Origin of the sequence: Arthrobacter horti, from assembly GCF_030731045.1 — a bacterium.
GTDB lineage: Bacteria > Actinomycetota > Actinomycetes > Actinomycetales > Micrococcaceae > Arthrobacter_E > Arthrobacter_E nanjingensis.
Genome location: NZ_JAVALS010000004.1, coordinates 112,125 through 276,733 on the forward strand (window position 1 = coordinate 112,125; position 164,609 = coordinate 276,733).

General features: G+C 68.2%; 142 protein-coding genes, 2 tRNA genes, 1 other RNA gene, 1 pseudogene and 2 riboswitches (1 of these 148 only partly in view). Of the genes and pseudogenes, 97 read left to right on the top strand and 49 right to left on the bottom strand.

Features of this window, described 5'->3' with window-relative positions; translation table 11 throughout:
* Nucleotides 1-622: the 5' end (the start) of a DEAD/DEAH box helicase gene (locus Q9R02_RS08300; RefSeq protein WP_305996198.1), read on the bottom strand. The gene continues 1,037 nt to the left of window position 1, outside the view; only the first 622 of its 1,659 coding nucleotides appear in the window; the start codon lies at nucleotides 620-622; the stop codon falls past the left edge of the window.
* Nucleotides 623-879: 257 nt separating this feature from the next.
* Nucleotides 880-2,385: an RNB domain-containing ribonuclease gene (locus tag Q9R02_RS08305; RefSeq protein ID WP_305996199.1), complete on the bottom strand. Its 1,506-nt coding sequence runs from the start codon at nucleotides 2,383-2,385 to the stop codon at nucleotides 880-882.
* 149 nt (nucleotides 2,386-2,534) lie between these two features.
* Here Q9R02_RS08305 and Q9R02_RS08310 point away from each other — a divergent pair, with 149 nt between their 5' ends.
* From Q9R02_RS08310 to Q9R02_RS08330, 5 genes are all read left to right on the top strand, one after another.
* Nucleotides 2,535-3,377 (top strand): DUF805 domain-containing protein, encoded by an 843-nt coding sequence (locus Q9R02_RS08310; protein ID WP_305996200.1) that lies wholly within the window; start codon nucleotides 2,535-2,537, stop codon nucleotides 3,375-3,377.
* A gap of 322 nt (nucleotides 3,378-3,699) precedes the next feature.
* Complete coding sequence (locus Q9R02_RS08315; RefSeq protein ID WP_305996201.1) at nucleotides 3,700-4,149, top strand: DUF805 domain-containing protein; 450 nt, start codon at nucleotides 3,700-3,702, stop codon at nucleotides 4,147-4,149.
* 98 nt (nucleotides 4,150-4,247) lie between these two features.
* Nucleotides 4,248-4,898 (top strand): DUF805 domain-containing protein, encoded by a 651-nt coding sequence (locus Q9R02_RS08320; protein ID WP_305996202.1) that lies wholly within the window; start codon nucleotides 4,248-4,250, stop codon nucleotides 4,896-4,898.
* A gap of 191 nt (nucleotides 4,899-5,089) precedes the next feature.
* A complete protein-coding gene (locus Q9R02_RS08325) occupies nucleotides 5,090-5,794 on the top strand; it encodes a DUF805 domain-containing protein (protein WP_305996203.1) in 705 nt (234 codons plus the stop codon).
* A 166-nt stretch (nucleotides 5,795-5,960) separates the two neighbouring features.
* Nucleotides 5,961-6,542 (top strand): DUF805 domain-containing protein, encoded by a 582-nt coding sequence (locus Q9R02_RS08330; protein WP_305996204.1) that lies wholly within the window; start codon nucleotides 5,961-5,963, stop codon nucleotides 6,540-6,542.
* A gap of 60 nt (nucleotides 6,543-6,602) precedes the next feature.
* On the opposite strand, the gene thiE is transcribed toward Q9R02_RS08330, so the two are convergent.
* The gene (gene thiE / locus Q9R02_RS08335; RefSeq protein WP_305996205.1) at nucleotides 6,603-7,262 is read right to left on the bottom strand and encodes a thiamine phosphate synthase; all 660 of its coding nucleotides are present in this window, start codon (nucleotides 7,260-7,262) and stop codon (nucleotides 6,603-6,605) included.
* A gap of 27 nt (nucleotides 7,263-7,289) precedes the next feature.
* A riboswitch (TPP riboswitch) is annotated at nucleotides 7,290-7,408 on the top strand.
* Here thiE and thiO point away from each other — a divergent pair.
* The 3 genes from thiO (at nucleotide 7,405) to Q9R02_RS08350 (ending at nucleotide 9,663) form a co-directional block, all read left to right on the top strand.
* Nucleotides 7,405-8,631: a glycine oxidase ThiO gene (thiO, locus tag Q9R02_RS08340; protein WP_305996206.1), complete on the top strand. Its 1,227-nt coding sequence runs from the start codon at nucleotides 7,405-7,407 to the stop codon at nucleotides 8,629-8,631. It overlaps the preceding riboswitch by 4 nt.
* The gene (gene thiS / locus Q9R02_RS08345) at nucleotides 8,628-8,864 is read left to right on the top strand and encodes a sulfur carrier protein ThiS (protein ID WP_305996207.1); all 237 of its coding nucleotides are present in this window, start codon (nucleotides 8,628-8,630) and stop codon (nucleotides 8,862-8,864) included. Before thiO ends, thiS begins: the two co-directional genes overlap by 4 nt.
* A gap of 1 nt (nucleotide 8,865) precedes the next feature.
* Nucleotides 8,866-9,663: a thiazole synthase gene (locus Q9R02_RS08350; RefSeq protein ID WP_305996208.1), complete on the top strand. Its 798-nt coding sequence runs from the start codon at nucleotides 8,866-8,868 to the stop codon at nucleotides 9,661-9,663.
* Nucleotides 9,664-9,737: 74 nt separating this feature from the next.
* Here the strand turns inward: Q9R02_RS08350 and Q9R02_RS08355 are convergent, their stop codons facing one another.
* The 3 genes from Q9R02_RS08355 to Q9R02_RS08365 form a co-directional block, all read right to left on the bottom strand.
* Nucleotides 9,738-10,040, bottom strand: coding sequence for a hypothetical protein (locus Q9R02_RS08355; RefSeq protein ID WP_305996209.1), 303 nt, complete (start codon nucleotides 10,038-10,040; stop codon nucleotides 9,738-9,740).
* A gap of 6 nt (nucleotides 10,041-10,046) precedes the next feature.
* Nucleotides 10,047-10,271 carry a DUF3107 domain-containing protein gene (locus Q9R02_RS08360; protein WP_305996210.1) on the bottom strand — a complete coding sequence of 75 codons (225 nt, stop codon included), beginning with the start codon at nucleotides 10,269-10,271 and terminating at the stop codon, nucleotides 10,047-10,049.
* Nucleotides 10,272-10,412: 141 nt separating this feature from the next.
* Entirely contained in the window at nucleotides 10,413-11,036 is a 624-nt protein-coding gene (locus Q9R02_RS08365) for a TetR/AcrR family transcriptional regulator (protein WP_305996211.1), read from the bottom strand.
* A 101-nt stretch (nucleotides 11,037-11,137) separates the two neighbouring features.
* Here Q9R02_RS08365 and moeB point away from each other — a divergent pair, with 101 nt between their 5' ends.
* Nucleotides 11,138-12,340 carry a molybdopterin-synthase adenylyltransferase MoeB gene (gene moeB, locus Q9R02_RS08370; protein WP_305996212.1) on the top strand — a complete coding sequence of 401 codons (1,203 nt, stop codon included), beginning with the start codon at nucleotides 11,138-11,140 and terminating at the stop codon, nucleotides 12,338-12,340.
* On the opposite strand, the gene Q9R02_RS08375 is transcribed toward moeB, so the two are convergent.
* The 3 genes from Q9R02_RS08375 to Q9R02_RS08385 form a co-directional block, all read right to left on the bottom strand.
* On the bottom strand, nucleotides 12,334-12,792 hold the full coding sequence (locus tag Q9R02_RS08375) for a hypothetical protein (protein ID WP_305996213.1): 459 nt from the start codon (nucleotides 12,790-12,792) through the stop codon (nucleotides 12,334-12,336). The genes moeB and Q9R02_RS08375 overlap by 7 nt on opposite strands.
* Before the next feature lie 288 nt (nucleotides 12,793-13,080).
* Nucleotides 13,081-13,320, bottom strand: coding sequence for a hypothetical protein (locus tag Q9R02_RS08380; protein WP_305996214.1), 240 nt, complete (start codon nucleotides 13,318-13,320; stop codon nucleotides 13,081-13,083).
* A 59-nt stretch (nucleotides 13,321-13,379) separates the two neighbouring features.
* Nucleotides 13,380-14,753 carry a glutamyl-tRNA reductase gene (locus Q9R02_RS08385; protein WP_305996215.1) on the bottom strand — a complete coding sequence of 458 codons (1,374 nt, stop codon included), beginning with the start codon at nucleotides 14,751-14,753 and terminating at the stop codon, nucleotides 13,380-13,382.
* Nucleotides 14,754-14,898: 145 nt separating this feature from the next.
* Between Q9R02_RS08385 and hemE the strand changes: the two genes are divergently transcribed.
* The 11 genes from hemE (at nucleotide 14,899) to Q9R02_RS08440 (ending at nucleotide 26,958) form a co-directional block, all read left to right on the top strand.
* Nucleotides 14,899-15,975 (top strand): uroporphyrinogen decarboxylase, encoded by a 1,077-nt coding sequence (gene hemE, locus Q9R02_RS08390; protein ID WP_305996216.1) that lies wholly within the window; start codon nucleotides 14,899-14,901, stop codon nucleotides 15,973-15,975.
* A gap of 7 nt (nucleotides 15,976-15,982) precedes the next feature.
* The gene (gene hemG / locus Q9R02_RS08395; protein ID WP_305996217.1) at nucleotides 15,983-17,455 is read left to right on the top strand and encodes a protoporphyrinogen oxidase; all 1,473 of its coding nucleotides are present in this window, start codon (nucleotides 15,983-15,985) and stop codon (nucleotides 17,453-17,455) included.
* A 48-nt stretch (nucleotides 17,456-17,503) separates the two neighbouring features.
* On the top strand, nucleotides 17,504-18,169 hold the full coding sequence (gene hemQ / locus Q9R02_RS08400) for a hydrogen peroxide-dependent heme synthase (RefSeq protein WP_305996218.1): 666 nt from the start codon (nucleotides 17,504-17,506) through the stop codon (nucleotides 18,167-18,169).
* Complete coding sequence (locus tag Q9R02_RS08405) at nucleotides 18,166-19,383, top strand: ferrochelatase (RefSeq protein ID WP_305996219.1); 1,218 nt, start codon at nucleotides 18,166-18,168, stop codon at nucleotides 19,381-19,383. Before hemQ ends, Q9R02_RS08405 begins: the two co-directional genes overlap by 4 nt.
* A 35-nt stretch (nucleotides 19,384-19,418) precedes the next feature.
* A complete protein-coding gene (hemC, locus tag Q9R02_RS08410; protein WP_305996220.1) occupies nucleotides 19,419-20,393 on the top strand; it encodes a hydroxymethylbilane synthase in 975 nt (324 codons plus the stop codon).
* A gap of 61 nt (nucleotides 20,394-20,454) precedes the next feature.
* Nucleotides 20,455-21,234, top strand: coding sequence for a uroporphyrinogen-III synthase (locus Q9R02_RS08415; RefSeq protein WP_305996221.1), 780 nt, complete (start codon nucleotides 20,455-20,457; stop codon nucleotides 21,232-21,234).
* Nucleotides 21,235-21,253: 19 nt separating this feature from the next.
* On the top strand, nucleotides 21,254-22,231 hold the full coding sequence (gene hemB, locus Q9R02_RS08420; RefSeq protein WP_305996222.1) for a porphobilinogen synthase: 978 nt from the start codon (nucleotides 21,254-21,256) through the stop codon (nucleotides 22,229-22,231).
* Between the two features lie 168 nt (nucleotides 22,232-22,399).
* Nucleotides 22,400-23,206, top strand: coding sequence for a hypothetical protein (locus tag Q9R02_RS08425; protein WP_305996223.1), 807 nt, complete (start codon nucleotides 22,400-22,402; stop codon nucleotides 23,204-23,206).
* A gap of 60 nt (nucleotides 23,207-23,266) precedes the next feature.
* Nucleotides 23,267-24,319 (top strand): LLM class flavin-dependent oxidoreductase, encoded by a 1,053-nt coding sequence (locus Q9R02_RS08430; RefSeq protein ID WP_305996224.1) that lies wholly within the window; start codon nucleotides 23,267-23,269, stop codon nucleotides 24,317-24,319.
* Between the two features lie 33 nt (nucleotides 24,320-24,352).
* Nucleotides 24,353-25,654, top strand: a complete 1,302-nt coding sequence (gene hemL, locus Q9R02_RS08435) for a glutamate-1-semialdehyde 2,1-aminomutase (RefSeq protein WP_305996225.1) — start codon at nucleotides 24,353-24,355, stop codon at nucleotides 25,652-25,654.
* Between the two features lie 23 nt (nucleotides 25,655-25,677).
* The gene (locus Q9R02_RS08440; protein ID WP_305996226.1) at nucleotides 25,678-26,958 is read left to right on the top strand and encodes a glycoside hydrolase family 3 N-terminal domain-containing protein; all 1,281 of its coding nucleotides are present in this window, start codon (nucleotides 25,678-25,680) and stop codon (nucleotides 26,956-26,958) included.
* Between the two features lie 93 nt (nucleotides 26,959-27,051).
* Here the strand turns inward: Q9R02_RS08440 and Q9R02_RS08445 are convergent, their stop codons facing one another.
* Nucleotides 27,052-27,723 (bottom strand): LysE family translocator, encoded by a 672-nt coding sequence (locus Q9R02_RS08445; RefSeq protein WP_305996227.1) that lies wholly within the window; start codon nucleotides 27,721-27,723, stop codon nucleotides 27,052-27,054.
* Between the two features lie 80 nt (nucleotides 27,724-27,803).
* Here Q9R02_RS08445 and Q9R02_RS08450 point away from each other — a divergent pair, with 80 nt between their 5' ends.
* Nucleotides 27,804-28,259: an Lrp/AsnC family transcriptional regulator gene (locus tag Q9R02_RS08450; protein ID WP_305996228.1), complete on the top strand. Its 456-nt coding sequence runs from the start codon at nucleotides 27,804-27,806 to the stop codon at nucleotides 28,257-28,259.
* A 105-nt stretch (nucleotides 28,260-28,364) separates the two neighbouring features.
* On the opposite strand, the gene Q9R02_RS08455 is transcribed toward Q9R02_RS08450, so the two are convergent.
* The 4 genes from Q9R02_RS08455 to Q9R02_RS08470 form a co-directional block, all read right to left on the bottom strand.
* On the bottom strand, nucleotides 28,365-29,102 hold the full coding sequence (locus Q9R02_RS08455; RefSeq protein WP_305996229.1) for an amino acid ABC transporter ATP-binding protein: 738 nt from the start codon (nucleotides 29,100-29,102) through the stop codon (nucleotides 28,365-28,367).
* Nucleotides 29,099-29,863: an amino acid ABC transporter permease gene (locus Q9R02_RS08460; protein WP_305996230.1), complete on the bottom strand. Its 765-nt coding sequence runs from the start codon at nucleotides 29,861-29,863 to the stop codon at nucleotides 29,099-29,101. The genes Q9R02_RS08455 and Q9R02_RS08460 overlap by 4 nt, the downstream gene beginning before the upstream one ends.
* A gap of 87 nt (nucleotides 29,864-29,950) precedes the next feature.
* Entirely contained in the window at nucleotides 29,951-30,898 is a 948-nt protein-coding gene (locus tag Q9R02_RS08465; protein ID WP_305996339.1) for a substrate-binding periplasmic protein, read from the bottom strand.
* Nucleotides 30,899-31,244: 346 nt separating this feature from the next.
* Entirely contained in the window at nucleotides 31,245-31,964 is a 720-nt protein-coding gene (locus tag Q9R02_RS08470; RefSeq protein ID WP_305996231.1) for a 3'-5' exonuclease, read from the bottom strand.
* A gap of 82 nt (nucleotides 31,965-32,046) precedes the next feature.
* Between Q9R02_RS08470 and Q9R02_RS08475 the strand changes: the two genes are divergently transcribed.
* The 3 genes from Q9R02_RS08475 to Q9R02_RS08485 are packed head-to-tail and all read left to right on the top strand — an operon-like array spanning nucleotide 32,047 to nucleotide 39,185.
* On the top strand, nucleotides 32,047-32,445 hold the full coding sequence (locus Q9R02_RS08475; protein ID WP_305996232.1) for an MGMT family protein: 399 nt from the start codon (nucleotides 32,047-32,049) through the stop codon (nucleotides 32,443-32,445).
* 39 nt (nucleotides 32,446-32,484) lie between these two features.
* Nucleotides 32,485-35,814, top strand: coding sequence for an ATP-dependent helicase (locus Q9R02_RS08480; protein WP_425279242.1), 3,330 nt, complete (start codon nucleotides 32,485-32,487; stop codon nucleotides 35,812-35,814).
* A complete protein-coding gene (locus Q9R02_RS08485; RefSeq protein ID WP_305996234.1) occupies nucleotides 35,811-39,185 on the top strand; it encodes an ATP-dependent helicase in 3,375 nt (1,124 codons plus the stop codon). The genes Q9R02_RS08480 and Q9R02_RS08485 overlap by 4 nt, the downstream gene beginning before the upstream one ends.
* A 6-nt stretch (nucleotides 39,186-39,191) precedes the next feature.
* Here the strand turns inward: Q9R02_RS08485 and Q9R02_RS08490 are convergent, their stop codons facing one another.
* Nucleotides 39,192-40,313 carry a phosphotransferase gene (locus tag Q9R02_RS08490; RefSeq protein ID WP_305996235.1) on the bottom strand — a complete coding sequence of 374 codons (1,122 nt, stop codon included), beginning with the start codon at nucleotides 40,311-40,313 and terminating at the stop codon, nucleotides 39,192-39,194.
* 89 nt (nucleotides 40,314-40,402) lie between these two features.
* Here Q9R02_RS08490 and nudC point away from each other — a divergent pair, with 89 nt between their 5' ends.
* Genes nudC through Q9R02_RS08505 form a run of 3 tightly spaced genes read left to right on the top strand, consistent with a single transcriptional unit; the run spans nucleotide 40,403 to nucleotide 44,225 of the window.
* Entirely contained in the window at nucleotides 40,403-41,473 is a 1,071-nt protein-coding gene (nudC, locus tag Q9R02_RS08495; RefSeq protein WP_305996236.1) for an NAD(+) diphosphatase, read from the top strand.
* A gap of 59 nt (nucleotides 41,474-41,532) precedes the next feature.
* Nucleotides 41,533-43,656 carry an ATP-dependent DNA helicase UvrD2 gene (locus Q9R02_RS08500; protein WP_305996237.1) on the top strand — a complete coding sequence of 708 codons (2,124 nt, stop codon included), beginning with the start codon at nucleotides 41,533-41,535 and terminating at the stop codon, nucleotides 43,654-43,656.
* 11 nt (nucleotides 43,657-43,667) lie between these two features.
* Nucleotides 43,668-44,225 carry a M48 metallopeptidase family protein gene (locus Q9R02_RS08505; RefSeq protein ID WP_305996238.1) on the top strand — a complete coding sequence of 186 codons (558 nt, stop codon included), beginning with the start codon at nucleotides 43,668-43,670 and terminating at the stop codon, nucleotides 44,223-44,225.
* A 16-nt stretch (nucleotides 44,226-44,241) separates the two neighbouring features.
* On the opposite strand, the gene Q9R02_RS08510 is transcribed toward Q9R02_RS08505, so the two are convergent.
* A complete protein-coding gene (locus Q9R02_RS08510) occupies nucleotides 44,242-45,642 on the bottom strand; it encodes a zinc-dependent metalloprotease (protein ID WP_305996239.1) in 1,401 nt (466 codons plus the stop codon).
* Between the two features lie 179 nt (nucleotides 45,643-45,821).
* Between Q9R02_RS08510 and Q9R02_RS08515 the strand changes: the two genes are divergently transcribed.
* The 5 genes from Q9R02_RS08515 to Q9R02_RS08535 all read left to right on the top strand — a co-directional run bounded on the left by Q9R02_RS08515 (nucleotide 45,822) and on the right by Q9R02_RS08535 (nucleotide 51,866).
* Nucleotides 45,822-46,949, top strand: coding sequence for a YlbL family protein (locus Q9R02_RS08515; RefSeq protein ID WP_305996240.1), 1,128 nt, complete (start codon nucleotides 45,822-45,824; stop codon nucleotides 46,947-46,949).
* Nucleotides 46,950-47,138: 189 nt separating this feature from the next.
* Nucleotides 47,139-50,117, top strand: coding sequence for a UPF0182 family membrane protein (locus Q9R02_RS08520; RefSeq protein ID WP_305996241.1), 2,979 nt, complete (start codon nucleotides 47,139-47,141; stop codon nucleotides 50,115-50,117).
* A 135-nt stretch (nucleotides 50,118-50,252) separates the two neighbouring features.
* Nucleotides 50,253-50,326, top strand: a tRNA-Met gene (locus tag Q9R02_RS08525).
* Nucleotides 50,327-50,482: 156 nt separating this feature from the next.
* Nucleotides 50,483-50,556: transfer RNA gene (locus Q9R02_RS08530), tRNA-Met, on the top strand.
* Between the two features lie 182 nt (nucleotides 50,557-50,738).
* Nucleotides 50,739-51,866, top strand: a complete 1,128-nt coding sequence (locus tag Q9R02_RS08535; RefSeq protein ID WP_305996242.1) for an FUSC family protein — start codon at nucleotides 50,739-50,741, stop codon at nucleotides 51,864-51,866.
* A 119-nt stretch (nucleotides 51,867-51,985) separates the two neighbouring features.
* Here the strand turns inward: Q9R02_RS08535 and Q9R02_RS08540 are convergent, their stop codons facing one another.
* Nucleotides 51,986-53,464, bottom strand: coding sequence for a S53 family peptidase (locus Q9R02_RS08540; protein ID WP_305996243.1), 1,479 nt, complete (start codon nucleotides 53,462-53,464; stop codon nucleotides 51,986-51,988).
* 241 nt (nucleotides 53,465-53,705) lie between these two features.
* Between Q9R02_RS08540 and Q9R02_RS08545 the strand changes: the two genes are divergently transcribed.
* Nucleotides 53,706-54,224, top strand: a complete 519-nt coding sequence (locus Q9R02_RS08545; protein ID WP_305996244.1) for a GNAT family N-acetyltransferase — start codon at nucleotides 53,706-53,708, stop codon at nucleotides 54,222-54,224.
* Between the two features lie 63 nt (nucleotides 54,225-54,287).
* On the opposite strand, the gene Q9R02_RS08550 is transcribed toward Q9R02_RS08545, so the two are convergent.
* Nucleotides 54,288-55,094 carry a PspA/IM30 family protein gene (locus Q9R02_RS08550; RefSeq protein ID WP_305996245.1) on the bottom strand — a complete coding sequence of 269 codons (807 nt, stop codon included), beginning with the start codon at nucleotides 55,092-55,094 and terminating at the stop codon, nucleotides 54,288-54,290.
* Between the two features lie 98 nt (nucleotides 55,095-55,192).
* Complete coding sequence (locus Q9R02_RS08555; RefSeq protein WP_305996246.1) at nucleotides 55,193-57,202, bottom strand: TPM domain-containing protein; 2,010 nt, start codon at nucleotides 57,200-57,202, stop codon at nucleotides 55,193-55,195.
* A 281-nt stretch (nucleotides 57,203-57,483) separates the two neighbouring features.
* Between Q9R02_RS08555 and Q9R02_RS08560 the strand changes: the two genes are divergently transcribed.
* The 6 genes from Q9R02_RS08560 (at nucleotide 57,484) to Q9R02_RS08585 (ending at nucleotide 63,894) form a co-directional block, all read left to right on the top strand.
* A complete protein-coding gene (locus Q9R02_RS08560) occupies nucleotides 57,484-59,121 on the top strand; it encodes a S1C family serine protease (protein WP_305996247.1) in 1,638 nt (545 codons plus the stop codon).
* Nucleotides 59,122-59,342: 221 nt separating this feature from the next.
* The gene (locus tag Q9R02_RS08565; RefSeq protein ID WP_305996248.1) at nucleotides 59,343-60,143 is read left to right on the top strand and encodes an electron transfer flavoprotein subunit beta/FixA family protein; all 801 of its coding nucleotides are present in this window, start codon (nucleotides 59,343-59,345) and stop codon (nucleotides 60,141-60,143) included.
* Between the two features lie 18 nt (nucleotides 60,144-60,161).
* A complete protein-coding gene (locus Q9R02_RS08570) occupies nucleotides 60,162-61,100 on the top strand; it encodes an electron transfer flavoprotein subunit alpha/FixB family protein (protein ID WP_305996249.1) in 939 nt (312 codons plus the stop codon).
* A 4-nt stretch (nucleotides 61,101-61,104) separates the two neighbouring features.
* Nucleotides 61,105-61,866, top strand: a complete 762-nt coding sequence (locus tag Q9R02_RS08575) for a PIG-L deacetylase family protein (protein ID WP_305996250.1) — start codon at nucleotides 61,105-61,107, stop codon at nucleotides 61,864-61,866.
* A gap of 103 nt (nucleotides 61,867-61,969) precedes the next feature.
* Entirely contained in the window at nucleotides 61,970-62,512 is a 543-nt protein-coding gene (locus Q9R02_RS08580; protein ID WP_305996251.1) for a gluconokinase, read from the top strand.
* Nucleotides 62,512-63,894 carry a GntT/GntP/DsdX family permease gene (locus tag Q9R02_RS08585; protein ID WP_305996252.1) on the top strand — a complete coding sequence of 461 codons (1,383 nt, stop codon included), beginning with the start codon at nucleotides 62,512-62,514 and terminating at the stop codon, nucleotides 63,892-63,894. Before Q9R02_RS08580 ends, Q9R02_RS08585 begins: the two co-directional genes overlap by 1 nt.
* 141 nt (nucleotides 63,895-64,035) lie before the next feature.
* Here Q9R02_RS08585 and Q9R02_RS08590 read toward each other — a convergent pair whose 3' ends face one another.
* Together Q9R02_RS08590 and Q9R02_RS08595 are read right to left on the bottom strand one after the other, a co-directional pair.
* On the bottom strand, nucleotides 64,036-64,503 hold the full coding sequence (locus Q9R02_RS08590) for a tRNA (cytidine(34)-2'-O)-methyltransferase (RefSeq protein ID WP_305996253.1): 468 nt from the start codon (nucleotides 64,501-64,503) through the stop codon (nucleotides 64,036-64,038).
* Between the two features lie 33 nt (nucleotides 64,504-64,536).
* Entirely contained in the window at nucleotides 64,537-65,460 is a 924-nt protein-coding gene (locus Q9R02_RS08595; RefSeq protein WP_305996254.1) for a J domain-containing protein, read from the bottom strand.
* A gap of 102 nt (nucleotides 65,461-65,562) precedes the next feature.
* Here Q9R02_RS08595 and Q9R02_RS08600 point away from each other — a divergent pair, with 102 nt between their 5' ends.
* Both Q9R02_RS08600 and Q9R02_RS08605 read left to right on the top strand, forming a co-directional pair.
* On the top strand, nucleotides 65,563-66,489 hold the full coding sequence (locus tag Q9R02_RS08600) for a diacylglycerol/lipid kinase family protein (protein ID WP_305996255.1): 927 nt from the start codon (nucleotides 65,563-65,565) through the stop codon (nucleotides 66,487-66,489).
* 20 nt (nucleotides 66,490-66,509) lie between these two features.
* Nucleotides 66,510-67,733 (top strand): cysteine desulfurase family protein, encoded by a 1,224-nt coding sequence (locus tag Q9R02_RS08605; RefSeq protein WP_305996256.1) that lies wholly within the window; start codon nucleotides 66,510-66,512, stop codon nucleotides 67,731-67,733.
* A 102-nt stretch (nucleotides 67,734-67,835) separates the two neighbouring features.
* On the opposite strand, the gene Q9R02_RS08610 is transcribed toward Q9R02_RS08605, so the two are convergent.
* The gene (locus tag Q9R02_RS08610; protein WP_305996257.1) at nucleotides 67,836-69,074 is read right to left on the bottom strand and encodes an NAD(P)/FAD-dependent oxidoreductase; all 1,239 of its coding nucleotides are present in this window, start codon (nucleotides 69,072-69,074) and stop codon (nucleotides 67,836-67,838) included.
* 202 nt (nucleotides 69,075-69,276) lie between these two features.
* On the opposite strand from Q9R02_RS08610, the gene mnmA reads away from it, so the two are divergent.
* From mnmA to secA, 10 genes are all read left to right on the top strand, one after another.
* Nucleotides 69,277-70,401 (top strand): tRNA 2-thiouridine(34) synthase MnmA, encoded by a 1,125-nt coding sequence (gene mnmA, locus Q9R02_RS08615; RefSeq protein WP_305996258.1) that lies wholly within the window; start codon nucleotides 69,277-69,279, stop codon nucleotides 70,399-70,401.
* 152 nt (nucleotides 70,402-70,553) lie between these two features.
* The gene (locus tag Q9R02_RS08620; RefSeq protein ID WP_305996259.1) at nucleotides 70,554-70,949 is read left to right on the top strand and encodes a chorismate mutase; all 396 of its coding nucleotides are present in this window, start codon (nucleotides 70,554-70,556) and stop codon (nucleotides 70,947-70,949) included.
* Nucleotides 70,946-72,025 (top strand): uroporphyrinogen decarboxylase/cobalamine-independent methonine synthase family protein, encoded by a 1,080-nt coding sequence (locus Q9R02_RS08625; protein ID WP_305996260.1) that lies wholly within the window; start codon nucleotides 70,946-70,948, stop codon nucleotides 72,023-72,025. Before Q9R02_RS08620 ends, Q9R02_RS08625 begins: the two co-directional genes overlap by 4 nt.
* Before the next feature lie 77 nt (nucleotides 72,026-72,102).
* Complete coding sequence (mtrA, locus tag Q9R02_RS08630; protein WP_305996261.1) at nucleotides 72,103-72,777, top strand: MtrAB system response regulator MtrA; 675 nt, start codon at nucleotides 72,103-72,105, stop codon at nucleotides 72,775-72,777.
* The gene (gene mtrB, locus Q9R02_RS08635) at nucleotides 72,749-74,644 is read left to right on the top strand and encodes an MtrAB system histidine kinase MtrB (RefSeq protein ID WP_425279241.1); all 1,896 of its coding nucleotides are present in this window, start codon (nucleotides 72,749-72,751) and stop codon (nucleotides 74,642-74,644) included. Before mtrA ends, mtrB begins: the two co-directional genes overlap by 29 nt.
* Nucleotides 74,641-76,377: an LpqB family beta-propeller domain-containing protein gene (locus Q9R02_RS08640; protein WP_305996262.1), complete on the top strand. Its 1,737-nt coding sequence runs from the start codon at nucleotides 74,641-74,643 to the stop codon at nucleotides 76,375-76,377. The genes mtrB and Q9R02_RS08640 overlap by 4 nt, the downstream gene beginning before the upstream one ends.
* Before the next feature lie 68 nt (nucleotides 76,378-76,445).
* Nucleotides 76,446-77,480 carry a ComF family protein gene (locus Q9R02_RS08645; protein ID WP_305996263.1) on the top strand — a complete coding sequence of 345 codons (1,035 nt, stop codon included), beginning with the start codon at nucleotides 76,446-76,448 and terminating at the stop codon, nucleotides 77,478-77,480.
* A gap of 41 nt (nucleotides 77,481-77,521) precedes the next feature.
* Nucleotides 77,522-78,205: a ribosome hibernation-promoting factor, HPF/YfiA family gene (gene hpf / locus Q9R02_RS08650; RefSeq protein ID WP_305996264.1), complete on the top strand. Its 684-nt coding sequence runs from the start codon at nucleotides 77,522-77,524 to the stop codon at nucleotides 78,203-78,205.
* Nucleotides 78,206-78,250: 45 nt separating this feature from the next.
* Nucleotides 78,251-79,468 (top strand): winged helix-turn-helix domain-containing protein, encoded by a 1,218-nt coding sequence (locus Q9R02_RS08655; protein ID WP_305996265.1) that lies wholly within the window; start codon nucleotides 78,251-78,253, stop codon nucleotides 79,466-79,468.
* Nucleotides 79,469-79,609: 141 nt separating this feature from the next.
* A complete protein-coding gene (secA, locus tag Q9R02_RS08660; RefSeq protein ID WP_305996266.1) occupies nucleotides 79,610-82,333 on the top strand; it encodes a preprotein translocase subunit SecA in 2,724 nt (907 codons plus the stop codon).
* Between the two features lie 19 nt (nucleotides 82,334-82,352).
* Here the strand turns inward: secA and Q9R02_RS16500 are convergent, their stop codons facing one another.
* Nucleotides 82,353-82,715: an Rv3235 family protein gene (locus Q9R02_RS16500; protein ID WP_342006902.1), complete on the bottom strand. Its 363-nt coding sequence runs from the start codon at nucleotides 82,713-82,715 to the stop codon at nucleotides 82,353-82,355.
* Nucleotides 82,716-83,054: 339 nt separating this feature from the next.
* The gene (locus tag Q9R02_RS08670; protein WP_305996268.1) at nucleotides 83,055-83,912 is read right to left on the bottom strand and encodes a LysM peptidoglycan-binding domain-containing protein; all 858 of its coding nucleotides are present in this window, start codon (nucleotides 83,910-83,912) and stop codon (nucleotides 83,055-83,057) included.
* Nucleotides 83,913-84,050: 138 nt separating this feature from the next.
* Here Q9R02_RS08670 and Q9R02_RS08675 point away from each other — a divergent pair, with 138 nt between their 5' ends.
* Nucleotides 84,051-84,623, top strand: a complete 573-nt coding sequence (locus tag Q9R02_RS08675; protein ID WP_305996269.1) for a hypothetical protein — start codon at nucleotides 84,051-84,053, stop codon at nucleotides 84,621-84,623.
* A gap of 10 nt (nucleotides 84,624-84,633) precedes the next feature.
* Here the strand turns inward: Q9R02_RS08675 and Q9R02_RS08680 are convergent, their stop codons facing one another.
* Entirely contained in the window at nucleotides 84,634-84,870 is a 237-nt protein-coding gene (locus Q9R02_RS08680) for a helix-turn-helix domain-containing protein (RefSeq protein WP_305996270.1), read from the bottom strand.
* 160 nt (nucleotides 84,871-85,030) lie between these two features.
* Here Q9R02_RS08680 and Q9R02_RS08685 point away from each other — a divergent pair, with 160 nt between their 5' ends.
* The 4 genes from Q9R02_RS08685 to Q9R02_RS08700 all read left to right on the top strand — a co-directional run bounded on the left by Q9R02_RS08685 (nucleotide 85,031) and on the right by Q9R02_RS08700 (nucleotide 93,530).
* Nucleotides 85,031-85,666, top strand: coding sequence for a hypothetical protein (locus Q9R02_RS08685; protein WP_305996271.1), 636 nt, complete (start codon nucleotides 85,031-85,033; stop codon nucleotides 85,664-85,666).
* Nucleotides 85,663-87,087, top strand: coding sequence for a CpaE/TadZ family protein (locus Q9R02_RS08690; RefSeq protein ID WP_305996272.1), 1,425 nt, complete (start codon nucleotides 85,663-85,665; stop codon nucleotides 87,085-87,087). Before Q9R02_RS08685 ends, Q9R02_RS08690 begins: the two co-directional genes overlap by 4 nt.
* Before the next feature lie 83 nt (nucleotides 87,088-87,170).
* Nucleotides 87,171-92,018, top strand: a complete 4,848-nt coding sequence (locus tag Q9R02_RS08695) for an NAD-glutamate dehydrogenase (protein WP_305996273.1) — start codon at nucleotides 87,171-87,173, stop codon at nucleotides 92,016-92,018.
* Between the two features lie 15 nt (nucleotides 92,019-92,033).
* The gene (locus tag Q9R02_RS08700) at nucleotides 92,034-93,530 is read left to right on the top strand and encodes a sensor histidine kinase (RefSeq protein WP_305996274.1); all 1,497 of its coding nucleotides are present in this window, start codon (nucleotides 92,034-92,036) and stop codon (nucleotides 93,528-93,530) included.
* 99 nt (nucleotides 93,531-93,629) lie between these two features.
* On the opposite strand, the gene Q9R02_RS08705 is transcribed toward Q9R02_RS08700, so the two are convergent.
* On the bottom strand, nucleotides 93,630-93,878 hold the full coding sequence (locus Q9R02_RS08705; protein ID WP_066211085.1) for a WhiB family transcriptional regulator: 249 nt from the start codon (nucleotides 93,876-93,878) through the stop codon (nucleotides 93,630-93,632).
* Between the two features lie 324 nt (nucleotides 93,879-94,202).
* On the opposite strand from Q9R02_RS08705, the gene Q9R02_RS08710 reads away from it, so the two are divergent.
* The gene (locus tag Q9R02_RS08710) at nucleotides 94,203-94,625 is read left to right on the top strand and encodes a hypothetical protein (RefSeq protein WP_305996275.1); all 423 of its coding nucleotides are present in this window, start codon (nucleotides 94,203-94,205) and stop codon (nucleotides 94,623-94,625) included.
* 13 nt (nucleotides 94,626-94,638) lie between these two features.
* Here Q9R02_RS08710 and Q9R02_RS08715 read toward each other — a convergent pair whose 3' ends face one another.
* A complete protein-coding gene (locus Q9R02_RS08715) occupies nucleotides 94,639-97,938 on the bottom strand; it encodes a type VII secretion EssC family protein (RefSeq protein ID WP_305996276.1) in 3,300 nt (1,099 codons plus the stop codon).
* Between the two features lie 182 nt (nucleotides 97,939-98,120).
* On the opposite strand from Q9R02_RS08715, the gene glf reads away from it, so the two are divergent.
* The 6 genes from glf to Q9R02_RS08745 all read left to right on the top strand — a co-directional run bounded on the left by glf (nucleotide 98,121) and on the right by Q9R02_RS08745 (nucleotide 106,301).
* Nucleotides 98,121-99,308: a UDP-galactopyranose mutase gene (gene glf, locus Q9R02_RS08720; RefSeq protein WP_305996277.1), complete on the top strand. Its 1,188-nt coding sequence runs from the start codon at nucleotides 98,121-98,123 to the stop codon at nucleotides 99,306-99,308.
* Complete coding sequence (locus Q9R02_RS08725) at nucleotides 99,305-101,284, top strand: glycosyltransferase (protein ID WP_305996278.1); 1,980 nt, start codon at nucleotides 99,305-99,307, stop codon at nucleotides 101,282-101,284. The genes glf and Q9R02_RS08725 overlap by 4 nt, the downstream gene beginning before the upstream one ends.
* On the top strand, nucleotides 101,281-102,150 hold the full coding sequence (locus Q9R02_RS08730; protein ID WP_305996279.1) for an ABC transporter permease: 870 nt from the start codon (nucleotides 101,281-101,283) through the stop codon (nucleotides 102,148-102,150). The genes Q9R02_RS08725 and Q9R02_RS08730 overlap by 4 nt, the downstream gene beginning before the upstream one ends.
* Before the next feature lie 5 nt (nucleotides 102,151-102,155).
* The gene (locus Q9R02_RS08735; RefSeq protein ID WP_305996280.1) at nucleotides 102,156-102,893 is read left to right on the top strand and encodes an ABC transporter ATP-binding protein; all 738 of its coding nucleotides are present in this window, start codon (nucleotides 102,156-102,158) and stop codon (nucleotides 102,891-102,893) included.
* Between the two features lie 125 nt (nucleotides 102,894-103,018).
* Nucleotides 103,019-105,175 carry an acyltransferase family protein gene (locus tag Q9R02_RS08740; RefSeq protein ID WP_305996281.1) on the top strand — a complete coding sequence of 719 codons (2,157 nt, stop codon included), beginning with the start codon at nucleotides 103,019-103,021 and terminating at the stop codon, nucleotides 105,173-105,175.
* A 223-nt stretch (nucleotides 105,176-105,398) separates the two neighbouring features.
* Complete coding sequence (locus tag Q9R02_RS08745) at nucleotides 105,399-106,301, top strand: ABC transporter substrate-binding protein (protein ID WP_305996282.1); 903 nt, start codon at nucleotides 105,399-105,401, stop codon at nucleotides 106,299-106,301.
* Between the two features lie 88 nt (nucleotides 106,302-106,389).
* Here the strand turns inward: Q9R02_RS08745 and Q9R02_RS08750 are convergent, their stop codons facing one another.
* Nucleotides 106,390-108,444, bottom strand: coding sequence for a DUF6541 family protein (locus Q9R02_RS08750; protein ID WP_305996283.1), 2,055 nt, complete (start codon nucleotides 108,442-108,444; stop codon nucleotides 106,390-106,392).
* A 112-nt stretch (nucleotides 108,445-108,556) separates the two neighbouring features.
* On the opposite strand from Q9R02_RS08750, the gene Q9R02_RS08755 reads away from it, so the two are divergent.
* The 4 genes from Q9R02_RS08755 to Q9R02_RS08770 all read left to right on the top strand — a co-directional run bounded on the left by Q9R02_RS08755 (nucleotide 108,557) and on the right by Q9R02_RS08770 (nucleotide 111,813).
* Complete coding sequence (locus tag Q9R02_RS08755) at nucleotides 108,557-109,330, top strand: glycosyltransferase family 2 protein (RefSeq protein WP_305996284.1); 774 nt, start codon at nucleotides 108,557-108,559, stop codon at nucleotides 109,328-109,330.
* A 4-nt stretch (nucleotides 109,331-109,334) separates the two neighbouring features.
* A complete protein-coding gene (locus Q9R02_RS08760) occupies nucleotides 109,335-109,730 on the top strand; it encodes a DUF2304 domain-containing protein (protein ID WP_305996285.1) in 396 nt (131 codons plus the stop codon).
* 13 nt (nucleotides 109,731-109,743) lie between these two features.
* Nucleotides 109,744-110,640 (top strand): glycosyltransferase family 2 protein, encoded by an 897-nt coding sequence (locus Q9R02_RS08765; RefSeq protein ID WP_305996286.1) that lies wholly within the window; start codon nucleotides 109,744-109,746, stop codon nucleotides 110,638-110,640.
* 375 nt (nucleotides 110,641-111,015) lie between these two features.
* Nucleotides 111,016-111,813 (top strand): hypothetical protein, encoded by a 798-nt coding sequence (locus tag Q9R02_RS08770; protein ID WP_305996287.1) that lies wholly within the window; start codon nucleotides 111,016-111,018, stop codon nucleotides 111,811-111,813.
* A 27-nt stretch (nucleotides 111,814-111,840) separates the two neighbouring features.
* Here the strand turns inward: Q9R02_RS08770 and Q9R02_RS08775 are convergent, their stop codons facing one another.
* Genes Q9R02_RS08775 through Q9R02_RS08785 form a run of 3 tightly spaced genes read right to left on the bottom strand, consistent with a single transcriptional unit; the run spans nucleotide 111,841 to nucleotide 114,551 of the window.
* Nucleotides 111,841-112,635 (bottom strand): SDR family oxidoreductase, encoded by a 795-nt coding sequence (locus Q9R02_RS08775; protein ID WP_305996288.1) that lies wholly within the window; start codon nucleotides 112,633-112,635, stop codon nucleotides 111,841-111,843.
* Complete coding sequence (locus tag Q9R02_RS08780; protein WP_305996289.1) at nucleotides 112,632-113,414, bottom strand: acylneuraminate cytidylyltransferase family protein; 783 nt, start codon at nucleotides 113,412-113,414, stop codon at nucleotides 112,632-112,634. The genes Q9R02_RS08775 and Q9R02_RS08780 overlap by 4 nt, the downstream gene beginning before the upstream one ends.
* Before the next feature lie 51 nt (nucleotides 113,415-113,465).
* Complete coding sequence (locus Q9R02_RS08785) at nucleotides 113,466-114,551, bottom strand: Gfo/Idh/MocA family protein (RefSeq protein ID WP_305996290.1); 1,086 nt, start codon at nucleotides 114,549-114,551, stop codon at nucleotides 113,466-113,468.
* Nucleotides 114,552-114,673: 122 nt separating this feature from the next.
* Here Q9R02_RS08785 and Q9R02_RS08790 point away from each other — a divergent pair, with 122 nt between their 5' ends.
* The 9 genes from Q9R02_RS08790 to Q9R02_RS08830 all read left to right on the top strand — a co-directional run bounded on the left by Q9R02_RS08790 (nucleotide 114,674) and on the right by Q9R02_RS08830 (nucleotide 124,855).
* Complete coding sequence (locus Q9R02_RS08790) at nucleotides 114,674-115,375, top strand: PglD-related sugar-binding protein (protein ID WP_305996291.1); 702 nt, start codon at nucleotides 114,674-114,676, stop codon at nucleotides 115,373-115,375.
* Nucleotides 115,372-116,430, top strand: a complete 1,059-nt coding sequence (locus Q9R02_RS08795) for an N-acetylneuraminate synthase family protein (protein ID WP_305996292.1) — start codon at nucleotides 115,372-115,374, stop codon at nucleotides 116,428-116,430. Before Q9R02_RS08790 ends, Q9R02_RS08795 begins: the two co-directional genes overlap by 4 nt.
* Nucleotides 116,427-117,596 (top strand): UDP-N-acetylglucosamine 2-epimerase, encoded by a 1,170-nt coding sequence (gene neuC, locus Q9R02_RS08800; protein WP_305996293.1) that lies wholly within the window; start codon nucleotides 116,427-116,429, stop codon nucleotides 117,594-117,596. Before Q9R02_RS08795 ends, neuC begins: the two co-directional genes overlap by 4 nt.
* Nucleotides 117,593-118,651, top strand: a complete 1,059-nt coding sequence (locus Q9R02_RS08805; RefSeq protein WP_305996294.1) for a nucleotidyltransferase family protein — start codon at nucleotides 117,593-117,595, stop codon at nucleotides 118,649-118,651. Before neuC ends, Q9R02_RS08805 begins: the two co-directional genes overlap by 4 nt.
* 5 nt (nucleotides 118,652-118,656) lie before the next feature.
* Entirely contained in the window at nucleotides 118,657-119,664 is a 1,008-nt protein-coding gene (locus Q9R02_RS08810) for an SDR family NAD(P)-dependent oxidoreductase (protein ID WP_305996341.1), read from the top strand.
* Between the two features lie 18 nt (nucleotides 119,665-119,682).
* Complete coding sequence (locus Q9R02_RS08815) at nucleotides 119,683-120,834, top strand: aminotransferase class I/II-fold pyridoxal phosphate-dependent enzyme (RefSeq protein WP_305996295.1); 1,152 nt, start codon at nucleotides 119,683-119,685, stop codon at nucleotides 120,832-120,834.
* Nucleotides 120,827-122,281, top strand: a complete 1,455-nt coding sequence (locus Q9R02_RS08820; protein ID WP_305996296.1) for a polysaccharide biosynthesis protein — start codon at nucleotides 120,827-120,829, stop codon at nucleotides 122,279-122,281. Before Q9R02_RS08815 ends, Q9R02_RS08820 begins: the two co-directional genes overlap by 8 nt.
* On the top strand, nucleotides 122,274-123,440 hold the full coding sequence (locus tag Q9R02_RS08825) for an acyltransferase family protein (RefSeq protein WP_305996297.1): 1,167 nt from the start codon (nucleotides 122,274-122,276) through the stop codon (nucleotides 123,438-123,440). The genes Q9R02_RS08820 and Q9R02_RS08825 overlap by 8 nt, the downstream gene beginning before the upstream one ends.
* A 140-nt stretch (nucleotides 123,441-123,580) precedes the next feature.
* Nucleotides 123,581-124,855, top strand: a complete 1,275-nt coding sequence (locus Q9R02_RS08830) for a hypothetical protein (RefSeq protein ID WP_305996298.1) — start codon at nucleotides 123,581-123,583, stop codon at nucleotides 124,853-124,855.
* A 24-nt stretch (nucleotides 124,856-124,879) separates the two neighbouring features.
* Here Q9R02_RS08830 and Q9R02_RS08835 read toward each other — a convergent pair whose 3' ends face one another.
* The 3 genes from Q9R02_RS08835 to Q9R02_RS08845 all read right to left on the bottom strand — a co-directional run bounded on the left by Q9R02_RS08835 (nucleotide 124,880) and on the right by Q9R02_RS08845 (nucleotide 129,492).
* Nucleotides 124,880-126,286 (bottom strand): lipopolysaccharide biosynthesis protein, encoded by a 1,407-nt coding sequence (locus tag Q9R02_RS08835; RefSeq protein WP_305996299.1) that lies wholly within the window; start codon nucleotides 126,284-126,286, stop codon nucleotides 124,880-124,882.
* Nucleotides 126,283-127,260, bottom strand: a complete 978-nt coding sequence (locus Q9R02_RS08840) for a glycosyltransferase family 2 protein (RefSeq protein WP_305996300.1) — start codon at nucleotides 127,258-127,260, stop codon at nucleotides 126,283-126,285. Before Q9R02_RS08840 ends, Q9R02_RS08835 begins: the two co-directional genes overlap by 4 nt.
* A gap of 138 nt (nucleotides 127,261-127,398) precedes the next feature.
* Nucleotides 127,399-129,492, bottom strand: a complete 2,094-nt coding sequence (locus Q9R02_RS08845) for a GH25 family lysozyme (protein WP_305996301.1) — start codon at nucleotides 129,490-129,492, stop codon at nucleotides 127,399-127,401.
* A 197-nt stretch (nucleotides 129,493-129,689) separates the two neighbouring features.
* Here Q9R02_RS08845 and Q9R02_RS08850 point away from each other — a divergent pair, with 197 nt between their 5' ends.
* The 15 genes and pseudogenes from Q9R02_RS08850 to Q9R02_RS16505 form a co-directional block, all read left to right on the top strand.
* Nucleotides 129,690-130,910, top strand: a complete 1,221-nt coding sequence (locus tag Q9R02_RS08850; RefSeq protein ID WP_305996302.1) for a TadA family conjugal transfer-associated ATPase — start codon at nucleotides 129,690-129,692, stop codon at nucleotides 130,908-130,910.
* The gene (locus tag Q9R02_RS08855; RefSeq protein WP_305996303.1) at nucleotides 130,910-131,764 is read left to right on the top strand and encodes a type II secretion system F family protein; all 855 of its coding nucleotides are present in this window, start codon (nucleotides 130,910-130,912) and stop codon (nucleotides 131,762-131,764) included. The genes Q9R02_RS08850 and Q9R02_RS08855 overlap by 1 nt, the downstream gene beginning before the upstream one ends.
* Entirely contained in the window at nucleotides 131,761-132,699 is a 939-nt protein-coding gene (locus Q9R02_RS08860) for a type II secretion system F family protein (protein WP_305996304.1), read from the top strand. Before Q9R02_RS08855 ends, Q9R02_RS08860 begins: the two co-directional genes overlap by 4 nt.
* Before the next feature lie 125 nt (nucleotides 132,700-132,824).
* Nucleotides 132,825-133,019 (top strand): hypothetical protein, encoded by a 195-nt coding sequence (locus Q9R02_RS08865; RefSeq protein WP_305996342.1) that lies wholly within the window; start codon nucleotides 132,825-132,827, stop codon nucleotides 133,017-133,019.
* A 5-nt stretch (nucleotides 133,020-133,024) separates the two neighbouring features.
* The gene (locus tag Q9R02_RS08870; RefSeq protein WP_305996305.1) at nucleotides 133,025-133,411 is read left to right on the top strand and encodes a TadE family protein; all 387 of its coding nucleotides are present in this window, start codon (nucleotides 133,025-133,027) and stop codon (nucleotides 133,409-133,411) included.
* The gene (locus Q9R02_RS08875; protein WP_305996306.1) at nucleotides 133,404-133,850 is read left to right on the top strand and encodes a hypothetical protein; all 447 of its coding nucleotides are present in this window, start codon (nucleotides 133,404-133,406) and stop codon (nucleotides 133,848-133,850) included. The genes Q9R02_RS08870 and Q9R02_RS08875 overlap by 8 nt, the downstream gene beginning before the upstream one ends.
* The gene (locus Q9R02_RS08880; RefSeq protein WP_305996307.1) at nucleotides 133,847-134,296 is read left to right on the top strand and encodes a pilus assembly protein TadG-related protein; all 450 of its coding nucleotides are present in this window, start codon (nucleotides 133,847-133,849) and stop codon (nucleotides 134,294-134,296) included. Before Q9R02_RS08875 ends, Q9R02_RS08880 begins: the two co-directional genes overlap by 4 nt.
* A 64-nt stretch (nucleotides 134,297-134,360) precedes the next feature.
* Entirely contained in the window at nucleotides 134,361-135,476 is a 1,116-nt protein-coding gene (gene prfB, locus Q9R02_RS08885; protein WP_305996308.1) for a peptide chain release factor 2, read from the top strand.
* Between the two features lie 224 nt (nucleotides 135,477-135,700).
* Nucleotides 135,701-136,435 carry a cell division ATP-binding protein FtsE gene (gene ftsE / locus Q9R02_RS08890; protein ID WP_305996309.1) on the top strand — a complete coding sequence of 245 codons (735 nt, stop codon included), beginning with the start codon at nucleotides 135,701-135,703 and terminating at the stop codon, nucleotides 136,433-136,435.
* Nucleotides 136,432-137,346: a permease-like cell division protein FtsX gene (gene ftsX / locus Q9R02_RS08895; RefSeq protein ID WP_305996310.1), complete on the top strand. Its 915-nt coding sequence runs from the start codon at nucleotides 136,432-136,434 to the stop codon at nucleotides 137,344-137,346. Before ftsE ends, ftsX begins: the two co-directional genes overlap by 4 nt.
* 40 nt (nucleotides 137,347-137,386) lie before the next feature.
* Nucleotides 137,387-138,811 (top strand): peptidoglycan DD-metalloendopeptidase family protein, encoded by a 1,425-nt coding sequence (locus Q9R02_RS08900; protein ID WP_425279240.1) that lies wholly within the window; start codon nucleotides 137,387-137,389, stop codon nucleotides 138,809-138,811.
* Between the two features lie 94 nt (nucleotides 138,812-138,905).
* Nucleotides 138,906-139,376 (top strand): SsrA-binding protein SmpB, encoded by a 471-nt coding sequence (smpB, locus tag Q9R02_RS08905; protein ID WP_305996311.1) that lies wholly within the window; start codon nucleotides 138,906-138,908, stop codon nucleotides 139,374-139,376.
* 89 nt (nucleotides 139,377-139,465) lie between these two features.
* Nucleotides 139,466-139,834: a transfer-messenger RNA gene (gene ssrA, locus Q9R02_RS08910) on the top strand.
* 150 nt (nucleotides 139,835-139,984) lie between these two features.
* A complete protein-coding gene (locus tag Q9R02_RS08915) occupies nucleotides 139,985-140,323 on the top strand; it encodes a type II toxin-antitoxin system Phd/YefM family antitoxin (protein WP_305996312.1) in 339 nt (112 codons plus the stop codon).
* Nucleotides 140,284-140,376, top strand: a pseudogene (locus Q9R02_RS16505) (PIN domain nuclease); the annotation flags it as partial. The gene Q9R02_RS08915 and the pseudogene Q9R02_RS16505, both read left to right, overlap by 40 nt.
* Before the next feature lie 123 nt (nucleotides 140,377-140,499).
* Here the strand turns inward: Q9R02_RS16505 and Q9R02_RS08920 are convergent.
* From Q9R02_RS08920 to Q9R02_RS08970, 11 genes are all read right to left on the bottom strand, one after another.
* Nucleotides 140,500-142,743: a transglycosylase domain-containing protein gene (locus Q9R02_RS08920; RefSeq protein WP_305996313.1), complete on the bottom strand. Its 2,244-nt coding sequence runs from the start codon at nucleotides 142,741-142,743 to the stop codon at nucleotides 140,500-140,502.
* Between the two features lie 75 nt (nucleotides 142,744-142,818).
* On the bottom strand, nucleotides 142,819-143,310 hold the full coding sequence (locus Q9R02_RS08925) for an SRPBCC domain-containing protein (protein WP_305996314.1): 492 nt from the start codon (nucleotides 143,308-143,310) through the stop codon (nucleotides 142,819-142,821).
* Nucleotides 143,285-145,207, bottom strand: a complete 1,923-nt coding sequence (locus Q9R02_RS08930; protein ID WP_305996315.1) for a glycoside hydrolase family 2 protein — start codon at nucleotides 145,205-145,207, stop codon at nucleotides 143,285-143,287. The genes Q9R02_RS08925 and Q9R02_RS08930 overlap by 26 nt, the downstream gene beginning before the upstream one ends.
* Nucleotides 145,208-145,256: 49 nt before the next feature.
* The gene (locus Q9R02_RS08935) at nucleotides 145,257-145,970 is read right to left on the bottom strand and encodes a metal-dependent transcriptional regulator (protein ID WP_305996316.1); all 714 of its coding nucleotides are present in this window, start codon (nucleotides 145,968-145,970) and stop codon (nucleotides 145,257-145,259) included.
* A 25-nt stretch (nucleotides 145,971-145,995) separates the two neighbouring features.
* The gene (locus Q9R02_RS08940; protein ID WP_305996317.1) at nucleotides 145,996-147,255 is read right to left on the bottom strand and encodes an Nramp family divalent metal transporter; all 1,260 of its coding nucleotides are present in this window, start codon (nucleotides 147,253-147,255) and stop codon (nucleotides 145,996-145,998) included.
* Nucleotides 147,256-147,360: 105 nt separating this feature from the next.
* A complete protein-coding gene (locus tag Q9R02_RS08945) occupies nucleotides 147,361-148,137 on the bottom strand; it encodes a class I SAM-dependent methyltransferase (protein WP_305996318.1) in 777 nt (258 codons plus the stop codon).
* 90 nt (nucleotides 148,138-148,227) lie between these two features.
* The gene (locus Q9R02_RS08950) at nucleotides 148,228-149,613 is read right to left on the bottom strand and encodes an aminotransferase class V-fold PLP-dependent enzyme (protein WP_305996319.1); all 1,386 of its coding nucleotides are present in this window, start codon (nucleotides 149,611-149,613) and stop codon (nucleotides 148,228-148,230) included.
* A gap of 36 nt (nucleotides 149,614-149,649) precedes the next feature.
* Nucleotides 149,650-149,765, bottom strand: a riboswitch (SAM riboswitch).
* A 94-nt stretch (nucleotides 149,766-149,859) separates the two neighbouring features.
* Nucleotides 149,860-150,681, bottom strand: a complete 822-nt coding sequence (gene hisN, locus Q9R02_RS08955) for a histidinol-phosphatase (RefSeq protein ID WP_305996320.1) — start codon at nucleotides 150,679-150,681, stop codon at nucleotides 149,860-149,862.
* Nucleotides 150,682-150,726: 45 nt separating this feature from the next.
* Nucleotides 150,727-151,851 (bottom strand): ribosome small subunit-dependent GTPase A, encoded by a 1,125-nt coding sequence (gene rsgA, locus Q9R02_RS08960; protein WP_305996321.1) that lies wholly within the window; start codon nucleotides 151,849-151,851, stop codon nucleotides 150,727-150,729.
* A gap of 1 nt (nucleotide 151,852) precedes the next feature.
* A complete protein-coding gene (aroA, locus tag Q9R02_RS08965; protein ID WP_305996322.1) occupies nucleotides 151,853-153,178 on the bottom strand; it encodes a 3-phosphoshikimate 1-carboxyvinyltransferase in 1,326 nt (441 codons plus the stop codon).
* A gap of 5 nt (nucleotides 153,179-153,183) precedes the next feature.
* Complete coding sequence (locus Q9R02_RS08970; protein ID WP_305996323.1) at nucleotides 153,184-153,645, bottom strand: DoxX family membrane protein; 462 nt, start codon at nucleotides 153,643-153,645, stop codon at nucleotides 153,184-153,186.
* 154 nt (nucleotides 153,646-153,799) lie between these two features.
* Here Q9R02_RS08970 and Q9R02_RS08975 point away from each other — a divergent pair, with 154 nt between their 5' ends.
* The 3 genes from Q9R02_RS08975 (at nucleotide 153,800) to Q9R02_RS16555 (ending at nucleotide 154,995) form a co-directional block, all read left to right on the top strand.
* Nucleotides 153,800-154,567 (top strand): sigma-70 family RNA polymerase sigma factor, encoded by a 768-nt coding sequence (locus Q9R02_RS08975; protein WP_305996324.1) that lies wholly within the window; start codon nucleotides 153,800-153,802, stop codon nucleotides 154,565-154,567.
* Nucleotides 154,564-154,812, top strand: a complete 249-nt coding sequence (rsrA, locus tag Q9R02_RS08980; RefSeq protein WP_305996325.1) for a mycothiol system anti-sigma-R factor — start codon at nucleotides 154,564-154,566, stop codon at nucleotides 154,810-154,812. Before Q9R02_RS08975 ends, rsrA begins: the two co-directional genes overlap by 4 nt.
* A 108-nt stretch (nucleotides 154,813-154,920) precedes the next feature.
* The gene (locus Q9R02_RS16555) at nucleotides 154,921-154,995 is read left to right on the top strand and encodes a 50S ribosomal protein bL37 (RefSeq protein WP_369299106.1); all 75 of its coding nucleotides are present in this window, start codon (nucleotides 154,921-154,923) and stop codon (nucleotides 154,993-154,995) included.
* A gap of 104 nt (nucleotides 154,996-155,099) precedes the next feature.
* On the opposite strand, the gene Q9R02_RS08985 is transcribed toward Q9R02_RS16555, so the two are convergent.
* From Q9R02_RS08985 to Q9R02_RS09000, 4 genes are all read right to left on the bottom strand, one after another.
* The gene (locus Q9R02_RS08985; RefSeq protein ID WP_305996326.1) at nucleotides 155,100-155,702 is read right to left on the bottom strand and encodes a PadR family transcriptional regulator; all 603 of its coding nucleotides are present in this window, start codon (nucleotides 155,700-155,702) and stop codon (nucleotides 155,100-155,102) included.
* The gene (locus tag Q9R02_RS08990; protein ID WP_305996327.1) at nucleotides 155,702-156,523 is read right to left on the bottom strand and encodes a DUF4097 family beta strand repeat-containing protein; all 822 of its coding nucleotides are present in this window, start codon (nucleotides 156,521-156,523) and stop codon (nucleotides 155,702-155,704) included. The genes Q9R02_RS08985 and Q9R02_RS08990 overlap by 1 nt, the downstream gene beginning before the upstream one ends.
* A gap of 164 nt (nucleotides 156,524-156,687) precedes the next feature.
* Nucleotides 156,688-157,290, bottom strand: coding sequence for a GDSL-type esterase/lipase family protein (locus Q9R02_RS08995; RefSeq protein ID WP_305996344.1), 603 nt, complete (start codon nucleotides 157,288-157,290; stop codon nucleotides 156,688-156,690).
* A 177-nt stretch (nucleotides 157,291-157,467) separates the two neighbouring features.
* Nucleotides 157,468-161,268 carry a multifunctional oxoglutarate decarboxylase/oxoglutarate dehydrogenase thiamine pyrophosphate-binding subunit/dihydrolipoyllysine-residue succinyltransferase subunit gene (locus Q9R02_RS09000; RefSeq protein ID WP_305996328.1) on the bottom strand — a complete coding sequence of 1,267 codons (3,801 nt, stop codon included), beginning with the start codon at nucleotides 161,266-161,268 and terminating at the stop codon, nucleotides 157,468-157,470.
* 343 nt (nucleotides 161,269-161,611) lie between these two features.
* Here Q9R02_RS09000 and Q9R02_RS09005 point away from each other — a divergent pair, with 343 nt between their 5' ends.
* The 3 genes from Q9R02_RS09005 to Q9R02_RS09015 all read left to right on the top strand — a co-directional run.
* Nucleotides 161,612-162,937, top strand: a complete 1,326-nt coding sequence (locus tag Q9R02_RS09005) for a hemolysin family protein (protein ID WP_305996329.1) — start codon at nucleotides 161,612-161,614, stop codon at nucleotides 162,935-162,937.
* Nucleotides 162,930-164,015: a hemolysin family protein gene (locus tag Q9R02_RS09010; RefSeq protein ID WP_305996330.1), complete on the top strand. Its 1,086-nt coding sequence runs from the start codon at nucleotides 162,930-162,932 to the stop codon at nucleotides 164,013-164,015. Before Q9R02_RS09005 ends, Q9R02_RS09010 begins: the two co-directional genes overlap by 8 nt.
* Before the next feature lie 135 nt (nucleotides 164,016-164,150).
* Nucleotides 164,151-164,609: DUF222 domain-containing protein (locus tag Q9R02_RS09015; protein WP_305996331.1), on the top strand; the 459-nt coding region annotated here is incomplete at its 3' end.

Sequence of the window (164,609 nt, forward strand, 5' to 3'; positions counted from 1 at the left end):
GGAGGAAGCCGAGGTCCAGCATCTCGTCCGCCTCGTCCAGCACCACGACCTTGACGTTGCCGAGGTTCAGGTGGCGCTGCTTGTAGAGGTCGATCAGGCGGCCCGGGGTGCCGACCACCAGGTCGACGCCGTGCTGCAGTGCCTCGATCTGCGGCTCGTAGGCGCGGCCACCGTAAATCGTGGCGATGCGGACCGTGTGGAGGCGACTGGCGGTCGCCAGATCGTTGGCGACCTGCACCGCGAGCTCGCGGGTGGGGACGATCACCAGAGCCTGAGGGCCACCGGGGACGGGGAGCTTGGCGTAGCCCTCCTCCTCGGCGGTGATGATCCGCTCCAGGGCCGGGATGCCGAAGCCGAGGGTCTTGCCCGTGCCGGTCTTGGCCTGGCCGATGATGTCATGGCCGCCCAGCGCGACCGGGAGGGTCAGTGCCTGGATGGGGAACGGGTGAAGGATCCCGGCCTGGGCCAGGGACTCCGCGATCTCCGTGCGCACGCCGAAGTCGGCGAACGTCTTCTGTACCTCCGCATGCGGTTCGGCGGTGGTGGTGATGGTCTCCTCGGGCTCGACACTTTCCGTGCCGCCGGCGTCCGTCAGGATCTCGTGGCTGTGGGTTTCGCTCACGCGTGCCTCCTTGGCATCGCTCCGCTCGTCCGGGCCGGGGCCACGAGGCCACGGCGCCGGTCAGGCCTGGGTGAGGCCGGGAGGAACGGAGTTACGGGTGGAAGCCGATCGCGGTCTGCGTGGGCCGCAGTGGGCGGCCGCGAGGGTGCCGGGCCGCAGAGAGCGGGCCCCGGCGGAACGTAGAGGGGTCAATCAACGACCGGGCATCCATGACTACGCCTTTCATTCTAAGGGATCGGGCCACGGATGCTCTCAGCTCAGCCCGCGTCTCCATCCTGCACGGCGCTGAACTGCACGGTGCGGGCTGCGATGTCCGCAGAGTCCAGCCGGGCCTTGATCCGCGTGCCCGCCTCCATCACTCCGGTGCAGCGGGCCGTGACAGCCGGCTCCATGAGCTGGATGGTGCCGGTGGCCGGCACTGTGCGTCCGTCCGGACCCGCAGCCGTTCCGCCGTTCTTGCCATTGCCGACGGAGATCACCACGGCATCGAACACTTCGCCGATCCGGTGCCGCAGCAGTGCGGCCTCCACCGTGTCGATCGCAGCGCGGTCCAGCCGGGCCGAGTGCTGGTCCGCCGTCTTCATCAGTTCCGGCACGTCATGCAGACTCTGCCGGGCCCAGTCGGGGACCGGGACGCCCTGGCAGACGGCCTCGCAGACCACCAGGACCCAGCGGTCCACCAGACGCCGCAGGGGAGCGGTGGTGTGGGCGTAGGCGCCGCCGATCGCGGCCTGCACCGTCTCTTTCGGCGCTTCACCGTCGAACGCCACATAGGAGGCACCCCGGAAGAGCGACGCCGCCGCGTGGACGATCGCCAGGTCCTTCGGCAGGGCGGGGTCCAGGGTCCTGAGGTATTCGCCGTAGCTGACCGAGCCGGGACCGCTCCGTGCCCACGGCTTGCCGAGGGCCTCTGCGTGCAGCGCGAAGGTCTGGAGGGAGTGTTCGTCCGGCGGCGGCATGGTCCGGAGGATGCCCACCTTGGCCTCCAGCATGATCGTGGCCGCGGCCATGCCGGTCATGAGGGAGATCTGGGCGTTCCAGTCCTCCACCGGCAGCGGCGTCTCCGTCTCCAGGCGGTAGGCGCCCGTGACAGGATCCTGCTCCACCACCTGGGCCGGGAGCTTCAGACTGGCGCCGCCGCGCCGTCGTTCGAGTTCGATCCTCTTCAGCCCCACCTCACGCAGGAGCTCTAGGCACTCGGTGGCGCGGCCGCCGTCGATCTCCTCCTGGACGCCGCGGTAGCTGAGCTTGGCCCGTGAACGGACCGTGGCCCTCCGGACGCTCGCCCGGGTGACCGCTCCCTCCGGGTCAAGTGCGAACTCCCAGAGGAAGGCTCCGCGGTCCATACCCGGCAGGAGACTGCCGGCGTCCTCGGAGATCTCCTCCGGGTGCAGCGGGATGCGGCCGTCCGGGGCGTAGAGCGTCAGCCCACGACGGCGGCACTCGGCATCCAGCGCGCCTCCGGGTGAGACGAACGACGGGACGTCCGCGATGGCGTAGTAGACGGTGTATCCGCCGGCCGCCCGCTGCAGCAGGACGGCCTGGTCCAGATCCGTCGACGTGGCCGGGTCGATGGTGACCAGCTCAAGATCGGTGCGGTCCCACTCCGGCAGGGCGTGGGCGCGGATGGCGTCGATCGCCTCCGCCAGAGGCTCGGCCGGATAGCCTGCCGGGATCTTGAACTCCTCGCGCAGGGCTGCGAGGGCACCGGCCAGCCCGTCCTGGAGGTCGTCCCCGCCTTTGGGGATCCATGTATGCGTCACAGCTCACAGGCTAGTCCTGTGCACCGTTCCGTGGTCAGCGACATCCCGGCCGTGAAAGCGGTGCTCTGACATACTGACAGCGACGTGCCACCGGACGGACACGCCTTCGCACACCAGGGCCTTGGGGCCAGTCAGGAGCACGCCGGGTCATGAGCAGCCAGCCGGAGAACACGGAGCCGTCCGCCGAGAACCGGCAGGACGCCCGGCCGCCCCTGCCCGCGCAGCCGCCGCTTCCGCCACAAGGAGCCCCCGACCAGCCGGCACAGCCCGTGCCGCCGTATGGGGATTACCAGCAGCAGCCCGGGCATTACCAGCAGCAGAGCCCGTACTTCCAGCAGAGCCCGTATGCGCAGGCTCCGCAGGCCTATCCCGCCCAGGGCGCGCCCGCCGGATACCCGCCCCAGTACGGCCAGGCCCAATACGGTCAGGCCCAGCATGGCCAGACTCCTTACGGCCAGGCCCAGTATGGCCAGCCGTCGTTCGGCCTGCCGCAGAACCACCCCGGCCACCCGGCGCCGTCGTATCCGCAGGGCCCGCTGGATCCGGGCATCGATTTCGGTTTCGCCCCCGCCATCCGTTCCGGGTTCCGGACGATGTTCCAGTTCTCCGGCCGGGCCGGCCGCCGAGAGTTCTGGTGGTGGTACCTTTTCGTGGCGCTCGCGGCCGCCGTGGTGGGCACCCTCGCCGCGATCTTCTTTTCCACGGGCCTGTCCCAGGCCGTGGCCGGCGGGGACTACACGGAGATCCCCGGCACCACGCAGGTCCAGGTCACGTCCAATGCGTCCATGATCCTCGGTTTCGTCCTCTGGGGCGTGAGCGCACTGTTCTCCGTGCTGGCGCTCATCGGTGTCGGCACCCGGCGGCTGCGGGACGGTGGGTTCAGCCCGTGGCTGTTGCTCCTGGCACTGATCCCCGGCGGTGGATTGGTGGTCCTGATTCTCTGGGTGCTGCCGTCCAAGCCTCAGAACTCATCATTCGGGGCGGCCGGATGACCCGTTTCTGAACCTCCGATAAGCGCCGGCTCAGCCGTTGCAGGGAATTCCCTGTGACGGCTGTTCCATGCCCCCGGAAAGGACGAAACTGGCCTCATGAACCGCATCGCGGCTCAGCCACGGCGAGGCGAAAAGAGGAAAGATCATGAGCCAGCCACCAACCACTCCCCGGGAGCCCGATCCCGGGATGCCAACACCTGGTCCGGAGGATGCCGCCGGACAAGGGGCTGCGGAGGCCGCCCCCACGGGTCCTCCAAGCGCTGCCCCAGGGCCGGTTCAGCCCGGCTGGTACCAGCTCCCGGCCTTCGAGCCGAGGCCACGCGTGGGGTTCCCCCAGGCCATCAGCTCCGCATTCAGCAATTACGCCAACTTCTCCGGCCGTGCCGTGAATTCCGAGTACTGGTGGTGGTTCGTGTTCGAATCGCTGGTGCTCGGCGTGCTGGGCTTCCTCACCTATGTGTTCTTGTTCATCGGGCTGATCCTCCGGAACGGGATCGTCATGCCGCGACGCGGGATCGCGGTGTACCGGCCCATGATGCGGGGACTGGCGTGGAACCCGCCGTTGGTGATGGCACTGATCATGGGGATCGTGCTGCTCCTGGTGGCACTGGGGCTGCTGCTTCCCGGGCTGGCGCTCAGCGTCCGACGGCTCCATGACGCCGGCTTCAGCGGATGGCTCGTCCTGATCGCGTTGATCCCGTTCGGCAAGATCGTGCTGCTGGCGCTCCTGGCCATGGAGAGCAGCCCGGAAGGGATGAAATACGGGTATTGACCCAGCTCAAGGGGGAAACTGTCCATGGCGTGGCGGGTCCGCCCGGTGCAGACTGGAGAAGAACACGCAGTTACGCGGCGCATGGGAAGGGCAGGACGATGACTCAGCAACCAGAGCGGCAGGACGACGACGGCGGCCGGCCGCCTCAGGGACAGCAGCCGTACCGTGCGCAGCACCAGCCGCAGCAGCCACCGCAGTACGGGCAGTCTCAGCCGGGCGCCCGTCCGCCGCAGCCGCCGAGCCCCTACGGCCAGCCCAGCTACAGCGGCGGGCTCTATGCCCCATTCGTGCCACGGCCCAGGGTGGGTTTCGTCGATGCCATCAAGCTGGGGTTCGCCAATTACGCGAACTTCAAGGGCCGGGCCGGCCGCAGTGAGTTCTGGTGGTGGTACCTGTTCCGCCTGATCGTGGTGGGGATCCCCGCGGGCATCGGCTACGGGATGCTCCTGGGTGGCATCGTCAGCCAGCTTGCCACGGACCGTCAGTACGGCTCCGGCTACGGAACGGCCCCTGACGTCGTCTTCACCGGCGCCATGGGTGCCGGGACGGTCCTGATGGTGATCGGTCTGATCATCGAACTGGCCATCCTGCTGCCCGACCTGGCCATCACCTGGCGACGCCTGCATGACGGGGGATTCCCAGGGCCGATGTTCTTCCTGGCTTTCATCCCGGGCGTCGGGGGCATCATCGTCTTGGTGCTGACGATTCTTCCCAGCAAGCCGGAGGGCATGAAATACGAAGCGCAGTAGGCGCAGCCGCCGGGGACGTGACGCCTGGACGGCGCCGGAGGCCTCCGGGGAATGCCGCGGGGGGCCTCCATGGTGTCATATCCCGCCGGCGGCATTCGTCACATGGAGAGCCGTCCCCATGGTGAACTGGCCGGATTAAGTACAGAATGTAGTGAATCACCCGAATCACCTCTGAGGGAAAGAACAGCTCCATGACTCAGCAGCCCGATTGGCAGAACAACAACCCCGGTGCGCAGCAGCCCCAGGGCCAGCCGCAGCCTCCCCAGTACCCGGCTCCGCAGGCGCCGCAGTACGGTCAGCAGCCGGCCCCGGAGTACGGTCAGCCCCAGGCACCTGGCTACGGCCAGCAGCCTCCGCAGTACACCGCGCCGCAGCAGGGTTACCAGCAGCAGAGCCCTTACGGCCAGCCCTCCTACGGCGGCGGACTGTACGCCCCGTTCGTGCCTCGCCCCAGCGTCGGATTTGCGGACGCCATCAAGCTCGGATTCGGCAACTACGCCAACTTCAAGGGCCGCGCAGGCCGGAGCGAATTCTGGTTCTGGTACCTCTTCGAGGTCCTGGTGGCCGCGATTCCGGCCGGCATCGGGTATGGGCTGCTCTTCGGCGGGATCATCAGCCAGGCGGCGGTGTCGGACGGCAGCGGCTACAGCTCGTCGTCTGATGTGCAGTTCACCGGCGGCATGGTCTTCGGCGTGATCCTACTGATCATCGGCGGTCTCATCGGCCTGGCGCTGCTGGTACCCACCATCGCCGTGGCGTGGCGCCGTCTCCACGATGCCGGGTTCCCCGGCCCGATGTACTTCCTGGCTCTCATCCCGTACGTCGGCGGCCTGATTCTCCTTGTCCTGTGCGCCCTGCCCAGCAAGCCGGAAGGCATGAAGTACGAGGTTCAGTAGCGGACTGCCGCAGCTGATGGCGAAGCCCCCACGGGATTCCGTGGGGGCTTCGCCATTCCCGCACCGGGGTGTGCGCGGTGACGAACGGTGTGCTTGGCGTGGCGAGGAAATCGGGTGCAGACTTCAGTCAGTCATATGACACCGCTGATGGGGGGAGGGCCTGCCGATGACGCAGCAGCCGGACTGGCAGAACGGCGATCCGCAGCTACGGCCGGGTCAGAGTCCGAACTGGCCGGCGCCGGGCCCGTATGGGCAGCCCTTCCACGGTGGAGGGTGGTATCCGCCGTTCTTCCCGAGGCCGCGCGTCGGATTTGTGGATGCGGTCAAGCTGGCGTTCCGCAACTATGCGAACTTCAAAGGCCGTGCGGGCCGCAGCGAATACTGGTGGTTCTACCTGTTCCAGTTCCTGGCGGTCTTTGTTCCGGGCCTCCTCGGAGAGGCGCTGTTCGTCCTCGGCTTCTTCCAGCAGGTGCCCTTCACCCACCTTTCCCGCAGTCACGGGGGTCCGCCGGTGATCCATTTCACCGCGGCCATGGTGGTGGGCTCGATCCTGTTTGTGATCGCATGGCTGGCGGATGCGACCCTCGTCCTGCCGTACCTGGCAGTGACGTGGCGGCGGCTCCACGACGCCGGCTATCCGGGTCCCATGTTCTTCCTGAGCCTCATCCCGTACGCGGGAGGGATCATCCTCATCGTCCTGAACGCGATGCCCAGTACAGCCGAAGGGATGCAGTACGAGTACAAGTGAACGGCACGAGGGCGCCGTGGAATGTCCGCGGCGCCCTCGGCGTGAAACGCGAAATGCGCGTCAGAGTTCCGGGAGCTCCGCCAGCAGGCGCTGTGCGGCGTCAGCCGGGTCCCTCGCATCGGTCACGGCCCGGACCACGACGACGCGGCGTGCGCCGGCTTCCACGACCTGGGCCACATTGCCGTGGTCCACGCCGCCGATGGCGAACCAGGGGATGGTCGTCTGAGTGGCCGCGGCGTACCGGACCAGGTCCAGTCCGACGCCCGGGCGGCCGGGCTTGGTGGGTGTCGCCCACAGGGGGCCCACACAGAAGTAGTCCGTCTCACCGCGTGCCGCGGCAGCGAGTGCGGCGTCCACCTGCGCGGGGCCGTGGCTCGAGAGACCCAGCACGACGTCGTCGTTCAGGAGGCTGCGCGCCGAGGGCAGGGGCAGATCCTTCTGTCCGAGGTGCAGCACCGGGCTGCCGGAGAGGGATGCGATGTCGGCGCGGTCGTTGACGGCCCAGAGCTTCCCATGGCGTTCGGCCGCCTTGCGCAGCACGGCCAGGAACTCCAGTTCCTCCGCCGCCTCGATGGCCTTGTCCCGGAGCTGGATGATGTCCACGCCACCCGCATACGCGGCATCCACGAAGTCCGCGAAGTCCCCGCGCTCGCGGCGGGCGTCCGTGCAGACGTACAGCCGGGCCGCGGCGAGGGCAGTCACATGTGCAGAAGTACTCATGCGAACCAGGGTAGTTCCTCTAGAATGGGGCGGTACTGCGGGAGCCGGTCCCGGATGGTCATATTCGCCCGGCTGAGAGGGCTTGAGTGCCGACCGCCACACCTGATCCGGTTCATGCCGGCGTAGGGAAGGACACGGGAGAATGCACCAGGGAACAGCGGACGTCGCCGTCATCGGCGCGGGCATCGTGGGCCTGGGCATCGCGTGGACCCTCCTGGACTCCGGACGTTCCGTCACGCTGATCGACCCGGCGCCGGCCCAGGGAGCCACCTTCGCAGCGGCCGGCATGCTCGCCCCCGTGAGCGAATACCACTACCAGGAAGAGGAACTCCTCGGCCTGACCCTCGAATCCGTCGGACTGTGGCCGGGCTTCGCCGCGCCGTTCGGCGCCTCGGGCGCCTACCTGGCCACGCCGACCCTTGTGGTGGGGTTCGATGCGGCCGACCGCACCGCCCTCGCCGACCTGAACGCCGTGCAGAAGGCCCACGGCCTCGACGTCGAACCCCTGACCCTGCGCGAGGCGCGGCGGATGGAGCCACTTCTGGCACCTCAGCTCAGTTGCGCCTTCCTCACCCCGGGGGACCACCAGGTGGACCCGCGCCGCATGCATTCCGCCCTGCTGGCCGCGTTCCGTGAGCGCGGGGGCGTGGTGCTGGAGGAGCGCGCGGAGGCGTTGCTCTGGAACGACGACGGCGCGCGGGTCACCGGCGTCCGTCTCGCCTCCGGCTCCACCGTCGCCGCGGGCGAGGTGGTGGTGGCCAACGGCCTGTCATCCCCGGAGCTCGAGGGGCTGCCCGACGGCCTGAAGCTTCCCCTGCGGCCCGTGTACGGCGACATTCTCCGCCTGCGGGTCCCGGAGCGCCTGCAGCCGTTCCTCACCGCCACGGTGCGCGGCTCGGTCCGCGGGATCCCCGTCTATCTGGTGCCCCGCGAGGACGGCACCGTGGTGATCGGCGCGACGCAGCGGGAGGACGGTATGGCGGGCGCCTCGGCCGGCGGCGTGCACCAGCTCCTGCGGGACGCGCAGACCCTGGTGCCGGCGGTCGCGGAACTCGAACTGCAGGAGGTCACGGCCCGGGCACGGCCCGGGACGCCGGACAACGCGCCCCTGCTCGGCCGGGTGCGCGGGCCGGACGGGCAGGATCTCCCGGGCCTCATCATCGCCACAGGATTCTTCCGTCACGGGGTGCTCCTCACCCCGGTGGCCGCGCGGGCGGTCCAGGAACTGCTGGACGGCACGGATCAGGGACGCTGGGCCGCGTTCCGTCCCGACCGATTCGGCGCTGACCGGTTCAGCGCTGACCGGTTCGGTGCCGGGCGCCGGGCCCCCAGACTTCTGAATGAACACACAGTGGAGGCACACGCATGAACATCACGGTGAACGGCGAGCGCCGGGCACTCACCCCGGGGGCCACGGTGTCCACACTGGTCGCACAGGTGACCGGACGGGAGGTCCTGGCCAACGGCCAGGCGGCGGACGGCCGCCGCCTAGGGATGGCAGTGGCGCGGAATTCCACGGTGATCCCGCGCAGCCTCTGGGCGGGGACCGAATTGAGCGACGGCGACGAGCTCGAGCTCGTCACGGCAGTGCAGGGAGGCTGAGATGACGGAGATCCTTCAGAGCCAGGGGCTGGACCCGCTGGTGGTGGACGGCGTGGAGCTCGGCTCCCGCCTCATCATGGGCACGGGCGGCGCGCCCAGCCTGGACGGACTGGGTGCTGCGCTGGTGGAGTCCGGGACCGAACTCACCACCGTGGCCATGCGCCGGTACACCCCCGCGGAGAGCGGATCATTGTTCCAGCTCCTGGTGGATCACGGCATCCGGGTCCTTCCGAACACGGCCGGCTGCTACACGGCCCGGGACGCGGTCCTCACGGCCGAGCTGGCGCGTGAGGCCCTGGAGACGGACTGGGTGAAGCTGGAGGTCATCGCGGACGAGCACACCTTGCTCCCGGACGCCGTGGAACTCGTGGACGCCACCGAGCAGCTGGTGGCCCGCGGCTTCAAGGTCTTCGCCTACACCAACGACGACCCGGTCCTGGCCCTCCGGCTGGAGCAGCTGGGCGCCGTGGCCGTGATGCCCCTGGGCGCCCCGATCGGCACGGGCCTGGGCATCCTGAACCCGCACAACATCGAGGTGATCGTCTCGCGCGCATCCGTCCCGGTGGTGCTGGACGCCGGGATCGGCACCGCCTCCGATGCGGCGCTCGCCATGGAGCTGGGGTGCGACGCCGTGCTGCTGGCCACCGCCGTGACCCGGGCTCAGGATCCGGTGCGGATGGCCGCGGCCTTCCGCCATGCCGTCGAGGCCGGCCGGCTGGCCCGCACCGCCGGACGGATCCCCAAACGCCGGCACGCCCTGGCCTCCTCCAGCATGGAGGGCCGTGCGGAGTTCCTCTGACGGACCGCCGTGCCCCGACGACGACGGCGCCGCACCCCGGAAGGGTGCGGCGCCGTCGTCGTAGGCGGCCTTGTTCAGGAGCGCAGGATGCCTTCGACCGCCGTGGTGTCCTGCGCGGAGCGGCGTGCGCCGAGCACGAACGACGTGGCGAATGCCGCGGCGATGCCGATCACCAGCGGAAGGACCCAGGGGGCCCAGGTCCAGCCGGGCAGGTATCCCAGTCCGAGAGCGATGAACACGATCCAGCTCAGCGCCGCGGCCAGCACCCCTGCGCCGGCCGGGAGCGCGGCGCCCAGGGTGCTGCGCTGCCGGTTCACGGCCCAGGCGAGCGCCCCGAAGGCGACCACGCCCAGAAGGGGGATGATCAGGGACAGCATGGCGGCCTAGAGGGCGCCGAAACCGACGCGGCGCTCTTCCTCCGGGCCCACCTCGACATAGCCGAGGACGGAACCGGGAACGATCACGCTGCGGCCCTTGGCGTCCTTCAGGGACAGCACGGTGCCGGAGGCCAGCGCCTCGGACACGGCCTTCGTGATGGTCTCCGCGTCCTCCGAGGACTCGAAGACGATCTCGCGTGCCACGTTCTGGATGCCGATCTTCACTTCCATGTTCGCCTCCTGGCGGATTCACAGGCCCCGGTCCCGCCGGGGCTTCAACAGCTCTTCCAAGCGTATACGCGCGCGCTCCACGGACAGGACCGCCGGGGCACGCTGGGAGCGAACACGGGGCCGCTCCCGGGGAATGAGCGCTCAGCTCTCCTTGGGGAAGCGGCTGATGCCGCGCCAGGCGAGACGGTAGATCAGGTCACTGGCGACGTCGAGGTCCAGTTTGCCGTCCGTCTCCAGCCAGTACCGTGCACTGACCTGCGCCAGGCCGGACAGGCCGCGGCCCAGTAGCTGCGCCTCCAGCATCGGGAGTCCGGTGTCGTCCGCGATGACCTTGGCGACGGCGTCGGCGAACGTCTTGTTCAAGGTCTCCAGCCGCTCGCTGACGTCCTGATCGTTGGTCAGGCCGGATTCGAAGACCAGGCGGTGCGCCTGATCGTCGCTGGCCATGAACTCGAAGTAGGCCCGCATGACGGCCTGGACGCGGAGCTTGTTGTCCGTGGTGGAGTCGATGGCGGTCAGAAGCATGTCCGTCAGGACCGCCAGATGACTGTCCAGAAGGGCCAGGAAGAGCTCACGTTTGGACGGGAAGTGCTGGTACAGGACCGGCTTGCTGACCTTGGCGGTCTCAGCGATCTCGTCCATCGCGGCACCGTGGTAGCCATTGGCGACGAACACCTCCTGCGCGGCTTGCAGAAGCTGAGCCCGGCGTTCATCTCGGGGCAGGCGCGCCGTGCGAGCGCCCGGTCGTGCATCGCTCACAGTCACATTCCATCCTTTGCTTCCTGGGCCGTCCGGCTGTCCGGCGTGAGGTCAGTTTACCCGCAGGTAATATGACGGGCGCGAGGCGCGGGGCATAGATTGGAAGCATGCCTTCCACGGATTCCCGGACCACCCTCCCGCCCCTGGTCGAGCCGGCCGCCGAGCTCACCCGCGAGGAGCTGGAACGCTATTCCCGGCACGTGATCATCCCGGAGATCGGCTCCGAGGGGCAGCGACGCCTGAAGAACGCCCGCGTCCTGGTGATCGGCGCCGGAGGCCTCGGCGCACCGGCACTGCTGTACCTGGCCGCGGCCGGTGTGGGCACCCTGGGCGTGGTGGATGACGACGTGGTGGAACTGAGCAATCTGCAGCGCCAGGTCATCCATACGGTGGACCGGGTGGGCCTGCCGAAGGCGGAGTCCGCGGCCCTCGCCGTCGCGGATCTGAACCCGCTGGTCACCGTGGTGCAGCACCGGATCCGCCTGGACAACAGCAACGCCGTGGAACTGTTCAGCCAGTACGACCTCATCCTGGACGGCACGGACAACTTCGAGACCCGGTACCTGGTCAACGATGCTGCCGCGATCGCCGGCAAGCCGTACGTCTGGGGATCCATCTTCCGCTTCGACGGTCAGGTGAGCGTCTTCTGGGAGAAGCACGGACCCACCTATCGCGACCTGTACCCGGAGGCCCCGCCGGCCGGCAGCGTGCCCAGCTGCGGTGAGGGCGGCGTGTTCGGCATGCTGTGCGCCGCCGTCGGCTCCCTCATGGTGAGCGAGGCGATCAAGCTGGTGACCGGCGTCGGGCGTTCCCTGCTGGGGCGCGTGGCGCTCTTCGATGCCCTGGGTGGCTCCTGGAGGGAGATCAACGTCCTGAAGGACCCGGAGGCGCAGCCCATCACCGAGCTGAGCGATTACGCCGCCTTCTGCGGCGTCCTGCCGCAGGAGGAGACGACGGCGGAGCCGGAGGCCGCGGACGACACGGTCACCGCCGGGCAGCTGGCGACCATGCTGGCCGCGCGCGACGCCGGTCTGCGCGACTTCGTCCTGGTGGACGTGCGGGAGACGGGGGAGCGTGACATCGTGGCGATCCCGGGCTCCGTGCTCATCCCGCAGGGCCGGATCCTGGCAGGCGAGGCCTGGGACGAGCTGCCGCGCGAGCGGGAGATCGTTTTCCACTGTAAGGGCGGCACCCGCTCGGCGAACGTCCTGGCCGCCGCCCGGCGTGAGGGCTACACGAAGGTCAGCCACCTCGAGGGCGGCGTCATGGCCTGGGTGCGGGACGTGGAGCCGGAGAAGCCGGTCTACTGAGGTTCCGTCGGGCCTGCGTCGTCGGTCGGCGTGGGGCCGGGCGGAGCAGGGCTCAACGGCGTGGCGGCAGGACCCGTTGCGGGCGGCTGGGCCTTGAACGCCGCCGGGTTGAACTCCTTGGCGGCCTTGAGGACTTCGGGCGTTGCCGCCGCGAGCAGGGCCTCGGATTTCCCCCGGGCCTCTTGTGCCGTGGTCTGGGATTCCTGCGCGCGCTGATCCGCCTTCTCACGGCCGGAGGAACCGAACCAGTAACCGAGGGCGCCGGACAGCACCGGGAGGATCGCGATCAGGATGTCCTTGCCCCGTTGAAAAGCGTCGAAGACCGTATTTCCCTTGTCATCTTTCACGGGTGCTGCGCCGATGTATCCGGCGAGGATGGTGAGCCACCAGATGGTGAGCCCGAGAAGAATCACCGTGAACAGAATCCGGGCACTCGTCGACAGGAAATCCATCGGGTCCACTTTCGGGCCGGTTCCTGCGGGGCGCTTCACGGGATTCCGGGCGCCGCGGCCTGCGGGCGGGCGCCGTGTGTTTTGAGGTGCCGGTGGGTCGCCGGCGGGAATTTCTGCATTGCCCCCAATGGCGTTCATGAATTAAACTTTGCGACCGCGCGGGGGCCCAGTCAATGGTGTTCTCCAGGCGTGGAAATTTCCTGAATGCGGTCCCTTTTCCCTGTTTCTTTCAGCCGGAGAATCTCGTGATCCGAAGGAACCGCGGGCGACTCATTTTGTGTTGACACATTAGGGGGAGGACCCGGCGGCGAGATCAGCCGCCATGGAGCGTTGCGCGAGCTCCGCCGCGCGGAATGCCCAGGACTGCGCGTCGAATCCGGGAGGCACCTCGCCGTCGTCGTACGCCGTCTGCTCGGCGAGCCCGGCTGGCATGGCCGGCTGGCCCTCCCGCTGCGCCTGCAACTGGGCGAGCCCCGTCTCCACGGATACGGACGCGGAGATGAGCCAGTCCATGGTGTTGTTGAGCACGAGCGCGGCAAGGAGACGCGTCCTCCGGCGTCACTGTTGCCCGCCGGAACCGTCAGGTCTCAGGCGGTGAGGTCGCGGGCGCGGTGGTCCACGGGGCAGTTGTCCGCGGCTACGGCCGGAGCGGCAGGTTCCACGACGTCGATCCCGTACAGGGCCTCGATCGCGTTCACGTACTGCTCCTGTAGGCCCGCGGCAGCGAGCTCGCGCCCTCGCACCATGGGTGTGTGGAGCAGCTGCTTGACCATGCGGCGGAGCGCGAACTCCACCTCTTCGGCCGCGGCCGTGCAGCCGTGACGGGCACGGACACGCTCCATCTCCGCGTCCAGCACGGACATGGTGTGCTTGCGCAGGGCGACGATGGCGGTGTCCACGCTGCGTGAGCGGCGCTCCGCTTCGAAGTCATGTGCCGCGCCGTCGACGATCCGGGTGGCCTCGGCGAGCGACTCCGCAGTCTCCTCCGGGGCCGCGAGACGGACGGATTCCAGCGTCAGCAGCTCCACGCCGTCGAGTTCGTCCACGGCCGGATCAAAGTCACGGCTCAGGGCCAGGTCGATGACCACCAGCGGTTTCGGGTCCTCGCCGCGCACCTCGGCCAGCTCGGCAGCGGAGACCTGACGGTCCGAGCCGCTGCAGCCGATCAGCACATCGGCCTGGGCGATCGCGGAAGAGAGGCTGTCGCCGTCGAGCGCGGTGCCGCCGCGGGCGGTCACGAAGTCCGTGGCTCGGCCGGAGCCGGAGAAGACGCTGACGTCGGTGCAGCCGCGTTCCCGCAGCAACGCCATGGTGGCGCCGGCATAAGCGCCGGTGCCGAAGAGGACCACGCGTGCGGACGGCCAGTCGCGTGTTTCGGAAAGATCCGTGGCGAGCTCCAGCGCGACCGAGACGATCGAGAGCCCTCGGCTGCCCAGTGCGGTGCGCGTGCCGACGTCCTTGGCGGTCCGGCTGGCGGCCTGGAAGAGCCGGACCAGTCCGGGGCTGGCGGTGCCGGTCTCCTGGGCGTTGATGAGGGCGCGGCGCACCTGGCCGGCGATCTCGCGCTCGCCCACGACGGCGGAGTCGAGCCCGGCGCCCACGGCGAAGAGATGGCGGGCGACGTCGGAGCCGCGACGGACGGTCAGGGCCTGGTCCACGGTGCCGCGGTCCAGGCCGCTCTGTGCGGCGATCCCGGCCAGCAGTTCCTCACGGGCGGCGTCGATGCCATGGTCCGTGACAGCCTCGGCGTAGACCTCGAAGCGGTTGCAGGTGGACAGGACCACCGCTCCGTTCAGGCTCTGCAACGGTTCCACGGCGGCCTGCGCCATGCCTCCGGAGGCCGGCGGGAGGACCGGCGGATGGACGTTCCCCGCGGCAACGGCGGAAGCGCCCTTGCTCAGTCGAGCAACGGTTTCGAGGTTCAGGTCGGCATGCGTGGCCGTCAGCGAAAAGAGCACCACAGTTTCCCTATTCTACGACTTCGCACCCTTGTAGAAAAACTTCCCGGAATTCCGCGGATCCCAGCAATGGCGCGGGAAACGCTGACACTGTGTCACTGACAGAGTGTCGTCAAGTGGTGCCTTGCGGAGTGGGCACAATCGAGATATGCCTTCCATGCTCCAGGCCCTTCCGGCTGCCCATCCGCTGGTCTCCGGGGCCACATCAGAGTCCCCGCTGATCACCGCCTACCGGGGCGGGAAGCCGTCCCGGCGACCGGTCTGGTTCATGCGTCAGGCGGGCCGCTCCCTGCCCGAGTACCGGGAGGTCCGCCGGGGCATCTCGATGCTGGACTCCTGCCTGAAGCCGGAGCTCGCCGCGGAGATCACCCTGCAGCCCGTGCGCCGTCACGACGTGGACGCCGGCATCTTCTTCTCCGACATCGTCATCCCGCTCAAGCTCGCCGGCGTCGGCGTGGACATCGTGCCGGGTGTCGGCCCGGTGCTGGAGCACCCGGTGCGCACGGCCGACGACGTCGCGAAGCTTCCGAAGCTCGACTGGGACGCTCTGGAGCCCATCCGGGAGGCCGTGCGCCTGACGGTGGAGCAGCTCGGCAGCACCCCCCTCATCGGCTTCGCCGGTGCCCCGTTCACCCTGGCGGCCTACATGGTGGAGGGCCGCCCGTCCCGCGACCACCTGGGCCCGCGCACCATGATGCACGCCGACCCGGACACCTGGAAGGCCCTGGCCCAGTGGGCCGCGGACGCCTCCGGTCTGTTCCTCCGGGCCCAGCTGGAAGCAGGCGCCTCCGCGGCACAGCTCTTCGACTCCTGGGCCGGCTCGCTCGGCCTGGCCGACTACGAGCGCTTCGTGGCCCCGGCTTCGGCCCGAGCCCTGGACCCGGTCCGCGGCCTCGGCGCCCCGCTCATCCACTTCGGCACCGGGACATCCGAGATCCTGGGCGCCATGCACGGCGTGGGCGTGGACGTCATCGGCGTGGACTACCGCCTGCCGCTCGGTGAGGCGAACCGCCGTCTCGGCGGGACCGTGCCGCTGCAGGGCAATATCGATCCGGCCCTGCTGTCCGCCCCGTGGGAGGTCCTCGAGAGCCACGTCCGCGAGGTCATCGCCGCCGGCGAGAGCGCCCCGGGCCACGTCCTGAACCTGGGTCACGGGGTGCCGCCGGAGACGGATCCCGAGGTCCTCACCCGGCTCGTCTCCCTCATCCACTCGATCGGCTACTGAGCCCGTCATGACCACGACTCCTGCCACGGGTGAGCGCGCCGTCGTCGTGGGCGGTGGCGTCTCCGGCCTGCTGTCCGCACTGCGCCTCGCCCAGGCGGGACACGGGGTGACCTTGCTGGAGGAGCGGTCCGTGCTGGGCGGTGCCGTGGCCCGGCACACGGTGGGCGGGCTGTTGCTCGACGCCGGGGCGGAGTCATTCGCGACGCGCGGCGACGCCATTCCGGCGTTGCTGGAGGAGCTGGGTCTGGCCGGCGAGGTGGTGGCCCCCGACCCGTCGGGCGCCTGGGTGCGTCTGCCGCAAGGCCCTCGCGAACTGCCCCGTACCGGCGTGCTCGGCATCCCTGCAGACCCCTGGGACGAGGAGGTCCGCAGGACTCTCGGCCTGGCGGGTTCCCTGCGGGCCAGCCTGGACCGCGTCCTCCCCGCGTCGCTGGGTGCGGGATCCGGCGTCAGCAGCGTGGCCCGCCTGGTGCGCCTGAGGCAGGGCCGCCGCGTCCTCAAGCGGCTGGTCGAGCCCGTGGTCGGTGGTGTGCACGCCGCGGACCCGGCGCTCCTGGACGTGGACATGGTGGCGCCGGGACTCCGGCGCCGGATGCGTGAACACGGCTCCCTCGGTGCCGCCGTGCTGGCCCAGCGCCAGGCGTCCGGCGGCCAGGCCGCCAACGGGCCTGCCGCCAACAGTCCTGGACCCCGACGCGCGGGTTCCGCCGTCGCGGGCCTGCGCGGCGGCATGAACCGGCTGGTCACGGCCCTGGAGCAGCGGCTCCGCGAACTGGGCGTGGACATCCGCACCTCAACCCGCGTGTCTGCCGCCATCCGCGACTGTGACGGCAAATGGGCCGTGGAGCACGGCCCAGCCGAGGCTCCGGAGGTGCTCACGGCAGACCGCCTGGTGGTGGCACTGGACGGCCCCGGTGCCGTGGATCTGCTGGCCTCGGCGGTGCCCTCGCTGGCGGCATACCGGCCGGAGCCGGGCGCGGAGATCAAGCTGGTGACGCTGGTGCTGGACAAGCCCGAGCTGGACGCCCATCCTCGCGGCACCGGGATCCTGGTGGCCCCGCAGGTGGAAGGAATCCAGGCCAAGGCCCTGACCCATGCGACGGCCAAGTGGCCCTGGCTGGCCGAGCTGGCCGGACCGGGGACGCACGTGCTGCGGCTGAGCTACGGACGTCAGGACGGTGGTGCGGGGGACGCCCGCGCTGTGCCGGAGAGCGATGGCGAACTGTTCGCCGCCGCGCTGGCCGACGCGAGCGAACTGCTCGGCGTCGCGCTGAGCAGCAGCGATGTCCTGGACCACGACGTCGTCCGCTGGCTTGGGGCGCTGCCGTTCGCCGCCGTCGGGCACAAGCAGCGGGTGGAGACGGTGCGTAGCCTGTGCGCCGCGGAGCCCGGGCTCGAGGTGGTCGGGGCCTGGCTGGCGGGGACCGGCCTAGCCGCCGTGGTGGCGGACACCTTCGCAGGATCCGCACGTCAGGCGTAAAATTCTACGAGGCGTAGAAGAGTTTTTTCGATGCAGGAGGAAACAGCAATGAGCAACGAGTACTTCACCCTCTGGGCCGTGTTCAAGCGGACCGGTGCCGGCAGTGTGGCCCGCCCCGACGGCGCCGTCGAGGACTTCGAGGCCCTGGTGAACGGCCTTCAGGCCAAGGGCGTGACCCTGCGCGGCGCCTACGACGTCTCCGCCATGCGCTCCGACGCCGACGTCATGCTCTGGTTCCACGGCGCCAAGCCGGAGGAACTGCAGGCCGCCGTCCGCGCCGTCCGCCGCAGCCCGCTCTTCACGGCCACCGAGCTCGCCTTCTCCGCCATGGGCGTGCACCGCGACGCCGAGTTCGCCAAGAGCCACACTCCGGCCTTCTCCCGCGGCGTCCCCGCCGAGGAGTGGCTGTGCGTGTACCCGTTCGTCCGCTCCTACGAGTGGTACCTCCTGCCTGCCGAGGAGCGCGGACGCATGCTGCGCGACCACGGCCTGCTGGGCCGCGAGTTCCCGCAGGTCCAGTCCAACACTGTGGCCTCCTTCGCCCTGGGCGACTGGGAATGGATCCTGGCCCTGGAGGCCCCGGAGCTGGTGGACCTGGTGGACCTGATGCGCAGCCTGCGCCACACGGACGCCCGCAACCACGTCCGCGAGGAGATCCCCTTCTACACCGGCCGCCGCATCCCGGCCGCCGAGATCGCCGAGGTTCTTGCATGAGCACCGCCCTTGACACGGCACTTGAGACCCTGAGCATCAGCACGGCGCTGAACGAGGTCACCGAGGCCGGCCGCCTGGATCCGGCGGAGTACGACGCCATCCTGCTCGCCTCCTTCGGCGGGCCCGAGGGCCAGGACGACGTCATCCCGTTCCTGCGCAACGTCACCCGCGGTCGCGGCATCCCGGACGAGCGCCTCGAAGAGGTCAGCCACCACTACCGCGCGTTCGGCGGCGTGAGCCCCATCAACGCGCAGAACCGCGAGCTGAAGGCCGCGCTCGAAGGCGAGCTGGCCGCGCGCGGCATCGCCCTGCCGGTCTACTGGGGCAACCGGAACTGGGACCCCTTCATCCCGGAGACGCTGCAGAAGATGTACGACGACGGTCACCGCCGCGTCCTCATGCTCACCACCAGCGCCTACACCTGTTACTCCAGCTGCCGCCAGTACCGCGAGGACATCGGCATCGCCCTGACGGAGACCGGCCTGGACGGCAAGCTGCAGGTGGACAAGGTGCGCCAGTACTTCGACCACCCCGGGTTCGTCCTGCCGTTCGTCGAAGGCACGCTGGAAGGCCTGCAGAAGGTCCGCCAGGCCCTGGACGCCGAAGACGGTTCCCGCGACTCCGAGATCCGCGTCCTCTTCGCCACGCACTCCATCCCCACCCGTGACGCCGAGGCCGCCGGCCGTGGCGAGGGAGAGCCCCGCGAATTCGAAGGCGGCTCCGCCTACGTGGCGCAGCACCTGGCCAATGCGCGGGCCATCATGGCCGCGGTCGCGCCGGCCGTCGAATGGGACCTGGTCTACCAGTCCCGCTCCGGTGCACCGCACGTGCCGTGGCTGGAGCCGGATATCAACGACCACCTCGAGGCCATTGCGCCGCAGGGAGTCAAGGGAGCCGTCATCGTGCCCCTGGGCTTCGTGAGCGATCACATGGAGGTGGCCTGGGACCTGGACACCGAGGCGCTGGAAACCTGCGGCGAGCTCGGCATCGAGGCCGTCCGCGTCCCCACCCCCGGCACCCACCCGACGTTCGTGGCCGGCCTGGTGGACCTGATCTGTGAGCGGACCGTGGAACACCACATCGCCGAGCGCCCCCACGTGACGGATCTGGGACCCTGGTATGACGTGGTCCCCGCCGGTGACTGCCGGAACTTCCGCGGTGACAAACCCGTCATCGCCGAGGCCGGAGTCACGCTGGGCACCACTCACGACTAGCACGATCCACGACTGAAGCCCGGGAGAATCAGAGTATGAGCGTCCGCATCGGAACGCGCGGCAGCCTGCTGGCTGTCACCCAGTCCCAGCAGGTGGCCGACCGGCTGGCCGCCGTCGGCGGTTTTGAGACCGAGCTGGTCCGCATCAAGACCGACGGCGACGTGCTGACCGGTCCGCTGTCCCAGATGGGCGGCACGGGCGTCTTCGCCGTCGCCCTGCGGGACGCACTGCTCGTGGAGCAGTGCGATGTGGCCGTCCACTCCCTCAAGGACCTCCCGACGGCAGCCATCCCGGGCCTCGCCATCGCGGCCGTCCCGGCACGTGAGGACGTCCGTGACGTGCTCTGCGCCCGGGACGGGCTCACGCTTGCGACCCTGCCACAGGGCGCGAAGGTGGGCACGGGATCCCCGCGCCGGGCCGCCCAGCTGCTGCTGGCGCGCCCGGACTTGGCGGTCGTGGACATCCGGGGCAATGTGGACACGCGCCTGGGCCGTGTTCCCGGCCTGCCCGGCAACGCCGAGGACGCCCCCGGCGACCTCGACGCCGTCGTGCTCGCCGCCTCGGGTCTGAAGCGACTGAGCCGCACGGACGTCATCAGCGAGTACCTGGAGACCTCCGTCATGCTCCCGGCGCCAGGTCAGGGTGCGCTGGCCGTCGAGACCCGCGCCGCGGACGCGCCGCAGCACGAGTCCCAGACGTCCTCGCCGGAGGTCCTGACGCAGGCGCTCGCAGCGATCGACGACGCCGACTCGCGCCTCGCGGTGACCGCGGAGCGTGCGCTGCTGGCCCGGCTCGAGGCGGGCTGCGCGGCCCCGGTGGGCGCGCACGCCTACCGCAAGGGGAGCTTTCTGCACCTGGAGGCCGTGGTCTGCGCGAACGACGGGTCACGTCATGAACGCCGCGCCAAGGCGAGCGACCTCTTCACCGAGGTCGGGGCGACCCTGCTGGGCATCGAACTGGCCGAGGAGCTCCTCGCCGCCGGGGTGGCGGACTTTGCCGACCTCGGCTGACGCTCTTCCCCTCACCGGACGGTCCGTGCTCCTCACCCGGAGCCCGGACCGGGCCGGTGGCATGGCGTCCGCCCTTCGCAGTGCCGGGGCGGACGTTCTGCTGCTGCCGCTCATCGACTTCGAGGCCGTGGCCGAGCCGTCCGTGGTCATCGACGCCACGGAGCGCGCGGTGGCGGGGGAGTACGACTGGCTGGTGGTCAGCAGCATCACCACGGTCCGGGCTCTTGCCCAGTACCTCGGTGACGGCCGCCTGAACGCGCTGGCCTCGGCTCCGTTGAAGGTGGCGACCATCGGCCCGAGCTCGCGCCGTATTCTTGAGGACCTCGGCTTCACCGTGGACCTGGCCCCGGAGGACCGGCAGTCCGCCGAAGGGCTCCTGGAGCTGTGGACGGCGAACGGCATGCGCGCCAGCAGGCAGAGGATTCTTCTGCCGCAGGCGGACATCGCCGGCACAGTCCTTTCGGACGGCCTGAGGTCCGCCGGGAACACCGTGGACGCCGTCACGGCCTATCACACGGTCGACTACCCGGCCCGGGACGAGCGTCGCCTGACCGCCACGCTGCCCGGTGCGTCGGCCGACGTCCCCGACGCTGGACTCCTCGGCCCCGCGGCTGCCCGCAGCGCCGACGCGGCCGGCCGGATCGACGTCGTCGTGGCCGCCTCGCCGAGCGCCGCCCGCGCCGTCGTCGACCGGCTCGGCGTCCCGCACGCGCGTTTCGTGGCGATCGGGCCGAGCACCGCGGCCGAAGCCGAAAGGCTCGGCCTGACCGTGGCCGTCGTCGCGGCCACCCCCACACCCAAGGGAATCGTCGACGCCGCCATCGCGGCGCTGAACAGCTGATCATCCAGGAGAAGAAGCCATGGAACTCTCACACCGTCCCCGCCGCCTGCGCACCACCCCCGCCCTGCGCCGCCTGGTCGCCGAGCACCGGCTGTCCCCGTCGGAGCTGATCCTGCCCGCCTTCATCCGCGAGGGCCTGAGCGAGCCGGCGCCCATCACCTCGATGCCCGGCGTCGTGCAGCACACCACGGAGACGCTCAAGCGCGCCGCGGCCGAGGCCGTGGAGCTGGGCGTGGGCGGCATCATGCTGTTCGGAGTCCCCGAGGTGCGCGACGCCGAGGGCACCGCGAGTCTGGACCCGGACGGGGTGCTGAACAAGGCCATCCGTGACGTGCGTGCCGAGGTGGGCGACGAGCTGGTGATCATGAGCGATGTCTGCCTGGACGAGTTCACCGATCACGGCCACTGCGGCGTGCTCGACGCCGAAGGACGTGTGGACAACGACCGCACCGTGGAGATCTACGCGAAGATGGCTGTGGCGCAGGCCGAGGCCGGCGCGCACGTGTTGGGCCCGTCCGGCATGATGGACGGCCAGATCGCGCCGATGCGCGCCGCGCTGGACGCCGCCGGGTTCCAGGATGTCTCGATCCTCGCCTACGCCGCCAAGTACGCCTCCGCGTTCTACGGCCCGTTCCGCGAGGCTGTGGATTCGCAGCTCAAGGGCGACCGCCGCACCTATCAGATGGACGCCGCCAACCGCCGCGAGGCGATCCTGGAGGTCCAGCTGGACCTGGAGGAGGGCGCGGACATGGTCATGGTCAAGCCGGCGATGAGCTACCTGGACATCCTGGCCGACGTCGCCGAGATGAGCCCCGTGCCCGTGGCCGCTTACCAGATCTCCGGTGAGTACGCCATGATCGAGGCGGCCGCAGCGAACGGCTGGATCAACCGTGAAGCCGCAATCCGCGAGTCGGTCCTGAGCATCAAGCGGGCCGGTGCCAACATGGTGCTGAGCTACTGGGCGAGCGAGCTCGCCGGGTGGCTCCGCCAGGACTGACGGCGGAGCCGGGCTGGCGAAGCCAGTTGGATTCGCACGGGACACTGACTTCTTTCAACGGTTGCAGCCATCGCGTCCAGGCGCCAAGCGCGACCGGCTGAACGCGTTCTTCGTCAGTGGATCCAAATACACTGTTAGCTGGTACACATCACCGACTTCGGAGACTCCATGACAGACCTGTCCGCGCTCACTTCTGATGAGTTGCAACTTTTGAACGTTGTCCCCATTGACGGGAGCACCATTGGAAACCAGAGAGCTCGTGAGACCGTTGGCTTGGGCGAGGATCTCTACTTTACGGTTCGAAATGGATTGATCGAGAAGGGGCTGATCGTCAAGGGTCAAGGCCGGGGAGGCACGATCCGTCGTGTTCTTGAAGTAGTCGCGGAGCCCGACGCGGTGGTGAGCCCAATCGCCGATACCGCCACGGTCGTCATTGAGACGGTTCGTGAAGACGCCCTCTACGAGCCGATTCTTGGCGTGCTTCGTGGTGCTTGGACGAGGGACCGACAGCTGCTTCCTCTTGACTTTGAAATCACAGCTCGGCAAGGGCGTCGGTCTACGGGAGGAACTTGGTCCCGCCCAGATCTGGTGTCCGTCGAGATCAAGACCTATGAGTACGTTCCGGGGAAGTTCCTCGAAGTCACTACCTTCGAAGTCAAACCTGCTGATGCGATTGATGTACAGGCCGTATATGAGGCGTTGGCGCATCGACGCTCATCGACCCATGCCTACGTGCTCCTGCACATCCCCCAGGAAGAAGTGACAGTTTTGGAGGACTCGGTTCGAAATGTTCGCCTTGTAGCCCGCTCGCACGGTATCGGAGTGATCACCATTCAGGACCCAGCGGACTACAACACGTGGGAGGAACTGGAAGAGGCCCAACGCGTCGAGCCAGATCCAGAGCGTCTCAATCAATTCATCGAGACCCAACTCAGTGAGAAGCTCCGTAAGAAGATTGCCAGAACGTTGCGCTGAGGGGTGCGCGGCAGTCGGGCGGCGCTGATGGGGAATGAATCCGGCAGTGTACGAGTTTTCATGCGTATGCATACGGATTCCGCGAACTCGCTCCTGATCGGCGTCGACACCTTCGGCGACGTCACTCTCCACGACGATGGCACCCCCAAGTCCCACCCGGAGGTGCTGCGCGACGTCGTGGCCGAGGGAGTCCTGGCCGATCAGGTGGGCCTGCACAGCTTCGGCGTGGGGGAGCATCACCGCAAGGACTTCGCGGTGTCCGCGCCCGACGTCGTCCTCGCGGCGATCGCCGGGAAGACCGAGAACATCCGCCTCGCCTCCGCGGTCACGGTGCTGTCCTCGGACGACCCCATCCGCGTGTTCCAGCGCTTCTCCACCCTGCACGCCCTCTCCAACGGCCGCGCCGAGGTGGTCCTGGGACGCGGTTCCTTCATCGAGTCCTTCCCGCTGTTCGGCTACGACCTGGAGGACTATGAGGTCCTCTTCGAGGAACGCCTGGCCCTGTTCGACAAGGCCCGCTCGCAGAAGCCCATCCACTGGGAGGGCCGGACCCGCGGCCCGATCCGCGGGCTCATGGCCTACCCCCAGCTGGAGGAGGGGCTGCTGCCGGTCTCGGTCGGCGTCGGCGGCAGTCCGCAGTCCGTGGTCCGCGCGGCCAGCTACGGCTACCCGCTGACCCTGGCCATCATCGGCGGCGAACCCGCCCGCTTCCGTCCCTACGCGGACCTCTACTACAAGTCCCTGGAGCAGCACGGCAAGGAATGGCAGCCGCTGTCCGTGCACTCGCCGGGCCACGTCGCGGACACCGACGAACAGGCCCAGGAGGAGTTCTTCCCGCACTGGCTGGCTACCCGCAACCGCCTCGGCTCCGAGCGCGGCTGGGGCGCCGGCAGCCGTATCGAGTTCAACGAGCAGGTGGCCGCACACGGCGCCCTGTACGTCGGCTCCCCGGAGACCGTGGCCAAGAAGATCGCCGCCACTGCCAAGAAGCTGAAGCTGCAGCGCTTCGATCTGAAGTACTCCAACGGCACCCTGCCGCACTCGTCGATGATGAAGAGCATCGAGCTGCTGGGGACCAAGGTTTCGCCGCTGGTTGACGACATGCTGTCGTAGTCCAAGGGCTCTTCGGAGTGGGAGAATGGACCCATGACCCACTCCGAAGAGCTCTTTGCCCGCGCCCAGAAACTCATGCCCGGCGGCGTGAACTCGCCCGTGAGGGCCTTCGGATCCGTGGGCGGCACCCCGCGCTTCATGGCGGGCGCCAAGGGCGCCTACCTGTACGACGCCGACGGCCAGGAATACGTCGACCTGGTCTGCTCCTGGGGCCCGGCCTTGCTCGGCCACGCCCACCCGGCCGTCCTGGACGCCGTGCACGCCGCAGTGGACCGTGGCTTGTCCTTCGGCGCCTCCACCGAGGATGAGGGCCGCCTGGCCCAGCTGGTCATGGACCGCGTCCCCGCCGTCGAGCGCATCCGCATGGTCTCCACCGGCACCGAGGCCACCATGACCGCCATCCGCCTGGCCCGCGGCTTCACCGGCCGTGAACTGGTCATCAAGTTCGCCGGCTGCTACCACGGCCACGTCGACTCCCTCCTGGCCGCCGCCGGTTCCGGTCTGGCCACCCTGGCCCTGCCCGGCAGCGCGGGTGTCACCGAGGCGACCGCCTCCCAGACCCTGGTCCTGCCGTACAACGACCTGGCCGCCGTCGAGGCCGTGTTCGCCGCCCACCCGGGCCGCATCGCCGCCGTCATCACTGAGGCCGCCCCTGCCAACATGGGCGTGGTCACCCCGGGCGAAGGCTTCAACGCCGGCCTGCGCCGGATCACCGAAGCCAACGGCGCCCTGCTCATCCTGGACGAGGTCCTCACCGGCTTCCGCACCGGCTGGGCCGGCTACTGGGGCCTTACCGGCGCCACCGAGGGCTGGGCACCGGACCTGTTCACCTTCGGCAAGGTGATCGGCGGCGGCCTGCCCACCGCCGCGCTCGGCGGCCGCGCCGAGGTCATGGATCACCTGGCTCCTCTCGGCCCGGTCTACCAGGCCGGCACCCTGTCCGGTAACCCGGTGGCCATGGCCGCCGGTGTCGCCACGCTGACCCACGCCACCGCCGACGTCTACGCCACCGTGGACGCACGCTCCCTGGAACTGTCCGCAGCATTGTCCTCCGCCCTGGACGCCGAGGGTGTGGACCACTCCATCCAGCGCGCCGGGAACCTGTTCTCCGTCGCGTTCGGCACCTCCGAAGCCGGTGTGCACAACTACGATCAGGCCCAGGCCCAGGAGGCGCACCGCTACGCGCCGTTCTTCCACTCGATGCTGGACTCGGGCGTCTACCTGCCGCCGAGCGTCTTCGAGGCGTGGTTCCTCTCCGCCGCCCACGACGACGCGGCCATGGAGCGCATCGCCTCCGCACTTCCCGCCGCTGCCAAGGCCGCCGCGGCGGCCTGAGCCGATGAACTGAGGAGGCTGCCGTGAGCGGGCGTAGCCAGGCAGGACGTGATCGGACCGGGCACCGGAAGGCGGCGACGGCGGGAGCAGTGCTCCTGGCGCTGCTGTCCAGCCTGGCCGGCTGTTCCTGTCAGGCCCAGTCCGCGCCGGCGCCCAGCGGCACGCCGACGCTGTCCCCGACGTCGGCGAGCCCCAGCGTCACCCCGACGCGCACGCACAGTGCCACCCCCACGCCGTCGAACACTCCAGCGCCTTCCCACGGCGTGCCCGGCCCCACGCCCACCCCACCGTCCGGCGGCCTGACCCTGCGCCAGGAGGCCGGGCAGCTGTTCCTGGTGGCGGCCAAGGCGAACGGCAGCGATCTGGGGGCCGCCTCGGCGGCACTGCAGGCCGGCGTCGGGAACTTCTACCTCAACGGGCGGACGACGGCGGGCGTCGCGGCGACCGCGGATGTGGTCGCCCAGCTGCGTGGCGCGGTGAGTTCGGCGACGCCGCTGGCGCCTCTGATCGCCTCCGATCAGGAGGGCGGCCAGGTCCAAGTGCTCCGGGGCCCGGGTTTCAGCGTCATCCCGAGCGCGCTGCAGCAAGGACAGCTGGCCCCGGCCACGCTGCGGGCGGATTCCCAGCAGTGGGGGAGCGAGCTCCGGGCCGCGGGGCTCACGATGGATCTTGCGCCGGTGCTGGACACGGTCCCGTCCGCGGCGTTCGCACCGCAGAACATCCCGATCGGCTACTACCAGCGGAACTACGGCTTCACGCCGGCCGCCGTGTCCCAGTCCGGGAACGCCTTCGCGCAGGGGATGCGTGCCGCGGGCGTGCGTCCCGTGGTCAAGCACTTCCCGGGACTGGGGCGGGTCACGGCCAATACGGACACCTCGAGCGATGTGCGTGACACTCAGACCACCCGGACGGACCCGTACCTGCAGCCGTTCCGTGACGCCGTGAACTCGGGCGTGAACTGGGTCATGGTGTCCAACGCGTTCTACGACCGCATCGACCCGGCCCGGATGGCGCCGTTCTCTCCCGTGATCATCGGCGGGATGCTCCGGCAGGACCTGGGATTCCAGGGCGTGGTGATGTCGGATGACCTGTGCTCCGCGGTGCAGCTGTCCGGCGTGAGCGTCACGGACCGGGCCATCGGCTTCCTCGAAGCGGGCGGCACCATGGCCATCTGCGCGGACAGCGGGATGGCCGTGCAGATGCTCGACGCCGTCGTGGCCCAGGCCCAGCAGGACCCCGCCTTCCGCGCGGTGGTGGAGAACGCCTTCCGGCTCGTGCAGCAGACCAAGGCCAAGGGCGCCTGAGTCTCCTTCCTTCTCCGCGAGACGGCAGCAGATCGCAGTGCGTGTCGCCGCGACTGCGATCTGCTGCCGTTCCATTGCAGGTGCCCGGGCGGCTCAGGCCAACAGGTGCTCCGCTTGCTCCACCACGAGCACCACGGCGATGACCAGCATCAGGATCCCGCTCGTGAGGGTCACTCGCTGGGCCAGCCGCGGACGGCTGCTCAGGAGGCGCCGCGCCGCGAACGCCACAACACCGTAGACCAGCATGCTGATGGCCACGTGGGACAGGCCCATCACCGTGGTCTGGGCGGCCACCGGCAAGGGCGAGGTGAGCCGGATGAACTGCGGCATGATGGCCGCGTACAGCAGGATCCCCTTCGGGTTGATGCCGCTGGTGCCCAGACCCATCAGGAACTCCCGGACACTCCGCGGCGCCGTCGCGCCCGCGAGGTCACCGGGGAGGACAGGGGCCTGACCGTTCGGGGCGTCCGCAGAGAGCCGGACGGTGCGCCAGGAGCGCACGGTCGAGACGCCGAGCCACAGCAGGTACGCTGCCCCGGCCAGCGACAGCCAGCTCACGAGCTCCGGCCGGGCTGCCAGGAGGAGGCCGAAACCGGCCGAGACCAGGACGGTGTGCAGGACGTACCCCGAGCATAGCCCGGCCACCGACGGGGCCGGGGAACCCGGGCGGAGGCCGGCGGCGATCGAATAGGCCCAATCGGCACCGGGTGTCAGGGCCAGGGTGAGGGCGATGCCGGCGAAGCCGAGGTACGGCGAGAAATCCATGGCGCAAGACTAGGGAAATCCCTGCGCGAAGTGCTCACCTTTTTCACGCCCTTTCGGCGGTGTAGGAGTAAGTTCTTCTCATGATCGATGCCATTGACAGGAAGATTTTGCGCACCCTTCAGAAGGATGGCCGGATGACCGCCACGGCGCTGGCCTCCGAAGTGGGTCTGACAGTGGCGCCGTGCCATCGGCGGCTGAAGGATCTGGAGTCCGACGGCGTCATCCGCGGCTACCGCGCGGAGGTGGACCTGGAGCGCGTGGGGCTGGGCTTCGGGGCGCTCGTGTTCGTCACGCTCCGGGAGACGTCCCAGACGACCATTCGCGCCTTCGAGGACGCCGTGGTGGCGGAGACGCAGATCGTGGAGGCGTACCGCCTCTTCGGGGACCCGGACTATCTCCTGAAGTGCGTGGCCCCGGACCTGGCCGGGTTCCAGCGCCTCTACGACGCTCATCTCGCAGCCCTGCCGGCGGTCGCGAAGCTCAGCTCCACCATCGTCATGCGCGACCTCAAGGGAGCCGGCGTCGTCCCGCTCTGACGCCCGCCGCCGTCGTGCCTCACACCCTCCGCGAAGTAACAGCTGACGCCCCTAAAACTCAGTCTTAGGGGCGTCAGCTGTTCCTTCGCGAGGGAGGAGACGGGCTCAGAGCACGTCGGAGAGGAACTTCTTCAGACGGTCTGTCTGGGGGTCGGTGAAGAGCTTCTCAGGGGAGCCGTTCTCCACCACCACGCCGCCGTCCATGAAGACCACCTGGTTGGAGACGTTGCGTGAGAAGCCCATCTCATGGGTCACCACCACCATGGTCATGCCGTCCTTGGCCAGGTCCGTCATGAGCGCCAGGACGCCCTTGACCAGCTCCGGGTCCAGGGCCGAGGTGGCCTCATCGAAGAACATGACCTCCGGCTGCATGGCCAGCGCCCGGGCGATCGCCACACGCTGCTGCTGGCCGCCGGAAAGGGTCGACGGGCGGACCTCCGCCTTGTGCTTCAGCCCCACCTTGTCCAGCTGCTCCAGCGCCTCGCTCCAGGCCTGCTCCTTGGGCAGCTTGCGGAGCTTGCGCAGCGCGAACGCGACGTTCTCGCCGACGCTCTTGTGCGGGAACAGGTTGAACTGCTGGAACACCATGCCGATGCGGCGGCGCAGCTCATCCGGGTTGTCCTTGAGCACCGAGCGGCCGTCCAGGAGGATATCGCCCTGGTCTGGCTCGATCAGGCGGTTCATGACGCGCAGCAGGGTCGACTTGCCGGAGCCGGAGGGGCCGATGACCGAGGCCGCCGTGCCCTTCTCCACATGCAGATCGATGCCGCGGAGGACCTTGTTGTGCCCGAAGGCCAGGTGCAGGTCCTTGCCGGTGAGCGAACCGGATTCGAAGTGGCTCACGAGTGGGCTCCCTTCCCGATGGGGGCGGCGGCCTCGTCCGGTTCGGGCTTCAGGGCCTTGCCGGTGCTCAGGCGCTTGTCGATGTAGTTGACCAGGTGGGTCAGGGGGATGGTCATGACGAGGTAGAAGAGCGCCGCGGCGACCAGCGGCGACTGGTTGCCGTTGTTGGCTGCGAAGTCCTGGCCGATCTGAAAGAGCTCACGCTCGTGGCTCATCAGGCCGAGGGTGAACACCAGGGAGGAATCCTTGATGAGGGCGATGAACTGGTTCATCAGGGCCGGGAGCACGCGGCGGATACCCTGCGGCACCACGATCATGCGCATCGAGGGACCGTAGCCGAAGCCCAGTGCACGGGAGGCCTCCAGCTGGCCCTTGTCCACGCTCTGGATACCGGAACGGAAGATCTCACCGATATAGGCGGCCGCCATCAGACCCAGCGCGACGATGCCCAGCGGATACGGGCTACGGGTCCCCGTGAGCTCCTTGACCAACGGGCCGAATCCGAGACCGATGACCAGGATGAGCAGGACCGCAGGCACGCCACGGAAGATATCCGTGTAGATCCGGGCGATCCAGCGGACCACGGGGGTCCGGGAGATCCCCATCATGGCCAGCAGGACGCCGAGGACGGTGCCGATCGTTCCGGAGGCGAGCGCCAGTACGATCGTGTTCAGCAGGCCGTAGGAGAACATGGTCGGCAGGACCTCACCGATGTATCCCCAGTTCAGGAAGGTGTCCGCAAGGCGGCTCCAGGCGTCCATATGACTCCTCGCTTTCAGCGGCTCAAGCCTGGACCCGTGCGGGGGTCCAGGCTTGAACGCAGGTTTTCAGTGCGGTGTGTTCCGTGGTCAGTTGCCGGCCGGAACCTTGACGGCCTTGCTGCCCGGCTTCCAGCCATCCGGCATGCGCTCGGCGGCGGTCTTGCGCTCCGGGAACCACTGTTCGACCAGCTTGGTCCAGGTCCCGTCCGCGATCACGGCGTCCAGGGCCGAGTTCAGGGCCTCCAGCAGAGCCGGGTTGTCCTTGGCGACGGCGTAGGCGGAGAAGTTCTGGGTGGCGACCTTCTTCTCCCAGATCTTGGTGTTGTCGCCCGGCTTGATCTGGCCCTCGGCCTGCTGGGACGGAGCCAGCCAGGCGTCGATCTGGTCGTTCTTCACATTGGCGTAGGCCGTGTTGTAGTCCTTGAAACGGACAGGGTCCAGGCCGAGCTGGTTGGTGACCATGTCATCCTGCACGGTGCCCTGGACCACGCCCACCCGCACGCCGGCCTTGAGGTCGGCGATGCTCTTGACCTTGCTGTCGTCCTTTGCCACCAGGGCCATGAACCCGAAGTCGTAGCCGTTGGTGAAGGCGACGGTCTTGCGGCGGGCGTCCGTGGTGGAGATCGAGGAGGACCCGACGTCGAACTGCTTGTTCTTGACCTGGGCCAGCAGGCTCTGGAACTGAGTGGAGGCGAACTGGACCTTCAGGCCCAGCTTGTCACCCATGGCCTTCAGCAGCTCGTTGTCGAAGCCGGTGAAGTTGCCGCTCTTGTCGATGAAGATGCTGGGCGGGGCGTCGGAGAGGGTGCCGACCGTGAGAGTACCGGAAGTGATCAGACCGAGCTTGGACTTGTCGATCTTGTCCAGCGCGGTGACGTCAGCGGTGGTGTACTTGTCCGGAGTCTGGGCGCCGGCCAGGGCATCAGTGGAGGTTCCGCTGGCGGACGGGGAACCCGTGCCACCGCAGGCGGCCAGGGACAGGGCCAGGGCGGCGGCGACCGCGCCGGTCTTCAGGAGCTTCCCGGTGAGTTTCACGTGGGTGGGGTGCTTTCTCTCGTGGCCGTCGCCGTGACAGGCCTGCTCGAGGAGGGCGAAGGCCACGGGATCCGGTCGTGGAAACGGCCCGTTCGGCGAGTCATAACTTGACACTCGGCACGGGCCGCGGAATGAATTTAAGTATGGCACGAGAGGGTTCAAGCCCTCATGAGTGCGTAACATTCAGACTTGACTTGCTTTTGTCGAACTTTCTTCGATCAATTCTCGAGATTCCCTGGGAATGAAGCGGCGCTCCGTGGCTATCGCTGAAGTGTTGCGAGCATGGATGGGATCCCACGATGTGTGACCTTCCTCTCACCGGGGTCGCCGCGGGGCGGGAATTCCGTCAGAAACCCCCGCGTTCCGGCTCCTCGGGCGGCAGCACCGGCCAATCGCCTTCCACGACGGCGGTGGGCTTGGTCCGGCGGAGATACGACTGGAAGTCGGCGGCCTGCGCCGCGGCCCACTCCACCTGATACCGGTGCAGCGCGGGTGCACTCATCACGATCTTGGGGAACTTCACCGCCATGGCGTCCAGGAGCCTGACGGTGGCGAGAGCGTCGGCGGCCGAGGTGTGGGCATTGTCCAGCCGCACCTTGTATTCCTCGCACAGCGCACCGAGCGTCCGGGTCCCCTTGCGGTAGCGGTCCACCTGCTTGTTGATGATGAACGGGTCCAGGACCGGGTGCCGCGTCACCTGGGGGACGCCGTAGCGCGCGCACTCCGCGGCGAGGACCGTGAAGTCATAGTTGGCGTTGAATGCCATGACCGGCACGCCGTCGTCGAACAGCGCCTGGATGGTGTTCCGCAGCTCCAGTACGACGGCGGCCGCCGGGCGGCCCTCGGCGCGCGCCTTCGCGGTGGTGATGCCGTGCACCTCGGCGGCTTCCGCGGGGATCTCCACGCCCGGGTCGGCGAGCCATTCGTGCTCCTGGGTGACCTCGCCGCGCGCGTCGACCACGATCAGCGAGGCGGTGACGATCCGCGCCGCGCGGGAGTTCTTCCCGGTGGTCTCCACGTCGAAAGCTGCTCGCGGACCGGAGTTCCAGGGCTTCTCTGTGCTCATGGCCTCAACGCTACCTGGACGGACCGACAGTGATTCCCCACGGCCTCCCGCGGTCCGCCTCCGGCGCGCTAGCCTTGCAGTCATGCGCCAGGAATACATCGACGCGGTCCGCGGCATCATCGCCATGGTCCCGCCCGGGTCCGCCGTCGCCTACAGCGACATCTCCGACCTCCTGGAGTCCGGAGGCCCCCGGCAGATCGGCTCCATCATGGCCCGGCACGCGGACGGTCTGCCCTGGTGGCGGGTCCTCAGAGCCAGTGGCGAAGCGCCGAGCGGGCACGAACGGCGCGCGTTCGAGCACTACCGGGCCGAGGGGACGCCGCTGCGCGGTGAGGTCGATGACTTCGAACGCACCGGGGAGGGACGTTGGAGGGTCGCCTTCCCGGCCGCGCGCTGGGCGCCCAGCGACGATGACTTCGCGGCCGTGGACGCGATCGCGGCCGAGCTGCACCGGGCGCTGGACGCGCCTGGGAGCCCCTGAAACGGCACCCGCGAAACTCTGTCGGGCCCCCGTGATGGAATGATTCACGTGACCGAGCAGCAGACAGCCACCCGACCTTCGCGGCCCCGCGGGACCGCTCCGCGCCTCCTGCCACCCGTCAAGGCGGGCGGCTCCGCGCCGTCGCTCAGTCCAGACCAGGACGCCGTGGTGAACCTCCCTCATGGGAGCGGCCCTGTCATGCTCTGGGGCGCGCCAGGGACAGGGAAGTCCACCACGCTTGTCGAAGCGGCGGTGCGCCGGGTGGAGTCCGGCGAGGTGGATCCGGAGCGGGTCCTGGTCCTGGCGCCCAGCCGGTCCGCGGCCTCCTCCCTGCGTGACCGTCTCACCTCGCGGCTCGGACGCAGCCTCGGCACCACTCCCGCCAGGAGCTGGTCCTCCTACGCTTTCGACGTCATCCGGCGCGCCCATGTGGAGGGCGTCCTGCTGCTCGACGGGCCGCCCCGCCTTCTCTCCGGGCCGGAGCAGGACCAGGTCATCAAGGATCTTCTGGCCGGCGGCGCCCGCAACTGGCCCCGCGATCTGGAGGCGGCCCTGGCCACGCGGGGCTTCCGCCAGGAGATCCGCGAACTGTTCGACCGGCTGATCGAGCACGACGGCGACGCGGACGACCTGGAGTCGCTGTCCGCCCGGCTGGACCGGCCGGAGTGGGAGGCGGCGTCGCGCTTCTACCGTGAGTACCGGGACGTCATGGACCTGAGGAACTCCGGCGCCTTCGACCCCGCGGGGATCATCACGGCGGCGCGTCAGGTCTTCGCCCTGTCCCCGGAGTTCCTGGCCGCGGAGCGGGAGCGGTTGCAGCTGATCCTGGTGGACGACCTCCACGAGGCCAGCTGGTCCGTGTACGAGCTCTTCCTGGACCTGGCCATGGGCAAGGACGTCCTGGCGACCGTGTGCCCGGACACCGCGGTCCAGGGCTTCCGCGGGGCCCGCCCCGATCTGGTGGCCCGCATCGGCGAACAGCTGGGAGGGGAGCGGGGGGAGGCTCTGTCCATGGAGCTCACCACCGCTCACAGGCTTCCGGGAGCGGTCGCCGAGGCGTACGGGCGGGCCGCAGGCCGGATCCCACCGGGCTCCGGCGGGTCACGGGCCAGGGTCTTGACGCAGCCGCGTGCAGTAGCTTCAGGCGTGGGCGCTGAACCGGGTGTGGAGACGCACGAGCCCGAGGCCGTCACTGCTCAGGTCTTCCGGGGCGGCGGCCACGAGCTCCGCCACCTGGGCTCCCGCATTCAGGGGGAGCACCTGCGGCACGGGCGGAGCCTGGAGGACATGGCGGTGATCGTCCGTAACGGCGGCGAAGTCGCCAGGGTCCAGCGATATCTCCTGGCGCGGGGAATCCCGGTCCGGGTGGCCCTCGGAGAGACGCCCGTGCGCGATGAACTCGCGGTCCGTCCGCTCCTGGACGTGCTCGGCGTGGTGCTCGGACAGAATCCGCTGGATGTGGAGCAGGCCGTCGGTCTTCTCACCTCGCGTGTGGGCGGCGCGTCCAGCCTGGATGTCCGGCGGCTTCGGCAGCGGCTCCGGCAGGAGGAACGCACGGCCGGGGGAGTGCGCGGGAGCGATGAACTCCTCGTGGAAGCGCTCGCGGATCCGGTCTGGCTGGACAGCCTCGGCCTGGTGGGTCGTCACGCCCAGCGGATCGCGCGGATGCTCGGTGCAGGACGGAGCGCGGCGCTTGCTGCGGCTGCCAACGGTGAGACCGTCCTGTGGGGCATCTGGAAGGCCTCGGATCTCTCTGCGCAGTGGGCCGAGACCGCGCTCGAATCGGGTCCCGCCGGTGCCCGTGCCGACCGGGATCTGGACGCCGTCATGGCGCTCTTCGAAAGCGCCGAACGTTTCGCCACCCAATTCCCCGGCTCCGGCGCCGGGCAGTTCTACGACTACCTCACGTCCCAGGAACTCCCCATGGACACCCTGACCGCGCGGCCACCGGTGGAGGAAGCCGTGGAGATCCTCACCCCGGCCGGCGCCGCGGGCCGGGAGTGGCCGGTGGTCTTCATCGCCGGCATCCAGGAAGGCGTCTGGCCCAACACCCGTCTCCGCGGTGAACTGCTGGGCAACACCCTGCTGGCCGACGCACTCGAACACGGTCCGGAGGTGGCTCTGCAGCAGGGGCCGGGTGAACGGCTGAAGGCCGTCCGCACCGATGAACTCCGGACGTTCGCCGCCGCCCTCAGCCGGGCGTCCGAACACCTGGTGCTGTCCGCCGTCGACGATGGGGAGAGCCGTCCTTCGGCGTTCCTGGAACTGGCCGTCCCCGGGTCGTCGGAAGGCGTCATCTCGGAACCCGGCCATGCGATGGACCTTCGGTCCCTGGTCTCGGAGCTGCGGCGTGCGGCGGAGGAGCACCATGCGCACCCGGGACAGGAAGGCACGGACACTGAGCGCGCCGCGCAGGCCGACGACGCCGCGGCCGTGCTGGCACTCCTGGCCGGCCGCGGCGTCCCCGGCGCCCATCCGGAGCAGTGGTGGGGACTGCTGCCGTCCAGCAGCGATGACGATCTCATCCCAGACGGAGGGACCGTGGTCGTCTCACCGTCCAAGGTGGAGAAGGCCGTCAAATCCCCGCTGGAGTGGTTCGTCCCGGCCGCGGGAGGCGAAGCACACACCGACTTCGCCCGCAGCCTGGGCACCCTCATCCACGCCATAGCGGCGGAACTGCCGGACGGCACACTGGATGCGTACCTCGCGCTGCTGGACAAGCGCTGGCCCGAACTCGGCCTTCCGGAAGGCTGGGAGAACGACGCCTTACGACGGCGCGCGGAGAGGATGCTGTTCAAGCTCGCCTCCTACGTCGCCTCCCTCAAGGGGGAACGGACGCTCGCTGCGGTCGAGATCGACTTCACGGTGGACCTCTCCGAGTCTCTCGTGGCGCCCGGTGCCACGGGCGAAAGGACCCTCCGTGCACGGATCCGCGGACAGATCGACCGGCTGGAGGTGGACGACGCAGGCCACGCCTTCGTCGTGGACCTCAAGACCGGCAAGACCCCGCCTCCGAAGGCGGAGATCGATCAGCATGCCCAGCTCGCGACCTACCAGGAGGCGATCAACCAGGGCGCCTTCAGCGGCTCCGACGAGCGGCACGCGGAGCTGAACGCCGCCCTTACCCGGAGCGGCGGCGCGGCCCTGGTCCAGCTGGGCAACGACAGTACGAAGGGTTTCAACGAGCAGCGGCAGGCCGCTCTCAGGCCGGACGACGGCTGGGCCATGGAACTGGTCCACGAGGCCGCCATCGCCATGGCCGGCCGGGAATTCGAAGCGCGGCACGATGCGGCGGGCACGTCCTTCCATGGGTGCAAGACGCCCGAAGTCTGCCCGCTCTGCCACACAGGAAGACAGGTCACGGAATGACGGAGAACATGGGGATTCACATCTCGCCGGAGGAACTGGCCGAGCTCCTGGGCGGGAACACTCCCACGGAGGAGCAGTCCCGGATCATCTCCTCACCGCTCGAGCCCCTCCTGGTGGTCGCCGGTGCGGGATCCGGGAAGACCGCCACCATGACGGACCGCGTGGTGTGGCTGGTGGCCAACGGCCTCGTCGCCCCGGAGGAGGTCCTCGGCGTGACATTCACCCGGAAGGCCGCCGGAGAACTGGCGCACCGGGTGCGGTCCGCCCTGCAGCGCTTCGCCCAGGTCAACGAGCGGCTCAAGGCCGTCCCGGTGGTGTTGAACGCGGACGAACTCCACGAACCGCGGGTGTCCACCTACCACTCCTACGCCAATTCCCTGGTGGGTGATTTCGGTCTGCGGCTCGGGGTGGAACGGGACGTCACCCTCATGGGGCCGGCCCAGGCCTGGCAACTGGCCAGCCAGGTGGTGGAGGGCTATGACGGCCCCATGGATTCGGTGAGCGTCCCGAAGTCCAGCCTGGTGAGCGCCGTCATCACCCTTGCCGGCGAGTGCGCCGAACACCTTCGTCCGGCCACGGCCGAAGCGCCGTTCCGCTCTGCCGCCGCGAGGCAGAGCCTTGAGGAATGGCTGGTGGAGCTGCTGCAACGCTATGAGAGCCTTCCTCCCAAGCTGACCGGCCGGGTGGCGGGAAAAGCCGTGGATGACATCAAAGACCACCTGCACTCCCGGGTCGCACTCGCCCGCATGGTCGGCCGGTACGCCCAGGCCAAGCAGGAGCGGGGTCTCTTGGACTACGGCGACCTGGTGGCGCTCGCAGCCACCATCGCCGAAGACGTGCCGCAGGCGCGGGTCCTGGAACGGGCCAGAAGCCGTGTGGTCATCCTGGACGAGTTCCAGGACACTTCCCACGCCCAGATGGTCCTGTTCTCCGAACTGTTCGGTGATGGGCACGCCGTCACCGCCGTGGGTGACCCGAACCAGTCGATCTACGGCTTCCGCGGCGCTTCCGCCGGCCAGCTGTTCCGCTTCAATGAGACCTTCCCTCGTCGCGATGAAGACGGATCCCTGACGCCGTCGGACACCGCGTTCCTGACCACTGCCTGGCGCAACGGGGAGGACATCCTCCGTGCCGCCAACACCGTTGCGGCGCCTCTTTCACGTGGCGGGGGAGACATCACCGTCCCGGAACTCCGGGCCCGGCCCGGGGCAGGACGCGGCCAGGTGGTGCTGGCCCGCTTCGCGGACCAGTTCACGGAGGCGGAGACCCTGGCGGACGACATCCTGGCGCTCCGCGGGAGTGGCGGTGCCGGGCGCACGACGGCGGTGCTGTGCCGGAAGCGTTCACAGATGTCCTCTGTCCAGGAAGCCCTGGAACGACGTGGCATCCCGTACGAGGTGGTCGGTCTGGGAGGCCTCCTGGAGACACCGGAGATCATCGATCTCACGGCGACGCTCCACGTCCTGGCTGATCCGGGACGCTCCGACAAGCTCATGCGCCTCATGGCCGGGGCACGCTGGCGGATCGGCCCCGCGGACCTCATGGCACTTCAGGAATGGGCGTCCCAGCTGGCACGGCATCGCTCCTTCGTCCGGCCGGGCGACGCGGAGCAGGGCGAGGAGCCCGACGAGGAACGGACACTCACTCCTGACGCCGTCGACGACTCCAGCCTCATCGAAGCCCTGGACCAGTTGCCCAAGCCCGGATGGACCTCGCACACGGGACGAAGCCTGAGCGAGACGGCACGACGGCGGCTCGAGCGGCTCTCGCAGGAACTCCGCCGCCTGCGCGGTGAGCTGGGCAATGACCTGGTGGATCTGGTCACCGAGGTGGAACGCGTCATGCTTCTGGACATCGAGGTGGAAGCGCGGGCCGGCCGGAGCCTGCACGGCGCGCGGAGAAACCTGGAGGCTTTCATCGATCAGGTGCTGCAGTTCAACCGCAGCAATGAGCGGCTGGATGTCCTGGCCTTCCTCTCCTGGCTGGAGACTGCGGCCCAGGAGGAGAACGGACTGGCTGCGGCTCCGCCCGAACCGGACCCGGAGGCCGTGCAGATCCTCACGGTCCACGCCTCCAAGGGCCTGGAGTGGGACGCGGTCTTCGTCCCCGGGCTGAACGTCAAGGACTTCCCCTCGGAGAAGTCGTCCATCTGGAATCAGGACGGCAACCGTGGCGCCCTCCCATGGCCTCTGCGCGGCGACCACGCGAGCCTGCCTCAATGGGACGTGTCGGAGGACGGCCAGACTGAGTGGACCCGCACGGCGAAGCTGTTCAAGGAAGAGGCCCTGGAACACGGTGTGCTGGAGGAGCGCCGCCTGGCCTACGTTGCCTACACCCGGGCGAAGGATCTCCTCTGGGTTTCCAGCCACGCCTTCGCCAACGCCGCGACCCGGAAGGAGATGTCGCCGTTCCTGACCGAACTCCTGCCGCTGGCTGAGGACCCGGAACCCACCGCGGTGCTCCACGGTGCCGGCGTCGGCGAGGAGGACGTGCCGGAGAGTAACCCGCTCACCGCACAGATCCGTCGTTCGGTGTGGCCCTACGACCCTCTGGAAGGCCCGCTCGACGCGGCCACGGGGGAGCGGCGCAGTCTGGTTCCGGGCCGCCGCGCCGCGCTTGAGGTTTCCGCACACGCGGTGCTGGACCGACTGGCCGAGGTGGCGGATCCGGAATCCCCGCCCGTGAGCCCGGGCACCGTGCGCGGCACAGCCTGGCTCGACGACGCCCTGCTCCTCCTCGCCTCGAGGGAGCGGCAGCCGCGCCGTCACGAGGTCCGGCTCCCCGGCCACATCTCGGCCTCCACCCTGGTGGAACTCGGCAAAGACCCGGCTGCGGTGGCACGTCAGCTGCGCCGCCCGGTGCCGAGGGAACCCGGCCAGGCCGCCCGCAAGGGCACCGTGTTCCACGGCTGGGTGGAGGAGTTCTTCGGCCAGTCGGGAATGCTGGACCTCGACGAACCTCGCAGCGAAGACGCCGACCTGGACACGGCCCTCGGAGTCGACGACCTCATCGCGGCGTTCAAGGCCTCACCGTGGGCTCACCGCACCCCGGCGGCGCTGGAAGCGCCCGTGGAGACCGCGGTGGGCCCCGTCGTCGTCCGTGGCCGCATCGACGCCGTGTTCCGTGACGCGGACGGCGCCTGGGACCTGGTGGACTGGAAGACCGGACGTGCGCCGCGGGATGAGCGGGACCTGGCGGAGAAGTCCGTGCAGCTGGCCGTCTACCGCCTGGCCTGGTCACGGCTGCGCGGGGTGCCCTTGGACTCGGTCCGCGCCGCCTTCTACTACGTGGCGGACGGGCTGGAGATCAGGCCTCACGACCTTGCCGGTGAGGAGGAACTGGAAGCGCTGCTCGGTTCGGCGCTGGCCTGAGGAGGCTCAGGCGTCGCCCTTGACGACCGGGATCGAGGTGGTCTCGGTGTCCTCTGGCTCGGCCCCCGATTCCGCGGGGGTGGCCGTGCTCCCCACCGGGGTGATGGGCGTGACGGTCACCTTGGTGAGAGCCGGTACGGCCTCCTCCTCGCTATCGCCGGTGTCCCCATCATCCGTGGCGGCGTCCTCCTCCGCAGCGGCCTCGCTGCTCCGGATGTCCTCGGCGAGGTCGCGCAGCATGCGCTCGGCTTCCTGGACGATCGCCGCGTCGTTCTTCGCCAGGCCCTTGACGAGGTACTGGGCCAGGGCGAACTCGGCGGAGAGGGCTGCCCTGCGGAGCAATTGCGCATCGGCGTCCGGGGTACCGGCCGGGGCGATCGCCTGGTGGTAGTGACGCAGCACGGCCTGGACGAAGGCGGCGTCCTGGGAGGCGACCAGCCACGCGAAGTCGTCCGCCGGGTCTCCGATGTGCAGATCAGTCCAGCCCGTGACGGCCGTGATCCGGGAGTCGTCGAACAGGAGGTTGTCCTCGTGAAGGTCGCCGTGCACCACGGTCGCATTGAAGCGCCACAGGGTGACGTCCTCGAGCGCGTGCTCCCAGCGGACCAGCAGCTCGGCCGGGATCTTTCCGCTGGTGGCGGCCTGGTCCAGTTCATTCAGGCGGCGCTGGCGGAACTCGTTGGCGCTGTACCGGGGCAGGTCAGCACGGTCCACCACGGCCGGGGGCAAGGAGTGGATGGCCACGAGCGCGGCGGCGATCTCCCGGGCGGCGGCGTCGCCGCCGCGCTCCAGGGCCTCGAGCCCCCGGGCCTGCCCGGCGACATGTGAGTAGACGAAGGTGCTCAGCGCGCCCTGCCGGACGCACCCCACCACCGTGGGGATGCGGAACGGAAGCTCGGCACGCACACCGGCCGTGAAGGCCCGCAGCACGGCGAATTCGCTCTCCAGACGGGTGCTTGCCTCCTCGTGGCGCGGGGAGCGGACCCGCCAGCGGGTCTCGTCCTCGCCGTACAGGAGGGCTGCATCGAAGTCCGCAGGGTCATCGGTGTCCGGGCGGACAGCGGTGAGGGCGAGACCGGGGACTGCCGCGGTCGCAAGGGCCGCCAGTTCGAGGGGGGAGCGCTTCACCCCTCCACCGTAGCGGCGCGGCGGGCTCCTCTGTCCCCAGCCCCGGCGGCGAGTCGCCAATCGGGGCGCCCGATGGGTACGGTTGATGCATGCGCTCCCCTGGGCTTTCCCTCACTCCAGCAGCCCTTCTCTCCGACACGATCCTGGGGAGTGTGCCGGCCTTCATGGACCGCGCCTCGACGGAACGTTCTGCTCCCGCCACCCTGGCGTCGCTGCGGCAGGACCCTGCCACCCGGTACCTTTTGATGTCGCAGCGCGCCGTTCCGGTCCGCGCGGACGGCCTCCGGCAGTCGGTGGTGTTCGTCGACGCCGCGACCGTGGCCGCCCTGGACCCCGCCGAGGTGCGTCACGAGATCCTCCTCGGACGGGTGGCCGCCACCGAGGCCGCGGCAGACGGAGGAGTGAACGACGACGGCGCGGCCGCCGCTGGGCAGCTCCCGGTGGGTGCCGCAGTGGTGGCCCTCGGGCTGGCCTCGCCGTTGGCCACCGGCGATGAGCGGCTTCCCTCCGACGCGGTCTGGCGCGGTTACCGCGAGACGGGCGCCTGGCTGGGCGCCCTGGAGTCAGAGGTGTTCCTGGAGGCCCAGGCCATCCTCGGCTGGAACGAGACCCACGGTTTCTGCCCCCGCTGCGGCAGCCCCACCGGCGTGGAACAGAGTGGCTGGGTGCGGCGTTGCGTCGCGGAGGGCACCGAGATCTTCCCCCGCATGGACCCGGCCATCATCGTCAGCCTGATCGGCCCGGACGGCCGCATCCTGCTGGGCGGCGGAGGCCCCGCGGACGGCAAGGGCCACTCCGTGCTGGCAGGCTTCGTGGATCCGGGGGAGTCCCTGGAACAGGCGGTGGTGCGCGAGCTGTCCGAAGAGGTGGCCGTGACCGTGGACTCCGTGCAGTACCTCGGATCGCAGGCCTGGCCGTTCCCGCAGTCCCTCATGCTGGGCTTCACGGCCACCACCCTCACCGGAGTGGCCCGGCCCGATGGCGTCGAGGTCACCCATGCACGCTGGTTCGACCGTCACGAGCTCCAGGACGCGGTCCTGGCCGGCGAGGTGGTCCTGCCGGGCCGCCTGTCGATCGCCCGCGATCTGATCGAGCACTGGTACGGCGGCCTCATCCTGGATCCCGGGGACCCTGTCCCGGCCGCCCGTACCTCCGCCTGACGGAGGCCGCGCAGCGAGAGCCGCGCGTCGCACATCACCACAGCAGTACTGAAGGAGCAATGACCCTGGACACCGAGAACGGTGCCGGCCTGGAGGAACGGATCCTCGGCGGGCTGGATGCGGAACAACGCGCGGTCGCCACGAGCCTGCACGGCCCGCTGTGCGTGCTCGCAGGTGCGGGCACCGGCAAGACCCGCGCCATCACCCACCGGATCGCCTACGGCGTGCACACCGGGGTCTACACCCCGCAGCGCCTTCTGGCCGTGACCTTCACGGCCCGCGCCGCGGCGGAGATGCGCAGCCGGCTGAGGGACCTCGGTGTCCCCGCGGTCCAGGCCCGGACCTTCCACGCCGCCGCTCTGCGGCAGCTGCAGTACTTCTGGCCACAGGCCATCGGTGGCACCGTCCCGCAGCTCCTGGACCACAAGGCCGGCACCATCGCGGAAGCCGCCCGCCGTCTGCGGCTGCAGGTGGACCGCGCCGCCGTGCGTGACATCGCCGCGGAGATCGAATGGGCCAAGGTGTCCATGCTGACCCCGTCCAACTACCTCGCCCGTGCCCAGGGCCGCGGTGAGCCCGGCGGCCTGGAGCTGCCCGCCGTCGCGCGCATCTTCGAGGCGTATGAGGATCTGAAGACGGACCGCAACATCATCGACTTCGAGGACGTCCTGCTCATCACCGTAGGCATCCTGGAGGAGGACCCCAAGGTCGCGGCGACGGTCCGGGAGCAGTACCGGCACTTCGTGGTTGACGAGTACCAGGACGTCTCGCCGCTGCAGGAGCGGCTCCTGCAGCTGTGGCTCGGGGGGCGCGAGGAACTCTGCGTGGTGGGCGACGCCAGCCAGACCATCTACTCCTTCACGGGCGCCACCCCGCGCCACCTTCTGGACTTCCCCAAGAACCATCCGGACGCCCAGGTGGTGCGCCTGATCCGGGACTACCGGTCCACGCCCCAGGTGGTGAAGCTCGCCAACACGCTCCTGCGCAGCCGGCCCTCCGGCGGTGCCGAGGCCGACGGTCTCTGGGCCAAACCCCTTGAGCTGATCGCCCAGCGGCCCACCGCCGCCGAGCCCCTCTTCATCGAGTGCCCGGACGATGAGGCGGAGGCCGGCGTCGTCGCCGAACGCATCGCCGCGCTCATCCAGGAAGGCACCCCGGCCGCGGAGATCGCCGTCCTGTACCGGACCAATGGCCAGTCGGAGACCTTCGAACAGGCGCTCTCGGCCCGGGACATCCCGTACCAGCTGCGAGGCGGCGAGCGCTTCTTCCAGCGCCGCGAGGTCCGTGAGGGCATGCTGCAGCTCCGCGCCGCTTCCCGCGCGGACGGCACGCGTGGTGCCGAGGTGGCCCGCACCGTGGCGGACGTCCTGTCCAGCCTCGGGTACACCTCCGAACCGCCCGTGGGCGGGGGAGCGGTGCGGGAACGCTGGGAGTCGCTGGCCGCGCTGGTGAACCTCTCCCAGGACCTGGCCGCCGCGCGCGGGGACGAGTTCTCCCTGACCGAATTCGTGGCGGAGTTGCAGGAACGGGCCACGTCCCAACATGCCCCGACCGTCCAGGGCGTCACTCTGGCCTCCCTGCACTCGGCCAAGGGCCTGGAATGGGACGCCGTGTTCCTGGTGGGCATGAGCGAAGGTCTCATGCCGATCTCCTTCGCCGAGGAGCCCAAGGAGGTGGACGAGGAGCGCCGCCTGCTCTACGTGGGCATCACGCGCGCCCGCAAGGACCTCAGCTTCACCTGGTCCACGGCCCGTACCCCGGGTGGCCGCGCGAACCGGCGTCCCAGCCGGTTCCTGGATGCCCTCCGCCCCGGCGGTAACGGCGACCCGACCCTGCGCAGCACCGCCGCGCGGCTGCGGAAGAACACCGTCAAGGCCGTCGCCACGCAGTGCAAGGTCTGCGGCACCCTGCTGACCACCGGTCCGGAACGCAAGGTGGGCCGCTGCTCCGATTGCCCGCCGTCGGTGGATGAGCAGCTCTTCGAGGCGCTGCGCGAGTGGCGCCGCAAGGAGGCCACCGACGCCGATGTCCCCGCCTACGTCGTTTTCACGGACGCCACCCTGACCCTCATCGCGGAGGAGAAACCGCAGACGATGGAGGCGCTCGCGGTGCTCTCCGGCGTCGGGCAGCGGAAGCTGCAGAAGTATGGTGAAGCAGTGCTGGCCGTGGTGGCGGAACAGTGACCCGCGGCCCGGTGAAGCAGGCCGAACAGCAGCGCTTCGCCCCGGACGGGACCCCCGTCGTCGTCCGCCGCTCCGCCCGCCGCACGCGCACGGTGAGCGCCTTCTGGGAGGGCGGGACCGTCGTCGTCGCCATCCCCGCACGCTTCAGCCACGCCCAGGAGGACGAATGGGTGGGGAAGATGCTCCGCAAGCTGCGGTCCAAGGAGGCCGTCGGCGCGGGAGCGGGCCGCGGGAACGACGACGAGTTGGCCGCCCGCGCGCAGCAGCTGTCAAGGAAGTATCTGGGCGGCAGAGCCGTGCCCAGCAGCGTGCGCTGGGTGAGCAACCAGAACTCCCGCTGGGGCTCCGCCACACCGGCGGACAGGTCCATCCGGCTCTCCGACAAGCTCAAAGGCATGCCGGAATGGGTGGTGGACTACGTCCTGGTGCACGAGCTGTGCCACCTGCTGGCGGCCGGCCACGGACCGGACTTCTGGGCGCTCTGCGGGGCGTACCCGGACATGGAGAAGGCCAAGGCGTTCCTGTCCGGAGTGGCCTACGCGCAGGGACGCGGCCTGACGGAGGACTGAGTCCCCGTCGGAGACGTCAGTCCTCCTTGGGGCCCTCGTCCTCTGTCTTGTCATCCGGCTCATCGAAGCCACCGGCCAGGAGCTTGGCGATCGCGTCGTCCACCTCGGAGTCGCTCGCCTCGGCGAGTTCGCGGCGCTTGCCGAAGCCGGCCGGGTCGTCCAGGTCCTCCGCGGTCGGCAGCAGATCGGGGTGCTTCCACACGGCGTCGCGGCCTTCCGCGCCGCGTTCTTCGGTCAGCGTGGACCACAGGGTCGCGGCCTCGCGGAGACGGCGCGGGCGCAGCTCCAGCCCCACCAGGGACGCGAAGGCGTGCTCGGCCGGCCCGCCCGTGGCACGGCGCCGCCGCACGGTCTCGCGCAGGGCAGGCGCACTCGCCAGGACACCGTCCAGGGACTGCGTGGTGACCACGTCCACCCAGCCCTCGATCAGGGCCAGTGCGGTCTCGAGCTTGTCCAGGGCCGCCTGCTGCGCGGGGGTGCGCTCCGGCATGAACACACCCTGCTGCAGCGCCTCCTGGATGGACTCGGGGTTGGACGGGTCCACGTCGTGCGCCATGTCCTGGATGCGGGAGACGTCGATGTGGATGCCGCGGGCGTAGTCCTCGATGGCGCCGAGCACGTAACCGCGCAGCCAGGGCACCGAGGTGAAGAGGCGGGCGTGGGCGGCTTCGCGGACGCTCAGGTAAAGGCGGACGTCATCGGCCGGCAGCTGGAGTCCTTCGCCGAAGGCCTCCACATTGGCGGGCAGCAGGGCCATCTCCAGGTCGGCCAGCGGGATGCCGATCTCCGTGGATCCCACCACCTCGGCGGAGAGGGACCCGATCGCCTGCCCGAGCTGCATGGCGAAGATCGCCCCGCCGATGTTCTGCAGCATGGAGCCGGCACCACCCATCATCCCGCCGAGACCCTGCCCGCCGAAGGATTCCGGGAGGTTCTGGGTCATGGCGTCGGTGAGGGCCTTGGCGATGCTGTTGGCCACGGGTTCGGTGAGGCGCCGCCAGGTGGGCATGGTCGCCTCGACCCACTCGGCCCGGGACCAGGCCTTGCCGATGATGTTGGGCTCCGGGAAGTCGGTCACCTTGTTCAGCCACATGTCCGCCAGGCGCAGCGACTGGTCGGTGTCCCGCTGCTGGACGGTGCTGGGCGTGGGGTCGCTGGACTGAGCGGCGACGTTCCGCGCCGTGTCGTGCGCCAGCTTCCAGTTCACGGGTCCATCCGAGGTGGAGGACAGCATGGCCTGCACCTGCTGGAACATGTTCGCCAGGAACTGGGGGTCCTCCGGGAGGCCGCTGGCCTTCAGGAACTGCTGGGGGTCGAAGCCCTCCGGAGTCTGGCCGCCCATCAGGCGTTTCAGCATCTCCTGGAACGGATCCTGGGGATTCTCGCCGGGGTTGTTCGTGTTGGGCTCGTTGCTCATGGTCCACCGATCTTTCCTGGGCCTTTGCCTCCACGGTACTCCCGGCCCGGCGCCGCTGTCGCCGGTGCCGGCGGCGGTTTCGCTGAGGGCAAAGCAGAGGGCAAAGCAGAGGGCAAAGCAGGGAACGCACAGCCGGGCCGCATAGGCTTGGACGAGCATCCCGGACCTGGAAGGACCCCATGAGCGAGCAGTTCCCGCCATCTCCACCGGCACAGCCGTATCCGACGACGCCGGGGTGGGACGTTCCGGAGCCGCGCCGTCGTCGTCGCTTCCCATGGGGTCTTGCCATCGGTGTGATCGTGTTCGGCGCGCTCGGCTTCGGGGCGCTCATGCCCCTTCCGTACGTCATCGAGTCGCCCGGTCCCACCTACAACACGATCGGTTCCGTGCAGGACAAGCGGCTCATCTCCGTGAGCGGTCACGAGAGCTTCACGCCGCAGGGCCAGCTGGACCTGACCACGGTGTATGTCACGGGCGGCCCCAGCGGCCGGGTCACGGCCCTGGACCTGCTGCAGGCCTTCTTCGACTCCAGCAAGGCCGTCTACAACGTGGATGACATCTTCCCCAAGGGAACCACGCAGCAGGAGGAACAGAAGCAGAACGCCGCGGACATGACCAGCTCCCAGGAGAACGCCACGGCGGCGGCCCTGACGGAGCTGAAGATCCCCTTCTCCCAGTCATTCGAGATCGCGGTGACCATGCCCAAGTCGCCGGCGGAGGGGAAACTCAAGGCCGGGGACGTGCTGGAGAGCATCGACGGGAAGCCGGTGGCGACCCTGGCCGAAGTCCGGGACGCGCTCGACGCCTCCAAGGGCAATGCCATCACCGTGGTGGCCAAGCGCGGTTCCTCCCCGGTGACCGTCAAGGTCACCCCCACCAAGGACTCCACGGGCCGGTACGTCATGGGCGTGGGCCTGAAATACGACTTCGACTTCCCGTTCTCCGTGAAGTACCAGCTGGACCAGGTCGGCGGCCCGAGCGCCGGCATGATGTTCACGCTGGGCGTCATCGACTACCTGAGCCCGGGTGACCTCACGGGCGGGAAGCACATCGCCGGGACCGGGACCATCTCGCCGGACGGCACCGTGGGCCCGATCGGCGGCATCGCCCAGAAGATGTTCGGGGCGAAGGCCGCCGGCGCCGGTCTTTTCCTGGCCCCGGCCTCCAATTGCAACGACGTCGTCGGCCATGTCCCCGGCGGTCTGACCGTGGTCAAGGTGGACACCCTCAAGGACGCGCTCGCCGCCGTCGACACCTACGCCAAGGGCGGTGACCTCTCCAAGCTGCCCGCCTGCACCGCAGGCTGAGGCACGACGACGGGTGGCCGGCGTCGTACGCACGTCACCTTGCCGCGGTCGGCCGGAGCCGGGGGACTACGCTGTGATGAAGGGAACCTCGCGGCGTCTTCGCACGTGGAACTGTCGTGACGGGTCCCCGTCCATCACCGCAGCGACGCAACCGACGAGGTACTCAGCGTGTCAGGAACACCCCAGCCCATGTCAGCCTCCGGCCAGCGCCGGCGCCGAGGAGCGTTCGTGCCGACGCTCATCGTGGTCGCCGTGCTGGTGGCCGCGTTCATCTTCTTCGCCAATGTGTGGACTGATGTCCTCTGGTACCAGCAGCTGGGGTACGTGGGCGTGTACCTGACGGAGAACGCCGCCCGGATCTCGGTGTTCCTGGTCGTGTTCCTGATCATGGCCGCGGCCGTCTATTTCTCCATCCGGATCGCCTACCGGGCCCGCCCCGTCTATGCTCCGGATCCAAGCCGGCAGGACAGCCTGGGCCGCTACCAGGCCCAGCTGGAGCCGGTGCGCCGTGCGGTCATGATCGGTCTGCCGGCCGTGCTGGGCCTCTTCGCCGGCACCGCGGCGGCGAGCCAGTGGCCCAGGATCCTCCTCTTCTTCAACCAGGAGTCCTTCGGGCAGACCGATCCCCAGTTCCACCTGGACCTGGGCTTCTACGTCTTCGCCCTGCCGTTCCTGGGCTTCCTCGTGGCGCTCCTGATGACCATCGTGGTGATCGCCGGCCTGGCCGGGCTGCTCACGCACTACCTTTACGGGGCCATCCGGATCCAGCCCCGCGGCGTGTTCTTCAGCCACGCGGCCCGGCTCCAGCTCGGCATCACCGTCGGCGTTTTCCTGGTGCTGCTGGCCGTCAACTTCTGGCTGGGCCGGTACACCACGGTGCAGAACGCCAATGTGGGCCGCTGGGCCGGAGCCCTCTACACGGACGTCAACGCCGTGGTGCCCACACGCGCGATCCTGGCGGTCGCCGCCGCGATCGTCGCGGTGCTCTTCATCGTGGCGGCCGTCATCGGCCGGTGGCGCCTTCCCGTGATCGGCATGGCCATGCTGATCATCACCGCGGTGCTGGCCGGTGGGGTGTACCCGTGGGTGGTCCAGCAGTTCCAGGTCCGTCCCTCGGAGCAGACGCTGGAGAAGACCTACATTCAGCGGAACATCGACGCCACGCGGGCCGCCTACGGCCTGGACAAGATCCAGGTGAAGGATTACAAGGCCACCACGACGGCGACGGCCGGTGCGCTGCGCGGCGACGCGGAGACGGCTGCCAGCATCCGCCTGATGGATCCCAACCAGATCTCCGCCGCGTTCCAGCAGCTGCAGCAGTTCCGTCCGTATTACCAGTTCCCGCAGTCCCTGAACGTGGACCGGTACACGGTCGACGGGAAGACCCAGGACACGGTGATCGCGCTGCGCGAGTTCAACCCGAGTGGCCTGAACGCCAGCCAGCAGTCCTGGTACAACAAGCACGTCGTCTACACGCACGGCTACGGCGTGGTGGCGGCCAAGGGCAACACGGCCACCAAGGACGGCAAGCCCGTGTTCCTTCAGTCCGGCATCCCCAGCACGGGTGTGTTCGGCGATGACAGCAAGTACCAGCCCCGCATCTACTTCGGCCAGAACTCCCCGGACTACTCGATCGTGGGCGGCGCCTCCGGCACCCCGCGCGAGCAGGACCGGCCTTCCGGCCAGGAAGGTGCCGACACCCAGTACACCTTCACGGGCAACGGCGGCCCCAATGTGGGCAATCCGCTGAACAAGCTTCTCTACTCCATCAAGTTCCAGTCCACCGATCTGCTCCTGTCAGACGGCGTGAACGCCGACTCCCAGATCCTGTACAACCGGGACCCCAAGGACCGTGTGCAGAAGGCCGCACCGTACCTGACCGTGGACGGCAACCCGTACCCGGCCGTGGTGGACGGCCGTGTGAAGTGGATCGTGGACGGCTACACCACCAGCAGCGACATGCCGTACTCCCAGCAGTCGCAACTGGACAGTGCCACCACGGATTCTCAGACGGTGTCTGGCCGCAATGCGGCCCAGCCCAGTGACAGCGTCAACTACATCCGGAACTCCGTCAAGGCCACGGTGGACGCCTATGACGGTTCCGTGACCCTGTACGCCTGGGATGACCAGGACCCGCTGCTGAAGGCCTGGCAGAAGATCTTCCCGAACACGCTCAAGCCGATCAGCGACATGTCCGGAGACCTGATGAGCCATGTCCGGTACCCGGAGGACCTGTTCAAGGTGCAGCGGGAGCTTCTGGGCCGGTATCACGTGACCAATCCGGACAGCTTCTACAAGAACGACGACGCCTGGAGCGTCCCGAACGATCCGACCACCAAGAGCAGCGACACCACCACACCGGTGAAGCAGCCGCCGTACTACATGTCCATGCAGATGCCGGGCGAGAGCACGTCCGCCTTCCGCCTCACCAGCAGCTTCATCCCGCAGACGGTGGGCGGCGACGCACGCAACGTCCTCTACGGATTCCTGGCAGCCAACGGCGACGCCGGGAGCACCAAAGGTGTGAAGGACCCCAAGTACGGCCAGATGGAGCTGCTGTCGATCCCGCCCGAGACCCAGGTCCCCGGCCCCGGCCAGGTGCAGAACTTCTTCAACTCCAACACCACCGCCTCCAATGAGCTGAACATCCTCAGCCGCGGCGCCTCGACCGTGGTCTACGGAAACCTGCTCACGGTCCCCGTGGGTGGCGGTCTGCTGTACGTGCAGCCGGTGTACCTGAAGTCCACCGGCGACACCGCTTATCCGACCTTGCAGCGCGTGCTGGTGGCCTTCGGCGACAACGTGGGCTTCGCGCCCACGTTGGACGCCGCCCTGGATCAGGTGTTCGGCGGCAATTCCGGCACCAAGGCCGGCGACGCCGCGAACAACAGCGGCGGTAACACCACGCCTCCGCCCACCACCGGCGGCGGCGCTCAGGGAGGTGGCAGTGCCGCAGACCTGAAGGCCGCGCTCAACGACGCCAAGAGCGCCATCGACGCCGGCCAGGCGGCCCTGAAGAACGGTGACTTCTCCGCGTACGGCGATGCGCAGAAGAAGCTGCAGGACGCGCTGAACCGTGCCATCGCGGCGGACAGCGCCCAGCCGTCCGGTTCCGGGACGGCCAGCCCGGCGCCGTCGTCGACCCCCTCGCCGAGCCCGTCGAAGTAGGCTCACAGCGGCCCGCCGGCCAGACACCGAATGTCTGGCCGGCGGGCGCGCAGGGCACATCGCGGCTGGTGAGACGCGGATCACGTCACCTCGATTTGGCCTGGCGGTCATCGGCCGGTAATGTTAGTGATGCGACGCGGGGTGGAGCAGTTCGGTAGCTCGCTGGGCTCATAACCCAGAGGTCACAGGTTCAAATCCTGTCCCCGCAACTGGCAAGGGCCGGAATGCAGAGAGAAAATCTCAGCATTCCGGCCCTTTTGCTTTCCCTGGACGCCGCGCCGGAAGAGGCCCCTGCGCATTGCGACCCATCTCACAGGCCGCCGAATTGGTCCCCGTGGCCTCAGCGGGTAGTGTTGTCTGTGCGACGCGGGGTGGAGCAGTTCGGTAGCTCGCTGGGCTCATAACCCAGAGGTCACAGGTTCAAATCCTGTCCCCGCAACTGGCAAGGGCCGGAATGCAGAGAGAAAATCTCGGCATTCCGGCCCTTTTGCTTTGCCGGGACCAGGCCGGACCAGGCCGGACCCGGCCGGGACTGGGCCTGGCGCGCGGGCATAGACTTCGGGCTATGAGACCGCCAGCCCCGTGTTCTCCGTCTTCGCGACGCCTCTGCCGGGTCCGCTCATGACAGCGCGGAAGACGCCCTCCGGGGGAGTCCGGACCTCCGGCCGATGGCACCGGGCGGTCCGGTCCGGTGTCGCGGCGGGGCAGGAGACCTTCCGCGGCGTGACGCGCTGGCAGCGAGTCGAAATCACGCTCACCCGGGTCATCGTCTCCGGCCTCTCGCTGATCCTGCCGATCGCCATCGGCGATGCCACCGGCCGGCTGCCCCTCGGCATGCTGGCTGCGATCGGAGCCCTGCTGATGTCGAGCAGCGGTCATGCGGGCACACTGCGGTTCCGGCTGATCGACATGGGTGCCACGCTGATCGTCGGGACTCTCGCCGTGGCTCTGGGCGCGTGGTCGACCGGGCTGCATGCCGTCGCGTCCGCGGTCGTCATCGTGGTGGCGGCGACCGGACTGGCCGCGGTGGGTGGATTTCACCGCACGGCCGCGAAGATCTCGACGCTTGCGACCGTGTTCCTGATGATCGGCGCGTCGACGGGTCAGAGCGCGCCCGCTTCGCTCATCGCGGCCGGAACCGCGGTCGGGGCGGTGTTCGCGGCACTGCTGACGCTCATCGGCCTGGGCGCCGGCGCTCTGCTCGGCCTGCAAGAACCGGTGGAGCCTCCGCCCATGTCACTGGGCGAATCGATCGCCCGGTGGCGTTCGCGGATGTCGACACGTCAGGGCTGGCATTACACCTTGCGGCTGGGCAGCAGCCTTGTCATCGGTGAGCTCTTCGCCGTAGGCCTGCATGGTGCGCACTCGTATTGGATCCCGCTCACGATCGCACTCGTGGTGCAGCGAGATCACAGCACTGCGCTCTTGCGTACCGTGCAACGCGGCGTGGGGACGGCACTTGGAGTGCTCCTGAGCGCCCTGTTCCTGATGCCGGTGCCGGTCTGGGCGGCTCTGATCGCGATCGGGGTGATCGGCGGTCTGAGGCCATATCTGCGCGGTGCGAACTATGCGGCGTACGCCGTCGTGATGACACCCCTGGTGGCCTTGTTCACGGGTCTCGGCCAGGCGATGACGGCGGGGCTCCTCTGGGAACGGCTGATCGACACGTTGATCGGCTGCCTGATCGCGGTGGTGGTGGGCTGGGCCGCCTGGTCCCGCCTGACGAAGGAGACGGCAGCCGCTTCATGACCTCACCGGCGATCCGTCGTGCTGGGATCGATGAAGGGCCGGCATGCGTGAAGGGCCGGGTGCGGAGGAATCCCCACACCCGGCCCTTCAGAGCCGGCGGCTGCCGGCGCCGTGTCCGGTCACGGCATCGCCGCTGCCTTCACGAGCGCCGGGACGAACGCGGCAGCGTCGGGTGTGCCGAGACCCGTCACGGCGTCCCAGCCGGTGCCGGCCGAGTAACCCGGGATTCCGCTGCCCGCCTGGACGTTGTCACCGTCGGCGACGTCGAACAGCGAAGTGGAGAGTGCAGGATCATTCGCCAGCCGGTAGAGCGCCGGGTTGATCTGCCCGAGGTTCTTGCCGGCGTACTGGTCCGCGATGGCCACGATGCCGGCGAACATCGGCGACGCCGCGGAGGTGCCGCCGACGATGTAATAGCCGCCGAAGCCCGGAGCGGTGTCCAGGACCACGACGCCGGTGCGAGGCGCGGCGTCCATCGAGATGTCCGGGACGCCGCGGGCACCGGACGGGATCGCGGCGGAGCCTGCAGGCAGCTGGTCCTGGTAGGCCGGGCGCTGGAACACATGGCTGAAGCCGCCGCCGGAACCGTTCCAGGCCGTCTCACGCTGCCCTGGGAATCCACTGCACGCCGCCGGCAGATGCGTGGAGTCCACCATGGTGCCGGTCTGCGGGTCGGTGCACAAGTTCGTGCCGCCCACGCCCGTCACGAGGGGATCGGAGGCCGGCCAGCCGACTTCCGGGGTGGGGAGCAGCGTGCCACCGGTCTTCACCGGCGTCTTGGTGGTGCCGGTGCTGCCGTTGTCACCGGAACTGGCCAGGAAGGTCATGCCCTGTGCCGTGCCGGAGATGAACGCGTGACGCAGGTTCAGCAGGGACTGCGTGGAGGCGAAGGAACCCTCCGCGGCGCCGAAGCTCTGGGTCACGACGTCGGCCAGGTGGTTGTCCACCACGTACTGTTCCGCGTTCATCATGTTCGGCAGGCCCTGCACGCCGAGCGTCTCGGCGGTGGGAGTGGTGACCAGCAGGATGTTCGCGTCGGGTGCCGTGGTGTGCGCGTACTCGATGTCCAGCGCGACTTCCAGGGACCAGGCATTGCTGGCCTCTTGCCCGGGAGACTGACTGGTGGCCGGGGGAGCCTTCACCTGGTGATTGCCGAATTGGAGGGTGGAGAAAGTGGGCATGTCCGGCTTGCAGGCCACGTCCGGCATGCCGCACATCTCCGGAAGGCCGTAGGCGGCGCTGAAGGTCTTCAGATCGGCCGCGGCCTGGTCATAGCCGAAGGAGTCGACGATCGCGATCGTCTTGCCTTTGCCCGTGAAGCCTTGCGCGTACAGGGCCGGAAGGTTGTAGGAGTTCTGAATGCCGGACGGGACGAACCGCCGGCCCCTGGAGGTGTAGCCGGGGCCCGGAGGGGCATCCGCAGCGGAGATGTATTCCGCCCCTGCGGGAAGGTGCTGCTGCACCGTGGGGTAGAAGGGAGTGTTCGCCGGACCCGTGGGCGAGGCTGCGGCGGCGCTCACGATCCAGCCGGCGACGGCGACGCTGATCCCGAGTGCAAGCGCAACGGTGGGCTTGCGGGATCCTGAAATCGACAACATGAAGCTCCTTTCGGGCGGCAGCTTCCGGCCGTCCGTGGGGTGTGGAACTGTGATGATGCGGCAATCCCTGTCCGGAGCCCCCCAAGGCGTTCGATCCGCTCGACCGGCACTGGATGTGCGGGTCCAGCGGACAGGAACCACGGTCAATCTACACCTGTGCGCGTCCCCAGGACAGAGGTTTTGAAAGATTCGTTTGACGTGCATCACCCCCTGACCGGGGCGAGGGTGGTAAGCATTGCGGGTGAGTATTCTGCGCCTGATCTCCTCCGGAGACGCCCCGCCGCTGACAGCGCTCTTGCAGGAGAGCCGTGAGCACCTGGCTCCCTGGGACCCGATCCGCCCGGAGCGGTTCTTCACGCTGGAGGGCCAGCAGGAGGAGGTCCGCCACGCCTTGCGTGCCCACGCGGACGGCACACGGGTACCGTTCGTCATCCTGGACGACGACGGCGCGGTGGCGGGCCGTCTGAACATCAACAACGTGGTGCGTGGGGCCTTCGAGTCGGCCAGCCTGGGCTATTGGGTGGCCGCCGGGCGTGCCGGCGGGGGACTGGGTACCCGGGCAGTGGCCCGGGCCGTCACGTACGCCTTCAGCACGATGGCGCTGCACCGTCTGGAAGCGGGGACGCTGCTGCACAATGAGGCGTCCCAGCGGGTGCTCCTGAAGAACGGCTTCACCGAGTTCGGTGTGGCGCCCGGGTACCTGAACATCCAGGGCCGCTGGCAGGACCACCGCTTGTTCCAGCGACTCAACGAGGCCTGAAACGGGCAGGGCCCTTCCGGAACGTCAATGGTTCCGGAAGGGCCCTGCCGCGCTGGAAGCGGTTCAGAGGCGGTCGAACTCCGCCTCGTCCACGGTGCCGGCGCCGGCCAGCGGCTTGGCCGCGGGGGAGGCCGGGGATCCGGTGATGGCGGCGTTGCCGCCGCCGGACTTCAGAGCTGCGAGACGTGCCTCGATCTCCGTCTGCTCGCCCAGGTCCTCCAGCTGGTTGAACTGGGCGTCCAGGCTGGACGCCGCGAGTTCCTGCTGGCCGAGGACCTTGGCCTCCTCGCGACGGATCTTCTCCTCGAAGCGGCCCACCTCGCTGGTGGGATCCATGATGTCGATGCTCTTGAGGGCGTCGTTGACCTGGGTCTGCGCCTGGGCGGTCTTGGCGCGGGCCACCAGCTCGTTGCGCTTGGCGGTCAGCTCGTTGAGCTTGCCGCGCATCTGCTCCAGGCCCGTCTTGAGGCGGTTCACCACCTCGGTCTGTGCCGCGATGTTGGGCTCGGCCGCCCGGGCCTCGTTCTCCGAGGTCATCTGGCGCTGGATGGCCACCTTCGCCAGACTGTCGAACTTCTCGGCATCCGCGGCATTGCCGGCCGAGCGGAACTCGTCGGCCTTGCGGGAGGCCGCCAGGGCCTTGTTGCCCCAGTCCTGCGCGTTGCGCACATCCTCGGCGTGGTCCTGCTCGAGCATCCGGAGGTTGCCGATGGTCTGGGCCACCGCGGACTCCGCCTCGGAGATGTTGCTGGAGTAGTCCCGGACCATCTGGTCCAGCATCTTCTGGGGGTCCTCGGCAGAGTCGAGCAGGGCGTTGACGTTCGCCTTGGCCAGCTGCGCGATGCGACCGAAGATGGACTGCTTTGCCATGGTGTTACCTTTCGTGTTGCCCCTGGACACCGGCGGTGAGCCGCCGTGGCCCTGATGGACGCTTGAGTTGATGAGCTCGATTCATTCTGGACGTGGGTTCAGAAGCTTCCGCCGCCGCCGGAGTCGCCGCCCCAGCCGCCACCGGAATCACCGCCGCCGAAGCCGCCGCCCCAGCCACCGGAGTCCCCACCCCAGCCTCCTCCGCCGCCCCAGCCGCCCGAGTCGTGGTGGTTCCCGCTGTTGAGGATGGAGTTGATGAGGATGCCGCCCAGGATGGCGCCGCCCATGCCGTTGCCGCCGAACATCCCGCCACGCTGGTTGACACCGAAGTCGTTGACGTCGGACTGGGCCAGCTGGGCCGCCTGGCCGGCCAGCGCGTTCGCCTGATTGGCGTAGTTGAGGGCCTGGACCGGGTCGTTCTGGGAGATGGAGATGGCGTAGTCGAGGTTCCGCTGCGCCTCGGCGAGGCGGGTACGGGCCTCGGTGCCGACAGCGCCGCGACGGGCCGCGATGTAGTCGTTCGTGGCGCTGATCTGGGACTGGGCCGTGACGATGCTCTGCTGCAGCGACGCCCGTGCGCGCTGGGCCTGTTCCTGCTGATCCCGGATCCCGGAGAGGACCGTGTCCAGGGACGAGGTGGCGGTGGAGAGAGCTCGCAGGTCCGAGACAGGATCCAGATGACCGTCCTGGTACCGGCCCTTGACCTGGGCCAGGGCTGCTTCGACGGCACCGATGGGGCCGCTGAGCTCGGGGTGCGCGCCGGACTGGGCGTACGCGTTGGCCTGGGTGAGGTCCTGAGTGGCCTGGGAGACGGCGGAGTCCAGCTGGGCCTTGGCGGCCGCCAGATTCGAGTCGACCGAGGAGATCGCGGTGACCAGGTCCATGGACTGGCCCAGCGCGCCCTGCGCGGCCTTCACAGCGACGGCGGCCTGGCCACTGTTGCCCTGCTGGAGCAGCTGGGTTGCGCCGTCCAGCGCGTTTCCGACGAATCCGAGACGTTCCCGGGCCTGCGCGATGTTGTCATGGACCGGGGCGAGCGCCGAGTGCGCATAGCCCTGACGGAGGGTCTCCAGCTTGGCTTCTGCACCGTTGACCGTCTGGAGGGCGGCGGCGGCATCGGTGCGGAGCCGCTCCACGGTGGCGGGGGCGTTCTTCTCCAGCTCGCGCAGGGAGTCGAAGGCGGCCTGCTGGTCCTTCAGGGAGGCGGCCACCGCCTCCGAGTTCTGGATGATCTGGGTGAGCCACTCGCGCTGCTGCTCCGGGGTGTCCGGGATGTGGTCGTCCAGCTGCTGCTGCAGTTTGAAGGACTCGGTCATGCGGCCCTTCGCCTGGCTGAGTGCGGCGGAGAACTCGGCTACGGAGTCCGAGCCGAACTCCGCCTCCGCGAAACCGATCTCCTGTTCGCTGGACTTGATGGCATCGTCCGCGGCGATCAGCAGCGGGCCGCTCTCGGCCCGAAGCTGGTCGATGCTCATGAGCCGCAGGCGGTCCTGCTCGGTGGGCGCGTTCTCGATGCCGGCCGCCTGAGCGGCCCGACGACGACGGCGCATCAGCCAGAACGCTCCCGCGCCGCCGGCCGCGATCACCACGGCGCCCACCACGAACGGGGTGGCGCCGGGGCCGGAGAGCTGCTTGTCGGTGGTCTGCGCCACGGCGACGGCCGCCGCGGTGAAGTCGGGTTTGCCTCCGACAAGCTGATCACGTCCTGCCTGGAGGATCGCATCGCGCTGGCTGGTGCTGATGGTGCTGCCGGGCCCACGGCTCAGGTAGTACTTCCCCTGTGAGTAGGCGACCGCGTACAGCATGTCCTTGGCGCCCATGCCCTTATCGGTCGCGACCTTGGTGGACCAGGCCTGCGGATCGCCCGGGTTGGTGAAGGTGTCAACCACCACCACATACAGCCTGATCTTCTGGTCCTTGTAGAGCTTGTCGATCGCAGCCTGGACCTTGCCGGAGTCGAGCTTCTGGCCGGGATCCACGATGGTCTGGCCTGCCCCGATCGTGACGGGGTCCGCGGCCTGTGCCGCGGATGTCCCGAGGAGTGCGGGCGCCAGGAGGCCGAGCCCCAGGGCAAGCGCCATCCGGGCCTGTTTCAACAGGGTGCGCATCGGTAACCTTTCAGCTGTCACGGGCCCTCGATGAGGTGGACCCGTCCCGTCACGTCCCCCAGCCGTACTGCCCAGCCGTTGGCCGCTCAAGGCTTTTCCTTGATTCTAGGCACGCCCTGAAATGGGCGTCCAACAGCTGAACTCCGCCCACGGCGAAATGGTTCCCGTGCCTGTCGCACGGGCCACCTAGGCTTACAGCAAACAGTCAGGTTGTGCTTTCAGTCCGCTCAGACTCCTTGGGAATAGTGGAATGCAGAACACATCACTCGAAAGGCAGAACGTTGAGCGAGAACCCCAGCACAGGTCACGACGAATCCACCACCCCGGAGCCCGGGGCGCAGCAGCACCCCACCACCGAACTGCCGCAGACCACCGAACCCACGCAGGCCCTGCCGAGCCACCCGGTCCCGCCGGCAGCCGAAGCGCGGTACCCCGAGCCCCAGTACTCTGAGCCCCAGTACTCCGAACCGCAGTACGGTGTGCGCCTTCCGCAGGAGGAGCCGTACGGCCAGACTCCGGCCCAGCCGCAGTACGGGGCCCCGGCCTACGGCGCACAGCAGCCCCCGCAGCCCGGCTACGCTCCGGGCTCCGGCACCCCGGACTCCGCCCAGACACCGTCGTCGTCGCAGCCCTTCTACGGGCAGCAGAGCGGCTACGGCCAGCACGGGGTGCCTCAGCACGCCTACCAGCCGGCCCAGCCGAAGACCGCCCGGAAGGTCGGCGTCGGAACGCTCATCGCGGCCGTCCTCGCGGCAGGGCTGGTGGGCGGCGGCGTGGCCGCCGGCATCGGGGCGGCCACGAGCGGCCAGCAGACCGCCACCTCCCAGCCCGCCACGAGCGGGCAGGGCATCGTCATCAACAACAAGGACAGCGTCACCGCCGTCACGGCGGCCGCCGCGAAGGCCGCTCCGAGTGTGGTGACCATCGCCGCCACCGGCGGCAACTCCTCAGGCACCGGCTCAGGAATCGTGCTGGACGATCAGGGTCACATCCTGACCAACACCCACGTGGTCACCCTGGACGGCGCCACGGCGAGCGCGACCATCCAGGTGAGGACCAGCGACGGCACCGTCCTGAACGCCACCGTGGTGGGCATCGACCCGCTGTCCGATCTGGCGGTGATCAAGGTCGATCCCAAGGGCCTGACCCCCGCGACGCTCGGTGATTCCTCCAAGCTCAACGTCGGTGACACGGCCATCGCGATCGGTGCACCCCTCGGCCTGAGCAACACGGTCACGGACGGCATCGTCTCCACCACCAACCGCACCATCTCCGTCCAGTCCTCCGCGGTGCCGTCCAACGGCAGCGACGGCTCCAGCCAGAACGGCAATGGCAACGGCTACAACTTCGCCCCGCCGAACGGCGGCCAGAGCAACAACAGCGGTTCGGGCGGCTCGGTCTACCTGAACGTCATCCAGACCGACGCCGCGATCAACCCGGGCAACTCCGGCGGCGCCCTGGTCAACGGCCAGGGCGAGGTGATCGGCGTCAACGTCGCCATCGCCACCGCGGGCAGCGGCAGTTCGGGCGACAGCAGCAGCTCCGGGAACATCGGCGTCGGCTTCAGCATCCCGATCAACTACGCCAAGAGGATCGCGAACGACATCATCCAGAACGGCAAGGCCACACACGGTCAGCTCGGCACCACGGTGCAGAGTGCTCCGGCAGGGTCCGGCAGCGCCTCCGCCTTCTCCGACGGCGGCCAGGTGGTGAACGTGACGTCCGGTTCGGCGGCCGACAAGGCCGGCATCAAGAAGGGTGACATCATCACCAACTTCGCAGGCTTCGCCGTTTCCGACTCCCAGGAGCTCACGGCGGCGGTCCGCGAACAGCCTGCCGGCAGCACGGTGACCGTAAAGCTCCTGCGCAACGGCAAGAGCATGGACGTGCAGGTCACTCTCGGGGCCGCACAGTCCTGACGGCCGGCATGCAGAACGCCGGCAAGGGCCGGTGGTCATGGTGACGCACCATGACCACCGGCCCTTGCCGGTCTGCCGTCTGTGGCAAGCTTGGACATGCAGCCGACCGCCGGCAGGCCACGCAGTGCCGCGGGCCGGGACGTCTGCCCGCCGCATGCGGTGGATCCCGTCAGCCAGCGCCTGATACCGAAGGCCTGCGTGAGAACACTTGTGGGAGAACCATGAAGATTGTGGTCTTGGTCAAGCACGTGCCGGACGCCCAGTTCGACCGCCACCTGTCTGGTCCCGGCAACACCGTGGACCGCTCGGAGAGCATCCTGTCCGAGCTGGACGAGTACGCCCTGGAGGCTGCCCTGCAGCTCAGCGAAGCCCGTGGCGGTGAGAAGGGCGGCAACAGCGTGATCGCCCTGACCATGGGCCCGGACGGAGCCGCCAACTCCATCAAGAAATCCCTGCAGATCGGCGCGGGGGAGGGCTACCACCTCAGCGACGCCGCTCTGGCGGGCTCGGACGCCGCCGCCACTTCGCTGGCGCTCTCCGCGGCCCTGAACCGCATCGCCCAGGACGGCCCCATCGACCTGGTCATCGGCGGGATGGCCTCCACCGACGGCGAGACCTCCCTGGTCCCCGCCCAGCTGGCCGAGCGCCTCGGCTGGGCCTACCTGGGTCATGCCAAGTCGGTCGACGTGGACGGCGATTCCGTGACCGTGAACCGTGAAGTGGACGGTCACGCCGAAATCCTGCAGGCTTCGCTGCCCGCCGTGGTGTCCGTGACGGACCAGATCAACGAGCCGCGGTACCCCAACTTCAAGGGCATCATCGCCGCGAAGCGCAAGAAGACCCACCCCCTGTCCCTGTCCGAGGTCGGCCTGGACGCCTCCGCCGTGGGGACCCAGGGGTCCCTGACCGTGCTGGACGAGGCCCAGGAGCGCCCGGCCCGCACACAGGGCACCATCATCACGGACGAGGGCGACGCCGGCATCAAGCTGGTGGAGTTCCTGGCCGCCGAGAAGCTGATCTAGCGCCACCAGGAGCGAATCATGACCAACGTCCTTGTCGTCATCACCAGCCCCGATGGCACGCTGAAGAAGAACCAGCAGGAACTCCTCACCCTCGGCCGCAGCCTCGGTGACGTGTCCGTCGCCCTGACCGGCGACGCCTCGGCAGCCGCAGCGGCAGCCGCTTATGGCGCGTCCGTGTCCTACACCGCGCCGGAGTCCCTGGGCTCCTACGGCGCCTCCGCCCAGGCCGCCTTCGTGGCGGAGGCCGTCTCCCGCTCGGGCGCCGCCACGGTGCTGCTGGAGAACACCGTCGCCGCCAAGGAGACCGCGGCCATCCTCGGCGTGAAGCTGGGCGCCGGCGTCGTGACCGACGTCGTGAGCCTCGCCGCCGACGGTGCCGCCACCAAGTCCGTGCTCGCCGGCGCCTACACCACCGTGGCGCGCTCGCGCGGCGCCGTCGCGGTCCACACTGTGAAGTCCCACGCGGTGGAACCGTCCGAGGCCCCTGTCGAGGGCCGTGTGGAGGCCGTCGAGCTGCCGGAGTCGGCGTTCGCGACGGCGGCCCGCGTCCTCTCCCGGGAGGCGAAGCCCAAGTCCGGCCGTCCGGAGCTGTCCGAGGCCCGCATCATCGTGGCCGGCGGCCGCGGTGTGGACGGGGATTTCGGCCCCGTGGAGGAGCTCGCCGACCTGCTCGGCGCCGCGGTGGGCGCCTCGCGCGTCGCCACGGACAACGGCTGGATCGGCCACGACTCCCAGGTCGGCCAGACCGGTGTGGTCGTCTCCCCGCAGCTGTACATCTCCGCGGGCATCTCCGGGGCCATCCAGCAGAAGGCCGGCATGCAGACCTCCCGGGTGATCGTCGCGATCAACTCCGACGAGGACGCCCCGGTGTTCGAGATCGCCGACTTCGGCATCGTGGGGGACCTGTTCCAGGTCCTGCCGCAGGCCAGCGAAGAACTCCGCCGCCGGAAGGGCTGAATCCTTGAGCATCACCCATCACCCGTTCGCCTTCACTCCTCGTGAGGGCGGGCGGGTGCTCTGCTTCACCGCCCACCCCGACGACGTCGACTTCGGCGCCGCGGGCACCATCGCCGCCTGGACGGCGGCCGGCGTCGACGTCGTCTACTGCGTCATGACCGACGGCGACGCCGGCGGCTTCGAGGCTGAGGAGGACATCGCGTCCCGGCGCCTCGAGGAGCAGCGGCGGGCGGCCGCGCTGGTGGGCGTGAGCGAGGTGCACTACCTGCACGAGCGTGACGGGTACCTCGAGCCGGGCCATCACGTCATCGCGCAGGTCGTGGCGCTGATCCGCCGGTACCGGCCGGACGTGGTGCTGACCATGCATCCGGAGCGGAACTGGGACCGCCTGCAGAAGAGCCACCCGGACCACCTGGCGGCGGGGGAGATCGTCACCCGTGCCGTCTACCCGGCCGCGGAGAACCCCTTCGCCTACCCGGAGCTCGAGGAGCAGGGCCTGAAGGCGTACAAGGTGCCGCAGCTGTGGTTCATCGCCGCCCCTCTGGAGCGGGAGAACCACTTCGTGGACATTTCCGGCACGGTGGACGCCAAGCTCGCCGCCATCCACATCCACGCCTCGCAGCATCCCGACCCTGAGGCGATGGATGCCGAGGTCAGGGCACAGCTGGCGGAGAACGGCCGGCGCGCCGGTGCCGTGCCGGGCGTTCTCGCCGAGGGCTTCCACGTGGTGGTGGTCAACGGCTCGGACACCTTCGCCGGCTTCTAATAAATGTGATTTAAATCTCCGCAAGGTCTTGCGTCAGATCTCTCGGGGGGTCTAGAGTTCAGGGGTATTAAATAGTATTTATTCCTCTGAAGGGCAGACCTCAATGGAGAAGACTGCAATCGAGCATCCCGTGCTTGTGGTCATGGGCGTCTCGGGTTCCGGCAAATCGACCGTCGCCGGGTTCCTGGCCGGCTCGCTGGGCTGGGAGCTCGCCGAAGGCGATGACTTCCACCCGGCGGCCAACGTCGCCAAGATGGCCGCCGGCCACCCGCTCACGGATGACGACCGCTGGCCCTGGCTGGACACCATCGCCGGCTGGATCAAGGACCGCGACAAGCTCGGCGAACCCGGCGTCGTCACCTGCTCGGCGCTGAAGAAGCGGTACCGCGACGTTCTGCGCGGGCCCAACGTCGTCTTCGTCTACCTCCACGGGCGCAGGAATCAGATCGCCGACCGCCTCCAGGCGCGCCACGGCCACTTCATGCCCCCGGAACTCCTCCAGTCCCAGTTCGAGGCCCTGGAGGAACCCACCCCGGATGAGAACGTCCTGATCGTGGACATCGAGGGAACCCCCGCAGAGGAAGCGCACCGCATCATCGACGGACTTGGCCTGAAAGCCACCGCACACGGAGAGAACACCATCTGATGAACACCACGGCGTGGACTGGGCACGACACCCAGCTCATCATCGTGGCGCTGCTCGGCATCGCCGCGATCGTCCTCCTGATCACCAAGCTGAAGGTCCACCCCTTCCTGGCGCTGGTCCTCGGCTCCGCCTTCGTGGGCCTCGCGTCCGGCGTCGAGCTCGGCAAGGTCATCACCAACTTCGAAACCGGCGTGGGCGGTGTGCTTCAGGAGGTGGGCCTCCTGATCGCCCTGGGCGCCATGCTCGGCAAACTCCTGGCGGATTCCGGCGGCGCCAACCGCGTGGTGGACACCCTTCTGGAGAAGGCCAGCGGCAAGAAGCTGCCGTGGATGATGACCCTGGTGGCCGTCATCATCGGCCTGCCGATGTTCTTCGAGATCGGCCTGGTCCTGCTGCTGCCCGTCATTGTCCTGGTGGCTCAGCGCTCCAAGCTCAAGCTCATGCGCATCGCGATCCCGGCGCTCGCCGGCCTGTCCGTGCTCCACGGCCTGGTCCCGCCGCACCCCGGTCCCCTCGTGGCCATCGCCGCTCTGAAGGCCGACCTCGGCCTGACCCTGATCTTCGGCCTCACCGTGGCGATCCCCACGGTGATCATCTGCGGCCCGCTCTTCTCCCGCCTCGCGGCTCGCTGGGTGCCCGTGGAGGCCCCCGCCGTCGCCGGTGGCATCGACACCTCTCACGGCCCGGACCTGTCCGAGGTCAAGCGCACTCCGAGCTTCGGCATCACCCTGCTGACCATCATCTTCCCGGTGGTCCTCATGCTCTTCAAGGCGATCGTGGACATCACCACCCCGGCCAAGGGCGGACCCTGGATCCGCACCTTCGCCGACTTCATCGGTGAACCTCTGGTGGCCATGACCCTGGCCGTCCTCCTGGCGATGGTGACGTTCGGCTACGCGGTCGGCTTCACGGGCAACAAGATCACCTCCAAGCTCGGCGCGAGCCTCGGCCCCATCGCGGCGATCATCCTGATCGTGGGCGCCGGCGGCGGCTTCAAGCAGACCCTCATCGGCGCCGGTGTGGGCGACGCCGTGGCCAAGTGGGCCACCGGTGCCAACATCTCGGTCCTCGTCCTCGGCTTCCTGATCGCCGTCGCGCTGCGCCTGGCCACGGGCTCCGCCACCGTCGCCACTGTGACGGCAGCGGGCATCGTGGCACCGCTGGCGGGAGGCCTGTCCCCGGCCCACGCCGCACTGCTGGTGCTCGCGATCGGCGCGGGCTCGCTGTTCCTGTCGCACGTCAACGATGCCGGCTTCTGGCTGGTCAAGGAGCTCTTCGGTCTCACCGTGGGCCAGACCTTCAAGACCTGGTCCGTCATGGAGACCCTCATCTCGGTGGTCGGTTTCGTCTGCGTGATGCTGCTGTCCTTCGTGGTGCCGTAGCAGGACCCCGGACACGACGGCTGGTCACCTTCGCTGGAAGGTGACCAGCCGTCGTCGTACTCCCAGCCGTTGAGTGCTCACTTGTGGTGCCCTGGAGCTGCCGCAACCCACCACGACTGAGCACTCAACGTGGAAGGTGCTTCAGAGCTGCGCGCCCTGGAAACCGTTCTGCCGCCAGGCCTCGAACACCGCGATCGACGCCGAGTTGGCCAGGTTCAGGGAGCGCCGCGAAGGCACCATGGGCAGCCGGACGCGGGCCGTCACGTGCGGATCCTGCTTGACCTCGGCCGGGAGCCCCACGGATTCCGGCCCGAACATCAGGACGTCGCTGGGCAGGTAGTCGACGTCGGTGTAGGAGGTCTCGCCGTCGCTCGTGAAGGCGAAGACGCGGCGGGGCTTGAGGGCGTCCCAGGCGTCCTGGAGGCTCTTGTGGACGGTCACCACGGCCAGGTCGTGGTAGTCCAGCCCGGCGCGCCGCAGTTTGGCGTCCTCGAAGTCGAAGCCCAGAGGTTCCACCAGATGGAGCTCCGCTCCGGTGATGGCGGCCAGGCGGATGGCGTTGCCCGTATTGCCCGGGATTTCAGGGGTGTAGAACAGGATGCGGAACACGAAGCCATCCTAATGTGCCGGGCCCCCGGCGGCTCAGTGCATCCCGCGGACCAGCCGGGCCAGGGACGGCACGTGCACCGCATTGGGCTGGGGCCCGTTGCCCAGGAACTCGCGCAGGCCACGAATGGTGCCGGCGGCGTTGCCCACCTCGACCAGTCCTGAGGAGCCCGGCCGGCGGTCGATGACCGGATCGTGGAGGTTGTCGTCCGGGCCCAGCACCATGGTCCACCCGGTCACGTGAAGCTCGGGGAAGAGGTCCTGGATGTGCCGCACCGAGTGGGCCAGCAGCGGCGGGAGGACGGACCGCCCACCGTGGAGGAGCCGCTCCCCGTCCCAGGCGTACGCGCCCGCGGGAAGGGCCATCGAGTCGACCAGGGCCAGGCGGTACCCGGCCAGGATGGCGTGATCGATGTACGTCCTGCCGTCAGGCGCCTTCAGACCGTTGACCAGGCGGGCGGAGGGCTGTGGCGCGACCACGTGCCGAAGCAACAGGGACATGGCCCGCTGCTCCCGGCGGATGCGTGCCTCAGCCCCGAAGATCCCGCGCTTTCGGGGCATGCCGTGCATCTGCAGCCGTGCCACCTCGTCCGGGAGGAGCCCGCCTGGACGGCCGAGCGGGGGAACGAACACCGCGGGATCCGTCGCCTTCGCACGGGGGCCGGCCGGGCGGCTCGTCGTGTGGGCCGTGGCGCCGGACTCCCAGACGCCGCGCTCGCCGTCGCGCTCTGCGGCGGGGCGTCCCAGGGCGCCGTAGCCGGCGTCGTACGCCGCGCGGGCCTTCTCATCGACCAGCACCTCATACGCGCGGGTGACCGCCCGGAAGCGTTCCGGATCGCCGCCGTGGTCCGGATGGGTGATCCGTGCGGCCTTGCGGTAGGCGACCTTGATCTCCTGGGTGCTCGCCGTCACGGCGACGCCCAGGACCTCGTAGTGCGATGCGCCTCGCGCTGCCGCCATGAACGTTCCCCTCCTGCTCTCGGACGGAGCGTTCGTCCGCTTCCGGTTGATCTGCAACGAACCGTGAACCGGAGTGGTTCCGTTTGTGCACAATAAAGCGTGATGAATCGGAACCGCACCGTCAAACCGGGCCTTCCCGACGGCCGTCGCGTCCTCCTGGTGGTCAATCCCGCGGCCGGTGGGGCGGACGGGTTCCGGCGGGCCCGGCTGGCCGCAGAGGTGTTCCGGGCCGCCGGAGCGCAGGTGACCGTACTGGAACCGGCCGTCCCGGACGGGCTGCCGGAGCTGCTGGACCGTGCGGCGGACGACGCCGACGCGCTCGTGGCCGTGGGCGGGGACGGCCTGGTCCAGTGCGTCGCCGAGGCGGCCCTACGCCGCGGGCTGCCGCTGGGGATCGTTCCGGCCGGTACGGGGAACGACGCCGCCCGGGCGCTTCGGCTGCCAAAGCATCCCCGGGCGGCGGCGCGCCGGGCGGTGGCGGGCTGGGCGAACGGAGGGCGGCCGGCCGACGTCGCGCGCGTAACACTGTCCGACGGCGCCGTGCGGCACTTCCTCACGGCGCTCGCCGCGGGCTTCGACGCCGTGGTCAATGAACGCGCGAACTCGTGGCGGCGGCCGCGCGGCGGCCTGAAGTACGTGCTGGCGCTGCTCGCCTGCCTGCCGTCCGTGCGGCCGGTCCGGTACCGCCTCAGGGTGCACGGCGTGGCGGAGGAGACGACGGCGGTGATCCTGACCGTGGCGAACGGTCCCAGTTTCGGCGGAGGGCTGAGGATCGCCCCGGCCGCACGGCTGGACGACGGCGCCCTGGACCTGGTGACGGTGGACCCGATACCCCGCCTCGCCCTCCTGACGGTGTTCCCCCTCGCGTTCGCGGGCCTCCATGTGCTGCATCCGGCCGTGCACATCCGGCGGGTCCGGCACGTCACGATCGTGTCCGGCGGGCCTCGCTGCTACGCGGACGGGGAGCCGATCGGCCTGGCGCCCCTGGAGGTAGACGTCCTGCCGGGAGCACTCACGGTCCTCGCCTGACGCAGACTTAAACTGGGACCGTGCCTGTATACCTCGATCACGCCGCCACCACCAGCCTGCACCCCGCCGCCCTCGCCGCGATGATGGACGCCCTGGCACGGACCGGCAACCCGTCGTCGCTCCACAGCGCAGGGCGCCGGGCACGCCGCAGCGTCGAAGACGCGCGGGAGACGCTGGCGAAGGCCGGAGGCGCCCATCCGTCCGAGGTCATCTTCACCTCGGGCGGCACCGAATCGGACAATCTGGCCGTCAAGGGGCTCTACTGGCAGCGCCGGGCGGAGGACCCCCGCAGGACCCGCATTCTGTGCAGCACCGTGGAACACCATGCCGTGCTGGACACGGTGGAGTGGCTCGCGAAGCATGAGGGCGCGGAGATCGGCTGGCTGCCCGTGGGCTCCGACGGGGTGCTGGACCTCGACGCCCTGGCCGCAGAGCTGGCGCGGGAACCGGAGACGATCGCCCTGGTGACCGTCATGTGGGCCAACAACGAGGTGGGTTCCCTGCAGCCGGTGCGCCGGGTGGTGGAGCTGGCTGAGGCGGCCGGCGTGCCGGTGCATTCGGACGCCGTCCAGGCCTTCTGCGCCGTCCCGGTGGACTTCCGGGCCTCCGGACTGGCCGCCATGAGTGTGAGCGGGCACAAGATCGGTGGGCCGGTGGGCGTGGGCGCGCTGTTCCTCCGCCGCGACGTGAAGCTGGTGCCCGTGCAGCACGGCGGCGGCCAGGAACGCGACGTGCGCTCCGGCACCCTGGACGCGGCGTCGATCGTCGCCTTCGCGGCGGCCGCCGCGGCCTGCTCGGACGTGCTCGACGACGACGCGCGGCGGGTCTCCACGCTGCGGGACCGCCTGATCGCCGGAGTCCGCGAAGCGGTGCCGGAGGCGATGCTGCGCGGTGCGCCCGGCGACGGGCGGCTTCCCGGCAGCGCCCACTTCACCTTCCCAGGCTGCGAAGGGGACTCGCTCCTGTTCCTGCTGGATATGGCCGGCGTGGAGAGCTCCACGGGATCCGCCTGCACAGCGGGTGTGCCACGGCCGTCCCATGTGCTCCTGGCGATGGGCCTGGACGAGGAGACAGCGCGCGGCGCCCAGCGCTTCACCCTCGGCCACGACTCCACGGACCAGGACGTGGACGCCCTGCTCCGCGCGCTGCCGGGCGCCTACGCCCAGGCCCGCAAGGCCGGGATGGCCGGACACGAATCGAGCATCCAGACCGCGGGCACCGTGGGGCGCCGGACAGAGGCCTGAGCTGACAGGGCTTGAGCGGACCGGACCCGGTTTTCCCCGCCCATTCGGACTTTCCCCTGCTCTTCAGCGCCGGGGAATGTCCACAGGACCGGGGGATTCCGGTCACCCGGCCGGAAGCAGTTCCTCCAGTGGCACCTCCGGATCGGCCAGCCGCGCAGGGTCCACCGGCACCCGTCCGTTGATGAGGGCCTTGATGGGCTTCTGCACCCGGTGGACGTTGACGTTCATGCCCGCCACCACGGCGCCGTCCTTGAGCCAGAACGCCAGGAAGCCCTCCTCGCTCACGCTGCCCCGGATCACGGGTTCCGTGCCGGCGGCCAGGCTCCCGAAACCGGAGTACTCCAGGCTCAGCTCGAACTGGTCGGTGTAGAAGTACGGGAGCACGTCCAAGGCCGCGTCCTGCCCCAGCATCGACCTGGCGGCCACCTTGCCGCCGTTCAGGGCGTTGGACCAGTGCTCGCTGCGGTGGTGCTCCCCGGTGAACGGGTGCAGCGCGTTGGCAACGTCCCCCGCGGCGAACACATCCGGGGCGCTCGTGTGCAGCCCGGCATCCACCAGGATCCCGTTGCGCAGCTCGAGCCCGGCGGCCTCGGCCAGCCGCGTGTCGGGAACCACGCCCACCGCCAGGATCACCAGGTCTGCCGGGATGCTCTCGCCGGAGTCGGTGACCACGGTGGTGACGCGGCCGTCCTGTCCTTCCAGGCGGGCGGCGCTCGCGGGGAGCCGGAAGGACACTCCGTGGGACTCGTGGACGCGGCGGAAGAATGCGCCGATCTCGGGGCCGATGGCGGCGGCCAGGGGGATGTCCTCCAGACCCAGCAGAGTCACGTCGTTACCGTACGTGGCGGCCGCAGCGGCGAGTTCCATGCCGATCCAGCCGGAACCGACCATGACCACGCGTTTGCCGCCGTCCTTCAGGAACTCCTTCAGCCGGAGGCTGTCGCCCAGAGTCCGGAACGTCATCACACCGTCCAGCTCCGCCCCGGGAAGCGGGATGCGCCGCGGCTGTGCGCCGGTGGCCAGCAGAAGGCGGTCGTAAGAGAGGGTGTCGCCGCCGGCAAGGGTGACTTCGTGGGCCGCGGGGTCGAAGGACGCCGCGGCTTCACCCGTCACCAGACGGACGTCCTGCTCGCCGTACCAAGCCACCGGCGCCACGTCGACGGCGGACACCTCGGCCTTGCCCAGCAGGAACTCCTTGGAGAGCGGAGGCCGCTGATAGGGCTCCCGTCCTTCTGAACAGACCACGGTGATCCTGACTTCGTGGCCTTCCGTTCGGAGTGTCCGGGCGGCGGTCCCGCCCGTCAGGCCTCCACCGATGATGAGGATGTTGTCCACTGCCATGTCTTCGACTCTCCCGTGGCCGGCTCCGGACGGGCCGGACGGCCCGTGGAGGACTCTAAAAGCGGATGATTTTGACGTTAGAACCGGGGGAGTGCCCCGTCAAGACCCGGGAATATCCTGGCGGGTCCCGGCGCTAAAATGGTTGAGCCGTGCAGACCGCCCTGCGGTGCGCGCTTTTCCCCGAACCCCACAGAAAGCCAGCATGCGAGTTCTAGCAGCCATGAGCGGCGGAGTCGACTCCGCCGTCGCCGCCGCCCGCGCCGTCGAAGCCGGGCACGACGTCGTCGGCGTCCACCTGGCGCTGTCCCGCATGCCAGGCACGCTGCGCACCGGCAGCCGGGGCTGCTGCACCATCGAAGACTCCCGGGACGCCTACCGCGCCTGCGATCTGCTGGGCATCCCCTTCTACGTCTGGGACTTCTCAGAGCGCTTCCAGGAGGACGTGGTCCAGGACTTCATCGACGAATACGCCGCGGGCCGTACCCCCAATCCCTGCATGCGCTGCAATGAGCGGATCAAGTTCGCCGCCCTCCTGGAGAAGGCCGTGGCGCTCGGTTTCGATGCCGTCTGCACGGGCCACTATGCCAAGGTCATCACCGACGCCGACGGCAACCGCGAGCTGCACCGCGCCGCCGACTGGGCCAAGGACCAGTCCTACGTGCTGGGAGTGCTGACTCACGAGCAGCTGCAGCACGCCATGTTCCCGCTCGCCGAGACCCCCTCCAAGGCGGAGGTCCGCGCCGAGGCGGAGCGCCGGGGGCTCTCCGTGGCCAACAAGCCGGACAGCCACGACATCTGCTTCATCCCGGACGGTGACACGGCCGGATGGCTCGCCGAGAAGATCGAGATGCAGCCCGGCGACATCGTGGATGAGACCGGCGCCAAGGTGGGTGACCATGCCGGCGCCAACTCGTTCACCGTGGGCCAGCGCCGCGGTCTCAAGCTCGGCCGCCCCGCCGCGGACGGCAAGCCGCGCTTCGTCCTGGAGATCCGTCCCAAGGAGAACACCGTGGTGGTGGGCCCGCAGGCGCTCCTGGCCGTCGAGGAGATCCGCGGCATCCGCATCTCCTGGGCCGGCCTGCCGATCGCCGAGGTCGCCACGGGGGAGGAATTCCCCTGCCACGCCCAGGTGCGCGCTCATGGCGATGCCGTGCCGGCCCGGGCCCGGGTGGAGGACGTCGATGGCGCCGCGCAGCTGGTCGTGACGCTCGAGGAGGCGATGCGCGGCGTCGCCCCCGGCCAGACGATCGTGCTCTACCAGGGCAGCCGCGTGCTCGGCCAGGCCACCATCGACAAGGCCCGCTCGCTCCAGCGCGTCGAGCTGTAAGCCGTCAGAGAGTTCCCACGCGGCTTAGACACGCTCCGGCGCTCGTTCCTCGCTTTGTCGCGCGATGCGCCGCTTTCGGGAACTCTGCGGCGGCAGTTCCACCCAGCGGACGAGAACGATCCAGGTCGATGCGCGTCGGTAAACTGAACCCCATGACCGCCGAGCACCACGCCAGCCAGGCCTTCGACTTCGACCCGACTGCCAGTTCCCTCGCCGGAGAGGTGGACCCCTCCGTCATGGAGGAGCTGCTCAGCATCCGTTCGAGCATCGACAACATCGACGCCACGCTGGTGTTCCTGCTGGCGGAGCGCTTCAAGGCGACGCAGCGGGTGGGAGTCCTCAAGGCCCGCCACAAGCTTCCCGCCGGCGACCCGGGCCGGGAGGCCGCCCAGATCTCCCGACTGCGGAACCTGGCCACCGAGGCCCACCTGGATCCGGCCTTCGCCGAGAAGTTCCTCAACTTCATCATCAGTGAGGTCATCCGGCACCACGAGGCCATCTCGGCCGATCACGAACGGCAGGCCGGCCGGGCCGACAGCGCCTCGTGAACCAGACGCTGCCGGGGCTCGCCGGGTCCCAGGTCATCGGTTCCGCCCACGGCGCCTGGCCGGGGACCGACCCGGCCGAGGCCACCCGCGCCCTCCGGGGGGAGCTCGGCTCGCCTCACGCCGCGCCGCTCGCCGAGCTGCCGTCCCGCGGGGTCGGTTCGGACGCCACAGGCCGCTCCGCCGCACTCCTGGCCGGTCTCAGCGCCGATGTGCAGCCGCACGGCTGGCGTCTGAGCTGGCGCCCCGAACACACGGACTCCCGGGATCACCGCCGGGCCCTCTCCGCGCTGGACACCGATGTGCAGGTGCTGGCCGACGTCGCGGGTGAGGAGGAGGCCGCGCCGGGTCCTCTCAAGCTCCAGCTCCGGGGTCCCATCAGCCTTGCAGCCTCCCTCTATCTCCACCACGGCGAGCGGGTCCTCAGCGATCACGGCGCCCGCCGCGACGTCGCGCAGGCCCTGGCAGAGGGCGTCGGCGAGCATCTCGCCGCCGTCCGCCGGGCCGTCCCGGATGTGCCGCTCGCCGTCGTCGTCGAGGAGCCCTCCGTGACCGAGGCACTCGCCGGGACCATCCCGACCGCCAGCGGATACCGGACCCTCCGCTCCCTCCCGGGGGAGGAGGTCACGGCGTCGTGGCGGTTGCTGGTCGACGCGCTGCGCGCCGCGGGATCCCAGGAGACCGTCATCGCGGTCCCCGGTGTGGAGGCGCCGGTGGATCGGGTGTTCGACGCCGGCGCGGAAGGCGTGTGCCTGCCCACCGGGACGCTGACCACGCGCCAGTGGGAGCGGCTCGCCGGGCATCTGGAGAACGGGCGCACGGTCTGGACGGAGTATGTGCCGCTGCGAGTCGCGGCAGGTCAGGAGGCGCGCACGACGACGGCGCTCGCCGACGCCCTGCTGCGCACCTGGCGTGAGCTCGGGCTGCCGCTGTCGCTGATGCCCCGGCTGAGGCTCCTGCCGCAGTCACGTTTCGTCCCTGAACGCGGCGGTGGGTCCGTCACTCCGGCGGACGCTCTCCGGAGCCTGCAGCGCGTGACCGCGCTGGCGGACGCCCTGGATCAGGCCGTCGCCTCCTGATCCCCCTGCGGCCCGGGTTCCCTGCACGAGCGTTGCGGATACGACAAAGCGCTGCGCATTAAGCGAAGATGGGAGCCATGAAGGGACGCATCCTGGTGGTTGACGACGACGAGGCACTGGCCGAGATGATCGGTATCGTGCTGCGCAACGACGGCTTCGAGCCGAGCTTCTGCGCGGACGGTTCCCAGGCGCTGAACATGTTCCGCAGCACCAAGCCGGACCTGGTGCTCCTGGACGTCATGCTCCCCGGTTCCGACGGGATCGAGGTGTGCCGTGCCATCCGCGCGGAGTCGGACGTCCCCATCGTCATGCTCACCGCCAAGTCTGACACCACGGACGTGGTGCGCGGCCTGGAGTCCGGTGCGGATGACTACGTCCCCAAGCCCTTCAAGCCCGCCGAGCTCGTGGCACGGGTCCGGGCCCGCCTGCGCCCCGGCGACCAGAAAGCACCGGAGACCCTGAAGATCGGTGACGTGTCAATCGACGTCGCAGGTCACACGGTGACCCGCGGTGGAGCCACGATCTCCCTGACGCCGCTCGAATTCGATCTGCTGGTGGCCCTGGCGCGTAAGCCGTGGCAGGTGTTCACACGTGAGGTGCTCCTGGAACAGGTGTGGGGCTACCGGCACGCCGCGGACACCCGCCTGGTCAATGTGCACGTGCAGCGCCTGCGGTCCAAGATCGAAAAGGACCCGGAGTCCCCGGAGATCGTCATGACGGTGCGTGGTGTCGGATACAAGGCCGGCGTCTGAGGCGGAGGATCCTGGAGAGGACGGCGGTCCCTCCGAGGAGACCGTCCCGGAGATCTCACCCGCCGAGGCGGAAGGGCGATTCGCCGTCCGGGACGCGGCCGGCATCCTGAACCGCTACGGCCGCCGGGGCAGCCGCCTGTTCAGGCTCCATGGCCTGCGTGCGCTGGCCATCCTGCGGCGTGCCGGCCGTCTGCTGTGGCGCGGCACCGGCTGGGCCGGGCGGTCCCTGCTGCGCCGGTGGCGGCGCTCGCTCCAGTTCCGGACCGTCCTGGTCACCGTCCTCCTGGCCTCCGTGGCCCTCGTGGGGGTGGGCGCGTACCTCAGCAGCCAGATCGCCAACAGCCTGTTCCAGGAGCGGCTGCGGCAGGCGGAGACGGACACGAGGGACAGCGTCCTGAATGTCCAGAACACCTTTGACGGGGCACAGGTCACGGACCGCGCCTCCGTGCAGAAGCTGGTCACGGACACCCTGGACGCCCTGCAGAGCAAGGACAGCGAACTCCAGCGCCGCTACATCTTCCTCGCCGTCCCGGACCAGACCCAGCCGCGCAGCCGCTGGGTCGATTCCCGGAGCTCCCCGGACACCGGCATCACGATCCTTCCGGACGACCTCCGGAGCGCCGTCCAGAAGGGCTCGCGCGAACAGTACTGGGAGTCCATCGCGCTCCCGGTGGGATCCGAGACCGATCCGGCCATCGTGATCGGCAACAAGGTCAGCTTCAACGGCACGGCCTATGAGCTTTATCTGATCTATGACATCGTCTCCGCGGAGCAGAGCCTGAACGACATTCAGAACGTGCTCCGCATCGGAGCCGCGGTGCTCGTGGTGTTGATCGGCGTCCTGGCCTGGTACGTGACCAACACCGTGGTCCGGCCGATCAGCCATGCAGCGCACGTCTCGGAGAATCTCGCGGCCGGGCAGCTGCAGGAGCGCATGCTGGTGAAGGGGGAGGATGAGGTGGCCCGTCTGGGCGCCTCCTTCAACCACATGGCGGCCAGTCTTCAGGAACAGATCACGCAGCTGAACACCCTGTCCCAGATGCAGCAGCGGTTCGTCTCCGACGTCTCGCACGAGCTCCGGACGCCGCTGACCACGGTCCGCATGGCCGCCGACGTGCTGTACGACGCCCGGGACGACTTCGACGCCATCAACAAACGCTCCGCGGAACTGCTGCACACACAGGTCGAGCGTTTCCAGTCGCTGCTTTCAGACCTGCTGGAGATCTCCCGCTATGACGCGGGCGCGGCACGGCTGGATCCTGAGCCCCTCGACCTGGTCGCCCTCATGGGCAAGGTCATCGACGACGCCGCCCCCGTGGCGGAGGAATACGGTTCTCCGGTGCACTTGACCGCGCTGAGGCCGGATGTGGTGGTGGAGATGGACGGCAAGCGGATCGAGCGGATTCTCCGCAATCTGCTGCTCAACGCCTTGGAACACGGTGAGAGCCGGCGGGTGGACGTGACGGTGGCGGCCAACGCCGGGGCCGCCGCGGTCACGGTACGGGACTACGGACTGGGCCTGGAACCATCGCAAGCCGCCCGGGTCTTCGACCGCTTCTGGCGCGCCGATCCGGCCCGCGCCCGTTCGACCGGCGGCAGTGGCCTGGGGCTGTCCATCGCCATGGAGGACACCAAACTCCACCGCGGCTGGCTGGAGGCGCGCGGCCGCAAGGGAGAGGGGAGCACCTTCCGGCTCACCCTGCCGCTGAAGGCGGGCGAGGAGATCGTGGAGGCCCCGCTGCCCGTGGAGAACTACCAGCCCACGGCCCCCACGGCCGTCCCCGCTCTGCCCCAGGCCCCCTTCAGCCCGGCGCTCCCGGTGCCCCCGTTCGGCACCGGCGCGGGAGATCAGGGGAGCGCTTCATGAGCGCCCGGCTTCCGGACGCACGACGCCGGACGGCGCACCGCTGGCGAGCCGTGGTGGCCGCGCTGCTGACCGCCGTCGTCCTGCTGACGCTGGGCGCCTGCGCCTCCATCCCACGCTCGGGGGGCGTCAACAAGAGCCAGGGCAACGCCGAGGGCCAGGCCGGCGATCCGCCGGAGTACTACCCTTCCGGGCCCAGGCCGGGGGAGTCCCCGGAGTCGGTGGTGGAGGATTTCTACACCGCGGGGAACAGCTACAAGGACGATTACGCGGTGGCGCGCCAGTTCCTGGCCCAGGACGCCTCGGTGTCCTGGAAGCCCGACGCCTCGACCTTGGTGTACCGCTCGGCCAAGGTGGTCAAGGGCGCCACGGACAAGCAGTACGTCTACGAACTGGACCTCGCCTACTCGATCGACGCCCAGGGCATCATCACCTCCTACCCTCAGGGGACGGTCCGGAGGGTCCCGCTGACTCTCGGAGAGGTGGACGGCGAGTGGAGGATCGCCAAGGTCGGTGACGGGACCGCCATCCCGGAGGGGATCATGCGGACCCTCTATCAGGCGTACGTCCTGTACTTCTACGATCCGGGGTACCGCTATGCCGTCCCGGATGCGCGCTGGTTCATCAACCGCAGCACGGTGACGAAGTCGATCGTCAGCGCGGTCCTGGGCGGGCCCGCGCCGTATCTGAAGGGCGCCGTGGTCAGTGCCTTCCCGACGGGGGCACGGCTGGCCAAGGAATCGGTTCCCGTGGTCAACCGGACGGCTCAGGTGGACCTCACCCAGGACCTGCTGCAGAGCCCGGTGACGGACCGGCGCCGCATGATCAATCAGCTGACGGCGTCCCTGGAGGGGCTGAGCAATGTCTCGGCCGTCCAGCTGCTGGCCGGTGGCACCACGCTGAGCATGGACGATTCGGCGCCTGTGGCACCTCCCATCGTCAACCCGTCCGTACCGGACTGGCAGGTGGCGGTGCTGCAGGGGCAGCTGAACCTGTTCCAGGACAACACGGCCGAACGTATCCCCGGGCTGGACACCGCCGCATACCTGCCGCGCCATCCCGCGGCCCCCACGGACCGCAGCTCCTACGCCTTCCTCAATCAGCAGGGCACGGACCTCTTCCTGGCACGGCCGAGCCAGCCGGTGCGGGACGTGCTGAGCGGATCGAATCTGCTGCGGCCCAGCTACGATTCGCAGGGCTGGCTCTGGAGCGGCGGTGACGGGGCCCAGTCCGCCTCCCTGACCGCGATGAACGTTCAGGACCTGCCGGGCGGCAAGGTGCCGGTGCAGGTGGTGCTGTCTCCCGGCTGGATGAAGGGTCTGCACCTCAAGGACGCACAGCTGTCCCGGGACGGGACGCGGATCCTGATCCTCACGGGGAACGGCCAGGACGCGCAGGCACTGCTGGCCGGTGTGGTGCGCGGCGCGGACGGCGCACCGCGCGAGCTGACCGATCCGATCCGCCTCCCGGAGGCCAAGGACGCCAACCAAGGAGCCTGGCTGAGCGACACGAGCGTCGTGCTGGGCAACGCGACGGGCACCGGGGTGGACACCCCCTCGCAGCTCTCCCTGCGGTCCCTGGATGTGCTGTCCCTCCCCGATGTGACCGGCCTGCAGGGCATCAGCGCCGGGAACGGGAGCATCTACGTGCAGACGCCCTCGGGGATCTCGCAGAAGATCAGCAACGGCTGGGTGCAGCAGGGGACGGGGGTCAAGGACCCCAAGTTCGCAGGCTGACACAGCGGTTTCCACAATGCCGCTTCCGGGACTTCCGGAGGGGCTGGCCGTCTGACAAGACTGAGGCCATGAGCGCCCACGCACCGGAAAACGGCACGACGACGGCGGATGGCCGCCATGCCGCGGGCCGTCGCGGCCTGGTGCGACTCCGGGAGGAGGTGCTGGCGGCCGCCGTCGCACTGGGTTCCCTGGTCACCAGCCCGGAATGCGCCGTGTGCGGCGAACCCGACACCGTGCTGTGCCCTCCGTGCCGCAGTGAACTGCATGCGGAATGCCGTGAGCCGTTCCGGGCGGAGGAACGGGCGCCCGCCCTTGGAGCGCTGCACGGGTTCCGGGTGGTGGCCGCCGCCGACTACGCGCGGGCGGTCTCACTGGCGATCCTGGCGCACAAGCGGCGAGGCCATCCGCGGCTTGCCCGGGAGCTCGGGGCCATCCTGAACAGGCTTCTCTGGTCCTCCTGGGATCCGGGCCCTGGGACCCCACCTCGGGAGGAGGTCTGGCTGGTGCCCGTTCCCGGCAGCGGGCGCTCCTTCCGGGAGCGGGGTTTCGACCCTCTGAAACTGATGCTGAAGCACTGCCACACGGGCGGCCTGCCTCCGGGACTCCGGAGTGTGCCGGCCCTTGCGGTGATCCCCGTCCCTGAGCGGATGATGCGCGGGGTGCTGCAGGGGGCCGGACCGCGATCTGTGATCCGGCTGCTTCCGGGCGGTGCCGGCGGCGGCGCGCACGGTCAGAAGGGGCTGGGCGCCCAGGCCCGGAGGAGACGACTGGCCGGGAGCATGAGACTGTCGGCCGGATTCCTCCTGGCCCATGGGCCAGGCACCCTCGCCGGCCGCCGCTGCATCCTGGTGGACGATGTGCTGACCACCGGGGCCACGGTGGCGGAGGCCGCCCGCGTCCTGAGCGAGGCGGGAGCCTCGGTCACCGGGGCGGTGGTTCTGGCGTCCACCAGGCCACCGGCGATCTCCCAGGAAGAAATACATGAACAAGGGGTGAATTCGTGGACGGGATCCACTAACGTCGGTAATGGGTACCAAGCCAAGAAGGTACCTTTCGATAGCGGCTCGGAAAGGGGCTCGACTGTCCATCAGAAGGCCCCGTGAACGAGTCGTCGTCGTGCCACCGAAACACTGTGGAGGACACCATGGAGTTCATGATCAGCGGCCGCAACGTGACTGTCTCGGACCGTTTCCGCGAGTACGCCACCGAGAAGCTCTCGAAGCTGGAGGCGCTCGGGGACAAGGTCCAGCGGATCGATACCAAGGTCGCCAAGAAGGCGCATTCTCGCGCAGCGGACAATGAGCTCACCGTCGAGGTCACCGTCGTCGGACGCGGTCCCGTCATCCGGGCCGAAGCCGTCTCGGGTGACAAGTTCGCAGCATTCGACCTCGCCTATGCCAAGCTCCAAGAGCGGCTGCGCCGGGCCAAGGACAGGCGCAAGGTTCACCACGGCCGCCACACCCCGAAGGCCGTCCACGAGGCCACTGCGGCTCTGAACGGTGCCGCCTCGGCCGAGGCTGTGGCAGCGTCCTCGCCGTATGAGATCGCCAACGACATCCCGGCCGGCGACTCCCCGGTCCTGATCCGCCGCAAGGTCTTCCCCGCCGCCACCATGACGGTGGATGAGGCGGTGGACAACATGGAGCTCGTCGGGCACGCCTTCTACCTTTTCGTGGATAAGGAGACCGAGCAGCATTCCGTGGTGTACCGTCGCACCGGATGGACCTACGGAGTCATCACCCTGGACCCGGCCTGCGCCGAGGGCAAGGGCGAAGAGAGGATCCACGCCTACCGCTCGGACGATGAGGACGTCGTCGTCGGAGTCTGACCACTTCGTGGCCCGGAACCCGGGTCACCGCTGACAAGGAGAACCGTGCCTGACACGCTGACCCTGGCCCAGGCCAGGAGGATCGCGCTCAAGGCGCAGGGACTCTCCCAGGAACGGCCCACCGACCCCGCCACCGCGAGGTCGGTGGGCCGTTGTTTCACCCGGATGCAGCTGGTGCAGATCGACTCCGTCAATGTGCTCTCCCGCAGCCACTACCTTCCGTTCTACTCCCGCCTGGGCGGCTACGACCGCGCCCTCCTGGACCGGATGTCCCAGCGCGGGCCCCGGAGCATGATGGAGTTCTGGGCCCATGAAGCGAGCTTCATCCAGCCGGTTCACTTCGCGGCCCTGCAGACCTGGCAGCGCCGCCGCTGGGTGAACGCGGAACGCCTCGACGCCGGGCAGCGCGAACGCCTCCAGGAGGACATCCTGGGGACCTTGGCTTCCTCGCGGCCGCTGACCTCGGCGCAGCTGACGGACCGGCTGGGCCATGTGGAGGAACGCCGGAACGAGCACTGGGGCTGGAACTGGAATGCCGTGAAGGTGGTCCTGGAACATCTCTTCGCGCGGGGTGAGATCACCTCCGCAGGGAGGACCGAGCAATTCGAACGGCGCTATACCCTCACCGCGAAGGCGTTTCCCGCCGTCAGGGGGGTGTCCGGGCACGCTCTGGCTGACCCGGCGGCCCGGGAGCAGTCGCTTGACCTGCTCGTGGAGGCGTCGGCCCGGGCCCATGGCGTGGGCACCGTACGGTGCCTGGCCGACTACTTCCGGCTCCCCGTCCGGCCCGTGGCCGGATCCCTCGAGCGGCTCGCCGCCGCCGGCGTCGTGCGCCAAGTCGACGTGCAAGGCTGGGGGCGGGGACTGTTCCGGCACGCTGAGGCGAGTGCACCTCGGCGGCTGGACGCCCGTGCGCTACTGAGCCCGTTCGACCCGGTGGTCTTCGAACGTTCCCGGCTGGAGGCGCTCTTCGGCTTCCACTACCGGATCGAGATCTACACGCCGGCCCACCGCAGGAGGTACGGCTATTACGTCCTGCCGTTCCTGCTGCGGGACACCATGGCCGCGCGCGTGGATCTGAAGGCGGACCGCGCGGCGTCGGCCCTTGTGGTCAGGAGCGCCCACGGTGAGCCGGACGCCCCCTCCGACACTGCGGCCCAGCTGGCGGCGGAGCTGGAGGAGATGGCCGCTTGGCTCGGGCTGGACAGTGTGCGGCTGGAGGGGGACGGGGAGCTCGATCTCCTGCTGAGGCGGCACCTCTAGCCACGGAACGCCGCAGAGACGGGGCCGGCGGGTGATCCGCGGGGCCGTGGGAACCCTGGACGGTTCCCAGACGTGTCTCACGTAGACTGAACACGCCGTAAGGCATGCCAAGACACGCGTACCGATTGGGAGCACCCGCACGTGGCCTCACTTCTTGAAAAACTCCTGCGCACCGGCGACAAGAAGACGCTCAAGCGTCTCCGCAGCTATGCGGACGCCATCAATGCACTCGAGGATTCCTTCACGGGCTTCACCGACGCGGAGCTGCGTGAGGAGACGGACCGTCTCAAGGAGCGCCACAACGACGGGGAGTCCCTGGACGATCTGCTGCCCGAGGCCTTCGCGGCCGTCCGCGAAGCCGCCTCACGCACTCTTGGCATGCGCCACTTCGACGTCCAGCTGATGGGTGGCGCAGCACTCCACCTCGGCAACATCGCCGAAATGAAGACCGGTGAGGGCAAGACCCTGGTGGCCACGGCCCCCGCCTACCTGAACGCCCTCAGCGGCAAGGGCGTGCACGTGATCACGGTCAACGACTACCTCGCCGAGTACCAGGCCGAGCTGATGGGCCGTGTGTACCGCTTCCTGGGTATGAACAGCGGCTGCATCCTGGCCAACCAGGATCCCGCCGTGCGCAAGCTGCAGTACGACGCGGACATCACCTACGGCACCAACAACGAGTTCGGCTTCGACTACCTGCGCGACAACATGGCATGGGACAAGACCGAGCTGGTCCAGCGGGGCCACCACTTCGCGATCGTGGATGAGGTCGACTCGATCCTCATCGACGAGGCCCGTACCCCGCTCATCATCTCCGGCCCGGCGCAGGGAGACGCCAACCGCTGGTACGGGGAGTTCGCCACCCTGGTCAAGCGGCTTGACGAGGGCAAGGACTACGAGGTCGACGAGAAGAAGCGCACCGTCGGCGTCCTCGAGCCCGGCATCGCCCGTGTGGAGGACTACCTGGGCATCCACAACCTGTACGAGTCCGCGAACACGCCGCTCATCGGCTTCCTGAACAACGCCATCAAGGCCAAGGAGCTGTTCAAGAAGGACAAGGACTACGTGGTTCTGGACGGTGAAGTCCTCATCGTCGACGAGCACACCGGCCGTGTCCTCGCCGGGCGCCGGTACAACGAGGGCATGCACCAGGCCATCGAGGCCAAGGAGCAGGTGGAGGTCAAGCCGGAAAACCAGACCCTTGCCACTGTCACCCTGCAGAACTACTTCCGCATGTACGAGAAGCTCTCCGGCATGACGGGCACGGCCGAGACCGAGGCCGCCGAGTTCATGTCCACGTACAAGCTCGGCGTGGTCCCGATCCCCACCAACCGTCCAATGCAGCGTCTCGACCAGCCGGACCTCGTGTACAAGAACGAGGTGGTGAAGTTCGACGCCGTGGTCCAGGACATCGTGGAGCGCCACAAGACCGGTCAGCCGGTTCTGGTGGGCACCACCAGCGTCGAGAAGAGCGAATACCTCTCCCAGAAGCTCGCCAAGGAAGGCGTGCGGCACGAGGTGCTCAACGCCAAGAACCACGCACGTGAGGCATCGATCGTGGCCGAGGCGGGGCGCAAGGGCGCTGTCACCGTGGCCACCAACATGGCCGGCCGTGGCACCGACATCATGCTCGGCGGCAGCCCCGAGTTCGCTGCCGTCGCCGCGCTGAAGGCCCGGGGGCTCGATCCGGAGGACAGCCCGGAGGAGTATGAAGCGGCCTGGCCGGACGCCCTCGAGGCCGCCAAAAAGGCCGTCAAGGACGAGCACCAGGAAGTCCTGGACTTGGGTGGCTTGTATGTCCTGGGCACCGAACGTCATGAGTCGCGCCGCATCGACAACCAGTTGCGTGGCCGCTCCGGCCGTCAGGGTGATCCGGGGGAGTCCCGCTTCTACCTCTCCCTGACGGATGACCTCATGCGTCTGTTCAACTCCGGTGCGGCGGAGCGCCTCATGGCCTCCACGCTGGATGACGACACCGCACTGGAATCCAAGATGGTCTCCCGCGCGATCGCCTCGGCGCAGGGCCAGGTGGAAGGCCGCAACGCTGAGCAGCGCAAGAACGTGCTGAAGTACGACGACGTGCTGAACCGCCAGCGGGAAGCCATCTACGGCGACCGTCGCCGGATCCTCGAGGGCGACGATCTGCACGAGAAGGTCCAGTTCTTCCTGGAGGACACCATCAACGCCGTCATCGACGATGCCACGGCTGAGGGGCATAGCGAAGAGTGGGACTACGGCGTCCTCTGGAGCAACCTTAAGACGCTATACCCGATCACCCTGAGCCAGAAGGACATCTTCGACGAGGTCGGTGGCAAGTCTGGAGTCACGGCGACCCTCCTGAAGGAGGAGATCCTGTCCGACGCCCGCCTGGCCTACGAGGGCCGGGAGACGGCCTTGGGCAGCGACAACATGCGCGAGTTCGAGCGTCGCGTGGTGCTCTCCGTGATCGGCCGGAAGTGGCAGGAGCACCTGTACGAGATGGACTACCTCAAGGAGGGCATCGGCCTGAGGGCCATGGCCCAGCGTGATCCACTCGTGGAGTACCAGCGTGAGGGCTTCACGCTGTTCCAGGCCATGATGGGCGGTATCCGCGAGGAGTCCATCGGCTTCCTCTACAACCTGGAGGTCGAAGTCACCGAGGAGCCTGCGGTCGAGGCCGGCGAGGACGTCCACGAGGGCCACATCCACGCGGCCGGGCTTGACGCTCCCCAGCAGCCCAAGCAGCTTCAGTACTCGGCTCCGGCCGAGGACGGCTCCACGGAGACCCACGTCCAGCGCAACGGCGGGCAGCCCACCGCGGACGATGAGCGCTCCGGGAATCCGGCCAGGAACGGTGGCAAGAAGGGCAACCGCAAGCGCCGCTGACCCGGGCCATCCGGCCGGGTCAGCCGATCTCCAGGGCCGTCACGATCCACGAGGCACGCCGTGCCTCCCAGCGGATCGCGACGGCCCTGGCGCGCGTGCGGCCCTTCACGACCACTGCCGCCTCGGCGACCGTGGGGGTGATGAGCTGAAGACGGACGCTCTGAACCTGGAACCCTTCGTACGGCGAGCGACGGTCTCGGCCGAAATGGGACTGTGATTCCTGCACCAGCGCGCGGCGGACCTGGAGCCGGAGGAAGACGTCAGGGGTCAGCCAGCGGGACAGCTGGTTGAGGGGTCGCGTGCCGTTCAGCCCTTCCATCACCGCCTGCACCAGCCGGTGGCTTTGAGCCCTGAGCTCCTGCGTCAGACGCTTCCCGTCCAAGGAGGCAGGCTCGACGCCGGCGGTATCGGCACGGCCAGGCGCCGCACCATGCGGATTGGCCGCCCTGGGGGCGATCCGGGAAGGGCGTCCTGTCTGCCGGACCGGTGACGGTGAATTCCCCCGTATCCGCGCTGTGTCTGTGGCCTGGCCGGAGGAGAGACTGGAAGTGGTCCCGTCGGTGCTGACTGCGATCGAAATACTCATGTCCGTTCCGTTCTTTTCTCGAGTGCGAGTGCGAGTGCGAGTGTGCGGCGGCCGCCGCGGTTCATCTGCTGCCGTCCGTCAGGCCCGTGTCTTCTTGCTCCGGGCGTGGTCACGGTTCCACGTGGTGCTGGTGGTTCATCCCCCGTGGATCTGAGGAGCTGGAACCGGTGGGGTCAGGATCATCCCCGGCAGGATCAGATCGGGATCCCCGCCGATCAGCTCCTTGTTCTCCTGGTACCAGCGCGGCCAGTCCCGTGCGACCTCGGCGTCCGTGGCGCGGTCCCCGAGATGCCGCCTGACGACCGACCAGAGGCTGTCGCCGGGTCTGACCACTGCCTCGGAGTCCCCTTGAGCCGAGGCGTCCGCCCTGGGCGCTTGGTTCAGGAGGCCGGGCTGGGCTCCGGGACTCGGTCTGGGAGTCCAGCCCGGGTCGAGATCAGAGACCCGGGGGGCCTCCTGCGAAAGCGGCAGTTTGAGAGCACCCCATCCGGGATCCAGAGCCTGGGGAGCGGGTTGTTCACGTTCGTGAGGCCGCAGGAAGGACGGATCATAGGCCTGAACGGCTGAGCTGCTGCCGACGATGGGTACCGGGGTCACCGTGGTGGCCGCCTGGGCTGCAGGAACCACCGTGAGGTTCAGTCCGAGGACGGCCAGTGCGAGCCGCTGCATGAAGGCGGGGCTGAACCTGCTCAGCCGTGCGGCGGAGGTCTGCCTCCCGACGGCGATCATCGCTGCGCCTGCGAGGGCGACAGCCAGGGAGAAGGCCCACCAGATGACCACGGCGGCTCCGGCCCAGAGGGCGGCAGTGCCCACCAAAGTGTCCACGCTCCGGTCCAGGCCCCATCGCTGGCCGGGTCCTGCCGCCGGCGACCGGCTGCTGAAGCCGATGACCGCGAGCAGGCCGCCGAGGGCGAGGATCGTCAGAGCCATCGCGATGTCGTAGACGATTCGGTGAGGAGCCGGACGGTCCCCGGTCTCCGGCAGTTTGTTCATGTCATCACCTTTGATGCGATTTGATGCGATTTGATGAAAGTAAATCAATCTTGATGACAACTCGAAGGTTTGTCCAGTCGCTGTGTCAAAAACACTGCTGACTTTTCAAGACCGCGACGGCGGCCCTACTGTTGCCCCATGCGATGGGGATCCCTTTTCGGCGACATGGAGGCGCAGCTGGCCGAGGCGGCCAGGCGGGAGCGGGAAGGTGGCGAATCCGACGTCACGCGAAGTGAGCGGGCGGGATCAACGCTGCTCGACCGCCTTCGGGGCAGTGAGGGCGGCATGGTGGCGGTGACTCTAGACGCCGGGCTCAGTCCGGCGGGGACGTTGCGCAAAGTCGGCAACGGATGGCTGATCCTGGATGCGGGAACGCACGACTGGCTGATCCCGACGGACGGCATTCTCTGCTTGGAGGGCCTGAGCAGGCGCTCCGCGCCGGAGGCCGCGTCGGTCTGGCAGGGGCGCGGACTAGGTGCTGCGCTCAGGATGATCTCGCGGGACCGTTCTCCGGTGAGGGTCTTCCTGGGTTATGGCGGCACCTGCCCTGCCGAACGTCTTGGTGTGATCGCCGGTGTCGGTGCCGATCACCTGGAGCTGTCGGTGCTGGATGCGACGGGCGAGCGGCCGAGAGGAACCGTGGCGATCCCTTTTCGCGGCGTCCTGGCGCTCCGGGGAGAAGGCGTCGTCGGCGCGTTTGAAGGGATGTAGCGCCAGGCGCTCAGCCTCGGTGCTGCTGGAGGTCCGTGGCTGAGGCGCCGGCCTCCTCAATGCTTCTGCGGGTCTCGGCGTACTGCTCCTGGATGTACTCCTCGAGCATGTCTTCCTCGATGCGCCAGACGCCGCGGCCACCGACCCGGATCGCCTTGAGCTGGCCCGAGCGGACCAGCGCATAGGCCTGCGAGGAGTTGATCTGGAGGATCTCCTCGACATCGGCAAGGGTCAGGAAGCGGCGCATGCTCCTATTCTGCCATTGTGTGGATCACCCTCGATGTGAGTTATCCACAAATCATCGACATGAACCGTCAATGGCTGGAATTCATTGTCACGGAGCATGAAGAATGGGTCCATCACCGCACGCCCCGTGCCGACGCCGGCACGTCCAGATGGAGGACCATGTGAACGATGCCGCGCCGCAGAGACTGAGAAGGCCGTCCTGGAAGGATCCCAGGCTGCTCCTGGGGATCCTGCTGGTCTTGGCATCGACGGCCGGGACCGTTTGGCTGGTGGGGAGTCTGGATCAGAGCGTCGAGGTTTACGTCGCGAGAGATGGTCTGCCGGTCGGGCAAAGGCTCGACGCCGGACGGCTGGACCGGGTGAAGGTGCGCCTGGGAGACCTGGAGAGCGGGTACATCCCGGCCGACGAGGAGCTCTCCGAAGGAGCTGTCGCCGTCCGTTTCGTGGGCAAGGGTCAGTTGCTTCCTCGGCAGAGCGTGGGGGACGCCGCATCCTTGGACCGCAAACCGGTTCCGATCACGGTGGACGGTGTCCTCCCTGAGCAGCTGACCACAGGAGAGCACGCGGACCTCTGGGTCTCCTCGCCCGATGACCGCAACGGCTTCAAGGAACCCCGTCTGGTGGTCCGTGCCGCTGAGGTGGCGCAGGTGGTGGCACCTCAGCAGACCTTCGCGATGTCCTCGGGACGGGTCGTGATCCTGCTGGTCCCGGATGCGCTCATGCCGCAGGTCCTGGCGGCTCAGGGGAACAAGGCGAGGATCACGGTCGTGTGGAATCCGACGGGGACCGGCTCATGACTCTCGGGGTCGCGGTGCTGGGGGCCGTTCCGGGGCTGCTGGTGGATGAGCTCAGAGGCGGCCGCGGAGGCCGGCTCCGCATCGCGCGCGAGTGCGGCTCATTTGAAGAGCTGATGGGGGCGTGCCAGGCGGGAACCGCGCAGATCGCGCTCTTCCTCGAGGGGGCGGACTCGCTGGACATGACCACCGTGGACCGTCTGCGGGCGCTGGGTGTCGCCGTCGTGGTCCTTCATGGTGACCCGGAGGAGCGGGCCAGGCTCGGCCGCATGGGTGCGGTGCCGCTTCCTCTGGAGTCGGACCGCGAGCAGGTCGAGAAGGCGGTGGCACTCGCTCTCGGGACGGATACGGGGGCCGTGAATCCTGTGTCCGAGAACTCCGCGGTCCTGGCCTCAGCGGCGCCGGTCGGTGCCGTGGCCGCGTCCTGGTCGCACGTCGTCGCCGCTCCCGCGATTCCGGAGCAGGGTGCGCGGTGGCGGGCGGAGACGGTCAGCACGCTCCCGGACCGCGGGGAGGCCGCATCCCGTGATCCGGGTGAACCGGGACGGGCGCCCCACGAGGGTTCCGTCCCGCCGGTCCTGGTGGTGTGGAGCCCGGTAGGGTCACCTGGACGCACGACCGTCGCCGTGAATCTGGCGGCAGAGCTCGCCCTTCTCGGTAAGCGCGTGGTCCTCGTGGACGCGGACACGTACGGAGCCGGGGTGGCGGCCACTCTCGGGCTGCTGGATGAATCGGCCGGGGTGGCGCAGGCATGCCGGCTCGCGGATCTGGCCCAGCTCGAGGCGGCTTCGCTCGAGCGGCTCTGTGTCCCGGTCCAGGTGGCGGGTTCACGGCTCGACGTTCTGAGCGGGATCACCCGGCCCGACCGTTGGACGGAACTGCGTGGCACGGCCCTGACCAGGGTGCTCGACCTCTGCGCCGGCGTCTATGACCACGTGGTGGTGGATGTCTCGTTCTGCTTGGAAAGTGATGAAGAGCTGAGCTTCGACACCATGGCCCCACGCCGGAACGCGGCCACACTCTGCGCCCTCGAACGCGCGGACAGGGTGTACGTGATCGGCGAAGGGACGGCCCTCGGCGTGCCCCGGCTGGTCCGTACGGTCCCGCTCCTGCAGGAGCTCATCCCGGACACCGAACTGGTTGTGCTGATGAACAAGATCAGAGCCGCGGCGGCCGGAGGAGCCCCGGAACGCCAGGTGCGCGATGCCTGGGAGAGATTCGGCCCGGAGCTGCCCATTGCAGGATTCCTGCCTTTCAGACCGGACGTCTTGGACCAGGCACTCCGGAATGGGGAGGTTCTGGCGGAGCGGGCTCCGGAGTCGGAACTGCGTCGCGCCTTGCAGTCACTTGTTTGTGCACCTGCACAACAGAGGCGGAGATCCTCTGTGTTTTACACCACGACGCGGCGGTGGCGATCGCGCTAGGCTCGCCACTAAGGCCGCAATGAAGCGGCGAATCTTTCTCCCTGGAGGCGTGCAACGTGTCGCTGGCAGACAGTACCCCGACGATGACCCCGGAAGTGTCAGACACTTTCCTGGCCGACTACTACCAGCACCTCGCACCGGAGGACCGGGCGCGCTATGAGGGGACGGTTCTCCGGGACCGTGCACTGGCCCATCACGAGCTGGGCACCGTGCGTCATCCGGATCAGGCACTGGTGTCCGTGCGGGATGAGGCCGGCAGCAGCGTGGTCCAGGTCGTGACGGACGACATGCCCTTCCTGGTGGACTCCGTCGTGGCGGAACTCGTCCGTCAGAAGCGCGCCATCCGTCTGGTGGTCCACCCGATGCTGGTGGTGCAGCGTGACGCCGATACCGACCAGGCAGGGAAGATCTCCCAGGTTCCCGCCCACGTCGGACAGACGAGTGGCGACACTGCAGCGATCCCGTCGCTCGCAGCCTACGTGGCCTCGGAAGGCTCCACCACGCGCCTGGAGTCCTGGATCGCCGTCGAGATCGACCGGGTGGAGGAGGAGACTGCTCAGCAGCTCATCCAGGGTCTGACCCGCGTCCTGCACGATGTCCGCACCGCCGTCGAGGACTGGCAGAAGATGCGTGACAAGGCCGCCGAGATCGCCGACGAGCTCGCCCAGGTTCCCGGCGATGCCGGAGTCCGTGACCTGGCCGGCGCCCAGGCGCTGCTGCGCTGGATGGAGGACCACAACTTCACGTTCCTCGGCTACCGCGAGTACAGCCTGCTGAACGTCAATGGCGAGGATGTCCTGGAAGCCCACGAGGAGGGCGGGCTCGGACTCATGCGGGAACTCGGCGACGCCCCCACCATCCAGCACCTGACGGAGTCCGGCCGGGCCCACGCCCGCGAGAAGCGTGCACTCGTGATCACCAAGGCCAATTCCCGCTCCACCGTGCACCGGGCCGCGTACCTGGACTACATCGGGATCAAGAGCTTCGACGCCGCGGGCAATGTCACCGGCGAGCGTCGCTTCATCGGCCTGTTCTCCACGAACGCCTACACCAGCTCCGTCCGCACGATCCCGATCATCAAGAACAAGGTCCGGGCCGTTCTGGAGGAATCCGGATTCCCCATCGAGTCCCACTCCGGCAAGGATCTCCTGGGCATCATGGAGACCTACCCCCGTGACGAGCTCTTCCAGATGGACGTCGAGGAACTGGTCTCCACCGCCCAGGCCATCATGCTGCTGCAGGAGCGCCGCCGGACCCGGCTGTTCCTGCGCCCCGACATCTACGGCCGCTTCATGTCGGCCGTGGTGTTCATCCCGCGTGACCGCTACACCACCTCCGTGCGTCTGCGCCTCGAAGACGAGCTGACCAGCACGTTCGACGCGGTCTCCATCGACTTCGAGGCCCGTATGAGCGAATCCGCCCTGGCCCGCGTGTTCTTCCGGATCCGTCTGCCGAAGGACGCCGAACTCTCCAGCTTCGACGTGGACGGCCTGGAGGACCGACTGGTGCGCGCGGCGCGATCCTGGTCCGAAGGCCTCAGTGAGGTCGTGGCCGAGCGCTACCCCGAGGAGGTCGCCGAACGTCTTGGAGCCCAGTGGAGCGAGGCGTTCCCGGCCGGTTACCGCGTCGACTACGAAGTCGAGGACGCGCTGGTCGACATCCAGCGCTTCGAAGAGAGTCTGACCAAGGCCGCTGCTCTCGGCACGGAGAAAGCGGTCGAGCAGCAGATCCAGCTGCACGCCTATGTGCCCGCCGGCGTGGGGGAGACCCTCGAAGAGGACGCACGCGTCAAGATCTACCTCCTGGCCCCCCGCAGCCTCAGCCAGATCCTGCCGGTGTTCCACAACCTGGGCCTCGAGGTCCTCGATGAGCGCCCGTTCGAGATCGAAACACGCGACGGACAGGACTTCTTCCTGTACGACCTCGGCCTGAAGTACCCGGCCGGCGTGGACCCGGTGGCGAGCAGTGAGCTGCTGGCCGAATCCTTCGCCGCCGCCCTCAACGGGACCATCGAGTCGGACCGCTTCGACCGGCTGGTGCTGGCGGAGGGAATGACCTGGCGCCAGGTCCTCATCCTGCGCAGCTACGCCAAGTACATGCGCCAGATGGGCAACACCAACTCCTACGGTTTCATCGCCGACACCCTGCTGGCCAACGCCGAGGTGACCCGCGGACTCGTGGCTCTCTTCGAAAGCCGCTTCGACCCCGCGCTGCCCGGCATCGGCGGTGAGCTCGACCGTGAAGGCCGTTCCGCCGTCGTCGACGCCTCGCACCGGGCACTCGAGGAGGCGATGGCCGCCGTCGCGACGCTCGACGCCGATCGCGTCCTGCGCACCTTCGTGAACCTGATCGATCAGACGCTGCGCACCAACTACTACCAGGGCAAGGACTACCTGTCCTTCAAGCTCAACCCCGCCGGCATCGACGGCCTGCCGTTCCCGCGGCCCGCCTTCGAGATCTGGGTCTACTCGCCGCGCGTCGAGGGCGTGCACCTGCGCTTCGGTGCGGTCGCCCGTGGTGGCCTGCGCTGGTCGGACCGCCGCGAAGACTTCCGTACCGAGATCCTGGGCCTGGTCAAGGCTCAGACGGTCAAGAACGCCGTGATCGTCCCGACCGGCGCGAAGGGCGGGTTCTTCGCCAAGCAACTGCCCGATCCGTCCGTGGACCGTGGCGCCTGGATGGCGGAGGGCATCGAGAGCTACAAGACGTTCATTCGCGGCCTGCTCGACATCACTGACAACCTGCTCACCGACGCCGGTGGTGAGCATGTCGTGGCGCCCCGCGACGTCGTCCGCCATGACGCCGACGACACCTATCTGGTGGTCGCGGCCGACAAGGGCACTGCGTCCTTCTCCGACATCGCCAACGCGATCTCCGCCGAATACGGCTTCTGGCTGGGCGACGCCTTCGCCTCCGGCGGCTCGGTCGGGTACGACCACAAGGCCATGGGCATCACGGCCCGCGGTGCCTGGGAGTCTGTGAAGCGTCACTTCTCCGAGCTGGACCTCGACACCCAGAACGAGGACTTCACCGTGGTGGGCGTCGGCGACATGTCCGGCGATGTGTTCGGCAACGGCATGCTGCTCTCAGACCACATCCGCCTGCTGGCCGCGTTCGACCACCGGCATATCTTCCTGGACCCGCAGCCGGTGGCCGCGACGTCCTTCGCCGAGCGCAAGCGCCTCTTCGAGCTTCCGCGCTCCTCCTGGGATGACTACGACCGGAGCCTGATCAGCGCCGGCGGCGGTGTGTTCCCGCGCAACGTGAAATCCATCCCGGTCTCCCCGCAGGTCCGCGTGGCCCTCGGCCTGCCGGAGGGCACCGAGCAGCTGAGCCCTCCGGAGCTGCTGAAGGCGATCCTGCTGGCCCCGGCCGATCTGCTCTACAACGGCGGCATCGGCACCTACGTGAAGGCCAGCACCGAGAGTCACGCCGAGGTCGGTGACAAGGCGAACGACGGTATCCGCGTGGACGGCCGCGACCTCCGCGTCAAGGTCGTAGGTGAGGGCGGCAACCTGGGCATGACGCAGCGTGGCCGCATCGAGGCCGCCCTGCAGGGCATCATCCTCAACACGGACGCCATCGACAACTCCGCCGGTGTGGACTGCTCCGACCACGAGGTCAACATCAAGATCTTCATCGACCGGATGGTGGCTGCCGGGAAGCTGGGCCCGGACGAGCGTGCGGACTTCCTGGCTTCCATGACCGACGAGGTCGGTGAGCTCGTTCTGCACGACAACGTCGAGCAGAACATCCTCCTTCTCAACGACCGCACCCGCGTCGCCGAGTGGAGCCCCAGCTACGAGCGGCTGATGGACTGGCTGGACGTCAAGGCCGAGCTCAACCGTGAGCTCGAAGCCCTGCCGACCACAGAGGTCCTGCGTCAGCGCCTGGCCCAGGGCCAGGGCCTGACCTCGCCCGAGCTCTCCGTCCTGGCGGCCTACGCCAAGATCGAGCTGGCCAACGCGCTGCGGGACAGCGATCTGGCGGATGACCCGTGGTTCGCGTCCACGCTCCGGAACTACTTCCCGAAGGCCCTGGCCGAGCGCTTCGACGCCGATCTGGACAGCCACCCGCTGCGCCGCGAGATCATCGCGACCGTAGTGGCGAACGACATGATCAACGTCGGCGGCATCACCTTCGCGTTCCGTGCCATCGAGGAGACCTCGGCCACCGAGGCTTCCGTGGCCAAGGCGTTCATCGCCCTGCGGGAGATCTACCGCGTGCAGGACATGCTGGACGGGCTGAACAACCTGCCGGCGTCGTTCCCCACGGCTCACTGGACCACCGTTCACCTGGACATCCGCCGGCTGCTGGACCGTGCCGTGCGATGGCTTGTCGCCAACGGTTCCACCAGCGCTGGCATCGCCGAAATCGTGGAGAACTTCGGCCCGAAGGTGGCCGCCCTGCGCGGACGCTTGGGCGAGTACCTGCGCGGCGAGGACCTCGCCCGGTTCGACGCGTGGCGTAGCCGGGCGGCAGTCTGGGGCCTGCCTGAGGATCTGGGCGTCCGCTGGGCCGAGCTCTTCGAGAGCTTCCCGCTCCTGGAGATGGCCCGGATCGCGGGCCAGAGCGACGAGTCCATGGAAGACGTGGCACAGGTGTACTACACCGTGTTCGACCGCTTCCACGTGGACTCCCTGCTCGAGCGCATCAGTGCCCTGCCGCGGGACGACCGCTGGCAGGCCTTGGCACGCGCCGCGCTCCGCGACGACCTCTACTCGACGGTGGCGGACATGACCACCTCCGTCCTGGGCGTGAGCGGCGTGGCGGGGGAGTCCGAGAACCCGCTCGCCCGCTGGGAGGAGCAGAACGCTGAGCAGCTGACCCGGGCGAAGAACATGTTCGACGAGGTCAACTCGCTGGAGAAGGACGACATGGCCTCGCTCTCGGTAGCATTGAGGCTCTTGCGTTCCATCGTCCGGCACTGATCCCCAGGAGACCCCGTGGCCATCTTCACCGATCCCATCAAGGAACACGCTGATTTTGGCCCCGGGGACGCCGAGTGGCTCCATCTGCTGGTCGGGGACTGGCAGATGGTGGCCGATCTGGCCTTCGCCGACCTGGCGCTGTGGTTCCCCGACCCGGAGCTCGGTTTCGTGGCACTGGCGCATGTGCGCCCGTCCACGAGTCACACCGTGTTCCACAGCGACTTCGTCGGCGAAGGCATCCGCTCGGACCTGGCACCGCTCGTGGAACGGGCCTGGAGGTCCCGGCACATCGAGCGCTCCAGCGAGGCGGACTGGAGCAACGGTGACTCGGCTCTGCGGGTGGAGGCGATCCCGATGGTCCGTAACGGCCGGACGCTCGCCGTCGTGACCTCCCACCTAGACCTCTCCAGCTCCAGGATGCCGTCCCGGCTGGAACTGACCTACCGCCAGTGTGCTTATGACCTCCTGAAGATGGGGACCCAGGGTCTGTGGCCCGACTTCGCCTCACCCACCGGGTCCCGGCGTGGCGCACCGCGCGTCGGTGACGGCCTCATCAGGCTGGACGCCGACGGGATCGTGCAGTACGCGAGCCCGAACGGGGTCTCGGCCTTCCGCCGGCTCGGTGACATCGAGTCGCTCGAGGGGCGTTCGCTCGCCGAGGTGACCGCGGGCCTGATCAAGGACCGGCGTCTGGCGGACGAGACCCTGCCGCTCGTGGTCACGGGACGGATGCCGCTCCGCAGCGAGATCGAGTCCCGCGGCGTCACTTTGACATTGCGGGCCATTCCGCTCCGGGACGGCACGCAGCGTTTCGGCGCCCTGGTCCTCTGCCGCGACGTTTCCGAGCTGCGGCGCCGCGAACAGGAACTGGTGAGCAAGGACGCCACCATCCGGGAGATCCACCACCGGGTGAAGAACAACCTCCAGACCGTGGCGGCCTTGCTCCGCATGCAGTCCCGCCGCATGGTGAGCGAGGAGGCCAAACAGGCGCTGGAACAGGCCATGCGCCGGGTGGCCACGATCGCCAGGGTCCACGAGACTCTGTCGCAGGGCCTGTCCCAGGTGGTGGACTTCGACGACCTCATCAGCCCGCAGTTCAGGCTCTCCGCGGAGGTCGCCTCGCCGGCTCAGAAGGTCAGCACCGATCTGACGGGTGAGTTCGGGAAGCTGCCGAGCGACTTGGCGACGCCGCTCGCCTTGGTCATCAACGAACTGGTCACCAATGCGGTGGAACACGGTCTGCAGGACCGTGCCGGAACGGTCTGGCTGGATGCGCAGCGCGGCGCGTCGGACGCGGGTGAGCGGCAGCTCACCGTGACGATCGCCGACGACGGGGTGGGACTCCCCGTCGACAGTGACTTCTCAGCGCCCGGGGGAGCACTGGCGGGGGAAGGCCTGGGTCTTCAGATCGTCCGCACGCTCGTGACCTCGGAACTGCGCGGAACGATCCGGTGGCTCTCCCGGGACGGCGGCGGGACCGTGGTCCGTCTGGTCATCCCGCTGGACGCCTGAGTCCGGAACAGCGGGGGGAAGGCGACAAGGGAAGGGCCCGGAAACCAGATGGTTTCCGGGCCCTTCCCTTCGGCTTGTGCTTGATGCGGCTGTGCCGGATCAGGAGGCGCGGCGGGCACGCGCCGCGCGGCGCTTGAGCGCCCGGCGCTCGTCCTCGCTCATGCCGCCCCAGACGCCGGCATCCTGGCCGGACTCCAGAGCCCACTGCAGGCATGTGTCGACCACCGGGCAGCGGCGGCAGACGCTCTTGGCTTCTTCAATCTGGAGAAGCGCGGGGCCGGTATTGCCGACAGGGAAGAAGAGCTCGGGGTCCTTGTCAAGGCAGGCGGCACGGCTACGCCAATCCATGCGATCACTTACTCCAAATCTGTTGTCTCAGGCTTTGTGAAAAATTTCACTTGGCCTTCCATAGGAAAGGGGCCATTACTGGCCCCGCTGTCTCTATGAACAAGCGTGTCATGTTAACGCGGAGCAAACAAGGGGTGAAACCCGTGAAATCGCCGGGAAGCGTGAGTAGTTCGTCACATTCCCCGGGGGCTCCGGACCCCCGATTTGACTATCTCCGGTAGGGTGCGAAGGTGTCAAGGGTCATGCCCCGTTCCAACGGCATAACGGCCGGCCCTGGGAGCACGAATGGGCACCGGGAAGCCGGAGCCGGACGGAAAGCAGGACATGAACAACACGGAATCCACGACCCCTGGACCCCGCCCCCTCTCCGTCGCGATGACCTCGTTCGTCACCCTCGCCGAAGGGCTGGTGCTGATCGGCATGGCCATCGTCTATCTGGTGAACCTCGTGACGGGGACACCGATGCTCACTCTGGGCGGAGCGATCTTCCTGACCGCGTTGTTCGCCGTGCTGGGCCTCGGCCTGATGGCAATCGGCCATTTCCTCTTCCGTGGTTTCCGGTGGCCGCGTTCCGGTGCACTCGTGGCGCAGCTCTTCATCATCGCGATCGGGGTTCCGACTCTTCAGGCCGGGCTGATCTGGCAGGGGCTCCTGATCCTGGTTCCCGCAGCGGCGGCCGCACTTCTCCTCTTCGATCCGAAAGCCGTCGCGTACGGCCGGAAGGCCGTGGAGACCGAAAAGGACTGAGCCGGTCCGGCCGTCATATCTGCTCCGCGAGTCTGACGGCCTGTGCCATGTGGTGGCCGGGGCCCAGCCGGGCACTGCGGACCAGTACCCTTCCAGGGATCCGGGGCAGGCCGCGCACCATGCGAGAGAGCCGGGGGTCGTCATCCAGGACACCGGACGGATGGTGGATGACGTGATCGACCAGGGACAGCGACCGTGAAGCCGTGAGGCCTTCCCGGCCGGCGACGATGACCCTCAGTCCCCGGGAGGCCGCGGTGCGGAGCAGCTCCTGGAACATGCTCTCCATGCCGAAGTGCTCGGATGTCCTGAGGATGCTCTGGAGAGCCTCCCAGGACTCGACGTAAAGCAGTGTGTCCGCCGGTCCTCGCGACAGCCCGGTCGCGAGTCCGGCTTGCGAGGTCTCCCGGCCGATCCCCTGCAGTAGAGCGGCGATCGCGCCGGCGTCGTCGAGGGAGGCCCTCAACGGAGCCCCTGTCGACGCGGGACTGCCGCCCCGTGCTGCCGCCTCCTCAGCGAAGGCCTGAATGGCACTCCCGTCATGGGTGATCAGACGGAGAGCGCAGTGTCCCAGGAGCGAAGCGAGAACTGCCCGCGCCGTGTCCGAACAATCCGTATCCGAGCCGATGATCGCCGCCGATTCCCCAGGGCCGCAGACCAGGGGCACGCTGGACTGACCGGCCGGGAGATCCACGAGGGCCAGGGCTCCGGGTGCCGCGATCTCGCCTGGCTCCACGGAGCGGGGGAGAGGCGGCGCCAGCACAGGCCGGGGCATCCGGTGCCCGGCTTCGGCTTCGATCAGGAGGCTGACCAGGGATCCGGTATCCCCGGGAGACATGGGATCGGGGGCTGAGACAGGCCAATCCACCTGGCCGGTGAGCGGCCATCGCCGGATGCTGACCTCGCCTGGCCGGACGGATTGCGGCACGGCCTCCGCGGCGACCTGGAATTCCGTCCTGTCTCCCCCTGAAGACAGGATCGCGCGTCCGGGCGATCCCGGGGGAAGCCGTGCGGCGTGAGATGAGCCGATGACGTCCAGGGAGTCGAGGTCGGACTGGACTCTCAGCGCGATGCAGGTACCGATGTTCGCCCTGATGTCCGCCCCGATGGCCCCTTGGGGTCGCTGTGTCGCCAGCACCAGATGCAGGCCGAGGGAACGGCCGACACTCGCCAGCCGGATGAGCTCGGCGAGGCTGTCCGGTGCGTGGTCGAGCATCATCCGGAACTCATCGATGATCAGACAGATCCGGGGCAGCGGGCCGTCCGCCTCAAGACCGAGAGCACGCCATGCCTCCCAGTCGCCGACCAGGTGTTCCCGGAAGAGGTGCTCTCTGCGCTGAAGCTCGGCCCGCAATGAGATGAGCGTCCTCTCCAGTTCGTGAGCCCCCAGGTCGGTGACCAGTCCTTGGACGTGCGGCAGCCTCTGCACGTCCTGGAAGGTGGCTCCGCCCTTGAAATCGACCAGGACCAGCCCCAGATCCTCCGGGGAGAGATGGGCGGCGGCCGAGAGGACCAGTGAGCGGAGGAATCCTGACTTCCCTGACCCGGTGGTGCCGGCCACCAGGAAGTGCGGCCCATCGTCGACGAGATCCAGCATCACCTCACCGGCCCCCGATTCGCCGACAGGGAAACGGTACGCCGGCTTGTTCCGCGACTGTTCCCACCGGGTGTGAACCGAGGACACGTCCGCGGGGAGCAAGCCCGCAAGACTGACCTGCGTGGGTGGCTCCGCCGAGGGACCTGATTCCGGCGTCCCGGAGCCGTGCGGGGGCTGGAAACCCCGGCAGAACTGCTCGAACGCGCGGGCGTCGGCCAGATCCGGGATGAACTCAGCACTCTGACCGGTGTGGGGGAAGACGTGGCCGTCGTCCGTTTCGAGGCAGGCCCGATCGCGTTCCAGGCGAAGGACAGGGGCTCCCGGCATGCTGGCGGCGGCTCCGCCGAGATGGACGATGGCGCACCATCCGTTGCCGGACAACGGCGTATCAACCGGAACTTCCGAGCCTGGAGTCAGGACTAGGAGGGTTCCTGACGAGGGGCCAGGCCGATCCTTATCCGAGGCGTCGGCCCAGGTGGGGCAGTGGTGGACATTCGGGAGGAACCGCAGGTGCGGTGGGAAGCCGGTCGGCGGGCCGACCAGGAGGATTCTTGGCGCGCCGTCCGGGTGGCGGCGCGCCAGTTGGGCGATCACCCCGTGCACGAAGTCCCTGTAATCGCGGTGGCCGGCCTGAATCCGCAGACCTTGGCCCAGGCCCATCACGACCGGGGATCCTGACATGCTCTGACGGCGTCCGGAGGAGTGAGTCTTGCGTCGACTGGACCGGGCTGCAGCCGTGGTGTGCTCCCCGAGCCGGATCCATGGACCCGGGGCCGGGTTGCTCCCGTCGGAGTGACCTTGGCGTTCCGGTTGCGCGGGGGACGCCTGCGACACTGCGGATGGCTGTGCCAGCAAGAGCTCCCCAAGCCGTGGAAAGCCGGCGTATGGAAGCCGCGGAGCCGCGGTCGACGCCGGGGCCCCGGGAGGCGGGCCTCCGTCCGGGCGGAAGGCCGACACGAGGAACGGCAGTCCGGAGAGCACGGATACTGCGAGGAACGGCCATGAGCCGAGCGTGGCGGCCAGGGCGACGCTCCCGACGAGTGGAAGCAGCGCCAGCAGGCCGGTGGCCCATCGCCGTGGTGGCCGGGACCTGACGGCGCTCTCCGGGTGTTGCGGGGGAGTGCCGAGTGAGGAGACATCGAGCGTCCACAGCGGACGCGAACGGATGCTGAATGTGCCGGCCCCGCAGCGGAACGTGAGCCCCGTGGTCAGCACAGTGGCACCTCTGAACGGTCTTCCGTCAAGAAAGGTGCCGCGGGAGCCGCTCTCATCTGTCCAGCGGATCGCCTCGGCTGAGACGGTCAGCCGGGAGTGACGGCGGGACAGGCTCGGATCAGTGAGCGGGACGGCGCCTTCGCCCCGTCCGATGTGATAGTCCCCACGGTGCAGCGGCAGCGAGGCGCCCGCGTCGGGCCCGGACAGGAGCACCAGATCCAGGTGCGCGCCGTCGTCGTTCCCCCGTGGAGCGACCCGTACCGGCCGCTCCGCGGCGACCAGCACACAGCCGTTCCGCAAGGTGGACTCGCCAGGCTGGAGCGTGGCGAGGTCCGTGCCCTCCACCGAGACCGAGAGCAGCCCGAAGTTGTCCCTCAGTGCCGCGGCCAGCTCCGCACCGCCGGAACCCGGGCCGAACTCGATGCTGAGCTCCAGAGGCTCGGCCGGCTCGAACGGCGGCGCGTCCGGAAGGCGCAGCAGTGTGCATTCGATTCGCGTCCCCATTCATCCTCCTCGTTCATGCGGCGAGCCTAGGCGGGATCCGGTGCGGGCGGCTGGGGTTCCGCGCAGTATGTGGACAACCGCTCAGGCCGTCCTGTGTACAAACTCGGGTAACCTAGTTCAGCGGGCCGGCGTCGCATTGACGGCGGTCCCGGAAATGTTCCGAGTGAGTTTCAGGAGAATTGGTGAACGCTGATCTGGTAGTCGTCGGCTCAGGTTTCTTTGGCTTGACCATCGCCGAGCGCGCTGCGAGCGAACTGGGCCTCAAAGTGGTGGTCCTCGACCGCCGTCACCACATCGGCGGCAACGCCTACTCCGAAATGGAGCCGGAGACCGGGATCGAGGTGCACCGCTACGGCGCGCACCTCTTCCACACCTCCAACGAGCGCGTCTGGGAGTACGTGAACCGTTTCACCACGTTCACCGACTACGTGCACAAGGTCTACGGTGTCCACAAGGGTGAGGTCTACTCCTTGCCCATCAACCTGGCCACCATCAACCAGTTCTTCCGCGCCAATCTGACGCCGGGTGAGGCCAAGGCGCTCATTCAGGAGCAGGCCGGCGAGCTGGCGGGTACCGACCCGCAGAACCTCAACGACAAGGGCATCCAGCTCATCGGGCGCCCTCTGTATGAAGCGTTCATCAAGCACTACACGGGCAAGCAGTGGCAGACGGACCCGAAGGATCTGCCGGCCGGGATCATCTCCCGTCTCCCCGTGCGCTACAACTACGACAACCGCTACTTCAACGACAAGTACGAAGGCCTGCCGACCAACGGTTACACGGCCTGGATCGAGAAGATGGCGGACCACCCCAACATCGAGGTCCGGCTCAACACGGACTTCTTCGACGACTCGCACGAGTACTCCAAGTCCAAGGTGGTCGGGAAGATCCCCGTGGTCTACACCGGCCCGGTGGACCGCTACTTCGACTTCGTCGAAGGTGACCTCTCCTGGCGCACGATCGACTTCGAGGAGGAGGTCCTCCCGGTCGGGGACTTCCAGGGCACCAGCGTGGTGAACTACAACGACGCCGACGTCGACTTCACGCGCATCATCGAGCCGCGGCATTTCCACCCGGAGCGTGGCTACCAGGAGGAGAAGACGGTCATCATGCGCGAATTCTCGCGCTTCGCCGAGAAGGGCGATGAGCCGTACTACCCGATCAACACCGCTGACGACCGCGAGAAGCTCCTCAAGTACCGCGACCTCGCGGCCGCCGAGGACATGGTTCTCTTCGGCGGACGCCTGGGCACCTACAAGTACCTCGACATGCACATGGCGATCGGCTCCGCGCTGTCCATGTTCGACAACAAGATCCGTCCGGCTTTCGCGGACGGCCTCAAGATGGAAAGCGGTGGAGTGGACGCATGAGCCCTCAGGCGGACCTCGGCGAGGAGAAGTTCACACCGCTGCAGCGAGTCATCCTGCCGGACACCACGCAGATGGACACCGTCCCTCTCTATGTGGACACCGGTTCCGCCATCGGCCTGGCCGTGCCGACCATCCCGGGCGCTCCCAAGACGGACCGCCCGCAGCCCCGGATGGCCGCTCCGAGCCGTGAAGCCCATGCGGAAGACTTCCTCAGCCGGATCTCCACCAAGGTCCGCCCTGGCGAGCGCATGTCGTTCGGCACCTATTTCAACGCCTTCGCCGCGAGCTACTGGCGGCGCTGGACGACTGTCGATTCCGTGCAGCTGCGCGTCCGGACGTCCGGCCGCGGCACCGTCATCGTGTACAAGTCCAACGCCCGCGGTTCGTTGCAGCGCGTGGACACCCGCCGTGTCAGCACCGAAGAGACGTCGGTGTTCGAGCTCTCCCTGGCGCCCTTCGGCGACGGCGGCTGGTACTGGTTCGATCTGGTCGGAGGCGCGGAGCCGCTGATTCTTGAGGAGGCGGTCTGGGGCACCCTGGCACCTGCCCCCGAGTTCGGCACGGTGACCGTGCAGATCACCACCCTGAACAAGCCGGACTACTGCCTCAACAACCTCCGCTTGCTCGCGTCCAACCCGGAGACCCTGTCCAACGTCCAGGAAGTGCTGCTGGTGGACCAGGGCTCACAGAAGGTCCAGGACTTCGACGGATTCTCCGAGGTCGCCGAGGAGCTGGGCGGCAAGCTCCGCATCATCAACCAGGCGAACCTCGGAGGTTCGGGAGGCTTCGCCCGGGGCATGTACGAGGCCGTGGAGAACGGCAGCGACTACGCCCTCCTGATGGACGACGACATCGTGGTGGAACCCGAGTCCATCAGCAGGCTCCTGACGTTCGCCGCGTTCTGCCGCAGGCCCACCCTGGTCGGCGGTCACATGTTCGATCTGTACAACCGGACGGTGCTCCACACCTTCGGAGAGATCGTGAACCCGTACCGGTTCCAGCCGGACCAGCCCCACGCTGACATGGAGATGGGGCATGATTTCATGTCCGGAAATCTCCGCCAGACGCCCTGGATGCACCGCCGTATCGACGTGGACTACAACGGCTGGTGGATGTGCCTCATCCCCACGTCGGTCATCCGGGAGATCGGCCTGTCGCTTCCCGTCTTCATCAAATGGGACGACGCCGAGTACGGCCTGCGCGCGAAGGCGCACGGCTACGCCACGGTGAGCCTGCCCGGCTCGGCCGTGTGGCATGTCTCCTGGGCCGACAAGGACGATCTGGTGGGCTGGCAGGCGTACTTCCACGCCCGTAACCGCTTCATCGCGGCTCTGCTGCACAGCCCGTACGACCTCGGCGGGCGTGTGCTCAAGGAATCGCAGTTCGCGGACGTCAAGCACATCGTCTCGATGCAGTATGCGACCGTCGAAGGACGCCAGTGGGCCCTGGACGACGTGCTGGGCGGGCCGGACGGCATCGCCCCGCTCCTCTCGACCAAGCTGCCCCAGATCCGGGAGATGATGGCCGGTCACGAGGACTCCGTGATCAAGGGCGACCCCGAGGCGTTCCCCGCCCCGCGCATGGCCAAGCACCCTGTGCTTTCCGGCAAGCCGAACATGATCACCCTGCTGCCGTGGACCGCCAGGACGGTCTTCCGTCAGCTCTTCGTGCCCGTTACGGACATGAGCAAGGAGTACCCGCAGACGAAGATCGCCCACCAGGACAACAAGTGGTGGACGGTCTCCCAGTACGACTCCGCCGTCGTGTCCAACGCGGAAGGGACGGGTGCCTCGTGGTACCGGCGTAACCCCGCCCAGGTGCGCAACTATCTTGCGGCCTCGGCGCGCCGCCACGGCGAGCTGGTCTCCAAGTGGAAGAGCCTGCGCGACGAATACCGTGCGGCCCTGCCCGGGATGACCTCGATGGAGTCCTGGAAGGCGATCTTCGACGAGTTCACGGAGCCTGACGGACGATGAGCACCACCACCGAGGCGCCGCTGGTCCGTCCGGGGGTGGGCCGTGGTCTGGCGGACGTGTTCCGGGACCGCTATCTGCTGAGACTCCTGGTCGGCAAGGAACTGAAGATCCGGTACCGGGGATCGGCTCTGGGCCTGCTGTGGTCCTATGTGAAGCCCGGCGTGCAGTTCGTCGTGTTCTACATCGCCATGGGCAAGTTCCTTCAGCTGGAGAAGGCGACGGAGAACTACGCCGTATACCTCTTCTCCGGAATCGTGCTGGTCAATTTCTTCGGGGAGGCGCTGAGCAACGGCGCGCGCTCGATCGTCTACAACGCGGGGCTGATCAAGAAGATCTATCTCCCACGCGAGATGTTCCCAGTGGCCTCGGTGTGGGTGTCCGGTGTGCACTTCATCCCGCAGGTGGCCGTTCTGCTGGTGGGATGTTTCGTCGCCGGCTGGCGTCCGGACTGGATCTCCCTGCTGGCAGCCGTGGGGGGCTTCCTCATCATCGCCATGTTCGCGCTCGGACTCGCCTTGCTGTTCAGCGCCATCAACGTGTTCTTCCGTGACGTGGAGAACATCGTGGATCTGCTCCTCATGGTCGCCACCTGGGCCTCGCCCGTCATGTACAAGTGGGACATGGTCCAGAAGGTGGTGGGGGACTTCTGGTTCACCGTTTACCAGATCAACCCGCTGACCGTGGCTGTGGAACTGTTCCACCGGGCGTTCTGGGCCCCGACCACTCCAGGGGACTTCTCGGTCTATTCCCCTCCCAATCTGCTCACCCTGTGGCTGCCGTTCGGGCTGGTCATCTCCGCAGCAGTGCTTCTGCTCGGCCAGCTGACCTTCCGCCGGGTGGAACACCGATTCGCTCAGGAGCTCTGAGAGCCGTGACCTCCACTCCAGTCGCCGTTGAGATCCGGTCCATCAGCAAGCAGTTCATCCTCCGCCATTCCCGGTCCATCAAAGAAGCCGTCGTCTGGCTGGCGCAGGGGCGCAGGAAGGACCTGTCCAACCGGTTCCACGCGCTCAAGGACATCACCCTGGACATCGCTCAGGGAGAGACGGTGGCTCTGCTCGGCCTGAACGGATCGGGCAAATCAACCCTGCTCAAGCACATCTCCGGGGTCATGACACCCGATGAGGGCACGGTCCGCACCCGTGGGCGGGTCGCCGGCCTGATCGAGGTCGGTGCAGGCTTCCACCCGGATCTGTCCGGCCGGGACAACGTGTTCCTCAACGGTGCGATCCTCGGAATGACCGAACAGCAGCTCAAGGAGCGGTTCGAGTCGATCGTCGAGTTCGCCGAGATCGAGCAGTTCATCGACACCGAGGTGAAGTTCTACTCCTCCGGCATGTACCTCCGCCTGGCGTTCTCGGTGGCCGTGCATTCGGATCCCGAGGTCTTCCTGGTGGATGAGATTCTCGCCGTCGGCGACGAGCCGTTTCAGCGCAAATGCCTCGAGAAGATCGGGGAACTCGTGGATGCGGGCCAGACCCTGGTGGTCGTCAGCCATGACCTCGAACTGGTGCAGAGGGTCTGCCGTCGTGGCATCGTCCTGGAACATGGGAATGTCGTCTTCGACGGAGATGTGAGCGAAGCCGTCTCGGTGGTGCGCTCCCGCTGAGCCGGCCGGCGGAAAGGTCCGCGCGGAGATCTGCCCAATGTGCCTGGGATAGAATGGCCAACGCGGTTCACCCCAGGTCGCCGTTCAGCACACCATCTCTGTCAAGGACAGGTACCGATCCGCCCGTGGCCTTTCAAACGCTCCTGACTCGCCGCACGCGTCGGCCGAGGCAGGCACAGCCGGCGAAGTTCCGGGCCGACATCCAGGCGCTGCGGGCGTTCGCCGTCACCGCCGTGGTGCTCAACCACTTCTGGGTGGAGCGCCTTCCGGGCGGCTACATCGGCGTGGACGTTTTCTTCGTCATCTCCGGCTACCTGATCACCCGCCACCTGATGGACGAACTGAGTTCCACCGGACGCCTGAAGTTCGGGCAGTTCTACGCCCGGCGCATGCGGCGTCTCCTTCCGGCGGCGCTCCTGGTATCGCTGGCCGGCCTGGCCGGTGCGTGGTTCATCCTCCCCTTCTCCCGGTGGACGGATGTGGCTCAGGAGACCTTGGCTTCCGCGTTCTATGCGGAGAACTGGGTGCTCGCCGCGAAGTCGATCGACTACTCCGCCAGCCATGACCTGGCCACGACGGTGCAGCACTACTGGTCGCTGTCCGTGGAGGAACAGTTCTATCTGGTGTGGCCGGTGCTCCTGGCCGGTGCGTTCCTGCTGGCCGGGCGGCTGAGGAAGTCCCGCCTGGCCGTTGTGGCCGGTGTGATGGTGGTGGTCTTCGCCGCTTCGCTGGTGTTCTGCATCCTCTACACGGATTCGAACAAGAACGAAGCGTACTTCGTCACCACCACCAGGGCCTGGGAGTTCGCCGCGGGTGCGCTCCTCGCACTGCTCGCGATTCGGCTCGGCGATGCGTCCGCGTCCCGCGCGAGTGCAGCGTTCAGGACGTTCTGGCACGTGCTGGGAGTGGCGGGGGCCACCACGCTCCTGGTAACCGTGGTTGCGTTCAATGACCGGACTCCATTCCCGGGCTACATGGCACTCGTTCCTGTGCTCGCCACCGGCGCGATCATTCTCTCCGGAACGGTGCTGGGCCGGAGCGCCGTCCCCGGCGCGGGATGGGGCCCGCTCCAATACCTCGGTGACGTGTCATATTCCCTTTATCTCTGGCACTGGCCGGTGCTGATGCTGGCGATCCCGTTGCTGGGGGATCCGATGCATTCCTGGCAGAGGGCGCTCCTGGTGCTGCTGTCGGTGGTCCTGGCTGCGCTGAGCAAGAAGTTCATCGAAGACCCGGGCCGGAAGCACCTCTTCAGAGGCAGGCCCAGCTGGAACAGTCTGGTGGCCGGACTCGGTGGCATGGCAGTGGTCGGCGTCGTCAGCTTCGCCATGGTGTTCAGCGTGGGCGTCGCGCAGCAGCAGCAGGCCGCCGAGCTGGCCTCGCTGTCCCAGTCGCCTTGCTATGGGGCCCGGAGCATGGAGAACGGCGCGCAGAGCTGCTCGGCGCGCTTCGGCCCTCCGCGGGCCGAGAACATCGGCGCCACCGAGGCGCCGTGGTTCAACGTGCCAGAGTGCAAGACCGACGCCGACCCGATCGTCGTCCAGGGATCCAAGCGTCTGGACGACTGTGACTTCTCCGGCGGCAGGAAGGACGCGGTCACGGCGTGGCTGGTCGGCGACTCACACGCCGAGCAATGGAAGGCGGCCATCATCCCGATGGCCCGCAAGCTTCAGTGGCATCTCAAACTGAGCCTGCTGGGCGGATGCCCCGTGGTGGATGTCAAACGCATCGCCTTCATGGACGCGCCATCGCTGAGTGCGAGCACCCAGAACCGGTGCCTGGAATGGAGTCAGAAGGTCTCCGACCGGATCCTCGCCGCCAAACCGGACCGTGTCATCGTGTCTGCCTTCGCCTCCAAGGAGACGATCGACGACGGCACCGGCCGGAACCAGCAGGCACAGTACCGCGACGCGGTGCAGCGCCGGATCACGCCGTGGGTGAAGCACGGATCCAAGGTCACGATCATCAGGGACACCCCGCTGACGCTGAAGACGATGAGCCCAACGTGCCTGTCCAGCAACTCCGGTAAGCCTCTGGCGTGCTCCACTGCCCGCGCGTCGGCGGTGATCCCAGACCCGGTGGTTGCCGCGGTGGAGGCACTCAAGCCGCCGCGCACCGGCGTCGTCGACATGACGGATCAGTTCTGCGACGCAAGCCGCTGCTATGCGGCGATCGGGGGACTGTACGTGTACTTCGATGGGGATCATGTGGCCCGCAGTTATGTGGGCAGCATGGCAGCCCTCTTCGAGCGACGTTTCGAGACCGCAGACGGTAAAGTCTGAGCAGAATGCCGTGGCCGCCCCGATTGTTCGCCGCCGCGTGCCAAACGCCCAAGGGAAAGAACGGATTGACCTGATGACGCCTGAACGAAACAACACGAGCCGCCGAGCATTCCTGGCGATGGCAGGGGCTCTTCCGCTCGTCTTGTCCTCGTGCAGCATTCCTTCAGGTTTGCCCCCCATACCGTCCACGACGCTTCCCGCACCTGACAACGGATCGTTCCGGGTGACGGTGGAGCATCGCTTCGGCACCGTGACCTTGACCAAACCTCCGGTGAAGGTGGTCACGCTCGGACTCCAGGAGTCCGAGGGAGTGCTGCTGCTGGGGCTCGCGCCGACGGGCCGGACCGACACCGACATCACCGACTGGTACAACGCGTTCCTGACGTCCATGCAGCTTCCCGGCTCCGAGCTGCCGCAGCTGGTCAGCACGGGCGCGGGCGTCCCGGTCGACGCCATCGCCAAGCTCCAGCCGGACCTCGTCATCGCCTTCGAGACGCCGGTGTCCCAGGCCGCCTACGACTCACTCAGCAAGGTGGCACCGGTCATCCTCCCGCCCAAGGGGCTGGACCTGGCCGATTGGAAGGCCACACTGACGTTCTTCGGCCAGATCCTGGGACGGACGGCGATCGCCCAGCAGCAGATCGCGGCGACCGAGGCGGCACTGACCAACAGCGCTGCGGATTATCCGGAGCTGAGGAAGACGAGTGCCATGTACGTGGCGGCCTCCAGCATCCCTGGGTCCGACATCACCGTGTTCGCCCCGGATTCCGCCCCGAGCCGGTTCCTGGCGTCGTTGGGGATGAAAGCGTCGCCATCCGCGGGTATCGCCCGCTCTCTGCCGGCAGCTCTCACCAAAGCCACTCAGCCGGCGAACCTCCTGCCGCGAAGCAGGAGCAACGAGCTTTCCCCTGACGTCCTGGTGGTGGTGGTGCCCGGATCGGATTACGGCCAGTACACGGCGAACAAGGCGATCCAGGGCATGGCTGACTTCGGTACGAAGAACATTCTTTACGTGACGGGTCCGGATGCGTTCTCGATGGACCGTGCTTCCGCCCTCGCCCTGCAATGGGCGTCACGGAACATCGTTCCGGAAATCGGACGCCTGGCGTACGCGGCCACGAAGTAGGCGGGCAGGCCCGGCGCAACACGAAGGAACCCCGCGTTCCGAACGGATCACCGTTCGGAACGCGGGGTTCCTTCGTGGGAGGACGGGCTCAGCCGCAGGCTGTGACCTTGAAGAGCCGTGCGCTCCCGACGGACTTGATCAGTTCCATCCCCGGGGCGGATCCGGAGGTCAGGTCTCTGGTTCCTTCCAGCGGCTCGGGGCGGGGCGTGATCTCGCGTGCACCGAAGTCAAGCGCGTAGTGCGCATTCTCCTTCTTGATCAACGAGCAGACCTTCGGGTTGTAAGCGGCCTCATCCCAGTGGTCGATCAAGTACTGCTCGTCCGGGCTGCGGACGCCGAAGATGTGCGGTTCCAGGACGTGGATACCGGTGAAGGCATAGGTCAGTGAGGCTCCCGTGCGGGGGTTGCCCACCAGCACCTCCCCAAGAGGCACCAGGCCGGGCAGCTGCTTGATCAGGGTCAGTTCGTCCGTGCTCACCAGGCTGTTGTCATTGGTGATCGCGAAGGCCGTCGAGATGCGATCCTGCACCGCGTTCAGTGAGCCGCCCTGACCGAGCAGGCCCACCACCAGCGTCGCCAGCACCGGAATGACGGCTGCCACGCGCGCCGGCATGGAGCCGGCCATCCTGGTCAGCTTCTGACGGGATCTGGTCACGGGGAGTCCGGCGTTGCCACTGGAGGATTCACGCTTCGCATAGACCAGCCAGCCGTGCAGGCGTCCCAGCATCCAGTCCGCGCCGAGAGCCACGACCGGAAGAGTCACAATCGGCAGCAAGGCCGCGAGACGGAAGGAATCGTTGTACCAGACTCCCGTCATGAAGTCGCGGAACGCCCCGGCGGGCCAGGAGGAGACGATCACGTACAGGAGGCCGCCGATGGCGTACATGGCTGCCACCCACCACAGCCGGGTGAAGTTCCGCGAGATCACGTAAAGTCCGAAAAGGGTCAGAATGGCGATGACCCAGGCGATGGTGCTCCCCATGGGAGCGCTCGTGAGGACCTCTCCGATGGCGCGGGCATTGGTCTGGAACCCCGTCCAGCCTGCCGCCGCCGGCCGGGCCTTCACCCAGACCACCAGTCCGACCACCGCATACATGACCACCAGACCCAGCCGGCCGATGAGGGTCCTGGTCACGATCTCCTGACGGCGCCAGGCGAAGAAGCTCCGGAACAGCACGGCCACCACGATGGGTGCGCCGAAAGCCATCAGGGCCACCAGCGCGCTCGGGTGCGCCAGCGCCAGACCAGGGGCTGTGACCGCGAAGAGGATCAGCGCAGGCCACTGCAGCTTCAGCTCGGTCTGGGTGGCTCCTGTGCCCTCGATGAGCAGTCCGAGGCACGCGGGAAGAAGCGCCAGAGCGGCGTGGTTCGGATAGAGGACGCCCCACCCGACCATGAGATAGGGGAACCCACTGAAAGCCGCGGAGAGGACGCCGGTGGCGAGCAGACCGAGGGGACGCATCCCGATGATGCGGGAGACAAGGAAGATGCAGGAGAGGGGCCAGATCACGGCGCCGAGCAGGATGGTGACCCAGTTCACCGCGACCGTGATGCTCGGTGCGCCGAGCATGAAGACCAGGGCCATCACGGCGTGCATGCCCACCGGGTACATGCCGCGGGACGCCTCGGTCAGGTTTCCGATCGTCGCGGTGTTGGCGCTCTGGGTGTCCGCGATGAAGCGGACGGCGTTCAGATGGTAGATGTTGTCGAACGTCTCAGAGAACGAGTCCGCATGACCGAAGCCCGTCATGTAGCGGTAGCCGATGATCGCCGCGGGGACGAGCACCGCCAGCGGCAGGATCAGCCGGGTGAGAGCCCGCCCGAGATTCATGCTCTGCAGCGCGCCGTTGTGCTGGGGCACCAGACGGGTCACGGGAGCGCCGCGCCACTTCAGGAACCACCGGATGGCGAGCACCAGCAACGTCAGGATCACTGTCAGCGCGGCGATGCTCACCGGGTTGAACGGGATGTGGGCGTATCCGAAGACGACGCCGGCGCAGGCCACCACTGTGGCGGTCACCGGGGCGGCCAGGGCCGCCAAATTCAGGCCGCGGACGCCGGCTGCGATCAAGAGGGCTAGCCCGGGAATGGCGTAGACCGCCAATGAGAGCGCTAGCGTTGGGAGGGTTTCCCACCAGGACATGAATCAACTCCTACTAATCGCACTAAGACTACTAGGACTGAGGTCGGAGAACCCTGTGACACGGGCGACCCGGAGCCGGTCCGGCTCCAGTCTGTTGATATAGTTCATGATCATGGGTAACTCGCGGCAATCCAGCGTGCTCATCATCATGCCCGCGTGGAACGAAGCCGCAGTCATCGGTCAGACGGTCCGCACAGTGCTGAGAGAGAGCCCGCAGTACGACATCCTCGTCGTGGACGACGGATCAACTGACGGGACCCCCCGCCTCGCGGCGGAGGCCGGTGCGGAGGTGCTTCGCCTCCCCTTCAATCTGGGCGTGGGCGGCGCCATGAGGGCCGGTTTCAAGTACGCCGTCCGGCACGGTTACTCGGCGGTCATCCAGGTCGATTCCGACGGCCAGCACGATCCCAAGGACATCGATCGGGTGCTGGCAGGCCTGGAGACGGCCGACATCTCGATCGGCGCCCGTTTCGCCGGCCGTGGCAGCTACCAGGCCAGCGGGCCGCGCAAGTGGGCCATGGGCCTGCTCGCCAAGGTGATCTCACGGGTCGCCAAGACCGAGCTGACGGATGTGACCTCCGGATTCCGTGCGGCCAACGAACGAGCCGTGCGTCAGTATATTTCGCATTTCCCGGCCGAGTACCTGGGTGACACCGTGGATTCCCTTGTCGTGGCCCTCAAGTCGGGTTACACCGTGACCCAGGTCCCCGTTGAGATGAAGGCACGGCAGGCCGGCACCCCCAGCCAGGGGCCGGTCAAGTCCACGATCTATCTCGCCCGGTCCGGACTGGTTCTCTGTTTCGCCCTGGCCAGGCGCCGGACCCGCACATCGGCCGAAGTGCAGAGCCCGTCCTCGGGCGACATCGCTGGGGAAGGGATCGCCTGAAACAATGAGTGTCACACTTCCCCTGGTCATCTCCATCGTCATGGTGGTGGTGGTTCTGACGATGCTCCGCAACGGACGGCTGCGCGAGAAGTACGCCATCCTGTGGCTCATCATCGGGACCCTGACGATCATCCTGGGCGTTTTCCCCGGGCTCCTGAGCTGGGCGGCCGGACTGGTCGGCATCGTCGTCCCGGTCAATCTGCTCTTCGCCCTCTCGATCCTCCTGCTGGTGGGCGTCGGCCTGCACGTTTCCAGAGAGCTGACCATCCTCGAGGACGAGACCCGCATCCTCGCCGAAGAAGTGGCCATCCTGCGCGCTGCCGTGGATGACCTCAGCCGGGAGGCCCGCACTGGCGGAGTCACCGGATCACCCTCCGTAACCCCCGACAATGACGAATGAAGAGAGCTCACCAGTGACCATTGATGTCATGCTGCCGTACTACGGCGACGTTGCGATGATGAAGGCGGCTGTGGAGTCTGTCCTTGCACAGGAAGACCGTGACTTCCGCCTGACGATCGTCGACGACGGCTACCCGGATGAGAGCCTGCCCGCCTACTTCAACGGCCTGGTCGAGGGCGACGAGCGTGTGCGGTACTACCGCAACGAGACGAACCTCGGCGCTAATGGCAACTACAAGAAGTGCATCGGCCTGGTGGAGCACGACATCGTGGTCATCATGGGCGCCGACGACATCATGCTGCCGAATTACCTCGGCACGGTCCGCAAGGCGTTCTCCGACCCGTCCGTGAGCATCGTCCAGCCCGGCGTCGAGGTCATCGATGAGAACGGCAAGGTCTACGAGCCGCTCGGCGACAAGGTCAAGTCCTACCTGCGTCACAAGCTGGTGGGTGGCAGCAGCGAGGCCGTCGTCGAGGGCGAGGCCATCGCCGAGAGCCTGATGGTGGGGGACTGGCTGTACTTCCCTTCCGTCGCCTGGCGCGCGGACTCCGTGAAGACCCACGACTTCCGTCCCCAGTACAACGTGGTCCAGGACCTCGCGCTCGCCACGGATATCATTCTCTCCGGCGGCCGGATGGCCGTCGTCTCCACGGTCTGCTTCCAGTACCGCCGCCACCGCGAATCGGACTCCTCCGTCCGCGCCCTCGACGGCCGCCGCTTCGCCGAAGAGCGTGCGTTCTTCGACGAATGCGTCCGCGACTTCAGTGCCAAGGGCTGGACCAGCGCGACCCGCTCCGCGAAGTGGCACCTGACCTCTCGCCTGAACGCGGCGTCGCTGACCCCCAAGGTCATCCAGAAGCGCATGTGGCCCGGTCTGCGGAAGCTGGCCGTGCACGCCGTCCGCCCCTGAGCCGACGGGGCACATAGGTCCCGGTGCTAGGCTTGGCTGGCCCGGGGCCGGCCACCTTTTGGTGAGCGGCCCTGCGCCCACTGACAAGGCATTGCTCATCACCTGCATCGACGCTCCTGGAGGCCCCCGACTCATATGGATATCCAGAACCACTACTACGGCCACTCGGCGGTTTTCGCCCGTTACTGTGGGCTGACCAGGCTCCGGCATGTCGCCGGACTGATCCAGCACGGCTGGACCGTGAGCAGCCCGGTCACGGCTCAGTTCGGGGACTTCGCCAGTTGGGGGCCGCAGAGGCGCAGGCTTTCCTGGACCAGCCGGTCCAGGGCCTGGAGTCCAAGTGAACCTGGAAACTTCTTTGAGGACGGGACTCCCATGCTGGATGCCGTCGGGGCCCCGTATCTCTACCTTCTGGAGAGCGCACGAGCGAGTAGTGCCGTGCCGGGGAAGGGTGAGAAGACCCTCGTCCTGCCCCTGCACGGCACAGCTCTGCTGAAGGTGGACGGCGATCACCGGGCATATGCCCGGCAGGTCCGTGAGAAGGAGGGCCCGGCGGCCGTCTCCTTGCACATCGACGATCTCGACAACCGGGAGATCGTCGATGCATGGGCGGAGGAAGGCCATGAGATCGTCAGCGCCGGCGACCGTCGCGACCCTCAGTTCATCGGCAGGATTCTCTGGATGATGTCCAGTGCGCCGCGTGTGGTGTCCAACCGGCTTTCGACGGCGATCCTCTACGCCAGTGCCACAGGTGCCGACGTGGCACTGTACGGACCTGACTTCAAGCTGGGCAGGAACGCTCACGCCGATCCGGGCCGGGTCATGCGGGACCACTGGCCTGAATTCTACGATCCGTCCACCTCGCAGTCGGTGCTGCGCAAGCTCGCTGACGCTGAGCTGGGCAAGGACGACATGCGCAGCCCCGAGGATCTTAAGCGTCTGCTGGGCTGGGACGGCAGCACCGCAGGTCCGTTCTTCGAATATTGGCTCAGCGGCCCCGTCACCAAGGCCCAGATGGTCCTGGGGCTCAAGGAGCTTCCCGAGGGGGCCCATGCCACCGAGGCCGGACTGTCGCCGTGGCACTGGATCCGGAGCCCGTTCAAGCACCTTCCGTCGGCGTTGCCCAAGCTTCCCCCGTTGGCGGCGGCGGAGCCGATCCGTCCGGGGCGCTGACCGCCCGGACGGATCACCTGCGGGGTACTACCAGGCGCTCCACCCGCCGTCGACGGCGATCGTCTGGCCGGTGACGTACCGGGAGGCGTCCGAGGCGAGCCAGACGGCGACGCCGCGGAAGTCGTCTTCCGTGGCCATCCGGCCCAGCGGGGTCAGCTTCTCGTAGCGTTCGGTGAAGCTTTCATCCTGCCCGCGGGCGATGCCGCCCGGGGCGAAGGCGTTGACCCGCACACGCGGGGCGAGCACGGTGGACAGATAACGCGTGAGCTGGACGATGCCGCCCTTCGTGGCGCCGTATGCCGCGGGGTTTCCCATCCGGGTCCCCTCGTAGAGACCCATGTTCGGTCCCACCAGACCGTAGATCGATGAGACGTTGATGATGGACCCTCCGGCGCTTCCGGAGAGCTTCGGCGCGAGCCGGCGGGCCAGTGAGAACGGGACTCGGAGGTTCAGTTCGGAGGCGAGGCTGAACGCGTCGTCACTCTGCTCCTCGAACGGCACGGCGTAGCCGGGCACGCCGGAGGTTCCGGTGAACGCCGCGTTGTTGATCAGGATGTCGAGACGCTCACCCACCGCATCGGCCAGAATGGCCGTCCCATCGGCGTCGAGAAGATTCGACGGGATGCCCCGGGCCGGCACCCCATGACGGGCCGAAAGGTCCTCCGCCACCGCATGACAGGCGTCTGGGCTGATGTCGGAGATCAGGACTTCACAGCCCTGAGCGGCGAGCGCGTCCGCCAGGACGCTGCCAAGAGGCCCGGCGCCGCCGGTCACGAGGGCCCGGCGGCCCTCCAGGGAGAAGAGCTGATCCATCTGGCTCATGCGAGGCCTCCTGCGGCCGGGGTTCCGGTGGAATGGCCGGGAAGCGGAGCGAGCCCGGCGCTGACCACTGCCTCCACGAGGCGGAATTCGTGTTCGTCATCGATGCTGAATGCGCTGGTCTCCGGCACTTCGACGAAGCCATGGCGGCCCTCGTCGAACCAGCTGTTCTCCAGGCGCCGGACGAAGGCGGCCGTCCAGACGTAGAAGCTTCCATTGATCCTCAGGAAACGCGGGACGTCCTGCCTCCGCACCACTCCGGTCCCCTCGCTCGAGTAGCGTTCCAGGACCGCGGAGTCGTCCCCGGAAGGCCGGACCCCGACCCAGGTGGGGTTGAAGAACGGCTCGGACACGGCGATCACGCCGTCCAGCCCGTCGGAGTCCCGGAGTTGCTCGATGGCCGCTCGCACGTCCTCGGCGTTCCGGGTGGGGCTCGTGGGATCGAGCAGCAGGACCATGTCGTAGCGGGTCCCGTCGATCTCCTCCATGGTGGTGAGGGCGTGCCGCAGGACGACACTCATCGGAGCCGTGTCGTCCGCCAGTTCCGCCGGCCGCTGGAAGGGGACGTCCGCACCGGCGGCGCGGGCCGCATCGGCGATGGCGGGATCGTCCGTTGAGACGATGCACCGCACATCGGGTCCCAGTTCCCGGGCCAGGGCCACCGAGTGGGCAAGAAGCGGCTTGCCCAGCAGCGGGCGGATGTTCTTGCCCGGAAGCCCCTTGGACCCTCCTCGCGCGGGAATGACCGCGAGCACGCTCGGCCGGTGGAGGGTCTCATTCATGGGGTGCATCCTTGTGACGGTTTCACATTGCCGCGGGCCTGGCCCGACGGATCACCACACTACCGGTTCGGTCCCGCCGGAGGCCGCAGCAGTGCGTGCAGCATCACAGACGGCGACGGCGGTGATCCCGTCAGCGAGGGACGCCGGGCGGAACCGGCTCATCGAGTCGCCGGCGTCCAGCCCCGTGTGCTGCAGCACGGCCAGTGTCTGCCGTGCCAGGGCCGTGTCGACGTCGGCGTCCGCCGGGAAGACCTTCTCCTCCCGGGCGACTGTTCCGTCCTCCGGCCGTGGCCATTCGAGGACCACCCGGTTGGACACGACGTCCCAGCTCAGTGCACCTTCGGTGGTGGCGATGCGGATGCCGCGGGTCTTGACGGGGGAGACGTAGTCGAGGCGGAGCTGAACCGCGGCGGTGCCGTCCCATTGCAGATCCGCGGACTCCTCCGCTTCGATCCCCAGGACCCCCGACCCGATACATGCACGGAGCGAGGATGGCGCCCCGAACAGGAGACACGGGTAGTCGATGTCGTGCACCAGGTCCCTGAGCACTCCGCCGTCCTCATGCCGGGCCGAATAGCTCTCCCGGAAGTCGCGGTTCGGACGCCAGGACGGAAGCCAGGACTGGGACGTCACCTGAGCGCTCGTGACGCGGCCGAGACGGGGGAGCAGCTCATCGATCACCGCGAATCCCTGATGGAACCTCAGTGGCGCGCTCACGTACACGGTGTGCGCCCCGGGGTGGGCGCGGAGAACGGCGGAGTCCTCCACGGCCGGAGCCACGGGTTTCTCCAGGAGGATCGCGCCGGGAGCCTGTGCGAGAGCCTCCAGGGTGTCGGCGGCATGCCGGCGTGTGTCCGTCGCGATGATCACCAGGTCCAGGGGCCCGTCCGGATAGCCCTCCACCACGGTCGCCGCCGGGGGGAGGTCCGGCCGGTCTTCGAGCCTCAGCCCGGCTCGCACCGGCCAGACGTACAGCCGTTCCACACCCAAGGCACCGAGAACACGCGCGTGCCGTGCGCCGATCGAACCAGTCCCCCTGACCAGTACGCGGAGTCCTCGTTCTCCGATGGGGGCCAGGGCCGGCTGCGGCACGGCTCCCGCAGCGGAAGAACGCCCCAAGTATGATGTGAAGGTCATCTGGCCAATCTACGTTCTGAGGTGCTGCGGCGTTACATGGACATGCGGGATCGGATCCATGAAGCAGAAGGCCACATCCGCCGGACCGGCGTGACGGGGCCACGCACCATCGGAGGTGACGCATGACCGAATGGCTCATCCTCGGCGCTTCCGGCCACGCCCGGAGCCTGGCCTCCATCATCCGCGGCAGGGGTGAGCGGATCGCCGCCGTCTGCGACCAGGGCCTCACGCCCGGGCACAGCCAGGAGACGCAGGACGATCCGTCGCTGGAGGTCTTCCGGAATGCGGACGGGACGCTCCCTGAACTCTTCGACGACGATGACGACGCGTTCGGCTTCGCCCGACGCGCCTCCTGCTCGGTCACCATCGGAGTCGGCGCCAACGCGATCCGCGCACGGATCGCGGCGCGGCTGCTCGCCGACGCGAGTCTGGTGCGGCTGTCCGAGCCCCTCCTGGCCGCCAGCGCGACCGTGGACGCCACCGCCGTCGTCGGGCGCTTCAGTCAAGTGGCCGAGCATGCGCACGTCGGTCCGCTGGCCCGCCTCGGAGACGCCGTGATCGTCAACACCGGTGCCATCGTGGAGCATGACTGCGTCGTGGGCGCCGGAAGCCACCTGGCGCCGGGGGCCGTGCTCCTCGGAGCCGCCTCGACCGGCCGGGGGGTCTTCATCGGCTCCGGGGCGAGGCTGCTTCCAGGGGTTGAGGCAGGCGATGACGCGATCCTCGGTGCCGGGGCCGTCGCGGTCCGTTCAATACCCGGTATGGCAACATATGTGGGAATCCCAGCCAGGCTACTGAGCCCGACGAAAGGCCACACACCGTGACGCACGCCGATGACCGTTCCTTCGTTCGCTTCGGGAGTCACCGGATCGGCCCGGGGGAGGAGATCTTCATCATCGCGGAGGCGGGGGTCAACCATGACGGCGATGTGTCGGTGGCTCATGAGCTGGTGGACCTCGCCGCTGACACCGGCGCAAATGCCGTGAAGTTCCAGACGTTCAAGCCTGAGGCGCTGGTCACGAACACCGCCGGCACCACCCCGTATCAGCAGAAGGCCGGATTCGCCGAGTCCCAGTCCGAGATGCTCGCGCGGCTCACGCTGCCGGACACCGCCTGGTCGGAGCTGCGCGACCACTGTGAGGAACGGGGCATCACCTTCCTTTCGACCCCGTTCGACTTCGACAGCGCACGGATGCTGGCGGACCTGGGGGTTCCCGGTCTGAAGATCGGCTCCGGTGAGCTGACGAACACCCCCTATCTCTCCGCCATCGCCGAGTTCGGCATCCCGATGATCGTCTCGACCGGCATGGGGACCCGCGAGGAGATCGCGGCGGCCCTGGAAGCCACCGCCAAGGCCCCGGCGACCGTGCTCCTCCACTGTGTCTCGGCCTACCCGGCACCGCTCGAGGACGCCAATCTGCGGGCGATCCCCGCACTCCGCGACGAGTTCGGCGTCGAGGTCGGCTGGTCCGACCACACTCCGGGCGCCGTCACGGCGATCGCGGCGACAGCACTTGGATCCACGCTGCTGGAGAAGCATGTCACCACGGACAAGAGGCGCAACGGACCCGACCATGCCGCGTCCCTCGAACGTGAGGAGTTCGCGGAGTATGTCCGCTCCGTGCGTGAAGCCCGCGCGGCTCTCGGCGACGGGCGCAAGCGCCGGATGCCGAGCGAAGAGGCGAACGCGTCCCTCGTGCGCCGCTCCTACCATGTGTCCAGGGACTTGCCCGCCGGCACGGTGATCACCGCCGCCGACGTCGCGATCCTCCGCCCGGAAGGTGGCCTGGCGCCCTCCGCCACGGTGGTGGGCCGGACCACCGCACGAGCCCTCTCCGCAGGGCTGCCCGTCCTTACGGAAGACCTCCTCCAGGCATGAGGGTCCTCGCTTTTGTCGGCACCCGCGCCGATCTGTTCCCCCTCGGCCCGGTGCTCGTGGCACTGTCCCGTGACCCCGCCGTCGAACTCCATGTGGCCACGGCGATCGGATTCGCCCCGGGCAGTGCGCCGCTCCGACTGCTGGAGGCTGGCCTCGAGGACGGAGGCTTCGTCCATCACGATCTCGGACTCCACCTGGAGGAGCTGAATCCGGGGACCCAGACCTGTGCGGGGGCCGAGCTCTCCGCCGCCGTGGCAGGACTGGCCGGGTCCTTGCTCCCGGACGCCGTCGTGGTCCTGGGGGACCGCTGGGAACTCTTGTACGTCCTTCCCCCGTTCATCCTCCGGGGGATCAGACTGATCCATCTGCACGGCGGCGAGGTCACCGAGGGCGCGCTCGACGAGCGGGTGCGCCATGCGGTCACGAAGCTGGCCGATCAGCACTGTGTGAGCACCGTGCAGGCGGCCCGCCGGGTCGCGCAGCTCGGCGAGTCGGCCGACCGGATCCACCGCACGGGTGCACCGGGGCTTGACCGGTTCGCTGATCCGGTCCCGCTGAGCCCGGAGGAGTTCGAGGGGGAGTTCGGCGCTCCGCTGACGCGTCCGCTGATCCTCGCCACCTACCATCCGCCGACCGCCGAGATGCCCACCGGTGTGGGGGCCCTGGCGGCCCAGGTCTTCGAGGAGAGCGTGCGGGCGGCGGGCACCGTCATCCTCACCTATCCGGGGTTCGACGCCGGCCGGGAGGAGATCATCGCGCTCCTGCGCGAGCTGGACGCGCGTGAGCTCCGGGGGGTGATCGTCCGGGAGAGCCTGGGCCCCCTCTATCCGCGGGTCATGGCGACGGTCGACGCCGTGGTGGGCAATTCGTCGTCGGGGATTCTGGAAGCCGCGAGCTTCGGAGTGCCCGTGGTCGACGTCGGCGACCGCCAGCGCGGGCGCGAGCATGGAGCCAACGTGGTGCATGCGCCTGACGAGCGCACAGACATCCGCGCTAGCATTGAAAAGGTCCTGACCCCGGAATTCCGTGAGATGAGCCGCGGCGTGACCAATCCGTACGGGAACTCCCACGCCGCCGGTCTCATTGAGAAGGTCATTCTCGAGAGCCCGGCGACCGGCCTGAGCAAGGCCTTTGTCGACAGATCCATTGGAGATTCGCAAGCATGACAATCGACGGTCCCCTGAGCAATGTCTGCATCGGTCCGGACGCGACGGTGCACCAGGCTCTGGAAGCCATCGATCGTGGGGCAGCGGCCATCGCCCTCGTCATCTCGGAGGGAGGCCGGCTGCAGGGTGTGGTCACCGACGGCGACATCCGCAGGGGCCTGCTGAACGGCGCCGTCCTCGAATCCAAGGTCCTGGAATTCGCCAGCAGTGCGCCTCGCGTCGTAGGACCGGACGCGACCCGGGCGTCGGTGCTGGACCTGATGCGGAGCCTGAGGATCAGCGAGATCCCGGTGGTGGACGGGGACGGCAGGCTTCTGGGTCTGCACACGCTCACCGACATCGTCGGGCGACGCCGGCTGACGAACAAGGCCGTGATCATGGCCGGTGGAAAAGGGACCCGTCTCGGAGCTCTGACGAAGGACACCCCGAAGCCCCTCATGACCGTCGCGGACCGCACCATCATCGAGTGGATCATCCTGGGCCTGGTGGAGTCCGGGATCACCGACATCTACGTGTCGGTGGCGCATCTGGCCCACAAGATCATCGAGCATCTGGGCGACGGCGCACATCTGGGCTGCAGGATCAGCTACCTCCACGAAGACCCGGCGAAGCCGCTCAACACGGCCGGAGCCCTGGGGCTCCTGCGGCACCAGGTCAAGGACCTCAGTGAACCGGTGATCGTGACCAACGCGGACCTGATGGTCCGCTATTCCGCGGCCGATCTGCTGGACTTCCACCGGTCGAAGAACGCCTCGGTCACCGTGGCGGCGCGCCCGTACTCCCACCAGGTGCCATTCGGTGTCCTGGAGATCGGTGAGGGGCGGCGCATCGAATCGGTGGTGGAGAAGCCGACCATCGAGTTCGAGATCAGCACCGGCATTTACGCCGTCTCTCCGGAGGCCCTGGACCTCATCCCGTACATGGAGCCGTTCTCCATGCCGGACCTCGTCAACGCGTGTCTCGAGGACTCGAAGACCGTGGCAGCCTGGCCCGTCGACTCCGACTGGATCGACGTCGGCACCCCCAAAGACCTAGCTATCGCGAAAGGCCAGTGAGCACCATGAATTACAACGACATCAAAGGCAAGACCGTGGTGGTCACGGGTGCCGACGGTTTCATCGGAAGCCACGTCACCCAGCGCCTCATCGCCGAGGGCGCCAACGTCCGGGCCCTGTGCGTGTACAACTCCAACGGCTCCTATGGCTGGCTCGATGACCTGACCCCGGACGAGCGCGACGCCGTCGACCTTCAGCTGGGTGACATCCGCGACGCCGAGTTCGTGTCCGACCTGGTCAAGGGCTCCGACGTCGTCCTGCATCTCGCCGCCCTCATCGCCATCCCGTACTCCTACCAGGCACCCCGCTCCTATGTGGAGACCAATGTGGTGGGCACCCTCAACGTCCTGGAGGGCGTCCGCCGCCACGGTGTGGGCCGTCTGGTGAACACCTCCACCTCCGAGGTGTACGGCACGCCCAAGACGGTTCCGATCACCGTGGACAATGAGCTGCGTGGCCAGTCGCCGTACAGTGCCACCAAGATCGCTGCGGACAAGCTCTGCGAGGCCTGGGCAAGCTCCTTCGAGACCCCCGTGGTGGTCCTGCGGCCGTTCAACACTTACGGCCCGCGGCAGTCCGCCCGTGCTGTGATCCCCACGGTCCTGCAGCAGATGATCTCGGGTGCGGAGACCATCCGTCTCGGCTCGCTGACCCCGCGCCGCGACTTCACCTTCGTCGCGGACACCGCGGACGGGTTCTTCAAGGCCGCCACGGCCCAGATCCCCCTCGAGGGCCAGGTCATCCAGCTCGGAACGGGCTACGACGTCAGCATCGGCGAACTGGTGGAGATGGCGGCCAAGGTCACCGGCTCCACCGCCGAGATCCTCACCGAGGACGTCCGGGTCCGCCCGGAGGCCAGCGAGGTCATGCGTCTGCTGTCCGATCCGTCCCAGGCGCTGGCGGAGCTCGGCTGGGCCCCCCAGACCAGCCTCGAGGAAGGCCTGCGCCGCAGCGCCGAATGGATCCAGGCACGCGGTGTCGACGCCGTCGCCGCCGCACGGTACTCCCGCTGAATTTCTGAAAGGCCGATCGTGTCCCGAGTCCCCCTCGCCATCCCCAACATCGGCGACCGTGAAGCGGTCCTGATGAACGAGGCCATCGCCAGTGGCTTCGTCTCCTCCGTCGGTCACTTCGTCAGTGACTTCGAAGCGCGGTTCGCCGAGTACGTCGGCGCCAAGTACGCCGTCGCCTGTGCCTCGGGCACGGCCGCTCTGCACCTCGCGATGCGCCTGGCCGGCATTCAGCCGGGAGACATGGTGGCCGTCTCCGACTTCACCTTCATGGCCAGCTCGAACGCGGCGTCGTACCAGTTCGCGGAGCTGCTGCTGGTGGACTCCGACGCCGAGTCCTGGTGCATGGACGTCCCGCGTCTGCGGGCGGAGCTCGAACGGCGGAAAGCCGCCGGGGAGAAGCTGCCCAAGGCGATCGAGATCGTCCACATCCTGGGCCAGCCCGCCGACGCCGCGGCCGCCCTGGAGCTCGCCGAGGAATATGGCATGGTCCTGATCGAGGACGCGGCGGAGGCCCTGGGGGCGACCTGGACCGAGGGCCCGTTGGCAGGCCGTCACGTGGGAACCGTCGGCCACATGGGTGCCTTCAGCTTCAACGGGAACAAGATCATGACCACCGGCGGCGGCGGTATGTTCACCACCGACGACGAAGAGCTCGCTCAGCGCGCCAAGCACCTCTCGACCCAGGCCAGGATGCCCGACCGCGGATATCTGCACGATGAGATCGGGTTCAACTACCGGTTGACGAACATCGCCGCCGCGCTGGGCGTGGCCCAGCTGGAGCGCCTGGACGGATTCGTGGCGACGAAGCGGGCCATCGCGGCGCGCTACAACGAGGCGTTCGCGGGCACCGGCATCCAGACGCCGCCGACCCTGAACGGACAGGAATCCACCTACTGGCTGTATTCCGTCCTGGTGCCCGGATCCCGGGGGGCCAACGCCCGCGATGAGCTGCAGGACTTCCTCGCCGAGGCCGGAATCGAGTCGCGCTCACTGTGGCGCCCGCTGCACATGCAGCCGCCGCTGAAGGACGAGGCCAGGGTCGGCGGTGGCGTGGGGGAGGATCTCTTCGCCCGCGGCCTGTCGCTGCCGTGCTCGACCGATCTGAGTGTCGAAGACCAGCAAAGGGTCATCGACCGCGTCCTCGAATGGGTTGCCTCGGACGGTGAGTGAGGCCACTCCCGAGACCGCCGTACCGGAGGCATCCGGCCACTCCGCCAACGCGACCAGGAATTCGATCCTGTACCTCGTCGGCGCTCTGGCCCAGGGCGTGGGGGTCTTCCTCTTCCAGCCGTTCGCGCTTCACCTCCTGAACAGCGATTCTCAGTGGCAGGAGCTGTTCCTCTCGATCTCGGTCATCCAGGTCGGTGTCATCCTGGCGGCCGCAGGTCTGCCGCTGGCGATCACCAAGGCCTGGTTCGACCCGGACGGCGCGGCGAAAGCACGCGCGATCAGCGGGTTCCTGGGCCTTGGCGGGATCATCCTGGGCGTCGGGGCCGCGGTGATCTACTCGGCGGTCACAGGCACTCTCAGCCATCCCGGAAGCTTCGCCATCGCGCTCGTCGCCATGGGCTTCCAGTCGTGCGTCCTGGGGGCCCAGGCGATCCTGCGTGCCCAGGGCCGCGCCGTGATGTTCGTGGTCCTGAGTCTGACGTCCTCCATGGTCGCTTACGCCGGCGGGCTCGTGGCCATGCTCCTCTTCGGCTCCCGGGCGACGGTCTTCATGGCGGGGTACGCGGTCATGGTGGTCCTCAGTGCCTTGCTCTCCGTGGCCGTGGCCCGCCCCGCGATGCCGTTCTCGCACGAAGGGGCGGTGAAGGAGGCCATCGCCGTCGGGCTCCCGGCCCTTCCCCACACCGGGGCGCTCATGTTGCTGACCCAGGGGGCCCCGTTCCTCCTGGCGGCCCTGGCAGCGCCCGGTGTCTCGGGCAACTACGGCAAGGTGCAGATCTTCGTCCTGGGGACGGTCACCCTCCTCGGTGCGCTCAACAATGTGTGGGTGCCCTCACTGATGGCGGTCCGTGGACCTGCTCGCGTGGAGCGGATGCGCTCCACGATGAAGGTGGCGGTGGCCGCGGCGGTGGCTGTCACGGTCATCGCGGCATCCGGTGCGAATCTGGTGGTGCACCTCATGGCGGGCGGCAGGACGGAACTCATACCGGTGGCCCAGGTCATGCCGTTGCTGGCCATGGGCTATGTCCTGTACCTGAACGCTTCGACGCTGCTGTTCGCCGACGGCGTCACCTGGTGGCTGTCCGTGGTGACGCCGGCGGTCCTGGTGGTGTCCATCGGGCTGGCCTGGTGGCCTGCCGTGCACGGCGATCTGGTGGGAGTGGCGGTCTCGTCCGTGGTCTCGTTCCTGCTGCTCGGCCTGGCGTACCTGCTGGTCGCCGGCAAGAGGGCGGCCGGCGGATGGCCCATGGGGGTGTTCCTCCTGGGATGCGCCGTGGTTCTGATCTACGTGGGCGGTCTGCGCCTGTTGCCGACTGACTTGCTGACGGGCCTGCTGACCGTTGCGCTGGTCACGGCCCTCATCGTCGGCGGGGTGCTCTTCAAGCTGAGCCGGGTGCGGCGGGCGGCCCGGGCGACGTCCGCCGGGAAGGACGGCTCCGATGTCTGAGCCGGAGACTCTGCAGCAGGAGAGCCGGACGACGGCGAGGACCGGCCCGGTCGTCTTCTTCGATTTCGCCCGGGGCGTCTCCGCGCAGGCCGTGGTGCTCGGCCATGCGCTGAACATCTTCCTCCCGGCGATCTTCATGCCGCCGGGCGGCCACGTCTTCTACATCCAGTCCTTCGCCGTGATCATTTTCTTCGTGCTCTCCGGGTTCCTGATCACGAGCGCGGTCCTGAAGAAGAAGGACCGGGAGGATTTCACTTTCGGGTCCTATCTGATCGATCGCGTGGCGAGGGTGATCTATCCGCTGATCCCGGCTCTGGGGCTCATCCTGGCGGGTGATCTGCTCATGTTCGGCCGATCGACGCGTCTTCCGTTCGACTACGTGGACCTGGAGCCGCAGACCGTGGTGGCCGCGTTCACCATGCTCTTCAACCATCCCGTCCTCCTGGAGCTCGCCCCCGCGGCGGGCCTCCCGTGGCTCAGCGCCGGTCCTCTCGGCACCGGCGCGCCTCTCTGGTCCGTGGTGGCGGAGTGGTGGATCTACGTGGCCTTCGGTGTCCTGGCGTTCATCGCCGTGAAGAAGCTCAAAGCGGGGGTCGGCACAGGGATCCTCCTGGCCTTCTCCATCGCGGTCCCGCTGGGCTACATGGCGAAGGGTGGCTATGAGTCGCTGGCATGGGTGATCGGGATGCTGTACGCACTCGCCGCCCATCGCATGTCATCGTTGCCGAAGGCGTTCCACACGATGATGCTCCTGGTCGGTCTCGGAGGCCTGCTCGCAGGGCTCTGGTACACGAAGATGAATCTTCATTCCGCGGCCACGGTCATTCCGTCCGCGGTGGCATTCTGTCACCTGTACTTCCTGGGCACGGACCCGGGTTCCCGGACCCGCGTTTCACGGGAGGGCCGGTTCCAGCGGGTGTACCGTTCCGGCAGTCTGTTCCTGTCGAGCTACAGCTACTCCCTGTATCTTCTGCATTTCTCGGTGGTGACGTACCTCTGGGTGCTCCTGCACGGCCGGATCCCCACGGCGGGGCTGATCCTCGTATCGGTGCTCCTCAGCAACGCCGTGGCATACGTGTTCCATCTGCTCGTCGAACGTCATTTCCACCGGGTGGGGAAGTTCCTGAAGCGCCGGCTTCTGCGCTCGAACCAATACTGAATCCACGTGGCTGCGGGATTGCCGGTAGAATGAATCGCCGCCGATCCTGTATCCGGGACACAGAGTGGTCACTGCCGCTTACCGGTCGGTCACCGACGGGGATGGTGATGCGGTCTTCGTCAGGGGAAACAGGTGAATCCATGGGACGTCGTCGTGCTCAATCCGTAACCGTCGTCCGTTGGCGCTGGTGGCTGCATGGCCTGATCTCGGCGCTCTTCGTGGTGGTGGCCGTGAGTCTGGGTCCGGGCGTGGTCTGGGGAGACACGGTTCAGTACATCCGGATCGCGCACGAGCTCCAGGGGGATTCCCCGGATGTGGCCTGGACGAAGGCCTATACGGAATTCTGTGAGCACCCGTCCATCCCGTACACGGGCAGTGTGGACGACTGTGTCACCACCACGATGGCAGGCCACGGCCCGGTGATCGGCTACATCGACCGGAATCCTCAGTACCAGGCGATCTTCACCCCTAGAATCGGCTACCCGCTGGTCTCGATCCCGCTGATGAATCTCCTCGGCGACCGGGTGGGGCTGTGGCTCGTGGCGGTGTTCTTCTGCGCCCTGGCCGGCTTCATCTTCGCCCGTTTGGCGGTCCTTGCGGGCCTGCCGGCCGTGGCCGCAGCCACGGCCCAGATCGCCTTCTACGCCCTTCCGATGAGCATCCCGCACGGCATCGCATTGCTGGCGGAGGGGCCGACCCTGATGGCCGGCCTGGTGCTGGTCTGGGGCGTGGCGGAGGTCCTCCGGCGACGGTGGTTCACCGGTGTCCTGCTCAGTCTGGCCGGCTTCGGTCTGGTGCTGTTCTTCAAATACTCGTCCCTGATGCTGCTGACGCTGAGTGTTCTCCTGCTCGGGGTCTTGATGATCCTCTTCCGCAGCAAGCCTGCGAGAGCCGCGGGGTTCCGGCAGACGGTGCTCGGGGCAGGCCTGTTCGCGGCGAGCCTGGCGGTGAATGTCGTGTTCAACTTCCCGGGGCTTGCCGAGAGTCTTCAGGACACGTTCACCGGCCACTATCTGCGGCCGCCCGTGCCGGACCCTCTGCAGAGGCTCGTCGCACTGGAGGGGGACTTCCTGCAGAAGTTCGTCGCCGCGATCCCCGCCAACGCCGGCTATGCCCTCGTCGTCCTGGCCGCGTTGGCCGGTTTCGTCCTGGCCGCTCGCCGTCGGCTCCTGACACCGGTGAGCTGGGCGGTTCTCCCGCTCTCGCTCTACGGAGTCCTCAGCGTCGTCGGGCATCCGGTGTACACGCAGGCCGAGCGCCTGGGCTCACCGTTCTGGACGATCGTCGCGCTGGGTGCCGGATGCCTCGTGTGGGCGCTCATCCCTCGCCGTCGAGGTGCCGGGCAGCCGGGCGCCGCGCGGCTGGAAGCCGGCCGCGCTGGAGGTCCGAGCGACGACGGCGTGGCGGCGCGCTGAGGGCGGGCGCGCCGTCGTCGTGGGTCAGGAGACCTGGTCCGCCATCGCGGCTGAGCGCGCCCTCCGCCGGAGAGCGACGGCGCCGCCGGCCATGAGCAGGACGAGGAGCCCGAGCTCGGCGACTGAGAGCAGGAGCCAGGTTGGCTGGAACACCGTCAGCGCGGTGATGGCCGCGGTCACGGGAAGCCCGATGAGCACGAGCCGGAGGTCCACGAGACCGGGCCTGACCCTCCGGGCGATGAGGGCGTACAGCACACCGAGGACGGCGAAGCCGGCCACCTTCACCAGGGCCACGGCCATCAGATTCTCGGAGGCGGAGACCAGGACCAGGCACCCGAGCTGAGCCGCGGCGACCAGGGGCGTGATGATCGCCATGGAGCGTGTGCGGTTGACCGCCACCAATTGCGTGGTCGCCATCAGGAAGATCACGTAGCCCACCGCGACGCCGGGCAGGATCCGGGCCACGGCGAACTGCTGGGAAGACAGGTCGTGAGCGAGGATGTTGGCGGCGAAGACGGCGCCCGTGCTGCCGAGCAGGACCAGGGCCAAGGACACGCCGAGGGCCTCTTTCTGGGTCCGGCTGATCGAGCCGTCCGAGTCGTCCCCCCGGCGCGCCAGCAAGGTGGTCTCCCAGACATTGGCCAGGGCGAGGACCACGGAGAGCGGTCCGAGAGCCATGGGCAGCATGGCGCCGTATACGCCGTAGCTTGCCGGCCCGTGCATTGCGTTCAGCACGAACGATTCGCCCTGGAGCATGAGCACGAGCGCGATGCTGTGGGGGAGCAGGGGCAGGGAGCTCCTGGTGGAGTCGCGGACCAGTCCGGGGAAAGCGAACGGGCGTTCCGGCCGGACGAGCAGCGCGCTGAAGACCGCCGTCACGGCCACCACCAGGGTGAACGCGCCGAGGTACGCCGTGGCGCTCCGGTCCACGAAGAGCACCGCGGCCAGACCTGCGAGGTGGCCCACGGTCTGGGCCCCGATGGTCAGCAGGACGAATGCGACGGCGCGCTTCTGGGCCCTCAGGACGGCGAGGCACATCTGGATGGCACCCAGCAGGCCTACGGCGAACAGCGCCAGGATCAACGACAGCTCGTCACCCAGGGTTCCCTTGAAGCCGAACCAAGCGGCCAGGACCGCCGCGGCCGCCGCGCCGAGGCCCAGAGACTGCAGGATCCCGAAACCTGCCAGCGAGCGTGCCTTGTCGTGCCCCCTGTCGGGGTCGAAGAACGTCCTGGTGATCACCAGAGGCAGCCCGGCCAGGATGACGATGAGGGAGATGGAGACCACCGAGAGGTTGAACGCCACCCTGCCCCATTCGTCCGGGGCGAGGAGACGCTGGACGAACGGCTGTGTCAGGAGCGGGCCGGCGCCCTGGGCGACCGCGGCGATGAGATACAGGGTTCGCTGGGACGCCTCACTGCGTGCACTCATTCGGCGATCTCGTAGGTCTTGCCGACGTATTCGCGGTACATCTTCGCGTAGGGGCCGGGGAGGAGACGGGCGAACTGTCCGGCGATCGCGATCTGCGGCCTGGTCCGCAGGACATCGAAGAACGCCCTGGGCCCGAGGGCGTCGCTGAGCACCTTGCGGAGCGTTTTCAATGTCGGCTGATCCGCGTGTGCCATGAGGGCCCCGGAATACACGACGACGGCGAGGGTGGTGCGCATGGTGTTCCAGGCCCGGCGTGGGACGAGCCGTTCGGTTTCCGGGCTGAGTCCTTCGCGGAGGAACGCCTCCGTCTCCGTGACGAAGCGGGAGCTGTGTTTCTGGGACCAGGTAGCCGAGGCCGGGTTCACGTTGTACACATAGACCGGCTGACTGGTGAACCGCACGGCGCCGGCACGAGAGAAGGCCGCCGCGTTGAAGATGAGGTCCTCATAACGACGGACCCGCTCATCGTGGCGCACGGTCTCGAGGAGGTCACGGCGGTACAGCCGGCCGTGATTGAAGTTCCAGACCCTCTCTTCAAGCAAGCCGGTCAGGGCGTCCATGCCCGGCACCGTCCCGGAGAGACGGTCCGGCCTCACGGTCTCCACCCCGGAAGCCGAGCGTGCCACATGAGCCGCGCAGACGACGTCGACTCCGGCAGTCAGGCCCACGAGGTGGGTCAATGCCGCGGGCAGAAACGTGTCGTCCGCGTCGAGGAAACAGACGAACTCGCCGCCGGCCTCACGGACCCCGTGGTTCCGGGCGGCGCTGGGCCCGCCGTTCTCGGGCAGCTCGAAAAGCCTGATCCGGGTGTCGTTCAGCTGTTCAAGGAGTTCTCGCACCAGAATCACAGAGTCATCTGTTGAGCAGTCGTCCACCAAAAGGGCTTCCCAGTTGTCGAACGTCTGGGCGCGAAGGCTTTCGAGAGCACCTGCGACAAGCTGCCCGGAGTTGTAGACCGGAATGATGACGCTCACGAGTGGTAAGGGGGTGGACCGCTGCTCCACATGACCTCCGCTGGGTTGAGTATGCCGCATTTCTGATCCCGGTGCTGAGGACGAAGGCTGCGGACAGCAGTTTACGTCAGACGGCGCCTTGAAGTGGGCCGGGGAATGTCAGGAGTACGAGACCGAGGTCCCTCCGGCCGAGGTCCAGCTGATGGTTCCGTGCTGGAAGCTCTGGTAGCACGAGGTTGAGACCGAGCAGATCTCGTCGGTGGTGGGGTAGCCGAGCGCCCCTCGCTCGAAGCCCAGGCTTCCCCACGTGGTGCGAATGGCGCCGAAGGGGCTGACGTGTGCTCCCGTGGCGGGGGAGTAGTTGATGGCCCCGCCCTGGAACATCTGGTAGCAGCCGCTGTTGATGAGACCGCAGCTTTCCCCGTTGCTGGTCGGGTAGCCGAGTCTGCCGTTCTCGTAGCCCTGGGCGCCCCACGCATTGCGGATGGCGCCCCAGGTGGTCAGCTTCGCTCCGCTTGAAGGCGACCAGTGGATGGAACCGCCCTGGAAGAGCTGGTAGCAGCCGCCGTTGAGCAGGCCGCAGGTTTCATCGGTGGTGGGGTAGCCGAGGCTGCCGTTCTCATAGCCCTGAGCACCCCAGGTGCCGCGGATGGCCCCCCTGGTGATGTGCGCGCCGGTGGAAGCCGTGTAATTGATGGCACCGCCCTGGAAGAGCTGGTAGCAGCCGCCGTTTGGCTGGCCGCACGTTTCGCCGTTGCTCGTCGGGTACCCGAGCGAGCCGTTCTCGTAGCCCTGGACGCCCCAGGCGTTGCGGATGGCGCCCCAGGCGGTCAGATTGGCTCCTGTCGCTGCTGACCAGTGGACCGATCCACCCTGGAAAATCTGGTAGCAGCCGCCGTTGACCAGGCCGCAAGCCTGGTCGGTGCTGGGGTAGCCGAGAGGGCCGTTCTCATAGGACTGGGCGGCCCACGTGGCGCGGATGGGATCCTTGGTGGCGTGAGCCCCGGCGGAGGCTTGCCAGTGGATCGTGCCATTGGCATAGATCTGGTAGCAGCCTCCCGCGGTGAGCCCGCAGTTGACCCCCGTCTTGGCCCCGCCCAGCCAGCTGTTCTGCGCCGCCTCGGTGGCGATCGCCGTCGCCGCATCGCTCACCGTGGAGAAGCGCTTCAGCCCGGTGTAGTCGCCGTTCCAGATGTCCGAGTCGCCGGCGAACGGCCCGGAGTCCGTGTACTGCCAGATGCTGTACTGCTGCCAGCTTGCGGGGAGCGTGCCCGGTGTGGTGCTGGGGGAGGACGGGTAGGCGGCGATCCACAGTGGGTAGCTGGAGAACGCGGACGAGTTGCCTGTGCACCGGGTCCACCAGTCGGTGGTGGTGTAGACGACGGGGTAGCGGCCGGTCAGCTGCAGCATGGTGTTGCCGAAGTCGCTGATCCACTTCACCATGGGGGCGCCGGCCAGGCTGTAGCAGATGTCGCCTGAGTTGAACCCGACGTCGGTTCGGCCCACGTACGGGTTGTATTCGATGTCCAGCACTGGCGGCAGGGTGATGCCGTCGGAGCTCCAGCCGCCGCCGTTGGCCGCGAAGTACTGGGCCTGCGCGGCGCCGGAGGAGAAGCTGGGGATGGCGAAGTGGTAGGCGCCGCGGATCATGCCCTGCTGGGCGGAGCCGGTGTACTGCGAGCCGAAGTATCCGTTCGTGTAGTACGAACCCTCGGTGGCTTTGACGTAGGCGAATCTCGATCCGGCGCTGTACTGCGCGGCCCAATTGACGGATCCCTGGTAGTAGCTCACATCCTGTCCCGGGACACCGAAGCCAGGGTTCCAGGTGGCTGCGGGGAGTACCCCTGGCACCGAACGGGAGAGCGGGGCGGTGCCACTGGATGGCCCGGTCTGCGGCGCCGCGGGGATGGCCTCGCGGGCCATGCGCGCTGCGGGTTCCGGTGCCGGGCCCGGAAGGCCCGCCCGGACCATCTTCTGAGCGGCGTTGGTCTGCATCGTCGCACCATCGCGGCCCACTGCCTGACGTGCCGTGGCGCGCTCGCCGGAGGTCTTGCCATCGGGCACGACGGCGCCCTGCGTCGATGCGTCCGCACTCACCGTGGCCGGTGGAACCGGGGGCGTGGGACCGGGCTGGGCGACGGCGGCGCCGCCGCCAGCGAGCAGCAGCATTGCCGCGAGGATCACAGCGGAGCCGCGGACGGTGGCGCGACGACGGGTGTGGGTGGACTCGGGGGACTTGCTCCCGTGGTGCATGCTGCTCTCCAGAGCTGACGGGGACGGCTGACCGGTGTCTCCCCTCCAGACCGATTCAGACTAACAGCCGTCACAAGAGCCACACAGGCCCCACGAGACTGACTTATCCACAACGTTATCGCCTGTGACTTGGCTAAATATGTGGCATGCCATAACGTGACAGCCACATGACAGGTTTGCCGAGGGGGAGGCGCGTGATGGATGCAGTGCAGATCGTCGAAGCAGAGGTGCGCGAATTGGTGCGCCGCCGCGGCATCGATCCCTTCACGGATGAGACGCAGGTTCGCCGTCTGGTGGCCGAAGCGGTCAGCGACTATGAGGAACGGGCCCTGCTGGGCGGTCTTCCCGTCCTTGCCTCCGCGGAGCTCACCCGACGGCACGTCCTGGCCTCGGTGGCCGGTTTCGGAGAGCTGCAGCCGTACTTCGATGATCCTGAGGTCGAGGAGATCTGGATCAACTCCCCTCGGGATGTCTTCGTAGCCAGGAACGGGGCGTCGGAACGCACGGGACTGGAATTGACTCAGGCCCAGGTGGAGGATCTCGTGGAGCGCATGCTCAAGTCCTCAGGACGCCGGCTCGACCTGAGCAGCCCGTTCGTGGATGCGTCCTTGCCGGACGGATCCCGTCTCCATGTGGTCATCCCGGACATCACGCGTGAGCACTGGGCGGTCAACATCAGGAAGTTCGTCGTCAAGGCGTCCAGGCTGGAACACCTGGTCGAGCTGGGAACGCTGAGCCGTCCCGCGGCCCGGTTTCTCGGAGCGGCCGTGAACAGTGGCCTGAACATCCTGGTCTCAGGGGCCACTCAAGCCGGCAAGACGACTCTTCTGAATTGCCTGGCCTCCGCGATCGGAAGCCGCGAGCGGGTCATCACGGTGGAGGAGGTCTTCGAGCTCCAGTGTGCACTGAAGGACGTGGTGGGCATGCAGTGCCGTCAGCCGAATCTGGAGGGCGAAGGTGAGATCCCGTTGCGATACCTTGTCAAAGAAGCTCTCCGCATGCGTCCCGACCGGCTGATCGTCGGTGAGGTGCGGGCCGCCGAAAGCCTCGACATGCTGATCGCGATGAACGCCGGAGTCGGCGCGATGGCCAGTGTCCATGCCAATTCGGCCCGGGACGCGGTCACCAAGATCTGCACCCTGCCGCTCCTTGCCGGTGGCAACATCACGAGCGACTTCGTGGTGCCGACCGTGGCCTCCTGTGTTGATCTGGTGGTTCACTGCACGCGGCTGTCTCAGGGTCGCCGCCTCGTTTCGGAGATCGTCGCCCTGGGCCGGCGGGTGGAGAACAACGTCATCGAGTCCAGCACGGTCTTCGCTCTGGAGGACGGCACGCTCCGGGCCACTGGAAGCTACCCGCCGGAGGAGAAATTCACCCAGGCTGGATACCGTCTCCAGTCCCTCGTCGGAGCCGCCTGATGTCCGCCGTGCTCGGAGTGACCCTGGGTCTCGGACTCCTGCTCGTCTGGTGGTCATTCTGGCTACGGGCGACCGGCGAACGAGCGCCGAAGAGGCCGTCGCGCATCTCCCTGGCGCTCGCCGATGCGGGCATCGAGCGGGTCTCTCCGGCGGCACTCATCGGCACAAGTCTTCTGCTGGCGCTTGTGGTCACCTTGATCCTTCTGGCCGTGACCCGATCCGTCCCCATCTCCATCTGTTTCGGGGCCTTCGCAGCATGGGTGCCCTGGAACCTCATCGGCTGGCGTGCCGGACGGCGCCGGGCCGTCCTCCGCCGGGCCTGGCCGGATGCGGTGGACCACCTGCGTTCGGCGATCCGGGCCGGGCTGTCGCTTCCGGAGGCACTCGTGCAGCTGGCGTCCAAGGGTCCCGAGGAGCTCCGGCCGCCTTTCGCCGAGTTCGCGGCCGACTACCGTTCCGGAGGAAAGTTCGACACTTCCTTGGACCGGCTCAAGGACCGCCTGGCCGACCCTGTGGCGGACCGCATCATCGAGGCGCTGAGACTCACCCGAGATGTCGGCGGCGCGGATCTGGGCAGACTCCTGGGAACACTGGCGGAGTTCCTCCGGGATGAGGCCAGGACCAGGAGCGAATTGGAGGCCCGGCAGTCCTGGACGGTCAATGCGGCCCGGCTCGCTGTGGCCGCCCCTTGGCTCATCCTGTTGCTCATGTCCACCCGTCACGAGGCCATCGAGGCGTACAGCACGGCCGCAGGCGTCCTGGTGCTTGCCGGGGGACTTGTGGTGTCCGTGATCTGTTACCGGGTCATGCTGCGGATCGGGGCGCTCCCCGCCGAAGAGAGGGTGCTGGCATGAACCCCTCCGTGGCGGCTGTTCTCCTCGGGCTTCTCCTGGGCCTGGGACTGTGGCTGCTGGTGGTCAGGATGCCGTTCATGCGTGCCACGACCCTTGCAGAGCGCATCGCACCGCAAGTGCGCTCTCAGGACCTGCGGTCCCGCCTTCTGAGAACCGCGGAACAGAACATCACCCCGTTCGGGCCGCTGGAACGCATCCTCGCCCCGGTCCTGCGCGACGCGGTGCAGTGGCTGGGACGATTCCGGTTCAGCAATTCCGCACTTCAGGAGCGCCTGATAAGGGCGGGAAGCAGGCGGACGGCCGTGGACTTCCGGGCGGGACAGGTCCTCCTCAGCGGTGCGGCATTCGCGGTCACACTGATGCTTTGCCTGATCGGCGTGTTCTCGGGCAGGATGACGCCCTTCGTGGCCGTCCTGGCCTCGGTCGTGGCGGCCGGTTCCGCACACATGGTGCAGGAGCAGTGGCTCGCTCACAGGATCCGGGTGCGTGAAACCAGGATCCTCCGGGAGTTCCCCGGTCTGGCCGAGATGATGGCGCTCGCCGTAGGGGCCGGCACCAACGCCCGCGGGGCTCTGGAACGGGTCGCGTCGATCGCACAAGGCGAGCTGGCCGGAGAGTTCTCCCGGGCACTCGCGGACACCCGGGCCGGGATGCCGTTGCTGGAGGCACTGCAGCGGCTGTCCAAGAGGGTCCGGCTGGCACCGGTGGAGCGCTTCGTCGACGGCATCGTCGTTGCAGTGGAGCGCGGCACCCCACTCGCCGAGGTGCTCAGGGCCCAGGCCCAGGACGTCCGGGATCTGGGCAAGCGCGAACTCATGGAGTCCGCCGGACGGAAGGAGATCACCATGATGGTCCCGGTCGTGTTCGGACTGCTCCCGCTGACCGTCATCTTCGCCGTGTTCCCTGGCCTCGCCGCCATCACCATCATGCTTTAGTCCCATCACTCATCGCACCCCTGGAGAGACCCATGAGAATTCCGACGCCCAGCCTGGCACACCACACCCGTCGAATCGCACCGCATGGACGGGCGAGGGCGGTCACCGCCACCCTCGCAACCACGGTGGCGTGCCTTGCCACCGTACTGCTGGCACGTGCGCTGCCGGCACCCACCGAACGTTCCGAACGTGGCGACGTGCCCGGCTGGGTCATGGTCACGCTCATGACAGCGGCCCTGGTGGCTCTGCTTCTGGCCGTGGCCGGTCCGGCGCTGGAAGGGCTTTTCAAGCAAGCCATCGACACGGTCACCAGGAAGTAGCGTCTATGGCGCGGCATCGGGGATCCTGCGAGCAAGGATCGGCTGTGGTCGACTTCGTCCTGGTCGCCGGGCTCATGACGGCGCTCTTCCTGGGGATCCTCCAGCTCACCGTGATCCTGCACGTCCGCAACACCCTGGTGGACGCGGCGTCCTCCGGGGCCCGGTACGGCGCCCTCGCGGACCGGACGGCCGCGGATGCGAAGGGCCGGACGGAGGATCTCATCGGCTCGGCGGTCGGAAACACCTTCTCCCAGGACGTCACGGCCGACGAACAGCAGGTGGATGGCCGACGGATCGTCACCGTGACCGTGCGCTCGCCGTTTCCAGCCCTGGGCCTGCTGGGCCCCTCGCTCGCCTTGGAGGTGAGTGGTCATGCTGCTCGGCATGCCTGATCTCCGGCGGCTCCTCCACGCCGGCGAGGACTCACAGGAAGAGGGGAGCGCCGCGGTGGAGTTCGTCTTCCTCTCGCTGCTTCTGATGGTCCCGGTCCTCTACTTCGTCATCACGGTCGCCCAGATCCAGGCGGCCGGGTTCGCAGCTGCCGGGGCCTCCGACCAGGCCGCCAAGGTGGCCGCGACGTCCGGTGACGACGTCTCGGCCGGCCGTGCCGTGGATCAGGCCGTCACCATGGCGCTGTCGGACCAGGGCTTGCCCCGGAGTGCGGCCGCCGTGCGTGTCGACTGCCAGCCTTCGGACTGCCGTGCGCCCGGGACAGCCGTCACGGTCCAGGTGGAGGTGACGGTCCCACTGCCGTTCACCCCGCCGGGAGTGGGCCTGAACGCGGCCCACGTGTCGTCGAGCGGGACGCAGATCGTCGGGAGGTTCAGGTGACCGGAACGGCAAGCGATTCCGAGCGGGGGAGTGTCAACATCCTCGCCCTCGGTTACCTGGTCATCGCCTTGCTGGCCGCCGTCGTTCTCATGGCCGCCTCATCGGTCTACCTGGAGCACAAGAAGCTGCTGTCGCTCGCCGACGGGGCGGCGGCATCCGCCGCGGACACCTTCGACGTCGCCGGGATCGGCGGCGCCGGACAGGGCGCCGTGGTGCGGCTCGATGACGGCCGGGTCCAGGCCGCGAGCACCGAATACCTCCGGCGCAGTCCCGAGGCGGCCCGCATGGAGGGTGTGCGTGTCCTGGCGGCCTCCGGCAGCCAGGACGGCCGGACCGCCCGGGTCACCCTGCAGGCTCTCGCACGCCCGCCCATCGTGAGTGCCTTCCTCCCGGACGGGATCGTCCTGGAGGCGAGCTCGACGGCGCGTGCCCGGCTCATGCGCTGACCGTCCGTCGTCGTGTGCCGCGGCCGCACGGAAGCCTCGTGGGATGCCGTAGTCTTGGAAGACCATGGCTGAGACTGATTTTCCCGCAGAGATCCGCGCCCTGAGGGCCACCTACGACTCGATCGCCCAGGTGACGGACATCGACTCCCTCCGCCGGGATATCGCCGAGCTGAGCGAAAAGGCCGGCGCCCCGGACCTCTGGGACGACCCGGCAGCCGCTCAGGTTGTCACCTCCAAGCTCTCCCACCGCCAGTCCGAGCTGGAGCGCCTGATCAAGCTCTCCGACCGCATCGATGATCTGGAGGTCCTGGTGGAACTCGGCCAGGAGGCCGGTGACGAGGACTCCCTCATCGAGGCGGACAATGAGCTCGCCTCCGTCCGCTCCGCCCTGGAGCAGCTTGAGGTGGTCACTCTTCTGTCGGGCGACTACGACGAGCGCGAGGCCGTGGTGACCATCCGCGCCGGCGCCGGCGGTGTGGACGCCGCCGACTTCGCCGAAATGCTCATGCGCATGTACCTCCGCTGGGCCGAACGCCACGGCCACTCCACCAAGGTCATGGACACGTCCTACGCTGAAGAGGCCGGCCTGAAGTCCGTCACCTTCGAGGTCAACGCGCCGTACGCCTACGGCACCCTCAGCGTCGAGGCCGGCACCCACCGTCTGGTGCGCATCAGCCCCTTCGACAACCAGGGCCGCCGCCAGACCTCCTTCGCCGCTGTGGAGGTCATCCCGCTCATCGAGCAGACCGACCACATCGACATCCCGGACAACGAGATCCGCGTGGACGTCTTCCGCTCCTCCGGTCCCGGCGGCCAGTCCGTGAACACCACGGACTCCGCCGTCCGCCTGACCCACCTCCCCACGGGCGTGGTGGTCTCCATGCAGAACGAGAAGTCCCAGATCCAGAACCGCGCCGCCGCCATGCGTGTGCTGCAGTCCCGCCTCCTGCTGCTGAAGAAGGAGCAGGAAGACGCGGAGAAGAAGGCTCTGGCCGGTGACATCAAGGCGTCCTGGGGCGATCAGATGCGCTCCTACGTCCTGAACCCGTACCAGATGGTCAAGGACCTGCGCACCAACCACGAGGTCGGCAATACGAGCGCAGTGCTCGACGGCGACATCGACGACTTCATCGACGCCGGCATCCGCTGGCGTGCTGATGGCCGTAAGACCGAGGACTGACCCCACACGCTCCCTGGCCTCGCAAGCTCGGCCCGGGACCCTCGCGCGCGGGCCCGGCCCACTCGCTCCCGCTCCACCTGCGACACGCCGCCCGATGAGGGCGGCGTTTCCAGTATGCGGACATAGACTCGTGAAGCCGGTGCCATCACTTCCCCCAAGACCAGGCCCGGGCACCGGCCGCTGGAGCGGCTTCCCCATGCCCGCCCGCGGGGCTGTGGGAAGCCATGATCCGTTTCGAAAATGTCACCAAGGTCCACGACCCCCGGGCCAAGCCGGCCCTTGACTCGGTGAGCGTCGAGATCGAGGGTGGCGAGTTCGTCTTCCTTGTGGGCGCCTCCGGTTCGGGGAAGTCCACGTTCCTCAAGATGATCTACCGGGAGGACGTCGCCACCAGCGGCTCCGTCTACGTGGCCGGCCACAACGTCTCCACCCTCACCAGCTGGCGCGTGCCGAAGCTTCGCCGCAAGATCGGCGTCGTCTTCCAGGATTTCCGCATCCTGCCCCAGAAGAACGTGTACCAGAACGTGGCGTTCGCCATGCAGGTGATCGGTGCCAGCCGGGCCCGCACCAAGGAGCGTGTCACCGACGTGCTGGCCATGGTGGGCCTGGAAGGCATGGAGAAGCGCATGCAGCATGAGCTCTCCGGCGGTGAGCAGCAGCGCGTCGCCATCGCCCGCGCCGTCGTGAATCAGCCGGACATCCTGCTGGCCGACGAACCCACCGGCAACCTCGATCCCACCACGAGTGAAGAGATCACCGAGGTCCTGAAGAAGATCAACGCCAACGGCACCACGGTGGTCATGGCCACCCACGACGACGACATCGTGGACCGGATGCGCCGCCGCGTGATCGAACTGTCCCGCGGCAAGGTCATGCGTGACGAGGCCAAGGCCACGTACACCTCCCTGATTCCCAAGGTCACCCCCGCCACCGGCACCACCGGGGAGGCCCAGGCATGAGGCCCATGTTCATCTTCGGTGAGATCGTCAACGGTCTGCGCCGCAACCTCTCCATGTTCATCTCCGTGGTCCTGGTGACCTTCGTGTCCCTGACCTTCGTGGGCGCCGCCGGCATGCTGCAGATGCAGATCAACCAGATGAAGGGCTACTGGTACGACAAGGTCCAGGTGGCCATCTTCCTCTGCAGCCCGGGTTCCACCACGGCGAACTGCTCCTCCGGCCCCGTCACCAAGGAGCAGCAGGACAATCTGCGCAAGCTGCTGGATTCGGACGCCGTGCGCCAGTACGTGAACGACTACCAGTTCGAGTCGCAGCAGGAGGCGTACGCGCACTTCAAGGAGCAGTTCGCCAACTCGCCGATCGTGGACTCCGTGACCCCGGATCAGCTGCCCTCCTCCTTCCGCGTCAACCTCAAGGACCCGCAGAAGTACCAGATCATCTCGGAGAGCTTCTCCTCCCAGCCTGGGGTGGAGAGCGTGATCGACCAGCGCCAGATCTTGGAGAAGCTGTTCTCCGCGATGAACACCGCGTCGATCGTGGCGATCGGCATCGCCGCCATCATGATCGTCTGCGCGGCCCTCCTGATCGCCACCACCATCAGGCTCTCAGCCTTCATGCGGCGCAAGGAGACCGCCATCATGCGCCTGGTGGGCGCGTCCAAGGCCGTGATCCAATTGCCGTTCATCCTGGAAGGCGTGCTGGCGGCAGTGGTGGGGGCACTCCTGGCGTCCGGCGCCATCTGGGCGATCTCGCACTTCTTCCTCACCGGTTACCTGGCGGATCAGTACAAGCAGACCGCCTTCATCTCCGACGCCCAGACCCTCTGGCTCGTCCCCGCCTTGATCGCCCTGGGCGCGGTCATCGCGGGCGTCTCGTCCCTGTTCACCCTCCGTAAGCCGCTCAACGCCTAGGCCCCAAGAGAAGCCGGCCTCCCCACCGGGAGACCGGCCCATGGAAAGGACCGCAGTGAAGACTCCCGGACCAACAACGCGGCGTCGTGCCCGGCAGAACGCCGGGCACGACGGCGCCGCATCCACCCGCTCACTGGTGCGCCGCGCGGCATCGGTCTCCGCCGTCGTCGCCCTTCTGCTGGCCGCCGGCATCGCGCCGAGCCGTGCCGACGACCTCGATGACCAGCAGCAGCAATTGCAGAACCGGGCCGCCGATGTGCAGTCCTCGCTGGAGTTCCTGGACGGCAAGATCGCCAAGTCCGCGGCGGACCTGACGCTGTTCCAGGGGCAGCTGCCGGGCGCGCAGAAGGCCCTTTCCGATGCACAGGGAAGGGTCGCCTCCGCAACCGCCGAGGCCGCTGCTCTGGCGGCCCGCGTCGACGCGGCGCAGCAGAGCAAGGCGCGGCTGGGCCGGCAGATCGAGCAGGACCAGGCGCAGTCCGAGGACACCAGGAAGCTGATCGGGCAGATCGCCACCCAGGCGTACAAGTCCGGCGGCGTGCCGGATGACCTGTCCCTCCTCTTCGGGTCCACGGACCAGGAGTCGCTCGTCAGCAGCATCAGCCTGGCCGACCAGGCGCTGCGCACCCAGAATGCGGCCATGGAGAAGCTCAACCAGCAGAAGGCGGTGCACGTCAACCAGTCGGCGCGCCTGGCCGCCGTCGAGCAGGAGATCTCCGACCTCAAGGCGCAGGCCGACGCAGCCCTGGCACGCGAGCAGGTGGCCCGCGATGAGGCGGCGCGCAAGAAGGCCGCCGTGGACACGCTGGTGGCAGACACCACGCGTCTGAATAAAGAGCTGACAGCGTCCAAGCCCGCCATCCAGGCGCAGCTGGCCAAGGTCAACGCCCAGCAGAACGAGGTGGCCGCGCAGATCAAGGCCCGCGACGAGCGTCTCCGTCAGGAGTGGCTGGCAGAGCAGCAGCGCAAGGCTGAGGAAGCCGCGCGGAACTCCGGCGGCGGGGGAGGAGGCTATGTCCCGCCGGCCCCCGGGCCTATCTCCGCGTTCGGCATCCGCGGCCCGTTCGACGGCAACCCGCCGATCACCTCCGGCTGGGGATGGCGCGCGACGCCCCCGGGCACCATCGACTTCTGGGGCACCGGCGGGTACATGCACACCGGCATCGACTTCGGCGTCGGCTGCGGCACTCCGGTGCACGCGGCCGCGGCCGGCACGGTGGTGGTGGGCGGCTGGCTGAACAACGGCGGTGGCTACACCGTGCAGATCTCCCACGGCGTGGTGCAGGGCAACGCCCTGACCACCGTGTACTACCACAACAGCTCCGTGGTGGTCTCGCCGGGTCAGCAGGTGGCGCAGGGGCAGGTGGTGGCCTATTCGGGCAGCACCGGCAACTCCACCGGCTGCCACGCCCACTTCGAGACGTGGGTCAACGGTTCCCCGGTGGACCCCATGGGCCTGCTCTAGTAGCGCTTCCGGAAGACCCGCTCCATGTCGGAGCGGGTCTTCCGTTCTTCCCGGGTAGACTGGAAGGACTGTTTTCACGAAGAAGGAGTCCGCCGTGCCGAAGGAAAGTGGCCGGAAAGTCGTGGCCACCAACCGCAAGGTACGCCACGACTACGAAATCCTGGACACCTATGAGGCCGGCATCGCCCTCATGGGGACCGAGGTGAAGTCCCTCCGCGAGGGGCACGCCAACATGGGTGACGCGTTCTGCACCTTCTACGGCGACGAGCTGTGGATGGAGCAGACTAACATCCCCGAGTACAGCCAGGGGAGCTGGACGAATCACTCGTCCCGCCGCCGGCGCAAGCTGCTGCTGCACCGCTCCGAGCTGATCAAGATCTCCCAGAAGATCCGCGAAAGCGGCTTCACCGTGGTCCCGCTCCAGCTGTACTTCTTGGACGGGCGCGTGAAGGTGGAGATCGGCGTGGCGCGAGGCAAAAAGGAGTATGACAAGCGCCAGTCGCTCCGGGAGGCCCAGGACAAGCGGGAGGCCCAGCGGGTCCTCCGCGCTCGCAACCGCCGATAGCGTGGATCCCCGGGAACGGGTATACTGAAGAGTCCTGCATGGGAGACTGTGCGGGGGTCTGGTGACAGACCGGCTTGATAAATGAACATGGGGATGATCGGTTTCGACGGTGTCTGTCGAGGCAGGTGAAGCGGGCCGAGGATGCAGGCTTATCTCGTAAACGATGTCTGCAAACCAATAAGTGCCAACTCTAAGCGCACTGACTTCGCTCTTGCTGCCTAAGCAGTAAGACAGTCCGTCAGCCCAGGGATGCTATCGCCCTGGTGTCTGGCGTCGATTAGATAGCCACTGCTGATCGCTTTCGTCATCGGAGCGATCGGGACTTTTTGATGACTGGGCCCGGATCAGCCGGCTGTTTGCAGCATGGCTGGGGCCGAGAAAATCCGACGCAAACTGCGCCCGGAGAAGCCCTGCTGAAGCAACATCGGACGCGGGTTCGATTCCCGCCATCTCCACGCTCGTGATGACCCAGGTCATCGGCCACAGCCCTCACCCCCTCCCGGGGGTGAGGGCTGTTTGTTTGAGGCGGTGGTTGCCGGCCCGGGGCGCTTGTCCACATGGCCGGACAGGCGCCGCTCAGGTCCCGGGAATCCGCTTAGCGTCAGGGCATGAGCTATCGCTACGAAGATGAACCTGACTCCTGGTACCGTCCGGAGCCATACTGCGCAGAGGTTGACCAACTGGACGTGGTCAACATGGGACAGTACAACGTCCAGGACGCCAAGACCCGCCTCTCGGAACTGCTGAACCTCGTGGAGCGAGGGGAGGACGTGGTGATCGCCAAGGCCGGGAAGCCCGTCGCCCGCCTGGTGAAAATCATCCCACCCACCAAGAGACGGCTCGGATACGTCAAGGGAACCCTCCCGGATGAGTTCCTTGAGCCGCTGAGTGAGGAGGAGGTGCTGCGATGGGAAGCCCCGACTATCTCCTCGACACCCACGCCCTGATCTGGGCGCTGACCGAGCCCAGGAAGCTGTCCGTCAAAGTCCGGCGCATCGTGCAGTCCCTGGATCATCGCCTGGTGGTGTCCGCAGCCTCGGCCTATGAACTCTCCTACAAGCATCGTCTGGGCCGGCTTCCGGGCCTGGACGGGCTACTGCTGGGGCATCCCCGTCACGTTGTGTCAGCCCCGGCCCTTAGCTGGCTTGGTCGGCTGGACCGGGTTCGTCGTCACGGGAGGCTGGTTCTGTGTGCTCAGCTGAGTCTGGCGCGGCTGGTTGTTCTGCTGCGGCGGCGTGGGTGGGGCGAAGTCGCCATGATCGTAGAAGGCCTGGGCCTTCTGCATGTACTGCACCCACTGCGGACCGGCGATGTAGGCGCCGTCGATGGCCTCGTAGAACACGCCATTGACCCAGACGTGCTGACCAGGATGGGCATCGCTGCCATTGAACGGGTCACCGAAGAAGGACGCCGTCGCCAGGCCTTTGGTGTATCCCACCACCCAGGTCTGGTTGTTGAACTGGTTGGTGCCGGTCTTGGCCGCCGCCGGGACGCTCAGCTTCTGGGGGATCAGCTGGCCTGATCCCTTGGCCAGCACGTCCTGGAGCACGTTCGTGGCCTCCTTGGCCGCCTCCGGGGATATCGCATTCGCCTTGCAGTCCTGTGCCTGTCCGCCGATCTTCTTGCCCTGTCGGTCGTCCACCTCTGCGATGGAGACCGGCGTGCAGTAGGTGCCGTTGCTCGCGAAGGTGGCGAACGCGTTCGCCATGGTCAGCGGCGACACATTGTAGGAGCCCAGGAGTGAGCCTAGCGTGTTCATGCTGAGCTTGGCACCCTTCCCGGCGCCGTCGTGCATGCCCAGAGCGTCTGCCGCGCGCTGGATGTCGCAGAAGTCGTTCAGACCGGCGGCGGAGGCGAATGTCGCCGTGTTGATGGACAGGTAGATGCCTCGCCGGACCGACATGGGCTGGTAGTAGCCGTCCTCGTCATTCTGGAGGTCCTTGTCAGCTCCCTCACCCACCTGCGCCGAGTCGTACGCACCGATCACCGGTCCACACGTGCTCTTCCACGGGTAACCCAGAGGATAGACGCGGCGTGAGGCATCCACGATCTGCTCCGGGGACTTGCCCTCGCCGAGCCAGGCCGTCAGTGTCACCGGCTTCATGGTGGAGCCGGGCTGCATTCCGCCCACGCCACCCAGCGGATTTCCGTTGGCATCAGAGGCGTCCACATTGAAGTTGTAGTCGGATTCGAAACCCGAACCATGGCCAGGCAGGAAGCGGCTGTTCTGGGCCATCGCCACCACCTTGCCGGTGCCCGGCTGCACCGTCACCAGGGAGGATCCCCACTTGTCCGGATTGGCGCCGGTGGTGGAGTCCACCTGGGCCTGCGCTGGGCCCTGCAGCCGTGGGTCCAGGGTGGTCTTGATGGTCAGGCCGCCGCGCTCCAGCAGGTTCCGCCGGTCATCCGTCGTGGCCCCGTAGGCCGGATCGTTGAGGATCTGGTTCTCGACGAAGTTGCAGAAGTATTCCGCCTGCGAAGCGTACGCACAGCCCTGGTGCGGCGCCTTCAAGGCCAGTGTCAGCGGTGCCTTCACCGCGTCGTCGTACTCCTTCTGCTTGATGTAGCCGTGCTGCAGCATGGTGCCGAGCACCAGATTGCGGCGGGACACCGCACGGTCCGCGTGCGCGACCGGGTCGTAATAGCTGGGGCCGTTGACCAGCCCGGCCAGGAGAGCCGCCTGCGGCAGGGTGAGCTGTGAGGCGTTCTCCGAGAAGAAGTACTGGCTCGCCGCCTGGATGCCGTACGCATTGCCACTGAACGGGACGATGTTCAGATAGCCCTGCAGGATCTGGTCCTTGGACATCTGCTTCTCCAGCCCCAGAGCCAGCTTCATCTCGCGGAGCTTGTCACCCGTGGTCTTGTCGCCGTTGAGCACCACGCTGTCGCCCTGGCCCTGGGCCACCAGGTTCTCATTCAGGACGTTCGTCACGTACTGCTGGGTGAGCGTGGACGCGCCCTGGTGGCCGCCGGAGGCATTCGTGGCCAGGGCACGCAGGATGCCGATGGGGTCCAGGCCGCCGTGCTCGTAGAAGCGGTAGTCCTCCACGGAGACGATCGCGTTGCGCATCACCGGGGCGATCTGGCTGAGCTGTACGTCCGTGCGGTTCTCCGTGAAGAGGGAGGCGATCTGCGAACCGTCCGCCGCCAGGATCTTGGTCACCTGCCCCGGCGGGGTCACGGTGAGGTCCGCTGGAAGGCTGTTGAACATGCTCTGGGACCCGTTCACCGCGGCGCCGGTCACGGCGACGGCGGGCGTCAGCAGGCCTGCCGCAAGCGCGCCCACCACGGCGCTGACGGCCAGGAAGGCGAGGAGCTTGCCAAGGATTCCAACGGTCCCGGCCGCCGTGGTCTTTTCCGAACTCACAGGCCAGACCCTAGCGGACGCTCATGGGGAAACGCTGAGAACCCCCGGTTTCGTCACGATTCACGGGGCGCCCGCTCACCGGTAGAACTCGTCACGCAGGACGATTCCGTGCTCCAGCCACACCTTCAGTGCGGCCAGCATCCCGGTCCATCCCATGCAGTTCCCGAAGGCCGCCTGGGCACCGGCCGGGGTCGGCAGCCACGCCGACTCGGTGACCGTGACCTTGGTCCGTGCCCCGCCGTCCACCGGGGTGAAGGTGAACTCCACCAGCGTCCCGGCGTCGTCCGCCACGCTTCCCGGGGCGTTCGCCCAGCGGATGCTGATGAGCCGGTCCCGCTCCGCCTGCACCACCTCCACCGGGAAGGCTCCCGGGAAGTCGGCGAAGTCCCAGGTGACCGTGGCGCCGGTCTCCAGGCGGCCCTGTGCGCCTCCCGTGGTGAAGTATTCGCTCAGCTGCTCCGGATCCGCCACGGCCTGGTAGACGTCCGCCACCGGGCGGGAGATGAAGCCGAACACCTCGTAGCGGAGCTCCTCCAGCGGATCATTCGGATTCTGCGACTCGGTCATGCCGTTCCTCTCCTTCAGGGGCCGTGGTGTCCTCCACGCTACCGTCCGCCGCCACGATGGCCGGGGAAGCCGCGACGCCGGTGACCGCCTCCTTCAGCAGCGGGAGCGGTGCTTTCGGCGTGCGGTCCTCGAACAGCAGGCCGTTCGTCTCCTGCCGGGTGTCCGCCAGCTGGGTGGTACAGAGCCCCGCCAGGGCCGGTGCCGCACGGAACCCCGCCATGAGGGAGGACAGGCGGTTCAGGAAGTCCTCCTGCGAGGTGGCACTGCTGTACCCCCACGACTCCGGATCGGCATCGGGCGCATAGGAGATCCCGCCCAGTTCCGTCACCATCAGCGGGACATCCTGCCGTTGGGCCGTGCCCGCCATGAGCGGCTTCCCCGCGGCCGTGAACTCGCGGGCCAGTACCGCCTCCCGTGACCTGTACCGTTCCCGGACCACCTCACCGGATGGTTCGTAATCGTGGACGGTCAGCAGATCGGAGTCCACATGCTCCCAGCCATCGTTGGAGACCACCGGGACGCCGGGCGCCCGGGCCCGCGTCAGAGCCGCCAGCGCCGCGAGGTGGGCGCGCTGCGCAGGGGAGCGGGCGACGTCGTCGGCTCCCCAGCTCTCATTGCACGGCACCCAGGTGACGATGCACGGATGGGAGGAATCCCGCTCCAGGATGTCCAGCCACTCCTGAACGCTGCGCCGCATGGACTCCGGACTGAACACGAACGGTGCCGCCGCCTCGGCCCAGACCATGAGACCCAGCCTGTCCGCCCAGTACAGGAACCGTGGGTCCTCGGCCTTCTGATGGACCCGCGCCATGGTGAAGCCGAGCTCCTTGATCAGCTCCACCTCGCGGCGCAAGGCCTCCGGCGATGGGGCCGCCAGATGCGACTGGGGCCAGTATCCCTGTGTCAGGACGCCCAGTACCGCCTGCGGTGCACCATTGAGCAGGAAGTCGTCCCGTCCGGTGCCGCAGCTGCGCAGCCCCAGGTAGGAGTCCGCCACATCGTCCTCCTGCCCCGGAACCTCGAGTGTGACGCGCGCGTCCAGCAGTGTGGGCGAGCCGGGCGACCAGCGGAGCGCCCCGGCGTCGAACGCCTGGACCGGCAGGCGGAGGCTCAGCTCCGACCCATGGCCGACGACGTCGCTCTCGCACTCGGCGAGCAGCTCGCCGTCGTGCCACAGACTCAGGCCCGCGCGGGTCCCGGGGGCCGCGCGCCGGGCGGTGCGGACCGCGGCCGTCACGCCCCGCAGATCGCCGTGAGCCGTCCAGCTGAGGCGTTCGAGGTGCTGGCGCGGCACCGACTCCAGCCACACCTCCTGCCAGATGCCGGAGGTCCGGTGGTACCAGATCCCGTGGGGTTCCAGGTGCCAGTCCTGCTTGCCGCGGGGCTGTTCCAGATCGTGGGGGTCGTCCAGGACGCGCAGCACCAGGGACCCCGGGAGGTCTCCCAGGGCGTGGTCCAGTTCGAAGGTGAACGGGGTCTGGCCGCCCTCATGCCGGCCGAGAAGCCGTCCGTCCAGCCAGACGTCGCAGGAGTGGTCCACGGCGCCGAAGTGCAGCAGGAGCGTCCGGCCGGGCTCGTGGCCTGCGGCCTCCAGCTCGTCTTCGCGGAGCTCCCGCTGATACCAGGCGAGTGGATGGAAGCCGGTGTCCCCGATGCCGGAGGCGGGCGATTCCCAGGGGAACGGCACGGTGATGGACTCAGGGAACCCTTGGCTGTGACGCCAGCCGTCCCGCAGACCTTCATCCGCGTCATCGAAGCGGAACGTCCACGGGCCGTTGAGGCTGGACCAGGTGCTGCGCAGCAGCTGTGGCCGGGGGTGCGTGCCGTCCTGCCGGGAGGCCGAGGGTGCGGCGCCCTGAGATTCGAAGGGGCCGGGGATCGCGTGGAAGTCTCCCATCAGCCCATCCTTGGACGGGGCGCGAAGAGCGTCAACCCCTGAAGGGCCGTCAGGCGAGGGTGCAGCCTTCGTGCGGGGTGTCGTCGGCCACCCAGAGGGCGTGCAGCGCCTGTTCGCCGAGCTCGGCGGGGTGCCCGGCGCCGCCGTCGGCGGTGGAGACCAGCACCTGCAGAGCCCCGCTGAACGGTTTCCGGGGGCCCACCTCCACATGGGTGTCCACGTCGATGCCCTCGCGGCTGAGGTAACGCAGGAGCTCCGGGTCGTCATCGCTGATGCGTGTGATGCTGCCGTGGTGCCCCTCGTCCAGTTCGGAGAGGAGCCGGGCAGCCGGGAGCTCCAGAGCGCCGTCGGCGTCGGGGATCGGATCGCCGTGGGGGTCACGGGTGGGGTGGCCCAGCTTGGCTGCGAGGCGGTCCACGAAGGTCTCGGAGACGGCATGCTCCAGGAGTTCCGCCTCGTCATGGACCTCGTCCCAGGCGTAGCCCAGCTCCTCCACCAGGAACGTCTCGATCAGCCGGTGCCTGCGTACCACGGTCAGGGCAAGGCCTCGTCCGGCCTCCGTGAGGGTGACCGCGCTGTACGGCTTGTGGTCCACCAGTCCCAGGTCCTTGAGCTTGCGGACCATCTCGGAGACGGAGGAGTTCGCCACGCCGAGCCTCTGGGCCAGCTGGGTGCTGCTGATGGGCTTGTCCTGCCACTCGGTGAACGAGTAGATGACCTTGACGTAGTCCTCAATGGAGGACGAGGCGGCGGGGGACTTCACGGACTTCAGTCTACCGAGCGGTACCTCAGGCGGTGCCGGTCACGCTCAGCCAGATCAGGAAGCCGTTGAGGATCACCACCAGGACCGTGCTGAGTACGGCGGTCAGCTGGAGGGCCCGGCCGTCGGCGTGCGCGCCCATGAGGCGGCGGTCCCGGCTCATGAGGATCAAGGGGATCAGGGCGAAGGGAATGCCGAAGCTCAGGGCGACCTGGCTCAGCACGAGCACCAGCGTGGGATCCACGCCCACGGCCAGCACCACCAGCGCGGGGATGAGCGTGATCACGCGCCGCGCCAGCAGCGGGATCCTGATCTTCAGCAGGCCCTCCATGATGGTGGCGCCAGCGTACGAGCCCACCGAGGTGGAGGCCAGCCCGGAGGCGAGGAGCCCCACGGCGAAGATGACGCCGATGGCCGGTCCGAGCGTCTGGGCGATGGCCGCGTGCGCGCCCTCGATGGAGTCCGTGCCCTCCCGTCCGGCCAGGGCTGAGGCGGCGAGGAGCAGCATGCCGATGTTCACGACGCCGGCGATCGCCAGGGCGGTCACGACGTCCCAGCGGGTGGCGCGGAGGAGCCGGCGCAGCGTGGGCTCGTCAGGTGCGGCCGTACCGCGCGGCCGGTGGCGGTCACGGGCCAGGGCGGAGTGGACGTAGATGGCGTGGGGCATCACGGTGGCGCCCAGCATGCTGGCAGCCAGCATGACCGAGCCGCCGTCCTCGAAGCGTGGCGCCAGACCCCCCAGCACCCCGCCCGCGTCCGGTGGACTGACCAACAGGCCGCACAGGAACCCGACGGTGATGATCGCCAGGAGCACGATGACCGCGTTCTCGAAGGCCCTCTGGCGGCGCCGGCTCTGCATGCTCAAAAGCGCCATCGACGCGGCGCCGACGATGAGGCCGCCCCCAAGGAGAGGGAGGCCGAAGAGCAGCTTGAGGGCGATGGCTCCGCCCACCACCTCGGCCAGATCGGTGGCCAGTGCCACGGCTTCCGCCTGGAGCCAGAACAGCCGTCGCCCCCAGGTGGGGAAGCGCCGTCCCAGCAGTTCAGGGAGCGAACTGCCGGTCACCAGTCCCAGCTTGGCCGATTGGTACTGCACCATCATCCCCATGAGGTTCGCCGCCACCAGAACCCAGACCAGGAGATAGCCGTATTTGGCGCCCGCGGTGAGGTTGGCGGCGACGTTCCCGGGGTCCACGTAGGCGATCGCGGCCACGAACGCCGGGCCGAGGAGCAGGATCCCCGGGGTGGCGCGCCGGGCCGGGGCCTCGGTGGACAGTGCGGTCTTCATCGACCCCTCCTTGTCTCAGACGGTCCGTAGCTATCTTAGGTAATCCGAATCAATAGATTTCGGTCCACCTAAAATAAGCCTGCCGAGGCGGGCGTGGCAAGTCCGTCAGGCGCGGACGGCGCGCCAGGCGTAACACCGGTACGGCAGCGTGAGACGCTCCCCGACGGCGTGGCCCAGGTGCTCGTGGAGGTACCAGTCCAGATTGGCCAGGACCTTCGCCCGGACCGCCTCAGAGGAGCGCAGGTAGTAGCTGCGTGACTTGGTCAGCTCCATCACCTCGAGCGTGGTGAGCTCGTCATGCCACGGCAGCACTGCGGCCTCGGGCGGCAGGAACTCCGGGCCGATCGAGGGGGCGTAGTGGGGCTTGATGACATCCCCGGCGTGCATGATCCGGGTGAGCCGGTGCACCCACGGGACTGAAGTGTCGAGCTGGTTCCACAGCAGGACGAGGCGTCCGCCGGGCCTCAGGATCCGGGCCGCCTCGGCGCTCGCGGCCGCCGGGTCGAACCAGTGCCACGCCTGGGCCACGGTCGCGACGTCGGCGCTCGCGGTGGGCAGTCCGCTCGCCTCGCCGGTGCCCAGCACCGTGGTCACCCCGGGGAGTGCGACGTGCAGCTGGGCGAGCATGTCCTCGGACGGTTCGACGGCGGTGACCGCCAGCCCCAGCTCCGTCAGCAGGCCCGTGAACTTGCCGGTCCCCGCCCCGAGGTCCACGGCGTCGCGCGCTCCGTTCGGGACGGCCCAGCGGGCCGCTTCCGCCGGATAAGACGGACGCACCTGTTCGTAGTGCTCCCCGCCGGTCTCGAAGGCCCGGCCCATCTCACGGCGCCGGGCCGTGGTCATGCGGGGTCCGCCGACGGGGGAGACGTGAGGTGCGGGCATGCGGTGGGAACTCCAACTGGTCGGGACTATCTGTCGCTAAAAGGGTCTCATGGCGACAGATAGTCCCGACCAGTTGGAAGGGTGGGGCGATCAGTCGGTGGTGCAGGGGGCCGCGCCCGCCGTGCCGGGCGTGTTGGGCGCCCAGTGCGGGTAGCTGCGGGTGTCATTGGACGGCACCCAGCGGCCGGAGTCGACCACGTAGTCCCAGCCCAGACCCCGCTCGCGCAGCTGCCGGATGCCGGCGATCAGCCGCTCGGCGTCCTCCAGGCGGGAGCCCAGCCCGAAACTGGCGCGCAGCGAACCGGCCGGCAGGCCGAGGCGCTTCAGCAGCGGGTGCGCGCAGAACTTGCCGTCCCGCAGGCCCACACCGTGCTCGGCGGACAGGTAGGCGGCGACGAGGCCGGCGTCGTAGCCTTCCACGGAGAAATTGACCACACCGATCGAGTCGGCCGAGTCGCTGAAGACGCGGTGCACCGTCACGCCCTCCACCGCGGAGAGCCCCGCCTCGAGGTGGGCGCGGATCTCCGCCTCGTGGCGCTGCCATTCGTCGTGGTCCAGGGAGGCCAGGACCTGCGTGGCCTTGGCCAGCGTCGCGGCGCCCAGGACGTTCGGAGAGCCGCCCTCGTGGCGGGCCGGGCCCGTGGTCCAGGTGACGGAGTCCAGCCGGGCCTCACGCACGGCCCCGCCGCCGAAGAGGTGGGGTGTGCCCTCGTTGAGCCAGTCCGGGCGGCCGACCAGGACGCCGGCGCCGAAGGGTGCGTACAGCTTGTGACCGGAGAAGGCGAGGTAGTCGACGTCGAGCGCTGCGATGTCGATTCGGCGGTGCGGGGCCAGCTGCGCGGCGTCGACGGCGATCCGGGCGCCGTACTCGTGGGCGAGCGCGGCGAGTTCGGCGATGGGCAGGATCTCACCGGTGACATTGGAAGCGCCGGTCACGGCCAGGAGTGCCACGCCGCCGGCGGCCAGCTCCTCGCGGATGGCCTCCACGGTCTCCGCGAGCGTCTCGCGGGCCACGATGCTGCGGTGACCGACGCGCTGCCACGGCAGGAGGTTGGCGTGGTGTTCGATGTCCAGGTACAGCACGTCGCCCGCCTGCTCGCCGTTGCGGCGCGGGAGGCAGCCGGCCAGCACGTTCAGCGAGTCCGTGGTGTTGCGGGTGAAGATCACCAGGTCATCCGGGCGGCCGCCCACGAACTCGCGCACGATGTCCCGGGAGTTCTCGTAGACGGAGGTGCTGATCTGCGATGCGTAGCCCGCGCCGCGGTGCACGCTGGCGTAGTACGGGAGGATCTCGTTCAGATAGGCGGAGACCACGCTGAGCGCCGGGGCGGAGGCGCCGTAGTCGAGGTTGGCGTAGCGGACCGTGCCGCCGTGGATCAGGGGAGCCTGGATCTCCGCGCCCGTGACGGCCGCGTAGGGGCGGTCCGCGATCGACGGCGCGTCAAGGGTGCTGGGGGCAAGGGTATCGACGGACATACTGGACCTCTGCGGATCGAGGGGCCCGCACTGCGGGCGCCGCGCTTGCCGTTCCGCTGTCTGCGGCCGGCCTGGTCGTCACCCGGGGCACCCCACCGCGTCTGGAGGGTTGCCGGCCAGCAAACCGGGGTTTAGCGCTGGCACTCGTGACCTGGTACCGACTCTACGGCAGCGGCGCGCTCCCTGAGGAACGCGCCGCGAATATTACGCTGAGGATGACCGGAATCGCTCCGGAAAATTCGGGAGTCAGTGCCCGGGGAGCAGGTCGTCCAGCGCAGGATTCAGCTGGTGCAGGAAGTCCGAGTGCAGGATGCCGTTGCTCGCCACGGCGTTGCCGCCGAACGGTCCGTCCTGACCGTCCAGCGAGGTGAAGCGCCCGCCGGCCTCGGTGACGATCGGCACCAGGGCCGCCATGTCATAGAGGTTGAGTTCCGGCTCGCAGGCCAGGTCGACGGCGCCCTCCGCCACCAGGCAGTACGACCAGAAGTCGCCGTAGGCCCGGCTGCGCCAGACCGTGTCCTGCACCTCGAGGAAGCTGTCCAGCAGTCCGAGCTCCTTCCAGCCGCCCAGGCTCGAGTAGGAGAGAGAGGCGTCCTCGAGCCGGTGGACGTCGGAGACCTTCAGCCGGGTCGCGGAGGCCAGCGAACGGCCCGTGAACGCACCATGCCCCTTGGAGGCCCACCAGCGGCGGCCCAGCCCGGGGGCGCTGACCACGCCGACCACCACGTCCTCATCCTCGATCAGGGCGATGAGCGTGGCCCAGACAGGCACCCCGCGCACGAAGTTCTTGGTGCCGTCGATCGGGTCCACCACCCAGCGGCGGGAGCCGTGCCCCGAGGTGCCGAACTCCTCACCGATCACGGCGTCCCGCGGGCGGGAGCGGGAGAGCTGCGCCCGGATGTACTCCTCGGCACTGCGGTCCGCGTCACTGACCGGCGTGAGGTCCGGCTTGGTCTCGACCGTGAGGTCCTGCGCCTTGAAGCGGGCCATGGTCAGGGCATCGACCTGGTCGGCCAGGACGTGCGCCAGCCGGAGATCGTCGGTGTAGTTCTGGGGGGTGACCGTCATGGGTTAAACGTACCCGGATGGCGCGCCGGCGACGGCAGCCGTGACTCAGGGCGTGCCGAGTTCCTTGGCCTCGCGCTCCTCCTGGGCTCCGGCGTCGAGCACGCGGCGCAGGGAATCCAGGCGGGAGGCCCCCGCCGGCCCGGCGTGGCCCTCGGCGACCCAGGCGTCCAGGCCGCAGCCCACGGCCTGGGAGTCGTGCTTGCAGCCTCGTTCGCAGGCCTCCGTGCCGGGTTCCAAATCCGGGAACGCCGCAAGGATCCTCTCCGGGTCCACCAGGGCCAGCCCGAAGGAGCGCACGCCGGGGGTGTCGATGATCCACGTCCCTGGGGCGGCATCCGGCATCTGGAGTGCCAGGGCGGAGCTGGAGGTGTGGCGTCCGCGGCCCGTGACGGCGTTGACCTTGCCCGTTGCGCGGTCCGCGCCCGTCAGCGCGTTCACCATGGTGGACTTGCCCACGCCGGAGTGGCCCAGGAGGACGCTGACCTTGCCGTCGAGCTCCTCGCGCAGTTCCTCCACGGCCGTCCCGAGCAGGGAGGCGGAGCCCCCGTCCGCGCTGCGGGCGTCGATGCCGCTGGCACCGGCCTCCGTGGTCCGGCTGACGATCACACGCAGTTCCAGCGCCTGGTAGTTGGCCAGGAGTTCAGCGGGGTCCTTGACGTCCGCCTTGGTGATGAGCAGGACCGGTTCGATCCCGGCGTCGTACGCGGCCACCAAGGTGCGGTCGATGAAGCCGGTGCGCGGCTCCGGATTGGCGGCCGCCACCACGATCACGAGCTTGTCCGCATTCGCCACCACCACGCGCTCCACGGGGTCCGTATCATCCGCGCTGCGGCGCAGCAGGGTCCGGCGCTCCTCAATGCGGACCAGACGGGCCAGGGTATCCGGAGCGCCGGACACGTCGCCCACCAGGGCCACGAAGTCGCCCACCACCACGGCCTGGCGCCGGAGCTCCTTGGCCCGGGCGGCGATGACGATCCGCTCCTCGGGGGAGCCCTCATCCAGGACGGCCGTATACCGTCCGCGGTCCACCGTGACGATGCGGCCGGTCACCGCGTCATCATGGCTGGGCCGGTCCTTGGTCCGCGGCCGGGAGCCCCGCTTGTTGGGGCGGAGGCGGACGTCCGATTCGTCCCATTCGGACAGGGAACGCGCAGCGCTGCCACGGCCCATCTCAGGAACCAGCCCCCAGCATGGAGTGCCACAGGGCCGGGAAATCAGGCATGGTCTTGGCCGTGGTGCCGATGTCCTGCACGAAGGTGCCCGGGACCGCCAGGCCCCAGATGGCCCCCGCGGTGGCCATGCGGTGGTCGGCGTAGCTGTCCAGGACGGCGCCGTGCAGCGGGGCGGGCCGGATCACCAGGCCGTCCGCGGTCTCCTCGGCGTCCCCGCCCATGCGGCGGATCTCCGTGACGAGCGCCTCGAGCCGGTTGGTCTCGTGGCCGCGGAGGTGTGCGATGCCGGACAGGCGCGACGGCGAGTCGGCCAGGGCGCACAGCGCGGCCACGGTGGGGGCGAGTTCGCTCGTGTCCGCGAAGTCGCCGCCCTTGATGCCCGGGCCTCCGGTCACCACGAGAGTGCTGCCGTCCAGGGACACGGAGGCGCCCATACGGGCGAGAATGTCCCGCCACAGGTCGCCCACCTGGGTGGTGGGGGAGGGCCAGTGCGGGACGCGGACGGTGCCGCCCGTGACGAGGGCGGCGGCCAGGAACGGGCCGGCGTTGCTGAGGTCCTGCTCGATCCGCACGTCGAACGCGCTGATGGGACCGGGGGAGACGAACCAGTGATCCGGCACCGAGTCGTCCACGGTGACGCCGAGGGAGCGCAGGACCTCCACGGTCATCCGGATGTGGTCCAGGCTGGGGACCGGTTTGCCGGAGTGCTCGATGTGCAGCCCGTCGCGGAAGCGGGCGCCCACCAGCAGCAGGGCCGAGACGAACTGGCTGCTGCCGCTGGCGTCCAGCACCACATGGCCGCCGGGGACGACGCCGTCGCCCCGCACACTGAAGGGCAGCGCGGCCGGGGTGCCGCCGCCGTCGTCGCCGGTTACCGGGATGCCCAGGGCCTCCAGCGCCTGGATGATGGCGCCCATGGGGCGCAGGCGGGCGTGGGGGTCACCGTCGAATCGCGCTGTGCCGTGGCGGAGGGCCGCCAGTGGCGGGACGAAGCGCATGACCGTGCCGGCCAGGCCGCAGTCGATCGCCACATTCGACGACGGCGCGTCCGCGGGCATCGGGGTGATCAGCAGATCGGGGCCGAAGGAACCGTCTCCGGGGATCTCCTCCACGCCGGCGCCCAGCGAGCGCAGGGCCGCGATCATGAGTGCGGAGTCGCGGGAGTGCAGAGGCGCCCGGAGCCGGGACGGGCCGTCCGCCAGCGCCGCGAGGACCAGATAGCGGTTGGTCAGGGACTTGGAACCGGGCACGGACACCACGGCGTCCACGGGTCCGGTGGCGAGCGGGGCGGCCCAGGGCTGGGTCACGGCGGTGTCCTGCGGCAAAGCGGTCAGTGTCCCTTCGGGGGATTCGGCGTGGCGGAGGGGCGGTTGCTGGCTCGCCAGGCGAGGCTCGGCTTGCCCGCCGTGTCCACGGTGGCGAGCAGGGTGGCGCCCACGAGCGCCAGGTTCTTCAGGAGGCCACGACGGCGGGCGGCGCGGCCCTCCTTGCTGGTGGCGTCCGCGGCGCGGTAATCAATCAGGGTGGAGCAGGCGGCGGAGCCGGCCAGCAGGAGCGCGGCGAAACGGGGGAAGCGGCCCAGGGCGTAGAGACCGCCGGCGCCCACCTGGACTCCGGCCGTGATGCGGTTCAGGGCGGCGTCGCCGAGTTCCACGGGGAGGGCGTCAGCGGCGCGGCGGACCAGAGCGGATGGACGCCGCTCCGGATCCTGCGCGGCCTTGGCCTTGGCGATGCCTTCGGAGATGAAGCTGCTGGCGATGAGCGGACGGGCCAGGAATCGGACCACTGACATGGGATCTCCTTGCGTCTGGTTGGCGGTCACCGGAGGTGAGTCCGGGGCACCCCCTAGTCTTGCATCTTTGCGGAATATTTGCCGTCCCTGCGCCGTTCTTGACCTCAGTGATGGAGCGGGTGCACACCCGCAAGGAACAGCGTGAGGAGAGTCGATGCCTGCGGTTCTTGAGCGCACACTGGCACCACCGACCGTAGACTTGGCTCCGATGAACACCACGGATTCGCAAGCCCAGGAACCAGGCGCTGAGAGCGGCCGTCCGGGCCCGGGGAACGACCCCCGGGTGGAGGACAGCGAGCTGGACGTCAGTACGGAGAGCGTCGACGCGCGTCGCGCCCGCTTCGAGCGTGACGCCATGCAGTACGTGGACCAGCTGTACTCGGCCGCCATGCGGATGGCCCGGAACCCGGCGGACGCCGAGGACCTGGTGCAGGAGGCCTACACCAAGGCGTTCTCCGCATTCCACCAGTACAAGCCGGGGACCAACCTCAAGGCCTGGCTGTACCGCATCCTGACCAACACCTACATCAACCTGTACCGCAAGCGTCAGCGTGAGCCGCTGCAGTCCCATGGCGAGACCATCGAGGACTGGCAGCTGGCACGCGCCGAGTCGCACACCTCCACGGGCCTGCGCTCGGCGGAGACGGAGGCGCTCGATCACCTCCCCGACTCGGATGTGAAGCGCGCCCTGCAGGCGATCCCTGAGGAGTTCCGCCTGGCGGTGTACTTCGCGGACGTCGAGGGCTTCGCGTACAAGGAGATCTCGGAAATCATGAACACCCCGATCGGGACCGTGATGTCCCGCCTGCACCGCGGCCGCAGGATGCTCCGAGAGCTCCTGGCCGAGTATGCGGCCGACCGGGGATTCGGACCGGCACGTCCTGCCGCTTCGGACAAAGCATCAGTGGAGAAAGCGAAATGAAAGACTGCGAAGGCCTGGGCGACTGCGAAGACGCCCGTATTGAACGGATCTATGAATACCTCGACGGTGCGCTGCCCCGTGCGGACGTCGATGAGATCAAGGATCACCTGGCGAACTGCCCCAATTGCCTCGAGCAGCACGACCTGGAGTGCATGATCCGTTCCATGGTGAAGCGCTCCTGCACGGAGGCCGCGCCCGCGCAGCTCAAGCAGAGCATCCTGGATAAGATTCACGCCGCCCGCTGAGCTTGGCCGGCCACCCCGTCGTCGTCGTCGTGATTTCGCGCCCGTGACCTCCCCATGGGAGACTGGAGGGCAGCTCTTCACGAGTGACGAACGAAAAGGAGTCGAGCTATGAGCAAGCGCGCACGCAAGCGTCGTGACCGCAAGCGCGGCGGTGCCAACCACGGCAAGCGCCCCAACACCTGAGCAGCTCCCACCCCGTGAGGGGTGACTGCTCGGCTTGCGCCGAACGGGAGAGGCCCGGAACCATCTGGTTCCGGGCCTCTCCTGCCGTATGCGTCAAAAAGGGGTCAGCGTTCAAACAGCTCCTTCGCCTCGGCCCGCGCCCGGTCCAGGACCCGGCGCAGGGAATCGACCTGGACGTCACTGAGCTCTCCGCGCGCCTTCTGCAGGCGGATGAGCATGAGCAGTTCGGAACGGAAGCCCTGCACGAGTTGCTCCGCGGCCTGGCTCCGGGCGAATGATCCGGCCTGCGTGGTGGCGTACGCTGTGGAGGCCGCCTCGGCGCGGGCCTGGCGGCTGGTGGCCGTCAGCTCGTCCTTGAGGGAGTGCATGGTGCTTCCGATGTCCTCGCGCAGGGTGTCCGCCAGGCGCCGGATGGAGGCTGTGATGTCATCCTCCACGGAGTTCAGCTCCTGCCGGCGGCGTTCCAGCTCGTGCCGTCCGGCTTCCGTGAGGGTGTAGCTGGTGCGGCGGCCGTCCACCTGGGTGGTGACCAGCCCCTCTTCCTCCAGCTTGGCCAGGCGCGGGTAGATGGTGCCGGCGCTGGGGGAGTAGGTGCCGTTGAAGCGGTCGCTGAGCGCCTTGATCAGTTCATAGCCGTGCTTGGCGCCATCCTCCAGCAGAGCCAGGAGGTAGAGCCGTAGGGCGCCGTGGGCGAAGACCGGGGGCATCAGTGGGCCTCCTGACCGTTGTCCGCGGCATGCACCACGGAGATGTTCCCGGAGACCGAGTTGGTCCGGAGCACTACCAGATGCTCTTCCGGGCCGGTGATGGTCTTCACGGTGTTCTTGACCGGCATGTACCGCCGGGTGTCGATGACCACCTGGCCGGATCCCGTCTTGGCCGTCAGGTCCACACCGCACTCGCGGGGCAGCCGGACGGTGACGTCGCCGGAGACCGTGTTGGCGCCGATGTCCTGAGTGTCCTGGGAGACGTCCAGCAGGATCTCCCCGGACACGTTGTTCAGCCGCACGTGGTTGAGGCGCCCTGTGGCCGTGACGGCTCCGGAGACGGTGTTGACGCTCAGGCTGCCGCGGTGCTCCCGGATCACGGCCTCGCCGCTGACGGAGTTGACGTCCAGGTGGGAGGCGGTGCGGTCCGCGACGACGGCTCCCGAGACGGTGTTGAGCGAGGTCTTGGACGTGGTGCCGCTGACCAGGCCGTCCCCGGCCACGGTGGAAGCGTCCACCTGGATGCCGGCCGGCACCGCGATGCTGAGCACCACGTGGTTCTCGTGCGAGCGGGTGACGCTGTTCATGACGTTCTTGAACCAGCCCTGCGGGCCCGGCTCCTGGTGGCGGATCTCCAGGCGGCCCGCCGTGAAGGCGATGTCCACGGGGTCGCCCGCGACCTCGGAGACCTCGATCCGCGTGACGGGCTCCTCATGGGTGACGATGTCGAACCGTCCGCTCACGATGCCCAGCTTCAGGGAGGTGACACCGTCCACGTCAATGGTCTGCGGGCCGGTCACCATCCAGCGTTCTTCTGCCATGTCTGCCTCCTCGGATCATGCGATATATCGCGTTGCTGAATTCACGATATATCGCGATATATCGCGAGTCAAGGGGTGCTTAAACGAGTTGAGTGCTCAGTTGTGGCGGGATCCGGGCGAAAGATCCGACCACAACTGAGCACTCAGCGTGGGTCTTGGAGGCGTCAGCTGGTCGGCTCGGTGATCCTCAGCCACTGGAACCAGCCGCGGTGCAGCACCAGCCACGCCATCAGGCCATAACCGGCCTGGCCGGGGGAGCCGGCGTTCGCTGCGAGGTCGTTGCGCCACTGCTCATGGTTCAGCAGCGGGGAGAAGGTGTCCACGTACAGGTGGTGCCGCCGCGTGGTGACATCGGCGAAGGCCGTGTTGAGTTCGGCCAGACGGCGGTTCTGCGTCGGGTCCAGCGTAGGCGGCGGGCCCACCACGAACACGGACACACTGGCCTGGGAGGCGTGGTCCAGGATGTTGGCCAGGTTCAGACGGCTCCGGGCCGTCGACTGGCCGAACTGGATGTCGCGCCCTGACAGGCCGATGACCAGGCGGTTCTCGAAGCCCTGGCCGAAGCGGCGTCCGGTCTCCTCGGCCCACCGCGCGGCGAGGCCCTCGGTGCCCTCCTCCGGGCTGGGGAGGGAGTAGCTCTCCAGGGAGAACTCGTCCCGGGGTGTGCGGGCCAGGACACGGCCGTACCAGCCGAGTGCCCGCGGGTCGCCTGCCCCCGCCAGCAGCTCGTCCCCGATGGCCGCGATTCGAAGTTTCCGGTCCTCCACAATGTCCTTTCGGGCGTCCGACGCGCCGCTGCGGGGCGCTGGGTTCTGTTCCATTAAACGACGAAACGCCCACCGGAGGTGCGGAAGGCCCCTCCGGTGGGCGTGTGCGCACGGTTCCCGGGCCGCCGTCGTCGGCCGTGAAGCACGACGGCGGCGGCCCGGGAGCCGTGCACAGGATCAGTCGCGGTGGTCGAACGCCTGCTGCATCAGCAGGGTGTTCTCCGCGGCGTGGCGCTTGCCGGTGCCGGCGGCCGTGGAGGCCGAGGCGGGACGGCTGACCACGCGGACCGGGCGGTCCAGCGACGGGACCAGGTTCAGCGCCATGAAGCCCCACGGACCCTGGTTGGCCGGCTCGTCCTGAGCCCACGCGACATCCGCGTTCGGGTACTTGGCCAGCTCGGCCTGGATCTCCTCGGTGGGCAGCGGGTAGAGCTGCTCGACGCGGACGATCGCGGTGCTGGTGTCCTGGGCCTTGTCCCGGTTGGCCAGCAGGTCGTAGTACAGACGGCCCGCCACCAGGATGACGCGCTTGACGCCGTTGGGATCCAGCGGGGCGTGCTCGCCGATGACCGTGCGGAAGCCGCCCGTGGTGAAGTCCTCCACCGGGCTGGCGGCGCCCTTGAGGCGCAGCAGCTGCTTCGGGGTGAAGATGATCAACGGCTTGTGCGGGCGGCTGTATGCCTGGCGGCGCAGCAGGTGGAAGTGGTTCGCGCCCGTGGTAGGCTCCGCCACCACCATGTTGTTCTCGGCGCACATCTGCAGGAAGCGTTCGATGCGGGCGGAGGAGTGGTCCGGGCCCTGGCCCTCATAACCGTGCGGGAGCATGAGCACCAGGGAGGAGCGCTGGCCCCACTTCTGTTCGGCGGAGGAGATGAACTCGTCGATCACCGTCTGGGCGCCGTTGACGAAGTCACCGAACTGCGCCTCCCACATGACCAGCGCGTCCGGACGCTCCACGGAGTAGCCGTACTCGAAGCCCATTGCCGCGTATTCGGAGAGCAGCGAGTCGTAGATCCACAGCTTGGCCTGGTCCGGGGACAGATTGGCCAGCGGCGTCCATTCGTTGCCGTTCTTTCGGTCGTGGAAGACGGCGTGGCGCTGCACGAAGGTGCCGCGGCGGGAGTCCTGGCCGGCCAAGCGGACCGGGACACCTTCCATGATCAGCGAGCCGAATGCAGCGATCTCGCCGAAGCCCCAGTCGATGCCGCCTTCGCGGGACATCTGCTCGCGCTTCTCCAGGAGCTGCTTGAGCTTGGGGTGGACGGTGAAGCCGTCCGGGATGGCCAGGTGGGCCGCGCCGATTTGGGCCAGGGTGGCCGCGGAGATGGCCGTGGTGGTCGGGGTGTTGACCAGGCTGTCGTTCCGCTGGGCCATGGGGCGCTCGATGCCGGAGACGGCGGCCGAATCGGAAGTGATGACCGGCAGCGGGGAGGTCTGGGCCGCATGGGTCTCCGCGAACACCCGCTCCAGCCGCTCCTGGTAGTCGCGCAGCAGCTGCTCGGCTTCCTCTTCCGTGATGTCGCCGCGGCCGATGAGGGCCTCGGTGTAGAGCTTGCGGACGCTGCGCTTGGCCTCGATCAGGTTGTACATGAGCGGCTGGGTCATCGAGGGGTCGTCGCCCTCGTTGTGACCGCGGCGGCGGTAGCAGACCATGTCGATCACGACGTCCTTGTGGAACCGCTCGCGGAACTCGAAGGCCAGCTGGGCCACGCGGACCACGGCCTCCGGGTCGTCGCCGTTCACGTGGAACACCGGGGCCTGGATCATCTTGGCGACGTCCGTGGAGTAGGTGGAGGAACGCGAGGACGACGGCGAGGTGGTGAAGCCCACCTGGTTGTTCACGATCACGTGGATGGTGCCGCCGGTGCGGTAACCGCGCAGCTGGGAGAGGTTGAGGGTCTCCGCCACGACGCCCTGGCCGGCGAAGGCCGCGTCGCCGTGTACCAGGATCGGGAGCACGGGGAAGGCCGTGCCCTGGTTCAGGAGGTCCTGCTTGGCGCGGACGATGCCTTCCAGCACGGAGTCCACAGCCTCGAGGTGGGACGGGTTGGCGGCGAGGTACACCTTGGTGGCGTTGCCGGCCTCGGAGGTGAAGGTGCCCTCGGTGCCGAGGTGGTACTTCACGTCACCGGAGCCCTGCACGCTGCGCGGGTCCTGGGTGCCCTCGAACTCGCGGAACACCTGGGCGTACGTCTTGCCGGCGATGTTGGTCAGCACGTTCAGGCGGCCACGGTGGGCCATGCCGATGGCGACCTCGTCCAGGCCCTTGTCCGCGGCGTCGGAGATGATCGCGTCCAGCAGCGGAATGAGGGACTCGCCGCCCTCCAGGGAGAAGCGCTTCTGGCCGACGAACTTGGTCTGCAGGAAGGTCTCGAAGGCCTCCGCGGCATTCAGGCGGGAGACGATGCGCAGCTGCTCTTCACGGCTGGGCTTGGAGTACGGGTGCTCGATCTCATCCTGGAACCACTGGCGCTCCTCGGGATCCTGGATGTGCATGTACTCGATGCCGGTGGTGCGGCAGTACGCGTCACGCAGGACGCCCAGGATGGTGCGGAACTTCAGGAACTGCTTGCCGCCGAAGCCGCCCGTGGGCCACTCGCGGTCCAGGTCCCACAGGGTCAGGCCGTGGTTGATGACGTCCAGGTCCGGGTGCTTGCGCTGGACGTACTCGAGCGGATCGGTGTCCGCCATGAGGTGGCCGCGCACGCGGTAGGAGTGGATGAGCTGCTGGATGCGGGCGACCTTGTTGATCTCGTCCGAGGGGTCCACCTGGACGTCCGGGCTCCAGCGCACGGGCTCGTACGGGATGCGGAGCTCTTCGAAGATGTCGTCGTAGAAGTCCTGCTCGCCCAGCAGCAACTGATGAACGATGCGCAGGAACTCGCCGGAACCGGCACCCTGGATGACGCGGTGATCGTAGGTGGAGGTCAGGGTGATGATCTTGCCCACGGCCATCTCGGCGAGCTTCTTCTCGCTGGAGCCCTGGAACTCGGCCGGGTACTCGAGGGCACCGACGCCGATGATGGCGGCCTGGCCCTTGGAGAGGCGGGGCACGGAGTGCACGGTGCCGATGCCGCCCGGGTTGGTCAGGGACACCGTGGTGCCGGCGTGGTCGTCCGCAGTGAGCTTGTTGTTGCGGGCACGCTTGATCAGGTCCTCATAGGTGCGCCAGAACTCGGCGAACCGCAGGGTCTCCGCCTTCTTGATGTTCGGGACCACCAGGAGGCGGGAGCCGTCCGGCTTGGGCATGTCGATGGCGATGCCGAAGTTGACGTGCGCGTTCTGCACGGCGACGGGCTTGCCGTCCTGCTCGTCGTAGGTGACGTTCATGGACGGGAACTGCTTGAGGGCCTTCACCACGGCGTAGCCGATGAGGTGGGTGAAGGAGACCTTGCCACCGCGGGCACGGGCCAGGTGGTTGTTGATGACCACGCGGTTGTCGATCAGGAGCTTGGCCGGGACGGCGCGGACGCTCGTGGCGGTGGGGACCTCGAGGCTGCTCACCATGTTGGCGGCGATCGCCTTGGCCGGGCCGCGCAGGATCTGGACCACGTCCTCCTCGGGGGCGGAGGCGGATGCGGGGACGCTTTTCGGCAGCTGTGCCGGAATCGGCGCGGTGGAAGTGGTGCGGTTGCCGTCCTTGGCGACGACGCGCGGCGGGGCCTTGGGCGCGGGCGCTGCGGCGGCAGGGGCTGCGGGCGCGGCCGCGGCGGGGGCCACGGGGGCGGGTGCGGCTGCCGGGGCAGGCGAGGCGGAGGGGGCCGGAGCGGCCTCGGTCTTCGTCGCAGTCGCGACCGTCGGCAGGACCTGCGTGTGGGTTGCCCCGGCTTGCTGGGTCGAACCATAGTTCTCGAAGACAGACCACCACTTGGAATCCACGGAGTTCTTGTCTTTGAGGAACTGCTCATAGAGCTCGTCTACAAGCCACTCATTTCCGCCGAACTCTTCGGGTAGACGGTGGTTTGGCTGCTCTGGCACGTGATACGCCTCTTCCATTTTTGTTTGCCCGCTGGAATGAGGGCCGGCTCGGTGCCGACCCGATCCAGTGCCCAGGGTTGAACCCAGACCTTTGCCAGTGTAATGACGTGGCAAGCCTCACGGCTAATCTACAGAGCGTAAAAGTTTGAGTGCCGTCCGGGGTCCCATACAGCTAGACTGGAGGGGCTATGGACAGTCATTCCAGGTGCCGGCCTGGACGTTCCCGGGCCCGTCGCAGCCGTTCCGCTGCCACGGGCTCCCGTCCGGCCGGCAGACACCGAAACCGCGCCCATCGTCCCGCCTCCAACAGGCCTTCCTCCGTGCGAGGGGGTGAGTGTGCGCCATGGAATGGCTTCTTCTGCTGATCGGGTTCCTGCTGATCCTGGGAACCGGCTTCTTCGTGGCGGTGGAGTTCTCCCTGGTCGCCCTTGACCAGGCCCAAGTGCAGGCCGCCGTCGACGACGGCGATGAGGCGGCTGTCCCGCTGCTCGCCTGTCTGAAGTCCCTCTCCACTCAGCTCTCCAGCTGCCAGCTCGGCATCACCCTGACCACCCTGCTGACCGGTTACGTGCTGGAGCCCTCCGTCGGCAAGCTCCTCGAGGTGCCGCTGCGCGCCGTCGGGCTGGCGGACCCGGGCCCCGTGTCCCTGGTGGCCGCGATGATCGTGGCCACCGTGTTCTCCATGATCCTGGGCGAACTGGTCCCCAAGAACCTGGCCATCGCCCAGGCCATGAGCATCGGCAAGTTCGTGGCACGCCCGCAGCTGGTCTTCACCACCGTGTTCAAGCCGGCCATCGTGGTGCTCAACGGCTTCTCCAACAAGGTGCTGGGCATCTTCGGCCTGGAGGCCAAGGAGGAGATCTCAGGTGCCAGGACCCCGGACGAGCTGGCCTCCCTGGTTCGCCGCTCCGCGGAGCTCGGCACGCTGGACGCGGGCACGGCGGAGTTCGTGGCCCGGACACTCCGCTTCTCCGACAAGACGGCCGCCGACGTCATGACGCCGCGGTTCCGGATGGAGACCCTCGAAGCGGACGAGCCGGTCACGGCCGTGCTGGACTCCGCCCGGGCCACCGGATACTCACGCTTCCCGGTCACGGGGGAGTCCGTGGACGATATCCGGGGCGTGGTCCACATCAAGAAAGCCGTGGCCGTGCCGACCGCCAAGCGCGCCGAACTGGAGGTCGGATCCCTCATGACGGAGGTGTTCCGCGTCCCGGAGACGATTCCTCTGGATGACCTCATCGCGGAACTGCGCGGCTCGAACATGCAGATGGCCGTGGTGCTGGACGAGTACGGCGGCACCGCCGGCGTGGTGACTCTGGAGGACCTGGTGGAGGAGATCGTCGGCGAAGTGGCGGACGAGCACGACCGCCGTCGTCCCGGAGTGCTGCAGGCGGCGGACGGCCGCTGGTTCTTCCCCGGCCTGCTCCGGCCCGACGAGGTGGGGGCCCAGATCAAGGGCCTGGACATCCCCGAGGACGGTGCCTACGAAACGGTGGGCGGCTTCATCATGAGCAGCCTGGGCCGTATTCCGGTGGCCGGGGACCACGTCCCGGTGGCCGCCGGCGAACTGCGCGTGGTGCGCATGGACGGGCGTCGCGTGGACCGGGTGGCGTACCTCCCGGCCGCAGGGGTCCCCGAGGCCCAGGACGGAGGACACCATGAGTGACTGGATGGGAATCATCTGGCTGGTGGTGCTCCTGCTCGGCAACGCCTTCTTCGTGGCGGCCGAATTCGCCATCATGTCCGCGCGGCGCAGCCAGATCGAACCGCTCGCGGAGGCCGGATCGCGCCGGGCCGCCACCACGCTGAAAGCCATGGAGCACGTGTCCCTCATGCTCGCGTGCGCGCAGCTCGGGATCACCGTCTGTTCCCTGCTCATCCTGCAGGTGGCGGAACCGGCCATCCACCACCTGATCGCGGAGCCGCTGGAGCACCTTGGCATCCCCGAGGCACTGGCGGGCACGATCGCCTTCGTGGCGGCACTCGCCGTCGTGACCTTCCTGCACGTGACGTTCGGCGAGATGGTGCCCAAGAACATCTCGGTGTCCGCGGCGGACAAGGCGGCCCTGCTGCTGGCGCCCGTCCTCAGCGCGCTGGCCACCATGGTGCGCCCCGTCGTCGCGACCCTGAACTGGAGCGCCAACCATGTGCTGAAGCTGATGCGCGTGGAGCCCAAGGATGAAGTGACGTCCAGCTTCACGCTGGAGGAGGTGCAGTCGATCGTGGAGGAGTCCAGGCGGTACGGCCTGGTGGACGACGACGCCGGCCTCCTCAGCGGCGCGTTGGAGTTCTCCGAGCGGACGGCCTCCCAGGTGATGGTCACGCTGGACCGGCTGGCCACGATCAGTGAGGACGCCACACCGCAGCAATTCGAGCGGATGGTGGCCAAAACGGGCTATTCGCGCTTCCTGCTGCGTGACGAGGATGGCGAGCTGTCCGGGTACCTGCATGTCAAGGACGTCATCTCCATTCCGGAGTCGCAGTACAGCCTGCCGATCGCGGAGTCCCGTCAGCGCTCGCTGGTGAACATCGCCCCGGAGCTGGAGGTGGAGGACGTGCTCGCCAGGATGCAGAAGAGCGGCTCCCATGTGGCGCGCGTGGTGGACACCGCGGGGTCGACGCTGGGTGTCCTGTTTCTGGAAGACGTGATCGAGGAGCTGGTGGGGGAGATCCAGGACGAGACGCAGGCGCGCGACGCAGGCCGGTATTGGGAAGGTCACCGGGAGGTGGACAAGGGGGAGTGATCCCGCGTTCCATCCCCCAACGGCCTGCCTGCTTCTGCCGGCGGGCCGTTGGCGTATCTCGCGCGTTTCTGGGGCATCGATGATGCTGGTGTGGCTGGTGTAAACAATGTCAGTCGCCCTGAGGATGATGGGGTCATGGAGGCGGAGAGCAGCACGAGCGGGGTTCCGGGGGCCGGGCAGGTGCCCGGGGTTCTGGGTGCGCTTGACTCCTTGACGTCGGCGATCGTGGCGGCGGACCGGGGAATCGCACAGTTGCAGGCGGGCCGGGAACTGCTGCTGGCCATGGCGGTGGAACTTTCCCACGGACTGATCGACGACACGGGGCCGGGCGTGCCGGCTGATGAGGGCTTGTGGGAGGCGCGGGCGGTGGAGTTGGCGGAGCGTTCGGTCGCGGCGGAGATCGCCACCGCGACCCGCACCAGCGACCGGGCCATCCAGCACCAGATGGGCGCCGCCGTCGAGCTCGTGGAACGCTTCCCCGCCACCCTTCAGGCCTTTTCTCAGGGGCGGATCAGTGCCGCGCATGTGCGGGTGATCCGGGACGCCGGGACCGTGATCGAGGACCCGGCCGCCCGGGCCCGGTACGAGGCCGCG

Coding starts and splice junctions, on each gene's coding strand:
- Q9R02_RS08310 (WP_305996200.1), top strand. CDS start 2,535: ATGAGCAGCCAGCCGGAGAACACGGAGCCGTCCGCCGAGAACCGGCAG.
- Q9R02_RS08320 (WP_305996202.1), top strand. CDS start 4,248: ATGACTCAGCAACCAGAGCGGCAGGACGACGACGGCGGCCGGCCGCCT.
- Q9R02_RS08325 (WP_305996203.1), top strand. CDS start 5,090: ATGACTCAGCAGCCCGATTGGCAGAACAACAACCCCGGTGCGCAGCAG.
- Q9R02_RS08330 (WP_305996204.1), top strand. CDS start 5,961: ATGACGCAGCAGCCGGACTGGCAGAACGGCGATCCGCAGCTACGGCCG.
- thiE (WP_305996205.1), bottom strand. CDS start 7,262: ATGAGTACTTCTGCACATGTGACTGCCCTCGCCGCGGCCCGGCTGTAC.
- thiO (WP_305996206.1), top strand. CDS start 7,405: ATGCACCAGGGAACAGCGGACGTCGCCGTCATCGGCGCGGGCATCGTG.
- thiS (WP_305996207.1), top strand. CDS start 8,628: ATGAACATCACGGTGAACGGCGAGCGCCGGGCACTCACCCCGGGGGCC.
- Q9R02_RS08350 (WP_305996208.1), top strand. CDS start 8,866: ATGACGGAGATCCTTCAGAGCCAGGGGCTGGACCCGCTGGTGGTGGAC.
- Q9R02_RS08355 (WP_305996209.1), bottom strand. CDS start 10,040: ATGCTGTCCCTGATCATCCCCCTTCTGGGCGTGGTCGCCTTCGGGGCG.
- Q9R02_RS08360 (WP_305996210.1), bottom strand. CDS start 10,271: ATGGAAGTGAAGATCGGCATCCAGAACGTGGCACGCGAGATCGTCTTC.
- moeB (WP_305996212.1), top strand. CDS start 11,138: ATGCCTTCCACGGATTCCCGGACCACCCTCCCGCCCCTGGTCGAGCCG.
- Q9R02_RS08375 (WP_305996213.1), bottom strand. CDS start 12,792: ATGGATTTCCTGTCGACGAGTGCCCGGATTCTGTTCACGGTGATTCTT.
- hemE (WP_305996216.1), top strand. CDS start 14,899: ATGCCTTCCATGCTCCAGGCCCTTCCGGCTGCCCATCCGCTGGTCTCC.
- hemG (WP_305996217.1), top strand. CDS start 15,983: ATGACCACGACTCCTGCCACGGGTGAGCGCGCCGTCGTCGTGGGCGGT.
- hemQ (WP_305996218.1), top strand. CDS start 17,504: ATGAGCAACGAGTACTTCACCCTCTGGGCCGTGTTCAAGCGGACCGGT.
- Q9R02_RS08405 (WP_305996219.1), top strand. CDS start 18,166: ATGAGCACCGCCCTTGACACGGCACTTGAGACCCTGAGCATCAGCACG.
- hemC (WP_305996220.1), top strand. CDS start 19,419: ATGAGCGTCCGCATCGGAACGCGCGGCAGCCTGCTGGCTGTCACCCAG.
- Q9R02_RS08415 (WP_305996221.1), top strand. CDS start 20,455: ATGGCGTCCGCCCTTCGCAGTGCCGGGGCGGACGTTCTGCTGCTGCCG.
- hemB (WP_305996222.1), top strand. CDS start 21,254: ATGGAACTCTCACACCGTCCCCGCCGCCTGCGCACCACCCCCGCCCTG.
- Q9R02_RS08425 (WP_305996223.1), top strand. CDS start 22,400: ATGACAGACCTGTCCGCGCTCACTTCTGATGAGTTGCAACTTTTGAAC.
- Q9R02_RS08430 (WP_305996224.1), top strand. CDS start 23,267: ATGCGTATGCATACGGATTCCGCGAACTCGCTCCTGATCGGCGTCGAC.
- hemL (WP_305996225.1), top strand. CDS start 24,353: ATGACCCACTCCGAAGAGCTCTTTGCCCGCGCCCAGAAACTCATGCCC.
- Q9R02_RS08445 (WP_305996227.1), bottom strand. CDS start 27,723: ATGGATTTCTCGCCGTACCTCGGCTTCGCCGGCATCGCCCTCACCCTG.
- Q9R02_RS08450 (WP_305996228.1), top strand. CDS start 27,804: ATGATCGATGCCATTGACAGGAAGATTTTGCGCACCCTTCAGAAGGAT.
- Q9R02_RS08460 (WP_305996230.1), bottom strand. CDS start 29,863: ATGGACGCCTGGAGCCGCCTTGCGGACACCTTCCTGAACTGGGGATAC.
- Q9R02_RS08470 (WP_305996231.1), bottom strand. CDS start 31,964: ATGAGCACAGAGAAGCCCTGGAACTCCGGTCCGCGAGCAGCTTTCGAC.
- Q9R02_RS08475 (WP_305996232.1), top strand. CDS start 32,047: ATGCGCCAGGAATACATCGACGCGGTCCGCGGCATCATCGCCATGGTC.
- Q9R02_RS08480 (WP_425279242.1), top strand. CDS start 32,485: ATGATTCACGTGACCGAGCAGCAGACAGCCACCCGACCTTCGCGGCCC.
- Q9R02_RS08485 (WP_305996234.1), top strand. CDS start 35,811: ATGACGGAGAACATGGGGATTCACATCTCGCCGGAGGAACTGGCCGAG.
- nudC (WP_305996236.1), top strand. CDS start 40,403: ATGCGCTCCCCTGGGCTTTCCCTCACTCCAGCAGCCCTTCTCTCCGAC.
- Q9R02_RS08500 (WP_305996237.1), top strand. CDS start 41,533: ATGACCCTGGACACCGAGAACGGTGCCGGCCTGGAGGAACGGATCCTC.
- Q9R02_RS08510 (WP_305996239.1), bottom strand. CDS start 45,642: ATGAGCAACGAGCCCAACACGAACAACCCCGGCGAGAATCCCCAGGAT.
- Q9R02_RS08515 (WP_305996240.1), top strand. CDS start 45,822: ATGAGCGAGCAGTTCCCGCCATCTCCACCGGCACAGCCGTATCCGACG.
- Q9R02_RS08520 (WP_305996241.1), top strand. CDS start 47,139: ATGTCAGCCTCCGGCCAGCGCCGGCGCCGAGGAGCGTTCGTGCCGACG.
- Q9R02_RS08535 (WP_305996242.1), top strand. CDS start 50,739: ATGACAGCGCGGAAGACGCCCTCCGGGGGAGTCCGGACCTCCGGCCGA.
- Q9R02_RS08540 (WP_305996243.1), bottom strand. CDS start 53,464: ATGTTGTCGATTTCAGGATCCCGCAAGCCCACCGTTGCGCTTGCACTC.
- Q9R02_RS08550 (WP_305996245.1), bottom strand. CDS start 55,094: ATGGCAAAGCAGTCCATCTTCGGTCGCATCGCGCAGCTGGCCAAGGCG.
- Q9R02_RS08555 (WP_305996246.1), bottom strand. CDS start 57,202: ATGCGCACCCTGTTGAAACAGGCCCGGATGGCGCTTGCCCTGGGGCTC.
- Q9R02_RS08565 (WP_305996248.1), top strand. CDS start 59,343: ATGAAGATTGTGGTCTTGGTCAAGCACGTGCCGGACGCCCAGTTCGAC.
- Q9R02_RS08570 (WP_305996249.1), top strand. CDS start 60,162: ATGACCAACGTCCTTGTCGTCATCACCAGCCCCGATGGCACGCTGAAG.
- Q9R02_RS08580 (WP_305996251.1), top strand. CDS start 61,970: ATGGAGAAGACTGCAATCGAGCATCCCGTGCTTGTGGTCATGGGCGTC.
- Q9R02_RS08585 (WP_305996252.1), top strand. CDS start 62,512: ATGAACACCACGGCGTGGACTGGGCACGACACCCAGCTCATCATCGTG.
- Q9R02_RS08595 (WP_305996254.1), bottom strand. CDS start 65,460: ATGGCGGCAGCGCGAGGCGCATCGCACTACGAGGTCCTGGGCGTCGCC.
- Q9R02_RS08600 (WP_305996255.1), top strand. CDS start 65,563: ATGAATCGGAACCGCACCGTCAAACCGGGCCTTCCCGACGGCCGTCGC.
- Q9R02_RS08610 (WP_305996257.1), bottom strand. CDS start 69,074: ATGGCAGTGGACAACATCCTCATCATCGGTGGAGGCCTGACGGGCGGG.
- mnmA (WP_305996258.1), top strand. CDS start 69,277: ATGCGAGTTCTAGCAGCCATGAGCGGCGGAGTCGACTCCGCCGTCGCC.
- Q9R02_RS08620 (WP_305996259.1), top strand. CDS start 70,554: ATGACCGCCGAGCACCACGCCAGCCAGGCCTTCGACTTCGACCCGACT.
- mtrA (WP_305996261.1), top strand. CDS start 72,103: ATGAAGGGACGCATCCTGGTGGTTGACGACGACGAGGCACTGGCCGAG.
- Q9R02_RS08640 (WP_305996262.1), top strand. CDS start 74,641: ATGAGCGCCCGGCTTCCGGACGCACGACGCCGGACGGCGCACCGCTGG.
- Q9R02_RS08645 (WP_305996263.1), top strand. CDS start 76,446: ATGAGCGCCCACGCACCGGAAAACGGCACGACGACGGCGGATGGCCGC.
- hpf (WP_305996264.1), top strand. CDS start 77,522: ATGGAGTTCATGATCAGCGGCCGCAACGTGACTGTCTCGGACCGTTTC.
- Q9R02_RS08670 (WP_305996268.1), bottom strand. CDS start 83,912: ATGAACAAACTGCCGGAGACCGGGGACCGTCCGGCTCCTCACCGAATC.
- Q9R02_RS08675 (WP_305996269.1), top strand. CDS start 84,051: ATGCGATGGGGATCCCTTTTCGGCGACATGGAGGCGCAGCTGGCCGAG.
- Q9R02_RS08680 (WP_305996270.1), bottom strand. CDS start 84,870: ATGCGCCGCTTCCTGACCCTTGCCGATGTCGAGGAGATCCTCCAGATC.
- Q9R02_RS08690 (WP_305996272.1), top strand. CDS start 85,663: ATGACTCTCGGGGTCGCGGTGCTGGGGGCCGTTCCGGGGCTGCTGGTG.
- Q9R02_RS08695 (WP_305996273.1), top strand. CDS start 87,171: ATGACCCCGGAAGTGTCAGACACTTTCCTGGCCGACTACTACCAGCAC.
- Q9R02_RS08705 (WP_066211085.1), bottom strand. CDS start 93,878: ATGGATTGGCGTAGCCGTGCCGCCTGCCTTGACAAGGACCCCGAGCTC.
- Q9R02_RS08710 (WP_305996275.1), top strand. CDS start 94,203: ATGAACAACACGGAATCCACGACCCCTGGACCCCGCCCCCTCTCCGTC.
- Q9R02_RS08715 (WP_305996276.1), bottom strand. CDS start 97,938: ATGGGGACGCGAATCGAATGCACACTGCTGCGCCTTCCGGACGCGCCG.
- Q9R02_RS08725 (WP_305996278.1), top strand. CDS start 99,305: ATGAGCCCTCAGGCGGACCTCGGCGAGGAGAAGTTCACACCGCTGCAG.
- Q9R02_RS08730 (WP_305996279.1), top strand. CDS start 101,281: ATGAGCACCACCACCGAGGCGCCGCTGGTCCGTCCGGGGGTGGGCCGT.
- Q9R02_RS08750 (WP_305996283.1), bottom strand. CDS start 108,444: ATGTCCTGGTGGGAAACCCTCCCAACGCTAGCGCTCTCATTGGCGGTC.
- Q9R02_RS08755 (WP_305996284.1), top strand. CDS start 108,557: ATGGGTAACTCGCGGCAATCCAGCGTGCTCATCATCATGCCCGCGTGG.
- Q9R02_RS08760 (WP_305996285.1), top strand. CDS start 109,335: ATGAGTGTCACACTTCCCCTGGTCATCTCCATCGTCATGGTGGTGGTG.
- Q9R02_RS08770 (WP_305996287.1), top strand. CDS start 111,016: ATGCTGGATGCCGTCGGGGCCCCGTATCTCTACCTTCTGGAGAGCGCA.
- Q9R02_RS08775 (WP_305996288.1), bottom strand. CDS start 112,635: ATGAGCCAGATGGATCAGCTCTTCTCCCTGGAGGGCCGCCGGGCCCTC.
- Q9R02_RS08780 (WP_305996289.1), bottom strand. CDS start 113,414: ATGAATGAGACCCTCCACCGGCCGAGCGTGCTCGCGGTCATTCCCGCG.
- Q9R02_RS08785 (WP_305996290.1), bottom strand. CDS start 114,551: ATGACCTTCACATCATACTTGGGGCGTTCTTCCGCTGCGGGAGCCGTG.
- Q9R02_RS08790 (WP_305996291.1), top strand. CDS start 114,674: ATGACCGAATGGCTCATCCTCGGCGCTTCCGGCCACGCCCGGAGCCTG.
- neuC (WP_305996293.1), top strand. CDS start 116,427: ATGAGGGTCCTCGCTTTTGTCGGCACCCGCGCCGATCTGTTCCCCCTC.
- Q9R02_RS08805 (WP_305996294.1), top strand. CDS start 117,593: ATGACAATCGACGGTCCCCTGAGCAATGTCTGCATCGGTCCGGACGCG.
- Q9R02_RS08810 (WP_305996341.1), top strand. CDS start 118,657: ATGAATTACAACGACATCAAAGGCAAGACCGTGGTGGTCACGGGTGCC.
- Q9R02_RS08825 (WP_305996297.1), top strand. CDS start 122,274: ATGTCTGAGCCGGAGACTCTGCAGCAGGAGAGCCGGACGACGGCGAGG.
- Q9R02_RS08830 (WP_305996298.1), top strand. CDS start 123,581: ATGGGACGTCGTCGTGCTCAATCCGTAACCGTCGTCCGTTGGCGCTGG.
- Q9R02_RS08835 (WP_305996299.1), bottom strand. CDS start 126,286: ATGAGTGCACGCAGTGAGGCGTCCCAGCGAACCCTGTATCTCATCGCC.
- Q9R02_RS08845 (WP_305996301.1), bottom strand. CDS start 129,492: ATGCACCACGGGAGCAAGTCCCCCGAGTCCACCCACACCCGTCGTCGC.
- Q9R02_RS08850 (WP_305996302.1), top strand. CDS start 129,690: ATGGATGCAGTGCAGATCGTCGAAGCAGAGGTGCGCGAATTGGTGCGC.
- Q9R02_RS08855 (WP_305996303.1), top strand. CDS start 130,910: ATGTCCGCCGTGCTCGGAGTGACCCTGGGTCTCGGACTCCTGCTCGTC.
- Q9R02_RS08860 (WP_305996304.1), top strand. CDS start 131,761: ATGAACCCCTCCGTGGCGGCTGTTCTCCTCGGGCTTCTCCTGGGCCTG.
- Q9R02_RS08870 (WP_305996305.1), top strand. CDS start 133,025: ATGGCGCGGCATCGGGGATCCTGCGAGCAAGGATCGGCTGTGGTCGAC.
- Q9R02_RS08875 (WP_305996306.1), top strand. CDS start 133,404: ATGCCTGATCTCCGGCGGCTCCTCCACGCCGGCGAGGACTCACAGGAA.
- prfB (WP_305996308.1), top strand. CDS start 134,361: ATGGCTGAGACTGATTTTCCCGCAGAGATCCGCGCCCTGAGGGCCACC.
- ftsE (WP_305996309.1), top strand. CDS start 135,701: ATGATCCGTTTCGAAAATGTCACCAAGGTCCACGACCCCCGGGCCAAG.
- ftsX (WP_305996310.1), top strand. CDS start 136,432: ATGAGGCCCATGTTCATCTTCGGTGAGATCGTCAACGGTCTGCGCCGC.
- Q9R02_RS08900 (WP_425279240.1), top strand. CDS start 137,387: ATGGAAAGGACCGCAGTGAAGACTCCCGGACCAACAACGCGGCGTCGT.
- Q9R02_RS08915 (WP_305996312.1), top strand. CDS start 139,985: ATGAGCTATCGCTACGAAGATGAACCTGACTCCTGGTACCGTCCGGAG.
- Q9R02_RS08925 (WP_305996314.1), bottom strand. CDS start 143,310: ATGACCGAGTCGCAGAATCCGAATGATCCGCTGGAGGAGCTCCGCTAC.
- Q9R02_RS08930 (WP_305996315.1), bottom strand. CDS start 145,207: ATGGGAGACTTCCACGCGATCCCCGGCCCCTTCGAATCTCAGGGCGCC.
- Q9R02_RS08940 (WP_305996317.1), bottom strand. CDS start 147,255: ATGAAGACCGCACTGTCCACCGAGGCCCCGGCCCGGCGCGCCACCCCG.
- Q9R02_RS08945 (WP_305996318.1), bottom strand. CDS start 148,137: ATGCCCGCACCTCACGTCTCCCCCGTCGGCGGACCCCGCATGACCACG.
- Q9R02_RS08950 (WP_305996319.1), bottom strand. CDS start 149,613: ATGTCCGTCGATACCCTTGCCCCCAGCACCCTTGACGCGCCGTCGATC.
- hisN (WP_305996320.1), bottom strand. CDS start 150,681: ATGACGGTCACCCCCCAGAACTACACCGACGATCTCCGGCTGGCGCAC.
- rsgA (WP_305996321.1), bottom strand. CDS start 151,851: ATGGGCCGTGGCAGCGCTGCGCGTTCCCTGTCCGAATGGGACGAATCG.
- Q9R02_RS08970 (WP_305996323.1), bottom strand. CDS start 153,645: ATGTCAGTGGTCCGATTCCTGGCCCGTCCGCTCATCGCCAGCAGCTTC.
- Q9R02_RS08975 (WP_305996324.1), top strand. CDS start 153,800: ATGCCTGCGGTTCTTGAGCGCACACTGGCACCACCGACCGTAGACTTG.
- rsrA (WP_305996325.1), top strand. CDS start 154,564: ATGAAAGACTGCGAAGGCCTGGGCGACTGCGAAGACGCCCGTATTGAA.
- Q9R02_RS08985 (WP_305996326.1), bottom strand. CDS start 155,702: ATGCCCCCGGTCTTCGCCCACGGCGCCCTACGGCTCTACCTCCTGGCT.
- Q9R02_RS08990 (WP_305996327.1), bottom strand. CDS start 156,523: ATGGCAGAAGAACGCTGGATGGTGACCGGCCCGCAGACCATTGACGTG.
- Q9R02_RS09005 (WP_305996329.1), top strand. CDS start 161,612: ATGGAATGGCTTCTTCTGCTGATCGGGTTCCTGCTGATCCTGGGAACC.
- Q9R02_RS09010 (WP_305996330.1), top strand. CDS start 162,930: ATGAGTGACTGGATGGGAATCATCTGGCTGGTGGTGCTCCTGCTCGGC.